224 protein-coding genes and 3 tRNA genes (2 of these 227 running past the window's edge) are annotated in these 225879 nt (G+C 64.6%); 116 read left to right on the top strand and 111 right to left on the bottom strand.

The features are described from left to right. Positions 1 to 18: the 5' portion of a hypothetical protein gene (locus J3454_RS03900; RefSeq protein ID WP_349512435.1), read on the bottom strand. Its footprint begins 366 nt before the window's first position; 18 of the gene's 384 nt are visible here — the first part of the coding sequence; its start codon is at positions 16 to 18; its stop codon lies beyond the left edge, outside the window. 39 nt (positions 19 to 57) lie between these two features. On the opposite strand from J3454_RS03900, the gene J3454_RS03905 reads away from it, so the two are divergent. Continuing rightward, the gene (locus J3454_RS03905) at positions 58 to 816 is read left to right on the top strand and encodes a 16S rRNA (uracil(1498)-N(3))-methyltransferase (protein ID WP_349512436.1); all 759 of its coding nucleotides are present in this window, start codon (positions 58 to 60) and stop codon (positions 814 to 816) included. Between the two features lie 119 nt (positions 817 to 935). Further along, the gene (locus tag J3454_RS03910) at positions 936 to 2306 is read left to right on the top strand and encodes a glutamate--cysteine ligase (protein ID WP_349512437.1); all 1371 of its coding nucleotides are present in this window, start codon (positions 936 to 938) and stop codon (positions 2304 to 2306) included. 10 nt (positions 2307 to 2316) lie between these two features. On the opposite strand, the gene J3454_RS03915 is transcribed toward J3454_RS03910, so the two are convergent. The 5 genes from J3454_RS03915 to J3454_RS03935 all read right to left on the bottom strand — a co-directional run bounded on the left by J3454_RS03915 (position 2317) and on the right by J3454_RS03935 (position 8138). Continuing rightward, on the bottom strand, positions 2317 to 3732 hold the full coding sequence (locus tag J3454_RS03915; RefSeq protein ID WP_349512438.1) for a methyltransferase family protein: 1416 nt from the start codon (positions 3730 to 3732) through the stop codon (positions 2317 to 2319). A 58-nt stretch (positions 3733 to 3790) separates the two neighbouring features. Continuing rightward, positions 3791 to 5137 carry a PQQ-binding-like beta-propeller repeat protein gene (locus J3454_RS03920; protein WP_349512439.1) on the bottom strand — a complete coding sequence of 449 codons (1347 nt, stop codon included), beginning with the start codon at positions 5135 to 5137 and terminating at the stop codon, positions 3791 to 3793. Between the two features lie 22 nt (positions 5138 to 5159). Beyond that, positions 5160 to 5939, bottom strand: coding sequence for a tetratricopeptide repeat protein (locus tag J3454_RS03925; protein ID WP_349512440.1), 780 nt, complete (start codon positions 5937 to 5939; stop codon positions 5160 to 5162). Positions 5940 to 6132: 193 nt separating this feature from the next. After that, complete coding sequence (locus J3454_RS03930; RefSeq protein ID WP_349512441.1) at positions 6133 to 7275, bottom strand: glycosyltransferase family 4 protein; 1143 nt, start codon at positions 7273 to 7275, stop codon at positions 6133 to 6135. Next, a complete protein-coding gene (locus J3454_RS03935; RefSeq protein ID WP_349512442.1) occupies positions 7272 to 8138 on the bottom strand; it encodes an alpha/beta fold hydrolase in 867 nt (288 codons plus the stop codon). The genes J3454_RS03930 and J3454_RS03935 overlap by 4 nt, the downstream gene beginning before the upstream one ends. A gap of 92 nt (positions 8139 to 8230) precedes the next feature. Here J3454_RS03935 and J3454_RS03940 point away from each other — a divergent pair, with 92 nt between their 5' ends. Both J3454_RS03940 and astD read left to right on the top strand, forming a co-directional pair. Further along, a complete protein-coding gene (locus tag J3454_RS03940; protein ID WP_349512443.1) occupies positions 8231 to 9652 on the top strand; it encodes a protein adenylyltransferase SelO family protein in 1422 nt (473 codons plus the stop codon). A gap of 105 nt (positions 9653 to 9757) precedes the next feature. Then, positions 9758 to 11170, top strand: a complete 1413-nt coding sequence (astD, locus tag J3454_RS03945; RefSeq protein ID WP_349512444.1) for a succinylglutamate-semialdehyde dehydrogenase — start codon at positions 9758 to 9760, stop codon at positions 11168 to 11170. A 37-nt stretch (positions 11171 to 11207) separates the two neighbouring features. Here the strand turns inward: astD and J3454_RS03950 are convergent, their stop codons facing one another. Then, the gene (locus J3454_RS03950) at positions 11208 to 11906 is read right to left on the bottom strand and encodes a hypothetical protein (protein ID WP_349512445.1); all 699 of its coding nucleotides are present in this window, start codon (positions 11904 to 11906) and stop codon (positions 11208 to 11210) included. A gap of 320 nt (positions 11907 to 12226) precedes the next feature. Here J3454_RS03950 and rarD point away from each other — a divergent pair, with 320 nt between their 5' ends. Further along, positions 12227 to 13150: an EamA family transporter RarD gene (gene rarD / locus J3454_RS03955; RefSeq protein WP_349512446.1), complete on the top strand. Its 924-nt coding sequence runs from the start codon at positions 12227 to 12229 to the stop codon at positions 13148 to 13150. On the opposite strand, the gene pyrC is transcribed toward rarD, so the two are convergent. Then, a complete protein-coding gene (gene pyrC / locus J3454_RS03960; protein WP_349512447.1) occupies positions 13147 to 14184 on the bottom strand; it encodes a dihydroorotase in 1038 nt (345 codons plus the stop codon). The two genes, rarD and pyrC, sit on opposite strands and share 4 nt — an antisense overlap. A gap of 38 nt (positions 14185 to 14222) precedes the next feature. Between pyrC and ygfZ the strand changes: the two genes are divergently transcribed. Further along, complete coding sequence (gene ygfZ / locus J3454_RS03965) at positions 14223 to 14960, top strand: CAF17-like 4Fe-4S cluster assembly/insertion protein YgfZ (RefSeq protein ID WP_349512448.1); 738 nt, start codon at positions 14223 to 14225, stop codon at positions 14958 to 14960. On the opposite strand, the gene J3454_RS03970 is transcribed toward ygfZ, so the two are convergent. The 4 genes from J3454_RS03970 to rplU form a co-directional block, all read right to left on the bottom strand. Then, positions 14957 to 15553, bottom strand: coding sequence for a TetR/AcrR family transcriptional regulator (locus tag J3454_RS03970; RefSeq protein WP_349512449.1), 597 nt, complete (start codon positions 15551 to 15553; stop codon positions 14957 to 14959). The genes ygfZ and J3454_RS03970 overlap by 4 nt on opposite strands. A 56-nt stretch (positions 15554 to 15609) precedes the next feature. Beyond that, on the bottom strand, positions 15610 to 16161 hold the full coding sequence (locus J3454_RS03975; protein ID WP_349512450.1) for a GNAT family N-acetyltransferase: 552 nt from the start codon (positions 16159 to 16161) through the stop codon (positions 15610 to 15612). A gap of 212 nt (positions 16162 to 16373) precedes the next feature. Continuing rightward, complete coding sequence (rpmA, locus tag J3454_RS03980; RefSeq protein WP_296718347.1) at positions 16374 to 16643, bottom strand: 50S ribosomal protein L27; 270 nt, start codon at positions 16641 to 16643, stop codon at positions 16374 to 16376. Between the two features lie 14 nt (positions 16644 to 16657). Next, positions 16658 to 17023 (bottom strand): 50S ribosomal protein L21, encoded by a 366-nt coding sequence (rplU, locus tag J3454_RS03985; protein ID WP_349512451.1) that lies wholly within the window; start codon positions 17021 to 17023, stop codon positions 16658 to 16660. Positions 17024 to 17264: 241 nt separating this feature from the next. Between rplU and J3454_RS03990 the strand changes: the two genes are divergently transcribed. After that, positions 17265 to 17759, top strand: coding sequence for a hypothetical protein (locus J3454_RS03990; protein WP_349512452.1), 495 nt, complete (start codon positions 17265 to 17267; stop codon positions 17757 to 17759). Further along, on the top strand, positions 17756 to 18445 hold the full coding sequence (locus J3454_RS03995) for a Crp/Fnr family transcriptional regulator (protein WP_349512453.1): 690 nt from the start codon (positions 17756 to 17758) through the stop codon (positions 18443 to 18445). The genes J3454_RS03990 and J3454_RS03995 overlap by 4 nt, the downstream gene beginning before the upstream one ends. 53 nt (positions 18446 to 18498) lie before the next feature. Here J3454_RS03995 and J3454_RS04000 read toward each other — a convergent pair whose 3' ends face one another. From J3454_RS04000 to coxB, 16 genes are all read right to left on the bottom strand, one after another. After that, a complete protein-coding gene (locus J3454_RS04000; RefSeq protein ID WP_349512454.1) occupies positions 18499 to 18930 on the bottom strand; it encodes a hypothetical protein in 432 nt (143 codons plus the stop codon). 66 nt (positions 18931 to 18996) lie between these two features. Beyond that, positions 18997 to 19458, bottom strand: a complete 462-nt coding sequence (locus tag J3454_RS04005) for a molybdenum cofactor biosynthesis protein MoaE (protein WP_349512455.1) — start codon at positions 19456 to 19458, stop codon at positions 18997 to 18999. A 4-nt stretch (positions 19459 to 19462) separates the two neighbouring features. Beyond that, entirely contained in the window at positions 19463 to 19723 is a 261-nt protein-coding gene (locus J3454_RS04010; protein ID WP_349512456.1) for a MoaD/ThiS family protein, read from the bottom strand. Between the two features lie 100 nt (positions 19724 to 19823). After that, positions 19824 to 20903, bottom strand: a complete 1080-nt coding sequence (gene moaA / locus J3454_RS04015) for a GTP 3',8-cyclase MoaA (protein ID WP_349512457.1) — start codon at positions 20901 to 20903, stop codon at positions 19824 to 19826. Continuing rightward, positions 20896 to 21213: a Rossmann fold domain-containing protein gene (locus J3454_RS04020; RefSeq protein WP_349512458.1), complete on the bottom strand. Its 318-nt coding sequence runs from the start codon at positions 21211 to 21213 to the stop codon at positions 20896 to 20898. Before J3454_RS04020 ends, moaA begins: the two co-directional genes overlap by 8 nt. 4 nt (positions 21214 to 21217) lie before the next feature. Beyond that, positions 21218 to 21613: a dihydroneopterin aldolase gene (locus J3454_RS04025; protein WP_349512459.1), complete on the bottom strand. Its 396-nt coding sequence runs from the start codon at positions 21611 to 21613 to the stop codon at positions 21218 to 21220. Positions 21614 to 21624: 11 nt separating this feature from the next. Then, entirely contained in the window at positions 21625 to 22515 is an 891-nt protein-coding gene (locus J3454_RS04030; RefSeq protein WP_349512460.1) for an RsmD family RNA methyltransferase, read from the bottom strand. Continuing rightward, complete coding sequence (gene thrC, locus J3454_RS04035; protein ID WP_349512461.1) at positions 22515 to 23933, bottom strand: threonine synthase; 1419 nt, start codon at positions 23931 to 23933, stop codon at positions 22515 to 22517. The genes J3454_RS04030 and thrC overlap by 1 nt, the downstream gene beginning before the upstream one ends. An 11-nt stretch (positions 23934 to 23944) precedes the next feature. Beyond that, a complete protein-coding gene (locus tag J3454_RS04040; RefSeq protein ID WP_349512462.1) occupies positions 23945 to 24505 on the bottom strand; it encodes an SURF1 family cytochrome oxidase biogenesis protein in 561 nt (186 codons plus the stop codon). Further along, entirely contained in the window at positions 24502 to 24888 is a 387-nt protein-coding gene (locus tag J3454_RS04045; protein WP_349512463.1) for a DUF983 domain-containing protein, read from the bottom strand. The genes J3454_RS04040 and J3454_RS04045 overlap by 4 nt, the downstream gene beginning before the upstream one ends. Continuing rightward, the gene (locus tag J3454_RS04050) at positions 24888 to 25757 is read right to left on the bottom strand and encodes a cytochrome c oxidase subunit 3 (protein WP_349512464.1); all 870 of its coding nucleotides are present in this window, start codon (positions 25755 to 25757) and stop codon (positions 24888 to 24890) included. Before J3454_RS04050 ends, J3454_RS04045 begins: the two co-directional genes overlap by 1 nt. 33 nt (positions 25758 to 25790) lie before the next feature. After that, on the bottom strand, positions 25791 to 26396 hold the full coding sequence (locus J3454_RS04055; RefSeq protein WP_349512465.1) for a cytochrome c oxidase assembly protein: 606 nt from the start codon (positions 26394 to 26396) through the stop codon (positions 25791 to 25793). Then, complete coding sequence (locus J3454_RS04060) at positions 26396 to 26524, bottom strand: cytochrome c oxidase system small membrane protein (RefSeq protein WP_349512466.1); 129 nt, start codon at positions 26522 to 26524, stop codon at positions 26396 to 26398. The genes J3454_RS04055 and J3454_RS04060 overlap by 1 nt, the downstream gene beginning before the upstream one ends. Further along, a complete protein-coding gene (locus tag J3454_RS04065; RefSeq protein ID WP_349512467.1) occupies positions 26521 to 27456 on the bottom strand; it encodes a heme o synthase in 936 nt (311 codons plus the stop codon). Before J3454_RS04065 ends, J3454_RS04060 begins: the two co-directional genes overlap by 4 nt. 122 nt (positions 27457 to 27578) lie before the next feature. Then, positions 27579 to 29285: a cytochrome c oxidase subunit I gene (gene ctaD, locus J3454_RS04070; protein ID WP_349512468.1), complete on the bottom strand. Its 1707-nt coding sequence runs from the start codon at positions 29283 to 29285 to the stop codon at positions 27579 to 27581. A gap of 27 nt (positions 29286 to 29312) precedes the next feature. Next, positions 29313 to 30383, bottom strand: coding sequence for a cytochrome c oxidase subunit II (gene coxB / locus J3454_RS04075; RefSeq protein ID WP_349512469.1), 1071 nt, complete (start codon positions 30381 to 30383; stop codon positions 29313 to 29315). 250 nt (positions 30384 to 30633) lie between these two features. Between coxB and pyrE the strand changes: the two genes are divergently transcribed. The 9 genes from pyrE to J3454_RS04120 all read left to right on the top strand — a co-directional run bounded on the left by pyrE (position 30634) and on the right by J3454_RS04120 (position 36219). Further along, positions 30634 to 31215, top strand: a complete 582-nt coding sequence (pyrE, locus tag J3454_RS04080) for an orotate phosphoribosyltransferase (protein WP_349512470.1) — start codon at positions 30634 to 30636, stop codon at positions 31213 to 31215. Continuing rightward, a complete protein-coding gene (locus J3454_RS04085; RefSeq protein ID WP_349512471.1) occupies positions 31212 to 31967 on the top strand; it encodes a pyridoxine 5'-phosphate synthase in 756 nt (251 codons plus the stop codon). The genes pyrE and J3454_RS04085 overlap by 4 nt, the downstream gene beginning before the upstream one ends. Beyond that, positions 31967 to 32251 (top strand): pyridoxal phosphate biosynthetic protein, encoded by a 285-nt coding sequence (locus J3454_RS04090; RefSeq protein ID WP_349512472.1) that lies wholly within the window; start codon positions 31967 to 31969, stop codon positions 32249 to 32251. The genes J3454_RS04085 and J3454_RS04090 overlap by 1 nt, the downstream gene beginning before the upstream one ends. Then, on the top strand, positions 32248 to 32649 hold the full coding sequence (acpS, locus tag J3454_RS04095) for a holo-ACP synthase (RefSeq protein ID WP_349512473.1): 402 nt from the start codon (positions 32248 to 32250) through the stop codon (positions 32647 to 32649). The genes J3454_RS04090 and acpS overlap by 4 nt, the downstream gene beginning before the upstream one ends. Before the next feature lie 14 nt (positions 32650 to 32663). Further along, a complete protein-coding gene (gene lepB, locus J3454_RS04100) occupies positions 32664 to 33563 on the top strand; it encodes a signal peptidase I (protein WP_349512474.1) in 900 nt (299 codons plus the stop codon). A 15-nt stretch (positions 33564 to 33578) separates the two neighbouring features. Next, positions 33579 to 34730 carry a DUF3089 domain-containing protein gene (locus J3454_RS04105; RefSeq protein WP_349512475.1) on the top strand — a complete coding sequence of 384 codons (1152 nt, stop codon included), beginning with the start codon at positions 33579 to 33581 and terminating at the stop codon, positions 34728 to 34730. Continuing rightward, the gene (gene ruvX, locus J3454_RS04110) at positions 34709 to 35212 is read left to right on the top strand and encodes a Holliday junction resolvase RuvX (RefSeq protein WP_502878559.1); all 504 of its coding nucleotides are present in this window, start codon (positions 34709 to 34711) and stop codon (positions 35210 to 35212) included. The genes J3454_RS04105 and ruvX overlap by 22 nt, the downstream gene beginning before the upstream one ends. 133 nt (positions 35213 to 35345) lie before the next feature. Continuing rightward, on the top strand, positions 35346 to 35825 hold the full coding sequence (locus J3454_RS04115) for a PaaI family thioesterase (protein ID WP_349512476.1): 480 nt from the start codon (positions 35346 to 35348) through the stop codon (positions 35823 to 35825). Continuing rightward, positions 35818 to 36219, top strand: a complete 402-nt coding sequence (locus tag J3454_RS04120) for a PaaI family thioesterase (RefSeq protein ID WP_349512477.1) — start codon at positions 35818 to 35820, stop codon at positions 36217 to 36219. The genes J3454_RS04115 and J3454_RS04120 overlap by 8 nt, the downstream gene beginning before the upstream one ends. A gap of 6 nt (positions 36220 to 36225) precedes the next feature. Here J3454_RS04120 and J3454_RS04125 read toward each other — a convergent pair whose 3' ends face one another. From J3454_RS04125 to cobS, 3 genes are read right to left on the bottom strand one after another with little or no spacing between them, the layout of a single operon-like run. Further along, positions 36226 to 38412, bottom strand: a complete 2187-nt coding sequence (locus tag J3454_RS04125; RefSeq protein ID WP_349512478.1) for a transglycosylase domain-containing protein — start codon at positions 38410 to 38412, stop codon at positions 36226 to 36228. 44 nt (positions 38413 to 38456) lie between these two features. After that, positions 38457 to 39179 (bottom strand): energy transducer TonB, encoded by a 723-nt coding sequence (locus J3454_RS04130; protein ID WP_349512479.1) that lies wholly within the window; start codon positions 39177 to 39179, stop codon positions 38457 to 38459. Between the two features lies 1 nt (position 39180). Then, positions 39181 to 40170: a cobaltochelatase subunit CobS gene (gene cobS / locus J3454_RS04135; protein WP_349512480.1), complete on the bottom strand. Its 990-nt coding sequence runs from the start codon at positions 40168 to 40170 to the stop codon at positions 39181 to 39183. A 117-nt stretch (positions 40171 to 40287) separates the two neighbouring features. On the opposite strand from cobS, the gene J3454_RS04140 reads away from it, so the two are divergent. Genes J3454_RS04140 through J3454_RS04150 form a run of 3 tightly spaced genes read left to right on the top strand, consistent with a single transcriptional unit; the run spans position 40288 to position 42176 of the window. Beyond that, a complete protein-coding gene (locus J3454_RS04140; protein ID WP_349512481.1) occupies positions 40288 to 41127 on the top strand; it encodes an oxygenase MpaB family protein in 840 nt (279 codons plus the stop codon). A gap of 36 nt (positions 41128 to 41163) precedes the next feature. Next, entirely contained in the window at positions 41164 to 41535 is a 372-nt protein-coding gene (locus J3454_RS04145) for a DUF1428 domain-containing protein (RefSeq protein WP_349512482.1), read from the top strand. Between the two features lie 14 nt (positions 41536 to 41549). Then, entirely contained in the window at positions 41550 to 42176 is a 627-nt protein-coding gene (locus tag J3454_RS04150) for a glutathione S-transferase family protein (protein WP_349512483.1), read from the top strand. Here J3454_RS04150 and J3454_RS04155 read toward each other — a convergent pair. Both J3454_RS04155 and J3454_RS04160 read right to left on the bottom strand, forming a co-directional pair. Next, positions 42173 to 42766 (bottom strand): J domain-containing protein, encoded by a 594-nt coding sequence (locus tag J3454_RS04155; RefSeq protein ID WP_349512484.1) that lies wholly within the window; start codon positions 42764 to 42766, stop codon positions 42173 to 42175. The two genes, J3454_RS04150 and J3454_RS04155, sit on opposite strands and share 4 nt — an antisense overlap. A 98-nt stretch (positions 42767 to 42864) precedes the next feature. Then, the gene (locus J3454_RS04160) at positions 42865 to 43479 is read right to left on the bottom strand and encodes a DUF6445 family protein (RefSeq protein WP_349512485.1); all 615 of its coding nucleotides are present in this window, start codon (positions 43477 to 43479) and stop codon (positions 42865 to 42867) included. Positions 43480 to 43665: 186 nt separating this feature from the next. Between J3454_RS04160 and J3454_RS04165 the strand changes: the two genes are divergently transcribed. The 7 genes from J3454_RS04165 to J3454_RS04195 all read left to right on the top strand — a co-directional run bounded on the left by J3454_RS04165 (position 43666) and on the right by J3454_RS04195 (position 47225). Further along, the gene (locus tag J3454_RS04165; protein WP_349512486.1) at positions 43666 to 43938 is read left to right on the top strand and encodes a BolA family protein; all 273 of its coding nucleotides are present in this window, start codon (positions 43666 to 43668) and stop codon (positions 43936 to 43938) included. Continuing rightward, positions 43935 to 44417: an NUDIX hydrolase gene (locus J3454_RS04170; RefSeq protein ID WP_349512487.1), complete on the top strand. Its 483-nt coding sequence runs from the start codon at positions 43935 to 43937 to the stop codon at positions 44415 to 44417. The genes J3454_RS04165 and J3454_RS04170 overlap by 4 nt, the downstream gene beginning before the upstream one ends. Positions 44418 to 44474: 57 nt before the next feature. Further along, positions 44475 to 45296: an SDR family NAD(P)-dependent oxidoreductase gene (locus J3454_RS04175; protein WP_349512488.1), complete on the top strand. Its 822-nt coding sequence runs from the start codon at positions 44475 to 44477 to the stop codon at positions 45294 to 45296. After that, positions 45296 to 46189, top strand: coding sequence for an alpha/beta fold hydrolase (locus J3454_RS04180; protein WP_349512489.1), 894 nt, complete (start codon positions 45296 to 45298; stop codon positions 46187 to 46189). The genes J3454_RS04175 and J3454_RS04180 overlap by 1 nt, the downstream gene beginning before the upstream one ends. A 94-nt stretch (positions 46190 to 46283) precedes the next feature. Continuing rightward, complete coding sequence (locus J3454_RS04185; protein WP_349512490.1) at positions 46284 to 46526, top strand: hypothetical protein; 243 nt, start codon at positions 46284 to 46286, stop codon at positions 46524 to 46526. Between the two features lie 4 nt (positions 46527 to 46530). After that, the gene (locus tag J3454_RS04190) at positions 46531 to 46998 is read left to right on the top strand and encodes a vgr related protein (RefSeq protein WP_349512491.1); all 468 of its coding nucleotides are present in this window, start codon (positions 46531 to 46533) and stop codon (positions 46996 to 46998) included. Continuing rightward, positions 46995 to 47225 carry a hypothetical protein gene (locus J3454_RS04195; protein WP_349512492.1) on the top strand — a complete coding sequence of 77 codons (231 nt, stop codon included), beginning with the start codon at positions 46995 to 46997 and terminating at the stop codon, positions 47223 to 47225. The genes J3454_RS04190 and J3454_RS04195 overlap by 4 nt, the downstream gene beginning before the upstream one ends. Here the strand turns inward: J3454_RS04195 and J3454_RS04200 are convergent. Then, positions 47222 to 48319: a DUF2332 domain-containing protein gene (locus tag J3454_RS04200; RefSeq protein ID WP_349512493.1), complete on the bottom strand. Its 1098-nt coding sequence runs from the start codon at positions 48317 to 48319 to the stop codon at positions 47222 to 47224. The genes J3454_RS04195 and J3454_RS04200 overlap by 4 nt on opposite strands. A gap of 45 nt (positions 48320 to 48364) precedes the next feature. Here J3454_RS04200 and hisG point away from each other — a divergent pair, with 45 nt between their 5' ends. The 8 genes from hisG to J3454_RS04240 all read left to right on the top strand — a co-directional run bounded on the left by hisG (position 48365) and on the right by J3454_RS04240 (position 57153). Then, positions 48365 to 49054 carry an ATP phosphoribosyltransferase gene (gene hisG, locus J3454_RS04205; protein ID WP_349512494.1) on the top strand — a complete coding sequence of 230 codons (690 nt, stop codon included), beginning with the start codon at positions 48365 to 48367 and terminating at the stop codon, positions 49052 to 49054. After that, positions 49051 to 50346 (top strand): histidinol dehydrogenase, encoded by a 1296-nt coding sequence (gene hisD / locus J3454_RS04210; RefSeq protein ID WP_349512495.1) that lies wholly within the window; start codon positions 49051 to 49053, stop codon positions 50344 to 50346. The genes hisG and hisD overlap by 4 nt, the downstream gene beginning before the upstream one ends. Next, positions 50343 to 50825 (top strand): transcription antitermination factor NusB, encoded by a 483-nt coding sequence (nusB, locus tag J3454_RS04215; RefSeq protein ID WP_349512496.1) that lies wholly within the window; start codon positions 50343 to 50345, stop codon positions 50823 to 50825. Before hisD ends, nusB begins: the two co-directional genes overlap by 4 nt. A gap of 13 nt (positions 50826 to 50838) precedes the next feature. Next, the gene (thiL, locus tag J3454_RS04220; RefSeq protein ID WP_349512497.1) at positions 50839 to 51696 is read left to right on the top strand and encodes a thiamine-phosphate kinase; all 858 of its coding nucleotides are present in this window, start codon (positions 50839 to 50841) and stop codon (positions 51694 to 51696) included. 178 nt (positions 51697 to 51874) lie between these two features. After that, complete coding sequence (locus J3454_RS04225; RefSeq protein WP_349512498.1) at positions 51875 to 53962, top strand: sodium-translocating pyrophosphatase; 2088 nt, start codon at positions 51875 to 51877, stop codon at positions 53960 to 53962. A 188-nt stretch (positions 53963 to 54150) separates the two neighbouring features. Continuing rightward, a complete protein-coding gene (locus J3454_RS04230; RefSeq protein ID WP_349512499.1) occupies positions 54151 to 55326 on the top strand; it encodes a GNAT family N-acetyltransferase in 1176 nt (391 codons plus the stop codon). Then, the gene (locus J3454_RS04235) at positions 55323 to 56201 is read left to right on the top strand and encodes a cupin-like domain-containing protein (protein ID WP_349512500.1); all 879 of its coding nucleotides are present in this window, start codon (positions 55323 to 55325) and stop codon (positions 56199 to 56201) included. The genes J3454_RS04230 and J3454_RS04235 overlap by 4 nt, the downstream gene beginning before the upstream one ends. A gap of 22 nt (positions 56202 to 56223) precedes the next feature. After that, positions 56224 to 57153, top strand: coding sequence for an acyl-CoA thioesterase (locus J3454_RS04240; protein WP_349512501.1), 930 nt, complete (start codon positions 56224 to 56226; stop codon positions 57151 to 57153). A gap of 105 nt (positions 57154 to 57258) precedes the next feature. Here the strand turns inward: J3454_RS04240 and J3454_RS04245 are convergent, their stop codons facing one another. Next, the gene (locus J3454_RS04245) at positions 57259 to 58074 is read right to left on the bottom strand and encodes a universal stress protein (RefSeq protein WP_349512502.1); all 816 of its coding nucleotides are present in this window, start codon (positions 58072 to 58074) and stop codon (positions 57259 to 57261) included. Positions 58075 to 58212: 138 nt separating this feature from the next. On the opposite strand from J3454_RS04245, the gene J3454_RS04250 reads away from it, so the two are divergent. From J3454_RS04250 to J3454_RS04260, 3 genes are all read left to right on the top strand, one after another. Continuing rightward, positions 58213 to 59709, top strand: coding sequence for a carotenoid oxygenase family protein (locus J3454_RS04250; protein WP_349512503.1), 1497 nt, complete (start codon positions 58213 to 58215; stop codon positions 59707 to 59709). 119 nt (positions 59710 to 59828) lie between these two features. Next, positions 59829 to 61658, top strand: a complete 1830-nt coding sequence (locus J3454_RS04255) for a DUF885 domain-containing protein (RefSeq protein WP_349512504.1) — start codon at positions 59829 to 59831, stop codon at positions 61656 to 61658. Positions 61659 to 62040: 382 nt separating this feature from the next. After that, positions 62041 to 62946, top strand: coding sequence for an OmpA family protein (locus J3454_RS04260; RefSeq protein ID WP_349512505.1), 906 nt, complete (start codon positions 62041 to 62043; stop codon positions 62944 to 62946). Positions 62947 to 63004: 58 nt separating this feature from the next. Here J3454_RS04260 and uvrC read toward each other — a convergent pair whose 3' ends face one another. Then, positions 63005 to 64966 carry an excinuclease ABC subunit UvrC gene (gene uvrC, locus J3454_RS04265; RefSeq protein ID WP_349512506.1) on the bottom strand — a complete coding sequence of 654 codons (1962 nt, stop codon included), beginning with the start codon at positions 64964 to 64966 and terminating at the stop codon, positions 63005 to 63007. 207 nt (positions 64967 to 65173) lie between these two features. Between uvrC and J3454_RS04270 the strand changes: the two genes are divergently transcribed. Both J3454_RS04270 and J3454_RS04275 read left to right on the top strand, forming a co-directional pair. Further along, a complete protein-coding gene (locus tag J3454_RS04270; RefSeq protein ID WP_349512507.1) occupies positions 65174 to 66610 on the top strand; it encodes a peroxidase family protein in 1437 nt (478 codons plus the stop codon). 104 nt (positions 66611 to 66714) lie between these two features. Then, positions 66715 to 67920, top strand: coding sequence for a BaiN/RdsA family NAD(P)/FAD-dependent oxidoreductase (locus J3454_RS04275; protein ID WP_349512508.1), 1206 nt, complete (start codon positions 66715 to 66717; stop codon positions 67918 to 67920). Here the strand turns inward: J3454_RS04275 and J3454_RS04280 are convergent. Next, positions 67917 to 71123, bottom strand: a complete 3207-nt coding sequence (locus J3454_RS04280) for a TonB-dependent receptor (protein ID WP_349512509.1) — start codon at positions 71121 to 71123, stop codon at positions 67917 to 67919. The two genes, J3454_RS04275 and J3454_RS04280, sit on opposite strands and share 4 nt — an antisense overlap. Positions 71124 to 71344: 221 nt before the next feature. Between J3454_RS04280 and infA the strand changes: the two genes are divergently transcribed. The 7 genes from infA (at position 71345) to J3454_RS04315 (ending at position 77339) form a co-directional block, all read left to right on the top strand. Further along, positions 71345 to 71590 carry a translation initiation factor IF-1 gene (infA, locus tag J3454_RS04285; protein ID WP_007163491.1) on the top strand — a complete coding sequence of 82 codons (246 nt, stop codon included), beginning with the start codon at positions 71345 to 71347 and terminating at the stop codon, positions 71588 to 71590. A gap of 15 nt (positions 71591 to 71605) precedes the next feature. Then, positions 71606 to 72178 carry a Maf family protein gene (locus J3454_RS04290; RefSeq protein WP_349512510.1) on the top strand — a complete coding sequence of 191 codons (573 nt, stop codon included), beginning with the start codon at positions 71606 to 71608 and terminating at the stop codon, positions 72176 to 72178. Continuing rightward, positions 72171 to 73133 (top strand): Rne/Rng family ribonuclease, encoded by a 963-nt coding sequence (locus J3454_RS04295; protein WP_349512511.1) that lies wholly within the window; start codon positions 72171 to 72173, stop codon positions 73131 to 73133. The genes J3454_RS04290 and J3454_RS04295 overlap by 8 nt, the downstream gene beginning before the upstream one ends. Further along, positions 73130 to 73318, top strand: a complete 189-nt coding sequence (locus J3454_RS04300) for a DNA gyrase inhibitor YacG (protein WP_349512512.1) — start codon at positions 73130 to 73132, stop codon at positions 73316 to 73318. Before J3454_RS04295 ends, J3454_RS04300 begins: the two co-directional genes overlap by 4 nt. A 132-nt stretch (positions 73319 to 73450) precedes the next feature. Then, positions 73451 to 73525, top strand: a tRNA-Phe gene (locus J3454_RS04305). Between the two features lie 39 nt (positions 73526 to 73564). After that, positions 73565 to 74368, top strand: coding sequence for a phosphoribosylaminoimidazolesuccinocarboxamide synthase (purC, locus tag J3454_RS04310; protein ID WP_349512513.1), 804 nt, complete (start codon positions 73565 to 73567; stop codon positions 74366 to 74368). A 97-nt stretch (positions 74369 to 74465) separates the two neighbouring features. Continuing rightward, the gene (locus J3454_RS04315) at positions 74466 to 77339 is read left to right on the top strand and encodes a M16 family metallopeptidase (RefSeq protein ID WP_349512514.1); all 2874 of its coding nucleotides are present in this window, start codon (positions 74466 to 74468) and stop codon (positions 77337 to 77339) included. Positions 77340 to 77420: 81 nt separating this feature from the next. On the opposite strand, the gene J3454_RS04320 is transcribed toward J3454_RS04315, so the two are convergent. Beyond that, complete coding sequence (locus J3454_RS04320; RefSeq protein ID WP_349512515.1) at positions 77421 to 79643, bottom strand: TonB-dependent receptor; 2223 nt, start codon at positions 79641 to 79643, stop codon at positions 77421 to 77423. Between the two features lie 315 nt (positions 79644 to 79958). On the opposite strand from J3454_RS04320, the gene purS reads away from it, so the two are divergent. Further along, positions 79959 to 80210, top strand: coding sequence for a phosphoribosylformylglycinamidine synthase subunit PurS (gene purS, locus J3454_RS04325; RefSeq protein ID WP_349512516.1), 252 nt, complete (start codon positions 79959 to 79961; stop codon positions 80208 to 80210). Then, positions 80210 to 80899: a phosphoribosylformylglycinamidine synthase subunit PurQ gene (gene purQ / locus J3454_RS04330; protein WP_349512517.1), complete on the top strand. Its 690-nt coding sequence runs from the start codon at positions 80210 to 80212 to the stop codon at positions 80897 to 80899. Before purS ends, purQ begins: the two co-directional genes overlap by 1 nt. 21 nt (positions 80900 to 80920) lie before the next feature. On the opposite strand, the gene J3454_RS04335 is transcribed toward purQ, so the two are convergent. The 3 genes from J3454_RS04335 to J3454_RS04345 form a co-directional block, all read right to left on the bottom strand. After that, a complete protein-coding gene (locus tag J3454_RS04335) occupies positions 80921 to 83224 on the bottom strand; it encodes a putative bifunctional diguanylate cyclase/phosphodiesterase (protein WP_349512518.1) in 2304 nt (767 codons plus the stop codon). A gap of 137 nt (positions 83225 to 83361) precedes the next feature. Then, positions 83362 to 85197: a glutamine--fructose-6-phosphate transaminase (isomerizing) gene (glmS, locus tag J3454_RS04340; RefSeq protein ID WP_349512519.1), complete on the bottom strand. Its 1836-nt coding sequence runs from the start codon at positions 85195 to 85197 to the stop codon at positions 83362 to 83364. 52 nt (positions 85198 to 85249) lie between these two features. Further along, entirely contained in the window at positions 85250 to 86161 is a 912-nt protein-coding gene (locus tag J3454_RS04345) for a DMT family transporter (protein ID WP_349512520.1), read from the bottom strand. A gap of 178 nt (positions 86162 to 86339) precedes the next feature. On the opposite strand from J3454_RS04345, the gene J3454_RS04350 reads away from it, so the two are divergent. Further along, positions 86340 to 87875, top strand: coding sequence for a TadA family conjugal transfer-associated ATPase (locus J3454_RS04350; RefSeq protein ID WP_349512521.1), 1536 nt, complete (start codon positions 86340 to 86342; stop codon positions 87873 to 87875). Between the two features lie 140 nt (positions 87876 to 88015). Here J3454_RS04350 and J3454_RS04355 read toward each other — a convergent pair whose 3' ends face one another. Then, a complete protein-coding gene (locus tag J3454_RS04355) occupies positions 88016 to 88258 on the bottom strand; it encodes a hypothetical protein (protein WP_349512522.1) in 243 nt (80 codons plus the stop codon). Between the two features lie 65 nt (positions 88259 to 88323). Here J3454_RS04355 and J3454_RS04360 point away from each other — a divergent pair, with 65 nt between their 5' ends. The 3 genes from J3454_RS04360 to J3454_RS04370 all read left to right on the top strand — a co-directional run bounded on the left by J3454_RS04360 (position 88324) and on the right by J3454_RS04370 (position 89651). Beyond that, a complete protein-coding gene (locus tag J3454_RS04360) occupies positions 88324 to 89235 on the top strand; it encodes a DMT family transporter (protein ID WP_349512523.1) in 912 nt (303 codons plus the stop codon). A 61-nt stretch (positions 89236 to 89296) separates the two neighbouring features. Beyond that, positions 89297 to 89425, top strand: coding sequence for a hypothetical protein (locus tag J3454_RS04365; RefSeq protein WP_349512524.1), 129 nt, complete (start codon positions 89297 to 89299; stop codon positions 89423 to 89425). A gap of 94 nt (positions 89426 to 89519) precedes the next feature. Then, positions 89520 to 89651 (top strand): Entericidin EcnA/B family protein, encoded by a 132-nt coding sequence (locus J3454_RS04370; RefSeq protein WP_349512525.1) that lies wholly within the window; start codon positions 89520 to 89522, stop codon positions 89649 to 89651. A 2-nt stretch (positions 89652 to 89653) separates the two neighbouring features. Here the strand turns inward: J3454_RS04370 and J3454_RS04375 are convergent, their stop codons facing one another. The 16 genes from J3454_RS04375 to J3454_RS04450 all read right to left on the bottom strand — a co-directional run bounded on the left by J3454_RS04375 (position 89654) and on the right by J3454_RS04450 (position 104332). Further along, complete coding sequence (locus tag J3454_RS04375; RefSeq protein ID WP_349512526.1) at positions 89654 to 90253, bottom strand: DUF938 domain-containing protein; 600 nt, start codon at positions 90251 to 90253, stop codon at positions 89654 to 89656. Beyond that, the gene (locus J3454_RS04380) at positions 90250 to 91815 is read right to left on the bottom strand and encodes a long-chain-fatty-acid--CoA ligase (RefSeq protein ID WP_349512527.1); all 1566 of its coding nucleotides are present in this window, start codon (positions 91813 to 91815) and stop codon (positions 90250 to 90252) included. The genes J3454_RS04375 and J3454_RS04380 overlap by 4 nt, the downstream gene beginning before the upstream one ends. 71 nt (positions 91816 to 91886) lie before the next feature. Further along, positions 91887 to 92339 (bottom strand): ABA4-like family protein, encoded by a 453-nt coding sequence (locus tag J3454_RS04385; RefSeq protein ID WP_349512528.1) that lies wholly within the window; start codon positions 92337 to 92339, stop codon positions 91887 to 91889. Continuing rightward, positions 92336 to 93052: an NAD(P)H-binding protein gene (locus tag J3454_RS04390; protein ID WP_349512529.1), complete on the bottom strand. Its 717-nt coding sequence runs from the start codon at positions 93050 to 93052 to the stop codon at positions 92336 to 92338. The genes J3454_RS04385 and J3454_RS04390 overlap by 4 nt, the downstream gene beginning before the upstream one ends. Beyond that, positions 93045 to 94211, bottom strand: coding sequence for a deoxyguanosinetriphosphate triphosphohydrolase (locus J3454_RS04395; RefSeq protein WP_349512530.1), 1167 nt, complete (start codon positions 94209 to 94211; stop codon positions 93045 to 93047). The genes J3454_RS04390 and J3454_RS04395 overlap by 8 nt, the downstream gene beginning before the upstream one ends. Before the next feature lie 301 nt (positions 94212 to 94512). Continuing rightward, positions 94513 to 95217: an aspartate/glutamate racemase family protein gene (locus tag J3454_RS04400; protein WP_349512531.1), complete on the bottom strand. Its 705-nt coding sequence runs from the start codon at positions 95215 to 95217 to the stop codon at positions 94513 to 94515. Between the two features lie 102 nt (positions 95218 to 95319). Next, positions 95320 to 96321: an alpha/beta fold hydrolase gene (locus J3454_RS04405; RefSeq protein WP_349512532.1), complete on the bottom strand. Its 1002-nt coding sequence runs from the start codon at positions 96319 to 96321 to the stop codon at positions 95320 to 95322. After that, positions 96318 to 97334 (bottom strand): SO2930 family diheme c-type cytochrome, encoded by a 1017-nt coding sequence (locus tag J3454_RS04410; protein WP_349512533.1) that lies wholly within the window; start codon positions 97332 to 97334, stop codon positions 96318 to 96320. Before J3454_RS04410 ends, J3454_RS04405 begins: the two co-directional genes overlap by 4 nt. After that, a complete protein-coding gene (locus tag J3454_RS04415) occupies positions 97331 to 98521 on the bottom strand; it encodes a parallel beta-helix domain-containing protein (protein ID WP_349512534.1) in 1191 nt (396 codons plus the stop codon). Before J3454_RS04415 ends, J3454_RS04410 begins: the two co-directional genes overlap by 4 nt. A 59-nt stretch (positions 98522 to 98580) precedes the next feature. Further along, positions 98581 to 100101 (bottom strand): tetratricopeptide repeat protein, encoded by a 1521-nt coding sequence (locus J3454_RS04420; RefSeq protein WP_349512535.1) that lies wholly within the window; start codon positions 100099 to 100101, stop codon positions 98581 to 98583. Between the two features lie 70 nt (positions 100102 to 100171). Next, positions 100172 to 100513 carry a hypothetical protein gene (locus tag J3454_RS04425; protein WP_349512536.1) on the bottom strand — a complete coding sequence of 114 codons (342 nt, stop codon included), beginning with the start codon at positions 100511 to 100513 and terminating at the stop codon, positions 100172 to 100174. A gap of 28 nt (positions 100514 to 100541) precedes the next feature. Next, the gene (locus J3454_RS04430; protein WP_502878560.1) at positions 100542 to 101999 is read right to left on the bottom strand and encodes an NAD(P)(+) transhydrogenase (Re/Si-specific) subunit beta; all 1458 of its coding nucleotides are present in this window, start codon (positions 101997 to 101999) and stop codon (positions 100542 to 100544) included. Positions 102000 to 102002: 3 nt separating this feature from the next. Beyond that, positions 102003 to 102284 carry an NAD(P) transhydrogenase subunit alpha part 2 gene (locus tag J3454_RS04435; RefSeq protein ID WP_349512537.1) on the bottom strand — a complete coding sequence of 94 codons (282 nt, stop codon included), beginning with the start codon at positions 102282 to 102284 and terminating at the stop codon, positions 102003 to 102005. Between the two features lie 8 nt (positions 102285 to 102292). Next, positions 102293 to 102904, bottom strand: a complete 612-nt coding sequence (locus tag J3454_RS04440; protein WP_349512538.1) for a hypothetical protein — start codon at positions 102902 to 102904, stop codon at positions 102293 to 102295. A 170-nt stretch (positions 102905 to 103074) separates the two neighbouring features. Further along, positions 103075 to 104196, bottom strand: coding sequence for an NAD(P) transhydrogenase subunit alpha (locus J3454_RS04445; protein ID WP_349512539.1), 1122 nt, complete (start codon positions 104194 to 104196; stop codon positions 103075 to 103077). Between the two features lie 13 nt (positions 104197 to 104209). Further along, complete coding sequence (locus tag J3454_RS04450) at positions 104210 to 104332, bottom strand: aa3-type cytochrome c oxidase subunit IV (protein ID WP_349512540.1); 123 nt, start codon at positions 104330 to 104332, stop codon at positions 104210 to 104212. Positions 104333 to 104603: 271 nt separating this feature from the next. On the opposite strand from J3454_RS04450, the gene J3454_RS04455 reads away from it, so the two are divergent. Continuing rightward, positions 104604 to 106049: a sigma-54-dependent transcriptional regulator gene (locus J3454_RS04455; RefSeq protein WP_349512541.1), complete on the top strand. Its 1446-nt coding sequence runs from the start codon at positions 104604 to 104606 to the stop codon at positions 106047 to 106049. Between the two features lie 31 nt (positions 106050 to 106080). Beyond that, positions 106081 to 106851, top strand: a complete 771-nt coding sequence (locus J3454_RS04460) for an SDR family NAD(P)-dependent oxidoreductase (protein ID WP_349512542.1) — start codon at positions 106081 to 106083, stop codon at positions 106849 to 106851. 120 nt (positions 106852 to 106971) lie between these two features. Here J3454_RS04460 and folP read toward each other — a convergent pair whose 3' ends face one another. The 3 genes from folP to rnhB all read right to left on the bottom strand — a co-directional run bounded on the left by folP (position 106972) and on the right by rnhB (position 110122). Beyond that, complete coding sequence (gene folP, locus J3454_RS04465) at positions 106972 to 108084, bottom strand: dihydropteroate synthase (RefSeq protein WP_349512543.1); 1113 nt, start codon at positions 108082 to 108084, stop codon at positions 106972 to 106974. Between the two features lie 17 nt (positions 108085 to 108101). Then, positions 108102 to 109301 carry a site-specific DNA-methyltransferase gene (locus J3454_RS04470; RefSeq protein ID WP_502878561.1) on the bottom strand — a complete coding sequence of 400 codons (1200 nt, stop codon included), beginning with the start codon at positions 109299 to 109301 and terminating at the stop codon, positions 108102 to 108104. A gap of 197 nt (positions 109302 to 109498) precedes the next feature. Continuing rightward, entirely contained in the window at positions 109499 to 110122 is a 624-nt protein-coding gene (gene rnhB, locus J3454_RS04475) for a ribonuclease HII (RefSeq protein ID WP_349512545.1), read from the bottom strand. Here rnhB and J3454_RS04480 point away from each other — a divergent pair. From J3454_RS04480 to J3454_RS04505, 6 genes are all read left to right on the top strand, one after another. Next, positions 110121 to 111281, top strand: a complete 1161-nt coding sequence (locus tag J3454_RS04480) for a PQQ-dependent sugar dehydrogenase (RefSeq protein ID WP_349512546.1) — start codon at positions 110121 to 110123, stop codon at positions 111279 to 111281. The two genes, rnhB and J3454_RS04480, sit on opposite strands and share 2 nt — an antisense overlap. Then, entirely contained in the window at positions 111278 to 111823 is a 546-nt protein-coding gene (locus J3454_RS04485) for a GNAT family N-acetyltransferase (protein WP_349512547.1), read from the top strand. The genes J3454_RS04480 and J3454_RS04485 overlap by 4 nt, the downstream gene beginning before the upstream one ends. A 54-nt stretch (positions 111824 to 111877) precedes the next feature. Further along, entirely contained in the window at positions 111878 to 112432 is a 555-nt protein-coding gene (locus J3454_RS04490) for a DUF1285 domain-containing protein (protein ID WP_349512548.1), read from the top strand. A 2-nt stretch (positions 112433 to 112434) separates the two neighbouring features. After that, positions 112435 to 113055, top strand: a complete 621-nt coding sequence (locus tag J3454_RS04495) for a CoA pyrophosphatase (RefSeq protein ID WP_349513137.1) — start codon at positions 112435 to 112437, stop codon at positions 113053 to 113055. Beyond that, positions 113045 to 114235 carry a CCA tRNA nucleotidyltransferase gene (locus tag J3454_RS04500; RefSeq protein ID WP_349512549.1) on the top strand — a complete coding sequence of 397 codons (1191 nt, stop codon included), beginning with the start codon at positions 113045 to 113047 and terminating at the stop codon, positions 114233 to 114235. Before J3454_RS04495 ends, J3454_RS04500 begins: the two co-directional genes overlap by 11 nt. A 244-nt stretch (positions 114236 to 114479) precedes the next feature. Beyond that, entirely contained in the window at positions 114480 to 115073 is a 594-nt protein-coding gene (locus tag J3454_RS04505) for a hypothetical protein (RefSeq protein WP_349512550.1), read from the top strand. 94 nt (positions 115074 to 115167) lie between these two features. On the opposite strand, the gene parC is transcribed toward J3454_RS04505, so the two are convergent. Next, positions 115168 to 117459 carry a DNA topoisomerase IV subunit A gene (gene parC / locus J3454_RS04510; RefSeq protein ID WP_349512551.1) on the bottom strand — a complete coding sequence of 764 codons (2292 nt, stop codon included), beginning with the start codon at positions 117457 to 117459 and terminating at the stop codon, positions 115168 to 115170. A gap of 159 nt (positions 117460 to 117618) precedes the next feature. Here parC and J3454_RS04515 point away from each other — a divergent pair, with 159 nt between their 5' ends. Further along, positions 117619 to 118182 (top strand): type 1 glutamine amidotransferase domain-containing protein, encoded by a 564-nt coding sequence (locus J3454_RS04515; RefSeq protein WP_349512552.1) that lies wholly within the window; start codon positions 117619 to 117621, stop codon positions 118180 to 118182. 125 nt (positions 118183 to 118307) lie between these two features. Here J3454_RS04515 and J3454_RS04520 read toward each other — a convergent pair whose 3' ends face one another. From J3454_RS04520 to J3454_RS04530, 3 genes are all read right to left on the bottom strand, one after another. Then, a complete protein-coding gene (locus J3454_RS04520; RefSeq protein WP_349512553.1) occupies positions 118308 to 118643 on the bottom strand; it encodes a 2Fe-2S iron-sulfur cluster-binding protein in 336 nt (111 codons plus the stop codon). After that, complete coding sequence (locus tag J3454_RS04525) at positions 118640 to 119740, bottom strand: cysteine desulfurase family protein (protein ID WP_349512554.1); 1101 nt, start codon at positions 119738 to 119740, stop codon at positions 118640 to 118642. The genes J3454_RS04520 and J3454_RS04525 overlap by 4 nt, the downstream gene beginning before the upstream one ends. Positions 119741 to 119837: 97 nt before the next feature. After that, the gene (locus J3454_RS04530; RefSeq protein ID WP_502878570.1) at positions 119838 to 120839 is read right to left on the bottom strand and encodes a cysteine desulfurase family protein; all 1002 of its coding nucleotides are present in this window, start codon (positions 120837 to 120839) and stop codon (positions 119838 to 119840) included. Between the two features lie 188 nt (positions 120840 to 121027). On the opposite strand from J3454_RS04530, the gene J3454_RS04535 reads away from it, so the two are divergent. Next, positions 121028 to 121684, top strand: a complete 657-nt coding sequence (locus J3454_RS04535; RefSeq protein ID WP_349512556.1) for an alpha/beta hydrolase — start codon at positions 121028 to 121030, stop codon at positions 121682 to 121684. Between the two features lie 416 nt (positions 121685 to 122100). Then, complete coding sequence (locus J3454_RS04540) at positions 122101 to 122778, top strand: energy transducer TonB (protein ID WP_349512557.1); 678 nt, start codon at positions 122101 to 122103, stop codon at positions 122776 to 122778. 161 nt (positions 122779 to 122939) lie between these two features. On the opposite strand, the gene J3454_RS04545 is transcribed toward J3454_RS04540, so the two are convergent. Further along, a complete protein-coding gene (locus J3454_RS04545; protein ID WP_349512558.1) occupies positions 122940 to 123152 on the bottom strand; it encodes a hypothetical protein in 213 nt (70 codons plus the stop codon). Between the two features lie 72 nt (positions 123153 to 123224). Between J3454_RS04545 and J3454_RS04550 the strand changes: the two genes are divergently transcribed. Together J3454_RS04550 and J3454_RS04555 are read left to right on the top strand one after the other, a co-directional pair. Next, the gene (locus tag J3454_RS04550) at positions 123225 to 125069 is read left to right on the top strand and encodes a DUF885 domain-containing protein (RefSeq protein ID WP_349512559.1); all 1845 of its coding nucleotides are present in this window, start codon (positions 123225 to 123227) and stop codon (positions 125067 to 125069) included. Between the two features lie 115 nt (positions 125070 to 125184). Further along, positions 125185 to 126810 carry an FAD-dependent oxidoreductase gene (locus tag J3454_RS04555; RefSeq protein WP_349512560.1) on the top strand — a complete coding sequence of 542 codons (1626 nt, stop codon included), beginning with the start codon at positions 125185 to 125187 and terminating at the stop codon, positions 126808 to 126810. A gap of 8 nt (positions 126811 to 126818) precedes the next feature. Here the strand turns inward: J3454_RS04555 and J3454_RS04560 are convergent, their stop codons facing one another. Both J3454_RS04560 and J3454_RS04565 read right to left on the bottom strand, forming a co-directional pair. Continuing rightward, a complete protein-coding gene (locus J3454_RS04560) occupies positions 126819 to 127142 on the bottom strand; it encodes a hypothetical protein (RefSeq protein ID WP_349512561.1) in 324 nt (107 codons plus the stop codon). A gap of 104 nt (positions 127143 to 127246) precedes the next feature. Beyond that, positions 127247 to 128854: a phosphoenolpyruvate carboxykinase gene (locus J3454_RS04565; RefSeq protein ID WP_349512562.1), complete on the bottom strand. Its 1608-nt coding sequence runs from the start codon at positions 128852 to 128854 to the stop codon at positions 127247 to 127249. Positions 128855 to 129203: 349 nt separating this feature from the next. Between J3454_RS04565 and J3454_RS04570 the strand changes: the two genes are divergently transcribed. The 7 genes from J3454_RS04570 to J3454_RS04600 all read left to right on the top strand — a co-directional run bounded on the left by J3454_RS04570 (position 129204) and on the right by J3454_RS04600 (position 134513). After that, complete coding sequence (locus J3454_RS04570) at positions 129204 to 129911, top strand: response regulator transcription factor (protein ID WP_349513138.1); 708 nt, start codon at positions 129204 to 129206, stop codon at positions 129909 to 129911. After that, positions 129904 to 131463, top strand: a complete 1560-nt coding sequence (locus tag J3454_RS04575; protein WP_349512563.1) for a sensor histidine kinase — start codon at positions 129904 to 129906, stop codon at positions 131461 to 131463. Before J3454_RS04570 ends, J3454_RS04575 begins: the two co-directional genes overlap by 8 nt. Further along, entirely contained in the window at positions 131460 to 131948 is a 489-nt protein-coding gene (locus tag J3454_RS04580) for an HPr kinase/phosphorylase (RefSeq protein ID WP_349512564.1), read from the top strand. Before J3454_RS04575 ends, J3454_RS04580 begins: the two co-directional genes overlap by 4 nt. Continuing rightward, positions 131945 to 132871: an RNase adapter RapZ gene (rapZ, locus tag J3454_RS04585; protein ID WP_349512565.1), complete on the top strand. Its 927-nt coding sequence runs from the start codon at positions 131945 to 131947 to the stop codon at positions 132869 to 132871. Before J3454_RS04580 ends, rapZ begins: the two co-directional genes overlap by 4 nt. Before the next feature lie 92 nt (positions 132872 to 132963). After that, complete coding sequence (locus J3454_RS04590; protein ID WP_349512566.1) at positions 132964 to 133389, top strand: PTS sugar transporter subunit IIA; 426 nt, start codon at positions 132964 to 132966, stop codon at positions 133387 to 133389. Positions 133390 to 133400: 11 nt separating this feature from the next. Beyond that, on the top strand, positions 133401 to 133679 hold the full coding sequence (locus J3454_RS04595) for an HPr family phosphocarrier protein (protein WP_349512567.1): 279 nt from the start codon (positions 133401 to 133403) through the stop codon (positions 133677 to 133679). Positions 133680 to 133712: 33 nt separating this feature from the next. Then, positions 133713 to 134513, top strand: a complete 801-nt coding sequence (locus tag J3454_RS04600) for a TrmH family RNA methyltransferase (RefSeq protein ID WP_349512568.1) — start codon at positions 133713 to 133715, stop codon at positions 134511 to 134513. Between the two features lie 3 nt (positions 134514 to 134516). Here the strand turns inward: J3454_RS04600 and J3454_RS04605 are convergent, their stop codons facing one another. The 4 genes from J3454_RS04605 to recR form a co-directional block, all read right to left on the bottom strand. Next, positions 134517 to 135989 carry a DNA recombination protein RmuC gene (locus J3454_RS04605; RefSeq protein ID WP_349512569.1) on the bottom strand — a complete coding sequence of 491 codons (1473 nt, stop codon included), beginning with the start codon at positions 135987 to 135989 and terminating at the stop codon, positions 134517 to 134519. A 72-nt stretch (positions 135990 to 136061) separates the two neighbouring features. Then, positions 136062 to 136496 (bottom strand): DUF1622 domain-containing protein, encoded by a 435-nt coding sequence (locus tag J3454_RS04610; RefSeq protein WP_349512570.1) that lies wholly within the window; start codon positions 136494 to 136496, stop codon positions 136062 to 136064. A gap of 131 nt (positions 136497 to 136627) precedes the next feature. Next, entirely contained in the window at positions 136628 to 137200 is a 573-nt protein-coding gene (locus tag J3454_RS04615) for a peptide deformylase (protein ID WP_349512571.1), read from the bottom strand. Positions 137201 to 137310: 110 nt separating this feature from the next. Then, positions 137311 to 137907 carry a recombination mediator RecR gene (gene recR / locus J3454_RS04620; RefSeq protein WP_349512572.1) on the bottom strand — a complete coding sequence of 199 codons (597 nt, stop codon included), beginning with the start codon at positions 137905 to 137907 and terminating at the stop codon, positions 137311 to 137313. A gap of 53 nt (positions 137908 to 137960) precedes the next feature. Between recR and fmt the strand changes: the two genes are divergently transcribed. From fmt to J3454_RS04640, 4 genes are all read left to right on the top strand, one after another. Next, on the top strand, positions 137961 to 138920 hold the full coding sequence (gene fmt, locus J3454_RS04625) for a methionyl-tRNA formyltransferase (RefSeq protein ID WP_349512573.1): 960 nt from the start codon (positions 137961 to 137963) through the stop codon (positions 138918 to 138920). Then, positions 138917 to 139669, top strand: coding sequence for a tRNA pseudouridine(38-40) synthase TruA (gene truA, locus J3454_RS04630; RefSeq protein ID WP_349512574.1), 753 nt, complete (start codon positions 138917 to 138919; stop codon positions 139667 to 139669). The genes fmt and truA overlap by 4 nt, the downstream gene beginning before the upstream one ends. Positions 139670 to 139780: 111 nt before the next feature. After that, entirely contained in the window at positions 139781 to 140893 is a 1113-nt protein-coding gene (locus J3454_RS04635) for a zinc-binding dehydrogenase (RefSeq protein ID WP_349512575.1), read from the top strand. Positions 140894 to 141048: 155 nt separating this feature from the next. Then, positions 141049 to 142428, top strand: a complete 1380-nt coding sequence (locus J3454_RS04640; protein WP_349512576.1) for a glycoside hydrolase family protein — start codon at positions 141049 to 141051, stop codon at positions 142426 to 142428. A 216-nt stretch (positions 142429 to 142644) separates the two neighbouring features. On the opposite strand, the gene J3454_RS04645 is transcribed toward J3454_RS04640, so the two are convergent. From J3454_RS04645 to J3454_RS04660, 4 genes are read right to left on the bottom strand one after another with little or no spacing between them, the layout of a single operon-like run. Then, positions 142645 to 143841: an ABC transporter permease gene (locus J3454_RS04645; protein ID WP_349512577.1), complete on the bottom strand. Its 1197-nt coding sequence runs from the start codon at positions 143839 to 143841 to the stop codon at positions 142645 to 142647. Beyond that, positions 143841 to 144539: an ABC transporter ATP-binding protein gene (locus J3454_RS04650; RefSeq protein WP_502878571.1), complete on the bottom strand. Its 699-nt coding sequence runs from the start codon at positions 144537 to 144539 to the stop codon at positions 143841 to 143843. Before J3454_RS04650 ends, J3454_RS04645 begins: the two co-directional genes overlap by 1 nt. Before the next feature lie 20 nt (positions 144540 to 144559). Continuing rightward, on the bottom strand, positions 144560 to 145891 hold the full coding sequence (locus tag J3454_RS04655) for an efflux RND transporter periplasmic adaptor subunit (RefSeq protein ID WP_349512579.1): 1332 nt from the start codon (positions 145889 to 145891) through the stop codon (positions 144560 to 144562). Then, complete coding sequence (locus tag J3454_RS04660) at positions 145888 to 147345, bottom strand: efflux transporter outer membrane subunit (RefSeq protein WP_349512580.1); 1458 nt, start codon at positions 147343 to 147345, stop codon at positions 145888 to 145890. The genes J3454_RS04655 and J3454_RS04660 overlap by 4 nt, the downstream gene beginning before the upstream one ends. Positions 147346 to 147739: 394 nt before the next feature. Here J3454_RS04660 and J3454_RS04665 point away from each other — a divergent pair, with 394 nt between their 5' ends. The 3 genes from J3454_RS04665 (at position 147740) to J3454_RS04675 (ending at position 151221) form a co-directional block, all read left to right on the top strand. Continuing rightward, the gene (locus J3454_RS04665) at positions 147740 to 148156 is read left to right on the top strand and encodes a DUF2141 domain-containing protein (RefSeq protein WP_349512581.1); all 417 of its coding nucleotides are present in this window, start codon (positions 147740 to 147742) and stop codon (positions 148154 to 148156) included. A 249-nt stretch (positions 148157 to 148405) separates the two neighbouring features. Continuing rightward, entirely contained in the window at positions 148406 to 150682 is a 2277-nt protein-coding gene (locus tag J3454_RS04670; protein WP_349512582.1) for a TonB-dependent receptor, read from the top strand. Further along, positions 150682 to 151221 carry a cytochrome b gene (locus tag J3454_RS04675; RefSeq protein ID WP_349512583.1) on the top strand — a complete coding sequence of 180 codons (540 nt, stop codon included), beginning with the start codon at positions 150682 to 150684 and terminating at the stop codon, positions 151219 to 151221. Before J3454_RS04670 ends, J3454_RS04675 begins: the two co-directional genes overlap by 1 nt. A 7-nt stretch (positions 151222 to 151228) precedes the next feature. Here the strand turns inward: J3454_RS04675 and J3454_RS04680 are convergent, their stop codons facing one another. Beyond that, entirely contained in the window at positions 151229 to 151720 is a 492-nt protein-coding gene (locus J3454_RS04680; protein WP_349512584.1) for a nuclear transport factor 2 family protein, read from the bottom strand. After that, entirely contained in the window at positions 151717 to 153405 is a 1689-nt protein-coding gene (locus J3454_RS04685) for an AMP-binding protein (RefSeq protein ID WP_349512585.1), read from the bottom strand. Before J3454_RS04685 ends, J3454_RS04680 begins: the two co-directional genes overlap by 4 nt. An 86-nt stretch (positions 153406 to 153491) precedes the next feature. Between J3454_RS04685 and J3454_RS04690 the strand changes: the two genes are divergently transcribed. After that, positions 153492 to 154694 carry an acyl-CoA dehydrogenase family protein gene (locus J3454_RS04690; RefSeq protein WP_349512586.1) on the top strand — a complete coding sequence of 401 codons (1203 nt, stop codon included), beginning with the start codon at positions 153492 to 153494 and terminating at the stop codon, positions 154692 to 154694. A 7-nt stretch (positions 154695 to 154701) separates the two neighbouring features. On the opposite strand, the gene J3454_RS04695 is transcribed toward J3454_RS04690, so the two are convergent. After that, complete coding sequence (locus tag J3454_RS04695; protein WP_349512587.1) at positions 154702 to 155601, bottom strand: LysR family transcriptional regulator; 900 nt, start codon at positions 155599 to 155601, stop codon at positions 154702 to 154704. Positions 155602 to 155687: 86 nt separating this feature from the next. Here J3454_RS04695 and J3454_RS04700 point away from each other — a divergent pair, with 86 nt between their 5' ends. Further along, a complete protein-coding gene (locus tag J3454_RS04700; RefSeq protein ID WP_349512588.1) occupies positions 155688 to 156476 on the top strand; it encodes a fumarylacetoacetate hydrolase family protein in 789 nt (262 codons plus the stop codon). Between the two features lie 19 nt (positions 156477 to 156495). Here J3454_RS04700 and J3454_RS04705 read toward each other — a convergent pair whose 3' ends face one another. The 5 genes from J3454_RS04705 to J3454_RS04725 all read right to left on the bottom strand — a co-directional run bounded on the left by J3454_RS04705 (position 156496) and on the right by J3454_RS04725 (position 161089). Continuing rightward, positions 156496 to 157503 carry an NADP-dependent oxidoreductase gene (locus tag J3454_RS04705; RefSeq protein WP_349512589.1) on the bottom strand — a complete coding sequence of 336 codons (1008 nt, stop codon included), beginning with the start codon at positions 157501 to 157503 and terminating at the stop codon, positions 156496 to 156498. Further along, on the bottom strand, positions 157500 to 158468 hold the full coding sequence (locus J3454_RS04710) for an NADP-dependent oxidoreductase (protein WP_349512590.1): 969 nt from the start codon (positions 158466 to 158468) through the stop codon (positions 157500 to 157502). Before J3454_RS04710 ends, J3454_RS04705 begins: the two co-directional genes overlap by 4 nt. Then, a complete protein-coding gene (locus tag J3454_RS04715) occupies positions 158465 to 159235 on the bottom strand; it encodes an alpha/beta fold hydrolase (RefSeq protein WP_349512591.1) in 771 nt (256 codons plus the stop codon). The genes J3454_RS04710 and J3454_RS04715 overlap by 4 nt, the downstream gene beginning before the upstream one ends. 16 nt (positions 159236 to 159251) lie before the next feature. Further along, a complete protein-coding gene (locus J3454_RS04720; protein ID WP_349512592.1) occupies positions 159252 to 160298 on the bottom strand; it encodes a 2,5-dihydroxypyridine 5,6-dioxygenase NicX family protein in 1047 nt (348 codons plus the stop codon). A gap of 110 nt (positions 160299 to 160408) precedes the next feature. Next, on the bottom strand, positions 160409 to 161089 hold the full coding sequence (locus J3454_RS04725) for a 2-keto-4-pentenoate hydratase (protein ID WP_349512593.1): 681 nt from the start codon (positions 161087 to 161089) through the stop codon (positions 160409 to 160411). A 207-nt stretch (positions 161090 to 161296) separates the two neighbouring features. Between J3454_RS04725 and J3454_RS04730 the strand changes: the two genes are divergently transcribed. Together J3454_RS04730 and J3454_RS04735 are read left to right on the top strand one after the other, a co-directional pair. Next, positions 161297 to 162673, top strand: a complete 1377-nt coding sequence (locus tag J3454_RS04730; RefSeq protein ID WP_349512594.1) for a hypothetical protein — start codon at positions 161297 to 161299, stop codon at positions 162671 to 162673. Next, the gene (locus tag J3454_RS04735) at positions 162673 to 164082 is read left to right on the top strand and encodes an FAD-binding oxidoreductase (protein ID WP_349512595.1); all 1410 of its coding nucleotides are present in this window, start codon (positions 162673 to 162675) and stop codon (positions 164080 to 164082) included. Before J3454_RS04730 ends, J3454_RS04735 begins: the two co-directional genes overlap by 1 nt. Before the next feature lie 11 nt (positions 164083 to 164093). Here the strand turns inward: J3454_RS04735 and J3454_RS04740 are convergent, their stop codons facing one another. The 3 genes from J3454_RS04740 to J3454_RS04750 all read right to left on the bottom strand — a co-directional run bounded on the left by J3454_RS04740 (position 164094) and on the right by J3454_RS04750 (position 166936). Then, the gene (locus J3454_RS04740; RefSeq protein WP_349512596.1) at positions 164094 to 165017 is read right to left on the bottom strand and encodes an NmrA family NAD(P)-binding protein; all 924 of its coding nucleotides are present in this window, start codon (positions 165015 to 165017) and stop codon (positions 164094 to 164096) included. Between the two features lie 153 nt (positions 165018 to 165170). Continuing rightward, a complete protein-coding gene (locus J3454_RS04745; RefSeq protein WP_349512597.1) occupies positions 165171 to 166181 on the bottom strand; it encodes a fumarylacetoacetate hydrolase family protein in 1011 nt (336 codons plus the stop codon). A 17-nt stretch (positions 166182 to 166198) separates the two neighbouring features. Then, positions 166199 to 166936, bottom strand: a complete 738-nt coding sequence (locus J3454_RS04750; RefSeq protein ID WP_349512598.1) for an SDR family NAD(P)-dependent oxidoreductase — start codon at positions 166934 to 166936, stop codon at positions 166199 to 166201. Positions 166937 to 167188: 252 nt separating this feature from the next. Here J3454_RS04750 and J3454_RS04755 point away from each other — a divergent pair, with 252 nt between their 5' ends. From J3454_RS04755 to J3454_RS04770, 4 genes are read left to right on the top strand one after another with little or no spacing between them, the layout of a single operon-like run. After that, positions 167189 to 169459: a TonB-dependent receptor gene (locus tag J3454_RS04755; RefSeq protein WP_349512599.1), complete on the top strand. Its 2271-nt coding sequence runs from the start codon at positions 167189 to 167191 to the stop codon at positions 169457 to 169459. Further along, positions 169459 to 170313, top strand: a complete 855-nt coding sequence (locus tag J3454_RS04760; protein ID WP_349512600.1) for an SDR family oxidoreductase — start codon at positions 169459 to 169461, stop codon at positions 170311 to 170313. Before J3454_RS04755 ends, J3454_RS04760 begins: the two co-directional genes overlap by 1 nt. Then, entirely contained in the window at positions 170310 to 170738 is a 429-nt protein-coding gene (locus tag J3454_RS04765) for an organic hydroperoxide resistance protein (protein ID WP_349512601.1), read from the top strand. The genes J3454_RS04760 and J3454_RS04765 overlap by 4 nt, the downstream gene beginning before the upstream one ends. Then, the gene (locus tag J3454_RS04770; protein WP_349512602.1) at positions 170735 to 171193 is read left to right on the top strand and encodes a nuclear transport factor 2 family protein; all 459 of its coding nucleotides are present in this window, start codon (positions 170735 to 170737) and stop codon (positions 171191 to 171193) included. Before J3454_RS04765 ends, J3454_RS04770 begins: the two co-directional genes overlap by 4 nt. On the opposite strand, the gene J3454_RS04775 is transcribed toward J3454_RS04770, so the two are convergent. Together J3454_RS04775 and J3454_RS04780 are read right to left on the bottom strand one after the other, a co-directional pair. After that, positions 171183 to 171536, bottom strand: a complete 354-nt coding sequence (locus tag J3454_RS04775; RefSeq protein WP_349512603.1) for an iron-sulfur cluster assembly protein — start codon at positions 171534 to 171536, stop codon at positions 171183 to 171185. The genes J3454_RS04770 and J3454_RS04775 overlap by 11 nt on opposite strands. After that, positions 171518 to 172597 carry an amidohydrolase family protein gene (locus J3454_RS04780; protein WP_349512604.1) on the bottom strand — a complete coding sequence of 360 codons (1080 nt, stop codon included), beginning with the start codon at positions 172595 to 172597 and terminating at the stop codon, positions 171518 to 171520. The genes J3454_RS04775 and J3454_RS04780 overlap by 19 nt, the downstream gene beginning before the upstream one ends. A gap of 139 nt (positions 172598 to 172736) precedes the next feature. Between J3454_RS04780 and J3454_RS04785 the strand changes: the two genes are divergently transcribed. The 6 genes from J3454_RS04785 to J3454_RS04810 are packed head-to-tail and all read left to right on the top strand — an operon-like array spanning position 172737 to position 179051. Then, on the top strand, positions 172737 to 174047 hold the full coding sequence (locus J3454_RS04785) for an aromatic ring-hydroxylating oxygenase subunit alpha (RefSeq protein ID WP_349512605.1): 1311 nt from the start codon (positions 172737 to 172739) through the stop codon (positions 174045 to 174047). Next, positions 174044 to 174523 carry an aromatic-ring-hydroxylating dioxygenase subunit beta gene (locus tag J3454_RS04790; protein WP_349512606.1) on the top strand — a complete coding sequence of 160 codons (480 nt, stop codon included), beginning with the start codon at positions 174044 to 174046 and terminating at the stop codon, positions 174521 to 174523. The genes J3454_RS04785 and J3454_RS04790 overlap by 4 nt, the downstream gene beginning before the upstream one ends. Then, positions 174520 to 175722: a thiolase family protein gene (locus tag J3454_RS04795; protein ID WP_349512607.1), complete on the top strand. Its 1203-nt coding sequence runs from the start codon at positions 174520 to 174522 to the stop codon at positions 175720 to 175722. The genes J3454_RS04790 and J3454_RS04795 overlap by 4 nt, the downstream gene beginning before the upstream one ends. Then, positions 175716 to 177224, top strand: coding sequence for an AMP-binding protein (locus J3454_RS04800; RefSeq protein WP_349512608.1), 1509 nt, complete (start codon positions 175716 to 175718; stop codon positions 177222 to 177224). The genes J3454_RS04795 and J3454_RS04800 overlap by 7 nt, the downstream gene beginning before the upstream one ends. Beyond that, positions 177214 to 178119: an alpha/beta hydrolase gene (locus J3454_RS04805; protein WP_349512609.1), complete on the top strand. Its 906-nt coding sequence runs from the start codon at positions 177214 to 177216 to the stop codon at positions 178117 to 178119. The genes J3454_RS04800 and J3454_RS04805 overlap by 11 nt, the downstream gene beginning before the upstream one ends. A 17-nt stretch (positions 178120 to 178136) precedes the next feature. Next, positions 178137 to 179051, top strand: a complete 915-nt coding sequence (locus J3454_RS04810; protein ID WP_349512610.1) for a LysR family transcriptional regulator — start codon at positions 178137 to 178139, stop codon at positions 179049 to 179051. A gap of 6 nt (positions 179052 to 179057) precedes the next feature. Here J3454_RS04810 and J3454_RS04815 read toward each other — a convergent pair whose 3' ends face one another. Both J3454_RS04815 and J3454_RS04820 read right to left on the bottom strand, forming a co-directional pair. Further along, entirely contained in the window at positions 179058 to 179681 is a 624-nt protein-coding gene (locus J3454_RS04815; RefSeq protein WP_349512611.1) for a flavin reductase family protein, read from the bottom strand. After that, positions 179681 to 180634: a carbon-nitrogen hydrolase family protein gene (locus J3454_RS04820; RefSeq protein ID WP_349512612.1), complete on the bottom strand. Its 954-nt coding sequence runs from the start codon at positions 180632 to 180634 to the stop codon at positions 179681 to 179683. Before J3454_RS04820 ends, J3454_RS04815 begins: the two co-directional genes overlap by 1 nt. Before the next feature lie 50 nt (positions 180635 to 180684). Here J3454_RS04820 and J3454_RS04825 point away from each other — a divergent pair, with 50 nt between their 5' ends. Together J3454_RS04825 and J3454_RS04830 are read left to right on the top strand one after the other, a co-directional pair. Beyond that, complete coding sequence (locus J3454_RS04825) at positions 180685 to 181848, top strand: cupin domain-containing protein (RefSeq protein WP_349512613.1); 1164 nt, start codon at positions 180685 to 180687, stop codon at positions 181846 to 181848. A 27-nt stretch (positions 181849 to 181875) separates the two neighbouring features. Next, positions 181876 to 182787, top strand: coding sequence for a fumarylacetoacetate hydrolase family protein (locus tag J3454_RS04830; protein WP_349512614.1), 912 nt, complete (start codon positions 181876 to 181878; stop codon positions 182785 to 182787). Here J3454_RS04830 and J3454_RS04835 read toward each other — a convergent pair. The 7 genes from J3454_RS04835 to J3454_RS04865 form a co-directional block, all read right to left on the bottom strand. Continuing rightward, positions 182761 to 183186 (bottom strand): acyl-CoA thioesterase, encoded by a 426-nt coding sequence (locus J3454_RS04835; RefSeq protein ID WP_349512615.1) that lies wholly within the window; start codon positions 183184 to 183186, stop codon positions 182761 to 182763. The genes J3454_RS04830 and J3454_RS04835 overlap by 27 nt on opposite strands. 6 nt (positions 183187 to 183192) lie before the next feature. Beyond that, complete coding sequence (locus tag J3454_RS04840; protein WP_349512616.1) at positions 183193 to 185499, bottom strand: bifunctional salicylyl-CoA 5-hydroxylase/oxidoreductase; 2307 nt, start codon at positions 185497 to 185499, stop codon at positions 183193 to 183195. A 5-nt stretch (positions 185500 to 185504) separates the two neighbouring features. Beyond that, entirely contained in the window at positions 185505 to 186164 is a 660-nt protein-coding gene (locus J3454_RS04845) for a DsbA family oxidoreductase (protein ID WP_349512617.1), read from the bottom strand. A gap of 163 nt (positions 186165 to 186327) precedes the next feature. Then, complete coding sequence (locus tag J3454_RS04850; protein WP_349512618.1) at positions 186328 to 187056, bottom strand: RES family NAD+ phosphorylase; 729 nt, start codon at positions 187054 to 187056, stop codon at positions 186328 to 186330. Further along, positions 187053 to 187466 carry an MbcA/ParS/Xre antitoxin family protein gene (locus tag J3454_RS04855; RefSeq protein ID WP_349512619.1) on the bottom strand — a complete coding sequence of 138 codons (414 nt, stop codon included), beginning with the start codon at positions 187464 to 187466 and terminating at the stop codon, positions 187053 to 187055. Before J3454_RS04855 ends, J3454_RS04850 begins: the two co-directional genes overlap by 4 nt. A gap of 58 nt (positions 187467 to 187524) precedes the next feature. Beyond that, the gene (locus J3454_RS04860; RefSeq protein ID WP_349512620.1) at positions 187525 to 188511 is read right to left on the bottom strand and encodes an asparaginase; all 987 of its coding nucleotides are present in this window, start codon (positions 188509 to 188511) and stop codon (positions 187525 to 187527) included. A gap of 33 nt (positions 188512 to 188544) precedes the next feature. Further along, a complete protein-coding gene (locus J3454_RS04865; RefSeq protein WP_349512621.1) occupies positions 188545 to 189132 on the bottom strand; it encodes a GNAT family N-acetyltransferase in 588 nt (195 codons plus the stop codon). A gap of 136 nt (positions 189133 to 189268) precedes the next feature. Here J3454_RS04865 and J3454_RS04870 point away from each other — a divergent pair. Together J3454_RS04870 and J3454_RS04875 are read left to right on the top strand one after the other, a co-directional pair. Then, positions 189269 to 189344 (top strand) — tRNA-Val (locus J3454_RS04870). Positions 189345 to 189503: 159 nt separating this feature from the next. After that, positions 189504 to 189860: a DUF4440 domain-containing protein gene (locus tag J3454_RS04875; RefSeq protein WP_349512622.1), complete on the top strand. Its 357-nt coding sequence runs from the start codon at positions 189504 to 189506 to the stop codon at positions 189858 to 189860. A 17-nt stretch (positions 189861 to 189877) separates the two neighbouring features. Here the strand turns inward: J3454_RS04875 and J3454_RS04880 are convergent, their stop codons facing one another. Further along, a complete protein-coding gene (locus tag J3454_RS04880) occupies positions 189878 to 190441 on the bottom strand; it encodes a TlpA family protein disulfide reductase (RefSeq protein WP_349512623.1) in 564 nt (187 codons plus the stop codon). A 46-nt stretch (positions 190442 to 190487) separates the two neighbouring features. Here J3454_RS04880 and argH point away from each other — a divergent pair, with 46 nt between their 5' ends. Genes argH through J3454_RS04900 form a run of 4 tightly spaced genes read left to right on the top strand, consistent with a single transcriptional unit; the run spans position 190488 to position 194192 of the window. Next, positions 190488 to 191864, top strand: a complete 1377-nt coding sequence (argH, locus tag J3454_RS04885; protein WP_349513139.1) for an argininosuccinate lyase — start codon at positions 190488 to 190490, stop codon at positions 191862 to 191864. After that, positions 191861 to 192100 (top strand): hypothetical protein, encoded by a 240-nt coding sequence (locus J3454_RS04890; RefSeq protein ID WP_349512624.1) that lies wholly within the window; start codon positions 191861 to 191863, stop codon positions 192098 to 192100. The genes argH and J3454_RS04890 overlap by 4 nt, the downstream gene beginning before the upstream one ends. A 12-nt stretch (positions 192101 to 192112) precedes the next feature. Beyond that, a complete protein-coding gene (gene lysA / locus J3454_RS04895) occupies positions 192113 to 193372 on the top strand; it encodes a diaminopimelate decarboxylase (protein ID WP_349512625.1) in 1260 nt (419 codons plus the stop codon). A gap of 7 nt (positions 193373 to 193379) precedes the next feature. After that, entirely contained in the window at positions 193380 to 194192 is an 813-nt protein-coding gene (locus tag J3454_RS04900; RefSeq protein WP_349512626.1) for a precorrin-2 dehydrogenase/sirohydrochlorin ferrochelatase family protein, read from the top strand. Here the strand turns inward: J3454_RS04900 and J3454_RS04905 are convergent. From J3454_RS04905 to J3454_RS04915, 3 genes are all read right to left on the bottom strand, one after another. Beyond that, positions 194189 to 195181 carry a MarR family transcriptional regulator gene (locus tag J3454_RS04905; protein WP_349512627.1) on the bottom strand — a complete coding sequence of 331 codons (993 nt, stop codon included), beginning with the start codon at positions 195179 to 195181 and terminating at the stop codon, positions 194189 to 194191. The genes J3454_RS04900 and J3454_RS04905 overlap by 4 nt on opposite strands. A gap of 68 nt (positions 195182 to 195249) precedes the next feature. Beyond that, the gene (locus tag J3454_RS04910; RefSeq protein WP_349512628.1) at positions 195250 to 195804 is read right to left on the bottom strand and encodes a L,D-transpeptidase family protein; all 555 of its coding nucleotides are present in this window, start codon (positions 195802 to 195804) and stop codon (positions 195250 to 195252) included. 33 nt (positions 195805 to 195837) lie between these two features. Then, the gene (locus J3454_RS04915; RefSeq protein WP_349512629.1) at positions 195838 to 197127 is read right to left on the bottom strand and encodes an adenylosuccinate synthase; all 1290 of its coding nucleotides are present in this window, start codon (positions 197125 to 197127) and stop codon (positions 195838 to 195840) included. A 338-nt stretch (positions 197128 to 197465) separates the two neighbouring features. On the opposite strand from J3454_RS04915, the gene J3454_RS04920 reads away from it, so the two are divergent. Then, on the top strand, positions 197466 to 198527 hold the full coding sequence (locus J3454_RS04920; protein WP_349512630.1) for an alpha/beta hydrolase: 1062 nt from the start codon (positions 197466 to 197468) through the stop codon (positions 198525 to 198527). A 15-nt stretch (positions 198528 to 198542) separates the two neighbouring features. On the opposite strand, the gene J3454_RS04925 is transcribed toward J3454_RS04920, so the two are convergent. From J3454_RS04925 to J3454_RS04940, 4 genes are all read right to left on the bottom strand, one after another. Next, positions 198543 to 198932: a RidA family protein gene (locus J3454_RS04925; protein WP_349512631.1), complete on the bottom strand. Its 390-nt coding sequence runs from the start codon at positions 198930 to 198932 to the stop codon at positions 198543 to 198545. After that, a complete protein-coding gene (locus tag J3454_RS04930) occupies positions 198929 to 200071 on the bottom strand; it encodes an ATP phosphoribosyltransferase regulatory subunit (RefSeq protein WP_349512632.1) in 1143 nt (380 codons plus the stop codon). Before J3454_RS04930 ends, J3454_RS04925 begins: the two co-directional genes overlap by 4 nt. Positions 200072 to 200260: 189 nt before the next feature. Beyond that, positions 200261 to 201847, bottom strand: coding sequence for a phosphoglycerate dehydrogenase (gene serA / locus J3454_RS04935; RefSeq protein WP_349512633.1), 1587 nt, complete (start codon positions 201845 to 201847; stop codon positions 200261 to 200263). Positions 201848 to 201961: 114 nt separating this feature from the next. Beyond that, a complete protein-coding gene (locus J3454_RS04940; RefSeq protein ID WP_349512634.1) occupies positions 201962 to 203140 on the bottom strand; it encodes a phosphoserine transaminase in 1179 nt (392 codons plus the stop codon). A gap of 190 nt (positions 203141 to 203330) precedes the next feature. On the opposite strand from J3454_RS04940, the gene J3454_RS04945 reads away from it, so the two are divergent. Next, complete coding sequence (locus tag J3454_RS04945; protein WP_349512635.1) at positions 203331 to 204536, top strand: glycosyltransferase family 4 protein; 1206 nt, start codon at positions 203331 to 203333, stop codon at positions 204534 to 204536. Positions 204537 to 204549: 13 nt separating this feature from the next. On the opposite strand, the gene J3454_RS04950 is transcribed toward J3454_RS04945, so the two are convergent. Next, positions 204550 to 205014, bottom strand: coding sequence for a hypothetical protein (locus J3454_RS04950; RefSeq protein ID WP_349512636.1), 465 nt, complete (start codon positions 205012 to 205014; stop codon positions 204550 to 204552). 95 nt (positions 205015 to 205109) lie between these two features. Continuing rightward, entirely contained in the window at positions 205110 to 205748 is a 639-nt protein-coding gene (locus tag J3454_RS04955) for a PadR family transcriptional regulator (RefSeq protein ID WP_349512637.1), read from the bottom strand. A 117-nt stretch (positions 205749 to 205865) separates the two neighbouring features. Between J3454_RS04955 and J3454_RS04960 the strand changes: the two genes are divergently transcribed. The 6 genes from J3454_RS04960 to J3454_RS04985 all read left to right on the top strand — a co-directional run bounded on the left by J3454_RS04960 (position 205866) and on the right by J3454_RS04985 (position 215473). Next, positions 205866 to 207185 carry a replication-associated recombination protein A gene (locus tag J3454_RS04960; RefSeq protein ID WP_349512638.1) on the top strand — a complete coding sequence of 440 codons (1320 nt, stop codon included), beginning with the start codon at positions 205866 to 205868 and terminating at the stop codon, positions 207183 to 207185. Between the two features lie 81 nt (positions 207186 to 207266). Continuing rightward, on the top strand, positions 207267 to 208148 hold the full coding sequence (locus J3454_RS04965; protein WP_349512639.1) for a hypothetical protein: 882 nt from the start codon (positions 207267 to 207269) through the stop codon (positions 208146 to 208148). Between the two features lie 248 nt (positions 208149 to 208396). Further along, positions 208397 to 208472 (top strand) — tRNA-Thr (locus J3454_RS04970). A 157-nt stretch (positions 208473 to 208629) separates the two neighbouring features. After that, entirely contained in the window at positions 208630 to 211926 is a 3297-nt protein-coding gene (locus tag J3454_RS04975; protein ID WP_349512640.1) for a S41 family peptidase, read from the top strand. A gap of 194 nt (positions 211927 to 212120) precedes the next feature. After that, complete coding sequence (locus J3454_RS04980; RefSeq protein WP_349512641.1) at positions 212121 to 213419, top strand: amidohydrolase family protein; 1299 nt, start codon at positions 212121 to 212123, stop codon at positions 213417 to 213419. A 305-nt stretch (positions 213420 to 213724) separates the two neighbouring features. Beyond that, positions 213725 to 215473: a hypothetical protein gene (locus J3454_RS04985; protein WP_349512642.1), complete on the top strand. Its 1749-nt coding sequence runs from the start codon at positions 213725 to 213727 to the stop codon at positions 215471 to 215473. 7 nt (positions 215474 to 215480) lie between these two features. Here J3454_RS04985 and J3454_RS04990 read toward each other — a convergent pair whose 3' ends face one another. Further along, positions 215481 to 216530 carry a LacI family DNA-binding transcriptional regulator gene (locus J3454_RS04990; protein ID WP_349512643.1) on the bottom strand — a complete coding sequence of 350 codons (1050 nt, stop codon included), beginning with the start codon at positions 216528 to 216530 and terminating at the stop codon, positions 215481 to 215483. 155 nt (positions 216531 to 216685) lie between these two features. Between J3454_RS04990 and J3454_RS04995 the strand changes: the two genes are divergently transcribed. The 6 genes from J3454_RS04995 (at position 216686) to J3454_RS05020 (ending at position 224048) form a co-directional block, all read left to right on the top strand. Beyond that, positions 216686 to 217483: a 2-keto-4-pentenoate hydratase gene (locus tag J3454_RS04995; protein ID WP_349512644.1), complete on the top strand. Its 798-nt coding sequence runs from the start codon at positions 216686 to 216688 to the stop codon at positions 217481 to 217483. Further along, positions 217480 to 218787, top strand: coding sequence for an MFS transporter (locus tag J3454_RS05000; protein WP_349512645.1), 1308 nt, complete (start codon positions 217480 to 217482; stop codon positions 218785 to 218787). Before J3454_RS04995 ends, J3454_RS05000 begins: the two co-directional genes overlap by 4 nt. A 106-nt stretch (positions 218788 to 218893) precedes the next feature. Further along, on the top strand, positions 218894 to 221527 hold the full coding sequence (locus J3454_RS05005; RefSeq protein ID WP_349512646.1) for a TonB-dependent receptor: 2634 nt from the start codon (positions 218894 to 218896) through the stop codon (positions 221525 to 221527). A gap of 110 nt (positions 221528 to 221637) precedes the next feature. Further along, a complete protein-coding gene (locus J3454_RS05010) occupies positions 221638 to 222270 on the top strand; it encodes an RpiB/LacA/LacB family sugar-phosphate isomerase (RefSeq protein WP_349512647.1) in 633 nt (210 codons plus the stop codon). 2 nt (positions 222271 to 222272) lie between these two features. Beyond that, complete coding sequence (gene kduD / locus J3454_RS05015) at positions 222273 to 223034, top strand: 2-dehydro-3-deoxy-D-gluconate 5-dehydrogenase KduD (protein ID WP_349512648.1); 762 nt, start codon at positions 222273 to 222275, stop codon at positions 223032 to 223034. After that, positions 223035 to 224048, top strand: coding sequence for a sugar kinase (locus J3454_RS05020; protein WP_349512649.1), 1014 nt, complete (start codon positions 223035 to 223037; stop codon positions 224046 to 224048). 29 nt (positions 224049 to 224077) lie between these two features. Here the strand turns inward: J3454_RS05020 and J3454_RS05025 are convergent, their stop codons facing one another. Together J3454_RS05025 and J3454_RS05030 are read right to left on the bottom strand one after the other, a co-directional pair. Next, positions 224078 to 225004 carry an acetyl-CoA carboxylase carboxyltransferase subunit alpha gene (locus J3454_RS05025; protein WP_349512650.1) on the bottom strand — a complete coding sequence of 309 codons (927 nt, stop codon included), beginning with the start codon at positions 225002 to 225004 and terminating at the stop codon, positions 224078 to 224080. A gap of 16 nt (positions 225005 to 225020) precedes the next feature. Beyond that, on the bottom strand, positions 225021 to 225879 hold the end of the coding sequence (locus tag J3454_RS05030; RefSeq protein WP_349512651.1) for an SDR family NAD(P)-dependent oxidoreductase. Its footprint extends 2825 nt past the window's final position; the window shows 859 of its 3684 coding nt (coding positions 2826-3684); its start codon lies beyond the right edge, outside the window; it ends in the stop codon at positions 225021 to 225023.

Below are 225879 nucleotides of genomic sequence, written 5' to 3' on the forward strand. Positions count from 1 at the left end.
TGCGATGCGTGCGGACATGACTTGCTCACTAGCGGGGCAAGCGCCTAGTGCAAAGCCATGCCCGCTTCGCACCAACCTAGGGCTCCGGCCTGGCCGCCAAAAAGCGCACCGCGTCTGTTCGTGAGGGAGGAAATCAGCGCAGGAGCAGCCGTGCGGATCGAAGGCAATCCTGCGCATTATCTTTCCCGCGTGATGCGGGTTGCACGCGGCGACGCGGTGATATTGTGCGACAACATTACCGGCGAATGGGCAGCCCGGGTCAGCGATGTGGGGAAGCGGGACGTGGTGCTGGAGGTGGCGGAAAGGATCCGCCCGCGCGAGGCGGTGCCTGACCTTTGGCTCTGCCCGGCGCTGCTCAAGAAGGACCGGTTCGACCTTATGCTTGAGAAAGCCACGGAACTCGGCGCGGCCCGCATCCAGCCGCTCGTCACCCGGCGTTGTGTCGCAGACAAGCTCAACATGGAGCGCGCCCACACCGTCACCACCGAAGCCGCCGAGCAGTGCGCTCGCACTGCGCTGCCCGAATTGGCGGAACCGGTGAAGCTCGATGCGCTGCTGGCGGAGTGGCACGATGACCGTGCGCTGTTCTTTGCGGACGAGAACGGGGGCGAGCCTGCGGCGACCGCTTTTGCCGCCTATTCCGGCCCAGCCGCGATCCTTACTGGCCCCGAGGGCGGCTTCGACGACGCCGAGCGCGCCGCGATCCGCGCCCATCCTGCTGCGCGTGCCATTACGCTCGGCCCGCGTATCCTGCGCGGCGAAACCGCCGCCATCGCCGCACTCGCGGTATGGATGGCCGGCGCGGGTGATTGGTAACCTGCCGCACGCGTGGCGCGAACCTGCAACATAATCCTGATTGCCTTGCACAAACGCGAATTTACCTTTCCAGCGACAGATCGGTTTTCTAAGGCAACCGGCCAAAGAGGGCACTTTCGATGAGCACACGCGAAACCAGCACGGCAGACGATCCGATCATCGAAGGCTTCGATCAGCTGGTCGCGCCAATGATTGGCGGCGAAAAGCCCAAGGCTGACTGGCGCATCGGCACCGAACACGAAAAGCTTGTCTACAAGCGTACCGATCACCGCGCACCGTCCTATGACGAACCTTGCGGCATACGTGACCTGCTGGGAGGCCTTGAGCAATTCGGCTGGCAGCCGGTCGAGGAAGGCGGGAACGTGATCGCCTTGAAGGGTGCGGACGGCGCGGTCAGCCTTGAACCGGCCGGACAGCTCGAACTGTCGGGCGCGCCGCTGGAAAACCTGCACCAGACCTGCGCTGAAACCGGGCGGCATCTGGAACAGGTCAAGGCGGTCGGCGAGAAGTGCGGCGTCAGCTATCTCGGGCTCGGCATGTGGCCGGACAAAACGCGCGAAGAACTGCCGATCATGCCCAAGGGCCGCTATGATATCATGCTGCGGCACATGCCGCGCGTCGGCACCATGGGCCTCGACATGATGCTGCGGACCTGCACGATTCAGGTCAACCTCGATTACAGCAGCGAAGCCGACATGGTGAAGAAGTTCCGGGTCGGCCTCGCGCTGCAACCGCTGGCGACCGCGCTGTTCGCCAATTCGCCCTTCACCGAAGGCAAGCCCAACGGGTTCCTGTCATACCGTTCGCACATCTGGTCGGATACTGATTCGCACCGCACCGGAATGCTGCCCTTCGTGTTCGAGGATGGCTTCGGCTATGAACGCTGGGCACGGTACATGCTCGACGTGCCGATGTATTTTGTCTTCCGCGACGGGAAATATATCGACGCGGCGGGCCTTTCGTTCCGCGATTTTCTCGACGGCAAGCTGTCAGTCCTGCCCGGCGAGCGTCCGACGCAGAGCGACTGGTGGGATCATCTCTCCACCGCCTTCCCCGAAGTGCGGCTGAAAAGCTTTCTCGAAATGCGCGGCGCGGATGGCGGGCCTTGGAACCGGATTTGCGCGCTTCCGGCCTTCTGGGTCGGGCTGCTGTATGACCAAGGGGCGCTCGATGCGGCGTGGGATCTGGTCAAGGGCTGGACGATGGAAGAGCGCGAGGCGCTGCGCAATGCCGCGCCCCGGCTGGCGCTTGACGCGCCCGTCCCCGGCGGCGGAACCCTGCGCGATATCGGGCGCGAGGCGTTGGCGATTGCGCACAAGGGGCTGGCGGCGCGCGCGCGGCTCAATTCCTCGGGCGATAACGAAACCGGCTTTCTCGAGGCGCTCGACGAGATCGTCGCCAGCGGCAAGGTGCCGGCCCAGCGGTTGCTGGATGCCTATCACGGGGAATGGAACGGCGATATCAGCCGGGTCTACGAACAGTCGTTCTGACCGAAAAGCGCTATTCGGCGGGGAACGCTTGGATTGCAGGCGAAGGCTGCCGCGGCCCTCGCCCTGTCACCAACCGCGCCAACCGCGTCAGCGGCGCGGTGATCAGGCCGTGATCGGCCATCCACGCATGATATTCGCCATATTTGGGATCTTCGGCCAGCAGATGCGCTTCCTCGGTGCGTGCGCGCCAGTAGTAGATGCCGTTCACCACCAGCAGAAAGACGCTGTTTCGCACAGCGTCGGCCAGCGATCCGGAGGTAACAAGAAACGGTAATACCGAAGCCCACCAGAACAGGTTCTTCGAAAGATAGGCCGGATGGCGGGTGAAGCGATAGGGGCCGTGGGTCAGCACCCCGCGATAGGTGAGATTGGAAAAGCGGATGCCGAACACCACCGTCGCCCAGGCGTAGATCGCCGTCAGCACCACCAGCAGCGCGCCCCAGCCCCACAGCAGCGCTTCGTTAGACACAAACCAATATGCCCAGCCGGGGGTGCCGGTCTCGTAGCTCAGCACCTGATTGTCTGGGCCGATGATGCCCCACACGAAGGGCGGATAACACAGCAACGCCGCCAGCCATCCCGCGACCAGCGGATTGCCCGATCGAATATGCGAATCCAGTGGGCGCAGCGTCAGAAGGTAACCGACCGTGCCGATCTGCACATCGATCACGAACAACAGCGTCACCAGCAGCATCACGAATTGCACAGGATCGCCGAACAATTGCGCCGGATCAGCCTCGACCACCTGCGCGAAGCCGCCTGGCAGGATCGAGATCATGAAGGCGACGAAGAAGCCCTTGATGATCCATGCCCGCCAGTGTTTGGCAATCTGCGCCCCGTCCCACGTCTCGCGCCCGATTACACCGCCGCCGAGCAGGAACGCGCCGAATTGCCAGGTGCCGTCGTGCGGCTCGATCAGATGGCGGTCGAGCCAGATGACATAGGGGATCGACAGCGCCACCAGCGGCGCGGCAGCGAAGGTCAGCACCTCCATTGCGAACAGGTATGAGCCGTTCCAGTACCACCGCGCCAAGCCGTAGAACGCGGCGAGCAGGGCCCAGGTCGCCCAAAGGCCCGAAAGCTTGACGACCGAGATCGGCAGGCTTTCGGCGAGCGGTCGGCGCAGGCTCCAATCGATTCCGGTCGACGGACGCCGGTGAACCTTGTCCACCAGAACCGACCACAGGGCCATCGGCAGCGCGGTGAACAGCATCGCAGCCAACGCAGCATAGGGTCCGGACAGCACGCCGCGCGATGCTGCAAAGCCGCCGGAAAAGCCCAGCGCATCGGCAATCTCGGGGTATGATCGGCAGAACGCAATCCATGCGAACAGCCCCGCCAGCCCGACCAGCCCGACGCCCGCCGACACATCACTCGGCGGCGGGGTTGGTCTTGCAGGCTTATCGGGCGAGTAAGGCGCGCTCATCACGCGCACGCCCTATCCCAAAAGGGTTAATAGCCTTTCCAGCACGATCGTGCGCGCCTCAGCGCCAGGCGTGAATCGTGCCGCTGTCGTCAAGAACGTAAAGATAGCCGTCGGCCACCACCGGCGGCAGGCTGACCGGCTGATCAATATCCGCGAACAACTGGGCCGAGCCTTCGGCTGCGCTCACCTTCCACACCTCGCCGCGCGAACTGGCGATCCACAGATTGCCGCCCGCCAGCACCGGGCCGGTCCAGAAGATCGGGCCTTCCTTGTCCTTCTCATCGCGGAATTGCTGAAGCTGGGCGATCCAGCGCACCCGGCCGCTCGACCGGGCAATGGCGAGCAGGCGTGCGTCGTCGGTAAGGGTGAAAATCCATTCGCCCGCAATCGCTGGGGTGGAAATGCCCGCAAGGTTCAGTTCCCAGATGCGCTGGCCGGTGACCAGCTCATACGCCGCCATGCGCCCGCCCTGACCCAGTGCATAGACCCGGCCGGAATCGATGATCGGATCGGCATCGATATCGGTGATCGAACCGACCGTGGTTGAGATGTTGGTGCGCGCCAGCGCATCCGACCACAATACGCGGCCGTTTTCATAGCGATAGGCGCTGAGTTCGCCGCTAGAATAACCGGCGACGATGGTGCCCTGTCCGGCGGCCGGAGCCGCCACGCCGAACACGCCCGATTGCGTGGTGGAACCGGATTCGTCCCACACCAGCGATCCATCCGCGATGTTGAGCGCGATGATCTGATTGTCCTGAGTCATCACGAACAATTGGCCGAACGCGATGGTGGGCGATCCGCGCAAGGGACCTGCGGGCTTGACCCGCCACAGCAGTTCGCCGGTTTCAGCGCGCTTGGCCTTGACGTAGCCTGCACCGTTGGTGGCGTAGACGATCCCGTTGTCATAGCTGACCCCGCCGCCGAAGGCCGAATTGCGCGTATCGTCATCGATCTCGGTTTCGCGCCGGCTCCACACCTCTGCGCCGGTTTTCTTGTCGAACGCGTGGACCGCTCCGTCGGTGCCTTCGGCATACAGCTTGTCGCTGCCGATCACCGGAGCCGCGGCAAGGCGCACCCGGTTGGTTGATCCGGCGATCTGCGCGGTCCAGGCCTTGGTCGGGTTCTCCGCCAGCGCCAGATGGCCATAGGACTTGCTGGCCGAACCGCCGACCTGCGGCCATTCGATGTTGTTGCGCGCCGGCGGCAGCACAACGCTAATGGCAGCCAAAGCCGGATCGACTTCGGCCCCGCTTTCGATGCGCGAAAGGATCGGGGTGCGATTGCCGACCGTCGGCGTGGTCTTGTCCTCGCCGCCGCCGAACAGGCCGCCCTTGCAGCCAGTCAGAGCCATAGCCATCATGCCCGCGAGCAACGCGGCGCGTGCATTTTTCAAATTGTTCATACCCGTCTGTTCAAACCTGTTTCTAATTGGCGACAGCAGCGCCGCCATTCCCTCCGGAAGCGACGACCCCTTCGTCTTCCAGCAGTTTTTCCACGTCCACGATTGCATCGACACCCAGCAGCCCCGCCATCTGGCGCGCGCGCGAACGCAGGGTTTCGGGCTGATCTTCATCCTTGGCGACCTGCGCGAACAGGGCTCCGGCCTCGGCCCTGTCGCCCGCTTCGAGGTGAGCCATCGCCACCAGTTCCGCCGCGCTGCCGAACCACGGACTATCGGGGGTTGCAAGCGGTCCGATCCGGGCGATGATGTCAGCGGGTGCCATGCTGTCGAACCGCGCCGTCACATCGCGAATGCGCGCCAGATCGCGCATCACCGGTGGCGCCTCGGCATCATCGGCGACCTGCTGGTACAGCCCGGCGGCCTTGTCGACTTCGCCCGCCTGCAATGCCGCGCCCGCCTGCAGCAGCCGCGCCGCAGTGCGCGCGCCGGGCGAACCTGCGTCGAGCAGCGGGGCGACCGTCTCGCTCGCAGTCTTAAAATCGTTCTGATTGGCGTAATCGAGCGCGGCAATAAGGGTTTCCGACTGCGCCTCGAGTTCGCTTTCGCGTTGATTGTCCCACAGCATGTAACCGCCAAGCCCAGCGATCAGAACGATCACCGCGCCCAGCACCTTGACCCCGTGATTGCGAAAGAACGCAAGTGCATCGTCCTGACGCACTGCCTCGTCGATCTCGCGGATCAGGATCTCGTCTTCGGCGGGAGTCGCCGGGACGCGGTCGGAAGAGGTCGGAGTGCGCGCCATTCGGCCTTGTGTTCCCTGTGACAAAAATGCGTTGCGCTGCACGCGCGGAGTTAGCCGCGCTCTTTATGCAGTTGCGACCGCTTCCGCAATGCCGGGCAGAGCCGGGCGGGACAAGCCCTTCCCTGCCAGTCTGCGCAGTTACGTGCACGCGCGGATTTGAACAGGGGATGAAGCGCACCTGCCTTCTTGCTCATCAGAAATCGCGCCCCAGTGCCTGCGCGTAGGCCGCGCGGTAGTGCGCCGCCATCTGCTCCGCGTCGTAATGCGCGCGCGCGCGGTCGCGATTGGCTGCGCCGATGTGGGCGCGCAGATCGGGATCGTCGGCCAGTTCGGCGAACATCATGCCAAGCGCCTGCGGATCACCCGGCACAGCGATATAGGGGCGGTTGGGTTCTGCCACCATCTGCCGGATATCCCCGACATCGGGAGCGGCCACCGGCAGGCCCGCAGCCATCGCCTCCACCACCGACAGCGGGAACTGTTCCGACGCAGAAGACAGCGCGAAGATATCGAACAGGCCGATAATCTGCGCCGGATCGGCCACGGCTCCCGGCAGGTGGACGCGGTGGCTGACCTCGCAGGCCTCTGCCGCGGCGCGGATCGCATCGCGCTCGGGCCCGTCGCCGCAAATGACGAGATGCCAGTGATCGGGCAGCCCGGCCATGGCCTGCACCATAAGCGGCAACTGCTTGACCGCCCGCAAGCCTGCAAGCGTGCCGATCCAGCGCTCCCCGTCGCGCTTGACCACCCGCAGCGCACCGGGTTGGGGCGGCGCGGCGAAGGCAGCGGTGTCGATCCCATTGGCGATCCGCAGCACCTTGGCGCGCGGCTGCCCCCAAGCGTTCAGCGCAATCCGCTCCAACCCGGTCGAAGGCACGATCAGGCTGCTTGCCCGGTTCAGCGCCGCCCGCCGATAAAGGTTGCGCCTTGCCTTCAGCCCGTCGGCCTCGTCCTCGTTGAACCCGTCTTCGTGGTGCACCAGCGGTGGCAGGCCAAAATTGCGGGCAAATACCGCATGGGCCATCGCCGCATCCATCGCGCCCCAATTGTAAGTGCAGATGAGGTCATAGCCCTTCAGCGCCTCAGCCAGTGCCGCCAGCCGTCCGGGTGTGGGGAGCCCCTTGAGTGACGGGAAATCCGCCGGGAACCGCACGGCGACATCCGGATCGATCAGCGCGCGCGCGCCCATCGCATCCGGCTCGGCCGAGACGATTGTGTGTTCCAGCGCCGCCCTAAAGGCATTCATCAGCCCGACGCTGCGCACTTCCTTGCCCCCGGCGGAGAAAGTCGAATGGCAGTGGAGAACGCGAATGGCGGCTCCGGTGCCCTCGCTCATGCAATTCCGTCCAGCAGCGCGTCGATGGCAGCGCGCACTTCGGGCTCGTCGAGTGTCGGGGCATGGCCGGCGCGCGGCACGGTGATCGCGCGCATCGCCGGGTTTCTTGCCCCCATCTGACTGACCGTCTCAGCGCTGAGCAGTTCGGACAATTCGCCGCGTACCAGCAGCATGGGCACACCGCGCAGCGCCTCAAAGGCAAGCCACAGGTTCGGCGGCGCGGCGTTGCCCGGTTTGCCGAAAGGTTCGGCAATAGCCATGTCGTAATCGAAGGTGATCCGCCCGTTCTGGCTCACCACCATCGTCCGTTTGGCCATGTCGAGCCACTGGTCGAGGTCGTAATCGGGAAAGGCGGGGGCGTGCACCGCCTCCAGTCCGCGCGCGGCGTGAACCCAGGTGGGATAGCTGCGTCCCTGCCCGACATAAGCCGAGATCCGCGAAAGCCCGACTGGTTCGACCACCGGGCCGATATCATTCATCACCACCGCCGCGATCCGTTCCGGCTGGGCCTGGGCCAGCAGCATCGTCATCAGCCCGCCCATCGAGGTGCCGATCGCGATGAAGCGCGTGATGCCCTGTTCGGCCAGCAGCTTCTCCACGTCCGCAACATAAGCGATCGGGTTGTAAGTATCGGAGTCCGGAGCATAATCGCTTAGCCCCCGCCCGCGCATCTCGGGCACGATCACCCGGTGGCGGGCGCACAGATCCTCGGCCAGCCCGCCAAAATCGCGGCTATTGCGGGTCAGGCCGTGGAGGCACAGCACCGGCAGCGCGGCTCCACCCTCGGGACCCGGATAATTGCGGTAATGCAGGTTCAATCCGTCGCTGCTGGTCCAGTAGCGATCTTCGTAATTTGCAGCCATGAACGGCGATATTCCCTTGGGTTGAATGGCACCAGCAAAGCCGCCGGTGAAGGCGGGTTGCGTAACGATGCGCTTGTCCCCACTATCGCGGGATGAGCGAAGCTGTGCAACACCCGGATTCATCCAGGCCCTATCGTCCCGATCCTGCCATCCTCGCATTGGCGCCGTGGCTGGGCAGCGCGGTGGAGGCTGCATCCTTCCCCGAAACCCGCATCCGCTTTCGCAATGATCGTGCTGCGGCAAGCGTCGGGCTAGCTCGGCTGGACGATACGGAATGGGCTGCGCATTTCGGACGATTCGCCCCGCTACAAGGCAATCTGCCGCAGCCGCTGGCGCTGAAATATCACGGCCATCAGTTCCGGGTATACAATCCCGAGATCGGCGATGGCCGCGGGTTTCTGTTCGCGCAGCTGCGCGATGCCAACGAACGTCTGCTCGACCTCGGCACCAAGGGTTCGGGCCAGACCCCGTTCAGCCGAGCGGGCGACGGGCGGCTGACGCTGAAGGGCGCAGTGCGCGAGATTCTCGCCACCGAAATGCTGGAGGCGCTGGGGGTCAACACCTCGAAAACCTTATCGGTGGTCGAGACCGGGGAAAAGCTGTGGCGCGGTGACGAGCCGAGTCCCACGCGTTCCGCCGTGATGGTGCGGCTCAGCCATTCGCATATTCGGATCGGCACATTCCAGCGGTTGCTGGCGCTGGAGCAGGCGGAGGAAATGGCGCAGCTGGTCGATTACTGCCTCACGCAGTTTCCCGGCCCGCCGTTACCCGCAGATGCTCCGGCACGCGATGAACCAGCGGTGATCCTGATGCATCAGGTGGTCGAACGCATGGCCGATCTTGCCGCCAGCTACATGGTCGCAGGCTTTGTCCACGGGGTGCTGAATACCGACAACATGAACGTGACCGGCGAAAGCTTCGACTACGGCCCGTGGCGCTGGCTGCCCGAATGGGATCCGGGCTTTACTGCGGCCTATTTCGATCACTCCGGGCTGTACGCCTTCGGCCGCCAGCCAGAGGCGCTGCACTGGAACTGCGGGCAGTTCGCGGTGGCGCTGCGCCTGCTGACCAAAAGCGCGCCGCTGATCGCCGCGCTCGAACGGTTCGGTCCGCTTTACATGCAGGCGGCGGCGCGGCGCTGGTGCTGGCGGCTGGGGGTGGAATCGCGCGGGGCCGAGGATGACACCCGCCTGGTCAGCCTGTGCGAAGCGGCGATGCGCGAAAGCGGCGCGCAGCCCGACGCGTTCTTCTTCGCGCACCGCGGCGGACGCGGGCAGACGGATGGCGTGCTGGGTGACGTCTTGGCGGATTACACCCCCACCGCTTCCGCGCATGATTACTGGTCGGACGATGCGCCCCAATCGATGCTGGTCGAAGGAGTCGAAGCGATTTGGGCGGCGATCGACGAAGGCGACGACTGGAATCCGCTGCACGCCAAGGTTGCCGCCCTGCGGCGCATGGGCGAAGCGCACGGGCGTGCGCCGGTGCCTGCCGGACACGCGCATCAGGGTTGATCCGCAGCTTGTGCCGGGGTCTGTCTTCACCCTATCTTTTCATCTTGGGGCGCATTACCTCTCGCGGCGAGCTACGGATTGCACCGGCATGGGAAGGGAGGCGCAGTGACCGATAATTTCCTCGTATCCTGTGAGCCGGCCAGCGGCGAGGAGCTGTGGCGCGGTGTGCATGGCGATGTCGAGGCAGCGGTCAGCACTGCCCGCCGCGCCTGGCCGGCATGGGCGGCGCTGCCGCTCACCAGCCGAATCGGAGTTCTGCGCGCCTTCGCCAACGAGGTGCGGCGCGAGACAGATGCAATCGCGGAACTGATCGCGCGCGAGTCCGGCAAGCCCCTGTGGGAAGCGCGCGCCGAAGTGGATGCGGTGGTGAACAAGGTCGACATTTCGGTGCAGGCCTATGCCGAACGCACCGGCAAGAAAAAGTTCGACGCCGGGCTCAATGCCAGCGCCGCCGTGCGTCACAAACCGCACGGTGTGATGGTGGTGCTCGGCCCCTACAATTTTCCTGCGCACCTGCCCAATGGCCACATCATACCCGCGCTGCTGGCAGGCAATGCCGTATTGTTCAAACCTTCGGAGAAGACCCCGGCGGTGGGTGAGACGCTGGTCGCCTGCTTCCACCGCGCAGGCGTGCCCGAAGACGTGGTGCAACTGGTGATCGGCGGGCCGGGTGAAGGCAAGGCGCTGGTTTCGCATCCCGGCGTCGACGGTGTGCTGTTCACCGGCTCGGCCGATGCCGGCATAGCGATCAATCGCAAACTGGCCGCCAATCCGGGCAAGATCGTTGCGCTGGAAATGGGCGGCAACAATCCGATAGTGGTGATCGACACGCCCAAGCTGACCGATGCCGCCGCGCTGATCGTGCAAAGTGCCTTCACCAGCGCCGGGCAACGCTGCACTGCCGCCCGGCGGCTGATCGTCAAGGACAGCGTGTATGATGACCTGATGGCCGAATTGCTGCCTTTGGCGCGCAAGCTGATGGTGGGCGATCCGCTGGGTGAGCCGCAGCCCTTCATGGGGCCGGTGATCGACAATGACGCGGCCGACAGGCTGGTCGAAAGCTTCCTGACGCTGATGACAGCCGGAGGTAGGCCGTTGCTGCACATGCGCCGCAGCGTGCCCGATCTGCCGTTCCTTACCGCAGGCATCATCGATGTGACCAACATTCCCGATCGCCCCGACATCGAATTGTTCGGGCCGATCTTGCAGGTGATCCGGGTGCCCGATCTCGACGCCGGCATTACCGAGGCGAACAACACCCGCTTTGGCCTGTCAGCATCGCTGATTGGCGGCACGCCCGAGGACTACGGGCGGTTCTGGGCCAATATCCGCGCCGGGATCATCAACTGGAACGGGCCGACCAACGGCGCTTCGTCGAAGGCGCCGTTCGGCGGTATCGGGCTGTCGGGCAATCACCGCCCCGCCGCCTATTATGCCGCTGATTATTGCGCCTATCCGGTTGCCAGCACCGAAATGGATCAACCGCGTGCCACCATCGGCGTTGGCCTCAGGCCCTGACTGCAGGGCTCTGGGTTCAGGGCTCTGAGTTCAGGGCTCAGGGGGCACGATACAGCAGGTCGACGGCGGTCAGGCCGCTCGGGCCCTGGCGGATCAGAACCGTCAGCGCCTCGCCGCCTTTTCCGCTGGCCGTCAGACCGGTGACGGGCCGCTCGTAAAGCACCGACTGCAGCCCGGCACGCAGCGCGTAGTTGAAGTGGTATTGCAGCACATCTGCAGATGCTGCTGGCGTTCGGTAACGAACGATACGCAGACGGCACCCTGCCACCTGCGCGCCAGCCGCCTGCATCACCATCCCGTGCGGCATGATCGTAGCGACCGATGGCGGATCGACCGCCCAGATGAAGCCTTCCTCGATCACGGCAGCGCATCGCTCTGGTGCGCCCAGCACAGCGAGCAAGTCCTCAACCGTGGCATTTGCCGCGAGCACTGGCCCGCTTTTCTCCACTGCTGCGGGTAGCGACACAATCTCTCCCCCCTCCAGCAATTCGATACGGGCCGCCTCGCGCGCGGCTCGCGCTGTCTCCGGCGTTGCAGGCACCAGCGGCAGTGCGGTGTCTCCGGCAAAGTCCAGCAGCGCATTGGCCGCGTTGCGGGCCGAAAGATCGGGGTCGCTCATCAGCGGATCATACAGCGCGCGCGCCACCACCGGGTCGGTCGCCAGCGGATCGACCGAAGTACGATCCTCGCGCTCACCCGAGCAGGCCGCCAGCAGCGAGAGCAGGACAAGGGGCAAGACACAGCGCATTTCCCTGCCGATGCCATAATATGGTTAAGAACCCGCATTCCGCCCCAAGGCAAAAGCGCCTCCGGAGCCGGTTGGCTTCCGAAGGCGCTTCCCGCAAGCCGATGGGCCTGCGCCGACGACCGCTTGGTGGGAGCGGCCGCAAGTTGTGCAAGTACATGCTAAAACGTCCGTTTCGATACATGTCTTGTTGAGTGCGTTCATCTATATGGCATCAAACCTGAACGAACTGGCACTATAGCCGAAAGCCGTCGTTCATCGCTGCAGCACTGCTTGCGCACCGGGTCATCGCACCCTAACGGCAGCCTTTCATGGCCGCTTCCGCACCCTCATCCTCCACCGGCCAATCCGCGCCTTCGGGCCTCGCCCCGGCGATCGGCGCCTATCTGATCTGGGGCTTTCTGCCGCTCTACCTGCTACTGGTGAAAGCCGTCCCGCCATTCGAATTCGTCGGCTGGCGGATCATCTGGACGCTGCCGCTGTGTCTGGTGATTGTCGCTGTCCGGCGCCAGTTTCCCGAGCTTGTAGCTGCGCTCAAAAGCCCGCGCGCCCTGCTCGCGCTGCTGGCGAGCGCGATGCTGATCGGCACCAACTGGTTCATCTATGTCTGGGCGATCATGGAGGGGCAGGTCTATGCAACCAGCATCGGTTATTACCTGAACCCGCTCATCAACGTGCTGCTCGGCACGCTGTTTCTCGGAGAGAAGCTGTCGCGGCGGCAATGGCTCGCGGTGGGCGTGGCGGGATTGGCCGTTGTACTGCTTGCGGCCGGCGCGTTGACGAGCCTGTGGATCAGCCTCAGCCTTGCGTTCAGCTTTGCCTTCTATGGCCTTGTTCGCAAGCAGGTTTCGGTTGGATCGCTGCCCGGTTTGACAATCGAAAGCGCGATCCTGCTGCTGCCCGCCAGTGCGGTGGCGCTGTGGTATGCAAGCGGGCCGCAAGGCTCATCCTTCGGGCAGGACACCTTCCTCAGCCTCGCGATTGTCTTTTCCGGCGTTGCCACTGCCGTGCCGCTGCTGATGTTCGCGCTCGCTGCGCGGCGGATGGACTATTCGACGCTCGGCTTCATCCAGTATCTCGCGCCAACCATCGTCTTCATACTCGGACTCACGGTGTTCCGCCAACCGCTTGAACCGGCGAAACTTCTGAGCTTCGTGCTGATCTGGATCGCAGTCGGGATCTTCGTTTACGACCTGTGGGCGAAACGGCGCAGCAGCCGGAAGGCGGCGGCTTAGCCGACGAACCGCCAGCCAAGCGTCGCGCCCGCGTGGAACGGCACGATGTCCTCGCCTGTCACCTGCAGCACCTTCGGCACCGCATGATCGGCACGTTCCAGCGTCACGCTCTGCTCGTTGACAGGCAGCTTGTAGAACGCGGGGCCGCGGAGCGAGGCAAAGCTTTCAAACTGATCCAGCGCATCCTCCTCATCGAACACCGAAAGATAGCTTTCCAGCGCATAGGGCGCACCGAAGATGCCTGCGCAGCCGCAGGCGCTTTCCTTGTCGCGCTTGAGATGCGGGGCGCTGTCGGTGCCCAGAAAAAACTTGGCGCTCCCGCCGGTGGCCGCCTTGCGCAGCGCCAGCCGGTGGCTCTCGCGCTTGGCGACCGGCAGGCAGTAATTGTGCGGCTGAATACCGCCCACCAGCATGGCATTGCGATTGATGTGGAGGTGCTGGGGCGTGATGGTCGCGGCCACGTTCGGTCCGGCTTCCAGCACGAAATCGACTGCATCGCTGGTGGTGATATGTTCGAACACCACGCGCAGCTTGGGAAAGCTTGCAACAATGCCGCGCAAGTGCCTGTCGATGAACTCTTTTTCGCGGTCGAACACGTCGACATGATGGTCGGTCACCTCGCCGTGGATGCACAGCACGATATCCTCGGCCTCCATCCGCGCCAGAACCGGATACAGCTTTTCGACGTTGCTCACACCCGCGGCCGAATTGGTGGTGGCGTTGGCGGGATACAGCTTGGCGGCGGTGAACACACCTTGCGCCGCGCCGCGCGCCAGATCGTCAGCATCGGTATCGTCGGTGAGATAGCACGTCATCAGCGGAGTAAACCGCACGCCCTCGGGCACGGCGGCCAGGATACGTTCCCGATAGGCCGCCGCCAGCGCGGTCGTGGTCACCGGCGGGCTGAGATTGGGCATCACGATCGCGCGGGCAAACTGTCGGGCGGTATAGGGCACCACCTCGCGCATGATGGCCCCATCGCGGAAATGCAGGTGCCAGTCGTCGGGGCGGCGGATCGTGAGGCTGTCGGTCATGGCTTCCCCTTAGCGATGCGTCATCCTATCTGTCACGCATGACTGTAACCTGCCTCACCGATCGTGCCATTATCCGCCTCTCCGCGCTGGACGAAGGGGAAGATGTCGCCGCCTTCCTGCAAGGCCTCGTCACCAATGACGTGCAGGGGCCGCTCCCCTGCTACGCTGCGTTGCTGAGCGCGCAGGGCAAGCACATGTTCGATTTTCTGGTGTGGGGCGACGGGGCAGACCTGCTTGTCGATTGCGAGGCGGCGCTGGCCGATGACCTGGCAAAGCGGCTGTCGATGTACCGGCTGCGGCGCAAGATTGCGATTGCCCGCGACGATTCGCTCGCCGTGCATTGGAGCCGCGATGCACAGGACGGCGCAGTGCCCGATCCGCGCCTGCCGGAACTGGGCTGGCGCTGGCTGGCAACTGCAAATGGGAGCGAGCGCGCCGATGATGCGTGGCACGCCCACCGCCTGTCGCTGGGCGTGCCCGAAGGTCGCGCAGAACTCGGCGATATCCTGTGGCTGGAAACCAACGCAGTCGAACTGAACGGCGTGAGCTTCACCAAGGGCTGTTATGTCGGGCAGGAAAACACCGCGCGCATGAACTGGCGGCAGAAGGTCAACCGGCGGTTGGTGGTGGTCCCGTTGGCGCACTCGGACGAAGCGCGGCGGGTGATCGCCTATCCCGAACTCGGCCTTGCCGTAGATCACCTGCGGACCGAGAAGCTCGATCCCAACGCTCTGCCCGCCTGGCAGCGCGCCGGAGTAATCGCGCCCGAAGCCTAGCCCTGTTCGTAGACCGCGAGCGAGGCTTCGAGCATTGCCGTCGCCCGTTCACGCGCGGCATCGCGCGGCAGGCCGAGCGCCTTGGCCAGCGCCCCGCCGATCAATGCATCGCCCAGCGCCATCAGCACCAGCGTCAGCGTGTCGCCATGAATGCGGCCCGGCTCACTACCATGGCTGGCTTCTTCGGGCGCGATCTCGTCGACCAGATCATGAATGGTCGAAATGATCGGATCGAGCGCGTCCTCGTTGCCGGTCAGCAGCATCCAGCTGGTCAGCGCGCCCGCGCCCTCGCGGTCGAAAGCGTCGAAGGCAAGATCCACCACTTCGCGCGGAGCGCCGAGCCCTGCACGGCTGGCGCGCACGGCGTCGATGATTGTCTCGCACACCGAACGTGCCAGATGTTCGGCCAGCGCCTTTTGCAGCCCGGACGCCGATCCGAAATGGTGCAGCAGGTTGGCGTGGGTCCGCCCGATCCGGGTCGCCACCGCTTTCAGCGTCACGGATTGCGGCCCCGTCTCGATTAGCAGCGCACGCGCGGCGGCGAGCGCGGAGCTGCGCGATTCTTCGGGGGTCAACCTTTTGCGACTGGACATAGGCGGCTGCGCCTAACGGCTTTTGCCGGGGTCGACAAGCCGTGCGGCGGGTGCGGTCAGGCCGCGCGTTGGTGTTCGCTGCCCGCACCGCCCAGTGCAAGCCGGTAACCGACCGCTGGCACCATCTCGCCGCGCCCGCAGGAAAAACGCTCTTCTACCCGGCCCGTCGGATCGAAGCCGAGCTTTCTGAGCACCTTGCCCGATGCCGGATTGTCGAGAAAATGCGAGGCGACCAGTTCGCGATGGCCGAGCGTTGCTGCGATTTCCAGCACCGCTGCGCCCGCCTCGGTGGCGAAGCCCTGCCCCCAGAAGCTGCGCGCGATCCAGTAGCCAAGTTCGATCGCTCCGCCGTCATTGGCGGCATCGCCCATCGGCCCCAATCCGATGCAGCCGACTGCCTGCGCATCGGCGGCGCGGGTGACGAGGAAACGCGGGTAAAGCGGCTCCACGGGACGCGCGGCGAATTCGCGAGCGTGACTTTCGTCATAAGGCCAGGGCGCGCTGGCGAGGTTCCGCACAACGCCTTCGTCGGCGATTCCGGCCAGTAGAGCCTGCCAGTCCTCGGGCCAGATCGGCCGCAACAGCAATCTTTGACTGCGATGGAACACGAGTTCTCCCTTCCTCGCCCCACGCCGCCGATAACGGCAACGCATGACAATTTCGTGGCCGCGAAACTTTATGATTCGGCGGCAATGACGAGGGAGAATGCAAAGAGGGAGACGGACCCCTCGTATCGAGGATGGTCCCATCTCCCTCTTGAAGCCGGTTATTCACCGACTGGAACCATCCTTGCGGATGATCCCTTTATCGAATCATCCGCTTATTCGGCGGCTTCCGCCATGACATCGACAGAGACGTATTTACGGCCCTGCTTGCCACCGTGGAATCGCACCACGCCTTCGGCGAGCGAATACAGGGTGTGATCCTTGCCGATGCCGACATTCACGCCCGGGTATACGCGGGTGCCGCGCTGACGGATAATGATGTTGCCGCCGATCACTTCCTGACCGCCGAACTTCTTCACGCCCAAGCGACGACCGGCCGAATCACGACCGTTACGCGACGAACCGCCTGCTTTCTTATGTGCCATGGTTCACCCGCTCCTTATTCAGCCGAGGCCGCGGCGTCTGCCGGGGCTTCGCTCTTGGTCTTCTTGGCGGCGGCCTTCTTGGCAGCCGGCTTATCTTCGCCCACGGCGGTGATCCGCAGCAGAGTCATCTGCTGCCGATGGCCGTTCTTGCGACGATAATTGTGACGGCGACGCTTCTTGAAGACAATCACCTTCTCGCTCTTGGCCTGCGCGATGATTTCCGCCGAAACGGTCACCTTGGCGGCATCGGCGATGCTTTCGCCTTCACCGGCGAGCAAAATATCGCTCAGCGTGATGGTGTCGCCGGCTTCGCCTGCGAGCTTTTCAACGGCAATCTTGTCTCCGGCGGCAACCCGATATTGCTTGCCGCCGGTGCGCACTACAGCGAACATGGCTTTATACTCTCAATCTTGTGCAATGTCCGGAAGGGCGTGGCACGCCATGCCTACCGAACGGCAATGCGACGCTGCGCGAATGCAGCGCCGGAAAGATGGGTGCCGTTAGGGGAAAGGTGTTTGCAAGTCAACGGCTGCGGGCGGCAAAAAACACGCAACGTTGATCTGACTGTTCCCTTTGCCACCGAAGGGTGTCGTGGTAACGGAGACAGGGATCTATATGCAAGTGCGACGGAAAATTCTTGGCCTGCTTCCGCTGATTGCGGCGGTGAGCGCCTGCGCGGGGTCGGATACACGCTATCCTTCGCTGGCAATGCGGTCGTTCGAAGTGAACCCGCCGCCGTCCGGCCCGACCCGGCCGCCTGCGCCGACTCGCCCCATCGTCGATGACGCAACGTTGGTGGCGCTTGTCGACCGCGCAGTCACCGCAGACACGAAGTTCAGCCGTCAGCAAGCCGAAGCCGCACAATTGGCCCGCGCCGCTGCCGGACGACCTATCGAAAGCGATGCTCGCGCGGCTGCGCTGGTGTCAATGGCCGATCTTGCCGCCCATCGCGGCGCGACCACCACCGTGCTGGCCGAGCTTGATGAACTCGCCGTCACCGCGGCGACCACCTTTGCTCCGACGCAAGAGATTGAAGGCGCGCGGGCGCAGGTGCTCACACTGGTGACCGATCAGAACGCGGCGATGGAACGTTTGTGGGAGATGATGGAAACATGAACCTGGCCTGCAGCACCTGCCCGGTGAACGAGACTGCCGCCTGCGCCGTTCTGACCACGGAGGAACGCGACGCGATGGCCGCAGCCGGACGCACGCGCACCCTGAGACGCGGCGAGATGCTGTTCGCCGCCGGGGACGAGGATGCCGCCTGCGCGACGCTGCTTTCCGGCGCACTCAAGGTTTCGGCAGTGGATGCCGACGGCAACGAGCAGATTCTGTCTCTGGTCCATCCGGCGGGCTTCATCGGCGAGCTGTTCGCGCCGTTTGCCCACCACGATGTCGTGGCGCTGACCGACAGCCGGCTGTGCACCTTCGCCAAGCGCGATATCGAGCGCGCAATCGAGGATTATCCCGCCCTCGCCCGCGCGTTGCTGCGCCGCAGCCAGGCCGATCTGCTGGCGACCCGCACATTGCTGGAACTCACCGGCCACGCCAGCGCCGAGGCACGACTGGCCGCATTGCTGCACGATTTCGCCTTTGCCGCCAGCGACAGCTCCTGCCATCTCGCCAAGCGGTTCGACCTGCCGCTGACCCGCGGTGAAATCGGCAACATGCTCGGCCTCACCATCGAAACGGTCAGCCGCAAGCTGGGCGAACTTGAGGATACGGGCGCGATCCAGCGCGAAGGCAAGCGCGGTATTCTGATCCGCGATCCGGAACTGCTGCACGACATTTCGGGACGATAGATTCGGAGCGGCGGCAGGGAGAGGAGCCGCCGCCCCGAGGGGAGCCGTTCAGGTTAGGCGACGATCGCGGCGATTACCGCGATGGCAAGGCCCCACACCACCAGCAGCACCGGCAGGATCAGCACCTGGATCGTCGCATCGCGCGGGGCGAGCCGCCCCGTATTGGTCATGATGCCGCGTGTTTCGAAATCGCCCCGCGTCTGCGGCTGGGTGGTGTTGCCGGCCAGCCGCGTCCACATCGCCGGAACCGCAAAAAAGGCTGCGATGAGCAGGACGATGATCGCCATCGGGATCGCCAGCACCGGGTTCGCAAACGCGCTGCCGACGATCACCAGAAAGCCCAGATAGCAGCCCACTGTCGCCCCGTAGAGCGCGGTCGGCAGTCCGAAATTGCGGTCGGTTTCCACCTGGTGACGGACGGTTGCGGGTTGCTCGACAACGCGGGCATCACCGCGGGCGATCAGGTCGTGGACGATGTGGCTCATGGGTGGTCCTCCTTGTTGAAGAAGGATTACTGCGCCCAGTGCAGCCCTGCTTTGACGCGGATCAAATCAGCTTTGCCAGCGCGCAAGATCGCGATGGTCATCGGCGCGCGGTTCGATCCAGTGCCATTCGCTGCCCCCGTTCTGGTTGGCGCGCTTCTCGCGCTTCCAGAACCACGCAGCGCTTTTCAGATGGTCCATGCAGAAATCGACAGCGTCGATGGAGTCGCGGCGATGCAGCGCGGCCGCAGAAACGCAGACAATCGGCTCTCCCGGCCGCAGCACGCCGACACGGTGCACCATCAACAGGCCCATCAGGGTGAAGCGGTCGAACGCGCGGTCGGCCAACTCGTGCATCCCCGGCAGGGTGAGCGGTTCGTAATGACTGAGTTCAAGCGCCTCGACCCCGTCATCGTAGCGGACTTCGCCCACAAAGGTGCACACCCCGCCCAACCCCGGATTGGCCTGCGTGAACGGGCCGATCAGCGTGCCGGGGATGAACATTTGCTCAGCCAAGCGAATATCGCGCATCGGATCAGCCGCCGGACACGGGGGGCAGGAAGGCGACCTCGTCGCCATGCCGCGCGACAATCCCTTCGCGGTCGGCCAGCACCTCACCGTTGAGGGCGACCTTAACTCGCTTATCACGGACTGCATCGGATAGCCCTTCGCGGACATGATCGTCCAACAAGGCGAGGATATCCGGCCAGTCAATATCCCCAGAATTCGAGGCGAATTGGCTTTCCGATTTGCCCGCCGCATCGGCGAGCTTGCCAAGATAGACGAAACGGATCACGCCAAGCCTCCGTCGTCATTGCGAGCGACCGGAGGTCGCGCGGCAATCCAGCTTCGGAACTGGATTGCTTCGCTGCGCTCGCAATGACGAAGCATGGGCCTCACCCCCCCGTCATCGACATGTGGCGCGGCACGGCTGGTGCCGCATCGCGGTTATCCATGCGGAAATGATGCTTTTCCGGCTTGATCCGCAGCGCCTCGTCCAGTGCGGCGGCGAGGTTGGCTTCGGGCGCGTCGGACCGCAGCGCGGCGCGCAAATCGACCTGCTCGCCTCCGCCAAGGCATGGGTAAAGCTGGCCGGTCGCGGTCACCCTCAGGCGGTTGCACCCCGCGCAGAAATTGTTCGTGTGCGGAGTAATGAAGCCGAGCCTGCCGCCGGTTTCGGCCACATCGACATAGCGCGCCGGGCCACCGGTGGCATGGGCGTTGTCGGTCAACGTCCAGCGGTGTTCCAGATCGCGCCTGACATCATCGAGCGGCAGATACTGGTCGAGCCGCTCCTCCTCGACATCGCCCAGTGGCATCACTTCGATCAGGGTGACATCATGGCCCTGCCCATGCGCCCAGGCGATCAGATCGGGCAGTTCGCCTTCGTTGATGCCCTTCAGCGCAACCGCATTGAGTTTGACGCGCAGCCCCGCCGCCTTGGCGGCAGCGATCCCTTCGAGCACCTGCGGGAGCGCGTCACGCCGGGTCAGTTTGGCGAATTTGGCGCGGTCCAGCGTGTCGAGCGAGACGTTCACCCGCTTGACCCCGGTGTGGGCCAGCGCCTCGGCATGGCTTGCCAACTGCGTGCCGTTCGTGGTCAGCGTCAGTTCCGCCAGGCCCCCATGTTCTTTGGGCCCCAGCCTGCGCCCCAGCGCGGTGAACAGGTCGATGATGTCGCGCCGCACCAGCGGTTCGCCCCCGGTGATGCGGATCTTGGTCACCCCGCGCGCGATGAAGCCGGTGGCAAGATCATGCAGTTCCTCCAGCGTCAGCACTTCGGCCTTGGGCAGGAAGGTCATGCGTTCGGGCATGCAGTAGGAACAGCGCAGATCACAGCGATCGGTCACCGAAAGGCGCAGATAGGTGATGCGGCGCTGAAAGTTGTCGACCAGCGGCGGCAGGGCGCTTGCCGACGCGTTCAGCTCAATCAGATCGCGTTGGCGAGGCGGGTCAATCTGCACGCCCTCATTCATGGCACACGAGATACTGCCCTGTCACCCCGGGCGCCTCCGCCAGAAAGCGCAAGCTGGCGTCCCGCGCCGATCCGGGCGGTCCGGCAACCACATTGACGCGGGCAGGCGCTGCCTCGCGCGCCAGATCGCGGGCCATCGCAAGACGCCAGTCGCGGTGTTCGTGGCCTGCGGGCGGCAGGATGATGGCCAGCGCAGTCACGTCGGGCGCGGCGAGCAGCGCACGCGCAGATTCGAGGTAGAACGCCATGAACGCCCCCGCCGCATCCAGCGGGCCTTCCGGCAGACGCCCCGCTTCAAGCTGGCGCATCATGGCTTTACGCTCCGGGGCCGGTCGGGCGTTCGCGGTGCAAGGTGATGCCGATCTGCTCGTCCGCCTCGGCAATCGCGAGCTTGACGATCTTGACCGTGACCGCCTCCACCCGCGCATCCTGCACGAACAGCGTTTCGCAGATATGATCGGCGACCGCTTCGATCAGCTTGAAATGGACGCCTTCGGGCAAGCCACCGGTGGCAGCGAATTTGAGGTCCATGTAGTTCTTGGACGCATCGAGCGGCGTTTCGGGATCGTAGCGATCCGCGACGGCATACCGCACCGCCATCGAAATGCGCAGCGGCTGCGGCTTGCCGGTCTCCTCGGAATAGATGCCGGTGAGGACATCGACGACGAGATCATTGACTTCGAGGGTGAGCGAATCGGTGCGGGAGGTCATGCCGGCGGCCCTTAGCGCGGATTGGACCAGCGCGCGAAGATTGCGGTGGGCAACAGCCTGCCGCCCTCCCCGTCCTCGCGCACGGCCAGGTCGCCGTGTTCGATCCGGCCCGGCAGATGTCCCAGCGCCTCTTGCAGCAGCCCGGCAATCGCCAGGCTGCTCATGCGCACTGCGTAGACGGTGAGGAACAGGAAACGGCTGTCCGCGTCGAGCAGCTTCGCGCAATCGCCGACGAGGCCGGGGAGATGTTCCTCCAACCGCCACACCTCACCGTCCGGCCCGCGGCCGAACTTGGGCGGATCGAGGATGATTCCGTCATAGCGCCGCCCGCGCCGCACTTCGCGCGCAGTGAATTTCGCCGCGTCGTCTACCAGCCAGCGGATCGGGCGATCCTCCATGCCCGAAAGCGCGGCGTTCTCCCGCGCCTGCGCAACGGACTTCTTGGACGCATCGACATGCGCGACCTTGCCGTGGCGGGACAGTGCAAGGGAGCCAAGACCGGTGTAGCCGAACAGGTTGAGGGTCTCAGCCTCGATCATTCCATCAAGCTGCCCGCGCATCCACTCCCACACCGGGGCCATGTCGGGGAAGAATTGCAGGTGGCGAAACGGCGTGGGCCTAGCGGTGAAGCGGACATCGTCCCACGCCAGCGGCCAGCCCTCTTCGGGCACGTTTTGGGCAAACTGCCAGCGCCCGCCGCCATCCTCGTCCGATCCGGGGATGAACTCGCCCGCAGCGGGCCAATCCTCATTGCGCGGTTGCCACAGGGCCTGCGGTTCGGGGCGAATGAAGGCGTGGGGGCCGAATGCCTCCCACTTGCGCCCTGCCCCGCTGTCGAGCAGGCGGTACGAATCCCACGCGGCGCACTCCATCACCAGCGGTTGCTGGATCAGCGCCGCCATTACGACGCGCCAGAGGCAGCCGCGTGGCTCAGCACGTAATCGCGGCTGGCGGCGTAATCGCCGGCCAGTTCGGTGAAGCTCTCCTCGCGCCCGAACAGATCGCCGACGCGTGCGGGCAACGAAGGACGCATTCCGATAGCGCGTTCGACCGCGTCGTTGAACTTGGCCGGATGCGCTGTGGCGAGCGTGACCAAGGGCACATCTGGCGCAACCCCGCCCGCCGCCGCCACCGCCTGCGCCGCGTGCAGGCCGACGCCGGTGTGCGGATCGATCACCTGCCCCGCTTGCCGGAACGCCCACTGCATCGCCCGCGCAGTCTCGGTCTGATCGGCGCGCGCGCTGGTGAACAATGTCGACGCTGCTTCGCGTTGGGCATTGGTGAGCTGCATCACCTTGCTCGCCTCGAACGCGTGCATCTGCGCCGCCATCGCCGCTCCATCGCGCCCGCAACCATCGAACAGCAGGCGTTCGAAGTTTGAGGAGACCTGAATATCCATCGACGGGGTGAGCGTCGCTGTGACGCCGCCAGCGGAGTAATCCCCTGCGCTCAATGCGCGGTGCAGAATGTCGTTGATGTTGGTCGCCACGATCAGGCGTTCGATCGGCAGCCCCATGCGCGCCGCGACATAGCCTGCGAAGACATCGCCGAAATTGCCGGTCGGTACGGAGTAGGCGACCTTGCGATCCGGCGCGCCCAGTTGCAGCGCGGATGCGAAATAATACACCACCTGCGCCATCAGCCGCGCCCAGTTGATCGAATTGACCGCGCCGAGGTTGAGCGTCGTCGTCACGTCGGCATCGTTGAACATCCGCTTCACATGCGCCTGCGCATCATCGAAGCTGCCGTCGATCGCGAGGTTGTGGACGTTGGGCGCGCGCACTGTGGTCATCTGGCGGCGCTGGACCTCGCTCACCCGGCCCTTGGGGTGGAGCATGAAGATTTCCGCGCGGGTGCCGCCCGCCACCGCATGAATCGCGGCCGATCCGGTATCGCCGGAGGTCGCCCCGACAATGGTGAGCCGTGCATCGCGCCGTTCGAGAAACAGTTCGAACAGGTGGCCGAGCAATTGCAGCGCCACATCCTTGAACGCCAGCGTCGGGCCATGGAACAGTTCGAGCAGCCAGTGCTGCTGATCCATCTGCACCAGCGGGGCGACGGCAGCATGACCGAAATCGCCATAAACCGCGTGGCAAATGGTGGTGAGTTCATCCTCGGTCAGACTGCCCGCCACGAAGGGCGCAATGATACGCGCGGCGAGATCGGGATAGTCCAGCCCGCGCATGTCGCGGATATCGGCCTCGCTGAACTGCGGCCATTCGGCAGGCACATACAGCCCCCCGTCATTGGCCAGCCCTGCGAGCGTCACCCCTTCGAAATCGAGCGCCGGTGCGCGCCCTCGTGTCGAGACATATTGCATGGGCGAAGCGCCTAGCGTCGGCGTCGGCGGATTGCCAGCACGTAGATGACCAGCGCGGTCAGCGCGAAGAAGAACCACTGTCCGGCATAGGCAAGGTGGTTGTTGGGCAGGTCGCCGGGATCGGGCTTGGCCATCGGCTGAAGCCCTGCGACCGGCGGATCGGCCACAAGGCGCGGCCCCGGCGCAATCACGCCCGTGATGATGCCGCCGCCAAATTCCGGCTGCGCAATGTCGCGACTATATCCCAGATCGACAGGGACAGTCCTATCGCCGCCGACAGCACAGGTAGCGCGCTGGACCCAGCCTTTTTGGCCCTTTGACGAAGTGCCTGAGACCGGCTCGATACTGACAACTCTTTCACAGGCAACCCGGCTCGGGCGAAACCACGCCTCACCGGTGTCGCCAGTCACAGGGAAGGCGACCTCGTCGCTGGAACTTGCGGCAGCTTCGTACCGTGCGAGCAAGTCAGCCTTCTCGCCCATCCGCCCCAGCTGCCAGAAACCCAGCGCGATCATCGTCGCGACTGCCGCCAGCACAATGATGGTGGCGATGATCGGCACGCGGCCACTCATGGCTGGCTCTCTTCGTAGCTGTGATAAACCCACATGGCCTTGTAGAACCTGAGCGCGAAGACCACGGCGCCCACCGTCACCGGTGCCCAGAACGACAGTTGCAGCCACAAGGGCGGGCGTAGCCACGCGTCGATACCAAGCGCGGCGAGGATCAGCACCAGTGCGAACAACATCGTCACCACGCCGACAAACCGCCCGCCGCGCTCCAGCGCCAGAAAATCAAGCCCGCACGCGGCGCACTCATCCGCCAGCAGCGCAGGCGCGGCAAACAGAGTCTTCGCGCCGCAGCGGGGGCACAAACCGGAAAGGGCAGCCGAAACTAATCCCGGCTGCCCGTCCTTGCCCTTGGCTGGTTCATTCGGACCGGTGGGGTCCGCACTCATCAATGGAATTCGGCGCCCCAACCGCCCCACACGTAGATGGTGACGAACAGGAACAACCACACCACGTCGACGAAGTGCCAATACCATGCCGCCGCTTCGAAGCCGAAATGCTGGCGCGGGGTGAAGTGGCCGAGATAAGCGCGGTACAGGCACACGGCGAGGAAGATCGTGCCCACCAGCACGTGGAAGCCGTGGAAGCCGGTCGCCATGTAGAACGCGCTCGAATAGGTGTTGCCACCAAAGCCGAACGGCGCGGCGGCATATTCGTACGCCTGAATGGCGCTGAACAGCACGCCCAGCGCGATGGTCGCCCACAGGCCCTGCTTCAGACCGGTGCGGTCGCCATGAACCAGCGAGTGGTGCGCCCAGGTCACGGTCGTGCCCGAACACAGCAGGATGATGGTGTTGAGCAGCGGCAGCGACAGCGGATCCAGAACTTCCATCCCTTCGGGGATGAACGCCGCCGTCGAGCCCACAACGCCGAACAGGCTGCTGGTCAGCCCGGTTTCCGCGTCATAATTCAGCGCCGTCGGGAACAGCGCGAAGTCGAAGAAACTCCAGAACCAGCCGACGAAGAACATCACTTCGGACGCAATGAACAGGATCATGCCGTAACGCATGTGGAGCTGCACCACCGGCGTGTGATCGCCGCGCTCGGCTTCGATCACGATGTTGCGGAACCACATGAAGAAGGTCGCGATCAGGCCGGCAAGGCCCGCCCACATCACGATGCTGGCGGCGCTCCCGAACAGATCGGGGTGAAAGCTCAGTACCATGCCGCTGGTGAAGGTCAGCGCCGAAATCGAGCCGACCAGCGGCCAGATATCGGGTTCAAGGATGTGGTAATCGTGGTTTGCCGTGCCAGCCATTGTCGTCGTCCCGTCCCTGGGTTGCTTGCGGTATCAGTTGGTGCGCGCCGGGGCGGCCGTATCCGGCCCCGACGTGCGGTGGAAAGTGTAGCTCAACGTGATCTGTTCGACGCCCTGCATATCCGGATCCTCCAGCATGGCGGGATCGACGTAATACAGCACCGGCATGGTCACTTCCTGCCCCGGCGCGAGCGTCTGTTCGGTGAAGCAGAAACACTGGATCTTGTTGAAATGCTTGCCCGCCTGTTCCGGCGTCACATTGAAGGTCGCCGTGCCGGTAATCGGCTTGGAGCTTTCGTTGCGGGCGATGTAAGTCGCGATGTCGCGCTGGCCGATAGTGACGGTGTCGGTCGCCTGGCTGGGGCGGAAGGTCCACGGCATATGGCTTGCGGTCGAACCATCGAACCGCACTGAAATCGTCTGTCCGGTGACCATGGTGGCAGCCTGCGCCGCATCGGCCTCGCTCGCGACCTGCGTGGTGCCGCCGAAGCCTGTGACACGGCAGAACATCTCGTAAAGCGGGACCGCAGCATAGCCCAGTCCCAGCATCCCCACCGCGCCCATGAACGCAAGCAGACCGACGCGAAGATTGCGGCGCGCGGTGTCCCTATCGTGCCGGATGGGCGGAGTGGTTGCCATCAGCCGTCCCCGATCCGCACGATGGTGATGGCGTAGAACAGGATCACGAAGAATAGCAGCGTGCCTGCAACCACAAGGTTGCGGCTTTTGCGCCGACGTTCGAATTCCTTTTGTTCTTCAGGGGTCATGCGATCCACCCTTGATAGAACGCCACCCGGTCCGCCACCAGCGCGGCGAACAGCGCGAAGAGATAGGCGATCGAGAACTTGAACAGCTTCTTTTCGGGCAGCATCTTGTCCTCGGCAGCGCGCATCCGCACGCCCACCGGCCACGCCAGCAGCAGGAACAGCGCGGACAGCGTCACCGCGGTCATGCCGTAAATCCAGCTCGTCCCACCAATCGCCCAGGGGGCAATCGCGATCGGGGTCAACGCCACAGTGTACCACCAGATCTGGCGGCGCGTCGGCTTCTCGCCCGCGACCACCGGCATCATTGGAATGCCGACCTTGGCGTAATCGGACTGCACGAACAGCGCCAACGCCCAGAAGTGCGGCGGGGTCCAGAAGAAGATGATCGCGAACAGCAGCACCGGCATGGCGGTGATCTCGCCCGTCACCGCGACCCAGCCGATCAGCGGGGGAAACGCGCCAGCGCCGCCGCCGATAACAATGTTCTGGGGGGTGCGCGGCTTCAGCCACATGGTGTAGATAACGGCGTAATAGATGATCGCGCCCAGCAGCAGTCCTGCCGCCAGCCAGCCGATTGCCACGCCCATCAGGCACACCGACACGGCTGACAGGAACACGCCGAAATCACGCGCGTCTTCGCGCCGCATCCGTCCGCCCGGTATCGGCCGGTTCATGGTGCGCTTCATGCCCTTGTCGAGATCGGCTTCCCACCAGTGGTTGAGCGCCGCCGATCCGCCCGCGCCCATCGAAATGGCGAGGATCGCGGTGAAGCCCAGCACCGGATGGATGCTGCCCGGCGCGGCCAGCACACCGCAGATCGCGGTGAAGATCACCAGCGTCATCACCCGCGGCTTGGTCAGCGTGAAGAAATCACGCCATTCCGCCGGGAGAGCGGCGCTCGTCGGGCTGATCTGAGGGGCGGCTGTTTCCATAGGTCCAGTATTTCTCATTGGCGAAGAGCGCGGCATTGCCGCCGCGCCCTCCCCCTTGTGCTTTGCCGTCGGCTTGGGAAGCCCCCTGGCTCCCGCCGCCTCAGGCGATCACGCGCCCGCCCTTATGCGGTGGCCGGACGGTGATCGTGGTAATCATGCGCGTCGGTAATCACCGGCAGCGTTTCGAACTGGTGGTACGGCGGCGGGCTGGGCAGCGTCCATTCCAGCGTGGTCGCGCCTTCGCCCCACGGATTGGCCCCGGCCTTGCGTCCAGCCACCAGCGCATAGCCGATGTTAACGAAGAAGAAGATCATCGAACCGGCCATGATGTAATAACCGTAGGTGCTGATCTCGTGCCAGAAGGTGAAGGCGTCCGGATAATCGGGATAGCGACGCGGCATCCCCTGCATTCCGAGGAAATGCTGCGGGAAGAAGATCACGTTCACACCGATGAAGAACGTCCAGAAGTGCAGGTGGCTGAGCAATTCGGAATGCATCCGGCCGCTCATCTTCGGGAACCAGTAGTAGAAGCCCGCGAACAACGAGAACACCGCGCCCATCGACAGCACGTAGTGGAAATGCGCCACCACATAATAGGTGTCGTGCAGGTTCACGTCGATCCCGCCATTGGCGAGCACCACGCCGGTCACGCCGCCGACGGTGAACAGGAAGATGAAGCCGAGCGCCCACACCATCGGCGATTTGAACTCGACACTGCCGCCCCACATCGTGGCGATCCAGCTGAAGATCTTCACGCCGGTGGGAACCGCGATCACCATCGTCGCCGCGGTGAAATACATCTTCGTGTTCACGTCGAGGCCCACGGTGTACATGTGGTGCGCCCAGACGATGAAGCCGACCACGCCGATGGCAACCATCGCGTAGGCCATGCCGAGGTAGCCGAACACCGGCTTGCGGCTGAAGGTCGCGACGATCTGGCTGATCATGCCGAAGCCCGGCAGGATCATGATGTACACTTCCGGGTGGCCGAAGAACCAGAACAGGTGCTGGTAAAGCACCGGATCGCCGCCGCCGGCCGGATCGAAGAAGGTCGTGCCGAAGTTACGATCGGTCAGCAGCATGGTGATGGCAGCGGCGAGAACCGGCAGCGCCAGCAGCAGCAGGAAGGCGGTGACCAACACCGACCACACGAACAGCGGCATCTTGTGCAAGGTCATGCCCGGCGCACGCATGTTGAAGATGGTGGTGATGAAGTTGGTCGCCCCGAGGATCGAACCAGCGCCCGCGAGGTGCAATGAGAAGATCGCGAAATCGACCGCCGGGCCGACCGAACCGCTGGTCGACAGCGGAGCATAGACGGTCCAGCCGGTGCCTGCGCCCGGGCCGGAGCCGCCGGGAACGAACAGCGAGAACAGCAGGCTGAAGAAGCCCGCCACCGTCAGCCAGAACGACACGTTGTTCATCCGCGGAAACGCCATGTCCGGCGCGCCGATCATGAGCGGGACGAACCAGTTGCCGAAGCCGCCGATCATCGCCGGCATCACCATGAAGAACACCATGATGAGGCCGTGCGCGGTGATGAACACGTTCCACATGTGCAGCGCGGTATTGAGATCGCTGCCGCCGCCCATGAATTCGGCCCACCAGGTCAGGTACTGAATCCCCGGTTCGGCCAGCTCGACCCGCATGATCCCCGAAATCGCACCACCGATGATCCCCGCGATGATCGCGAAGATCAGGTACATCGTGCCGATGTCCTTGTGGTTGGTCGACATGAACCAGCGGGCGAAAAAGCCCGGCTTGTGATCCGCGTGATCATGCGCATGATCATCGCCGTGGATGTCGAAGCCTTCTGCGGTGGTAGCCATTTTCAGATACTCTCTGATGTTATTCGTTCAATTTTTCAGCGCGGTCAGCGCGGCAACCTGTTCGGCGGGAGCCTCTTCGGCGGCGGGCGCCTCGATCACGGCATCCGCTTCGCCCGGCATCGTGCCGCCCTGCGACCGCACCCACCCTGCAAATTCCTCGGGCGGCAGGGCCTCGACCACAATCGGCATATAGGCGTGGCGCGAACCGCACAGCTCGAAACACTGGCCGTAATACACGCCAGGCTCCTTGATCGTCAGGATCTTTTCGTTCAGCCGCCCCGGCACCGCGTCCATCTTGAACCACAGCGACGGCACCCCGAAGGCGTGGATCACGTCCGCACCCGTCGTCTGGATGCGCAGCGGCACACCGGCGGGCACGACCATCCGATTGTCGACGGCAAGCTGCGCGGGCTCACCACTGGCGATCGCATCGGCGTCCGACAGCATATTCGAGACGATCTCGATCTCGCCGTGATCCGGGTAGGTATAGCCCCAGTACCACTGATAGCCGGTTGCCTTGATCGTGACGGCATCGGCGGGGGGCACTTCGTACTGGCGGGCCAGCAGCGTGATGGAAGGCACCGCGATGATGACCAGAATAATCACCGGAACGATCGTCCAGACCACTTCGATCATGGTGTTGTGCGTGGTCTTCGAGGCAACCGGGTTGGTCCCGCGGTTGAAACGCACCACCACGTAGAGCAGCAGGCCGAGCACCAGCAGCGAAATGAACGTAATCACCGGCAGCAGAATAACGTCGTGCATCCACAGGGCGTATTCGCCATCGACCGAATACTGGTCCTGAAAGGTCAGCGACTTCATCATCGCGCCCGGCTCTCCGGTGCGCGGATCGGTCGGCATGCCCTTGTCCTTGATCGGGGCCATCGGCTCATAGCCACCAACCGCATTCGATACGTCGGCCTCGGCCGGGGTGAGATCGCCCGGCAAGGCCTCTGCACCGGGCGCGGTCTGCGCGCCATCGACCTGGCCGGCCTGTGCAGCGGTGACGGCAGGCGCCGCACCATCCTGCGCAATCGCGCTGATCGGCGCGAACAGCGCCGCGAGCGCTGCCAGCGCCGCAAGGGTAGCCAACTTCATACGGCTGTGCATCTGACCCATCTTCGTGTGCCCAAGTGTTATCTAGGTTTTGATCCCATACTGCAGATCGGCGTATCCCGTTGCGAGATGTCGATAAACAGCGTTCCGCAGGCTTCGGTGCCAGCTTCACCGTCGCCCTTAGCCGCGCTTGCCGAGTGCCTCAAGCGCTTCTAGGGAGAAATTTATGCAAGCCTCCATGTTCGCCGCGCAAGTGGGAGGTTTCCTTTAGGTTTTTTCATGGAGTTCGGCCGTGACCGAAGATGAAGTGCTGGCGGAATTCCGCGCCTCCGGAGCCTTGCTCGAAGGCCATTTCAAATTGTCTTCAGGCCGGCATAGCGGGCATTACCTGCAATGCGCGCGGGTGTTGATGAACCCTGCGCGGGCCGCGCGGCTGGCCGAGGCGGTGGTGGCGGGCATCCCTGCGGATGTGCGCGAACAAATCGACGTGGTGGTATCCCCCGCAATGGGCGGCATCATCATCGGACACGAGGTTGGGCGCGCAATGGGGCGCGACGCGATGTTCCTCGAACGGCCCGAAGGCAGCTTCCACCTGCGCCGCGGCTTTGCGATCGCGCCGGGGGCGAAGGTGCTGATGGTGGAGGATGTCGTCACCACCGGCCTGTCCAGCCGCGAAGCCATCGCCGCCGTGGCGCGCGAAGGCGCAGAGGTGATCGCCGAATGCGCTATTATCGACCGTTCCTGCGGCTCCGTCGATCTGGGCGTGCCATTCTATCCGCTGCTCGCCATTGATTTTCCGACCTATGCACCCGATTCCCTTCCCGAGGCGTTGGCACGTATCGAAGTGACCAAACCCGGAAGCCGGAAAGAATGAACCAGACCCTCCACCCTCGCCCCTTGCGCCTCGGCGTCAATATCGATCACGTCGCGACGATCCGTAACGCGCGCGGCGGGGATCATCCCGATCCGGTACGCGCGGCGGAAATCGTGGCGAGCGTCGGCGGCGACGGCATCACTGCGCACCTGCGCGAAGATCGCCGCCATATTCGCGACGAGGATCTGGCGCGCATCCAGCAGGCGACCAACCTGCCATTGAACCTCGAGATGGCCGCGACCCGCGAAATGCTCGCCATCGCCCTGCGTCACAAACCCCACGCGGCCTGCATCGTCCCCGAAAAGCGCGAGGAGCGCACCACCGAGGGCGGGCTGGACGCCGCCGGGCTCGACAACACGCTCGCACCCATCGTCGAGGAATTGCGCGGCGCAGGCATCCGCGTATCGCTGTTCATCGAAGCGAACGAACGCCAATTGGACGCCGCCCTGCGGCTCGGCGCGCCGGTGGTGGAGTTTCACACCGGCGAATATGCGCACGCCTTCCTCGACGGCGACCGCGACAAGGTGGAACGCGAAGTGCGCCGCATTGCCGACATGGCTGCGCTCGCCGCCAAGAACGGGATCGAGCCGCACGCGGGCCACGGCCTGACCTTCGAGAACGTCCAGCCGATTGCCGCCATTCCCCAAATCGCCGAACTCAATATCGGCCATTATCTGATCGGCGAGGCGGTGTTCGTGGGGCTCGAAAACGCGATCCGCCGGATGCGCGAACTGATGGATGAGGTGCGGTAGTGGCGGGCGGCGATCTCCCTCCGCTGGCGCGTGCGCAAAAGCTGTGGGCTGCTGCTGCCGCCGCGCTGTTCCTGATCGCCATCGGCTTTCTCGGCTTCGCTCTCAGCGCGCAGGTGATGATCGTATTCGCCGTCGGATGGGTCGCCTTGCAGGTCTTCGGCTTCGTCGGCGCGCTGAAGGTGGCCAAGGGCGATTTCGCACACCCGTTGTTCAAGGCGCAGGTGATGCTCCATGTGGTCGCGCTGGGGCTGCTGGCGGCTGTGATGATAAGGGTGTTCAAGTGATCATCGGCCTAGGCTCCGACCTCTGCAATATCGAGCGGATCGAAAACTCGCTCGCCCGCTTCGGTGAGCGGTTCGAGAACCGCGTCTTCACCGCCACCGAAATCGCCAAGGCTCGCCGCCGCCCCTTCACCACTGCCGGCACCTACGCCAAACGCTTCGCCGCCAAGGAGGCGTTTTCCAAGGCGGTCGGCACCGGATTCAGGCGCGGCGTGTTCATGAAGGATATCGGCGTGGTCAATGCCCCGTCAGGCGCGCCGACGCTGGCGCTGACGGGCGGCGCGGCTTTGCGGCTTGAAGAAATGATCCCGGCAGGCCATGAGGCCCGCATTCATCTCACCCTCACCGACGATCATCCATGGGCGCAGGCCTTCGTGATCATCGAAGCCATCCCCCTCTGACTGGCTCCCCCGACATGGCAACCACCGAAACTTCGCAAGTGACAGAAAACAGCGCCCCCGAAGCACCCCAGAAGGTCGATTGGTTCGCGGAAATCCGCGGGCTGGCGCTGATGCTGCTGGCGGTGCTGGCGTTCCACAGCCTTGTCGCCAAGCCGTTCTACATCCCCTCAACATCGATGATGCCGAGCCTGTGGGTCGGCGATCGGCTGGTGGTGAGCAAGTATCCCTATGGCTGGTCATGGGCTTCGGCGAGCTTCCACCTGCTGCCGCGCAGCGACTGGCGCATTCTGCCCTCCACGCCGGAATATGGCGATGTCGTGATCCCGGTGCACCCGATCCGCAACGAGGATTACATCAAGCGGGTGGTCGCCCTGCCCGGCGACACCATCGAAGTGCGCGGCGGCCAGATTATCCTCAACGGAACCCCCATCAAGCGCGAGGTGGTGCCGCCCGTGCGTCTGCCGTTCGAACCGGGACTGTTCTGCCGCAACATGCCCTGCCTCGACGCGTTCGAGCAGTATCGGGTCACGGACGCGGACGGCAGCGAATTCTTCGAGCCGCCGACATGGCGCGAAACCCTGCCCAACGGTGCGACCTACCTCACCATCGATTACCGCGACCAGCGGCTCGACAATTACGGCCCCTACACCGTGCCTGAAGACCATGTATTCGTAATGGGCGACAACCGCGACGAAAGCGCCGACAGCCGCGCCGCCGCAATCGAAAGCGGTCTTGGCGACGGGGTGCCGCTGGCCAATATCGGCGGACGGGCGGAGTTCATCACCTTCAGTCTCGACGGGACGACCACCTGGAACCCGGCGAGCTGGTTCACCAGCCTGCGCGGCGACCGGGCATGGACGACTTTGCGCCCGCCGCTGGCCGAAGGCTATGCCACGCAGCCTACGGGCGAGTAACGAAGGCTCTGAGCCATGGCCCGCAAGTTCCTGTATGTCATCGCATTCTGCATCGTTCTGGTGATTGCCGGCGCAATCGCGCTGAGCCTGTTCTCGGCCGAACTGACCCGGATGGCGATGGTGCCGACCACCGAATTCGTCGAACAGGAGCCGTTCGAGGAAAGCGTCTATCAGGACCCGGCGCTGTGGTATTCGCGTCCCGGTATCGGGGTGAACGATCCGGCGCGCTGGCAGCCGGCCTATGCCAATGATCGCGGACTGCTGCCCACCCCGGCAGAGCCGCCGGCAGAGCCGTTCGCGGTGTTCTTCGTCCATCCGACCAGCTATCTCAACCGCGCCAACTGGAACGCCCCGCTCGACAATGGCGGCGATCCCGAGGCCGAGCGGATCGCCCGCATCTACCTGCGCGGCATGGCCAGCCCCTTTAACGCCGCAAGCGAAATCTGGGCCCCGCGATACCGGCAGGCGACGATGGGCGCGTTCCTGACCGATGCCGAAGAAGGCCGCATGGCAATCGATGCCGCCTATGGCGATGTGCGCGAAGCCTTCCGCTATTTCCTCTCCAGCATCGAGCCCGGCACGCCGATCGTGCTGGCGGGCCATTCGCAAGGCGCGCTGCACCTCAAGCGCCTGCTGGCCGAGGAGGTGCGCGGCGAACCGGTCGCCGAGCGGCTGGTGGCGGCCTATATCGTCGGCTGGCCGGTGAGCCTTCAGCACGATCTGCCGGCCATGGGCTTTCCCGCCTGCGCTGCGCCCGGACAGGCGGGCTGCGTCATCAGCTGGTCGAGCTTTGCCGAACCCGCCGATCCGGTGATGGTGCTGACCGCCTATGGCAGCACCCCGGCGCTGGATGGGACCGCGCCCGGCAAAACCCCGATGCTGTGCACCAATCCGCTTACCGGCAGCTATGGCGGCACCGCGCCTGCCAGCGCCAATCTCGGCACGCTGGTGCCCGAAGATAGCATGGAAAAGGGCGATTTGCGCCCCGGCCTCGTCCCGGCGCGCTGCGACGAACGCGGTTTGCTGCTGATCGGCCCGCCGCCCGAAATGGGATCATACGTGCTGCCCGGCAATAATTACCACGTCTATGATCTGCCGCTGTTCTGGGCGAACACCAAGGCCGACGTGATCCGGCGGGTCGAGGCGTGGCAGGCCCAAGCGAATTGATCTTCGAGGATGCGCGCGGCTTTGGCGAGGCCGTGGGAGATGCCAGCGGCGACGGGGGCGGAGCATTGCTCGGCCTCGATCTCGGCACCAGAACGATCGGCACCGCGACCTGCGATGCGGGCTGGCGCTTCGCCACCAACCACGTCACCATCCAGCGCGGCAAGTGGGGCCGCGACCGCGAGACGCTCGCCGCGCTGATCAAGGCGCGCAGCGTGCGCGGGATCGTGATCGGCCTGCCGCGCAACATGGACGGCAGCGAAGGCCCGCGCGCGCAGGCGAGCCGCGCCTATGCCCGCAACTGCGCCGAAGCCTTCGCCCTCCCCATCCTGCTATGGGACGAACGCTGGTCGACGCAGGCCGCCGAAGCCGCGATGATCGGGCAGGATATGAGCCGCGCCAAACGCGCCGCCGCGATCGACGCCCACGCCGCAGCGGTGATCCTGCAAGGCGCGATCGACCGGCTGGCGGGCGGGGTGCTTTAAACGTTCGCCAGCGCAGCGCGCATCCGACGCGCCGCCCCCGCCGCCATCGGGCTGCCAACAAGGCAAATGGGGGGCATCGTCCGCCAAATTAAATGATTGTAACCGCCCCTCCGGCGCTCCTATGCAGCCGGACATGGAAACGCCCCCCTCCCGGTTCGATGCGCGTGAAGCGTCGAAATGGTTCTTTCAGCATGGCCACACTGGCTGGCTTGGCCTCGAATTCGCAGATCAGGGCGACAATTGGGTCGAACTGGAACTGCCCTGGCGTGAGGATCTGCTGGGTAATTCCAGCCGTCCGGTGCTCGCATCCGGCCCGATCATCAGCCTGATGGACATGGCCAGCGGCATGGCGATCTGGCGGGCAGGTGGCGGATTCGATCCCGTGGCGACACTCGATCTTAGGGTCGATTACCAGCGCCCGGCGCGCGAGCGGGCCAGCGTGCGGGGGAGGGTGGAATGCTACCGCCGCACGCGGTCTGCCGCATTCGTGCGCGGGATTGCGCATGATGGCGACCCGGATGATCCGGTGGCGCATGTCGCGGGCGTGTTCATGACGATCGGGGCCGACCCGAGAGCGGGAAACCCCGCCTTGAAGGGCCGCGATGATGCCTGACGCGCGCGAACCACTGGAACTGCCCGCCTATGCCCGATCGCTCGGGATTACGGTCTGCGGGGAGGAGGCCGGAATGCCGGTGCTGACGGTCGGTTTCGGTCCGATGGTCGAAGGCCGCCCGGCGCATTTCCACGGCGGGGCGACCGCGGGCCTGTTGGAAGCGGCGGGCTATGCCGCCTTGCACACCGCCTTGCTGGCAGCGGGGCGCGATCCGCAGCTGAAGCCGATCAACATCACAGTGCAATATCTTGCAGCGGGCAAGAGCGAGCCGAGCTTCGCGATTGGCCGGATCACGCGGCTGGGGCGGCGCAACGCCAATGTCGCAGTGGAAGCGTGGCAGGATGACCGCACGCGACCGATTGCGGCGGCGGTTATGAATATCCTGATCGTCTAGGGCGTTCTAGGGCGGTGACCCCGGCGTCGGCGAGGCTGCAGGCTGGATCACCACCCCGCCCTCGCCCAGCCGCACTTCGATCGGCACGCCTTCTTGCGATAGCGTCACCCCGCCGCCGTCGATCCGCAGCGTGGTGCCGTCTTCGCCCAGCGGAATTTCTTCCCCTTCGCCGATATCGAGTGGCTGCACCGGCCCTTCGGGATCGGGGGATTCGCTGGCCCGGGGCGGCGGCGCGGCTTCGAGCTTCAACGCAGCCCGCATGAAGTCGCGCCAGATGCGCGCAGGCGTGCTGCCGCCGGTGACGCCGCTCATCGGGGTGTTATCATCATTGCCGATCCACACACCCACCACCAGATCCCCCGCATAGCCCACGAACAAGGCGTCGCGGTAATCCTGCGTGGTGCCGGTCTTGCCGTAATTGGCGATCGGCAGCACGGCGTTGCGCCCTGTCCCGCGGTTGATCGCGGCGCGCAGCATCGTCTCGATATCCTCGTGGTCCCCGCGTGAAACGCTGTCCTTGCGCGTCGTCAGCCATTCCCACCAGCCCTGTTCCTCACGCGCAAAGGCATGGGGTTCGACCGGGTATTCGTTCGCGGCGATCCCGGCATAGGCGGCGGTCAGTTCCATCAGCGTCATCACCGACGTGCCGAGCGCGAGGCTGGGATCGCCTTCCGCCATCGGTGCGGTGATGCCGAGCGATCGTGCGGTGCGGATCACCTTTTCGCTGCCCACCGCCTGAAACAGTCGGAGCGCGGCGACATTGCTCGATTGCGCGAAAGCCTCTTCCAGCGTGATCTGGTCGGAATAGCGCCCGCGCCCATTTTTCGGGCGATAGCTGCCTTGCGTGATTTCAGTGTTGGGGATGGTGTCGTCCGGCTCCCATCCCGCCTCCAGCGCGGCGAGGTAGACGACAGTCTTGAAGGTCGAACCCGGCTGGCGGCGCGCCTGTGTCACCCGGTTGAACGCGGACTCGCTGTAATCGCGCCCGCCGACCATCGCCACCACTTCGCCATTGCGGCGCATCGCCACCAGCGCGACCTGCGCGCCGCCGAGCGGTGCGCGCGCGACCACGCGGTTGGCCAGCGATTGCAGCCGCGCATCGAGCGTGGTGGTGAGCACCTGGCGCGAATAGCTCGCCTCCATCCCCTCCCGCGCCAGCGGCAGCGCCCAGTCGGCGAAATAGGTGCCGGTCGGCAGATTATCGTCACGCGTGCGCACGTCGATCCGCGGATCGGGCAGCGCGGCGGCCTCGGCAGCGGTGAGATAGCCTTCCTCCACCATCGCGCCCACCACCAGATCCATCCGCGCCCTCGCCCGGTCATAGTGCTTTGTCGGGGCGTAGCGCGACGGTGCCTGCAACAGCCCGGCCAGCATCGCCGCCTGTTCGGGGCGCAGCTTTTCGGGATGGCGGTAGAAATAGTGCAGGCTGGCGGCGCGCAATCCGTACTGATTGTCGCCAAAATAGGCGTTCGACAGATAGCGTTCGAGGATCTCGTCCTTGGTCAGCCAACCTTCCAGCCAGAACGCGATCAACGCCTCGCGCGCCTTGCGGCTGAGGCTTTGTTCAGGCGTCAGGAAGGTAAACTTGGCCAGCTGCTGGGTGATGGTCGACCCGCCGCCATATCCCGTCCAGATTGCGCGTGCGATGCTGCGCGGATCGACGCCGAAATGCGAACGGAACCGCCGGTCCTCAATCGCGATAAAGGCCTGCGTGACGTGCGGCGGCAAGTCTGCGACCTTGACCGGCGCTTCGACCACCGCGCCGCTGCGGGCGATCGGCGTACCGTCACTGGCGAGCAGGGTGACCTGCGGCGGCGCAATCGGTTCGAGGCTTTTCGACAGCGGCGCGGTGGTGGCGAGCCAGCCGATCAGCGCGATGAACAGCGCGAGGCCCGCGAGCATTCCGCGCCCCGTCCACCACCACTTGCTGCGGCTGCGCCAGTAATCGCGCTGCCACCAGCGCAGGCGGCGTTTTTCCTCGCCCTCCAGCGCCTCGTCGATACCGGCCAGCTTGGCATCCCATGCGTCGAAATCGGGCGTGGCCGATACGCGTGGGCGGGGAAGATCGTCCTCATCATCGGGATCGATGGGCCGCATCGATTCGTACAGCGGATAATATCCGGCAGGCGTATCGCCCCCGGCACCATCCGCACCGCCGCGTGAGCCTTTCCAGAATCGGTCGAACAGCGCCATCGTGAAGACTGTGTTATCAGTCTATGACACTGCGGGGCAAGCCGTCAGTATCGCAGCATCTGGCGGCGGAAGGCTTCGGGATGGTCAACTTCGTCCAGCAGCAACCGTTCGGGGGTCTTTTGGCAACGCTCGAGCAGCGACTGCCACATAATCTTGCGGGCGGCGATATCCGCGTCGACGGTGGCATCGTCGGTTGGCTCGCCCCGCTCCAGCCGCAACATTGATCCAAGCGTGAGATAAACAAGCTCGGGCAAGAAGACGTCTCCAAGCAAAACCGGATCTTCGCGGTCCGCATTGGCAGCATGGAACCAGTCTTCTTCGCGTACCAAATCGCGGCAGCTGTAGGCGTCGATCCCGCCACCAGGGCTGTCCTCGTCAAAACGGGCATAGCGTATCCTCACCGGGATTTCGCTCTCCACCGGATTGCCCGCCGCATCGGTGCCGGCGCGATACCACAGGGTTTCGGCCCGCGCCTTGACCGCCGCATCAATGGCCGCCGACCCGCTGCTTCGCTTGAGTTCGAGCGAGATCAGCGTGTCGTCGGGCGCGACGATCGCCGTGTATATGGCGTGGCCATTGTGGCCGGCATCCTTGGCCCATTGCGGGATATCGACCGTTTTGACCGGCTCCACCTTCGGGAAGCGGTGGGGGCTCCGCTCTTTGGGTGCGGGTATCACCAGCACATTTGCCTTGGGTGCGGGACCCGCCTGTTGCGCCGCGAGGGGGCTTGCCGCCACCGCCAGCAGGATCGCCGCCCCCCGCACCATCCTAGCGCTTTGTCGCCGCGCCTTCGGGCAGGTCTTCGCCGAACACGCGCTGGTAATATTCCGCCACCAGCGTGCGCTCCGCCTCGTCGCATTTGTTGAGGAAGCTGAGGCGGAAGGCGAAACCGACCGATTTGAAGATTGCGTTGTTCTGCGCCCAGGTGATGACCGTGCGCGGGCTCATCACCGTGGAGATATCGCCGTTGATGAAGCCCTGCCGGGTCAGTTCGGCGACCTTGACCATGTCGGCAATCAGCTTGTCATCGGTGTCCGGGGTTTTGGACTTGACGATCTGCTGTTCGACATCGGCTGCAAGGTAATTGAGCGCGACGACAATGTTCCAGCGGTCCATCTGCGCCTGATTGATCGCCTGCGTGCCGTGATACAGCCCGCTGGTATCGCCGAGGCCCACCGTGTTGGTGGTGGCGAACAGCCGGAACCACGGGTTCGGCGTGATGACGCGGTTCTGATCGAGCAGGGTCAGGCGGCCATCGAATTCCAGAATGCGCTGGATCACGAACATCACGTCCGGGCGGCCCGCGTCATATTCGTCAAAGGTCAGCGCGACCGGGTGCTGCAGCGCCCACGGCAGAATGCCTTCCTTGAATTCAGTGACTTGCAAGCCGTCCTTCAGCACGATCGCATCGCGCCCCACCAGATCGATCCGGCTGATATGGGCGTCGAGGTTCACCCGCACGCTGGGCCAGTTGAGCCGCGCGGCGACCTGCTCGATATGGGTCGATTTGCCGGTGCCGTGATAGCCCTGCACCATCACCCGGCGGTTATGCGCAAAGCCCGCAAGGATCGCGAGCGTGGTGTCCGGATCGAACACATACGCGCCGTCGGTTTCCGGTACGTGTTCGTCGGGTTGCGAGAAGGCGGGCACCTGCCAATCGACATCGATGCCGAAGATCTCGCGGACATCGACCGTCGTGTCGGGCTGGGTGGGCATGGCGTTGGCGCCGGCGACATTGTTCTTGGAAGGTGCAGTCATCGTGCCGTCCGGTTAGAACGCCTGTGGCCAGCCTGCAAGCGGTGCTTTGTCGCAAAAGGCAGGCAATCTTGGCGAGTTCGTTTCCTTGTGCGCCGATCCGCGCCTATATTGCCTTGCATGGCCGACCCTGTCGAATCGCTGCGTCTCAAGCTGGTTGGCCAGGTGCGCGGCGTGTTTCACGATGCGGCCAAGGGTCAGCAACCCACCCCGCCATCGGACGAGGCGCTGTTCGAACGCGATACCCCGATCCGGCGGGTGCACGCCGATATTGTCGGCATGATGACCGGCGGCGTGCGGGCGCTGCTGCTGCAGATGCTCCACCCCCATGCGTTGCAGGGCGTGCTCGATCATTCCAATTTTCGCGAGGATATGCACGGGCGACTGCAGCGCACGGCGCGGTTCATCGCGGTGACGACCTTCGGCCACCGTGATGAGGCGATGAAGGCGATCGACCGCGTGAACCGCATCCATGCCAAGGTCGGCGGGACGCTGCCCGATGGATCCGCCTATACCGCCACCAATCCGCGCACGCTCGCCTGGGTTCACGTCACCGAGGCGCAGAGCTTTCTGGCCGGATACCTGCGCCATGTCCGCCCCGATATGCCGGGGCACGAACAGGACGAATATTATCGCCAGTTCGCGGTTATCGCACGTGCGCTCGGGGCCGATCCGGTGCCGGAGACCCGCGCTGAAGCCGAGCGTATTTTCCGCGAGTTGCGCCATGATCTTGCCACTTCGGCGCAAGCGCGCGAGGTCGCGCAGCTGGTGCTGAACCAGCGCCCCGACGGGACGCCGCGCGGTGTGCAGACGATGATAACCGCCGATGCTGTCACGATGCTGCCCGATTGGGCGCGCACGATGCTGCGGCTGCAACGCCCGATGCTCACCGCCCTGCCCGCCCGCGCGGCAACATGGGGCATGGGCCGCACCTTGCGCTGGGCGTTCCGGCAGACTTGAAAAGCGCCATAAGGCGTTAAGGGAGGAGGACAGGTCATGAGCTATATCGACGGTTTCGTCATTGCCGTGCCGAAGGCCAATCGCCAGAAATTCATCGACCACGCCAACCACGCCGATCCGATCTTCGTGGAGATGGGCGCGATCCGCGTGATCGAATGCTGGGCCGATGATGTGCCCGCCGGCGAACACACCGATTTCCGCAAGGCGGTGCAGGCGACCGATGATGAAGACGTCGTGTTCAGCTGGATCGAATGGCCCGACAAGGCCACGCGCGATGCGGGAATGGCGAAAATGATGTCGCCCGACTTCGCCGACCCGCGCATGGACCCGGAGACCAATCCGATGCCGTTCGATGGGAAGCGCATGATCTTCGGCGGGTTCGTACCTGTGGTGACGCTCGGGAAATAGGGGGAGAGGAACTGATGGCCGAATTCACCTTTTACACCGTCGCCATGAGCCGCGGTCAGATTTCGCGCTGGGCGCTGCACGAGGCGGGCGCGGAGTACGAGCATGTGATGATGGACTGGGCCACGCGGCCGGAAAGTTTCAAGGCTATCAACCCGATGAACAAGGTGCCCGCGCTGGTGCATCACGTTTCGGGTCGCGATTACGTTGTGACAGAATGCGCTGCCATCAACCACTACCTCGCCGAAACGCACCCGGAGGCGGAGCTGCTGCCCGATACGCACGAATTGGCCGCCTATTTCCGCTGGCTGTTCTTTGCTGCCGGGCCGTTGGAACAGGCGGTGGTGGCGAAGGCGATGGGCTGGGAAGTGCCAGAGGGCAAATCCGGCATGGCCGGCTTCGGCAGTCTCGATCTTGCGCTGGATGCGGCGGATCAGTGGCTATCGGCCAATGACTTTGCCGCCGGATCGCGCTTCACCATGGCGGACACCTATTTCGGCAGCCAGTTCGTATGGGGCCTGCAGTTCGGATCGATTCCCGAACGACCCGCATTCCGCGCCTATGTCGATCGCATTACCCAGCGGCCCGCATATGTCGAGGCCCACGCCATCGATGCAAACCTGATCGCCGCAGCGCAGGGTTAAGCCAGCGCCGCGCTTTTGCGGAGCAGCTGATAGGCGTCGACCACCTCGTTCAGCCGCGCCTCGTGCCTGCGGTCGCCGCCGTTGCGATCGGGATGGTAACGCCGCACCAGTTCCGAATAGCGCCGCCTGAGCCGCGTCTTGTCGGTGTCCGATCCCAGCCCCATCGCCTCCAGCGCCTGCGCCTCCTCACGCGAGAAGCGCCCCGATGCCGCCATCCGCGCCTCACGCTCGGCGCGGCTGCGGACACCGCGGGCGCGGGCGGAAATGGCATCGAGCGGATCGGCATAATCGGCCCAGCGCGGCATGCCGTCGACATGGGTTTCGGGGCGGAAAGCGCGGCTTTCGGTGCGCCACCCGGCGACCGGCGATTGCGCATCGAGGATTTCGTCGGCGCTCATGCCTTCGAACCAGTCATACCCGGCGTTGAATTCGCGCACGTGCTGCAGGCAGAACCAGCGCCATTCGCCCGGCCCGTCGAACCCGTGCGCACGCGCGCCGGGCGCGCGGAATTCACCCGCGTCGCGGCAGCCCGGCGCATCGCATTCGCGCCCTATTTGTTCGTAGCGTCCGTGGAACCTTGGAGAAGACATAGCCGCGCAAAATGGCAGGCACACTCGGGGATTCCAAGTCTTCGCAGCGCGACCGAACCGCGCAAATCGCTCACCCGGGCTTGTGCGCCACGCAAGCCTCAGCGCATTCGCGCGGGATCGAGCGTGAAGAACATCACCTGGATCAGCCGCCCGTTCTCGAGGCTATTGCCGAAACCCGGGCAGGAGGTGTGCCAGAACCACGGACGCAGCATGACAAGCCGGTTGAACCGCATCGGGATCTCGAAGGTCTTTTCCCACGCCGAGGGGCGGCCTGCGTCACGATCAAGGATGGTGTTGCAGGCTTCGGACACCGAAGAATAGCCCATCGCCTGCGCTTCGATATCGTTGATCGGGGCGCGATCGGTGCCGCTGCGCTTGTGCCGAAAAAAACGCGTTCCGCCGCGACAATCCTCGTTGCGCGACAGGTAGAGGATGCCCGACCATTGGGAATCGTCGACGTGGATGCCGGCGTTCTTGGGGTCGCTCGCCAGCGTGACCCGGCATTTGCCATGTGAACCGAGCGGATCGATCGGCTTCAGCGGTTCTCCGGTGAGATGCGAGACATAGTCCGCAAGACCCGGCAGATCGAGCCGCTGGCGGCTGTTGCGACCGGGAAAATTGCCCTCGAATTCGTAGTCCAGCCCAAGCGCCAGCTTGCGGACAGCCGCAGGATTTTCGAGAAAATCGTCGACGATGATGAACGAAGTAGCCATTGGTGCGGGCGATAGACGGGGGCACCTTGCTTGGCAATCGGCATGGGCCCGCGCCACCGGCCCGCGCCACCGGCCCGCGCCACCGGGATGCGGAAGGGCGAGACGCATGATCGCCCTTGCCAGCCGCAGGCCAAGCACCCAATGACGGGCGCACAAGTCAGCGAACACCCAGGAAGGAACAGATTGATGAGCGGAACCGTCGCTGAGGAAATGCATGATCTCCTGACCAGGGCGTTTGCCCCCACGCGGCTCGCGATCATCAACGACAGTGCCAAGCACTCGGGCCACATGGGCGATGACGGGTCGGGCGAATCGCATTTCACCATTGCAATCGAGGCCGCGGCGTTTGCGCCGATGAACCGCCTCGCCCGTCAGCGCGCGGTGATTGCGGCGCTGGGCGATATCGTGGGCGAACGGGTGCACGCGGTGGCGATCAAGGCGAGCGTGCCCGAAGCATGAGCCTGAATGCCGACCTGAACACTGGCCTGAACACTGGCCTGAACACTCCGCTGCGCCTGCGCCGAGCAGCGCGGCTGATCGTGCTCGATCCGGAGGGCCGCGCGCTGATGTTCCGCTATGATGTGCCGGGCCGCCCGCCGTTCTGGGTAACGGCCGGGGGCGAGTGCGAGCCGGACGAAAGCTTTGCAGACGCGGCACGGCGCGAATTGCTGGAGGAAACCGGCATCATCGCCGATCCGGGGCCACAAATCGCGCAGATGACGCCTGAATTCATCACCGTGGAGGGCGAGCCGGTGCAGGCGGACGAGCGCTTTTTCCTCGTCCATGTTGCGGAAGCGCGGATCGACACCGGCGGTCACACGGCGCTGGAACAGGCGCTGATGACGCAGCATCACTGGTTCACGCTCGAAGAACTGGACGACTGGCACGAACCGGTGTTTCCGGTCGAACTGGCCGACATGATCCGGTCGCAAGGCTAGGGCCTGATTGCCCTCGCCGCCCGCGCTCGCTAGTCCTTGGCGAAACGGGAGAGAGCAATGGACGCACCATTCAGTTTCGAAGGCAAGGTGGCGTGGATCACCGGCGCATCGTCGGGCATCGGCGCGGCATTGGCGCGCGAATTGGCGTCGCGCGGCGCGCATCTGGTGCTGTCGGGGCGTGACGAAGCACGACTGGCCGAGGTCGCGGCGGATTGCGGCGAAACCTTGATCCTCGCCTTCGATGTGCGCGATGATGCCGCGCTGGCCGATGCGACGGCCAAGGCCATCGCGTGGAAAGGCGGGGTCGACATCGCCTTCGCCAATGCCGGAATTTCGCAGCGCAGCCGCGCGCTCAAAACCGATATGCAGGTCTATCGCGATATCATCGACATCGATCTGACCGCGCAGATCGCCTTCAGCCAAGGGCTGATCGGCCACATGGTGGCACGCGGCTCGGGCGCGCTGGCGTTCATTTCGTCGGTTGCGGGCAAGGTCGGCGTGCCGATGCGCACCGCCTATTCCGCCGCCAAGTTCGGCCTTGCAGGCTATGCCGATGCGTTGCGCGGCGAATTGTCGCAGACCGGAGTGCGCGTCCACACGATCTACCCCGGATCGGTCGCCACCGGGGTTTCGCGCAACGCGCTGACCGCCGATGGCACTGCCCGCGGCCGCAGCGACAAGGCGATCGACGAAGGCATTCGCGCCGATGTCGCCGCGCGCGCGATGCTGGACGGCATGGCGGCAGGGACGCGCGAGATCATCGTCGCGGAAGGCGCGGAACAGGCAATGGGCGAACTGCGCCGCACACCCGATGCGTTGTTCGACCAGATCGCGGGCATGGTCGCCAAGGGCTACATGGACAAGATGGAGCAGAACTGATGCATTTCGACCTGAAGCGGGTAGCCCTGCCCAACGGCATTCACCTCAATGTGGTGGATGAAGGGCCAACCGACGCGCCGGTGCTGATATTCCTCCACGGCTTTCCCGAAAGCCACCGCACCTGGCGTCACCAGATCGCGCATTTCTCCGATCGCTTCCGCTGCATCGCGCCCGACCAGCGCGGGTATCGCGGATCATCCAAGCCGCAGGAGGTTTCCGCCTACACGCCCGACAAGCTGATCGGCGATATCTTCCTGCTGGCGGATGCACTGGGCATCGGCAGCTTCACCATTGTCGGCCACGACTGGGGCGGTGCGATTGCCTGGGGCGTGGCATTGGCCGGGCAGCACGCCCGCGTAACCCGGGCGGTCATCGCCAATGCCCCGCACCCGGCGACCTTCCAGCGCCTGCTCTACACCCACCCCGGCCAGCGCGAGGCGAGCCAGTATATTCGCGGTTTCCGCGATCCGGCCAATGATGCGCTGGTGAAGGAACACGGGCTCACCGGTCTGCTGCTGAAAGAGGTCAAGTGGGACCGGCCGAGCGCAATGGAGCCGGAAGAACGCGACGCGCTGCTGCTCGACTGGCAGAACCGCGATGCCGCTTTCGGGATGCTCAACTACTACCGCGCCAGCCCGATCGACGTGCCGCTGATGGATGCGCCGTTCGAGGTTCCCGAAGGCTACACCCCGCCCGCACTGCCCAAGCTGACGATCCCGACGTTGGTGATCTGGGGACTCGACGATCTCGCCCTGCCCCCTGAGAACCTCGAAAGGCTGGAAGACATCATCGACCCGCTCACCATCGCACGCGTGCCCGATTGCGGGCATTTCGTGCCGTGGGAAGCGCCGGAAGCGGTCAATGCGGCGATGACAGCGTTTCTGGACGCGTGACCGGCTGGCATTGCGGCAAATGCCGGCATAAGGTGCCTATCGCGCTGGAAATGCTGCCTGTGCTATGGCGGCAGCAATGATGGGGGCCAGTTGAATGCCGACAGCCAGATCGCCGTTCCCGGCTTTAGTGCGATACGGCGCATCGGCGCTCGCGCACGCGGGCTACTGGTTCGTGTTCCTGCAAGCGGCATTTGCCTATGGCGGCGTCGATTTGCTCCGGACCGATGAGTTCGGCAGCGCCGCCGCGGTGACGGCTGCAGTCTGGATCATGGCCGGCATTGCGATTCTTGCCGCGCTCATGCTGGGCGTGCGCCGCGCTTTGGCTGCGAAGGAATAGCGCCGTGGCCAAGACATCACGCAGCCTGACCAGTTCGGAATTGCGCGAGGCGCGCGCCATTTTCCGCAACAGCATCGATTACAATGCGATGAAGATTTACGAGGGCAAGGCGTACTTCTTTCAGCCCAATAATGTCGCGATGGCCCCTAACGGCAACATCTACTTCCCGACCCCGATCTACCGCCCGGACTTCTCGATATCAGTGAGCGCGATGGCGTTCCTGATCCACGAGATGACTCATGTCTGGCAAATCCAGAAAGGCGTCTGGCTGAAGCTGCAACGGGTGCTGATCGATGGCGGGGATTACGATTACGATCTCGATCCGGCCAAGCGCTTGCAGGACTACAAGATCGAGGAACAGGCGTCGTTGGTGGAGGATTACTACCGCCTGCAACACGGCCTGACTGCGCGCCACGGCAGCGGGCCGCTGGCCGATTATCGCACCATCGTCGATACGGCGATGACAGCGTGAGCGCAGCCCGCATCCTCGCCAAGGCCGTGCTCAGCGCGGCGTTCTGGATCGGCGCATTCGTGTGGCTGAACGAACCGCTGTTCGCGGGCCTGTTCGGCGACGTGGTGAATGCCGATGAGGAGATCGTGGCTGGGCCATCGCCGCTGGTGGGGTTGGCACTGTTCCTCGCTCTGCTGGCCGGATGGGCGGTGATTTCCGCGCTGTGGGACCGCAAATCGAAGACCTAGGGCAGCCACTCCACCCATGCGCCGTGCGGGTGGGCGAAAGCCAGCAACTCGGGCGCTCCGTGCGCGCCTGCTCCGTCCCATAGCCGCACCGTCAGCTCGTGGCGGAATGTCGCCGGGTCGGTCTCCAGCGCGACCCAGCCGATCGGCGCCTCTAGCGTGGCCTGCGCGCCCGCAGCCTCGAACGCGGCGGTAATGCGCTGCTGCGTGGCGGCGGGCAGATATTGCCACATGATCGAATGGAACATCACCCGCGCAGTCCCCGGCTGCGGCGGTCGATCCAGCATATTGGAGGCAAAATCGCCCGCATCGGCCGCGATCAGATCGGGCGGTTGCTGGCGGGCCAGCGCAATCGCGGCGTCGATCCGTTCGAGCCGGGCGGGCGCATCGGGCCAGACATAGGCTTTCAGCCGCAGGGCGCTGTCCGGATCGGAGAGGTCGATCGGAGCGATGTCGCAGCCTTTCACTTGCGCAATCGCAAACCCGGCAGACGGAGCGGGCGGCGATGCTCCGCGCCATTCGGGCACGATCCGCATCGGCGAATCCGCCGGGCCGACGTCGGTTTCGCCCAGCCGGAAGAAATAGCGATCGAGCATGGTGTTGACCCCGGCGCTCGCGCCCAGCTCGAACAGGTCGAAATGCGGCGCGCGCACCCGCTGCGCCAGCCACAGCAGCCCCGCCATAATGCTGGCCGCCCGCCCCGCTTCGTTGGTCTGCGGCGGCCCGTCGAGCCACGGCAGCAACTCCGCATCGAACCGCTGCGCCAGATCGAGCACCAGCGCATCGACCGCCGCCTGATCGGTCATCTGCCCGGCATAGACCTGCGCCAGCCGATCATCCGCGCCGGACAGGACAAGGTGGTGCAGGCCCCCCGCCAGCCGCAATGGCAGCGCGTCCTTCAGCGTCAGCCCTTCCCAGCCAGCGATTCGCCGCCCCGTCGCCGTATCGCTGGCCCGCACCCCCGCCAGCGCCCGGATCACCCGCGCGGTGGCGGGCGCGCCGTTCTCCTCGGCATGGCGCGCCTGCCATTCCAGCGCGGCGGCGAAGTCTTCCAGACCCATGATCCCGGTCTCGCCCGATATCCCTGGCGTTGCCATTCCCATTGCCCTTTCGTTGCCGCGCCCTTAAGTGCCCGCTCGATCATGACCACCAATGGCAACCACGACAATCCCGGACAGCTGACCTTCGCTGTCCCCAAGGGCCGCATTCTTGACGAGGCGCTGCCGGTAATGGCGCGCGCCGGGGTCGAGCCGGAGGCGGCGTTTCACGACCCCAAGTGCCGCGCACTGGCGTTCGGCACCAACCGCGATGACATGCGCCTGATCCGCGTGCGTGCCTTCGATGTCGCGACCTTCGTTGCCCATGGTGCAGCGCAGGTCGGGATCGTCGGCTCCGACGTAATCGAGGAATTCGACTACGCCGATCTCTATGCCCCGGTCGATCTCGGCATCGGGCTGTGCCGCCTGTCGGTCGCGCGGCTGGCCGAGGACGGGGAGAACCCTGCGGGTGCAAGCCACCTGCGGGTCGCGACCAAATATCCCAGCCTCACCCGCCGCCATTTCGAGGCTGCTGGCGTGCAGGCCGAATGCGTCAAGCTGAACGGCGCGATGGAGCTGGCCCCCTCGCTGGGTCTGGCGCGGCAGATCGTTGATCTGGTGTCGACCGGCAAGACGCTGAAGGAAAATGGATTGGTGGAAACCAGCACCATCCTTGAAATCTCGGCGCGGCTGATCGTCAACCGCACGGCGCTGAAGACCGATCGCCGCGTTGCCGCGCTGGTCGATACCTTCCGCCGCAATGCCGAAGGCGCTGGCGGGGCGGCAGCGGCATGATCGCGATCCTATCCACCCTCCAGCCCGATTTTGCGCAGAAGTTCGACCGCATCGTCGAGGCTCGCCGCGAATCCGACAGCGACGTCGCAGGGCAGGTCGCCGATATCCTGCGCACGGTGAAGGCACGCGGCGATACGGCATTGGAGGAATACACCCAACGGTTCGACGGATACACGCTGGCCGAAGATGCCGACTGGTCGATCCCGCGCGAGGCGTGCGAGCAGGCCTATAATGATCTGCCGGGGAACCTGCGCGACGCGCTCGAACTCGCAGCGGCGCGCATTCGCAGCTATCACGAGGCGCAGCTGCCCGAAAACCGCGATTATGTGGACGCGGCGGGCGTGCGGCTGGGCGCGATCTGGCGGCCCGTCGATGCGGCCGGGCTGTATGTGCCGGGCGGACGCGCGGCCTATCCCTCGTCCCTGCTGATGAACGCGATCCCCGCGCGGGTCGCCGGGGTTGAGCGGCTGGCAATCGTGACGCCGACACCCAAGGGCGTATCCAATCCGCTGGTGCTCGCCGCTGCGCACATTGCGGGCGTGGACGAGATCTGGCGCATCGGCGGGGCGCAGGCGGTGGGCGCGCTCGCCTATGGCACCGAACGTATCCGTCCAGTCGATGTCATCACCGGCCCCGGCAATGCGTGGGTGGCCGAGGCCAAGCGCCAGCTTTACGGCGTGGTCGGCATCGACATGGTGGCCGGACCTTCGGAAATCCTCGTTATCGCCGATGGCAAGAACGATCCCGACTGGATCGCCGCCGACCTGCTCTCTCAGGCGGAGCACGACCCGACCTCGCAATCGATCCTCATCACCGATGATGCGGTGTTCGCGCGGCTGGTGGTGGATTGCGTCGACCTGCAGATCAGCCAGCTTTCCACCGGCAAGACTGCGCGCGCCAGCTGGGACGCGCACGGCGTCATCATCGTGGTCAACGATCTGCTGGCTGAAGCCCCCGCGCTGGCCGACCGGCTGGCCGCCGAGCACGTGGAACTCGCAGTCGATGAACCCGAAGCGCTGATGCACAGGATCCGGCATGCGGGCAGCATCTTCCTTGGCCGGATGACGCCCGAAGCCGTCGGCGATTACGTCGCCGGGCCGAACCACGTGCTGCCCACGGGCCGCCGCGCGCGCTTTTCGAGCGGGCTGTCGGTACTCGATTTCATGAAGCGCACCAGTTTTCTTGGGCTCGATGAAGCCGCCTTCAACGCCATCGGCTCCGCCGCCGCCACCCTCGCCCATGCCGAGGGGCTACCCGCGCACGCCAAATCGGTCGAATTGAGAATCAAATGAACAGCCCCAAGCTATCCGGCCAACGCTCCAAAGCCCGCTCTGCCGCGCGCCTCGCTGCCGTGCAGGCGCTATATCAGCAGCACATGGAAGGCACCGCGCTCGCCCGACTGCTGGACGAGTTTCACCAGCATCGGCTGGGCCGCACCATCGACGATGACGACTTCGACGACGCCGAATATGCCGATGCCGAAGTGCCGTTCTTCGACGATGTGGTGCGCGGCGTCGACGCGCGGCGGGACGAGATCGATGCGCTGGTGGCGGGCAGGCTCGCTGCCGGATGGAGCATCGCACGGCTGGACAAGGCGATGCTGCAGGTGCTGCGCGCCGGCACTTATGAACTTTTGGCCCGCTCCGATGTGCCGGCCGCCGTGGCGATCAACGAATATGTCGAGGTCGCCAAGGCGTTTTTCGACGACGGGCAGGCCAAGTTCGTGAACGGTGTTCTCGACGCCGTGGCCAAGGACGCGCGCGCAGGCTAGAACGGCCCGCACCATGAACGAAGCCGAATTCGTCACCGCCTTGCGCCGCCTTCCGCTTCACCCCGGAGCGCGGGGGCTGGAGGATGACTGCGCGATCCTGACCATCGGGGCCGAAACGCTGGTCGTCACCCACGACATGATGGCCGAAGGCACGCATTTCCGGCCCGATGCCGATATGGCCGACGTGGCGTGGAAGCTGCTCGCCGCAAACCTTTCCGATCTTGCCGCCAAGGGGGCAGAACCGGTCGGCGTACTGCTCGGCCATTCGCTGGGGAGCGATGATGCGCGCTTTCTTGCAGGGCTGGACGAAGCCTTGCGCAGCCTCGGCACGGTGCTGATGGGCGGCGATACCGTCGCCGCCACCGGCCCCAGCACCTATGGCATCACCGCGATCGGGCGGGCGACCCATTCTCCGGTCCCGTCACGCCAGGGGGCAGCGGCGGGCCACGCGGTCTATGTCACCGGCCCTGTAGGGCGGGCGATGCTGGGCTATGAAGGCGATCCGGATCATCTTGCCGCCTTCAACCGCCCGGTCCCGCGTATGGCCGAAGGGGTTGCGCTGGCCCCGCACGTCAGCGCGATGATGGACATTTCCGACGGGCTGTTGCTGGATTGCTGGCGCATGGCGTGGACGAGCGGCGTGACCTTCGCCCTCGCCGCCGACGCGGTTCCGGTCGCGGAGCCCGCGCGTTTCGCCGAATGCGTTCGCTGGGGCGATGATTACGAATTGCTGTTCACCGCGCCCGAAGGCGCCGCCCTGCCGGTGCCCGCGATCCGGATCGGCGCGGTACGCGCGCGCGGATCGGCCCCGCTGCTGCTCGACGAAACCCCGCTCGCCGATCCGGCCCGTCTCGGCTACAGCCACGGCTGACGCGGCGCCAGCCATTCAAAACCGGGAAGAACCCGCAGGAAAGCGCGCATTGGCGTGTGGCAGAGGCTTGCCAGTGCATTTCCAGCCCCTAAGACTGTCCGCCCTTGCGCCCGCGGGTTCTAAAAAGAGGCGCATGCGTCCCGGCCAACGGGACGGAACAGACGAGAGGGGATAACTCGTGAATTTATTGCTCATTTCGATCGGGCTGGGACTGCTCGCCATTGTCTATGGCTTCGTCACCAGTCGGCAGGTGCTCGGCGCAGACGCCGGCAATGCCAAAATGCAGGAAATCGCCGCCGCCATTCAGGAAGGCGCGCAAGCTTACTTGAAGCGTCAGTACACCGCGATCGCCATAGTCGGCGTCATTGTCGCAGTGATCGTCGCTGTCACACTGGGAGCGATCCCGGCGGTCGGGTTCGTGATCGGCGCAGTGCTTTCGGGCGTGGCCGGTTTCATCGGCATGAACGTTTCGGTGCGGTCGAACGTGCGCACCGCTGCGGCCGCGATGGCCGGATTGCAGCAGGGCCTGACGCTGGCGTTTCGCGCGGGCGCAATCACCGGGATGCTGGTGGCCGGTCTCGCGCTGCTCGCGATTGCGTGTTTCTTCTATTACCTGACCGGTCCTGCGGGATTGGCTCCTGACAGCCGCCCGGTCGTGATCGGCCTCACCTCGCTGGCGCTGGGCGCATCGCTGGTGTCGATCTTCGCACGGCTTGGCGGCGGGATCTTCACCAAGGCGGCCGATGTCGGCGCGGATCTTGTCGGCAAGGTCGAGGCGGGAATTCCCGAAGACGACCCGCGCAACCCCGCCGTGATCGCCGATAACGTCGGCGACAACGTGGGTGACTGCGCCGGGATGGCGGCCGACCTGTTCGAGACCTATGTCGTCACCGTCGGCGCCACCATGGTGCTGACCGCGCTGCTGATGAGCGGGGCGGAAAACCTTGCAGCGCTGATGGCGCTGCCGCTGCTGATCGGCGGCGTCTGCATCGTCACCTCGATCATCGGCACGTACTTCGTGCGCCTTGGCGGCGGGACGAACATCATGGGCGCGATGTACAAGGGATTCCTTGTCACCGCAGTGCTGTCGGTTCCCGCGATCTGGTGGGCGATCGGCTTTGCACTGGGCGACATGGAAACAGCGATCGGCGGGCTGGACATCAACGGGCGCACGCTGTTCTATTGCGGGTTCCTGGGTCTGGTCATCACCGGGCTGATCATCTGGATCACCGAATATTACACCGGCACCAATTACCGCCCGGTGCGCTCGATCGCCAAGGCTTCCGAAACGGGACACGGCACCAACGTGATCCAGGGTCTGGCGATCAGCATGGAATCGACCGCGCTGCCGACACTGGTGATCTGCGCCGGGATCGTGATCGCCTACCAATTGGCTGGCCTGATGGGGATCGCCTATGCGGCCACATCGATGCTGGCACTGGCAGGCATGGTCGTGGCGCTCGATGCTTACGGCCCTGTTACCGACAACGCCGGCGGTATCGCCGAAATGGCCGGGCTGGACGATAGCGTGCGGGAAAAGACCGATGCGCTGGATGCCGTGGGCAACACCACCAAGGCCGTGACCAAGGGCTATGCCATCGGTTCGGCGGGCCTTGCCGCACTGGTATTGTTCGCCACCTACACCGCCGATCTGCGCGAGCTGTTCGAAGGTGTGGTGGTCGATTTCAGCCTCGAAAACCCCTACGTCATCGTCGGGCTGCTGCTCGGCGCGTTGCTGCCCTACCTGTTCGGCGCGATGGGCATGACCGCAGTGGGCCGCGCGGCGGGCGAAGTGGTGAAGGACGTGCGCGACCAGTTCGCCAAGAACCCGGGCATCATGACCTTCGAGGTCAAGCCCGACTATGCCCGCACCGTCGATCTGGTGACCAAGGCGGCGATCAAGGAGATGATCCTCCCCTCGCTGCTGCCGGTGGCCGCGCCGATCGTGGTGTACTTCGTGATCACCGCGGTGGCGGGGCAGGCCAATGGCTTTGCCGCGCTGGGTGCCTTGCTGCTCGGCGTGATCGTCGGCGGGCTGTTCGTCGCGATTTCGATGACATCCGGTGGCGGCGCGTGGGACAATGCCAAGAAGTACATCGAAGACGGCAACCACGGCGGCAAGGGCTCAGAAGCCCACAAGGCCGCAGTGACCGGCGATACGGTCGGCGATCCGTACAAGGACACCGCTGGCCCTGCCGTGAACCCGATGATCAAGATCACCAACATCGTCGCGCTGCTGCTGCTGGCGGCGCTGGCGGCGGGCTGATCGCCACAATCAATCGGAACCGATCAATTTACCCCCGCCGGGCCGCCCGCCCGGCGGGGGGGTTATTTTTGCCATTCCCCCTGTCCCCGCATCGGACAGCCCCCGCTTGCGCTGAGGCTTTCTTAATCGCCCTGTGCCATGACCCACTTTGGCGCAAGGATCAGCGCGGCAGGGCAAGGTTAACAGCGATGGACATGGCACGTGCGGACAGCTTTCGCACCGGAGGTGCAGGCCGCCCGCCCGCCGCACTGCCGCATGGCCAGTTGCGCCTGCTGACACTTGGCCAGCTAAGCGATCCGGCCTTCATGACCGCATGGGAGCGGCTGGTACGCAATGCGGGCGAGCCCAATCCTTTTTTCGAACCGTGGTTCCTGCTGCCCGCGCTCAGGCAATGGGGCGATGCCGAGCGGGTCATCACCAAGGCGTGGTATCGTGACGGACGGTTGACGGGCCTGCTGCCAGTTGTGCGCAGCGCGGAATATTACAGCCACATCGTCACCCATGCGAAAGGCTGGCTGCATGCCAATGCCTTTTGCGGCGTGCCCCTGATCGCGGCGGGGCACGAGGATGCGTTCTGGCGCGACATGCTCGCCCATTTCGATCGGCGTGCGCGGCGGGCGCTGTTCCTGCACCTGCCGCTTATGCCCGCAGAAGGCCCCGCCAATGCCGCATTGGAACGGGTGCTCACCGCCGGGGGCCGCGCATGTTACCCGGTCGCCGAAGAAAGCCGTGCGCTGCTGACCGGCCAGGTATCGGCCGAAGCCTATCTTCAGGACGCGATGAGCGCCAAGAAACGCAAGGAACTGCGCCGCCAGCACAATCGGCTTGGCGAAGAAGGTGCGCTGACCTTCGACCGGGTGGAGGGCGGCGCGGCGCTGGCGGACTGGACGGCCGAATTCCTCGTATTGGAAGCTGGCGGATGGAAGGGTGAAGCCAGTTCCGCGCTCGCCAGTGCGCCCGATACCCGGGCCCTGTTCGAACAGGCCTTGGCGGGGGCGGCTGCGGCAGGCAGGCTCGAACGGCTCGCCCTGCGGCTCGATGGCCGGGCGATAGCAATGCTGGCAAACTTCATCACGCCGCCGGGTGCCTACAGCTTCAAGACCGCTTTCGACGAGAATTACGCGCGGTTTTCGCCGGGAATGCTGCTGCAGTTGGAAAACCTTGCGCTGCTGGAACGTCCGGAGGTCGAATGGGCCGATAGCTGCGCGGTCGAAGGGCACCCGATGATCGAGCGCCTGTGGCGCGGCAAGCGCCGCCTGGTCAGCCGCAACATCGCCATCGGCGGTCCGCTGCGCCGTGCGGCTTTCCGCCTGCTGATGGCCTACGAAACCCGCCCCCGCAAACCCGACCGGAGCGAAGCATGAACGCCCCCGCCCACTTCACCGATGCTGCGATGCCGCCGGTGTTCGAAACGTCGACCCGCAGGCTGTTTGCGGGGCATTATCCCGAAACCCCGCATGTCCTCACCCACACCCTCACCAGCCACCCGCTGCTGGAGATCGAGGCGCTGGCGCAGCTGGCCGAACACCTGCCGATCGCCAGCGTAGAATATAATCGCGGCGACCTGCCAATCGGCGTTGATGGCAAGCCGGGTTCGAACGGCATGACCATCGCCGAAACCATCCGCCGCGTGGCCGAGGCGGAAAGCTGGGCGGTGCTGAAGAACATCGAACAGGTGCCCGCCTACGAGGCATTGCTCCACGGCCTGCTGGAAGAAATCCGCCCCGAAATCGAAGCCGCGACCGGCGCGATGCTGACGCCGCAGGGCTTCATTTTCGTGTCGAGCCCCCATTCGGTGACGCCTTTTCACTTCGATCCGGAACACAACATCCTGCTCCAGATCCGGGGAACCAAGGTGATGACCCAGTTTCCGGCGGGCGACACCCGCTTCGTGCCGGATCAGGCGCATGAGACCTATCATTCGGGCGGACCGCGCGAATTGCGCTGGGACGACGCATTCCTGCCCCACGGCCGCGAATTTCCGTTGTCGCCGGGAGAAGCGCTGTTCGTGCCGGTGATGGCCCCGCATTTCGTGAAGAACGGCCCCGCGCCGTCTGTCTCGCTGTCGATCACATGGCGCAGCGAATGGAGCTACCGCGAAAGCGATGCCCGCGTGCTGAACGCGATTCTGCGGGAGCGCGGTTTCTCCCCTACAGCACCGGGCCGTTGGCCGGATCAGAACTATGCGCGGGCCTATGCCTTCCGGATCATGCGCAAGCTCGGATTGACGGGAACGTAAACCCGCAGCATGGCTTTGTGCCATGAGCGATGCACCAACAAACGAACAGCTGGTCGCAGGCCTTATCCGCCTGCTGACGGTCGAGAAACGCGCAGCCGATATCTCTGCCGGGCCGCCGCAGAAGGACGGGATCGGGCGAGTGTTCGGCGGGCAGGTTTTGGCGCAGGCGTTGCAGGCGGCGCAAGGTTCGGTCACCGATGGCAAGCGTGCGCATTCGCTCCACGCCTACTTCCTGCGCGGCGGACGCGAGGGTGCCCCGATCGAATACCGGATCGAACGCGATTTCGACGGGCGCAGCTTCGCCAACCGGAGGGTGGTCGCCAGCCAGGAAGACGAGCACGGCACGGCGGTGCCGATCCTCAACCTCACTGCCAGTTTCCAGCTGCCGGAAGACGGGCTGGAGCATGTCGATTCGCCGATGCCCGAGGTCGCGCCGCCCGAAGACCTGCGCCCCGACATCGAGCAGCGCCGCGAGATTGCCGAACAATGGGGCGACCGGCTGAACGAAGCCCAGCGCCGCTTGATGCTGCGACCGCGCCCGATCGAAATGCGCTCCATCGACCGGCTGCACTGGATGAGCAGCGAACCGAGCGAACCGCGCGCGCATAGCTGGTTCCGCGTCTGCGCTCCGATCACCGGCACCGACGATACGCCCGAACTGCACCGCGCGATCATCACCTATGCCAGCGACTACACCCTGCTCGGCACCAGCGCGCTGCCGCATGGCCTGAGCTGGATGCGCAACGAATTGGTGGGTGCCAGCCTCGACCACGCGATCTGGTTCCACCGCGACGCGCGCGTCGATGAATGGCTGCTCTACGCCACCGACGCGCCGTGGAGCGGCAGCGGACGCGGCTTCAATCGCGGGCGGATTTTCAATCAGGCCGGCGAGTTGGTGGCCAGCGTTGCGCAGGAAGGCATGATGCGGAAGAGAAAAGCCCGTTCTGAATAGCACCATCGGCGCGCAGCGCCGCAAGGCCGACCGGCCGCCCGCAGCGACGCGACCTTCAGGTCGCATGAGCGAGGATTTCGCACGCCGGAAGGCGTGCGGAAACACCTAATGCGCCAGCAATATCGGCATCTGCGGCTCGCTCAGCATCCGCCGCGTGACCCCGCCCAGCAGCATTTCCGCCAGCCGTGAATGGCCATAGGCGCCCATCACCATCAACCCGCATTGGCGCAGTTGCGCCGCTGAAAACAGCGTGTCGGCAATTTTGGCCTCGCCGCGCTCGATCGCGATTACCTCGCAATCGATTCCGTGGCGGCTGAGATATTGCGCGCCTTCGAGCGCGGGGAAATCGAACCGCTGCTTGTCCGAAGCTTCGGCCACGCTGACCAGATACACCTTGCCCGCCGCCGCCAGCAGCGGGGTCGCCGCTCGCAGTGCGTGGGCCGCTTCGGACGATCCGTTCCAGGCGACCATGACCGGCGCGTTCACATCGAAGCTTCTGGCGTCCTGCGGCACCACCAGCACCGGAACCGGCGCCTTGAGCACGAGATCGCCCACCAGCGTCGATGGCCCGCGCCCGTCCTCGCCCGCGTCCGAAGGGCCGACGATCACCAGATCGGCCAGCGCCGAGTGTTCGATCAGCCGGTGCTGGGAAATGCCGTACAGGAACCGCCAGTCCCAGCTGACGCCTTCGTTGGCGAGGTTCGCTTCGGTTTCGGCGCGCAGTTTCTCGGCGTTTTCCTTGATGACCGGCATCGCGGCGGCAATCGCCGAGCCGTAGAAGTCGCCCGGCGCGAAGACTTCGTAACTGACCGCCTGCAGGCAGGTGAGGTGGCCATTGGTGGCCCGCGCAATGTCGAGCGCGACCTGAAGCCGCGCAGGCATCGCGGCGTCGTGATCGACATGAAGCAGAATCGATTTCATGGCTGTTCTCCCGTTGATGAGACCAAGAATGCGCCCGCATCGTGCCCGTTACCTTGACCGGGATCAAATTTGGGCAGGCTGCAACGTCCCCTTGCCAGCGCGCCGGTCATTGGTAGTCTCGGCCAAGGGAGAGGAACCATGCAGATCACGCGCCACCCGCCGGTGAAGACCAGCCTCCAGCCATCGAACCACCCCTATCTGACGGGTGCGTGGACGCCGCTGCACGAGGAAGTGGACGTGGCCGAACTGCCGGTGATCGAAGGCGAAATCCCCGCTGACATCGACGGCATCTATCTGCGCAACACCGAAAATCAGGTGCATCAGCCGCTGGGCCGCCATCATCCCTTCGATGGCGATGCAATGATCCATCAGGTGAACATCACCGGCGGCAAGGCGAGCTACCGCAACCGGTTCGTGCGCACCCATTGTTTCGAGGCGGAGCAGATTGCGGGGCAATCGCTGTGGGGCGGGCTGATGGACCCGCTCGGCACCAGCAAGCGCCCCGGCTTCGGCGCGCATGGCGGGCTGAAGGATACCGGCTCGACCGACATCATCGTCCATGCCGGCACCGCCTATGCCACGCTGTATCAGTGCGGGGAGGCGTGGATGCTCGATCCCGTCACACTCGGTAGCCGGGGCAAGGCGCCGTGGGTGCCGCTCGACGGCATCTCGGCCCATCCCAAGGTGGACGAGGACACGGGCGAGCTGATGTTCTTCAACTATTCCAAATACGCGCCGTTCATGCATTACGGCGTGGTCGACCGGACGAGCAGCCTTGTGCACTACGTCCCTGTCCCTCTGCCCGGCCCGCGCCTGCCGCATGACATGGCGATCACGCAGAACTGGTCGATCCTCAATGATTTGCCGCTGTTCTGGGACGAGGACCTGCTGCGCCGCGATATTCACGCGGCGCGCATTCACGATGGTATTCCCACCCGCTTCGCGTTGATCCCGCGCCGCGGCCAGCCGCAGGATATCCGCTGGTTCGCGGCCGATCCCACCTACGTGCTGCACTGGACCAACGCCTATGAAGAGGGCGATGAGGTGATCCTCGAAGGCTATCATCAGGCCAAGCCCATGCCCGATCCGATTCCGGAAATGGGCCGCTACAGCCACATGATGGCCTATGTCGACGAACACAGCTTCCAGAGCCGCCTCCACCGCTGGCGGTTCAACCTGACAACCGGCGAGACCCGCGAGGAACGCCTGACCGACCGGATCGTCGAATTCGGGACGATCAACCCGCGATTTGCGATGCGCAAGAACCGCTATGTCTGGTCGACCACCACCCGCCCCGGCTGGTTCCTGTTCAACGGCTATGTTCGCCACGATACCGAGACGGGCGAGGAACAGGTCTACCGCCTGCCCCAAGGCGTCTATGCCAGCGAAAGCCCGATGATCCCGCGCAAGCGGGCGAGTTCGGAGGATGACGGCTATTTGGTCACTTTCCTGATCGACGAGAACACCGGCACCTCGCAATGCGCGATCCTCGACGCATCGGACATCGCCAAAGGTCCGATCTGCCGCCTCGCGCTGCCGCACAAGATCTGTTCGGGCACCCATTCGGCCTGGGTCGAGCATGACCAGCTGCGCGAGGACGCAGCCTTCCACGCCAGCCGCTTTGCCCCTGCCTGATCCGGAACCGTCATGAAACCGGTCGGTGCGCCTGCGCCGCTTGTCGCAGGCGCGCTTGTCGATTGAGGGCGGCGTTCCTAGTTTGTGCTCATTGCACTTTCGTTCCAGGGACCCCCAACATGACATTCCGCCTTGCGCTTGCCGCTTCGACCGCGCTGCTGCTCACCGCCGCGCCTGCCTTCTCCCAGACCGCCGCAGAACCTGCCGCCGTCACCGCCAAAGCCGCCGCGCAAGCGTCCGAGCATGACAAGCTGTTCGCGCTGTTCGCCGATGCCGACGCGCGCGAACTGGCGCTCAACCCGCTCGATCGCCTGTTCCGTGGCGACGACGAAGGCGTCGACCGGCTCGGCGATTTCCTCACCGATTCCGCCTTTCTCGCGGACCGCACCGACACCCGGCTGAACCTCGCCCTGCTCAACCAGATCGACCGGACGAAGCTTTCTCCCACCGACGCGCTTGCCTACGACGTGTTCGAATACACCCATCAGCAAGCGCTCGAAGGTTCGACCGACCGCATCCGCGCGCTGACCGAGGTGCGCCCGGTCAACCACTTTTCCGGCTTCCACACCTTCTATCCCCAGTTCGCCAGCGGCAATGGCGCCGCGCCGTTCGAAACGATCGGGCACTACGAGGACAACCTTGCGCGACACGATGATTACATCGCCTACACCGACCGTGCGATCGACAAGTTCCGCGAAGGCATGGAAACCGGTGTGGTCGAAACGAAGCTGACCATCGGCAATGTCATACAGCAACTCGATACGCAGTTGGCGATCCCGGTGGCGGAATCGCAGTTCATTGGGCCGGTCGAGACCTTCCCCGACAGCATTTCCGCTGCCGACAAGGCGCGGCTGACAGCCGCCTACGAAGCCAAGACCCGCGAAATTTACGCCGTACACGGACGGCTGCGCGATTTCCTGCGCGACGAATACATGGCCGCAGCGCGCGACAGCGTGGGGCTGAGCCAGATGAAGGGCGGCGCGGAACTTTACGCCCAGCTGATCGAAAGCACCACGACGCTGCCGCTGGATGCCGAGACGATCCACCAGCTCGGCCTGTCAGAAGTCGCGCGGATCAAGACCGAGCTGGAAACAATCAAGGCCGAGGTCGGCTTCGACGGTACGCTCAACGAATTCTTCGACTATGTCCGCACCGACCCCAAGTTTCAGGCGGAAAGCCGCGAGGCGCTGACCCAGTCCTATTACGACATCGGCAAACAGGTCGACGCGAAGATCGGCGATTATTTCTCGCTGCTGCCCAAGGCACCGCTCAAGATCGAGCCCTATGATCCCTCGATCGAACAATTCAGCGCGGGCGGTTCCTACCAGCCGGGCACGCCGGACGGATCGCGTCCGGGCACATTCTATTTCAACGCCTATGACCTGCCCAGCCGTCTGACCACCGGCAATGTGACGCTGTATCTGCACGAAGGCGCACCGGGGCACCATTTCCAGATCAGTCTGGCGCAGGAAAACGAAGCGCTGCCCGCATTCATGCGGTTCGGCGGCACCACCGCCTTTATCGAAGGCTGGGCGCTGTATGCCGAAACGCTGGGCGAGGAGATGGGCTTCTACACCGACCCGTGGAACCGTTACGGCACCTTGCAGGATGAACAATTGCGCGCGATGCGGCTGGCAGTCGATACCGGGCTGCACGCCAAGGGCTGGACCCGCGAGCAGGCGATCGACTTCATGCTGGAAAACTCCGGCATGACCCGCACCGAAGTGGTGGCGGAGGTGGAACGCTACATCGCCATTCCCAGTCAGGCGCTGGGCTACAAAATCGGCGCGCTCAAGATCCAGGAACTGCGCGAACGGGCCGAAACTTCGCTGGGCGACAGGTTCGACATCAAGGCGTTTCACGAACAGGTGCTCGATACCGGCGGGCTGCCGCTGGCGATCCTGGAACAGAAGATCGACCGCTGGATCGCCGACCGCATGGCAAGCTGACGGGGGTCGCGGGCGGGCGGCTTTCCTACCGCACTGTGTGACAGTAGGCTGCCCGCCATGTCTTTTCCCGCGACACCTCTCGATCCGATTTTCGGATTTCAGCAGCGCCGACCGAGGCTGCAAGACCGGTTACGGGGCGGCCGGATTTCTGTTCTTGGACAGTGTCTCATGTGTCTCCTACACGGCGCCCGGTGCGGAGGCGGCGGAGCCGTGCCTGCTCGACTCGTCGCATCCCCTGCCCCGGTTACCCGCTCCTTTGACAACACGGCTAACGCCGTTCATCAGACAGCAAGGTAAACCTGAACACCGGTCTGCGGGCAGATCGCCAACGAAGGGCCGACCCCCAAGGATCGCCGGCCCGAACCACAGGAGCAACCGCATCATGACCACCCCCGCCCGCGCCCCGCGTGCCTCCCTTACGCTTGCGCTGCTCGCCGCGCTCGCTTTGCCCGCAACCGGCGGCCTCGCCGCTCAGGACGTCGCCCGTGACGGCGAAGTGCTGACCACTGTTTACGGCAACCTGCCGACCATGACCGAAATGTCAGAAGGTCCGCGGATCGACGGCATCATCTCCGCGCGTCAGGGCCAGCGCCTGCAGATCACCTCCGACGACGGCACCAGCACCACCCTTACGCTGCACCCCGAAACCGAAATTCGCAGCCGCGGCGGCTTCCTCGGGATCGGCAACAAAACCTTCGATCAAAGCGCGCTGATCAACGGCCTGCCGGTGCGGGTGCGCACGCGCCAATATGGCGAAGGTCTGGTGGCGAGCGAAGTGCGCTTCACCAGCGATGACCGGGTGATTGCCGCAATGATCCGCGGCGGAACGGCGCAGCAATTCGCGCAGCAGGGCGCTGCCATCCAGCAGAACGCCGCCGCCACCGAAGCGCTGCGTGGGCGCCTCGGCGACATCGACAAGTACAACCTCAAGAGCACCACCAACGTCTATTTCGACACCGGCAAGGCGGTGATCTCGCCCAGCGCGAAGAACCAGCTGTGCGAGGCCGCGCAGGAAGCCAACGCCAACGAAAATTCGCTGATGCTGGTGCTGGGCTACACCGATTCGACCGGCTCGCCGGAAATCAACCAGCCGCTTTCGGAAAAGCGCGCTGCGGCGGTGGTCAATTACCTGCAGCAGGTGTGCAAGTGGAAGCCGTACCGGATGCTCACCCCCACCGGCATGGCGACTGCCGATCCGGCAGCCGACAACATGACCGAAGCGGGCCGCGCACAGAACCGCCGCGTGTCGGTCAACGTGCTGGTGAGCAAAGCGCTCGACGGGCAGTAATCGATGGCTTGGGGGCGGGCCTTGGCGGCCTGCCCCCACCCGCCCCAATTTGCCACGCCTATCCTCCGGCGTGGTAGAAATCGTAGATCTTGCGGGCCACCGCCGCACTGACCCCGGGGGCGCGTTGCAGGTCTTCCAGTGCGGCAGCGCGCACCTTGCTGGCGGTGCCGAAATGGAGCAGCAGCGCGCGCTTGCGGGCAGGGCCAATGCCGGGGATCTCGTCGAGCGGTGACGCGGTGATCGCCTTGGACCGCTTGGCCCGGTGCGCGCCGATGACATAGCGGTGCACCTCGTCGCGCAGGTTCTGCAGGTGGAACAACAGCGGCGAGTTGACGGGCAGCTGCTTCTCGCGCCCATCGGGGAAGTGGAACACCTCGCGGCCCTCGCGGCCGTGATGCGGCCCCTTGGCGATGCCGATGACGGCGACGTCATCCGCGATGCCGATCTCTTCCAGCACCCGCATGACGCTGGATAGCTGGCCCTTGCCGCCGTCGATCAGGATCAGGTCGGGCAGGATCGTGTCGTGCCCGCCGGGCTTGGCCTCGGGGTTCTCCTCGCCCTCGGCAAAGCTGCGGAACCGCCGGGACATCACCTCGCGCATCATCGCGAAGTCGTCATTTGCCTGCGCCTCGCGGATGTTGAACTTGCGGTATTGCCCCTTCTCGAAGCCGTCCGGCCCGGCCACCACCATCGCACCGACTGCCTTGGTGCCCTGGATGTGGCTGTTGTCATAGACCTCGATCCGCTGCGGCGGGGTGTCGAGCTCCAGAAACTCGGCGAGTTCGCGTCCCAGCCGCGCCTTGGTGCCGGTCTCGGCCTGCCGCCGCTCCAGCGCCTCGACAGCATTGCGCTGCGCCTGCGCCATCAGCTTGCGCCGGTCGCCGCGCTCGGGGATCGTGATGCGTACCTTGCGCCCGGCAAGCTCGCTCAACGCCGCTTCGATCAGCTCGCGTTCGGGCAAGTCGCGGTCGACCAGAATGATTGGCGGCGGCGGCACCTCCTCGTAGAACTGCAGCATCACGTCGGCGAGCACCTGCGCCTCCTCCACCTCGGCGGTGTGGCGCGGAAAGAACGCGCGGTGACCCCAGTTCTGGCCGCCGCGGATGAAGAACGCCTGCACGCCCATCACCCCGCTCTTGGCTGCCAGCGCGAACACGTCGGCATCGCCCAACCCTGCCGCATTGATCGCCTGCGACCCCTGGATGAAGGTCGCCGCGCGCAGCCGGTCGCGCAGGATCGCCGCACTCTCGAAATCGAGGTTCGCCGCCGCCTCTGCCATCTGCCGCTCCAGATCGGCCTGCACCGCGCCCGAACGCCCGGCGAGGAAGTCCTTCGCCTGCCGCACCAGCGCGTCGTAATCCGGTTCCGAGATGCGCCCCACGCATGGTGCCGAGCACCGCTTGATCTGATACAGCAGGCACGGCCGGTCGCGGTTGTTGAAGAAGCTGTCAGTGCAGGATCGCAGCAGAAACAGCTTCTGCAACGCGTTCAGGGTGGTGTTGACGCTCCCCGCACTCGCAAACGGGCCGTAGTAGTTACCCTTCGCCCGCCGCGCCCCACGATGCTTCTGGATGCGCGGAAAGGCGTGATCGGCGCGCAGCAGGATGAAGGGAAAACTCTTATCGTCGCGCAGCAGCACGTTGAACGGCGGGCGGAAGCGCTTGATCAGCTGCGCCTCCAGGAGCAGCGCCTCGGCCTCGGAATTGGTGGTGATGATCTCCATGGCTCGCGTCTGGCTGACCATGCGCTGCAAGCGGCCCGATAGCTGCGCGACCTGCGTGTAGTTCGCCACCCGCGCCTTCAGACTGCGCGCCTTGCCCACATACAGGACCTCGCCGCGCGCGTCGCACATCCGGTACACGCCGGGGACCGGCTTCAGCACCTTCACCATGTCGCGGATCGCCGCCACCCCGCCTTCCAGATCGGGCTGGGCGCTGGCGACGGTATAGGCGGCGCGCTCCTCGTTGAAACGCTCCGCGCCGCGCGGATCATTGGGGGTGCCTGCAGGGGTCCGGGACATACAACAAAGATAGGCGCTGGCGGGCCGAGATGGAAGCGGATGGCGGGGCCCTTCCCCCATCAGTTCGCAACAGTCCAGAACTTGGCCTTGTCACGAATACTTCACGAAAATCGTCGCGTTTCGACAATTAATCTATGATTTTACCAAGTATCACTGAATAACTATAATAAACGGGTTAGCTAATATTTAATTAATTGGAGGCTAACTATGTCCGATCACGAACACCACGGCATGAAGAATCTCAGCGGAACGTCCCCGTTCTGCAGCATGAACCAATTCCACAATCATCAGAACAGTCGCGAAGATCGCTTTGGCCGGTTGTTCACTGATCTCGCGCCCGCCTTTACCCGGCCCGACATTCTTCAAGCCATCGGCGCGCCGGATGGCCCGATGGACGGCAAGGGGGTGGCCAACCGCACCGCGACCGTTCCGGTGGGCATGGTGTTCTTCGGCCAGTTCGTCGATCATGACGTGACGCTCGATGCCTCGACGTCCTTCGGGCGCGTGGTCGACAATCCGGGCGAGGTGTCCAATGTGCGCACGCCGACGCTCGATCTCGACTGTGTGTACGGCCTCGGCCCCGAGGCGCAGCCTTACCTGTTCACGCAAGGCGGGCCGTTCGGCGGGGTCAAGCTGCTGACCGGCGCGGACAATCCCGGACAGGGCGGCATCCCTGAACACGATCTGCTGCGTTCGCCCAATGGCCGCGCGATCATCGGCGATCCGCGCAATGACGAGAACCGGATCATCAGCCAGATCCAGCTCGCCATAATCCGGTTCCACAACCTCGTTGCCCAGACGCTGCACGATGAAAGCGGCCTTACCGGCCACGCGCTTTACGAAGAGGCCCGGCGCGAAACGACCTGGCATTATCAATGGGCGCTGGTGCATGATTTCCTCGCCGCGATGTGCGGCAGGCCGCTGGTCGAGCGGATCCTCGGCTGCGGGCGGCAGGTCTATTGCGGGGGCGTGCCGTTCATCCCGATCGAATTCTCGGTTGCAGCCTATCGCTTCGGCCATTCGATGATCCCGATGAAGCTGCAGGTGCGGCAGGGCGGCGCGCGGTTCGAGCTGTTCGGATCGACGCTGGGTTCGGGCTTCGACCCGCTCGGCAATCCCGATGCGGTAGTGGATTGGCACGAACTGCTGTTCACGCCCCAGAACCGGCAGGTCGAACGCGCGCTCAAGCTCGATACCAAGCTGGCAGGCGATCTGCTGGCGCTGCCCTTCATCAGCCCGCCCGACGAGAACTCGCTGGCAACCCGCAACCTGCTTCGCGGTAACACCTTCCTGCTGCCCGGCGGCGAGAAGGTGGCGGCGGCGATCGGTTGCCCGCAGGCGCAGATCGACCGGGTGCTCGACAAGGTCGAGGACGTGAACGAGGATCTCGGCCGTGACGGCATCCCGCTGTGGCTCTATATCCTCGCCGAGGCCGAAGTGATCGGACGCGCCGAAGCCAATGGCGATACCTTGGCGGGTGAGGCGCTCGGCCCGGTGGGCGCGACGATCGTGGCCGAAACGCTGATCGGATTGCTCGAACTTGATGACCGTTCGTGGCTTGGAGCCAACCGCAACTGGTCGCCGCGGCCCGAGTGGGACAAGCTGGGGAAACTCGTGACCGCGGCGCAGCCGGCCCTGCCCTAGGGCCGGCCCGGGGCGGAGCCGTTCGGCCCCGACAGGCTCCGCCCCGACTTTTGCGCGCAGCGCCGCTTGCGTTGCGCAACCATGCGCCTAATCGCGCTGGTCACATGATCGAAACCGATGTCATCATCCTTGGCGCAGGCGCGGCCGGTCTGTTCGCCGCCGGACAGGCGGGCCAGCGCGGGCTGCGTGTCGCATTGCTGGAAAAGGCGGATACACCGGGCAAGAAAATCCTGATTTCCGGCGGCGGGCGCTGCAACTTTACCAATCTTGGCGCCGGGCCGGCTAACTTCCTCTCGGCCAACCCGCATTTCGCCAAGAGTGCGCTGGCGCGCTATACAGCGGCGGACTTCATCGCGCTGGTCGAGCGGCACGGCATTGCGTGGCACGAAAAGACGCTGGGGCAATTGTTCTGCGACGGTTCGGCCAAGCAGATCGTGGCGATGCTGCTGGACGAATGCCCGGCGGACCGCGTGACGCTGACCTGCGGCGTGGATATTGCGAGCGTGGCGCGCGCCGACGACGGCACGTTTACCGTTAGCGCCGATGATGGCCGGTCATGGCACGCGCCCGCGCTGGTGATCGCTACCGGCGGGCCATCGATCCCCAAGATGGGCGCGAGCGATTTTGCCTACCGGCTGGCGCGGCAGTTCGGGCTGAAGGTGGTCGAACCGCGCCCCGCGCTCGTGCCGCTGACGCTGGGGGGCGAGGACGCGCTGTTCCGCGAGCTATCGGGCGTTGCCGCGCCGGTGCTGGCGCGAGCCGGAGCGGGCAAGAGGAAAGCGGAGTTCGCCGAAGCCGCGCTGTTCACGCACAAGGGGCTGTCCGGCCCGGCGATCCTGCAAGTCTCCAGCTACTGGCGGCATGGCGAGGAGGTCGGCGTGACCTTTCTGCCTGAGGCCGCAACCGACTGGCTGCTGGCAGCCAAGCGCGACCGCCCGCGCACGCACCTCCGCACGCTGCTGCGCGAAGCCCTGCCCGCGCGGCTGGCCGATGCGCTGGCCGACCGGCTCGGGCTGGAGCGCGAACTGGGCAACGTGTCGGACAAGGATCTTCGCGCCGCGCAGGCACGTCTTGGCGACTGGCGGTTCGCCCCCAACGGCACAGAAGGCCTCGCCAAGGCCGAAGTCACCGCAGGCGGCATCGCCACGACAGAGCTTTCCAGCCGCACCATGGAGGCGGGCAAGGTGCCCGGCCTCTACGCCATCGGCGAGGCGGTGGATGTCACCGGCTGGCTGGGAGGGTACAACTTCCAGTGGGCCTGGGCGAGCGGCTACGCCTGCGCTGAAGCTTTGGCTGCTGCTCGCAGCTAGAACAACTTTCGCAGATCGACCCCCAGATACAGCCCGACCGGATCGATCACGAACGGCTGGTAGTTGATCGGGGTGTCACCGTTCGAATCCCGCACCCGGCGTTGCGCATCGAACAGGTTGTCGGCGCGCAGGCTGACCCGGAAGTCCTTCAGGAACCCTTCGTTCGGGCCGATCAGTTCGCCCATATTGGCAAAAACCCGCAGATTGAAGGTCACGATATCATCGAAGAACAGGTCGGTGCTGCCCGGCAAGCCCGAACCATCGAGCCGGGTTTCGCCGGTATAGATGCCCGAAAGACGGAAGCCCACGCCCTGCCCGAACAGACCTGCTTCCAACCCGCTGGAATGGCGCGGCAGGCCGAAGGCTCCGGTTGCCTGCCCGTCAAGCTGGTCGAGCGGGGCGATGCCAGCCGCGATCAGGATTTCGTTGTCGAGTTCGATCGAATGGGTCAGGTTCAGGAAATAGCGGAAGCCCTGCATGTTGCGCCCACCCAGCGGATTGAACGCAGGCCCGCCGCCGCCAGCAGGTGCGCCGCCGCCCGCCTCGCCCGCTGATTGCGGTGCGGCGGCACAGAAACGCTCCTTGAACTGGGCCAGCGCTTCCGGCGGGATATTCCCATCGGCATCGCGCGACCGGTCAATCGCCATTTTGAGGAACGCCGGGTCGATACCGGGAAGATCGGCCGAAACATCCTCGCCGCGCTCGATTTTGGCGACCAGTTCGGCCAACGCGGCGCCGCCGTCAGGTCCGCAGATACGCTCGCGCAATGCCGCAGCCGCCTGCGCCCGCGCGCCGTCAGGAGCGCCCGGCCCCGGAGCGCCCTCACCCCGCGCGCCGCCGCCCAGCATCGCCGGATCGATGTCGCAAATGCGTGAGCGGAACTGCGCCAGCCGGGCCGGATCGATGGTGCCATCCTCCCCGCGCAACCGCGCCAGCATCGGTGCGAGCCGCGCCGGATCAATGCCGGGGAATTCGGCCGAGATATCCGCGCCGCTGTCGATTGCGGCGGCCAGTTTCTGGAGGAAGTCGAGCCCGTCATCGGCGCATAGCCGTTCGCGGAATGCCATGAACTGTTCGCGCTGCTGCGGTGTGGGTGCCGCACCGCCGCCGAACCGTGCGCCGCCGCCATTGGCCCTTGCCCCTTCCCCTGCCGGAGCCGCGCCCGTTGTCGGAGCCGGAGCCGGAGCCGGAGCCGGTTGTGCAGCGTCCCTTGCCGGAGCGCCTCCGCCACCGCGCCCGCCGCGCCCGCCGCCATCACGCCCGCCCTCAGGCGCGCCAATGCTGCCGCTGGTCGAGAAGATGAACTGCACTCGGTTCGCCCGCGTCTCGGCAAAGCTGACCGAACGCCGATCGACCGCAATCAGACGCCCGTCAGCATCGCGCGTCACGCGGCCCGGAAAAGCCGCTTCGATCTCGGGCGTGATCTGCGGAAATCCGCTCACCACATTGTCCGACCGGTTGCGGATATATTCCACGGTCAGCCGGGTGTTGTCCCAGAACGGCAGCGACCAGTTGGCGGCGAATTTCCAGTCGCGCTGGGTTTCCGCCGGAAGATCGGGATTGCCGCCAGTCGTAACGTCGGCCAGCACCGTCTCGCCGCGGCTGAAATCGAACACTGGCACGTTGAAATTGGTGATTATCGGATTGCCCAGCGCGCCCAGTCCCGGCGCTGCCTCGCGCCAGATATAGGTCGCCGACAGATCAAGATTGTCGAACGGCGACCAGTTCAGCCCCGCGTTCCAATCGCCCAGCACACCGAAATCGGACAGGTCCTGAACGCCTGCCTGCAGATTGAGCGTGAAAGTGCCGAGCGCATCGGCCACGCCTGCCCGGCTGCTGGTAAGCGGCACCACCACATTGGCCCCGGTCGCAAGTTGCCGGCGGGTCAGCGTCGCTCCGGTCAAGCTGCGGGTGTCGCTGCTTTCGATCTGCTGCCAGTCCAGACCCAGATTGAAGGTCGCCAGCACCTCTCCTGCGGGAAGCTGGCCGAGCGGCCCTTCCAGCGTGGTTTGCGATTCTCCGTTGATCGTCCGGCTGCGCGCCACTTCGAACCCGGCTTCGGCATCGGTCGGCAGCGGCCCGTCCGGCGCAAGCGACCCGGCGAGAGCTGCGTCGACCAGCGACTGCGTGTCGAAGCGGCGGTCGATCTCCGTCTCGGTCTCGTTGAGCGTGGCATCGAAGGTGCTCGTCAGGCGAAACGCATTGACCGGCCGCGTCAACGACCCCGCTGCCGACAGCGCATCGGTGGAAGATCGCCGGGCCAGCGGTGATTCGGCACCGAAGGTGCGCACGATCCCCGGGACAGCAGCATCATCGGTCAGCACCACGGTGTTGAGACCGTCGAGGCTGCGACTTTCGCTGCGCGCGTAATTGAGATTGGCACTGAGCGATGTGCCGCTGTCAATCAGCGCCTTGGCCCATGACAGGTTGCCTTCGAACCCGAAGGTATCGGCCCTGAGGCTGCGGAACGGCGCCTGCGCCGGATCGCCCGGCACCTGACTGACGGAGCCGGGGGTCTGGATGATATCGCGCTCATCCTCGGTCAGCAGCGAGGAATCCGACAGTTCGAAATCGATATTGAACCGTCCGCCATCGGCGATCCTGAGATAGCCGAGATCCTGTTCGGTGCGGACGAACCCGCCGCGCGACGGCGCCTCGAATTCCAGTTCGACTTCGCGGTTGGAATAATTTTCCTTGAGGATCAGGTTGATGACTCGGCGATCGGGCGGAAAACCGAACCGCTGTGCGACTTCTTCTGGGAACACTTCGACCCGGGCGAGCGCCTCGGGCGGGTAGGACGCGAATTCGCGAAAGCTGCCGATGCGGATGCCATTCACCAGAATCACCGGCCGTCCGCCGCCGCGTCCGCGTGCAGAGCCGGTCTGCGCGCTGATCTGGGCGATAAGGTCGGTGATCGAGGTTACGCCTTCGGCCGCGATCGCTTCTTCGTCGAGCTGCAGCAGCGGCGCCTGATCGACCAGCAGCTGCCCGCGAATGCGCCTGCCACTGACGACAATCTCTCCGCCGGAAACCGCCGTGCCGCTGGCAGTTTCGGGATCATCCTCCCCTGCAGACTGCGGCACCTGCGCGGATTGCGGCTGGGCTGCCATGCCTGCTTCGGCGGAAACTGGCGTCGCCGCAGCAAGGCTGGCAGCACAAGTGCCAGCGCGCAGCAAGGCGCGGGAAAGCGGAGAGAGGTTCATTTTGTCCCTTCAGGTCACAATCATCCGGCGGGGCGGCCTGTTGTCTTCCCCGCCGTTCCCGAGATAAGGCACGTGCCCCAGACGAGATGCGTTGGCATGGCCAAACTTCGGCCATTGCGGCGCTTAAAGCTCGAGCCTTCCCTTTTGGTTCCCGCATCGCTAAAGCGCGCTAGCTTTTCGACAGGCGTCATTGGCGCCGCATTATTTATCAAAGGAAATTCATGGCCAAGGAAGAACTCCTCGAAATGCGCGGGCGCGTGGTTGAGTTGCTGCCCAATGCGATGTTCCGGGTTGAGCTTGAAAACGGCCACGAAGTGCTTGGCCACACTGCGGGCAAGATGCGCAAGAATCGCATCCGCGTGCTGGTGGGCGATGAAGTGCTGTGCGAGCTGACCCCGTATGACCTCACCAAGGCGCGCATCACCTATCGCTTCATGCCGGGTCGCGGCGGCCCCGGCCCGCAGTAAATGCGGGCGGCCCTGATGGGCGCGCCTCATCTCACGCTGGCTTCGGCCTCGCCCCGGCGGCACGAATTGCTCGCGCGGCTGGGCCTTGCGCCCAATGCGGTGACCCCCGCCGATATCGACGAAACCCCGCAGCGGGATGAACTGCCCCGCGCCTACGCCCTGCGCATGGGGCGCGAAAAGGCGTGCGCGGTCGATGCCCCCGGCTTTGTACTGGCGGGCGATACGGTGGTGGCAGTGGGACGGCGCATCCTGCCCAAGACCGAAACCGAAGCCAATGCGCGCGCCTGCCTCGAACTGATTAGCGGACGGCGGCATCAGGTGCTGTCCAGCGTGGTGCTGCGCGCGCCTGATGGCACCTTGCGCGAACGGCTGAATGAAACCGTGGTGCGCTTCAAGCGCCTGTCGAACGAGGAGATCGCCGCTTATCTCGCTGGCGGGGATTGGCGGGGAAAGGCGGGCGGCTATGCCATTCAGGGCGCGGCTGAAGGGCTGATCGAATGGATCAGGGGCAGCCATTCGGGCGTGACGGGGCTGCCACTGTATGAAACGCGCACGTTGCTCAAGGCCGCAGGCTTTGCCCTTGGCTGAGTGGCTGATCGAGGACGGCATCGGCGAAACCCGTGCGCTGCTGATCGACCGCGAACAGGTGCTGGCGGCGCGGGTGTTCTGGCCGGGAGAATTGCGCGCCGGACAGGCGCTGCGCGGCAAGCTTGTCACCAAACTGAAGGGCACCCGGCGCGGGGTCGCGCTGTTGGATGGCGGGGCGGAAGCGCTGGTCGATCACCTGCCGCCGAACGTGACCGAAGGACAAGTCCTCGATCTGGTCGTCACCCGCGCACCGCTGGCCGAGCGCGGACGGCTGAAGCGCGCGCAGGCGCGGGTTGCCGGGGCGGAAAGCTCCGCCACGCACAATAATTTTCCGGAAGGGCGCACCGTGCGCCGCTTTCCCGCAGGCTTGTGGGAGGAGGTGTGGCACGCGGCCTCTGCGGCCAGCCTCGACTTTCCCGGCGGCGAGGTGCTTGTCAGCGTCACCCCCGCCATGACCGTGATCGACATCGACGGTGTCGGCTCCCCGCGTGAGGTGGCGCTGGCCGCCGTGCCTGCCATCGCCCGCGCGCTGGCGTGGTTCGCGATCGGGGGGAACATCGGGATCGATTTCCCTACCCTCGCTGACAAGTCAGATCGCCGTGCGGTGGACGAGGCGCTGGAGGCGGCGCTGGCGGGTTGGCCGCACGAACGCACTGCGATGAACGGATTCGGCTTCGTGCAACTGGTCGCCCGGCTGGAAGGCCCCTCGCTATTGCACCGATTCGCCGCCGCACGGCTCGGCGCGGCAGGCCGTGTGGCGCTGCGCCGCGCGGAACTGGCGGCGGATGATGGCGCAGGGCGCACGTTGCTGCTGACGGTGCATCCCGCGCTGAAGGCCAAATTGAAAGAACCGTGGCTGGCAGAGCTTGCCCTCCGTACCGGGCGCGAGGTGCGGATCGACACCGACCCGGGCCTTGCCATCGAAGCCGCCCATGCCCAATTGTCAGCCGCATGAGCACGTCAGCCAACAAGCCCTGCCCGATCTGCCGAAAGACGCGGCATCCCGATCATCACCCCTTCTGCTCGCAGCGTTGCAAGGACCGCGATCTGGCGCGCTGGTTCTCCGATTCCTACGCCGTCCCCGGTCCGCCTGCCGATCCTGACGAACAGGCGCAGGGCAACTGGGGCGAGCAGGATTGATGCGCTGCGCGCAATAATCCTGCCTTCGGCGTGTCAAACCCTCTTGCCAACCCCGCCCGCCTTCGCCATAGGCGCGCTCTCATTTGCTCGCCGGGGTGACCACATGGTCGCAATCCGTCGCTCGCAGCGAATGCCCGAGTAGCTCAGGGGTAGAGCAGCGGATTGAAAATCCGCGTGTCGGTGGTTCAAATCCGCCCTCGGGCACCATTCGCTGAAAAGGGCCAATCGCCCAGAGGGAAAGTGTCGATGTCCCGCCGCACCAAGATCTACGAAGGCAAGGCCAAGATCCTTTACGAAGGACCCGAGCCGGGTACGCTGATCCAGTACTTCAAGGATGATGCGACCGCCTTCAATGCCGAAAAGAAGGGCACGATCAACGGCAAGGGCGTGATCAACAACCGTATTTCCGAGCACGTGTTCACGCGGCTCGGGCATATCGGCATCCCCACCCACTTCATCCGCCGCCTCAACATGCGCGAGCAGCTGATCCGGCAGGTCGAGATCATCCCTTTGGAAGTGGTGCTGCGCAACGTTGCGGCAGGGTCGCTGTCCAAGCGCCTCGGGATCGAGGAGGGTGAGCCGCTGCCCCACACCCTGATCGAATATTACTACAAGGACGATGCGCTGGGCGATCCGCTGGTCGCCGAGGAACACATCGCCTGCTTCAACTGGTGCAGCAACGAGGAGATGCACGACATTTCCTCGATGGCGATCCGTATCAACGATTTCCTGTGCGGAATGTTTGCCGCGATCGACATCCGGCTGGTCGATTTCAAGCTCGAATTCGGGCGGCTTTACGATGGCGATTACAGCCGCGTGATCCTGGCCGACGAGATCAGCCCGGACGGCTGCCGGTTGTGGGACATGGCCACGGGCGAAAAACTCGACAAGGACCGGTTCCGCCGCGATCTGGGCGGCGAAGAAGAGGCTTACCGCGAAGTGGCGCGCCGGCTCGGCCTGCTCAATGGCGAGGACAACGGGCCGGGAGAGGTGTTCGACCTGTCGCACGCGCGCAGCCGCCTTCGCGGCCCACCTCCCTTGAAGAAATAGCGCCGCCGATTACCTAGGCATCGTGGGGGCTGACAAGCGGCGGGTTTGCTATACTCTTGGGCATTCCGACGCGATTGCCACAGGTGCCTTGCCGCTCATGATCCTGAATGCCCGTAATATTGCCGCCAGCCTGTTGCTGGCGCTGTCTCCGATTGCGCTGACCACCGCGCTGGCCGCGCAGGACACGCCCGTGGCCGAAACCGCTGCCGAAGCGCCTGCTGCGATCTGGGCTTTCGAACAAAGTGATGTTCCGGTCGATCCCGGCTATACCTTCGGCCGGCTCGATAACGGAATGCGCTACATCATCCGCCGCAATGCGACGCCCGAAGGGACGGCGCTGGTGCGGATGCGGATTGATTCGGGCGCGCTTGAGGAAGCCGACAGCGAGCGCGGGCTATCCCACTATCTCGAACACATGGCCTTCAACGGCTCTACAGGCATTCCCGAAGGCGAGATGATCAAGCTGCTCGAACGCGAGGGGCTGGCGTTCGGCGCGGACACCAACGCATCGACCGGGTTCGACAGCATCACCTACATGCTCAACCTGCCGCGCAACGAGCCTGCCTTGCTGGATACCGCGCTGATGCTGATGCGCGAAACGGCGAGCGAACTGACCATTGCCGAGGATGCCGTGTCGCGTGAACGCGGCGTGATCCTTTCCGAACGGCGCGACCGGGCAGGCTTCCAATTGCGCAATTACGAGGACAACGCCGCCTTCCTCGCCCCCGGCGCGCGCTATACCGAACGTCTGCCGATCGGCACGCTGGAGGTGCTGGAAAGCGCCAGCGCGGCGCAGATTCGCGCGCTTTACGAACGTACCTACACGCCCGCCAACACGGTGCTGGTGGTGGTCGGCGATTATTCCGTGGAGGCAGTGGAAGCCGCAATCCGCGCACGCTTTGCCGACTGGACGCCAGCCCCTGCCCCGGCAGAACCGGAAGCGGGACCGATCGACATCACGCGCAAGGGACTGACCGACATTCACGTCGATCCGGCCCTGTCCGAAAGCGTCACCATCAGCCGCCTCGCCCCGTGGCAGGATTGGCCTGACACCATCGCCAACCGCCGCGAGGACCGACTTCGCGGGATCGGCTATGCGATCATCAACCGGCGTCTGGCGCGGCTGGCACGCAGCGAAGACGCGCCGTTCCGCGGCGCGCGATATGGTTCAGGCAACCTGTTCGAGGATGCGCGCCTCACCAGCCTTTCGGTCAGCAGCGCCGACGGAGAATGGAACAAGGGCGTGCTCGCCGCGACCCGCGAGGTGAACCAGGCGCTGACCTACGGCTTTACGCAGGCTGAGGTGGACGAACAGCTTGCCAATATACGGACCGGACTGGAAAACGCGGTCAAGGGCGCGGAAACGCGCGGCCATAACGTTTTCATGGGGGCAGCGCTCAACCTCGTGGATGACGAGCGCGTGCCGACGACACCCGATTGGCAGCTGGCGGAATTCGAACAGATCGCACCCGAACTGACCCCTGCGGCGATCTGGCAGGCACTGCTGGCCGACGCCGCGCCGCTGGAAGAACCGCTGATCCGCTTCACCGGCCGCACCGCGCCCGACGGCGGCGAGGCGGATTTGCGCGCGGCATTTACGCAAGGCATGGCGCTGCCGATCGCCCCGCCCGAGGACAACGGCCCGCTGGCCTTTGCCTATGACGATTTCGGCACGCCGGGCAGCATCGTCTCGGATACCACCGAGCCCCGGCTCGGCCTGCGGATGATCCGCTTCGACAACGGCGTGCGGCTGACCCTCAAGCAGACCGATATCCGCGAGGACCGCATCGCCTTTTCGCTGGCGGTCGACGGGGGCGACCTGATGAACACCCCTGACGACCCGCTGCGGGTCGCGCTAACGGACTCGCTCGCGCTGGGCGGGCTTGGGCGGCACAGTCAGGACGATCTGTCGAGCGTGCTGGCCGGGCGCAGCGTTGGCTTCGGCCTCTCCAGCGCAACCGATGCCTTCGCCACCTCGGGCAACACCACGAAGCGCGATCTGGCGCTGCAGATGCAGGTGCTGGCCGCGCTGCTCACCGATCCGGGCTACCGCCGGGAAGGCGAGGAGCGGTTCCGCAAGGGGATCGACAACTACTTCGAAACACTGGATGCGACGCCGGGCCGCGCGCTCGGTACGGCAATCGGCGGGATCCTGTCGGATGATGACCCGCGCTTTACGCTCCAACCGAAGGAGGCCTTCCTGGCGCTGGACTACGCAGGTCTGCGCGCAGCCATCGGCGATCGGCTGGCGAGCGGCGCGATCGAACTGGCACTGGCCGGCGATTTCGACGAGGACGAGGCCATCGCCGCCGTTGCCGCAACGCTTGGCGCATTGCCTGCGCGTGAGGCCGAATTTGTGCCGCGTGAGGATGCCCGAACCCGCAGTTTCACCGCCCGGCGCGGCCAGTACACATTGACCCACAAGGGCGAGGCCGATCAGGCGCTGCTGCAATGGGTATGGCCGACCACCGACGACAGCGATCAGGCCGAAACGCTGCGGCTTGGCCTGCTTGCGCGGGTGGTGCGGCTGGCGCTGACGGAGAAGCTGCGCGAGGAATTGGGGCAGGCCTATTCGCCCTCGGCCGGTGCATCAAGCAGCCGCCATTACCGCGATTATGGCACGTTCAGCCTCGCGGTGTCTGTCGATGTGGCGCAGGTGGAGGCGACCCGCCAGGCGGTCGAGGAAATGCTCGCCGGATTGCGCAATACGCCGCCCAGCGCGGACGTGATCGAGCGTGCGCGCCGCCCGCTGCTGGAGGGATACGACAATGCGCTGAAGGATCTGGGCGGGTGGATCAACCTTGCCGCCCGGGCGCAGAGCGAGCCTGAGCGAATTGACCGGTGGTTCGCCGCTCCCGACATGATCCGTGCGATGACACCAGAAGACCTGCAAGACACTGCCAAGCGCTGGCTGGAACAGGGCGCGGCGGTCGAGATTGCAGTGGTCCCCTCTGAAACGGCAGCGGAATAGGCCGTCCAGGCAACAAAAAACCGGCAGGAGGTGATCCTGCCGGTTTTTTGCCGAATGGCTGCCCTGAAGGGCGATTGAGCCTCAGTAATTCACACCGAACGACACCCCGATCACGCGCGGATCGTTGACGAAGGCGGTGTTGTTGTTGAAGTCGACCACGCCCAGGACGTTGTCTTCATTGGTGATGTTGCGTGCAAAGGCGGCCAGTTCCCACTGACCGTTGCCGCCGGAATAGCCGACCCGCAGACCGCCTTCGATGCGGCTGCTGGCGTTGAATTCGCGGCTTTCGTACAGCAGGAAGTTGGTTTCGCCGAGATAGGTCCAGTCGGTGAAGATGAAGAACTCGCCGCTGTCACCCACCGGGATGCCGTAACGTGCCGTGAGATCACCGCTCCACTCCGGTGCGTTGGGGAAGGGATTGCCGTCCACCGACGCGAAGGTGACCGGGCCGAACGGGCCGGCAATCGTCCGCGTGGGATCGGTAACGGTGCACTGTGCGCAGGTCCCGACCTCCAGGGCATTATCCTGAATCTCGGTGTTGTTATACGCCACGCCGAGCGTCACGAGGAAGTTGGACGTTATCTGGAACGCGCTGTCGAGTTCGAAACCATAGGCCTCACCCTTGGCAGCGTTGATCAGCTGGACGAGGTTCCCCGCTCCACCGACCGCGGTGAACTGCGGATCTTCGACCGTGTAGTAGAACACCGCGCCGTTCAGCCGCACGCGGCGATCGGCCAGCTCGGTCTTGAAGCCGACCTCGTAAGACGTAATGTTCTCCGACTGCGCGACCGAAGGCGGGTTGAAGAACGCAACGTCGCGGCCCTGAATGGTCGGCCCACGGAACGAATTGGCGACCTTGGCATAGACGCTAGCATCGTCAGAGACATCGGCGAACAGCGCGATGTCCCAATCGAACTGGTCGTCACCCACGCTGACCGGCTGGGGCGCCGCGCCCGACACCACGAAGAAGTCCTTCTGGTCATCGGTGTAGCGCAGCCCGCCGGTGACCCGCAGGCTTTCGGTCAACTCGTAGGAAAGCTGGCCGAACAGCGCCCATGCCTCGTTGGTGTGGTTGACCGTGACCGGCGGCGGGAAGTCGAAACCGACGGTGGTCACGTCGAAATCGCTATCGAAATAGAAGCCGCCGACTTGCCAGCTCAACGGCCCATCAGTGTTCGAGGCAAGACGGATTTCCTGCGTGTACTGCTTGAGGTCGATCGAATCCTGCGTGTCGGACGGAAAAGGAATGAAGCCCGGTCCCGTCACCAGATTGCCGCCGTCGATATCACCCCGGCTCGAACCTTCGCTGGTCCAGTAACTGGTGATCGAGGTCAGCGTCGCCCCGTCGAACTCGTGGCTTGCCGTCAGCGTCGCGCCGAGCTGTTCGTAAACCCCGCGATTGCCGCCACCAGCATCGTAGAACACCGTGTCGCGGTCGTAGTTTTCGTTGAGATCGTTATTGCCCGGGCCAAGTACGTTGGCGCGGAAGAAGGTCGAAGAACCATCGAGGTCGCGGTAATTCAGCGAGGCGAGGATAGTGGTGCGGTCGCCCGGCGTGAACAGCAATTGCCCGCGGATCGCGAAATCGCTGAACCCGCCCAGCGCGTTGTTCTCGCCGGTGAAGCCGTTGTCGATCCAGTCGCTGCGGCTCTGCGACTGCATCGCAACGCGGAAAGCGAGAACATCATCGACCAGCCCGCCGCCGATCGCCGCGTTAAGCGAAACCGTATCGAACGAACCATAGCTGAGCGAGGCGCGGACATCGCGATCGAAGCTGGGCTTGATCGATTCCACCTTGACGATGCCCGCCGGGGTGTTGCGCCCGAACAGCGTGCCCTGCGGCCCGCGCAGCACCTCGATGCGCTCGACATCAAAAACCGGGAAGCTTTTGAGCGTGACGTTTTCGAGCACCACATCGTCAAGCAGCACTGAAACCGGCTGCGATGCGGCAAGGTCGAAGTCGGTGTTGCCGAGGCCGCGAATGTAGAAACGCGGCGCGGCGCGGCCGTTCGAACTTTCGATGTTGAGACCCGGAACCGAACCGGCCAGCGCGGTCACGTCGCCGGCGGCGCTGAAAATCGCGTCGACGCGGGCCTGATCGAGGATTTCCGCGGACACCGCAACATCCTGCAGGTTTTCCTGACGCCGGTTGGCGGTAACGATGATGGTGGCAAGCTGGCCGTCATCGCTGGTCGCAGTCTCGCTCTCCTGCGCTGCCACTGGGGCAGCAAGCGATACAGCGGAAGCGGCAAGGATGGTCGATCCGACCCAAGCAGCACGAATGGCAGTGATACGCTGAGACATCGAACAAGGCCCCTTTCGATTGATCGCACGCAGAAACAGAGGAGGTGCGGCTTGCGCGCTGGCACTTTCAGGCGATTCGGGCGAGAATGACGCGTAAGATTGTGGCGGGAAATGGGGCGTTTGACGCCACTCTTGTTACAGTTGTTGCAGAGAAGTGACAGATTTACCTTAATGCGACAGGTGTTTGACAATGCAGCACTTGCCGTCAGGTGTTCTGCGGGCGGTGAACAACCGGTCGCGCTGCGATTGCACCAGCGCGCGGGCGCGCTATATCGGCGCCCAACCCAGCCGCATCCCGCACGAGGAACCCAGTCCATGAAAGTCCGCGTCCTTGTCCGATTGAAGCCCGGCGTGCTCGACCCGCAGGGGCGTGCGGTGCATCACGCGCTCGAGGGTCTGGGGTTTGCCGGGGTGGAAGATGTGCGGATCGGCCGCCTGATCGAACTCGACCTCGCCGACGATACGGACCCTGCGGCGCTTACCGAAATGTGCGAAAAGCTGCTCGCCAATACGGTGATCGAAAACTTCACGATTGAATCGTCAGGCTCGGCCGAAGGGGGCAAGTGATGGCGTTTCGAGCCGCAGTCGTCACCTTTCCCGGATCCAATTGCGACCGCGACATGGCAGTGGCGCTCGAAGCAGTATCGGGACAGCCGGCGCTGCGAGTGTGGCACGGCGATGCCGATCTGCCCGACTGGCTCGACCTTGTCGCCTTGCCCGGCGGCTTTTCCTACGGCGATTACCTGCGGTCAGGCGCGATGGCAGCGACCAGCCCGATCATGCGCGCGGTCGCAGCCGCGGCCACACGCGGCGTGCCCGTGCTGGGCGTGTGCAACGGCTTTCAGGTACTCACGGAAGCGCGGCTGCTGCCCGGTGCGCTTATGCGCAATGCAGGCCAGCGCTTCATCTGCCGAACGGCGGAATTGCAGGTCGCAAACACCGATTCGCTTTTCACGAGCGGGTTTGTGGCGGGCGAGACCCTGCGCGTGCCCGTCGCCCATCATGACGGAAACTATTTTGCCGACGACGTTACGCTCGACCGGCTTGAGGGCGAGGGACGGGTTGCGTTCCGCTATACCGAAGCCTGCAACGGATCGGCGCGCGACATTGCCGGGGTCCTCAGCGCCAACGGGCGGGTGCTGGGCATGATGCCGCATCCCGAACGCGCGATCGAACCGGCGGCTGTGAATGCGCTGGGCGGGGCCGACGGTCGCCGGGTGTTCGAGAATATCCTGGCTTCGCTGGCCACCGCCTGATCGGCGGCGCGCACTTGCCGATCAGGCCCGCAACTGCTGCGGATTGCTGAACAGGCGCTGCGCTTCGTAGCTGGGCATTGGACGGCCGAAGTAGTAGCCCTGAATCTTGTCACAGCCCAGGTTGCGGATCAGTTCGGCTTCCTCGGCGGTCTCCACCCCTTCCGCGGTGGTGGTCATGTCCAGGCTTTTGGCCATCGCCACCACTGCGTTGATGATCGCCAGGCTTTCGGCACTCCCCTGCGCTGCCCCCTGAACGAAGGTGCGATCGACCTTGATCGTGGAAAAGCGCAGCTTCCGGATATAGCCGAGCGACGAATAGCCCGTTCCGAAATCATCGAGTGCGACCGAGCAGCCCAGCGCCATGATCTGTTCGAGCGCGTTGCGCGCCACGGTGGCATCGCGCAGGAAAATGCTCTCGGTCACCTCGACCTCAAGCCGCTCGGGTTTAAGGCCGCTCGCCGCCAGTGCTTCGACCACGTCTTGATGGAAGTTGGGTTCGATCAGCTGTTCGGGCGAGACATTGACGTTGACCTTGATGTGTTCCGGCCAGTTGCGCGCTTCCTCGCAGGCCTTACGCATCACCCACTGGCCGATCGGCACGATCAGCCGTGTATCCTCCGCCAGCGGGATGAACTTGCCGGGACTGATGAACCCGTGATCTGCGCTGTTCCAGCGCACCAGCGCTTCGAAACTCACCACGCTTTCGCTGCGGGAATCCACCACTGGCTGATAATGCAGCTCCATCTCGTCGCGCCCCAGCGCCTTGCGTAGCGCCACTTCAAGCTGGCGGCGTTCCTCGGCAAAGGCGTGCAGCATGGGTTCGAAGCGGCGATGCTCCCCGCCCCCTGCATCCTTGGCACCGTAGAGCGCAAGGTCGGCATTGCGCATCAGCTCTTCCACTGTCTTGCCGTCACGCGGCCCGATCGCCGAGCCGACACTGGCGCCGACATACAAGGTATGCTGATCGACCTGATAGGGTTCCGATAGGCGCTCGATCAGCCGCTTGCCGAGCTCGTCGATGTCTTCGGGCTTGGGGAGATCGCGGATCACGATGGCGAATTCGTCGCCACCAAGGCGCCCGCATAACTGGTTTTCGCCCATCAGCGATTTGAGCCGGGCAGCCACCTGCGCCAGCAGCTTGTCGCCGGTCATGTGGCCGAGCGAATCATTGACCGATTTGAACCGGTCGAGGTCGACCATCATCAACGCCCCGCGCGTGCGCCACTGTTCCGCGTGGCGCAGCGCCTCGCCCAGCGCCTCGGTCAGTTGCAGCCGGTTGGGAAGGTGGGTCAGGGTATCGAACCGAGCCAGATAGGCGATCTTTTCGGACGATTCCCGCTTTTCGGTCACGTCAGAGCCGACCCCACGAAATCCGGTGAAGCGTCCGCGTTCGTCGCGGATCGGCGTGCCCGAAAGTTCCCACCAGCGCTCCTCGCCCAAGATCGACACCTGGACCAGGATATTGGAAAAGTTCTCACGGGTCTTGAGCCGCTCGGCAAGATCGTGGAGGCTGGGCGGGAACTGTCCGCTCGCCCAGCTTCGACCGGCGACCAGTTCAAGCAGCGGCATTCCCTCCACCTCGACCTGCGGACGGCCGAGCGCAAAGGCAAAGCGCGGACTGACCGAGCGCAACCGGCGGCTGACATCGACTTCCCAAAGCCAGTCCGCTTCGTTCTCTTCGAATTCGCGCAGCAACAGCGAAACGACCTCTTCCTTCTCGGCCACCGCGGCCTCGGCGAAACGGGCGGTCAGGAACGTGCGCCCGACTTCGACAGTGCCCAGCAGCCCGATGATGAGGAACAGCAGCATCGCGACCGCCGCATGCACCATCCCGGCCAGCCATAATTGACCGAACGCGGCAAGGCAGATCAGCGTAATGAAGCAGATGATGCTAAACGGGGCGGCGGTGAAGAAGAACACCGATCCCGAAGTGAGGATCACCACGATCATCATAAGCGCCATCAAATCGTCGCGCGTGCCGAACAGGGGAAACACCACGATCGCGACCGACCAGAGCAATCCCGAAAGGATCGCGGTGGTCGCCTGCCGGGCGAATTCGCTGCGCGTCACTTGCCGCCTGTCGGCATCTGTCAGCGACAGATCAATCCGCGTGCCGCGCCAATGGACGGCTAAGAGGGCCGCCGTCCATAGCGCGAAACCGGGAAATCCGACCTTGGAGATGTAAATCTGCCCCACGAAAATCGCGAGGATCGCATGCACGTAAAACCGATAGAAGGCGAGCTTCGCAAGCGCGGGATACTGCAATCCGCGCAGCCGCGCCCAGTTGAAGTCGTCCTTGTCAGACAGGCCAAGGACGGCGGACACAGGAAGGTCTGCCGGTCGTATGGTCGCAGGGGGAATAGCGGGCTCGGTCACCCTGCCGCCATTAACCAGCAAAGGTTAGGTTGCGGTAAATCCAATGTCGTCCGCATTCAATGCGGTAGAAGCAGCCCTGCCGACGATCATTCGACGGTGACGGACTTGGCGAGATTGCGCGGCTGGTCGACATCGGTGCCCTTCACCACCGCGACGTGATAGGCCAGCAATTGCACTGGGATTGCGTAAACCAGCGGCACGATCAGCGGGTGCACCACCGGCATCTCGATCGTTGCGATGCAGCCCTCGCCCGCCTCGTCCAATCCCTTCGCGTCCGAGATCAGCACCACCTGCCCGCCGCGCGCGCGGACTTCTTCCATGTTCGACACAGTCTTTTCAAACAACGGACCGGAAGGCGCGATCACCACCACCGGCACGGCTTCGTCGATCAGCGCGATCGGCCCGTGCTTCATTTCGCCAGCAGCGTAACCTTCTGCGTGGATATAGCTGATTTCCTTCAGCTTCAGCGCGCCTTCCAGCGCCAGCGGGTAATCCTGCCCGCGCCCGAGATACAGCACGTCTCGCGCCGGAGCGATCAGGTGCGCCATCGACGCGATATCATCATCGTGATCGAGCGCGGCATTGAGCGCGGCGGGCGCTTCAAGCAGGTGGTGCACGATCTCGGCCTCTTGCTCTCGCGACAACCTGCCCTTCTTCACCGCCATGTGCGCCGCCAGCGCCGCCAGCACGGCGAGCTGACAGGTGAACGCCTTGGTGGATGCGACGCCGATTTCCGGCCCGGCATGAGTCGGCAGCAGCAGATCGGCCTCGCGCGCCATCGTGCTGGTCGGCACGTTGACCACCACCGCGATGGTCTGCCCGTTGGCCTTGCAATGGCGCAGCGCGGCGAGCGTGTCGGCCGTCTCGCCGCTCTGCGAAATGAACAGCGCAAGGCCGCCTTCCTCCAGCACCGGATCGCGGTAGCGAAATTCCGAAGCGACATCGATGTCGACCGGCACGCGGGCGAATTGTTCGAACCAGTATTTGGCTACCATGCCGGCATAGTAGGACGTGCCGCAAGCGACGATCGTAAGGCGGCGCACCTGCGAAAGATCGAAATCCATCTGCGGCAAGGCCACCGAATTGTCCGAACGGCGCAGGTAGGAGGCAAGCGTCTGCGCCACCACGGTCGGCTGCTCGAAGATCTCCTTCTGCATGAAGTGGCGATAATTGCCCTTCTCCACAGCCGCCGCCGAAGCGCCCGAAGCGCGGATTTCGCGGGTGACGGGCTGGTTTTCGGCATCGTAGATCTGCGCACTGTCGCGGCGCACCACCACCCAGTCGCCCTCTTCGAGATAGGCGATGCGCTGCGTCAGCGGAGCGAGTGCCAGCGCATCGGACCCCAGATACATCTCGGCGTCCTCTCCTTCCGGGCCGTAGCCCAGCACCAACGGCGAGCCGAGCCGAGCGCCGATCAGCAGTTCGGGATGCTGGCGGAACGCTATGGCAAGCGCGAACGCCCCCCGCAGACGCGGGAGGACTTCGCGTACCGCTTCGGCAGGCTCGGCCCCGCGCTCGATCTCGGCGGAAACTAGGTGCGCGACCACCTCGCTGTCGGTTTCGCTTTCGAACACGCGGCCAGCGGCAGCCAGTTCGGCGCGCAATTCCTTGTAGTTTTCGATGATGCCGTTGTGGACGATGGCCACCTCGCCGGTCGCGTGCGGATGGGCATTGGCGGACGTCGGCGCGCCGTGGGTCGCCCAGCGGGTGTGGGCGATGCCGATCGTGCCGGGGGCAGGTTCGCTGGCCAAAACGCGCGCAAGGTTGGCAAGCTTGCCCTCGGCCCGCCGGCGCACCAGCGCGCCAGCGTCCAGCGTACAGACCCCGGCACTGTCATAGCCGCGATATTCCATCCGCCGCAGGCCATCGACCAGCCGGTCGGCCACGCTGGAGCTGCCCACGATCCCGATAATGCCGCACATTGCCTTGCCTGTCCTTCCTTGATGCCCCGAGCGCGGTTCAACGCTCTAGCCGTTAGAGTTTGATCGGCAAGTCCCTGCTTGGGGCCCTGCGCGGGGCGCCGCGCCAAAGATACAGGCCCGAAGCCACGATCAGCCCGGCCCCTGCAAGGGTGTAGATATCCGGTCGGTCGCCGAACCACCACCAGCCCAGCACGATCGCCACCAGCATCTGCACATACACAGCCGGAGCAATCTGCCCTGCGCCTGCCTTGGCCGTGCCGAGATAGACCAGCCAGTGCGCGGTGCTGGCTGTCACGGCGACGACGGCGCAGCGGGCCACCACATCCCACCTCGGCCAACCGAAATCGAGCGCGGGAACGCCCGAAAGCTTTGCCATGATAGCGCCCGCAATCAGCAGCGGGGCGCACAGCCCTGCGATGAAGACCTGCATCGACAATGCGCTGCCCTGCCCCGCACTCGCCCGGTTGGCGACCATCATCAGCGCAAAGAACAAGGCCGAAATCAGCGGCAGCAGCGCAGCCAGTCCAAGTTCGGCGAGGTTGGGGCGCAGCACGATGGCAACCCCGCACAGCGCCACCAGCGACGCCAGCCAGACCCTGTGTTCCACCCGTTCGCCCAGCAGCACGCCGGCCAGCACCTGCGTCAGCACCGGCGAAAGAAAGGCGATCGCCATCGCCTCGGCCAGCGGCATCAGGTAGATCGCCGAAAAGAAGCAGACCGAAGCCACCGCCAGACACACACCGCGCCCCGCCTGCAGCCATGGCCGCTGGGGCACGAATGCGCGCGGTCCCTCGCTCCTCAGCAGAAGCAGTGCAAGACCTGCCGCCCCCAGAGAAAAGCGCAAGGCCGCCACCGCAAACGCGGGCCAGGCGTCGGCCATCGACTTCACCACCGCATCACCCACCGACAGAAGCGCAAATCCCGCCACGGCAAGGCCAAGTCCGGTGCGGTGCTGATCGTTCATCCGGCATCGCCTAGAAGCGCCGGTGCGTCAGCACAATCCACTTCGAGCAGCCAAGCCAGACAGGCGGGCCTTAGGGAAAAAATAAGCTTTCCTGCCTATTCACCATTTTTCGGAAGAGACCTTTCGCACGATTGGCGACAGAGGTTCAGGACATGATCACAAGCCTTGGGGGCTGGGAATGAGCGCATTCGGCAAGAAGGGCAATGCTGGCGGACTGAAGCCCGGCGGCAGGCCGGCCTTCGGGGTAGCTCGGCCGATGAAGGGCGCCGGCGGCAGTTCGGCAGCAGGGCAGCGTGGCGGCGATCAGTTCCCGCCGCTTCCCGGCGAATCGACCAAGGATGAGGCGGCGCCCTCGCCAGCGCAGAGCCGTCCCGCGACCAGCGCCGAAGCGATCGATCGCCTCAACGAGCGCATGGCCGCGGTCAATGAAGGCAACTCCGAAGTCGGCGGGTTCGAAGCCAGCGTCCACAAGATCAAGGAACAGGTGCTCCCGCGTCTGCTCGAACGGGTCGATCCCGAAGCGGCGGCAACGCTGACGAAGGAAGAACTCTCCGAAGAATTCCGTCCGATCATCATGGAAGTGCTGGCCGAACTGAAGGTCACGCTGAACCGGCGCGAACAATTCGCGCTGGAAAAGGTGCTGATCGACGAATTGCTCGGCTTCGGCCCGCTGGAAGAATTGCTGAACGACCCGGACGTTTCCGATATCATGGTCAACGGCCCGGATCAGACCTACATCGAAAAGAAGGGCAAGCTCACCCTCGCCCCTATCCGGTTCCGCGATGAACAGCATCTGTTCCAGATCGCGCAGCGGATCGTGAACCAGGTCGGCCGCCGCGTCGACCAGACCACGCCGCTTGCCGACGCCCGCCTGAAAGACGGCTCACGTGTGAACGTGATCGTGCCGCCGCTGAGCCTTCGTGGGACCGCGATCTCGATTCGTAAGTTTTCCGAAAAGCCGATCACGCTGGATATGCTGCGCGATTTCGGTTCGATGTCGGACAAGATGTGTACCGCGCTGAAAATCGCGGGTGCGTGCCGGATGAATGTCGTGATTTCGGGCGGCACGGGTTCGGGTAAAACCACCATGCTCAACGCCCTGTCGAAGATGATCGACCCGGGCGAGCGCGTGCTGACCATCGAAGACGCGGCCGAACTTCGCCTGCAACAGCCGCACTGGCTGCCATTGGAAACCCGCCCGCCGAACCTTGAAGGTCAGGGCGCGATCACCATCGGCGACCTTGTGAAGAACGCCCTGCGTATGCGTCCTGACCGCATCATCCTCGGGGAAATTCGCGGCGCGGAATGTTTCGACCTTCTGGCCGCAATGAACACCGGTCACGATGGTTCGATGTGTACGCTTCACGCCAACAGCCCGCGCGAATGCCTTGGCCGTATGGAAAACATGATCCTGATGGGCGACATCAAGATCCCGAAGGAAGCCATCAGCCGCCAGATCGCCGAATCCGTCGACCTCATCGTGCAGGTCAAGCGTCTGCGCGACGGTTCGCGCCGCACCACCAACATCACCGAGGTGATCGGGATGGAAGGCGACGTGATCGTGACGCAGGAATTGTTCAAGTTCGAATACCTGGATGAAGGCGAGGACGGCAAAATCCTCGGCGAATTCCGCGCGTCGGGCCTGCGCCCCTACACGCTCGAAAAGGCGCGCCAGTTCGGGTTCGATCAGGCGTATTTGGAGGCGTGCCTCTGACACGCGATCCGGGCCGTCCGGCCCGGATCATGCGGCCTAACCGGCCGGCGGCCGGTCGGCCTTGCGACGCCTTCGGCGTCGTTTGCCGCCATGGAATATGGGGCTGCCCCAACCTTGCAGGCCGGCCGTAGCGCCCGCGCCTACAACCCCCCGATCACAACCGGCAGGCTCATCGCGAGCATCCCGCCGCCGATGATCGCCGCGGCCATGAACAGGCCGAGCCACGGCACCCAGCCGACCTGTTCGAGCCGGGACACGTCGCGCCGCTTGATCCGCCGTCGCTCCATCACTCCGGCAAAGGCCGCAAAGGTCCAAAACAGCCCGCCGGTGATGGCGACCTGCGCAGCGTCGCTCAAAAGGGCAAAGCGGGCGAGAAATTCCATGGCGCGCTGATGTAGGGCGTGACCGCGCTTGCGCAATCCCTGGCGCTGGGCCAAGTCCGCAGCCGATGGATGGCTCGATCGCTCGCCCCCGCCCGCTGCTTGCGCTCTGTGTCCGCCTCGCTACCGCGCTGGCGCTCGCGACGATGGCGATGCTGGTCAAGCTGGCGGGGGAACGCGGCGCACACCTGATAGAACTGATCTTCTGGCGGCAACTGCTCACTGTGGTGCTGCTGGGTACGGGCCTCGCCTTGGCGGGTCGGCTGTCCCTACTGCGAACCCGCAGGCTTGGCGCACATGGGCGACGTGCGGCAACCGGCCTTGTCGGCATGCTGTTCACCTATGGCGCGGTGTTGCTGCTGCCGCTGGCAGAAGCGACCACATTGAGCTTTACCGCACCGATCTTCGCGGTGCTGATCGCGATGGTGTTGTTCGGCGAGAAAATCGGCCGCTATCGCTGGTCCGCCGTGGTGATCGGCTTTGCCGGCGTGCTGGTGGTAATGCAGCCCGGAAGCGCGGCAGCCGAAGGCGTGACGTTGACCGGCGTGGTGGTGGGCCTGATTGCGCCGGCAGTGGTGGCGTTCATCAGTTTCCAGATTCAGGATCTGAACACCACCGAAAACCCGTGGAGCATTGTTTTCTGGTTTACCGCCATCAGCACCCCGGTCGCCGCGTTGGCGCTGCCTTTCGTGATGTCCGGACATGATCCGGTGACGTGGGGGATCATCCTGCTGATGGCGCTGACCGGAGCCGCCGCGCAGATGCTGCTGACCACCTCGCTGCGGTTCGGATCGGCGGCGGTGATCCTGCTGATGGATTACACCGCGCTTTTGTGGGCAAGTTTCTACGGATATTACGTGTTCGATCGCGCCGCCCCGGCGAGCCTGTGGCTGGGTGCGCCGCTGATTATCGGCGCAGGCGTGCTGATCGCGTGGCGCGAACGGCAACTCGCCCGCGCCCGGGCGCATCCCGCCGCATAAAATGGAACACGCGGGGGCCGCGTCCTGTTTCCTGGGCATGTCCGCAAGCAAGGAGCATGACATGATCCGTACCACTCTTACGACACTCGTCGCCGGCACCCTCGCCCTCTCGGCAGCAGCCTGCAACACGGTTGAAGGCGCAGGGGAAGACCTGCAGTCGGCATCCAACACGGTCGAAGAAGAAATCTGACCTGCGCGCGAGGATAGCGCTTCACGCCGTTGCAAGGAATATTTATGCAGGGCCGTGCGTTGATCGTATGACGATTGACCGAAAGGACCCGATAATGATTCGCAATGTGCTTGTAGCCGCTGTCCTCGCCGCCCTGTCGCTGACCTCCACCGCCTGCAACACGGTCGATGGCTTGGGCGACGATATCAAGTCGGTCGGCAAGGCCGGCAAGCGCGCGATCGACTGATTTTATCTGTAAATCAGCATGATATTATTGGCTGGCAGGGCATAACGTGCGCTGCGGGCCATGTCGTGTTCGGCGGCAAGGCGATCCAGCGCTTCCGCGTCGCGCAGCCCCCAACGCGCATCGCGTGCTTTCAGGCTCGCATCGAATTCGCGATTGGAGGCTGCGGTTTCGATCCCTTGCTCCATAAATGGGCCGTAAAGGATCAACGCGCCCGCGCTGTTGCCCAACACCTGAGCAGCACTCCGGAACAGTCCGACTGTCGCTTCCCACGGGCTGATATGCACCATGTTGATGCACAAAATTGCAGCGGCGCTGGTAACCGGCCAGGTTTCCGGCATTGCCGCATCGAGTAAGAGCGGCGCGGCACAATTCGTGCCGGGGTATTCAGCTTGATAAGCGGCGATCGACGCCAGCGCCTCTGGCGAAGGATCCGTCGGCTGCCAGTGCAGCGCCGGAAAGCGATCCGCAAAGAACATCGCATGTTCCCCGGTACCCGCCGCAATTTCGAGCACGGTGCCGCTGGCAGGCAACTCGCGTGCCAGCACTTCGGCAATCGGCTCGCGGTTGCGCAGGGTTGCAGGGGCGTGCTGCTTATCGCTCACGAAACCTGCCGCTCCTGCCCTTCCCAGAACGGCGCACGCAGCTCACGTCGCAGGATCTTGCCGCTGGCGTTGCGCGGCATCATCGGGATGACATCGACGCTCTTGGGAGCCTTGAACGCGGCGATCCGTTCACGCGCCCAGGCGATGACATCGGCCTCGTCGATTGTATGGCCGGGTTTGGCGACCACGCAAGCCTTCACCTCCTCGCCCCACTTGGCGCTTGGTATGCCGATCACGGCGACTTCGGCAATGGCGGGATGGCCGTAGATCGCGCTTTCGACCTCAGCGGGATAGACATTCTCTCCGCCAGAGATGATCATGTCCTTGATGCGGTCCTGAATATAGACATAGCCATCCGCGTCCATGATCCCGGCATCGCCGGTGTGCAGCCAGCCATCGGGGTCGATGGTCTTGGCGGTCGCTTCGGGCAACTTCCAGTATCCGGCGGTGTTCGACGGCGAATGAATGCACACCTCGCCGATTGTGCCGCGCGGCACTTCAACATTGTCAGGCCCACGCACTTCGATCCGGACGCCGGGCAGCGCCTTGCCCGCAGAGCGCATCCGCTCATTGCCTTCGGTCGAGTGGTCCTCGGGCGGCAGGATCGAGATCGTCCCGGTTGTCTCGGTCATCCCATAGGCTTGCAGGAATTGTGTTGTCGGCATGGTGGCAACCGCTTGCTTCAGCAATTCGAGCGGCATCGGGGCAGCGCCGTAGATGAAGTAGCGCAGATTGGAAAAATCGGTTGAGGCCGCGCGCGGGTGCTGGATCACGAATTGCAGCGCCGCGGGCACAAGGAACATATGCGTCGCCCCGGCAATGATGGCGTCAATCACGCCGTCGGGGGTGAATTCAGGCTCGAACACCACGCGAATGCCGCTTTCCACGCCGAGCATCACCGATCCCGTGCCGCCGATATGCGCAATCGGCATCACCACCAGCATGCAATCGCCCGCGCGGTAATCGGTGTAATAGCTCAAACCTGCCCGGATGCCCTCGACCCGCAGTTCACACAGATTGCGGTTGGACAGAGTTGCGCCCTTGGGATTGCCGGTCGTGCCGCTGGTATAGAGCTGCAGGATCGCATCGTCCGGGCCTGCCGGCGTGTATCGGGCAGGCTCCAGCCCGGCCAGTTCGGCCAGCATCGCATCGGCGGACATCAGATCGGGCGCTGCGTCCATGCTCGCCATCGCGGTGCGCGCCATATCCATGAAAACATCCTTAGCAATCAGCAGCTTTGCGCCGGTATCGCCGAGGATATAGGCGATCTCGCGCGGGGCCAGCCGCCAGCCCACCGGCGTCATCACCGCGCCGTACCGCATGCAGGCGCACAGCATCAGACCATAGACCGGGCTGTTCTTGCCCAGAAACGCCACCCGATCTCCCGGCGAAATGCCGTTCGCCTTGAACAGCGCGATGATCTTGCGCGTGAGCACCTCGGTTTCGCCGTAGGTGTAGCTGAGGCCCACGCCTTCCATCGCCGGCGCATCGGGCTGGGTCGCTGCCCAGTGGATCAGGATCTCCTCAAGGGTGATCAACTCGTGCTGCGCAATTTCGCCCATGACTTTGCTCTCTCCCAAAAGCTGTGGGGGCAGAGGTTAAGCGATGTTGAGCGATGCGGTCCAGCAGCGAATCAGCGAAACCGGCCCTGTTTGCGCGCAGCAGGCTCGCGCACGCCCAGCCAGATCAGCAGCCCAAGCGGCCCGCCCAGAAAGGTTGCCAGCAGGATCGGTGCCTGAATCAGACGGGAAACATTTTTGGCATCGCCGTCGCGTGCGATCCACAGGCCGACGAACAGATCGAAGGCGAGGTAATGCGTCCAGCCGATAGCAACGCCTGCACGCGTGGCGAAGATCGCCTGCACGCCTTCGATGCTGGTGAAATCCGCGCCGCCGCCTTCGGGATTGGGGATCAGCCCGCTCACCACGCCGATCATGGTGACGGCATAGATCAGGCACAACAGGCCAACGCCAACATACATCACGCCCGAAAGCAGCGCCGGCCAACGCGGCAGCAGGATCAGCACCGTCCACGCGATCAGCGCGAGCAGATTCACCATTCCGAACAGTGCATCCCAGTCGATCATTCCGCCGCCTCCATATTGCGCACCTGCCGCCACTGGCGCGCGGCACGGCGCAGGGCTTCGTTATCGTGGGTAAAGCGGCCGCCCGCCCGGCGCAGCGCAAGGCTGAGCGCGGCTTCGGCCACCAATCCGGCGTCGATCGAACGGAATCGTTGCCACGACCCCGACAGCAGCGGATCGACCAGCGGCGCGGCGATCAGCGCGGCGCGTTCGGCATAGCGCAGATCGTCGACCCGCTCGCCCCTGAGCAGGCCGGGGTGCAGAATGTCGAACCGCTTGAACCCGACCTTCGACAGCGCCGCCTCGGTTTCGCCCTTTACCCGCATGTAAAGGCTTTTGGCGCGCGGATCGGCCCCGGGGGCGCTGACCAGCACCATGTTGGGGACGCCCGCACGGTGGGCCGCCTGCGCCGTTGCCAGCACGAGATCGTGATCGACACTGCGGAATGCGGCTTCATCGCGACCGGCCTTCTTCCACGTCGTGCCGAGCGCGCAGATCAAGGCGCGCGGCCGCGCCGCTTCGAACACCTCGCCCCACTTGTCGGGTTCGGCAACGAACATCTCCATCCGCGCGCCTGCCGGCAGCGGAGCTTCGCGCCGGGCGATTCCCAGAATGCGCACGTCGTCACTTGCACTCGCACGCTGGATGACTTCGCGGCCGATCAGGCCAGTCGCGCCAACCAGCGCGACGCGTACCGGGACGCGCGTATCAGACATTGACCAACCCTGCTGGCCGTTCGCCATAGATCGCGCTGCAGGCCTGCATGGCAAAGCGATCGCTCATGCCGGCGATGAAGTCCGCGATCATCCGGCTGCGCTGGGGTTCGTGCCGGGGCAGCCGCGCCTGCCAGTCATCCGGCATCAGCCGGGCATCCTGCGAATAGGCGGCGAACAGCCGCGCAACGACATTGCGCGCACGTTCTGCGGCGGCGACCTGTTCGGGATGGTAGTACAGACGTTCGTACATGAAGGCCTTCAGCCGCCGCTCCTGCTCGGTCATGGCAGGCGAAAAGCCCGCCAGCTGCCGTCCGGCCTCGCGCACTTCGGCGACCGAACGCAAGCCTTTCACCTGCGCCGCCGTGTGTTCGAGTACGTCGTTCACCATCAAACCGATCTGATCCCGCACCATCTCGCGCAGCAGACGCTCACGCGGGGCATCGGGAAAGCGCTTTTCGACCGCCCGCCACTGATCTGCGAGGAAATCGAGCGTCAGGAGATCGTCGAGTTGAAGAAACCCAGCCCGCAGTCCGTCGTCGATGTCGTGATTATCATAGGCGATATCGTCCGCCACCGCCGCCACCTGCGCTTCCAGCGAAGGCCAGGTACCCAGCATCAGCGGAAAAGCCGCGTCGAGTTCTGCCAGCTCCCAGTTGGGGGCGATCACCGGGCCATTATGCTTGGCAAGCCCTTCGAGCAGATCCCATGTGAGGTTCAGGCCGTCGTGCGCGGGATAGGGGCATTCAATCCGCATGACCGTGCGCAGCGCCTGCGCATTGTGGCAAAATCCGCCATGCCGCTCCATCGCTTGCGACAGCGCCGCCTCGCCCGCATGGCCGAATGGCGGGTGGCCCAGATCATGGGCAAGACACAGCGCCTCGGTCAGATCCTCGTCCAATCCTAGCGCGCGGGCGATCACCCGCCCGATCTGCGCGACTTCAAGGCTGTGGGTGAGGCGAGTGCGGTAGTGGTCACCGTCAGGCGCGATGAACACTTGAGTCTTTGACTTCAGGCGCCGGAAGCTCATCGAATGGATGATCCGGTCGCGATCGCGTTGAAAGGCGCTGCGCGGGCCGCGGCGCTCGCCAGCGGTCTTGCCGCCCCACTCGCGTGGCCCGTGAGCCTCGGGGTCGGCAGCGTAGGGGGAGTGATTGGTCACAGCTGCAGCGATTAGGTCAGCCAGAGCATCGGCTCAACCGGAACAGATGCGCAACATCGTTCAAATAGGAGGGAAACTGCCGATCCGCGCCTCAAGCGAGGGGATTATGGGGCCACTCACCGGTGATTGGGGGGAAGGAGAGTGGCCCCATGGGCCTGTCGGTGCGACCCGAAGACCCGGAACCTGCCTGACTTTCGTTGTGACAAATTCTGTGGGCGCACTTAGGTGGTGCTGGAGAACGTTGCACCACTTGCACGCATCCACTGCGCCGAAACGTTTCAGTTTAGAGACGAGCCGGTGACTAATGCACCTCTTCCTGATCGAGAATCCAGTTGGCCGCCGCCTCGCAGTGAATTCGGGTGCTGTCGAACACCGGCAGGACATTGGCGTCGACATCGACCACCAGATCCAGCTCGGTGCAGGCCAGCACGATCGCCTCGGCCCCTTCCTGCGCCTTGTTGGTGATGATCGTCTTCAACGTGCGCTGCGCATCGCGTGTCACCTTGCCGACCATCAACTCGTCGTAGATGATCCTGTCGAGCATCGCGACGAATTCCATGTTGGGCGGCAGCAGGTCGATGCCGTGAGCGACCAACCGTTTGCGATAGAAGCTTTCGGTCATGACGTTGCGCGTGCCGATTAAAGCGGCATTGGTGTGACCAGCGCGCTTCATCGTCAAGCCGACATATTCGGCGATGTGCAGGATCGGGATGTTTACGCTTGCCGCGACATCATCGTAAAGCCGGTGCATCGAATTGGCTCCGATGATCAGCGCTTCCGCCCCGGCCCCTTCCAGCCGCCGCGCGCTGTCGATCAGGACGCCTGCCGCGCGCTGCCAGTCGCGCTCCTCGACCAGCGCATAAAGCTGGCAGAAATCGAGGCTTTCGATCAGCAGCGGTGCGCTGGCCATCGGCGCGGCGCGTTTCTGGACGATGCGGTTGATCCGGTCGTAATACATGGCCGTCGACACCCAGCTCATGCCGCCGATGATCCCCAATTTGCGCAAACGCCATTCCTTCAATTGTGCGTGCCGATTCCTTGTGCACCTGCGAACGGATGTAGCGAGGAAGCGTGCCCCGCGTCCATAGCCCACAGCGTGCGGCGTGGACTATTCGGTGAGTGTGGCTTGGGCGGTAAAAGTATCGAGCCAAGGCAAAAGATCGCCGAGCGTGTCCTTGACCGCTTCCTCCTGGGGCAGGTGGCCGATACCGGGATAGACCACCAGCGTGCTGTCGGGCATCGTTCGGTCGAGCCATCGTCCGGCCTCGACCGGGATCAGCCGGTCTTCCTCGCCCCACAGAATCAGCGTAGGCACGGTAACGCCTGCAATCTCGGCCTCGGTCAGCGGATCATAGGCTTGCGAGAAACGCTCCAACGTCGCGCGGCGGTTGCCGGGATAACGTAGCAGTTCCCAATAGCGGTCCACCGCCGCCTCGGTAACGACCGATTTCACCGAGACGCTCTGATCGAGACTTTGCGCGATGAGACTGCGCGGTGTGATCTGTTCGACCAGCAGGTTGACCCCCGGCATTCGGGCGATGGTGAAGCCGATATTGCCGCCGCCACTATCCTTTTTCTTCGTTTCCGGCTTGCCAGTGTCGATATCCAGCATCGGCCCGCCGCTGCCGTCGACCAGCACAAGCCCGGCAACGCGTTCGGGATGAGCGACGGCAAAGGCCAGCGCATGCTTGCCGCCCATCGAATTGCCGCCGAGGATGAAGCGATTCAACCCGAGCGCGTCGGCGACCTCGGCAATATCCGCCACGTAATTGGCGCGACTGTAATCATGCGCCGGGTCAGGCCCGGTCAACCCGTGGCCGACCTGATCGAAGCGGATCACCCGGTAATCGTCCTTCAGCGCCGCCACCCACGGCTCCCAGGTGTGCAGATCGGCATTTGAGCCGTGCAACAGCACGATTGCGGGGGCATCGCGCGGCCCTTCATCGCGCAGGTGGACGGTTACATCATCGCCGATATCCACGAATTGCGAAGGCGGCCCGCCATACTTGGCGCGCATTTCTGCGGCATCGGTATCAGGGGTGCGGAAAATCAGGAAGGCGATCACCAGAACGCCAAGGAGCGCGAGCAATCCGCGCCAGACCCATCTCATTGTTGTTTCATCTCCAGAATCCAGCGGCGCACCACGGCTCCGCCGTCGCGGTCAACGCTGGCCTTCCCCAGTTCGGGCATGGCGATGCCGGGTTCGGCGCTGTCCATGCGGTAGAGCAGGATCGACCCATCCGGCTGACCCGGCAGGATCGAGAAATCATGCCCGCCCGCCCCGCGTCCCGCCGCAACCGGGCGCTTGAGGATGCCGAGCGCGTGCGCGTCATCCTGCTCCCACCGCAGATCAAGCCCCGAATTGGACGCTCCCCCGCCGGGTTGATGGCAATGGGCGCAGTTCACATCCAGGTAAGCCCGGGCGAGTGGCTCAGCAGGGCCCACCGCGTGGGTACGCCAGTCGGGCAGCCCGTCCGCGCCATCCGGTACGCGGTCGAGATTGCCGCGATTCACCATTTGCCCCAACCAATCCGCCGAAAGGTTGCGCGCCTTCGGCCCGATCGGGATCACCGCGCCATCCTTGCCATGACAGGATTTGCACTGGTTCTTGTTGGGAATGGCATAGGAAATCGCCTCCCCCGCCGGGGTTGTCAGGTCGATCCGTCCGCCCGCCAGCGCGAGGCTGGCCTCGGTCTGCTCGGCATTCCAGCGATAGGGCAACGCCGTCCAGCCATCCGCACGGTGCAGCAGCACGCGGGTTTCGATCAACCGGCGATCCGCCCCCTCACCATAGGCAAACGTCTTGATGATCGCCGCGCCGACGGGGAATTGCAGCAGGCCATCTCCGTCCGCGGCGAGCTGCGTGCCTTCGGGCACGTAGATGAAGCGCAGCTTGTCCGCCCCGTCCGACCACAGCGGGGTGTTGAGCGCATAGGGAGTGACCCGCGCAGCCGGAACCTGCCGCGCGCCGTCAGCGAAGAAGCCGAATTCGCCAAGGGTTTTGGGGAAACCCGCACCGGCAATAGCGACGTCCGACACCTGCGGCGCAGTCAGCCGCGCCTCGGCCACCACCGCGCCGAGCATCAAGCTCGCGGCCGCCAGCAGGGCTGTATCGCGCCTCACCTGAGCCGCGCCTCCATTTCCGCCGGCAGGGCCACCGGAGCCAGATCCTTGACGCTGACGATGGGCGGCATTTGAAGGATCGAAGGCCGTGCCTCCGTGAGAGGCTGTCCGACCTCGGACAGGTTGAGCGTGATCGCCGTGACCTTGCCCATCACCGCCAGTTTTTCGTGCAGTCCGTCGGTCAGCACCGGCGGCAGACTGCCGCCGAAGGCCTGAGCGAGCATCGTTCCGCCTTCGAAATCGGGTGCGCTCCCGCCCGACCCGAAAACATTGTCTCGCACCATCACATTCACCGGACGCGGCTGATAACGCGCGTCGGTGTAGTCCTGCGAATAGGCGATCAGCATGACATGGCTGGTCGCGTTGTTGATGAGTGCGTTGTCGGTGATGTGCACATTGTCATTGGCCATCACCATCACCCCCGTACCCGCCGGAACGCTGGCGACAATATTGCCTTCGGGCGCGAAATTGTCGGTGTTGTTGTCGATCACCGCATTGCGCGCGATCAGCACGTCGCCCCCGCCGACCTTGGGCAGGCCCGGCAGGTCAAAAACGAGAATCCCGCCAGTGTTGCGAGTGGCAAGGTTCTCGGTCACCTCGGCGCGATTGGAGTTCTCGATCTCGATGCCTGCAACATTCTCGACCACGCGGTTGCGGCGCACGATAATGTTTTCCGACTGCCCGACATAGATGCCCGCATCAGACGCGCCGCGGACATAGGAATCCTGCACCAGCACATTGGCGCTTTCGACCGGGTAGATGCCATAGGCGCCGTTGGTCGCCAGCGGCCCGCCGGTCCATTCGACCCGCAGCGCGTGGTAGATGATGTTGTCGGCGCCCTTGGATTTGATGCCGTCGCCCTTGGCATTTTCGATTGCGAAATCGCGCAGGGTGACGTTGTCGGATGTGACCAGCAGCCCCTCACCGGCGCCCTGCTGGGTGGTGAAATCGAGCACGCTGGCGTCCATCCCCGCCCCGCGCACCGTCACGCCCTCGACATCGAGGCTGAGCCCGTCGGTCAACACGAAGCGCCCGGCTTCGAGCATGATCTCGTCCCCCGGCGCGGCGAGGATCAACGCCTCCTGCAGACGCTCCTGCGCGCCCTCTCCGGCGGCAATCGTGTGTGTTTCGGCAAGCGCCGGAGCGGCGGATGCCAGCAGCGCGGCAATCAAGGCGCGTTTCATCATGAAATTCTCTCCCTCCAAGTCCCCATCTGACCCATTGCAGCCGGCGATGGCAAGTGCCCTTAGCCCTGCGTGGCGGCTTCGAGGCCCGTGAGCGACAGCCGCCGCCCCGGCGCGAAGGCGAGCGACTTGCGGAAGGCATCGGCGGCCTCCGCCGTCCGGCCCAGCTTCAGCAATTCCTCGCCAAGCAATTCATAGCTCGGCTTGGCAATGGCAGGCGGGCCGAACACGGTCGGCAGGGCTGCCTCGGCTTGACCCGCAGCGCGCAGGGCGGTCAGCCCGGCTTCCCTGTCGCCAATGGCCAGCAGGCGGATCGCTTCGACCTGGGCAATCGCGCGTTCGACCCAAGGCATGGTCGTGCGGTCGTCGGGTGTCATGCGCGCCAGCAGGGCGGGAACAGCGTCGGCATCGCGGCGCATCTTTTCGAGCGCGTCTGTCACCGCCGCCGCATCATCTCTGTGCCGGAGCGCGGATATGTGGGTCATGGTAAGGCGCGGGAGCAGGAATGCGCGCGCGTCCTCGCCCAGCGGTTCCGGCCATATCCCGGCATCGACCGCCTGCCATGCGGCCATCACCGTGTAGCTTCTGACCGGGCCATAGGCGATCTCGCCGCTTGCGCCCTGCCCGGCCTCAGCGCGGCAGGCGGACACCAGATCGTTGGCATCCTTGCCGAGCTGCAACCGCGCATAAACCAGCCATTCGTTGTAATGACCGCAATCGGCAGGATCGCGTCCGGCAGCGATGCGCTGACGGTCGACCACCGCATCGGCCTTCACGTTGGCCGATTCCGACGCTTCCCAATCGGCCAACGCGTGGAAGATGTGGCTCACCATATGCTGCGCGTGGCCCGCATCGGGCGCAACCACGGCATAACGTTCCGCCATGCGCTCGCCCAGCGGGGCGTGGACCGGATCGTCGTAGGAATGGATCAGGTAGTGCAGGATGCCCGGATGCTGCTCGTGCGTCATAAAGCCCGGTTCAAGAATGCCCGCGGCCTCCATATAAATCGGCACCTGCCGCCCGCCATGCGAGGAGCCGAGCACCGCAAGGCCGGTGAAGGCGCGCACATCGATATCGTCGGGCCATGCCGCCAGCATGGCGCGCATCTTCGCCAGATAGGCCAGATCGCGCTCGTCCTTGCTGCCCACCTCGCTATAAAGGGTCTCGACAGCGTCCAGCCACGCTTTTTCTCGGACGGTCCCGGCCTTGGCCGCGCGCGCACCGGGCGTGGTGCCAAGCCGGGCAAGGATGGCACGCGCCGCATCGCGATCCTGTTCTTCCCAAAGTGGATGATTATGGGTCATCGCCTCGCCCCAATAAGCCATGACGAAATCGGGATCGGCTTTCTGGCTTTCGCGCAAAGCGGCGGCTGCGCGGGCGTATTCGAAATTGTGGAGCAGCGCGAGCCCGCGCAGGAAATGCGCCTGCGCCTGCGGATTGGTGTCCGCTTCGAAGACCATATGTTCGGTGCCGACACGCTCGCCCGCCGGATCGCCCGACTGGGCATGACCTGCGCCCCACGGCACGGCACAAAGGGCAAGTGCGGCAGCCGCGATCGGAAGCTTCGGCAAAAAGCGGTGCATCGGGGTTCCTCCTCGCGTGCCGTTGTGCGGCATCGCGGTGCGGAAAGGCAAGAGCGTAACCGAGGCGCCCCTATCCGATCCCGATCGCGCACAGCCCTGCGCTGGTGGTGAGCACGGCGACCGCTTCGCTGTCATTCACCCGTTCGATCCGCTCCACCAGTTCGCCGAGGCCATAGGTTTCACCCGGCTCGCCTTGCAGCGCAGCCATGGCCTCCCGCAGGTTCCACAATTGCACCGGACTAAGCCGCTCGACCATTCGGCCCGCCATGCACTCGGCGCGGGCCTCGCCGATACCGGCCTCGACCAGCGCGCTTTTGACTCGCCATTCGAGCACCGGGTCGGTGAACCCGGCATAGACCGCAGCGCCCACCAGCAGGCCAAGCAGCACGATCCCGATCAGCAGCTTTCTCATGCAGACGCTTTTATCCCGGCGCCCTGCCTCAGTCGAGCGACTTGACGATTTCCTCGACCATCTTCTTGGCATCGGCCAGCAGCATCACGGTCTGGTTCATATAGAACACGTCGTTATCGACCCCGGCATAGCCGACGCCGCCCATCGACCGCTTGATGAAGAACACCTGCTTGGCCTTGTCGACATCGAACACCGGCATCCCGTAGATCGGCGAGGATTTGTCGGTCTTGGCCGCCGGGTTCACCACGTCGTTCGCGCCGATGATGAAGGCGACATCGGCCTGCGCGAAATCGGAGTTGATGTCTTCGAGTTCGAACACTTCGTCATAAGGAACGGATGCTTCGGCGAGCAGCACGTTCATGTGACCCGGCATCCGGCCCGCGACGGGGTGGATGGCGTATTTCACGTCGACGCCCTTTTCCTTCAGCTTGTCGCCCATCTCGCGCAGCGCGTGCTGCGCCTGCGCCACCGCCATGCCGTAGCCGGGGATGATGATGACCGATTCCGCCTGTTCGAGCATGTAGGCCGCATCTTCCGCGCTGCCCTGCTTGTAGGGCCGCTGTTCGCGCGCGCCGCCTGCCCCTGCCGCTTCGGGTGCTGCGCCGAACCCGCCTGCGATTACCGAAATGAAGCTGCGGTTCATCGCACGGCACATGATGTAGCTGAGGATCGCGCCCGAGCTTCCAACCAGCGCGCCGGTGATGATCATCGCGCTGTTGCCCAGCGTGAAGCCCATCGCCGCCGCTGCCCAGCCCGAGTAGGAGTTGAGCATCGACACCACGACCGGCATATCCGCCCCGCCGATCGGGATGATCAGCAGGAAACCGATGATGAAGGCGAGCAATGCGATCGCATAGATCATCCAGCCCTTACCCGCGCCGCCATCGGGCGAGACGGTGTAGAGCCCGATCAAGGCAATGATCGCCACCAACGTGCCGAGATTGATGATATGCCGCCCCGGCAGCATGATCGGCGAACCGCCCATCCGGCCCGACAGCTTGAGAAACGCGATGATCGAGCCTGAGAAGGTGATCGCACCAATCGCAATGCCAAGGCCGAGTTCAACGCGGCTGACTGCGAGGATCTGGGCCGCGCTATCTGTAATCCCGAAAGCCGCCGGGTTGAGCCATGCGGCAAAGCCCACTACCACGGCGGCCAAGCCGACGAGGCTGTGGAAGCCCGCCACCAGTTCGGGCATCGCGGTCATCGCGATGCGCCGCGCCACGGTCACCCCGATGATCGCGCCAAGGAAAATCGCGATGGCGATTTCAACGATATTGGCGATCTCGTGGGTGACCAGCGTCGTGATCACCGCCACCGCCATGCCGATCATGCCGTTGCGGTTCCCCGCCTGACTGGTCGCCGGGCTGGACAACCCGCGCAGCGCGAGGATGAAGAACACGCCCGATGCGAGATAGGCCAGCATGGCCCAAGCCGGCACCGCGCCTTCGCCGGAAGCCCCGGCGGCGAGAATGGAGAAGTCCATCACTTACTTCCCCTTTTTCTTGTACATTGCGAGCATGCGCTGCGTCACCGCGAACCCGCCGAAGATGTTGATGCTGGCGAGCACCACCCCGAACAGGCCGAGATACTTGGCCACCGGATCCAGCGCCTCAGCCGCCGCAATCAGCGCGCCGACGATGATCACCGACGAGATCGCATTGGTCACCGCCATCAGCGGAGTGTGCAGCGCCGGAGTCACCGACCAGACAACGTAATAGCCCACAAAGCAGGCCAGCACGAAGATGCTGAGAATTGAAATGAAGTCCATGATGTCCCCTAGCGTCGCCGGACCGAAAGCGTGAAATTGCCGATCGGCGCCAATTGTCGAACGTGTATCCGGCTATCGATCTTTTCGATCACCTCGAAGCTGCCGCCGAGTGCTTCGAAAACGCGCTCCCTTGCCGAGAGCTTTACGCGAATATCGGGCGCCACGCATGACAAGCCAGCCTTCAGATCGGGCCTGTTGCAGACTTGAAAGATCAGCTGGTCAACCGCGCCGGCATACCACCCGTATTGGAGGTAGATCGGTATTCCCACCATCGGCCCCGGACCTTGTTCGAGCCGATATTCAACGGGCGAGATCGGCTCCTGTTTCTTGGGCACTGCGCTTTCATTCCAGGCGAAATCGCCGACAAAAAGACCGCGCTTGAAGAACCTGTCGAACCGGCCGTCCCCATCCGAATCGAGCAGGCATCCTAACGAAGCATTCCGTTTGGAGTCGACCGGAAGGACTTCGCTTTCTCCGGGAAGGGTCAGTGCACAACCCAAGGCCTGACCAAAGTTGGTCGCCACGATCAACGTATTGCCATCGGCGACCTTGACCCCGGCAAGCGTCACTGCCTCGCCAACCATGACATAGCGAGCCTTAGCAAGCATCTTGCCTTGCACGAAGCTCTTGTAAGGCGAAACCCATTTCGGCTCGACCAGATCGGCGCTTGCCTCGATCTGCCAATCGACTGTATAGCGTTCACGCGCTGCGGCCTGCTTTGACGGAAAGGCGATTCCCACCGAAGCCAGCACGAAAGCGCTACCAACCAATCGTACACAGCCAAAAGGGCTCACCCCAGCAGCCTTTCATTCACAACCTTGCCGCCCTGTGTCAGGCGAATTGCGCCCCCGATTTCCTCGTCGAGCACGGGCTTGCCCGCCTCCTTGTCCCAGAAGGCGCTGAGGAAGTTGTAGTGGTTGCGCGCAAACAGCGCCGAGGCATCAGCCGGAAGGTGCGCCGGCGTGTTCGAAAAGCCGATGATGTTGACGCCGTGCTTGACCACGACCTGATCCGGCACCGAACCTTCGACATTTCCGCCTTGGGCGACGGCGAGATCGAAGATCACGCTGCCGGGCTTCATCGTCGCGATCTGTGCGTCGGTGATCAGGCGCGGTGCTGAGCGACCCGGGATCAGCGCGGTGGTGATCACGATGTCCTGCTTGGCGATGTGCGACGAAACCAACTCGGCCTGCGCCTTCTGGTATTCCTCGCTCATTTCGGTGGCATAGCCGCCCGAACCTTCGCCTTCGATCCCGGCGACATTCTCGACGAAGATCGGCTTGGCGCCGAGCGACTGGATCTGTTCCTTGGTCGCCGAGCGCACATCGGTCGCCGAAACCTGTGCGCCCAACCGGCGGGCAGTCGCAATCGCTTGAAGGCCCGCAACGCCCACACCCATGATGAAGGCGCGCGCGGCCTGCACCGTGCCGGCCGCCGTCATCATCATCGGGAAAGCGCGGCCATACACGTCAGCCGCCGCTAGCACCGCCTTGTAACCGGCGAGGTTGGATTGCGAGGACAAGACGTCCATCGATTGCGCGCGAGTGATGCGCGGCATGAATTCCATGCTCAACGCCTCGAAACCCGCTGCCGCATAGGCATCGACCACAGGCCGGTTGGCGAACGGATCGAACAGCGCCGCCACCCATGCACCCGGCTTCGCACCCTTCAGCAGCGCCGCATCGGGCGCCTGAATGCCCAGCACGATATCGGCATCCTTCACCGTGGTGGCGGCATCGCCGATGGCAACGCCCGCTTCGGCATAGGCATCGTCGGTGATCGAAGCGATCACTCCGGCCCCAGCCTCAACCGCGACCGTCAGGCCGAGGGCGGCGAACTTCTTGGCCGTTTCGGGCGTGGCGGCAACGCGCGTCTCACCGGGCGCGCGTTCTTTCAGGATGGCGATTTTCACTCCGGGCCGCGCCTTAATCGGCGATCAGCATGACGACGATCGCAACGATCACCGCAATCACCGGCACGGCCCACTTGAGCGTGCTCATGAAGCCACCATACGTCGCTTCGGCTTTTTCCATGTCGTGAGAGGTCATCTTGTCTCTTCCCCTTGGGCTCTTGAACACCGCAGACGGCGATTGGTTGCAATAAAACCGGCCGCCGCGGATTTTCTGCCTGCTCCGTATCGAAGCAACGCCTTCTGCTCAAGTCACCTTTCACAGGCAGCCGCCTACCGTACGTTCCCGGCGCACCGGAACACCCGCGCAACAGCCTTAATCCCGTCTTTACCCACGCGTCCTATGAACAGGGCTGCGTCAGCCTGAAACCAAGCGGTTGGGGGCCAAAGAAAAGGGAGCGACATGTCTGATGGCGGATAATGATTGCCACCCCGCGGCACATAACGATGCGCGAATCGTGATGCTGATCGATGATGAGCCTGCGCAGTCGCGGCTCATCACCGCGATTGCCGCGCGCGACGGATGGCGCACCATTGTCGCGCCCGACGCCGAAACCGCCATCGCGATGCTCGGCACGCGCGAAGGCATGCAGCTTTCGGCCATCCTGCTCGATCAGTGGGTGCCGGGCGATGATGCCTGCACGCTGATCGCCGAACTGAAATCGCGCCGCCCTGCTCTCCCTATCCTGATGCTCACCACCAGCGCATCGCCGCTGCTCGCGGTCGAGGCCATGCGGGCGGGCGCCAGCGATTATCTGGTCAAGCCCGTCTCGCCCGACCGTCTGATGGAAGCGCTGCGCAGCGTTACCACCCGCGAAACCCCGCGCGATGAACTTGCCCCGCTGACCGAGAAGATGTCGGCCAGCCTCGATTTCGACGCGATGATCGGCACTGCCCCGCAATTCCGCACCGCCTTGGCGCAGGCCGCCAAAGCCGCGCGCGGACAGGGCCATGTGTTGATCGAAGGCGAAACCGGCACCGGCAAGGAAATGCTGATGCGCGCGATGCACGGGGCCAGCCCGCGCACCAAGGAAAGCTTGCGGATCATCAATCTCGCCAACATCCCGGTCGGCTCGATCGAATCGGTGCTGTTCGGACACGAACCCGGCTCGTTCCCCGGCGCCTTCGACCGTCAGATCGGCGCGTTCCAGCATTGCGACGGCGGCACCCTGATCCTCGACGACATCGACCGGCTGACGCCCGCGCTGCAACAACGACTGAACGAAGCGCTCGACAGCGGCATCATCCGCCCGGTCGGCGCGAGTTACGGCTTCCGCGTCGATGTGCGGCTGCTGGTGACCAGCAATGCCGGGCTCGATCGGCTGGTCGAAAGCGGCCAGTTCGACGCAGCCCTTGCCGAGCGGCTGGGCGCGACCCGCATCCACCTGCCCTCCTTGCGCGAGCGCACCGGGGATATTCCCGCTCTGACCCGCCATTTCCTCGCCCGCATCGGCGAACAACCGGGGCTTCTCCACCTTTCGGTATCCGACAGCGCGCTGGCGCTGCTGGCCGCCTATGATTGGCCGGGCAATGTCCGCCAACTGCAATCGGTCCTGTTCCGCGCTGCCGTCTACTGCGAAGGCAACGCGCTGACCGCCGACAGCTTCCCGCAACTGTCCGAGATGCTCGGTGAGCAGGGCAGCGTCACCATCGCCAGCGCGCATGAAGGCGTGGGCGTGATGCTGTATACCGAAGACGGCAACCTGCGCCCGCTGGAGGACATCGAAGCCGACGTGATCCGCCTTGCCATCGGCCATTATCGCGGACGCATGACCGAAGTCGCACGGCGGCTCGGCATCGGGCGTTCGACATTGTATCGCAAGCTTTCGGATCTGGGCATCGATAACGCCGCTTGATCGGCGGGCCTTGCGAGCCTAGCCCGTTGGCATGACAATCATTAAGGACTTCGCCGGGCGCAGCGCGCTCGTGACAGGGGCGGCATCGGGGATCGGCGCCGCCTGCGCGCGGGCACTGGCGGCGCGCGGTGCGGCGCGGCTGTATCTGGTCGATGTCGATGGCGCAGGGCTGGATGCGCTCGACCTTTCGGAACATTCCGGATGCACGGTGCAGCGCATCACCGGCAGCGTGGCGGACGCGGCCCTGTGGCAATCGCTCGAACCGCAGATGAGCGGCCTCGATCATGCGGTGGTCAATGCCGGGATCGGATCGGGCGGACCGATTGCCGAAATCACCTTGGCCGAATGGCGCCGCGTCATGGCGGTCAATCTCGATGGCGCGTTCCTGACGTTGGCCGCTTCACTGCGGGCGATGGCGCAAAAGGGCGGCAGCGCGGTGGTGGTCGCCTCGGTTACGGGATTGAAGCCGGTCGCGGGCATCGGCCCTTACGGCGTATCCAAGGCAGCGGTCGCCCACATGGCGCGGATCGCGGCCATGGAAAGCGCGCGCAAGGGCATCCGGGTCAACGCCATAGCCCCCGGCGGGGTCGACACCGCGATCTGGGAGAGCGGCGACGACTTCAAGCAATCGGTCGCCGCGATTGGGCGCGAGGCGACGATCAAGGCCATGGCCAAAACCACACCCCTGGGCCATTTTGCCACGTCAGAGGAAATGGCGGACAGCATCGTCTATCTGCTGAGCGATGCAGCTTCCAACATTACCGGCCACGTGATGGTGTCCGATGGCGGCTTTACGCTTTGAATTTAAGACGTTTTTACACGCCGCCCCAACAGGCCCGGAAATGTTTCACGTGAAACACTTCAAGAACATCGCAATGCGGACATCCGCGCCGCATCGCGCGCACGGTCGGAAGCTTTCGTTCTAAAGCGGCGGCAATTGCGAAAAGTCGGTCAGGGCCGTGTCCCGCAGCCCCCGCCACACATTGCGCGCCTGCACCGTTTCGGCGACATCATGGGCGCGCAGCAGGTGAACGCCCGCCTCCATCCCCTTCACCGCCAAGGCGATCGAACCGGCGAGCCGCTGGCCCGCGCCTTCTTCGGTGGACAGCGCACCGATCATGCGCTTGCGGCTGGCGCCCAGCAGGATCGGGCTGCCCAGCGCATGAAACAGCGGGAGGGCGTTTATCAGGGCGAGGTTTTCCCCCAGCGACTTGCCGAAGCCGATGCCGGGATCAAGGATGATCCGCTGCTCCGCCACACCTGTCGCAATTGCCCGGTCGCGCGCCAGTTTGAGGAAGTCGAACACCTCGCTCACGACGTCGGCATATTTGGCACCTGCGTGAATATCCTCGCCCGCGCCGGGCGCGTGCATCAGCACCACCGGGCACGCGGCCTCGGCCACCACTTCGATACTGCGCGGGTCATAGCGCAGCGCCGACACGTCGTTCGCCATATGCGCGCCCGCTGCCAGTGCGGCGGCCAACACGCCTGCGCGGCGGGTATCGACGCTGATCGCAGCGCCCATTGCGGCGCAATATTCCACGGCCGGAACGACCCGGCGGATTTCCTCGTCCTCGAATGTTGCCGCAGCGCCGGGGCGCGTGCTTTCGCCGCCGATGTCGATGATCGCCGCGCCTGCTTCCAGCATCGCCGCAGCATGATCGCGCCCAGCCTGCGGATCGTCATGCTGGCCGCCGTCCGAGAAGCTATCGGGCGTCACGTTGAGGATACCGATCACCTGCGGCTGGTCGAGCCGGATCGTGCGTGTTCCAAGTTGCAGCGGTTCGTGGGTCTTCTTGATGTTGGCCCACTGTCGCCCGGCCTCGCGCGCCGCGATATCGGGCAGGCGGGCAATAGCGTCGGGCATCCCCGCAGCGGTGGTCACGATACGCATCGTCACGCCGGTGTCGTCCCGCAATACCAGCGCGAATTCACGAGCATAGGCCATTGACCCGCCCAGCCGCACGGCATCGGCTTCCACCGCCTGCGGGCCGGCAACGAGCGTGATCGGGTGGATATAGACGTTGCCGGTCATGGCTTGGGCCGCACGGATCAGTCTTCGCTCGCCAGCAGGTAAATCTGGCGCGCGGCGTCGATCGGCTGAATGTCTGTGCCGCTCTCGTAATGCCAGAACGACCAGCCGTTGCAGCTTGGCGCGCTCTGCAATTCCTTGCCCAGCCCGTGGATCGAGCCGGTCTTGCCGCTGCATTCGAGCGATCCGTCGGCGCGCACCGTGGCGATCCAGCGGCGCTTTTTATCGAACACCTGCGTGCCCGGCGGGATCAGCCCGCCCTCGACCACCGCGCCGAACGCCACCTTCGGCGCTGACCGGGCGGTTTGCATTGTGGTGAGCGCGCTTTCATCGAGCGGGAGTTCCTTGGCGATGCGCTTGGCCGCGACCTCGCGGTAGAAATCTTCGCGCTCGCAGCCGATCCACTCGCGCCCCAATCGCTTGGCAACCGCGCCGGTGGTGCCGGTGCCGAAGAACGGATCGAGCACCACGTCGCCCTTCTCGGTCGTCGCCAGCAACACGCGGTACAGCAGAGCTTCGGGCTTCTGCGTGGGATGGGCTTTCTTGCCGTTTTCCTTCAGCCGCTCTCCGCCTGCGCAAATTGGCATGATCCAGTCTGACCGCATCTGGAGTTCGTCATTCAACGTCTTCATCGCGCGGTAATTGAACTGATAGCGCGCCTTTTCCCCCATGCTCGCCCAGATCAGCGTTTCATGCGCGTTGGTGAAGCGGGTGCCGCGGAAATTGGGCATCGGATTGGTCTTGCGCCAGACGATGTCGTTGAGAATCCAGAACCCCAGATCCTGCAAAATCGCGCCGACGCGGAAGATGTTGTGATAGCTGCCGATTACCCACAACCCGCCATCGGGCTTGAGAACCCGGCGCGCCTCGGTCAGCCATTCGCGGGTGAATTTGTCATACACCGCCATGCTGTCGAACTGGTCCCAGTGATCGGTCACGGCATCGACATGGCTGCCATCGGGGCGGTTGAGTTCGCCGCCCAGCTGAAGGTTGTAGGGCGGATCGGCGAACACCAGATCGACGCTGTTGGTCGGGAGCGACCGCATCGCTTCGATGCAGTCACCCGGCAGGATACGCCCCAAGGGCAAATCACGCGGCAGATCGAGCGCAGGCACAATTTTTGGCGCTTTTACAACGCGCTTCGCCTGCAACTTCGTCTTTTCTATCACGCTCACCGGAATTGACCTCGCCTGTTCTGCTTGCAACTTATCCACAGGCATGAGTCTTTGAGGAGTCCGCGTCAAGCGCCTAATAATGCGCCGGTTATGGTTAACGCGTCGTAAATGCGGTGCTGCCAGAGCGGAACGAAGCAGGACCGGCACAAGATGTTGAGTCCCCGCCCCTTGGCAGGACTCGACATGCAGCGGTGTGGCGCGAAGGACTCACCCGCCGCCATTCCGCTATGCGATATTTCCGGTCAGATCAGCTGGCCCTGCGCCACCGGGGCGAAGCTGCGGCGGTGCAGCGGGGTGGGACCGTGCAGGCGCAGCGCTTCCATGTGTTCGGGCGTGCCATAGCCCTTGTTGCGCTCCCATGCGTAGTTCGGAAATGCGTGCGCTGCCTCCAGCATCAGCCGGTCGCGCCATTCCTTGGCGATGATCGAAGCAGCGGAAATGCATGGCTCGATCCCGTCCCCTCCCACGATTGCGCGCGCCGGCCAGCACCATTCGCTGCGGCGGCCCGCCGGGGTCATGTTGCCATCGATCAGCACTTGGCACCGCGCACCGCCCAGCGCGGCATCGAGATTGGCGACCGCACGAGTCATGGCAAGCATGGTCGCCTGAAAGATATTGATCCGGTCGATCTCCTCCGGCTCGACCACCGCCACCGCCCAACAGCAGCTGGCACGGATGGCCTCGTCCAGAACGGCGCGGCGCTTTGCGGAAAGGCGCTTGGAATCGTCGAGCCCGGCAGGTATCGCTCGGCCAAGAACAACCGCCGCGGCCACCACCGGCCCGGCCAGCGGCCCACGACCGGCCTCGTCGACACCGATGACGAGTGCTCCGTCCGTGACCGTGAAACCCGGAGTAATCCCTAGCATGATCCGTTCGTCCCGACTCCTTGCCCCGTTTTCCCTGTCCGTCCTCGCGCTGACAAGCTGCGCGAATGCGGAAACCGGGGAAAGCGCACCCGTCGCTGCCGAAGGCACGCCGTTCGCGGTCGCGGAAATGGGTGAATTCAACGAACCCTGGGCGATCGAATTCGCGCCCGGCACCGCGGTGCTGTTCGTGACCGAGAAATCGGGCACGATGAAGTTTCTCGATACGGCCAGCGGCGCCATCGGCACCGTCAGCGGGTTGCCGGACGTGGATTACGGCGGCCAGGGCGGGCTTGGCGACATCGTGTTCCTGCCGTCCGAAGCCTCCGACACGCTCGAGCGCCGCACGATCTACCTGAGCTGGGCCGAGGCTGGCGACGGCGATACCCGCGGCGCGGTGGTCGGCAAGGGCTCGCTGGTGTGCGGCGAAGCGGATGCCTGCGCCATAGAAGGACTGGACGTGATCTGGCGTCAGACCCCCAAGGTCACCGGGCGCGGCCATTATTCGCACCGCCTCGGCATCTCGCCCGATGGCCAGCATCTGTGGATCGCCAGCGGTGAGCGGCAGAAGATGCAGCCTTCGCAGGACACGTCGAACACGCTCGGCACGATGGTCCGCCTGAATCTCGATGGCAGACCCGCTGCGGGCAATCCGCTGGCCGACAAGGGCGGCGCTTCGGCGGAAATCTGGTCTTATGGTCACCGAAACATTCTCGGCATGGATTGGGATGCGCAAGGGCGGCTGTGGGAAGTCGAGCACGGGCCGGCGGGCGGTGACGAGTTGAACCTCGTCCAGCGCGCCGCCAATTATGGCTGGCCGGTGCGGTCCAACGGCGAACACTATAATGGCGACCCGATCCCCGATCACTCGGCGGATGATGGCTTTGCCAAGCCCGCCCTTAGCTGGAATCCGGTGATCGCGCCGGGCGACATGATCATCTATTCGGGTGAGCTGTTCGATGCTTGGCAGGGTCAAGCGCTGATCCCCGGCCTAGGCTCGCAGGCGCTGGTGCGAGTGGCGCTGGAAGGCGACACTGCACGCGAGGTTGCCCGATATGAATTCGATGCGCGCCTGCGCTCGATCGAGCAAGGCCCGGACGGCGCGATCTGGATCGCCGAAGATGGCGAGGACGGCCAGGTGTTGAAACTCACGCCACAATGAATGCCGCTGCCCCTGCCGCCAGCGCCACGCTGATCCCGCTCGAAGCGGTCGAACCCGCCATGATCGAGGCAGTGCTCGACCGTGCCTTTGGGAGCGATCGCCATGCCCGCACCGCCTATCGCATCCGCGAAGGCATGCCGTGGCTGCCGGCGTTAAGCTTCGCCGCGCTGGACGAGGAGGAACTGCTGGTCGGCACGATCCAGTGTTGGCCGATTGCGCTGCAGACACGGCAGGGTCAGGTGCCGCTGGTGATGGTCGGCCCGGTCGCCGTCGTGCCAGAACGGCAGGGCGAAGGCTTCGGCGTCGGGTTGATGAGCGCGATGATCGCCGAAGATGCAAGGCTGGCGCGCGAAGGCGGCGGAGGTGCGCTGCCGCAAATGCTGATCGGCGACGCGGATTATTATGGGCGCTGGGGCTTCTCGGCGGCAATGACCGGCGGCTGGCGCTGCCCCGGCCCGTATGAGCCGGAGCGGCTGCTGGCGCGCGGGGCGGCGCTGGCGGCGATGCCGGGTGAAGGCATGCTGGGGCCTTGGGAAGGCTGAGGCGTCTGCCCCCTTGGCGGGAACTCTTGCTTCTGGCATCGCATTGAACACATCATGCCCTACGAACCACCCCCCTATCTGGCCGAACTCACTCTGGCCGAAATCGCCGATCTGGTCGCGGCGCGCAAACTACCCGCTGTCGAAGGCTGGGCGCCGCAGAAATCGGGCGACAGCGCGATGCGGATCGCGGCTGACGGCACGTGGTATCACGAAGGCGATCCGATCCGGCGCGAGGCGATGGTGCGTGCCTTTGCCGGGCTTCTGACACGCGACGAGGCCGGGCAGCACTGGCTGGTCACTCCGTTCGAGAAGCTTTCGATCGCAGTCGAGGATGCCGCCTTCATCGCGGTCGACTGCGCACGCGCCGATGATGCGCTGGCGTTCCGCCTCAACACCGATGACCTTGTGATCGCCGGGCCGGACCATCCGTTGCGCGCGGCGGGGGACGCCGAAACCCCGGCGCTCTACCTGCACGTCCGGCGCGGGTGCGAGGCGCGGCTCAACCGTTCGACCTATGCGCAACTGGCCGAGATCGCGCTCGCCGAAGGGGCCGAGAATAACGGCTGGCAGATCGCAAGCCAGGGCGCGCGGTTTTCGCTGCTGCCGTGACGATGGCCGCCGCGACCAGCCTGTTTGATCCGCTGTCGCGCCTGTTCGCCGAAGGCCACGCGCGCGACATTCCCGATCTGCTGAGCGATGCGCAATTCGCACGCGGCGGCCGCGCCACCCCTGCGGCAGTGCTGATCGCGATTACCGATGTGCCGCATGATCCGCAGGTGATCCTCACCCAGCGCCCCCGCGGGATGCGCGATCATCCGGGGCAGGTCGCCTTTCCGGGCGGCAAGCTCGATCCGGGCGAGGATGCCGTCACCGCCGCCCTGCGCGAGGCGGAGGAGGAACTGGCTCTCCCACGCGAAGCGGTGCGGGTGATCGGCGCCAGCGATGTCTATCACACCGGCACCGGCTTTATCGTCACGCCGGTCGTGGGAGTGGTGCCGCCGGGCCTGGATCTGCGGCCCGACCCGGTCGAAGTCGCCGACTGGTTCGAGGCACCGCTTGGCGTCCTGCTCGATCCCGATAGCTGGACCACCAACGAGGTGTTCTGGCGCGGCGCAACGCGGCGCTATCTGGAACTGGATTGGAAAGGTTTCCGGATATGGGGCGTGACGGCGGCAATCATCGCCAACCTCGCGCGGCGGATCGCGCTGGAAAGGCTGAAGGATGCTGCGTGATCTGGCCGAAGCCGAATGGCCGAACCGGGCCGGCCTTGCCGCACTTACAGCGGCATTGGGCGCGGACAATATCCGCTGGGTCGGCGGGGCGGTGCGCGACAGCCTGCTGGGGGCCGAGGTGCACGATGTCGATTGCGCCACGCTGCTCACCCCTGATGTGGTGATCGACCGCTGCCGCGAGGCGGGCATCCGCACGGTGCCGACCGGGATCGACCACGGCACCGTCACCGCGATCCTGAAGGACGGTCCGGTGGAGATCACCACTTTGCGCCGCGATGTCACCACCGATGGCCGCCGCGCAACCATCGCCTTCGCAGGCGACTGGCGCGAAGATGCGGCGCGCCGCGATTTCACCATCAACGCGCTCTACGCCCACCCGCAAACGCTGGCGATCGACGACTATTTCGGTGGGCGCGACGATCTGGAGGCGCGCCGGGTGCGCTTCATCGGGGATGCCCGCGAGCGGATTGCCGAAGATCACCTGCGCATCCTGCGTTATTACCGCTTTCAGGCGCGCTTCGGGGCGGAGCTTGACGCAGCGGCCGAAGAAGCCTGCACCGCCCTCGCCCACACGCTGAAGGGTCTGAGCCGCGAACGCATTGCTGCCGAATTGCTGGCGCTGCTGGCGCTGCCCGATCCGCACGCCACGCTCGAACGGATGCGCGCAGGCGGTGTCCTTGGCGTGATCCTGCCCGAAGCCTGCCCCGCGCAGCTCGCCGCGCTTGCCCGCTTGATCGCTGCCGAAGCCGGGCAGGGTTTTGCGCCCGATCCCGTCCGTCGGCTCGCGGCGCTGCTGCCGCCTTCCCCCGATGTGGCGGAGGCGGTCGCGGCGCGCCTGCGCCTGTCCAAAGCCCAGCGTGGCCGGCTCGTCAGCGCGGCCGAGCGGACGGCGAATGATTGCGAGAACCCCAAGGCGCTGGCCTATCGCATTACCCCGCAGCTCGCGATTGACCGGCTGCTGTTGCTGGGTGCCGATGCACAGGCATTGGCCGAATGGACAGTGCCGGAACTTCCGCTCAAGGGCAGGCATGTCGTCGCGCGCGGGATAACCGCCGGACCAGCCGTCGCGCGCATTCTGCGGACGGTGGAGCAGCGCTGGGTGGCAGAGAATTTTCCCGGTCCTGACAGGCTCGAAGAATTGCTCGGCGAAGCCTTGGCACAAGCTGCCCTGCAGCGGTGAGCCGCGCCAAACCTGCGATAAAACACGCCTCGTAGCAGCCAGCCACCGACTTGCCATACAGCGCTGGTGCAGGTTAGGGACCTTATGAGGACTTCGTGCATTACCTGCATACGCGCTCCTCTTTCCCGTGGCCAACAGTGCTGGCCCGCTCCGCTGTCCTCCAGAGATCAGTGGTTTTGCGTGTCCGTCCGGCGTTCCGTCCTCTCGGGGTCGCCTTGATGAAATATACAGATGGAGAAATCTGATGAAATCCGTGAAGCTGGCGCTGATTGCCACTCTCCTTGCAACCACCCCGGCTGTCGCCTTCGCGCAGGATGTCGGCGCGACCGTATACGGTAACGACGGCAATCCCATCGGCACGGTTGAAGCCGTGGCGAACGGCGTCGTCACGATCGACACCGGCAAGCACAAGGCCCCGATTCCCGCAGATCTGATCGGCACCGGTGAAACCGGGCCGAGCATCAATGCCACTCAGGCGCAGATCAACGCGATGATGGATCAGCAGGTCGCCGAAGCCAACGCCAAGCGCGATGCCGCGCTGGTCGAAGGCGCTGCCGTGGTCAGCGCTGACGGTATGCCCGCAGGCACCGTCTACACGATCGACAGCGAAGACGCCGTTATCGTCCAGAACGAAAACGGTATTGTCACCATGACCCGCGAATCCTTCGCGGTAAGCCCCGAAGGCGCGCTGATGGCGCTCTATTCGGCGCAGCAGCTTGCTGCGAACACCGTCGCAGTGCCCGAAGGTGCGGAAATCCTCACCGCCGCCCAGGCCCGCGCCAAGGAAGCGGAAATGGCCACTTCTGACGCCGAAGCCGCAAGCGGCGTGACCATGTAAGCACGCTCCCCCCTTTGGTGGGACGAACGAAACCGCGGTCACCGACAATGGGTGGCCGCGGTTTTGCGTTTGCATGAAGAGCAATCCGGTCGCGTCAGTCGAAGCGGTTGTTTTTCGGGAAGCCCTGTGGCGGCATCCGCCCGGCGGCGCCGCGCGCGACCTTCCACATGCGGATTTCGGTTTCGGTGCGCGTGCGGTCACCCGATCCGCCCATCTGCCAGCTGAGTCCTTCGGCGAGCACGAAGGTGGTCGCATCCGACAATCCGCCGTCGCGGAAACGTTGCAACTGCACCCCTTGCCCGCGGGTCATGACCGGCAGTTCTTCCAGGTTGAACACCACCAGCTTGCGATTGTCGCCGACGCAAGCGACGTGATCGTGGTGCGCGGGAATCTCGCGGATCACCCGCAGCACCGCGCCGTCCTTCAGGTTCACCACCTGCCGGCCCTTGCGCGTTTCGGCGAGCAATTCCTCGGTGGCGGCGACAAAGCCCTTGCCGTGGCTCGATGCGAGCAACAGCCGCCCGCCCGGACGATGCACCATCATCGCAGCGATCGAAGCGTCGCTTTCCAGATCGATCATCGTGCGCACCGGCTCGCCAAACCCGCGCGCGCCGGGCAGCTTGTCGCAACCGAGCGTGAAAAACCGCCCGTCGGACGCGGCCAGCAACAGCTTGTCGGTGGTCTGGGCGTGGAGGATGAGGGCGAGGCCGTCACCCTCCTTATACTTGAATTCCTGATCCAACGGCACGTGACCGCTTGCCGCGCGAATCCACCCTTTCTGGCTGAGGATGACCGTGACCGGTGCCTTCTCGATCATCGCGTCCATGCTGAATTCCACCGTCGGCGCGGCTTCGGCGATCAGCGTTCGGCGGCGGCCCAGCACGGTATCCTCGGCATAGTCCTTCCGCAGGGCGCGGAGATCACGCTTCAGCCGAGTGCGCTGGCGGGCCGGGCTTTCCAGCAGCGCATTCAGCTCCGCCTCCTCGGCCAGCAGCGTGTCCTGCTCCTTGCGCAGCTCCATTTCCTCAAGCTTGCGCAAAGATCGCAGCCGCATGTTGAGGATCGCCTCGGCCTGCCGGTCGGTCAGTTCGAATTCGGCGATCATCACCGGCTTGGGCTCATCCTCGGTGCGGATGATGGCGATCACCCGGTCGAGGTTGAGGAAGGCGATGATGTAGCCGCGCACCAGTTCCAGTCGGTTCGCGATCTGGCCGAGCCTGTGGCGCGCACGCCGTTGCAGGATGTCGATCTGCGAGGCGGTCCAGTGGTCGAGCAGTTCCTTCAACCCCATCACCATCGGCGTGCGGGTGGCGTCCAGCACGTTGAGGTTGAGGCTGAACCGCGTTTCCAGATCGGTCAGCTTGAACAGGCTTTCCTTGAGCAGATCGGGATCGACATTGCGGCTCTTGGGCACCAGCACGATCCGGATCGCGGTGTCGCTTTCGTCGCGCACGTCCTCGAGGATCGGCAATTTGCGATCGGCGATGGCCTGCGCGATCTGCTCGATCAGCTTGCCCTTGGCGACCTGATAGGGGATTTCCGAGATGACCAGTTGCCATTGCCCGGCCCCCAGCCGCTCGATCCCGGCAGCGACATCCTCGGCTTCCTTTGCTTCTGGCGCATGGAATCTGCCGCGAACGCGGAACGCGCCGCGTCCGGTGCGATAGGCTTCGGAAATGGCAGCAAAGCTATCCACCACCTGCCCCCCAGTGGCGAAATCGGGGCCGTGGAACAGCTCCATCAACCGTTCGTGGCTGACGTGGGGATTGTCGATCAGCTCCAGCGTCGCATCGATGATCTCCGCGACATTGTGGCTGGGGATGCTGGTCGCCATGCCCACCGCGATCCCGCTGGAGCCGTTGGCCAGCAAGTTGGGGAACAGACCCGGCATCAATGCGGGCTCTTCTTCCTCACCATTATAGGTCGGGATGAAATCGACGGTGCCTGCGTCCAGGCCTTCCATCAATTGCATGGCCGTTTTGGTCAGCCGGGCTTCGGTGTAGCGATAGGCAGCGGCATTATCGCCATCGACATTTCCAAAATTGCCCTGCCCTTCGACCAGCGGGTATCGCAGCGAAAAATCCTGCGCCAGCCGCACCATCGCATCATAGGCCGCCGTGTCGCCATGCGGGTGATACTTGCCGATCACCTCACCCACGACGCGGGCGCTTTTCTTGAAGGAATTGCCGGGATCAAGCTTCAACTGCCGCATCGTCCACAGCAGACGGCGATGCACCGGCTTCAGCCCGTCCCGCAGATCGGGCAGTGAACGCGCGGTGATCGTCGACAGCGCATAGACCAGATAACGTTCGGACAGCGCCGCATCGAAAGGCGCATCAACGATGGCGTCGAACGGGTCTGAATCGGTGATGACGGGATCGGACATTGTTTTTGTCTAGCAACCCTCGCGCGGCGCAGGGAGTGGGCTTTCCACAGGCTTGACCCGGTAGCGAGCCATCCCGCCAAAGCCACGCCCGACCTTGTCCGCCGGAACGGCCCTGCCCCGCGCCCGTTGATGAGATAAAGCAAAACAAGGAGATAACATATGAAACCGATCCTTATCATCGCCACCGACGGGTTCGAACAGTCCGAACTGATGGAGCCCAAGCGCCTGCTGGAAGAAGCAGGGGCCAAGACGATCGTCGCCAGCCTCGAAGAGGGTGAGATCAAGGGCTGGGACAGTGGCAACTGGGGCAAGAGCGTCAAAGTCGACATGCTGGTCGAAGATGTCGCAACCGATGATTACGCCGCCCTGATGTTGCCCGGCGGGCAGATGAACCCCGATATTCTACGAATGAACAAGGACGTGATCCGCTTGGTGGGCGAATTCGACAAGGCCGGAAAGCCGATCGCCGCGATCTGCCACGCCCCGTGGTTGCTGGCGGAAGCAGGGATCATTCGCGGCAAGGTCGTTACCGGCTGGCCCTCGATCCGTACCGACCTGACCAATGCGGGCGGCGCGGTGATCGACCAGAAGGTCGCCGTCGACGGCAATCTCATCACGAGCCGCAATCCCGATGATATACCCGCCTTCACCAAGGCGCTGAAGGACGCGGTGGGGATGCAGCCGTCGCGCAGCGACGCGAAGACGGAGAAACAAGCCGCCTGATCGGCGGTCAGTTCAAAGACCGGCGGCGTTATGCCCCCTTAAGTTGCCGGTCGAACCGAGGCCCTGCTTCGCCCTTGTGCGCGGCAGGGCCTTTTCGCGTGCGCCGAGACAGCGGACGCGGCGCGTCACATCCGTCTGAGATCGTTGCTTTCCGCAGGCACGCTGACGCTGAGGCCGTCCATCTCCGCGGTCAGATCGATCTGGCACGACAGGCGCGAGGTGCGGCGCGCCCCGGCGGCGAAATCGAGCATGTCCTCCTCCTCCTCGCTCGCGGGCGGCAGACGGTCGAACCATTCGGCAGCGACGATGACATGGCAGGTCGAACACGCCATCTGCCCTTCGCACGTCCCTTCCAGCGGCAGGCCCGCCGCCTGCCCCACGCGCAGCAGATTGTTCCCCGGCGCGGCGGTCGTTTCCACCGGATTGCCGTGGGGATCGCGGAAGGTGATGGTGATGCTCACAGGCCCTGCTCCCTTGCAGCATGGTTGATCGCCTCGGCGGCGGCGGTGATATCTTCGAGGGTGGTATAGCGGCCAAACCCCAGCCGGATCGAGTGTTTTGCTTGCACGTCGGTCAATCCGATGGCGCGCAGCACATGGCTCGGCCGCCCCGATCCGCTGGCGCAGGCGCTTCCGGCGGAGAACATGATGGTGCGGCAATCGGACATCAAGCGGGCCACATCGAGGCCGTCACGCCGAATATTGATGTTGCCGCGCCAGCGATGTTCGGCGCTGCCGTTCAGTGACCAATCGGCGAAGGCATCGCGGGCGATGCTCCACAAACGCTCCACGTGAAGCATCTGCGCTTCCATTCCCTCCGCCGCCGCCTGCGCCGCCGCGCCGAAGCCTGCGCATAAGGCGGGCGAGAGCGTGCCGGATCGCAAGCCAGCCTCCTGCCCGCCGCCCAGCATCAGCGGCGCGGGCTGCGGCGCATCGGGGCCGATCCACAGCGCGCCGATCCCCTTGGGGCCGTGCATCTTGTGCGCCGACACCGCGATGTAATCGGCGCTGAAGCCGGTCAGGTCGAGCCTGCCGCAGGCCTGCACGGCATCGACCAGCACCCGCGCGCCTGCCGCATGGGCGATGGCGATGGCCTCGGCGAGCGGATGGATCACCCCGATCTCGTTATTGACCGCCATGATCGCGACCAGCCCGGTTTCCGGCGTGATCGCGGCTTGCAGCGCGTTCAGATCGGCGCGGCCATCGGGCAGCACAGGCAGGATCGTGAACCGCCGCCCCTGCGATTCGACCGCGCGCGCGCAATCGAGCACCGCGGCGTGTTCTGTGGCAAAGGTGATGACATCGCCCGGCGTGCCTTGCAGCACCATATTGATCGCCTCGGTCGCGCCCGAGGTGAAGATTACCTTGCCACCTGCGGGCAACAGCGCCGCGATCCGCTCGCGCGCGGTTTCGACCGCCGCCGCCGCCATCCGGCCCATGCGGTGAGGGCTATGCGGGTTGCCGAAGGTGTCGCCGTCCGGCCCGCCCAGCCAACGCAGCATTGCCTCACGCGCTTCGGGCGCGAGCGGTGTTGTGGCTTGGTAGTCGAGGTAGATCATGAGTTTATTCTCGTCATTGCGAGGAGCGCAGCGACGTTGCAATCCAGAGCGCATCGCCCGCCGCTCTGGATTGCTTCGCTGCGCTCGCAATGACGGGTCAGCATAACGAAGCCCACACGTCCGCGAACCGTTCCAGATCCTGCGCCGTTGTGTTCCACCCCAAACTCACCCGGATCGTGCGCGCCGCCACATCGTCCGGCACGCCAAAGGCGTCGAGCACCCGGCTTTTCTTCAGCGTGCCGGAAGAACACGCGCTGCCAGCGGAGACGGCGAAACCCATCGCGTCGAGCCGGATCAGCAACGCCTGCGCGCTAATGGTGGGATGCGCGACAGAGAAGATGTGCGAACATTGCGCGCCGACCGCGATCGCCTCTCCTGCCGCCCATATGGCTTCGCGGAAGTCAAAGCGGTCAGGCTCGCCGGTCGCCCAGGTTTCCATCCCTCCCGCTTCGAGCGCCGCCGCCATGCCGAGCGCGCCGGGCAGGTTTTCAGTGCCTTGGCGGTAGCCACGCTCGTGCCCGCCCGAGGGTTCCAGCAGCTTGAAGTCCCGCACCAACAGCGCACCGATCCCGATTGGGCCACCGAATTTATGAGCGCTGACCACGACCATGTCGGCATCGGGCAGGGGATACTTCCCTACGCTCTGAGAGCAATCAGCCAGCAGCAGCCCGTCTGCGTCGCGCACCTGCTGCGCTAGGGCATGGCTACTCTCCCATCGCGCCTTGAGTATGTACGTGCCGGTTTCAGAATTGAGCGCCTGAATTGCGACTGTCGCAGGCCCACCCCGGGCCAGTGCCGAGGCAAGCGCATCGGGTTCAGGGGCATTGAGGCCGCAATCAGGAACCGGCACCACCTCGGCATCCGGCGCAGCCCCAAACACCGCGTCATGCTCCACTGCGCTGACGATCTTGCGTTCCACCTTCGCCTGGTTCAGCGCGATCCACAAAGCCTCACTCGCACCTGAAGTAAAGATCAGCTCCCCCGACCACCCCAGCGCCGCCTTGATCCGCTCGCGCGCATCCTCCAGCGCCGCGCGGGCCTTGCGCCCCTCGGCGTGCGGTGACGAAGGGTTGGCCCATAGCCGGAACCCCTCCTCCATCGCCGCCTTAGCTTCAGGGCGCAAAGGCGATGTCGCCGCGTGATCGAGATAGACCCGCTCAGCCATTTGCGCCCCACTTTGCGCCAGCCGCTACAAAAAATTGCGAAAATACCATCGCGCCCTATATAGAGCCCGCTTTCGCGTGCGCCACCCGGCTCGGCGCGGCTCCTCGATCACAAGGTTTACCGATGCCCTCAGTCATCTTCCCCGGCCCTGAAGGTCGTCTCGAAGGCCGTTTCTCTCCGCCGCCGCGCCCGCGTGCGCCGGTGGCGATGATCCTGCACCCGCACCCCGAAGGCGGCGGCACGATGAACGACCGGATCGTGCAACGGATGTACAAGACTTTCGCGGATCGCGGCTTTGCCACCCTGCGCTTCAATTTCCGCGGTGTGGGCCGTTCGCAAGGCAGCTTCGACAGCGGCGTCGGCGAATTGTCCGATGCCGCCTCGGCGCTCGACTGGATCCAGTCGATCCATCCCGAAGCGCAGAGCACCTGGATCGCAGGCTACAGCTTCGGCGCGCTGATCGGAATGCAATTACTTATGCGCCGCCCCGAAGTGCGCGGCTTTATCTCGGTCGCGCCGCCCGCCAATATGTACGATTTCAGCTTTCTTGCCCCCTGCCCCGCCAGCGGCATCTTCGTGCAGGGCGCGGCCGATACCGTGGTTCAGCCCAATGCGGTGCAGAAGCTGGTCGACAAGCTGCGCACCCAGAAGCACATCACCATCCACCACGAGGAAATCCCGCGCGCCAACCACTTCTTCGAGAACGAGCTCGACGAATTGATGGGTTCGGTGGATAATTATCTGGATTTCCGGCTCTCGCCAGAATGCCCGATTAAGTAGGGTGTTTTTGTGTGCTGCACGCCCTCCGGCGTGCAGTGCTCGGCGGGTCCATGTGTGCGAACGCGCCTCCGCGCGTTCGTCCTCGGCGCTGTTCCTTCGCTTCGCTACGGGCGCCTACGGGCGCGTGGTCACGATTGCGGCCCGTCCGTTGATGGGCCGAGGCTCTGCCTTGGCACGGGGCGAGAAAATGAACTGTCCTCAAGTAGCCTAGCGGTGGGGCGGCAAAAACCCGTCCTCAAGTAGCGAAGCGGTAGGACGACAAAAAACGTCTTGAATCGCAACGCGAAACTTCTTCGTCCACAGTAAAAGTCATAGTACCTTCGTTCCCGAGCGGGCCGGAGGGTTTTGCTCATCGCGTTGGTGTCATCAGCACTCCGGCCGCCGCTCCCACGATGATGGAGAGAGGAGCCCCCCTGATGACTTACGCCTCCCATACCCGCCGTCCCAATCCCGCCGCGCTTGTCGGCGCGCTCGGCTTCCCCGCCGCCTTTGCCGCGCTGTTGGTGGTGGGCCTTGCGGTCAAGGTCGTGACCGTGCCTGAGCCAGAGGGGCTAACCGGCTTTACCGTGAAGCCGATCCCGATACCCCCGCCGCCTCCGGTTGATCCGGTCGAGCCGACCTCGACCACCAGCACCCGGCAGCAGGCCACCACCACAGTGACTCGGCCCGACACCATCCCGATCGATCTCGGCAGCGACAACCCGATCCAGACACTGCCGGGTGTGGGAGACATGGTCGGCCCCATTGTTGGCCCGGTCGATTTCGGCACCCCCGGCCCGGCGCCTACTGCCTCGCCATTCGACCCCGTCAGCGCCGCCCCGCGCAACGATCCGGGGCGCTGGGTGACCGATAGCGACTATCGCACCCGCTGGCTGCGCGAAGGCCTGTCGGGCAGTGCCCGTTTCACCCTTGTGATCGATGCGGCGGGCAAGGTGACCGGCTGCACCATCACCCGATCGACCGGACACGGCGCGCTCGATGCCGCGACCTGCGATCTGGTGACCAAGCGCGCCCGGTTCGATGGCGCGCGCGACGGCACGGGCAAACCGGTGGCGAGCAGCTTCACAGGCGCAATCGCCTGGAAGATTCCCTAATTTGAGGCGGCGCGCCCATCCGGGCGCGCCGTTCCTCGCTCATGCGACCTCACGGTCGGGTGTCCCGCCTGCGGCGATTCAGCTTCGCTTCCGCTGCGGGCGGCCAGTCGGCCTTGCGAAGCCTGCGGCATCGTGACTCGCAGTTGTCGGAATGGCGTGCACTAGCCTTCCCCGGCGGCCTTGATTTGTGCGATCGGTGCCTCGCCCCCTTCGGACGGCACCGTCCAGATCAGCACATTGGCCACTGCGATCACCGCCAGCAGCACCATCAGCGCAGGCTGTTTCACTTGACCCGTCCGCCGCCACAGCACAAACGCCCCCGCCAGCAGCGCAAGCGCCGCCAGCATCACGATCGAAAGCACGATATCCGTCATGGATGCAGCTCTAGCGCGTCACCGCACGGCCGCGCAATTGACTTGGACGCGAGGCCCCGCCAAACCGCGCCGATGAGAGAGAGATTTTCCGATTTTACCCGCCGCCAGGCTCTTGCCGGTCTTGGCGGCGTTTCCGCGCTTGCCCTGCTGCCCGCCTGCGCTCGAACCGCGGCCGCACCTGCCAGCACGCCCATCGCCAGCCTCGCGCCCGATGCCGCACTCGACCGGATCGCCTACCGGATGCTCGCCCACGAACCGGGCCGAGCGACGGGCCTGGGGGTCGATGCCGGAGACTATGCCGCGTGGCGTTCCACCTTTGGCACGGCGGGCGAGGAAGGCCGCAGCGCCTACGCCAGCACGCTGAATGAACTCGTCGCCGAAGCCCGCGCCTATCCCAAGCAAGGCCTCACCAGCGATCAGCAGGTCGGCTTCGAAGTGGTCGAGACCGCCTTTGCCAAGGCCTTGGAAGGCATGGCGATGCCTTACGGCGATGTCGCGGTGGGCAGCTGGCGCAACGCGCCCTACGTCGTGATCCAGAATGTCGGCGGCTATATCGATCTGCCGCGCTTCTTCGGATCGACCCAGCCGCTCAATACGCCGGAAGACATCGGCCCCTTCATGGATCGCATGGCCGAAGTGCCGGCCATCCTCGGCGGGGAGCTTGATCGCATACGCGCCGCGCGCGCAATGAACGTGGTGCCGCCCGCGTTCCTGCTCGACAAGGCGATTGCGCAGATGGAAGCCAGCATCGCCGGAGCGGGTGAGACCTATGGCGCGCCGATGGCTGGAGCCGACATCGTCGGAAGCGACCGCGCTGCGGTGCAGGTCGAACGCATCGTCGCCGCCGGGATCGTTCCCGCGCTCGAAGCGCAGCTTGCCGAACTGAAAGTGCAGCGCGCCGCCGCTACGGACGACGCGGGCATGTGGGCGCAGCCGATGGCCGAGGAATATTACAGCTGGGCCGTCGGCGCATCGACCACCACGGCCATGACCCCGGACGAAATCCACCGTCAGGGGCTCGCCGAACTCGATGAAATCCATGGCAAAATGGACCCGATCCTGCGGGAAATCGGCTATACCCAAGGCAGCGTTGGCGAGCGGATGCAGGCGCTCAGCCAAGACCCGCGCTACAAATTCGCGGAAGGCGATCCGGGGCGCGAGGAAATCTTCGCCTTCATCAATGACCGGGTGGCGTGGATCAAATCGCAGATGCCGCGTGCCTTCAACCAGTTGGTTGATCCGCCGCTCGAAATCCGCCGCTTGCCGCTGGCCGAAGAGCCGGGCGCACCGGGCGCTTATGGCGGGGCGGGCAGCAAGGATGGCAGCATTCCGGGCCGATTCTGGATCAACCTGCGAACGACCGATCTGCACCGCAAGTATGACTTGGCCGACCTGACTTTCCACGAATCGATTCCCGGCCACGTGTGGGAAGGCGAGTTCTCCAACCGCCTGCCGCTGATCCGTTCGATCCTCGCCTTCAATGCCTTCTCCGAAGGCTGGGCGCTGTATGCCGAACAACTGGCGGACGAATTGGGCGCCTATGACGACTTCAAGGTCGGGCGGCTGGGATACCTGCAATCCCTCGCCTTCCGCGCCTGTCGGTTGGTGGTGGATACGGGGCTGCACTCCAAACGCTGGACTCGCGAGCAGGGCAACCGCTTCTTCGTCGAACGCAACGGGTCGAAGGCGGAGGAAGTCGCCTCTGAGGTCGATCGCTATTGCAGCTGGCCGGGGCAAGCCTGCGGGTACAAGATCGGTCACAGTGAAATCGTGCGCCAACGTGCACGGGCGCAGGCGGAGCTGGGCGGCGCCTATGACTTCAAGGCGTTTAACACCGCCGTGGTGCTGGGCGGAAACGCGCCGCTCTCGGTCGTCGCGAACACCGTCAGCCGGTATATTGCCGGGGCGAACGCGTAATCAGTCTGCACGGCGCCTGCCCACTCCGCTGCGATTAGGGGGTGGGCAAGCGCCGAATTGCAAACCTTTGTCCCTGACCCCATCTTGCAACCTGCATCGGGCATAGGGGCGCGCAATGGAAACACTCGGACAAGACCTTGAAACCATGCGCCGGGTGCCGCTCGCGCCCGATCATGTCGCGGCGATATGCGACATCGGCGGAGAGCGGTTCTACAAGGCAGGCGACATCGTGATGGAGATCGGCGAACCGATGGACCGGTTCGTCTACGTGATCGAGGGCGAGATCGAGGTGGCCGATCCGCACACCGGTGAACGCCTGCTGCCCTCCTCGCTCGGCCCGACGCAGTTCATGGGTGAGATCGGCTTCCTCAACGGCGGCACCAACATCATGCGGATGCGCGCGGCGGTCGATACGACGGTAATAGAAGCCCCGCGCGAGGCGATGCTGGCGCTGATGGGCCGGGTGCCGGAGCTGTCCGATCACCTCATCACGGTTTTCACCGCAAGGCGGCGCATGCAGTTCGAATTGCGCAACGACACGATCAAGGTGATCGGCGCGGATCGTGATCCTCAGGTGCAGGCGGTCGAACGCTTCCTTTCGCGCAACCGGATTCCGTTTCAAAGCTACGACATGGACGGCGCCGATCGCGAAACGGCAACGCTGTGCAGCTTGCTGGGCCACGAGCCGGGGGTGATCGTCGGCGCGCAAACGCGGATGGCCGATCCGACCCCGCGCAAGGTAGCGCAATATCTCGGCCTCGATCTCGATATCTGTTCGCTGCGCACTTACGATCTGCTGATCGTCGGCGGCGGCCCGGCTGGCGTGGCGGCGGCGGTTTATGCGGGCAGCGAAGGGATCGGCGCGCTGGTGATCGAGGATACCGCCGTGGGCGGACAGGCGGGCACGTCCAGCCGGATTGAGAACTACATGGGCTTTCCCACCGGCATCAGCGGCACCGATCTGACCTTCCGGGGGCAGGTGCAGGCGATGAAGTTCGGCACGCGCTTCGTGATGCCGCGTCGGGTCGAGGCGCTGTTACGGCGCGAGGACGGGGCGTTCTGCGCGACGCTGGATGACGGCGACGAGATCTGCGCAAGGGCGTTGCTGGTGGCGACCGGTGTGCAATACCGCCGCCTGCCGCTCGACCGGCTGGAGGAACTCGAAGGCGCAGGCATCTTCTATTCGGCGACCGAGATGGAAGCGCGGTTCTGTTCCCAGACCGATGCCGTTGTGATCGGCGGCGGCAATTCGGCGGGGCAGGCAGCGATGTTCCTCAGCCGCACGGCGGCGCATGTGCATCTGGTGGTGCGCGGCAGCAGTCTGGCCGCCTCGATGTCGAGCTACCTTTCGCGGCGGCTGGAGGCCGATCCGCGCATCACCATCCACTATCACAGCGAAGTCACCGCGCTGCATGGCGACAGGTGGCTCAATGCGGTAACGCTGAAAACAGGTGACACAGAGCAGCGCATCGCCGCCCGCGCGCTGTTTATCATGATCGGCGCCGCGCCCAACACAAGCTGGCTTTCGGGCATGGCTGAAACCGACGCCAAAGGCTTCATCCTGACCGGAGCGGCGGCGGGCCAGACCGACGATTACGCCACCACCGCGCCGGGCATCTTCGCAGTGGGCGACGTGCGCGCCGGATCGGTAAAGCGGGTAGCGAGCGCGGTCGGCGAAGGTTCGGTGGTAGTCAGCCGCATCTGGCAGTATCTCGAAGACACCCGTGTCGAGGCAGGCTGACGGGGCCGTCAGCTCTTGCCGAACAGTCCCTTGGCCATGCCCATGATATCGTCGATCGGGCTGCCGTCACCGTCACGGTCGAGCATTGCGGCGAAATGGCTCAGCGAGCCTTCGCCGCCGATCGCTGCAACGATCTGATTGAGCGCATCAGCCGGCAGGCCGGTCTTCTCCGCTGCAAGAGTGACCGTATCACCATCGAGCTGATGGGTCTGGCCCAGCGTGGCAATTGCCTTTTCGACCAGCGCCGGATCGAGCCCGACCTTGGTGGCGAGATTGGCAACATCGTCCGGGGCGCCGCCGATGTTCTTTAGAATCCCGTCAAGAATGCTCATACTCGTCTTCCCCCTGGCTGGTGAAACCGCATGTTCCGCCAGCATTGTTACGCCATGAAAGCGCGGGAAGCCAGATGCGCGACTGGGATCAAGCGGGGATGCAATCAGGCGGCGACCGGCGCGGCCTGCCTCACGCCTTCGTCGACGTGCTCGGCGAACTGGGCGAAGTTGTCGATGAACAACTGCACCAGCTTGCGCGCTGTCGCGTCGTATTCGTCCGCGTCGGCCCACGTGCTGCGCGGATCGAGCAGTGTCTGATCGATGCCTGCCGCCGCCAGCACCGGCACATGCACCGGCACATCGAATCCGAAATTGGGATCCTTGCGGAACTCCACTTCGTCCATGTTCCCATCGAGCACGGCGTTCAGCAGCGCGCGGGTCGCCTTGATCGGCATCCGGGATCCGGTGCCGTATTTGCCGCCGGTCCAGCCGGTGTTGACCAGCCAGCATTCGGCGCTGCCCTTGCCGATGCGTTCTTTCAGCAGGTTACCGTAGACGCTCGGGTGGCGCGGCATGAAGGCGGCGCCAAAACAGGTGGAGAACGTCGCTTCGGGCTCGGTCACGCCGATTTCGGTGCCCGCGACCTTCGCCGTGTAGCCGCTGAGGAAGTAATACATTGCCTGATCCGGCGTCAGCCGCGCGATCGGAGGCAGCACGCCGAAAGCGTCGGCGGTCAGCATGATGACGTTCGACGGCGCCGGGCCGAGGTTCTTTTCCGACGTGTTCGGAATGAACTCGATCGGGTACGCGCCGCGGGTGTTTTCCGTCTTGCTGGCGTCGGTGAAGTCCAGCTCGCGCGTGTCCTCCTCCATCGCCACGTTTTCGAGGATCGTGCCGAACATCTTGGTGGTGGCGTAGATTTCCGGCTCACCCTCTTCGGAGAGGTTGATCATCTTGGCATAGCAGCCGCCTTCGAAGTTGAAGACCGCGGTGTCCGACCAACCATGCTCGTCATCGCCGATCAGCGTGCGGCTGGCATCGGCGGACAGCGTGGTCTTGCCGGTGCCCGACAGGCCGAAGAAGATCGCGCTCTTGCCGTCGGCGCCGATATTGGCGCTGCAATGCATCGGCATCACGCCTTGCGCGGGCAGCAGGTAGTTGAGCAGGCCGAACACGCCCTTTTTCATCTCGCCCGAATATTCGGTGTTGCCGATCAGGATCAGCTTCTCGGTGAAGCTCACCGCGATCACGGTGTCGCTCCGGCAGCCGTGACGTTCGGGATCGGCCTTGAAGCTGGGCAGGTTAATGATGGTGTATTCGGGCGTGAAATTCGCCACTTCCTCGGCCGAGGGGCGCACCAGCAGCGTACGCACGAACAGGCTGTGCCACGCCATCTGCGTGATGACGCGCACGTTGACGCGATATTCGGGCTGCGAACCACCGAACAGGTCGGCGACGTAAAGTTCATCCTGCCCTTCGAGGGCTTCGAGGAAGTCCGCCTTAAGCATCGCGAAATGCTCTGCGCTCATCGGCTGGTTGATCGCTCCCCAGTTGATCGTGCCCTCGGTTTCGGCGTCACGCACGATGAACTTGTCTTTCACGCTGCGCCCGGTGAACTTGCCCGTTTCGACCAGCAGCGCGCCGTGCTTCGTCAGCTTGCCCTCACCCTTCGCCAGCGCATGTTCCACCAGCGGCGCGGTGCCGAGATTGGCATGAAGGCGCGCCCGGGTGTGAAGGTTCTGGGCGGACAGCGGGTGTGCAAGCGAGGTCAAGGTCGTATCTCCTGAGCCAGTCGTTTAGGACAGCAATGCAAAAGTCGGGGCGACGCGTCCGGGCATAAAGCCGCGAGCGAATCTGCAACATCCCGCCTAGCGCCCCAACTAGCAGCCGCGCATACGTATGCAACCATCACAGGCTAGGACATGCGCAACTCGCGCTCCTGCCCGCGCATCGCACCTGATCGGAGAATCAAGCAGGCGTCCGGCGATTGTCTCCGCCAGACAATGGCGCTACCGCTCGGCGCATGCGATGGCGGCGGCACAAAGGATAGGCACCATGTCCGAAAGCACCCCCGATCTGACCCTATCCGGCGCGGTGCCGGTCGAGCCTGCCGCGCGCGCAATGCAGATCGCGCTGGTGGACGATGATCGTAACATTCTCACCACCGTCTCCATCGCGCTGCAATCGGAAGGTTTCGCCACGCGGCTCTATTCCGATGGCGAAACCGCGCTGAAGGCCTTGCTCGACAACCCGCCCGATCTCGCCGTGTTCGACATCAAGATGCCCAAGATGGACGGGATGGAACTGCTGCGCCGCTTGCGCGAACATTCGCCGTTGCCGGTGATCTTTCTCACCAGCAAGGACGACGAAAGCGACGAGGAAGCGGGGCTGGAACTGGGCGCGGATGATTACATCGCCAAGCCGTTCAGCCTGCGCCTGCTGATCGCCCGCATCCGCGCCATCCTGCGCCGTGCCGACCCGGTAACGGGCGGCGATGGCGAGATCGGTCCGCCCGAAGCGGCGCAGGCCTGCCTGACCCGCGGGCGATTGTTCATGGACCCGGCCCGCCATCACATTACATGGGACGGCCTGCCGGTCAGCCTCACCGTAACAGAATTCCTGATCCTCGAAGCGCTGGCAGTGCGTCCCGGCGTCATCAAGAGCCGCAACCAGCTGATGGACGCCGCCTACCCTGACGACGTGTTCGTTGATGATCGTACGGTCGATAGTCACATCAAGCGGATGCGGCGCAAGTTCCGGATGGTGGATCGCGAATTCGGCGCGATCGATACGCTTTACGGCGCCGGCTACAGCTTCACCGATGGCTGAGATGCGCCGTATCGCGGTCGGCGGCGAACAGCTCACCGCGACGGGCCGTTTTGCCCTCACCGCGCGTATTCTGGTGGTCAATATCCTGCCGCTGGCGATCATGGGCGGCGGACTGCTTTATCTCGATAGCTACCGCACCCAGCTGATCAACGAACGCTTCAAACTTGCCCGAATCGAAGCGCAGATCACCGCCGAGGCGCTGGCCGGTGCCACCCGCGAACGGCAGGAGGCGCTGCTGGTGCAGATCGGCAAGGAACAGCGGATGCGGCTGCGCATGTTCGATGCCGATGGGCGACTGACCGCCGACAGCTTCGCGCTGGCGGACCCGGCGTTCCGGTTCAACGATATCACCGATGACGACTGGGAACAGAAGTTTGCCCGCTGGCTCGACCGCACCGTGGACACCATCGTCTCGGCCGAAGCGGTCCAAGACTATATCGAGCCCGAAGCGCAGGAGGCCGATGCCTGGCCCGAACTTGCCCGCGCTCGTGAACTCGGCCTGTCGCAGGTGCGGCTGTACGATTGGCGCGACGGCACGCCGGTGATTACCGCCGCCGCGCCTGTGGGTCTCAACGGGGCAACCCTGCTGACGGTGCGCAACGCGGTCGACATCACCGAAAGCGTGCGTTCCGCGCGCACGACGCTGGGCTTTGCGATGCTGATGGTGCTGGCTGCATCGGCGCTGCTGTCGCTGTTTCTGGCGCGCACCATCGTGACCCCGCTGCGTCAACTTGCCCGCGCGGCGGTGCGGGTGCGGCAGGGACGCGAGCGCGAAGTCGAGGTGCCGCGCCTGCCCCAGCGCAGCGACGAGATTGGCCTGCTCGCCCGCGCAGTATCGGACATGACCGGAGCGTTGCGCCTACGGATCGACGCGGTCGACAGTTTCGCCGCAGATGTCGCGCACGAGATCAAGAACCCGCTGGCCAGCTTGCGCAGCGCAATCGAGTCGCTGCCCCGCGTGCAGGACCCCGCGCTGAAGGAAGAACTGATTCAGATCGCCACCCACGACGTGCGTCGGATCGACCGGCTGGTGTCCGAAATCTCCGATGCCAGCCGGATCGATGCGGAAATGAGCCGCGCGACGCTGGAGACGATCGATCTTGGCGATCTTGTCCGCGCGATCATCGGCGGGCGCGAACACCGCGCCCTGAATGAAGGCCGCGCCATCGCTCTTTCGGCCCGCGGGTTTGCCGCCCGCGTGCGCGGCGTGGGCGCGCGGCTGGAACGCGTGGTCGAAAATCTGCTCGACAATGCCGTATCCTTCTCCCCGCCCGATGCACCGATTGAAGTGGCCATTGACAACGACGGCACTTGGGTAACGCTGACCGTATGCGATCACGGGCCGGGCATACCCGAAGAATCGCGCGAGAAGGTGTTCCAGCGGTTCCATTCGGTGCGGCCCGACGAAGAGGATTTCGGCAACCACTCCGGCCTCGGACTCGCCATCGCGCGCGCCATTGCCGAGGCGCTGGATGGCACGCTTACCGCCCATCCGCGCGGCGATGGCAAACCCGGTGCGTGCCTAAAGCTGCGGCTGCCGGCGGCGACATGAGCCCGGTCAGCTCCCTCGTCCATCGTGCCAGCGCCGTCGCGATCGGCGGGCGAGCGCTGCTGATCGAAGGGCCGCCGGGCTGCGGCAAGTCAAGCCTTGCGCTGGCCTTGATCGACCGCGGAGCGGCGCTGATCGGCGACGATGCGGTGACGCTGACGCTGAACCTGACACGGGCGGGGAAACAGCTGATCGCCAGCCCGCCGCCCAACATCGCAGGCATGCTCGAATTGCGCGGCATCGGGCTCGTGCAGATGCGCGTCGCCGCGCCCGCGATGGCAGCGCTGGTTCTGGAACTGGGCGGAGCGCCGGGCGAACGCCTGCCCCAAACACCCCTGCAGCGCCGCATAATCGGCGGGGTGGCGTTGCCGGTCTTGCACTTGGACCCCGGCACTATCGCCCCGGCGCAACGCGCTGAATGGGCGCTCGCGCTCCACGGCCTGTCCGAACATTCGCCTTCCCTTACCGCGCAATCAGAGCGAGAATGACGGCCATGAACGCGCCCGCAGATCCCTCACCCGCGCCGCGCCGCGTGCTTCTGGTCACCGGACTTGCGGGCGCAGGCAAATCGACCGCGCTTGCCGTGCTGGAGGATCTCGGCTGGGAGACGATCGACAATTTCCCGGTGCGGCTGCTCAACCGGCTGGTCGCCATGCCGGACGAGGCGCGCGGGCCGCTCGCGATCGGGTTCGATTCGCGCACCCGCGGCTTCGTTCCCGCTGACATCATCGCGCTGGTCAAGGAACTGGCCGCGCGGGATGACATTGCGCTCACCTTCGTGTTCATGGATTGCTCGGGCGGCGAGCTTGAGCGGCGCTATAACGAGACCCGCCGCCGTCATCCAATGGCCGCCGGACGCCCGGTGATGGAAGGCATCGCTGCCGAGCGCGAACTGCTCGAGCCGCTGCGGCGCTGGGCCGAGATCATGATCGATACCTCGGCCATGACCAGCAACGACCTGCAGACCCAGGTGCGCCAGCTGTTCGCCCCTGCCAGCAGCGACAGCGCGATCACGCTGACACTGTCCAGCTTCGGCTTTGCCCGCGGGATGCCGCCGCTCGCCGATCTCGTGTTCGACATGCGCTTTCTCGACAATCCGCACTGGGATCCGGCCTTGCGCGACCTCACCGGACAGGACGCCGCCGTCGGCGCGCATATCGAGCGCGATCCCGCGTTCGACGAAGCGTTCACGCGCATCCGAGACCTGCTGCTGATGCTGCTTCCGCGCTATCAGGCGCAGGGCAAGCCCTATGTCCATGTCGCTTTCGGCTGTACCGGAGGGAGACACCGTTCGGTCTACACAGCCGAGCGCATGGCGGAAGGCTTGCGTGCCGCCGGATTTTCGCCCACTGTCCGGCACCGCAATCTGGGGTCGCGTGTGGCGGATGAAATCGAACGCGATCGACGCTAAGGCGCGGTTCAGGGCAGACATGGCATTGTCCAGCTTAGTTGAAACGCGTAAGCCTCGCCGCGTGCGGGCAGTTAACGGACGCTAATTCACTCATGATCGGTTTGATCCTGGTTACTCACGGTCGGCTCGCGGACCAGTTCGTCGAGGCGATGGAGCATGTTGTCGGCCCGCAGGACGGGATCGTCACCGTGTGCATCGGCCCCAATGACGACATGGAACAGCGCCGCGCCGACATTGCTCTGGCGATCGAGACGGTCGACAGCGGCAGCGGCGTCATCATCCTTACCGATCTGTTCGGCGGCACGCCGTCGAACCTCGCGATATCGCTGCTCGATGCCGGCAGGGTCGAAGTGATCGCGGGGATAAACCTGCCGATGCTGATCCGCCTTGCCGGCGCGCGCAAGGTGATGGATGTCACCGCCGCCGTCGCCGCAGCCCAGACCGCCGGACGCAATTACATCACCGTCGCCAGCGAGCTGCTCGGTCAGGACACCAGTCCGGCGCGGGCGAAAGCCTGAAAGGAGCCGCCGTGGGGGAGGCACGCAAGACCATTACCATCGTCAACCGCCGCGGGCTGCACGCCCGGGCGAGCGCCAAGTTCGTCGGCGCGGTCGCCGCACTGCCCGAAGGGGTGGCAGTGACAGTTAGCAAGGCGCCCAACAGCGCAGTGGGCGGATCGATCCTCGGTCTGATGATGCTGGGCGCGGCCAAGGGCGACGTGATTGAAGTGCTGGTCGAGGGCGAAAACGCGGACGCGGTCCTGGCGGAACTGGCAGCGCTGGTCGAATCCGGTTTTGGCGAGGATTGACGCGGGCAGCGCAAACCGTCAGCAGCTTGGCCCATGCGCAGGCACATCACCGGTTTCTCCAATCCGACCGTCAAACATCTCCGGTCCTTGCGTGACAAAAAGCATCGCAAGCGCGCCGGACAGTTCCTGGTCGAGGGGCTTCGGCTGCTCGAGGATGCGCGCAGTACGGACCGCCTGCCGCAGACACTCGTGATGGCAGAGGCCCGCGCGCCGCATGATCTGCTGGCGCGGCTCGAAGCTGACGTCATGGCGGCGGGCGGCGAGGTCATCACCACCACGCCCGACATCCTCTCCAAAATCACTGGCAAGGAAAACGCGCAAAGCGTGGCGGGCGTGTTCGACGAATGGGACACATCGCTGGAAGCGCTCGACAGGGCCGCCGCGCCGATCTGGCTGGCGGCGCAGGCTTTGCGCGATCCCGGCAACCTCGGCACGATGCTGCGCACCTGCGACGCAGTCGGCGCGGGCGGGCTGATCCTGATCGACGATTGCGCCGATCCCTTCAGCGCCGAAGCAGTGCGCGCGAGTATGGGGGCGGTATTCACCGTCGGGCTGGCGCAGGCGAGGTGGGAGGAATTCCTGCCGTGGCTGCGCGGCGGAACGGGCCAATTGGTTGCGGCAAGCCTGCGCGATGCGGTGCCCTATCGCGGGGCGGATTACGCCGCGCCTTGCTACATCCTGGTCGGCAACGAATCCCAGGGGCTTCCTGAGGAGTACGAGGCGGCGTGCGATCTCAGGGTGACGATGCCGATGCGAGGGCGGGCGGATTCTCTGAATGCGGCAGTGGCGGGCGCGGTGCTGGCCTACGAGGTGCTGGCAGGGGTCGAGCGGTAGCCGCTACTCCGCCGCGTCCTTACGTCCTTCCAGCGCCGGATATTCCGCATCCACTCCGTCCGTATCACCCGCGTTATAGCGTGGGGCGCTTTCGACCAGCGGCACATCTTCGATTTCACGCTTGCCGATGTCGACGCCCTTTTCGGCGAGCCGCCGCCCGGACGACAGCACATTGCGTTCAAAGCTGCCCACGAACTTGTTATAGTTGTTGACCGCAGTTTCGAGCCCGCCGCCCACGCGTTTGAGATGCTGCGCGGCAACTTCGAGCCGGCCATACAATTCCGCGCCCATCCGGCCGATTTCCGCCGCTTCGGACGCCATCTTGTCCTGCCGCCACACCTGCGCCACCGTGCGCGCAATGGCGACAAGATTGGTCGGGGTCGCCAGCAAAACCTTGTTACGGAACGCAAAATCCCACAATTCAGGATCATGTTCGAGCGCTGCGGCAACGAAGTGCTCGCCCGGTACGAACATCACGACGTAATCGGGCGCATCATCGAACTGGCTCTGGTAGCTTTTCGATCCCAGCGTTTGCACATGGTTGCGCATGGACTTGGCGTGGAGATCGAGGTGCCGCTTGCGCTCGCCATCGTCATCGGCCTCGAAAGCGGCCTGATAGGCGTTCAATGACACTTTGGCATCGATCACCAGCTTCTTCTGCCCCGGAACATTGACAATCGCATCGGGGCGCAAGCGTCCTTCATCGGTGTCGAGCGATTGTTCGAGATGGAAATCGGTGTGTTCGGCAAGTCCGCATTGTTCGAGCACGTTCTGCAACGCCCGTTCGCCCCAGCGCCCGCGCGCCTTGGGCGCGTTGGTGAGCGAATTGCCGAGCCGCCTCGCTTCTTTGCGGATTTCCTCTTGCCCTTCGCGCATCGACTGGATCACGCCGGTAAGCTGTCCAAACGCGTCGGTGCGTTTGGCCTCCAGATCGGCGACCTGCTTTTCGTAACTCGCCAGCTTTTCGCCCACGGGGGACAGCAGCGCCTTGAGCTTGGCCTCACCCGTCTCCTCGGACTGGCGAAAGCGCGCCTCGGCCCGTTCGAGAAAGGTCATCTGCGCCGCTTCGAGTACCTTGCTGCCGGCGTTCTCGAACTCCTTGCGCATGCTTTCCTGTGCGCCCAGCAGGGCCGCTTTCTGCTCGGTGAAAGCTTTCTCGCGCTCTGTCGCAGCGCTTTCGAGCGCGGCGAGCCGTTCGGCCAGCGCAGCACGATCGGTCTGCACCGCATCGAGCCGGGTCAAGAGCCCATCCGCCTGCCCTGCCCGCTCCTTCAGCCCCGCAACCTCGATCCGCGCTTCGCCCAATTCGGCGATGGCGCGCTTGAATTCAGCCTCCAGCCCGGCTCCATCCCGCTCCGCCTCAGCCAGCCGTGCGCGCAGGTCGGCGAGCGGGCGCGAGGCAAGAAACCAGCAGGCCGCGCCGCCAAGCACGGCACCCAGGATGAGGGCGACAAGCGGGAGAATCGAGGAATACATGGGGATTTCCTATACAGAACGAAAAGAGAACGCTAGTCCCCGCGCACGGAATATCCCCGATTCAGGACCCGACTACCCTCTGTCAGTGTCGCTATCTTCGGCCGTCGCCTTCTTCTGCCACGGCCAGCGCCCGTCGATCTCAACCTCCAGACTGAAGCTGAGGAAGGTGCGGATCAGGACGATCAGGCCCAGCACAGCCACGCTTTCCGGCGTGGGATCAATGGCCACGGTACGGATGATATCGGCGGCGACCAGCAGTTCCAGCCCGGTCAGGATCGCGCGGCCGAGCATGCGGCGGAAAGCGGCGACGCGGTCTTCGCCTGCCTTCGTGCCGCTACCGCCGGTGGCCGTGCGGTAGCCGAAGCGTCCCGCAGAATACACGGCACCAAGAATGATGACGCCGATTCCGGCGAGTTCGAACACCTTCGCCACCGAACCGGCAATGACGAGCATGGTCGCATCGCTGATCATGGCAAGGCTAACTGCGCGGCGCTGCCCGTGTTCCATTTGGCCCACCGCACAGGGCGCTTAGACGGTTTGCATAGCGGAACCGCAAGGGCGACTGCCCGCCCGCAGCGCGCGCAGCTTTGATGCGCGTCTAGCGAGGACGAAGGCGCGGAGGCGCCTTCGCAAACAAGTTACGCCGCCTGACGGATTTTCTTGAGCTTCTTCAGCGCCATCGCCTTTTTCAGGCGGCTTAGGTGGTCGATGAACAGGATGCCTTCGAGGTGGTCCATCTCGTGCTGCAGGCAGGTCGCCATCAGCCCTTCGAGCGCTTCTTCGTGAATGGTGCCGTCCAGATCCTGATAGCGCACCTTACAGGTCGCCGGGCGTTCGACATCGGCGTAGATCTCGGGAACCGAGAGGCAGCCTTCCTGATAGGTCGAAAGCTCGTCCGCCGGAACGAGGATCACCGGGTTGATGAACACCCGCGGCTCCTTTTTTGTGGCGGGGTGCGTGTGGCTGTGGCCGTCATGGCTGCACTCGACCGGCTCGGCATCGGGATCGTCGGGCTGCAGATCGATCACCAGCACCCGCTTGGGCACGCCGACCTGAATCGCGGCGAGGCCGATGCCGGGGGCATCATACATCGTTTCGAACATGTCTTCGACCAGCGCGCGCAGATCGGCATCGAACTCGTGCGGTTCGACCGGGGTCGAGATGGTTTTCAGCCGGGGGTCCGGCACTTCAAGGATTTCGCGGATAGCCATGGGCGCTATTTAGGCGGAGAACGTCGGTTGTTCAACTGGCGTGCGTTCTTGCAAAAGCAGGAACGCACCGCGCGGAAGGACTCCTGCTTTCGCAGGAGATCACGAAGATATCAGCCAACCGGCCGCCGCGCGCGCAAGGCCTGCGCCAGCGTGCCTTCGTCGAGGTAATCCAGCTCGCCCCCCACGGGCAGGCCATGCGCCAATTGCGTCACTCGCAGCGGGAAGGCTTCGAGCCGCTCGGCGATGTAATGCGCGGTGGTCTGGCCTTCGAGCGTCGCGTTCATCGCCAGCACCACTTCGTCCACCCCGCCCTCTTCGACGCGGGCGAGCAATGCGGCGAGATTGAGATCCTCCGGCCCGATCCCGTCCAATGCCGACAGCCGGCCGCCGAGCACATGATAGCGCCCGGGAAACAGCCGTGCGCGGTCCAATGCCCACACGTCGGCGACTTCCTCCACCACGCACAGACTGCGCGCGTCGCGGCGCGGATCGGTGCAGATGCCGCAGGGGTCGCTTGTGTCGACATTGCCGCAGGTCTGGCATTCGACCAGCGTTTCGGACACTGCGGCGAGTGCCTCCAGCAGAGCGGGCAATGCCTGTTCGCGGTGCTTGACCAGCCACAGCACCGCGCGCCGCGCCGAACGCGGCCCCAGACCCGGCAACCGGGCAAGCGCCGAACTCAACGCCTCGATCTCTTGCGATGCCATGGGGGGAGAGATAGGGGCTGCGCTTCGCTTAACAAAGGCTGCGGGCAAGGCTTATGCGCATCATCTTCATGGGAACGCCCGATTTCGCGGTGCCGGCGCTGCGGACGCTGCACGCAGCAGGGCACGATATCGCCTGCGTCTACACCCAGCCGCCGCGCCCGGCAGGCCGGGGCAAGCAATTGCGCGCTGCGCCAGTGCAGTTGGCGGCAGAGGCGTTGGGGCTGGCGGTTCGCTCGCCCAAGTCGCTGAAAGGCGCGACCGAGCAGGCGGAGTTCGCGGCGTTGAACGCCGATGTCGCGGTGGTGGCGGCTTACGGGTTGATCCTGCCGCGAGCGGTGCTGGATGCGCCAGCGCATGGCTGTCTCAACATCCACGCCAGCCTGCTGCCGCGCTGGCGCGGGGCGGCGCCGATCCACCGCGCAGTGATGGCGGGTGATGACGAGACCGGCGTCACGATCATGCAGATGGAAGCCGGGCTGGATACCGGGCCGATGCTGCACAAAATCACGGTGCCGATCGATCGCAAGACCACCGGCGCGCTGACCGAGGAACTGGCCACACTGGGCGCGGCGGCGATGGTGGACGTTCTGGCCGATTATGCCGCGTTCCTGCCTGAACCGCAGGACGACAGCGCGGCAATCTACGCCCCCAAAATCGACAAGGCGGAAGCGAAGATCGAGTGGGATGAGCCCGCAGCCGTGATCGAACGCAAAGTGCGCGCTCTCGCCCCTTTTCCCGGCGCTTGGTTCGAGCTTGGCGATGAACGGGTGAAACTGCTTCTGGCCGAAACGGTGGCGATTCCCCGCGAAGGCGGGGACCTCGTGCCATACGCGGGAGGCTCCCGCTTGCGCGGGAGCGCACAAGTTGGCGAAGTTCTGGACCCAGAATTCACCATCGCCTGCGGAGAAGGCGCAATCCGGCCCCTGATGCTCCAGCGCGCGGGGAAACCAGCGATGCCGCGCGCCGACTTCCTGCGCGGGCGGGCGGTGGCGGCGGGAGCTATCCTCGCTTGACCCGCTTCGCGCTCACCCTGGAGTTCGACGGGACGCCGTTCAGTGGGCTGCAACGCCAGTCCAATGGGCCGAGCGTGCAGCAGAGCATCGAAAACGCACTGCACCGGATCACCGGGGAGCAGGCGGCTCTGCACAGCGCCGGGCGCACCGATGCGGGCGTGCATGCGCTGGGGATGCGCAGCCATGTCGATCTGGAAAAGGACATCGCCCCGTTCCGCCTGATGGGTGCGCTGAACGCGCACTTGCGTCCCGACCCCATCGCGGTGACCGCCTGCGAAGTGGTGCCGGATGACTGGCACGCGCGCTTTTCCTGCACCGGGCGGCGCTATCTCTACCGCATCGTCAACCGCCGCGCGCCGCTTGCCCTGCTGCGCAACCGCGCGTGGCAGGTGGCGACCCCGCTCGATGCCAAAGCCATGCACCGCGCCGCGCAGGTGCTGGTCGGGCGGCACGATTTCACCACCTTCCGTTCGGTCAATTGCCAGGCTGCCGATCCGGTCAAGACACTCGACCTGCTGAGCGTCGAACGGGTGGATGAGGAAGTGCACATCCACGCCGCCGCACGCAGCTTTCTCCACCATCAGGTGCGCAGCATGGTCGGTTGCCTCAAGCTGGTCGGCACCGGCACATGGGACGAACTCCGCCTCGCCGCCGCGCTGGCCGCGCGCGACCGCAGCGCGCTTGGGCTGAACGCACCATCGCAGGGGCTGTATTTCGTCGAGGCAAGCTATCCGGACGACTTGCCGTAACGTCACCCTAGCCATCGCGGCATTGCGGGCGTAGCGAGACAGTCCACTCCGGAGCTCGATTGCCTCGTCGCCTTCGGCTCCTCGCAATGACGAAACACGAGAGGACACCCAATGACCACCACCGGCAAGCAGCTTTTCACTACCCTCACCGCCGACGGCAAGCTGACGCTGGAGGTGGCGGAAAGCCAGTTCCCCGCGCCCACCGGCAATCAGGTGCTGGTCAAGATGGAGGCCGCGCCGATCAACCCGTCGGATCTCGCGATCCTCACCAGCGCCGCCGATTTCGAGACTGCCGAATACACCCCGGGCAAGGTCGTCGCGACGATGCCCGAACCCTTCCTGTCAGGCCAGAAGGGCCGCCACGGCCAGCGCCTGCCCGCCGGTAACGAAGGCGCAGGCACGGTGATCGCCACCGGCGACAGCGACATGGCGAAGGCGCTGATGGGCGCGCGGGTCGCCTGCGTTCCGGGCCATGCCTTCAGCCAGTATGCCATTGCCGAGGCGATGATGTGCATCCCGCTGGGCGATAATTCAGCTGAGGAAGGCGCGTCGAGCTTCGTCAACCCGATGACCGCGCTGGGTTTTGTCGAGACCGCCAAGATGGAAGGCCATGATGCGATCATCCACCTCGCCGCGGCATCGAACCTCGGCCAGATGCTCAACCGCATCTGCGTGGAAGACGGCATGAAGCTGGTCAACATCGTGCGCAAGGACGAGCATATGGAACTGCTCAAATCGCAGGGCGCGACCCACGTGGTGAACTCCTCGGCCCCGACCTACATGGCCGATCTGCGCGCCGCGATTAAGGAAACCGGTGCGTTCCTCGGCTTCGATCCGATCGGCGGCGGGCAGGCCAGCGACGGCGTGCTGAAGGCGATGGAACAGGTCGCCGCATCCCAGATGGACGAGTTTTCGCGCTATGGATCGAACCAAGACAAGAAGATGTACATGTACGGGCGGCTCGACCTGTCGCCCACCATCCTGACGCCGTCCTACGGGTTGCAATGGAGCATTTCGGGCTGGCTGCTGACCCCGTTCCTCCAGCGCGCAGGCATGGAAACCGTGGTGCGGATGCGCACGCGGGTGCAGCAGAATCTGACAACCACCTTTGCCTCGCATTACAAGGCCAAGGTCAGCCTCGAAGGGATGCTGGAGAAGGACGCGATCTGCGATTATCGCCAGATGAAGACCGGCGAGAAGTATCTGGTCACACCCTGGGGGTAACTAATGCGCGAGCCCCCGCGCTGACGGGGGCCGCCATTGCACCGGTGGCTTGAATGACAGCTATCGGGTGGTTGGCAGATAACGCCGTGCAAAAAATAGATGGATTGAGCGAAGGGCTAATTCAGGATTTGTGTTGACAGGAAATTGGAGACGCAATGATGAAGCTGACTCGCCGTCAATCACTGGCAGCCGCGCTTGTTCCCCTATTGCCTACGGTTTCGTGTGCGGTCGACGAAGCTAGACCTGACGGGCTCGTCTCACCTGATTTGGAATTAGCGCTCAGGCCTTTTGATCCCGCCTATTGGCCGGGGCCGATCTTGCCATCGACGCAGCGGGAGTTGGCACCGATCATGCAGCAAGCGGCTGCTGCAATGCGAGAGCGAGATCTCGCCTTGATCGAACGCAAGGTCGGCATCGTCATCAACGCATTAGGACGCTATCGTGGTACGCCTGAAGTGCTTCCTCCGTATGGCAGGCCGATCAAATTTTCGGCACCGGATATCAGATACGTAACCAATCTTGTCACCAAGGATTACGAAGCCTTCGCTGCGCGCGGCCCGTGGCGCGATCCCAAGCAGCGATCCACGAGTCCTACAACGCGTTTGCGTATTACCGGTAGGGCTGCCGAAGCCATGATCAGGCTCCATTTGGCGGGCCAAGGGCAAGACGGCCTTTTTCTACAGGAGGCGACCAAGGCACTCGACTATGCCATATCAGTGCAGGCGCCGAATGGCGTGTTCGGCTACCCTTACATCGCGGAAGGCGGTTCTGGTGTCGCACGCGAGGCCGCCGATCTCGTCAGGAAACAGCGCGCATCGGGAAATGAATTAACTCACAAAGGTTGGATCATCGATGATCTGAATAAGGGGGGATTAGAGTTCGACAACGCGATCATCGGGACAACATTGCTGTTGGCCAATGAGGTGGCGCCGCGACAAGATTACGTTGAGGCAGCTTTACGAGCCGGCGAATGGGCTTTGCCAAGGCCCTTCGTAATCAACATTAACTATAACACGTTGAGTGCTTTTTTGTTTGCACGCTTGTTCCGAGTTACTGGCGATCAAAAGTGGCTTGAAGGCGCAAAAGATATCTTCCGCTATGTGGTTCTGCCGACACAGCTGAACAGCGGACGATGGTTTGATCCGCACAATGCCCGCATTGAATACCATTCCATTATTCTGCGGCATGGCCTCGAACTTCTGCAGGCCCTCGCGGTTGCAAATGACCCGATGCGAACTGTCATGGAAGACAGTCTCAGGCGCGGTCTTGATAATCTTGCGGCGCAAATTGTGCTTTTTGGTTCTTCCAACACTGAAGAATTGCTTGCCAGCGAAGCACTGATTATCGGCGAAGCGCTACTTGGAGAAAATCGGCTTTGGAAAATCGCGACGCATATCGACATCAACTTTCTTGTCGATCACTTAGCCACTGCACTTGCGGCCCGCGGCCTACCCATCAGCCCACCACTGGCCCTACTCGTTCAGCAGGCCAGCGCCCTGCCAGCCACTTCGTCTTTCGAGCTGTCCCTGATTTGACCGTCGCAAGCTGAGAAGAACGTTATTTTCCTTCCACCTTCCAGAACAGCTGGGCTGGAAACCCACTTCAACTTGACTGAAGGATCCGGGATCGACACCGGAACTTCCACTTCCACTTCCAGTTAACAGCCCAACGAAGCTGCAGGGCAGGTTTTGGGATCATGCTCGATCACTGGCAACGGCTCAAAGTAAGCATTTGCTGGCTACCGCCAATGCCTATTCGTGCCGCAAGGCGTCGATCGGATCGAGCTTCGATGCGCGGCTGGCGGGGTAATAGCCGAACACGATGCCCATGCCGGCCGCGAACAGGAAGCTGACGATATTGATGAACGGATCGAACACGAACGGCACGTCGATCACCGCCGCGAGCCCGACCGAGGCGAGGAAGCCCAGCCCGATGCCGGCCAATCCGCCCAACGCGCACAGCACCACCGCCTCTGTCAGGAACTGCAACCGCACTTCGCGCGCCAACGCGCCGATCGCCAACCGGATGCCGATCTCGCGGGTGCGTTCTGTCACTGAAACCAGCATGATGTTCATGATCCCGATCCCGCCCACCAGCAGGCTGATCGAGGCGATCACCGCCACCATCGCGGTGAGCGCGCCCGTAACCGCGCCCAGCGCCTGATTGACCTGGGCTGTATCAATCACGTTGAAATCATTGGGCTGCGCGCCTTGCAGCAAGCGCCGCTCGCGTAGCAGGTCCACCAGCGAGGTCTGGATCACGGCGGGCGCATAAGCGGCATCATATTTGGCCACAAAGAAATCGAGGTTGTCATTGCCGCGGAACCGCCGTTGCACGTTCTTGATCGGCATGTAGACCGCATCGTCGTCATCCGCGCCGCCCCCGCCTTGCCCGCGTTCCTCCACCACGCCGATGACCATGCACGAAACATCGCCGATCCGCATGCGTGCGCCCACCGGGCTGGTGCCCGGCACGAAGATCGCCTCGCGCACCTTCTGGCCTAGCAGGCAGACATTCTTCCCCGCCAGTTCCTCGTCCCTCGTGAACGGCCGGCCCTGCTCGATCTCGATCGATTGCGCCGCGAAGAACGAATTGCTCACGCCCTGCACCCGCGTGTCCCAGTCCTGCCCGTTATAGAACGCGGTGGCGTTCGCGGCGACATTACCGGCTGCAATAGTCACCCCGGCAATCTGCTGTTCGACCGCGCGCACATCGGCCTCGTCAAATGGGCGGATCGTACCGCGATCGGTGCGCACCGGGAACACGATGAAATTGCTCGCGCCGAGCGAGGAAATCTCCTCCTGCACCGAGGCGGTGACACCGTTGCCGAGCGTCACCATCGTCACCACCGCCGCGACCCCGATGATGATGCCCAGCGTCGTCAGGATCGAGCGCAGGATATGGCGGCGGATTTCGCGCAGCGCCAGCAGGAGCGTCGATCCCAGCATCAGGCGGGCGCCCCGTCTTCGGCGTGGCTATGCACACCGCGCTCGATCCGTTCGACCACCCCGTCGCGAAACCGTACGATGGTTTTGGCGAAGGCGGCCATCTCCTCCTCGTGCGTGACCATCAGCACGGTAATGCCTTCGCCGTTGAGCCGCTGAAGCAGCTGCATTATCTCGACCGAGCGCTCGCTGTCGAGGTTACCGGTCGGTTCGTCGGCGAGCAGCACGTCGGGCTGCGTCACCAGCGCCCGCGCGATGGCGACGCGTTGCTGCTGGCCGCCCGAAAGTTCGGCAGGTGTGTGGCTCGCCCACGGCACCAGTCCGACCTGATCGAGCGCGCGCATTGCCGCTTCGCGCCGCTGCGCCTTCTTTTCGCCGCGATAGAGCAGCGGCAGTTCGACATTCTCGAGCGCAGTGGTGCGCGCCAGCAGGTTGAAGCCCTGAAACACGAAGCCGAGATAGCGGCGGCGCAGCAGGCTACGCTGGTCGCGGTCGAGTTTCTGCACTTCGACCCCGCGGAACCGGAACACGCCGCCAGTCGGGACGTCGAGGCAACCGAGAATATTCATCGTGGTCGATTTGCCGGAGCCTGACGGCCCCATGATCGCCACAAACTCGCCGCGCGCGATGCTAAGGTCGATTCCCTTCAACGCCTGAAAGGCGGCAGCTCCGCTGCCGAAGGTCTTGGTAATACCCTTCATCGCGATCAGCGGTTCTTCGCTCACGTTCCGGCGGCCTTGATACCGGTGACGACCTCCATGCCCGGCTCCAGATCGGAGGAACGCACCACGGTGCGCCGACCGTCGCTGCGGCCTGTCACGACCGAAACTGCACGCAAGGTGCCGTCCGCCTGCAAGACCTGCACCTGCTGGCGACTGCCGACGCCGATGCTGGCCTGCTGGCCCTGATCCTCGAGCCCGATTTGCGGGTTGAAGACACCGCCGCCCGCGGCCTCCTCCTCTTCCGGGCGGAAGCGCAGCGCCGCGTTCGGCACCAGCAGCGCCGTGCCGGTATTCTCCGTCGCGATCGTTGCCGTGGCCGTCATGCCGGGACGCAGCACGCCGTCGGGGTTGCGCACGGCGAGCAATGCTTCGTAGCTGACGACGGATCCGCCCGCTGCACTCGGCGCGGCGCCGCTGGCCGCGGCCTGCGTGGTGTTGCTGGAGGCGAGATCGACCCGTTCGAGCACGGCGGGAAAGCGGCGCCCCGGATAGGCATCGACGGTGAAGGTCGCCTTCTGGCCCGCCTTGACCTGACCGACATCGGCTTCGTCGATCGAGACGCGCAGCTCCATATTGGACAAATCCTCGGCGATTACGAACAGCGTCACGGTGTTGAAGGTCGCGACCACGGTCTGTCCGGGCTCGATCCGCCGCGCGAGCACGACCCCGTTAACCGGGGCGCGGATCACGGCGCGGCTTCGGGTGGTCAGGTTGCCTCTGAGTAAAGCATCGGCGGCTTCGATATTGGCGCGCGCGGATGCGACTGCCGCACGGTCGCGCTCGACCGCGGCTTCGGCCTGTTCGACTTCTATCAGCGAGGGGACGCGTCCATCGGACAGGCGGCGCACTTCCTCAAGCCGAGCGAGCTGAACCTCGTCGATGTTCAAGGTCGCCTGCGCCTGCGCCAGTGCGGCGCGCGCCGCGTTGAGATTGGCGCGTGACTGGGCGATCTGCTGGTCGATGATCTCGGTGTTGATCACCGCGATCACCTGCCCCCTGGTCACGCGGTCGTTGACGTCGACCAGAACGGAGTCGACCGGCCCGGTGACTTCCGCGCCGACCTCGACCTGATTTGTCGGACGCAGGTTGCCAGTCGCGGTGACGGACAGATCGAGCGATTCCTGCGTGACCTCCGCCGTGACATAGTCGGGCGGGGGCGGGTCGCCGGAGCATTGCACGACGGCGAGGATCAACACGAGGATGATAAGGCCGGGCAGCCAGTACTTCATCCAGCGCCGCCAGCGCGGCTGCGGCTTGGTGCCCAGAAACTCGTCCACGCTCGGCTGTTCGGCCGAATCGCCCGTTTCGTTCATTTGGCCTGTGTCGTTCATGGGTTGGGCCCCTTCGCCGCGAGTTCTTCAAGGCCGGCGCCGTCCGGCACCGACCATCCGCCGCCCAGCGCCCGCGCCAGACTGATAAAGGCGAGCGCGCGCGAGGCTTCGGCGTTGACCTGCGCGGTGCGGGTGCTGAGCAGCTGGCTTTCGACCACCAGCAGAGTCTGGAAATCGATCAGTCCGGCCTGATACTGGCTACGCGCAAGCAGCGCCGCATTGCGCGCGCCGTCGCTTGCCTCGGCCAGCGCAATGACCCGCACGGCGCTGGTTTCAAGATCGACGGCCGATGTTTCGACGTCCTCCAGTGCAAACAATATGCTCTGCCGCCATGCCGCAAGCGAACCGTCGGCGATCGCCTGGGCACCTTCGATCTGTCCGCGCACGCGCCCGCCGTCGAAGATCAGCTGGCTCAAGCCTGCAAACACATTGCCGGTCACGATGTTGAACAGGTTTTCGATGTTGGTCGCATTGGTGCCGACGCTGCCGGTCAGCCGCACCAGCGGATATAGCTGCGCTCGCGCAACGCCCACCCGGTCGAGATCGGAAGCCAGACGCGCTTCAGCCGCGCTGACATCGGGCCGGCGGCGCAGCATATCGGCCGGCGCGGTGAGTTCGACATCGGTCGGGGGCACCGGCACGCCGCGCGGCGCATCGGCCAGCAGGCGATAGACCCGCCCGGGGGGCTCGCCGATCAAGGTGGAGATCGCGTTGGCCACAGCGGCCAGATTGCTTTCGAGCTGCGGGATCGCCGCCGCGGTCTGCGCCCGCTGGGTACGCGCCTGTTCGACATCCAGCGTCGCGACGAGCCCTGCCTGATTGCGCCAGCGGGCGATCTGCAGGTTGTCGTCCTGATTGGCGAGCGTGTCGCGCGCAATCGCCAATTGCACCGCGATTGAGCGCGCTGTTACCACTTGGCTCGCCACCTGCGCGACGATCACCCGCTCCACATCGCCGAGCGAATAGCCTGCCGCCTGCAAATCGCCGCGCGCCGCATCGACCGAGGCGTCGATCCGGCCGAACAGGTCGACTTCCCACGAAACGTCGCCGCCGAGCGAGTACAGCACTTCGTCTCGGGCAAAATCGCCGACATCCCGGCCCGCCCCGCTGCTGGCGGTAATTGTCGGCACGCGGGCGGCGCGCGCCTGACGCAGACCCGCACGCGCCGCCCGCAACCGCGTTACCGCCTGCACGATGTCGAGATTTTCGTCCTGCGCCCGTGCGACGAATTCCGCGACCAGAGGATCGTCCAGCATCAGCCAGTAGGAACCGAGCGGGATCGCTGTCCCGCCAAGCTGCGCAAGAGCCCATTCTTCCGGAACCGGCTGCGCGATCTCCAGCGACGGCGGATCGGCGCGCGGAACAGCGCAGCCGGCCAGTGCAAGCGCGGTGCAGGCCGCCCCGAGCCCTGTGCCCCGCCATCCGGTTCGGCTGCGATCGACAGTCGCCATCATGAGCAGTCCTGTTGTTGTTGTCGGAACAAGACACGCGCGCCCTGAACGCCTTGTCGCCGCACTCCGTTAGCCAATTGATCCCGCAACGAAAACACCCCCGCAGCGAAGTTCAAATAAAATCATCACGTTGCTAACAGCCTGTCCGGCTTTGGGCAACGCAGGTTCGTCGGGTGACCTGTATCCCTCGTCGATCAAGGAGATGCGCCGGTGGCAGGATGTCTGGTCGACAGAGCTTCTCAATGCTCCATCAGACGCCTGCACCCTATTTGGCGACAGGACTCCATGAAAACTACTCAGCACGGCAGTGAGCGTTTTTATGGCAGCAAGGACAAGACCTTGCTTAGGATTTGGGTTCGATTGCGATGCAATGCTCATGTGATGAAGGATATTGACGATGCGCTACCTTTTGGCTGCCATGATGCTGTGTGGGTTTGCCAGCCCCGCCCACGCCGACGACATCACCATCGCACTTCAGGGCGTCAAGAAGGACACCGGCACGATCGTGCTGTGCCTGTGGGCCAACGGAGACCGCTTTCCCGATTGCGAGAGCGGCAAGCCGCTGCAGCGGATCGTGGTGCCCGCCAATGCCTCTTCTGCCAGGTTCGATAATGTCGCGACCGGCACTTACGCGGTCTCGGCGTTCCACGACGCCAACAACAACGGCAGGCTCGACAGCAATTTCATCGGCCTGCCGCTCGAGTCCGTGGGGATGTCGAACAACCCCAAGCTGAACGGCCCGCCGCGCTTCAAACCGGCCCGGTTCAAGGTCGCCGGCCAGACGAAGATCAGGATCCGGTTTCAGAGCCTCTAGCAGCTTCACAGGCGATGGCACCTGCCCTGCCGGCAGATCGCACCGCCCAAGCTATGGTCACAACCATAGCTTATGGCATCTGCCCGCGATTTCGTAACGGCAAGATTGCAGTCCCATGACATTGATTAGCCACGGACCTCGCGGCGGTCCGCCGGGAAAGAGCACGACCGGATCTCGCGTTGAGGGGACGGCGCAGGCCGCAACAACGCCGACATGCGGGCGTCGGGGATAGCACCGAGGGAGACGAGTGTGGCTGTAAGATATGTGGTGGCCAGCTTGCTGGCGGGTTCGATTTTGTCGCCTGCGTATGCCAGTGACGCGCAGGAGCCTCCTGCGGACGATTCCCAGGAAATCATCGTCACCGCCCAGCGCCGCGCGCAGAACATTCAGGACGTGCCGATTTCCGTCACGGCGATTTCGGGAGAGACGCTGGAGGCGCGCTCTGCCCGCAATGTCAACGACGCGGTCGGCTTCGCGCCAAACGTGGCGGTCACCACCGGGCCGACCGGCGGCAGCTTCGGGGGGTTTTTCATCCGCGGGGTCGGCCAGCTCGACAATTCGATCGCGCTCGATCCGGGTGTCGGCGTCTATGTCGACGATGTCTATATCGCCCGTCTTCAGGCCTCCTCGGTCGATCTGCTCGATCTGGAGCGGCTCGAGGTGCTGCGCGGACCGCAGGGGACACTGTTCGGGCGCAATACCATCGGGGGGGCGATCAGCCTCGTCACCAAGAACCCCGACTTTTATGACACGTCGGTGCGGGTGCGCGGCATCACCGGTTCGCGCGACCGATATGACTTGTCGGCGGCGTTCAACGTGCCGCTGGCTGAAAACGCGGCGGTGCGGGCAACGGCCTTCACCCGTAACCAGGATGGCTGGGGCCGGAATGTCTACACCGGCGACACCTTCGGCGACATATCCGAAATCGGCGGACGCCTGAAAATGCTGTTCGAGCCGACCGACACGCTCACATTCATGCTGCAGGGCGATTATCTACAGGCACGCAATTCGCCTTCGCATCAGGTTCTGCTCGGCTTCAATCCGCTGGCCGGGCTGACCATCCCTCGCCCGCCGCAGGCAGGCGGGCCGTTCTTCCGTCCCGGCATCTCGCCCACCGGCGTGCCCTTCCCGATGGGCGTGAGCGAGGATCGGTCGACCGACCGCAGCCAGAACTTCGCGTCGGTGCCGAACCAGCTCGATATCGACACCGGCGGGGTCAGCCTGACCGTCACCGCCGATCTGGGCGACCTTACGCTCAAATCGATTACCGGTTGGCGCAGCTTCGATGAGGACAGCTTCGTCGATTTCGATGCCACCGGTTTTGTCCTCTACGACAATGCCAGCATCCTGCGGCAGGAACAGTTCAGCCAGGAACTGCAATTGTCCGGGCAAATCGGCAACGTCAACTTTCTCGTCGGCGGATATTATTTCTCCGAAGATGCGTTCAACAACATCACCTTGTGCACCGGCAGCAATCAGCCGCGGCTGGTCGCCCGGTGCCTGCGTTCGCGCAACAATATCTGGCTCGACGTGGAATCGATCGCGGCCTTCGGCGAGGTCAGTTGGGACGTGAACGACTGGATCAACGTCTTCGGCGGGTTGCGCTGGACCAGCGAGACCAAGGATCAGGCGAACGATTCGGTGCTCGACAATCTCGACGGCGTGCCAACCGTGCTGCCGCCCTTCGTGATGCCGCCGCCGGGCCAAACCCGCCTGGCGCTGCCGTTCACCGAGGTGTCCGAAACGTTCACCGCCGTTACGCCGCGGATCGGGGTCAACCTGCAGGTGGCCGACCGGGTCCGTGTCTATGCCAGCTTTGCCGAAGGGTTCAAATCGGGGGGATTCAATGGCCGCCCGTCGAGCCAGCAGATCATCTCCTATGATCCGGAGGAAGCCCGCACCTACGAAGTCGGGCTGAAGGCCGACTTTTTCGACCGGCTGCTGCGGGTCAATGCGGCGGTGTTCCAATCCGATTATCGCAACCAGCAATTGCTGGTGTTCACCGCCGTTTCCGGCCTGTTCGAGACCCGCAACGCCGGCGACAGCCGGATTCGCGGGTTCGAGCTCGAAGTGGACGCGAACATCTCCGAACGCTTTGCGCTGCGCGGGACGTTGGGGCATCTCGACGGGCAGTACCGCACCTTGTCGCCGCAGGTCGCTGGCATCACGCTCGACACGCCGCTGCCGCTGACGCCGGAATGGACCTACACGATCTCGGGCGAATACCGTATGCCGCTGAACGATATGGGCGAATTGCGCGTCCGAAGCGACTGGACGTATCGCTCAGAGGTGTCCTACCAGCTCGAAAACGATCCGCTCGAGCGCCAGCCCGGGTTCGGCTTGCTCAACCTGCGCACGACCTGGCAATTGCCGGACGACCGCTTCGATATCGCCCTGTTCGGCACCAACGTCACTGACGCCGAATACCTTACCAACGCACAGGATTCCACCAGCGGCAACGGCATCGCTTTCGGCGGGATCGGAAGACCGGCGGAATGGGGTGTCGAGTTCAACATGAGGTTCTGATGACCACTCGCGTGACACGCTTTCATCCGCTGCTGGTAGGGTTGCACTGGGTCATCGCCGTGCTGATTATCGGCAATCTTGCAGCGGGCAAGCTGCTGCTCGACAATCTCGCCGATAGCGATCCGGAAAAGCTCGACGTGCTGCGCCTGCATATGCTGGGCGGGCTTGCCATCCTCGGCCTGCTGGTGTTCCGGCTGGTCACGCGGTTCGCCACCGCAAAGCCCGGCCCCGCCCACGAATCCGGTCCCCTCAAGTGGCTGACTGCAGCAAACCACGCCGCACTTTACCTGGCGGCGCTGGCAATGACGGTGACCGGACTGGGAATGGCGCAGCTTGCCGGGCTGTTCCCGTTGCTCGAAGGCAAGCCGGTGACTCTGCCTGAAGACTGGTCGGCCATCGCGCCGCACGCCGGACACGAGCTGTTTTCGGGCGTGCTGATCGGGCTGATCCTGCTGCACTTTGCAGGGGCGCTGTATCACATGCTGAAACGCGACGGCGTGGCCGGGCGGATGTGGTTCGGCAAGCGCAAGGCCGACTGAGCCGACCTCAACCCGGCCCGGTCAACCAGCGATAGGATCCGTCTTCGCGGTTGCGCAGACCTTTTTCGAGCTCGCCGTTGGCCGCAAACCAGCTAGCATCGACCGGGCGTTCGGCCCCCCAGTCCATCAGTTCGCCATGTTCGGCCAGCCGCCATTCACCGCCGCGCCGCTCGGCCCGGCCGATATACCGGCCCAGCACCTCCAGTTCGCGTCCATGCTCCGCCTGCCAGTGCCAAGTGCGCACATAGGCTTCGTAGCCGACACTGTCGCCATCCGGGGCCATCACGATGTTGCCGACATCGTGGCGGGTCGCGGCGAACGATCCCATGAAACCCATCGCCACCTCGACAAAACCGTCAGGCCCGCCGCTGTAGATCGTCCCCAGCGTCACTGTGGCATCGGGCCAGAAGGCATCGCGGATCAGCGCGGCATCCAGCCGGTCGACCCCGCGTGCATAGCGGTAGATCGCCTGCCGTACGCCTTCGGCATCCTGAGTCATGTGAGTTGTTCCTCTCGCAAACGATAGCGCTGCACCTTGCCGGTCAGCGTTTTGGGAAGCGCCGGCACGAATTCGACCGCGCGGGGGTATTTGTAAGGGGCGATGCTCGCCTTGACGTGATCCTGCAGCGCCTTTGCGAGCGCAGCGTCGCCCTCGCCGGCGGCGCAAACGACAAAGGCTTTCACGATCATGCCGCGATTTGTGTCGGGCACGCCGACCACTGCACATTCGGCCACTGCACAATGCGACAGCAGCGCGTTCTCCACCTCGGGCGCGGCGATGTTGTAGCCGGACGAGACGATCATGTCGTCTGACCGCGCGACGTAGTGGAAATAGCCTTTCGCATCGATCCGGTAGGTATCGCCGGTAACGTTCCAACCGCCCTGCACATACGTGGCCTGGCGCGGGTCGTCGAGGTAACGGCACCCTGTCGGCCCGCGCACTGCAAGCCGTCCCTCGCCCTCACCGAGCGGGTCACCGCTTTTATCGAGCACACAGGCCTCGTATCCCGGCACCACCTTGCCAGTGCTGCCGGGTAGGATGTCAGCGCCGGCGGCGGAGATGAAGATGTGCATCATCTCGGTCGCCCCGATGCCGTTGACCAGCCGGTGCCCGGTCGCAGCTTCCCAAGCGTCGAACACCGCGGGGGGCAAGTGCTCGCCCGCCGAAACGCAGGTCTTGAGACTGGCGATATCCGCGCCCTCCAGCATCCCCAGCATCGCCTTGTAGGCGGTCGGCGCGGTGAACAGCATATCGACCTTGTGCTGGCCAATGGCGTCGAGGAGGTTCGCCGGACTGCCGCTTTCCAGTGTCACCGAAGTACCCCGAAACATGAACGGAAACAGCACCAGCGCGCCAAGGCCGAAGGTAAAGGCAATTGGCGGCGATCCGCACCAGCGCATCCCCGGCACAGGCTTCAGGATATGCCGCGCAAAGGTATCGGCCGGGGCCAGCAACGCGCGGGTGTCATGGACGCAGCCCTTGGGCGTACCGGTGGTGCCGGAGGTGAAGGCGATCAGCGCCGGATCGGTGCTGCGCCCGATATACGGCGTGAAGCGGTCAGGCTTGACGGCAGCCAGCGTTTCCAGCGCGCCTGTACCGGCATCGCCATCAAAGGTTGCAGTCCAACGCAGATCATCGGCGCGCCCAGCCGCCTGCCGCCAGTCCTGCAGGGTTCGGCTGTCCACCAGTGCGTGGCTCACCTGCGCCTTGGCCAGAATTGGCGCCAGTTCGCCAGCGCGCAGCATCGGCATGGTCGTCACCGCGATCCCGCCAGCCTTCAGCACCGCGAACCAGCAGGCGATCAGCATGCAGGTGTTCGGCCCGCGCAGCAGCACCCGGTTGCCGGGCACCAGCCCGCCTTCCTCCACCAGCACCCGCGCAATCCGATCGGACAGCGACTTCATTTCGCCATAGGTCCAGCGGCCCGCATCATTGACCACCGCCAGACGCGCACCCTCGCCCTCGGCGACTGCGCTGTCGAGCAGTTCAACGGCCGCGTTCAGCCTGTCGGGATAGGCCAGATCGGGCAGGTCGAAACGGAATTGCGGCCACATGCCAGGATCGGGCAAACGGTCGGCGACGAAGGGGTCATGAACCTGTTCCACACCGTGCAGGCTAATCGCGCGCGCGCAGGCGCAGGAATAGAAAGGCGGCAAAGCCTCCCAACCAATTCTTATGGCCAAACCAATTCTTATGGGAGCCGCCGCGGAAGTGCGCTTGGCCGCGCCCCTCCAAGCCACCACCATCGCGCCGATCTGGAGGATGCAGAATGATCGGCTTTACCCCGACCGCGGAACAACAGCAGCTGGTGGACACCGCACGCGGCTTTGCGCAAAGGCACATCCGCCCGCTGGCGCAGCGTGCGCGGCAGGACGGCCCGCCGCAGGATCCCTGGCCGCTGGTGAAGCCGGTGTTTGAAGCCGGAGCGCAGCTCGGCTTCACCCGCCTGTTCGTGCCGCAGGATCTGGGCGGCATGGGCGGCACCTGCATGGATGCGGCCCTGCTGCTGGAGGAACTGGGCGCGGCCGATATCGGCCTCGCGTCCGATTACTTCGCGCTCACCGCCTGTATGCCGCTGATGGCGATGCGCGCCGGAAGCCCCTCGGGAGAGGCGTTTCTCAAGCGTTTTGCCGAAGCTCCGGCGATGGTGCTGGCGGGCGCGCAGTCCGAACCCGATGTGGCAGGATCGGAACTGATGATGGCCGGGCCGGACCCCGCCTTCGGGCCGAAACTCTCAGCGCGCGAAACGGCCGATGGTTGGGTACTGTCGGGCCGCAAGTCGGCCTTCATCACCAATGCCGGTGCAGCCGATGCCTATTTCATCATCGCCCGCAGCGATCCTGCGCAACCGGTGTTCACCGGGCTCTCGATCTTCCTTATCCCTGCCGACACGCCGGGGCTGACCGTCGGCAAGAAGACGAAACTGATCGGCTGGCCGCTGACCACACATGCAGAGCTGGTACTGGACGACGTGCACCTGCCTGCCGACGCCCTGATCGGCCAGCGCGGCGGGGCAGCGATGACCTTTGCCTCTGTGCCAGAAATGCCGATTGGCCTGGCTGCGTGCTTCGTAGGCCTCGCCCGTGCGGCGTTTGAACATGCCAAGGAATACGCCGCGGAGCGCCGATCGACCGGACGGCCGATCATGCAGCACCAGACGGTGGCGCTGAAACTTGCCGAAATGGCGATCAATGTCGAAACGGCGCGACTCCACGTGTGGCAGGCGGCGGCCGCCTGCGAGACTGATCCGATGCGCGCCGCGATGCTACTCGCCCCGATGGCAAAGGCGACAGCAGTCGACATGGCAATCCGCAATGCCGAACTCGCGGTGCAGGTCTTGGGCGGATATGGTGTCACTACCGAATATGACGCCGGTCATTACCTGAAGGACGCGTGGATCGGCTGGTCGTGCGATTTCACCCGCGATGTGCTGCATCTCGGCATCGCGCAGGCGCTGACCGGTGACGGCTAGCCAGCGATCAGTCGGCGAAATCCGCGCCGATGCTGCGCAACACCTGCACCACCTCGCAGATCGAGGCATCGAGCAGCGCGCGTTCGCGGAAGCTCATCGAAATTTCGGGGTCGAGCCGCTCCATCTCGACCTCCAGCGTCGTCAGCCCGTCGTCACCTTCAAGATCGAGCAATTGCCGTGGCAGGAACGACAGGAAATCGGACGAGCGGATCAGCGCCTCGAGATAACCGGCAGAATTGGATACGACCTTGGGCTTGGGCGGTTCAAGCCCGCGTTCGAGAAACAGTTCGTCGAGCGACTGACGCCATTTCTGAGAGGCGGGCGGAAGTGCCCAGGGATAATTCAGCAGTTCATTGCGCAGCACCGCACGCCCCGCCAGCGGATGCCCGCTGCGGCCGATGACCTCCAGCCGGTCAGCCAGCACGGTTTCGGTCGTGAACATCGGGTCGGTGATCGGTGGCCACGAACCGATCATCACGTCCAGTTCGCCCCGGCGCAGGCGCGGCAGCAGATCGTCGACCAGCCCCTCCAGAACGGTCAGCGCGATGTCCGGCTGGATCGCGTGCAACGTGCGGGTGACAGCGGGCATGATATTGCGCGCGACCGACGGCCCAATGCCCACCGTAACGTGCCCCTGTGCCTTGCCCTTGAGGCTGGAAATCTGCGCCTCGGCATTGCGGAACTGCGCTTCGATCGATTTTGCGTGCAACGCCAGCGCATTGCCGAACACCGTCGGCACCACGCCCATCGGAGTACGATCGAACAGGCGCACGCCAAGCTCATCCTCAAGCTGGCGGATGCTCTTGGACAGCGCGGGCTGGGTCAGCAGCAGCTTTTCGCAGGCGCGGCCGATCGAACCGAGTTCATAGACCGCAAGAAAATGGCGCAGGCGGCGGGATTCCAGCATCAGCGGCTCCGGGGTATATGGCACGACAAGGTTAGGTTTGCTGCATGCGCATAGCAAGGGTGCGAGGGCCGCAAGGGCCTGAACTGGTGGCGGTAAACCCTGAGGCGGGAACCTGGCAGACGCTCGGGCTGAGAGGCGATAGCGACTGGCTGACGCCTGAAACCCTCGCCCGTCCGCCGCGTGCCAAGAGCCCGCCGCGACCTATCGACACAACGTTGCTGCTCGCGCCCGTCGTGCCGCGCTGCATTGTCGGCGTGGGGCTGAATTACCGCGCGCACGCCGCCGAACAAGGCAAGCCGCTGCCCGACACGCCGCCGCTGTTCCTGAAACATCCGCGCAGCCTCGCCGCTCCGTTCGGCGCGCTGCCGCTGCAACCCGCCTCGGCGCAGCTCGATTATGAAGCTGAGCTGGGGATTGTCATCGGACGTGCAGTGTTCGACTGTTCCCGCAGCGAGGCTGCCGCCGCGATCGCCGGGTGGGTGATCGTGCAGGATTACACTTTGCGCGATCTTGCCCGGCCCGAAATGCTTGCCATCGCCAAGGGTGGACGGGGAATGGCGCCGATCGGCCCCTGGCTGACCACCGTGGATGACGTGACGCTGGAGGACGCGGGCAATCTTTCCATCCGATGCCGGGTCAATGGCGAGCTGCGCCAGGATGCCGGCACGGCCGATATGCACGTGGGGCCGGCCCAACTCGTGCATCACGTTGCCCGCCATCTGCCGCTCGGCCCCGGAGATATTATCGCAACCGGATCGCCCGCTGGTTCCGGGGTCGGAATGATTCCGCAACGCTGGCTCGCGCCGGGCGATATCGTCGACACGGAAATCACCGGACTGGGGCGGCTCCGTCAGCAGGTGACCGCCCCAGCCTGAGCCCGCTGGATCCCCGCCCTTATGCACCTGCATCCATGTTCAGCACCAGCTTGCCGCGCCGCCCCCCGGCATCGAGCAGACGGTGCGCCTCCGCCACATTCTCCAGCGCAATCTGCGCTTCCAGTTCCACCTTGATCCGCCCCGCCTCGATCAGCGGGCGCAGCTTGTCGAGGATTTCCGGCTGAGCGGAAAATGCAACTTCACGGGTGCTGACGCCATATTCTGCCATCATCTGGTGGCGTGCCTTGATCTCCACCATGTCCCCGCGCAGCACGATCAGCAGCTGCCCGCCGCGTTTCAGCACCTTGTAACTTTCGGTGGCTGTGTCGCCGCCGATGCAGTTCAGCACGACGTCAAGATCGGAGACCGCCTCTGACAGCGGCTGCGTGGCATAATCGATCACCAGATCCGCACCCAACCCCTCGACAAAGCTGCGATTGGCCGCCGAACAGGTTGCCGCCACCCATGCGCCGTGCGCCTTGGCGATCTGCACCGCGAACGCCCCGACCCCGCCCGATGCTGCCTGCACCAGCACCCGGCTGCCGGGACCGATCTGCGCCATCGCGACCAGTCCGTGCCATGCAGTGCAGGCCGCCATCGGCACCGCGGCGGCATGGGCGAAATCGAGGTTGGCCGGCATCCGCCGCACCAGATAACTCGGCGCCGCGACATATCCCGCGTAGGTGCCCTGCCGCATTGGATCGAGCAGGCCGTAGACCATGTCGCCCACCTCAAGCTCGGACACGTCGAAGCCCTTGCGCACTACCACGCCCGCCACATCGGTGCCCAGCACATGCGGCAGTTGCAGCGGGAACATTTCGGCGAGCCAACCGCGTCGCACCTTGGTTTCGAACGGGTTGAGCCCCGCCGCCCTGACCGCGACAAGCACCTCGTTGTGCGGCGCATGAACGGGCAGCGGCACATCGGCGATCTTGAGCATTTCCGGGCCGCCATAGCCCGTCAGCAGCGCAGCACGCATCGTCTGCGGCAATTCGGGGCCTTGGTTCATCCAGTCGGCATCGCTCATCCGGCATCCTCCAGTTCGACAATCTGCTTGCCCGGCGGACTGTCCGCGAACAGTCCGGCGAAGGCGGTAGCGGCGCTGGCGAGGCCGCGGTGAACGGTTTCGGCCGGGCGCAGAGTGCCATCGGCAAGCCAGCGTGCAATCCCGGTGCGGGCTTCTTCGGCGCGGTCCATGTGATCGGAGAGCAGGAATCCCTCCACGCGAGCGCGCTTCATCAGGATCGCAGCGGCGTTCCCGTATTGCGGGGGTGCGTCATCGCCATAGGCCGAAACGAAGCCAAGCAGCAGCACACGGGCGCGCGGGTTGAGGTGGGCGAACATCCGCTCGTGGAGCGCCCCGCCCACCCCGTCCACGAACAGGTCGATCCCAACCGTCCCCGGCCAATCGGCTTCCGGCCTGAGCGGCCGGACACCGAGCGTTTCGAGGAACGCCGCCTGCCGCGTGCCCACCGCAGTGCCTGAAACCTTGACCCCCGGCGCGCACGCCTGCGCCATCTGGCATACCAGAGACCCGACAGCGCCCGCCGCCGGAGCGACCAGCAGGCTCTCGCCGTCACGCGGCGCAAGGCGATCCACCACGAACCACGCCGCCAGCCCGGTCGCGCCGAGCGCATTGAGGTGGTCTTCCGGTCGCCCGCCCTCTACCCGCACAAGGCGGGCGGTCGGAACCACACTGAGGCTTTGCCAGCCGAGTTCACCCACCACCATGTCGCCCGGCGCAAGCCCCGGATCGTTCGATTGGAGCACCCGGCCAACGCCGCGCCCCTCAACCGGCGCGCCGATCCGCATCGCAGGGCCGACCGGCGAGTGCTCCTGCATCCGCAGACGCGGCAGCGGGTCCATCGAAAGGTGAGTGACCTGAACCAGCGCCTCGCCCGTGCCGGGCACCGGATCGGGCAGTTCGCGCAAGGCAAAGTCGCCCGGCTGCGGAGTGCCATGCGGATAATGCAGCAGGCACAGCGCCTTCATGCGAGCCCCTCCAGAAAATCGCCGAGTGCGGCGTTGAACGCCGCGGGCGCTTCGAGATTGGCAATATGCCCGGCGCCCGCGATTTCGACCAGCCGCGCGCCGGGGATTTGCTCCGCCATCAAATGGGCATGGGCGGGCGGCGCAACCCGGTCCTCGCTCGCAGTCAGCACCAGGGTCGGCACGGCGATGGTTTCGAAATCGGGAAAGTCGCTGAACCCCGTGACGGCGCGCATTGCGGCGACATAACCTTCGGTGCGCAGGCGGCGATGACTGTCGAGCAGCGCCTCGCGTGCCTGCCGGGAGATTTGCGGGCCGGCGATCCCTGTGACAATGGTTTCGGCAATATCGGCGGGGGTCAGCCCGTCCTCCACCAGCGGCTTCAAGCGCACAGCAAGGAACGCCGCGACCTTTTCGGGCGCGGCAGTCTCGGGCGAGCCGGCGCTGGTGTTGGCGAGAGTCAGGCTGCGGACGCAATCAGGATAGCGGCGCACCAGATCGAGCGCGATTCGCCCGCCCATCGACAGGCCGACAACGTGCGCCGGTGCCCCCAGCGCCGCGATAACGGCGGCGGCATCGTCGGCGAATTGTTCGAAACCTTCCACCGCCCCGGCGCTGTTCCCATAGCCGCGCGCGTCCCATGCTGCTGCGGTATAGCGATCGGCAAAGTGCGAGAGCTGCGCATCCCAGTTGCGGGAATTGCCGCCGATGCCGTGGAGAAACAGCAGGGCCGGCCCCTCGCCCCTGACATCGACTGCAATATCGCCCACTCTCTCCATCAAATCGTCAGGCGAGTTCGGGCACGAGCTTGCCGTCCACCACCACCGGTGTACCGTCGAGCGTGATGGTACAACCGCGCACCGGCAGGTCGAAATGGCCCAGCGTGTGCCGGTCGGCGAACGGGTTGGCGCCAGTCGAAAACAGGAAATTGCCGGCGAACGCGCGGCTTTCGATGCCGTTGATATCGCCCTTGTCGTAGAGCATCAGCGATTCCCATCGCGCACCGTGATTCATCCCCCAGCCGACATGGCTGGTGCCATAGGCTTCCGGATCGTCCCAGGCCTCGAAATAGGCGCGCATCAGATCGGCATCGGTGCCCTTGCCTTCCACAGCGGTAACGTAATCCTTTTCGATCACCAGCCGGATCGGCTTTTCGAGATACCGCTTGAAGGTGATGTTGATGTCGCCTTCGTCCAGCACAAGCACCCCTGTCACCGTGCCGCGTGCAGGAAAGCATGAGCAAATGCCGCCCGGCCAGGTCGCGAGCGATCCAGGCGCGACAGTGGCCCCAAGATTGCCGCCGATCCGCGCCCCGTCGAGGCCGATAGCAAGGTCTGTTCCTGCTGCGCTGGTGACATGCATCGCCTTGGCCCCCTGCAGCATCGACCGGCCTTTGAGGACCCGCGGGATGATGCCGGCATCGGGTGCCATGCGCTCCAGCGCCTCGGGGTGTTCATTGGAAATATACAGGATGCGGCTGCCCGCACCGAGGATTGCGGGCGTCTCGTCCGAGTGCATCAGACCTTCGACGGTAAGATCGACCACCAGCTTCGAAGCCTTGAGGGCCGCCAGCACCGGCTGCACCTGCTGCAGCGCGACCGAGGACCCGGTCGATCGCACCGGTACCGGAGCCGATTGCGGCGGGGTAGGCATGATGATGTGAAACGCCCGCGCTCCGATCCTGAGCAGCGCGAGTTCGGCCAGATGGGTGTTGATCGCGCGGCTCTGGCTTTCGGAAAGGATCGTAACCTCATCGCCGGCACTCACCTCGCACAGGCGAAATGCGGCTTCGAAGGTGTCGATCCACTTCGCTTCGATCCGGTCCACCAGCATTCAGAAACCCTCTCCAGCGACGAATTTTCGCCTGTCTGCCGAGCGATAATGGGGCACCCGCCCTCACGCCATTTCAAAGCCGGGCCGATGGCATAACAAAAAGATTGTAGTCAGAACCGCAAGCCTGCCGCGCCATAAGGTCCGGCATCGAGCAACAGCCGCCCCTCGCCGCCGCTGCGTTCGAGCGGGATCGCAGGGGCCATGCCGCCGCTCAGCACCCAACTGCCGCCGGGAATGACTCCCACCCGCCGCGCCAACCATGCGAGCGCTTCCAGCGGATTGCCCAGCACGGCATCGGCCCGTCCTTCACAAGTCTTTCCGCCATTGACGGTGAGCGACACGACCAGCTTTTCCGGCTCAAACAGGCGCTCGACCGGAATCGCCGGGCCGATCAACGCGCCCAGCCCTGCGGCATTGTCCGCAACGATGAAGCCTACCCCCAGCCGGAACGGATCGGAATGCGACGGGCGCACGATTTCGGCGGCGGCGCGCACTTCGGCGATGGCGCCGCGCGGATCGTCGCCAGCCGCGAGCGATTCACCGAGGCGAAAGGCGATTTCGGGCTCGGCCTCGGCCGGACGCTCGCCCGACAGGTCGGCAATCGCGCCGTCGTGCCAGATCCGCTCCGCGTAGAGGCGACCGATGATCGGTTCGCTCACCCCCAGAAACGCCATGCCGCGTTCGTTCGTCGCACCGATTTTCCAGCCAGCCGGCGTGCCGAGCAGGGCCTCCCCCACCAGCGCCAGCCGGTATCCCTCGCCCAACGAAACCGGTCCGGGCGGATCTTCCACGCTGCGCCCTGTCAGACGCGCAGGAACGAGCCCTGCGGCCCATTCCACAAAGCTACTCTCATCGCATCGCACTGCCATGCTGCAGACATACCGCCTCTTGCCTGCGTAAGGGTCATGCAAAAAAGGGATGGCCGCCGCCGCCAGCCGAATGTCCGCGGGTGCCGATTACCCGGTATGACATGAGGGCAGATAAGGGAGTTCTTGATCATGGCTGCAGCACGCCATCTGGCCTATCGTGACCGCGACTGGGCACCGCAACCCCACGCCGACACCACCTTGCGCGAATGGCTGGAGAGTAGACTCGCGCGCAACGACGATGCTGCTGCGCTGGCGTCCCGCCTGATGGAAGGCGCGGCGATCCGCCTGCGCGATCTGGTGGATCATGTCGTCTTCACGCAGCTTGCAACCCGCACCGCCATCGAGGCGGCCGGGTGGGCTCAGAGCGAACCCGGCGTATGGCGCAACCCTGCCGGCATGTTCCCGCCATTCGTCGCGGGTGATGCGGAGGCGGTGTGGCTGCGGGTCGAATCGGTCGAGCAGTTCGTGGCCGCGCACAACCTTTCTGTGGCGATCGAGGGCGAAGCGCTCGCCCCGCTACGCCGTGCGCTGGCGCTGCCTGGCGAGGCGGTGAGCTTCGGCGTGCTGGAACGGGGCGGCTCACCTGCGCTTGTGCCGCAAGCTGATGATCCCGCCGAGCGCCGCACTGCCCGCATCACCCTGCAACGCTTTCGCGCCCGCCGCCGCCAGTTCGACACGGTGGAGCAGGGCCTCGCTCATACCGAGGCGCTAGTGGACAGCGCGATTGCCGATCTCGGCAGCCCGCACCGCGCCTGCGCGCTGTGGCTGCTGGCGGAGCGCGAATACTGGCAATCGCGCTGCCACGCCGCCCGCGTTCAGAAGGCGCGGCAGGATGCCGTGGGCGTCGGCTGGGCAAATATCGATCACCACACCTACGACAGCAGCCGCGCGCATTATCAACACACCATCGCGATTCTCGAAAAGCTGGGCTATGAACTGCGCGAGATGCTGTACGCGGGCGACATGGCGGGCTGGGGAAGCCAGGTGCTTGAACAGCCGGTGATCGGCTCGACCATCTTCGCCGATGTCGATCTGGCCCCACACGAGGTGGAACTCGACTTCGCGCATGAATCCCTCCCCCCGCTCGACAAGCACCGCCGGGCGGGCATCCTGTGCGCGCTGCATGGGGAGAGCATTCTGGAACAGGGCCTCAACCACGTGGCCTGCTTCTACGATAGCAAGGCGATGCGCGATCAGATGGCGGGTCTCGGCATCCGCATGATGCCGCCCTTCTCGGACATGCCTCATCTCTATCAGGAATTGACGCATGGCGACTGGGCGGCAGTGGATCCGGCGCGGGTTGACGCGCTGGAGGCCGATGGTCACCTTCCCGCTGACGAAGCGCAGCGCATCCGCATGGAAGGCGCGATCGTCACGCACCTCGAAAACATCGAGCGTAACGATGGCTACAAGGGCTTCAACAAGCCGGGGATCGACGGCGTGCTGCAAAAGCTTGATCCCCGCCGCTACGGTCAGCTGAAGGCGGAACAGGCGGCGGCAGGCTGATGGCGACCGCTTCGCTCTCTCCCGCGTCGGCGCCTGATGCCGCCGTAGCCTCGCTGCGTGAGCGATTCGACGAAAAGCTGCAGACCGGCGAATCGTTGCGCAGCCAGCATGGCGCGATCGAGGGGATGCTGGGCGGCGGAATTCCTGATGCCGTCCTGTTCGCGGCCAGCACCGAGGATGTCGCCGCCGCCGTCGCAATCTGCGCCGAGCACCGCCTGCCGGTGATTGCGCATGGGGCAGGCAGCAGTCTCGAAGGCCAGTTGGCCGCAGTGCGCGGCGGGCTGTCGATTGATCTGACGGCCATGAACCGCGTCATCGACATCAACGCCGGCGATCTTGATGTGCGGGTCGAGGCTGGAGTGACGCGCGAGGCGCTGAACCACGAATTGCGAGAGCACGGCTTGTTCTTCCCGCTCGATCCCGGCGCCAATGCGACGCTGGGCGGGATGGCGGCGACGCGGGCGAGTGGGACCAATGCCGTGCGTTACGGCACGATGCGCGATGTCACCTTGGGCCTCACTGTCGTCACCGCCACCGGCGAGGTCATCCGCACCGGCACCCGTGCGCGCAAGTCAGCGGCAGGCTATGACCTCACCCGGCTGTTCGTCGGTTCGGAGGGGACGCTCGGCATCATCACCGAGCTTTCATTGCGCGTCTTCGGCATCCCGGAACAAATCGCCAGCGCAGTGGTGCAGTTCGATGCACTGGAGAACGCGGTCGAGGCGGTGATGCTGATGATGCAGATGGGTCTGCCGCTCGCCCGAATTGAACTGCTCGACGCGGTGCAGATGGGCGCCTGCATCGCCTATTCCCAATTGACCGAGTACGAGGCGTTGCCGACCTTGTTCATGGAGTTCCACGGATCTCCCACCACCATCGTGGAGCAGGTTGAGACCGTGCGCGGCGTGGTGGACGATTTCGGCGGCGGAAAGCTGGTGTTCGCGACGCTGACCGAAGATCGCAACCGGCTTTGGAAAGCGCGGCACAATGCCTGGTTTGCGGCCAAGGCGCTGCGGCCTGGCGCCGAGGCATTCGCCACCGATGCCTGTGTGCCGATCTCGCGCCTCGCCGAAGCGATCGCCGCCGCCAAGGCCGAAGCCGATGCCGCCGGGCTGATCGCGCCGCTTGTTGGTCATGTCGGCGACGGCAATTTCCATATGCTGCTGCTGTTCGATCCCGCATCGGATCGGGAGCGGGCACAGGCACATGAACTTTCGGACACAATCGCCCGTATCGCAATCAGCCTCGGCGGGACAGCGACGGGCGAGCACGGCATCGGCCTGCACAAGCTGACGACAATGGAAAGCGAGCATGGCGCGGGCGCGCTGAGCGTGATGGCGCAGTTGAAGGCGGCGCTCGATCCGCTGGATATTCTCAACCCGGGAAAAACGGTGCCCCGTCCGAATTGAACGCGCGGCGCTCAGCCCATCTTGATACCGGGGGTCTGCACCTTCACAGCCTTCATGGCCGCTTCGCCGGTGAACCTCTCGCGATAATCCCGCACGAAATCGCGTACGGTGCGCGGGCTGCGTCCCAGCAGTTCGGGCAAGGTTTGCGTCATGTCGGCATTTTTGCCGCGCCTGGTGATGATGTAGACGCCGGTCATGAACAGCATTGTGTCCCACGTGACCCGCGGACCGACGGTGCGCCAGAAGCGGAAGATGCTCGGCTCGCGGTAACGGATCGGGCGCTCCAGCACCTCGGTAAAGATCGCCGCGACCTGATGATAATCGAGCACTTCCGGCCCGGTCAGAACATAGGCTTGCCCGGCGTGGGCCGCAGGGTCGCGCATCACCTTGACAGCGACTTCCGCCACATCGCGGCTGTCGACGAAGCTGGTGCCGCCCTTGCCAGCAGGGACGATGATTTCATCGCTGCGGGCGATATCGACCGCGTGGGTGGTGATGTCGCGGCACAGGTTCTGGCTGAAGAATGCCGCACGCAGGAAGGTGTAATCGACCCCCGAAGCCTCGATCGCGCGCTCCACCGTGTAGTGCGGCACCAGCTTGGTCTCGCCCGCGGTCGGCACCGACAGGTAGATTATGTGCTGCACCCCGGCGGCGGCGGCCGCCTCGACGAACGGCAGCATCCAACTGCGGGCGGTGCCGGGATGGGGGAGCGGGAACAGCAAGAACAGTGTCTTGACGCCTGCGAGCGCCGCATCCCACGTGGTGCGATCGGCAAAGGAGAACCGCACCTTGGGCGCTTCGGGGCCATAAAGCGCTTCGATCTTGGCGGGCGTGTTGGCGGCGATCCGGAAGGGCAGGGTACCATCGGCGATCAGCATCCGCACCAGTTCGGTACCGACATTGCCGTTGGGTCCAGTCACCAGAATCATCGCCATGCACTCCCTCTTGGCGGACGGAATAGCCGCGTCAGCATAGTGTGCGCAGCGCTGAACGGATGCGCCATAGGAAGCGTGGGCACGGTCAAAACTTCCCGGATTGCCCTAGGCCGAGATGCACCCGGAAGGAGGCAAGCGCGGCCTGCCGAGCACCTATACCGCCACCACCTGCTGCTCGATTGCGCCGAAGATCGAGTGGTTGTCTGCATCGCGCATCTCGATCCGCACCGTGTCGCCAGCCTGCATGAACGGCGTCTTGGGCTGGCCATCGCGGATCGTCTCGATCATGCGGATTTCCGCGATGCAGGAATAGCCCGCGCCGCCGTCAGCCACAGGCGTTCCCGCGCCGCCGTCTGAGCCCTTGTTCGATACCGTGCCCGATCCGATGATCGTGCCCGCGCCCAGGTTACGGGTCTTGGCCGAGTGGGCGACCAGTTGCGCAAGATTGAAGGTCGCATCTTGCCCCGCATTCGCCCGCCCGAATGGTTGACCGTTGTAGTCCACCATCAGCGGCAGGTGGATCAGGCAGTCCGCCCATGCCTCGCCCAACTCGTCGGGCGTCACCGCCACGGGCGAGAATGCGCTGGCAGGCTTGGACTGGAAGAAGCCGAAGCCTTTCTCCAGCTCTGCCGGGATCAACCCTCGCAAGGATACGTCGTTCACCAGCATTATGAGCTTGATGTGTCCCGCTGCGTTTTCTGCACTGACGCCCATCGGCACATCGTCGGTGATGCAGGCAATTTCGCCCTCCATGTCGCAGCCCCATGCCGCATCGCCCAGCGGTATGTCTGCGCGCGGCGGCAGGAAAGCGTCAGATCCGCCCTGATACATCAGCGGATCGGAGTAGAAGCTGTCCGGCACCTTGCTCCCGCGCGCTTGGCGCACCAGTTCGACATGATTGATATAGGCGCTCCCATCGGCCCACTGGTACGCGCGCGGCAGGGGCGAATGGGCCTGACGTTCGTGAAAGCGCTCGCACGGCACGGTCTCATGCTCGACATCGCGGGCGAGCAGTTCGAGCTCGGGCGCGACCCGCTCCCAATTGTCGAGCGCGGCTTGCAAGGTCGGCGCAATGTAACCGGCAGCGCAGCAGCGGGTGAGGTCTTTCGACACCACCACCAGCATCCCGTCACGCGTGCCATTGTCGAGGGTTGAAAGTTTCATCTGCCTGCCACCCCGCTTTATTGCACCGAAAATCCGCCATCGACGCCAAGCAATTGCCCGGTCACGAAACTCGCCTTGTCCGACAGCAGCCATGCCGCCGCCTCGGCCACCTCGTCGGCCCGCGCGATCCGGCCCAGCGGATGCGCGCCCGCAGCCGCAGCGGCAAATCCGGGATTGGCGGGAAAACCGCGCGCTGTCAGCATCGGCGTCTCGACCGCGCCCGGCAACACCGCGTTGATCCTGATCCCAAGCCCCGCGGCTTCGAGCGCTGCAGATCGGGTCAGCCCGATCACCCCATGCTTCGAAGCCGAATAGGCCGCCATCCCGCCCGCACCGAGCCAGCCCATCACACTGGAGGTGTTGACGATGGCCCCGCCGCCATTGGCCTGCAAGGCGGGCAGTTCGGCCTTGAGGCAGTTCCACAGGCCCCGCAAGTTCACGGCCATGACCCGGTCGAACTCCTCGTCCGGGTAGTCGATCATTGGCACCATCGCCCCGCCCGCGCCTTCGATACCGGCATTGTTGAACGCGCCGTCCACGCCCGGAAAGCCGGCGATTACCTCGGCCACGGCGGCGGCATCGGCGATGTCGGCCGTCGCGCTATGCGCGCCAGCAATGCTATCGGCGACATCGCGCACCGCCTCGTCCCGGTCGACCAACATCAGCGTTGCGCCATAGTCAGCAAACATCCGGGCAGCTGCAAGACCAATTCCGCTGGCCGCGCCGGTGATGATGATGTTCCGGCCTTCGAGCATGGTAAATCCCCGTCCCTGGCTTGCGCGAATTGCCGCGCTGCCATGCTGCTCGCATCAGGAGGGCAGTTTGGCATCATGAATAGTCCGTGCGCGGCAATAACCTTTGGGCGGCAAGGCACAGATATTCATTCCCCCATGCCTGAAATTCATTTCAACAAGCAGGTTGAGCCGAAGAAGCTTGGGGGAATGCAGCCACGACCTGCGCCGAAAACGACAAATACGGCCGGCACGGGCGCTTTTGGGGAGAACGAGATGAACCGCGCACACCACCACTTCGCCGCGCTGATTGGCAGCTTGATGGGCACTTGCGCCATTCCGGCCATGGCGCAGGACGCTGCCGTTGCAGCAGACAATGCCGCCGAGGATTCCGGCACCATCGGCGATATCATCGTCACGGCCGAGCGGCGTGCGAGCAACCTTCAGGAAACCCCGCTGGCGGTGACGGCGATTTCGGGCGAGACCTTGCAGGCTGCCGGTGTGGCGGTGATCAACGATCTGGCCGCGACTGTCCCCAACCTCACCTCCACTACCGGGCCGCAGGGATCTTCCGATGCCAATTTCTTCGTGCGCGGCGTGGGTCAGTTCGATTTCATCATCACCAATGATCCGGGCGTCGGCCTGTATGTCGACGGAGTATATCTGGGGCGCACCATCGGAGCGATGCTCGACAGCGGCGATATCGAGCGGGTCGAGGTGCTGCGCGGGCCGCAGGGCACACTGTTCGGACGCAACACGCTGGGCGGCGCGATCAACATCGTCTCGCGCCAGCCCGATCCGACCCGCTTTTCCGGCAATGTCAGCGCGCTCTACGGCAGCCGCGACCGGATCGAGATGACCGGGGCGATCAATACGCCGATCGGTAATGACAGCGCGCTACGGGTCTCGGGCTTCTTCCGCGAACAGGACGGGTTTGCCCGCAACGCGGTGACGGGGGACCTGTTCGGCGCGACCGACCGTTATGGCGGGCGCGCCCAGTTGCGGCTGGGGCTGACCGATAATCTGACGATCGATCTGTCGGCGGATTACTCGCTCGACAGGTCGAACCCCGCGCCTTCGGTCACGCGGCAGATCGTCCCCGCCCCGTTCTTCCCGCCCGCCGCGCTGAACGATGTCCACAACCGCGACGACTTCTACACCATCTTCGCCTCCAACAGCCCCGAAGCACGCAACGAGACCTTCGGCTTTTCGGGCACGGTCACGCTGGATCTCGGCAATGCGACGGTGAAATCGATCACCGCCTATCGCGAGCTTGACAGCTTTTCGACCTCGGACCCGGATGGCACCCGGTTCCGGCTCTACGATCAGGATGTGACCACCACCCAAAACCAGTTCAGCCAGGAATTGCAGATCGCGGGCGACGCCTTCGGTGGAAAGCTCGATTACTTGCTTGGCGCTTATTACTTCGCCGAGGATGCCGAACAGGTGCTCGACTTGTGCTTCGCGCCGATCAGCAGCCCGATGGCCGCGCCGTTTGCCGCTTGCAACACCTGGACACAGGGCAATGCGCAGGAAACCCGTAGCTATGCCGTGTTCGGACAGGCGCGTTACGAGGTGCTGGACGGCCTCTCCGTCACGCTTGGCGGCCGCTATACTTGGGACGAGAAGGATATCGTCTCCAACCAGTTCTTCGATTTCCGACCGCAGGCTGTCGGCCCCGGCGCGGTGTTCGGCTTCGGCCTGCCGCCAGAGCTCATCGGGCAGGAAATCGTGCTGCCGATCGTCACTGACCTGCCCGACTCGGTCGCGTTCGAGGAATTCACCCCGAAGATCGGTGTCGAATACCGCGCCAGCGACGATGCCTTCCTGTTCGCGTCCTATTCCAAAGGCTTCCGCGCCGGGGGCTTCAATGGCCGGTTGATCCTGCCGCAGGCGAGCGTGCCGTCCTATGCGCCCGACACCAACGACACCTACGAAGTGGGCTTCAAGACCGACTGGCTCGATCGCCGCCTGCGGGTCAACGGGACGCTGTTCTATTCGCAATACAGGGACATCCAGCAGACCATCGTCGATCCGCAAGTGCAGTTCCGGGTCGCCAATGCCGGCGATGCGGTGCTCAAGGGGTTCGAGCTCGAAACGGTGATTGCGCCGATCGACGGCTTCCGGATCGACGCGGCGGTCGGCTATACCGACAGCGCGTTCGAGAACGTGCCGGCAACAGTGGGCCCAATCAACGGCAACCGCCTGCCCTTCAGCCCGGAATGGACGGTGTCGCTGGCGGCGCAGTACGATATTGTCACCAGCGCGGGCACCTTCACGCCCCGCCTCGATTACCGCCTGCAATCGGAGGTGTTCTTCACCGCGTTCAACCTGCCGCTGGAACGGCAGGAAAGCTACGGCCTGCTTAACGCCCGGCTCGGATGGACCGATGTGGCGGAGCGGTTCAACGTAGCGGTGTTCGCGCAGAACCTGACGGACGAGGAATATTTCACCTTCGGACAGGACGCTCTGGCCACGCAGGGGGTGGCCTATTCCTATCTCGGGCGTCCGCGTGAATTCGGGGTGAGCGCAGGGGTCAACTTCTGATGAACCCGCGCCGCGTTCTGGTCATCGGCGGGACCGGCAAGATCGGTAGCCGGCTGGTGGCGATCCTGCGCAGCCGGGGCGCCGAGGCCGTGCCGCTCGCCCGCAATCCCGGGCCCGGCGGGCTCGCGATCGATACTACCGACACGGAGGCTCTGGAGGCGGCGTCGCGCGGGTTCGATGCCGCGCTGCTGACCACTCCGCTGGGACCGGAGGAAGGCGCCATCGGCGTTGCCGCCACCGCCGCGCTGCGCCGCGCCGGGGTGAAACGCATCGTCTACATCGCGGTCCAGAATGTCGAGGCGATGCAGGCAATTCCGCATTTCGCCACCAAGATCCCGGTCAAGGCTGCGGTGCTGGACGGCGCGGGCGGCACTGTGTTGCAGCCCAATTTCTTCTTCCAGAACGATCTGCTCGCCTTGCCCGCGATCACGCAGGGCGGGATCTATCCGATGCCGATCGGCCATGCAGGGGTGTGGAGCATCGATGCCGCCGACATTGCCGAGGCCGCCGCCAATGCGCTGCTCGACAATGCAGGCATGAACGAAGCGGTGCCGCTGTGCGGACCGGAAAAGCTCACCGGCCCCGATTACGCCGCTCACTGGGCCGCGGCGCTGGGCCGAGAGGTGATCTACCCCGGCGACGATGTCGCCCCCTTCCTCGGAGCGATGCAGACCGCCATACCGGGGCTGGGCGAATGGGAGATGCGCGATTTCGAGCTGATGATGCAGGTGACGCAGGACATGGGTTGCCCCGCGACCGACGCCGACCATGCCGCCACCGCTGCGATCCTCGGTCGCAGCCCCCGCACCCACCGTGAATTCATTGCCGATGTCCTGAAGGAGAACCCCGCATGAAACCCCTCTATACCGCCACTGCCACCGCCTCGGGCGGCCGCAACGGCCATGTCGAAAGCGACGATGGCCTGATCAGCCTCGATCTCGCCATCCCCGCGCCGATGGGCGGCCCGGGCGGCGGGAGCAATCCCGAACAATTGTTTGCGGCCGGCTATGCCGCCTGCTTCCATTCGGCGCTGCAATTCATCGCCGGACAGAGCAAGACCGACGTTTCGGGATCGACCGTGACCGGCCGCGTCACCATCGGTGCCCGCGATGACGGCCCCGGCTTCGGTCTTGCCGTGCATCATGAGGTGATGCTGCCCACACTCAGTCAGTCCGACTCCGAAAAACTGGTCGCGCAGGCACACGAAGTATGCCCCTATTCCAACGCCACGCGCGGCAATGTCACCGTGGATTTCACCGTTACAGGAGGTCAGGCATGACCGGATATACAGCAGCCCTCGCACCCGAACACGATGCCCCGCCGATGCGCCCGCTGAACGAGCGTGACCATCCCAACGCCTACATGCTTTACAACGCCCATTCCGCGTTCAAGGCGGGCGATGTCGAGGCGCTGTTTTCGGCGATGGCGGATGACGTGGTGTGGCACATGCCGGGCGACAACTGCCTTGCCGGAACCTATCGCGGGCGTGACGAGATCTTGCAGAACTTCGCGATGTTGCAGGCGGCGGTCGATGCCTACTGGGCACATCCGCTCGACTATTTCGGCAGCGACGATCACGCCATCCTGATTGCCGAAGTGCGCGCACGCAAGGACGACCGCTCGCTCGAAACGAAGGAATGCATGACCTGGCGGATCGAGGACGGCAAACTCAAGGAATGCTGGCACATGTGCCTCGAACCCGAAAAGTGGGACGCATTTTTCGTCAAGGCGTGACTCTCTCCCGCCACGCCTGAGGGCGGCCCCGAAGCATCATCGGGGCCGCCTTCATCATGTCCGGCGTCCACACGAAATCGGTGTCGATCACGGTTTCTACCCGCGCGACACCTTCGATCAGCGCCAGTTCCTGCGCGGCCGCCTGTGCGAAATGCGGGGCCATTGTACAGCCTGCGAAGGTGACGCAGAAGGTCACCGTCAGCGTGCCGCCGTCCAGCGTCCAACCGCGCACCAGCCCCATGTCCAGCACTGAAACCGGGCGCCCGGCAGCAATGCTGCACGGATCGTGGATCTTTCCCAGCACCGCCCTGATCGGTTCGTCGATCACTTGCCTGTCCAGCATGCCCACGGCTCCTTCATGTCCGCTCCATCGAAGGCATCGCCCACCTGCCGCGCGCGCCATTCGGCGATATCCAGCCCGGCGAGCCGCGCGTAATTGCCACTCAGAATCATGCGCTTCACGCCATCGTCCAGCTGCGGGATGCCGTGGCGGTTCAGGGTTTCTTCGCCGAACCGGAAAGCCCAGAACAGCTTGAGCAAATGCTGCGGATGGACGACCGTGCAACCCGAAGACCACAGGATCTTTTCCGGCCCGCCCCATTGCATCAGCAGCGCCAGCGCCGCCTCGAACCGGCCCGGTGCCTGCCACAGCATTGCAGTGGTGGTTTCGAGATTGGCATAGACATTGGGAAAGCGCCCGATGGCGAGCGCGGTTTCCTCGATGAAGGCCATGCCCGAATGGACGATCTCGAACGCCATATCCGGGAAGGCATCAGCCGCCTGTTCGAAGTCCTCCCCGATCCGATAGGGCGCAAGCGGAACCGAGCCGTTGGGCAGCGCCTTGTGGATGGCAATGCTTTTGAGCCCCAATGCCTGCGCCCGTTCGATCAGCCGCATCACCGTGTCGTCATTGGTCAGCCATCGGCGATAGGGGTCCATCTGGTGCGGGTAGAGCTTGACCCCGATGGCGTTCGGCGTGGCTTCCACCTGCCGTTCCAGATCCTCCAGCACGAAGGCGCAATCCTGCGTCGGATCGAGCCCGACATAGCCCAGCACCCGCGTCGGCCAGCGGGTGGTCATCTCCACGGTCTTCCATTCCGCCGCGAACCCGTCCTTGAACCACGTGTCCAGCCGCAAGGTGTGGGTGGCAGCGAGGCTGGTCTGGCTTTCCTCGAAGATTGTGCACACCAGCGCCTCGGGCGCCATGTCGGTCATGTAGACATCCTGCGGGCACAGCGCCTCTGGCGGGCTGAGCATGGCGTGCAGGCCATAGGACATCTGGTACAACTGCTCGCCATATTTGCTGGCGACATTGCCATGGTCCAGATTGAGCGCGTGGATCACCGGATCGATGACAAACACATCGTCCGGCAGGTTCGGCAGCTGGTCATAGGATGCGGGCATAAACTCTCCTTGTCCCCGGTTATGCCGCCTTGGCACGCGTGTTCCAGTGTTTGCGTGTCGCTGCGGCATAACCAGAATTCATGAAGTCCGCGCTGATCGTCGCATGAAGCCCATGGCCGCGCGGCCTAGAACGCGGGCCATGACCACGGCCACATCCTCCCTTCGCGAACTCGTGCGCTCCGACAGCGTCCACCGTTCCGTCTATACCGATCCGGCGATCTTCGATCTGGAGATGGAACGCATTTTCGGGCGTGCATGGCTTTATCTCGCGCATGACAGCGAGCTGCCCCAGCCGGGCGATTACGTGGTGCGGCACATGGGCACGCAGGGCGTGATCCTGACGCGGGGTAAAGACGACGCGGTCCATGCGATCTACAACCGCTGCAGCCACCGGGGCGCAACCCTTTGCGCGTTCGAGAAAGGCAGCGCAACCGCAGGCCACCAGTGTCCCTATCACGGCTGGATGTTCAACGCCGATGGCACATTGCGCGGCATTCCCCATCCGGGCGGCTATGACGGGGTGATCGATAAGGCCGATCTTGCCATCACCCGCGTGCGGACCGAGACCTATCGCGGCTTCATCTTCGGCAACCTGGCTGGTGCCTCCGCAGGGCCGCTGGTGGATTTCCTCGGCCACATGAAAACCTCGATTGACGATCTGGTAGACCGTTCGCCCACGGGCCGGATCGAAGTGGGGAAATACCAGCTGCGCCACTACTATCGGGCCAATTGGAAGATGACCTTCGAAAACCTTAACGACACGGTCCACCCCGGCTTTGCCCATTCGGCCTCTGTCGTATCGGCCAAGGCGGTGATGGCCGAGGTCGGGCAGGAAAACGTGGTGCCCAGCGTGGGCATGATGCTGGCGAACGGCAAGCCGATCCAATTCTTTCAGGATCTCGACATGGTGACCGCACCCGGCGGGCATTCTTATATCGGCGGGCACATGGGGGCCGATTACACCCCCGATACTGCCGATGCCTACACTGCCGCGCTGATCGCGCATCATGGCGAGGAACGGGCGAAAGAAGTGCTGTCGGTGGATCGCCACCTGATGCTGCTCTACCCTTCGTCGTTCTGGCACGCGCGGTATCAGACGATCCGGATCATGCGCCCCGTCCGCCACGATCTGACCGAGATGATCGGTTACACTTTCCGGCTGGTGGGCGCGCCGGAGGAAACCCACGTCAACGCGATCGAATATTGCACCGGGGCCAATTCCGCAGCCTCGCCGGTGATCGCGGACGATCTGGAAATCTACGAACGCTGCCTTGAAGGCAACACCAATGATGCCCGCGAATGGGTACCGATGAGCCGGGGCTTGCGGGAGGTGCGCGAACAGGACAACACCCGCACCCGATCGCCCTCGACCTCGGAAATCTACATCCGCAACCAGTTCGCCGCGTGGTCGGAGTATATGGGGTCCGAGTACACGGGCGCAAGCGCATGATCGCCGAAGTCGCCGCGCTGATCGAGCGCGAGGCCGCCTTGCTCGACGATCGCCGCTATCCCGAATGGCTGACGCTGTTCACCGAGGATTGCCTTTACTGGGCGCCAGTCTCGCCCGAAATGGCATCCCCGCGCGAAGGGCCGAGCCATTTCCGCGACGATCGCCAGATCATGATGGTGCGCACCCACCGCCTCGCCAACCCCCGAGCTTTCGGGGCGGAGCCTTCGCCGCGCACGCTGCACGTGATCTCCAGCATCCGGATCGAGGAGGAGAGCGACAGCGAAATCCTTGCCTCCTCCAGCCAGATCATGCTCGAATACCGCAATCGCGGACGGTTCGAGGACGATCAGCGCGCCTTCGGATCGCGCGTGCGCCACCGGCTGCGGCGCACAAGCGATGGGCTGAAAATCGCCGAAAAACGCATCGATCTGATCAACGCCGAAGCCGCCTTCAACGCGATGGCAGCACCGCTTTGAGCATCGCCTGGATCCCTTACGGCGCGTACTGGTCGACGCCCTTTGTGCGCTGGCAGGGTGCGCTGGGCGAACTCCATAGCCTGCGCCTTGCCTCCTGGGTGGCCAAACGCTCCCTGGCGAAGCGCGAGATTGCGCCCGATGCCTTCGATTTCGGCGTGCTCGGCATGACGGTGCCCCAGCAGGGCTGCTTCTACGGTCTGCCTTGGGCAATGGGGGAAATCGGCGCAGCACATGTGGGCGGGCCGACCATCATGCAGGCCTGCGCCACCTCGGCACGATCCGTGCAGGTCGCAGCGCAGGAAGTGGCAGCAGGGCTGGCCACAACCGCGCTGGTATTGGCGTGCGACCGGGTATCCAACGGCCCGCACATCTATTACCCCGCGCCCTCGGCTCCGGGTGGTACGGGGCAGAGCGAGAACTGGGTGCTCGACAATTTCGCCCGCGATCCCTTCGCGCAGGTGGCGATGATCGCCACGGCTGAGAACGTGGCACGCAAGCACGCGATTACCCGCGAAGAACAGGACGACCTCACCCTCGCCCGCTATGCCCAGTATGGCGATGCGCTGGCGAAAGACAGCGCCTTTCTGCGCCGCTTCATGGACCTGCCCTTCGACGTGCCCGATCCGCGTTTCGCGAAGATCGTCATGAGCCTTGCAGGCGATGTCGGAGTGCGGCCCGCCGATCCTGACAAGGTGCGCGCACTGAAGCCCGTGGTCGAGGGCGGCAGCGTCACCTATGCGGGGCAGACGCACCCGGCCGACGGCAATGCCGGGATGGTCGTGGCCAACCGCACCCGCGCCCGCGATCTTGCCCGTGCGTCGGGGATCGAAATCGCTATCCTCGGCTTCGGCACGGCACGCACCCAAATCGCGCATATGCCCGAAGCTCCCGTCCCTGCGAGCCGCGCCGCGCTGGCGCAGGCGGGGCTGGCAATCGGCCAGATCGACTGCGTGAAGTCGCATAACCCCTTCATGGTCAACGATCTCGTCTTCGCCCGCGAAACCGGGTTCCCGCTCGACAAGATGAACAATTACGGCTGCTCGCTGGTGTGGGGGCATCCGCAGGGGCCGACTGGCCTGCGCGCCCTGATCGAACTGATCGAGGAACTCGCGCTACGGGGCGGCGGGCGCGGACTGTTTCAGGGCTGCGCGGCAGGCGATACCGCAATGGCGGTGGTGATCGAGGTGACAGGGTGCTGATCGGAGCCGACGGCGCACGCCTGTGGATGCCGCACACCACCATCGACATTCTCGACCGCACGGCGGCACGCTGGCCCGGCGCAGTGGCGCTCGCCTGCGAGGACGAGCGTCTGACCTATGCCGAATACCGCGAGCGGGTGCGCGCTGTTGCCGGGGCGCTGGCGGCGCGCGGCGTGCAAGGGGGACGTGTGGCGATCGTCCTGCGCAACGGGATCGACATTGCGCTGGCGCTGTTCGGGGTGCAGGCGGCGGGCGCGGCGACGGCCTCGCTCAACCCCGATTATACGCCGGGCGAACTTGCTCCGATCCTGTCGCAAGTCGAACCGACCGTGGCGATCACACATGACGACCTGCGCGAAACCCTCGCCCCGCTGCTGCCCGCAACCTGCGCGGTGCTGACCGTGGCAGAACTGGAAGCGGAAAGCCCTGGCACCGCTGCCCTGCCCGCCATCGACCCGGCCAGCGCGGCGGTTCTGCAATTCACCGGCGGCACCACCGGCACGCCTAAGGGCGCGCTGCTGAGCCACCGCGCTGTCGCCACCAATGTCGCCCAGCGCGAGGCGGTGTTGCCGACCCGCGCAGGCGACGAGCGGATCATCTGCATGATGCCGCTCTACCACAGCTTTGCCGCAGCCATGTGCCTTCACATGAGCGCCTATTGCGGCGGGGCGCTGCACATCCTGCCGCGCTACCGCCCCGACTGGCTGCTGGACACCATCGCGCGCGAACGCATCACCCGGCTTCCTGCGGGGCCGACGGTGTTCAACAGCCTGCTCGGTTTTGACGGACTTAACCGCGAACAGGTGACGAGCCTCGTCTGCGCCTATTCCGGCTCTGCCCCGCTGCCGCATGACACGCTGGCACGGTGGGAGGCGGCGACGGGTGTTCCGATCTACGAAGGCTACGGCCAGTCCGAAGCCGGGCCGGTGCTGACCTATCACGGCCCGGGCATGGCTTTGAAGCAAGGCTCGGTCGGCCCCCCGCTGCCGCTCACCGAACTCAGGATCGACGGCGAAGGCCCGCTGGGCGAAGTGCTGGCGCGCGGCCCGCAGATCATGGACGGATACCTCGGCCGCGCGGAGGAAACCGCCGACACGCTCAAGGACGGCTGGCTCCACACCGGCGACATCGGGCGGCTGGACGCGGACGGGTACCTCTTCATCGAGGACCGCAAGAAGGACATGGCGATCGTCGGCGGATACAATGTCTACCCGCGCGAGATCGATGAGGTGCTGAACGCCCATGCGAAAGTGCGCGAGGCGGGCGCGGTGGGCGTGCCGGACGCCTATCGCGGCGAGGTGATCTGGGCGTTTGTCGCAGGCGAGGCGCCGGACGAGGCCGATGTGCAGGCGCATTGCGCGGAACGGCTCGCCAAATACAAGCGTCCGGTGCGGCTCGTGGTGCTGGACGCGCTGCCGCGCACGCCGGTGGGCAAGATCGACAAACAGGCGTTGAAGGCGCTGGCGCAGGCAATGCGCGAGGAGGCCGAAGATGCCGCTTGAACAGGTCGCCCCGATCCGTGCCGGTCTAATGGCCCGCCGCGCCGCGCCCACGCCGCCGGTCGAGGCCCGCCGCGCGGGGTTCGAGGCGCAGATGGCGGCGCTGCCTGTCGATCCCGAAGTGACCGTAACGCGGATCGATCTGGGCGGTGTTCCGGCCCTGCGTTCGCGCCATGGCGAAGACACTGGCCGCATGATTCTGTGGCTCCACGGCGGTGCCTTCGTGCTGGGCTCTGCGCAAAGCTACAGGCCCTTCGCCGCGCGGCTGGCGCGGGCGTGCGGTTGCGACGTGATCGTACCCGACTATCGCCGCGCGCCAGAACACACCTTTCCGGCCGCCCATGATGACGCTGTTGCAGCGCTGGATGCGCTGGTAGCAGCTGGCTACGCGATGAAACAGGTCGCCATCGGCGGGGATTCCTGCGGGGCGAACCTTGCGCTTGCCGCCGTTCAGCAGCGGCTGGCGCGCAGCGCAGCGGTTCCGGCGGCGCTGTGGCTGATCTCGCCCTATTGCGACCTCACGCATTCGGGCGGATCGATCACGGCCCGCGCCGCCGCCGATCCGTTCATCGACCCGTCCGGCATGGACGATACCGCGCGCACCTATCTCGGCGATGCGGACGCAGCCGATCCACGCGCCTCGCCGCTGTTCGGGCCGGTCGCAGGCCTGCCGCCCGCACTCATCCAGATCGGTTCGGACGAAGTGCTGTTCGACGATGCCGCCCGCCTGCACGGGCGCATCGAAGCCGCAGGCGGACGCGCGGTGTTTCAGGAATGGGCGGGCATGATCCACGTCTGGCCGCTGTTCGCCCACGCCATCGACGAAGGCGGATGGGCAATCACGCAGGGCGGCAATTTCCTCGGGCAGATCTGGAGCCCGGTTGCGCCCAGCGGGTAGTGATGTAGTCTCACCTGATGGAACTTCGCCAGATCAAGTATTTCCTCGAGATCGTGCGCTGCGCGAGTTTCGGGCAGGCGGCGGAACGGCTGCACATTACCCAGCCGGCGCTGTCCAAGAGCATTCGCAATCTGGAACAATCGCTCGGCGTGATGCTGCTCGAACGCCATCCGGGCGGGGTGGTGCCGACCGAATACGGCAAGCTGTTCCTCGATTATGCCGCGCTGATCACCGGCGAGGTCGACCGCGCGCTTGAGGAAATCGCCCAGATGAAGGGCACCGGTCGCGGCATCGTGCGGGTCGGTGCGGGCGCGACGATGATGCAATATCTGATCCCGCAGGCGGTGCGCGCCTTCGTGGCGGGGGACGACAAGGCGGTGGTCACCTTCCGTCAGGGGTTGCGCGACGAGTTGATCGCGTGCCTGCGCCGGGGCGAAGTCGACATCGTGGTCGGATCGATTGGGGGCCTCTCCCATGACGACGACCTGCGGCAGGAAGTGGTTTTGCAGGACGAGATCGTGGTGGTCGCCAATCGCGATCACCCGCTCGCCCAGCGCGATGGGGTCGCGATTGGCGATCTCGGCGCGTTCAAGTGGGTCTTGCCCGACGGCACCGAGGGCGAGCGTAACCGGTTGAGCCGCGTGCTGCGTGCCGCCGGGATGCCGCCGCCGACCTGCGTGATCTCCACCCCGTCATCCACCTTCATGGCGACCATGCTGCAGGAAAGCGAATTCCTGAGCTACCTGCCGCGCGCACTGATCCAACTGGAAAGCGAGTATGCCCACCTGGTGCCGCTGACGATCGACACGCCGATCTGGGACGCGGTGACGGTGGGAGTGACATACCGCCGACGGGGCGTGATGCTGGCCCCGGTTCGCAAATTCATCAACCGCCTGACCGAGGTGGGGCAGGGAATCGGACAAGCGGCCTAGGGCGGCTCAGGACTTGCGCTCGGCATAGACCGGGCGCTCTGCTGTCAGGTCGGCCGCGATCCGTGTGTAGCTGCCCGGTCCTGTCACACGCCCGATCAATTGCATCGCATATGGATCGGGCCGCAGCCTTTCGGCGTCGATGAAGACATCGTCGATGTCCATCGCCACCACTTCGCCGATCAGGATCACGGTTTCGGGCGGGGCATCGAGAAAGTCGAACAACCGGCATTCGAACGCGGCAGGCGCGGCGGTGATACGCGGCGGGGCAACCAGTTGCGAGGCGCGCATTTCCAGCTTCGCCAGCGCCGCCTCGTCCACTTCGGGCGGCGCGTCGATGCAGGTGGTATTCATTGGCGCAAGCATCGGCTCGCTCACCAGATGCACCACGAATTCTCGGGTTTCGAGGATGTTGGCGGCGGTATCCTTAAGCCGACCGTCCTCCTGCCGCATCGTCCCCAGGACCACCAGCGGGGGTGAGGCACCCATCATGTTGAAGAAACTGTAGGGCGCAACATTGCCCACCCCGTCCGCCGACAGGGTGGAGACCCAGGCGATCGGGCGCGGCACGATGCAGCCCGCCATCAGCTTGTAGCGTTCGGCGCCCGAAAGCGCGTCCATCGTGAAGCGCATCAGCTGTCGTCCCCGCGCCATGCGACCGCCGGCCGGGCGCGGGTATCGACCTCCAGCCGGAACACGTCGGGCCGGGCATAATGGCCCGCGACATCGAAATCGTAACGCGCCTGCGGGATTTCAGCCGGATCGATTTCGGCATAGAGGATGGTTTCGCCGGAATAGTCCGGCCCGGCCAGCACCTCGCCCAGCGGGCCGACGATCATGCTCCCCCCGCGCATCAGCACCGTTTCCGGATCGTCGCCCAGCGCGCAATCGAAATCCGCCGGATAATCGCCGCGCCGGATGAACTGGCAGGCCGACAGCACATGGCACCGACCCTCCAGCGCAACGTGGCGCATGCTCGCCGCCCAGCCATCGCGATCATCGGCCGTGGGCGCGCAATACAGCGTTACCCCCTGCGCATACATCGCCATGCGCATCATCGGCATGTAGTTTTCCCAGCAGATCACAGCACCGACCTGCCCCAGCGGCGTATCGACCACGGGCAACGTCGATCCATCGCCGAAGCCCCAGATCAGCCGCTCCGCCCCGGTCGGCATCAGCTTGCGGTGGTGGGCGATGGTACCTCCCGACCCGTCGATGATCAGCGCGGTGCAATAGAGCGTGGCTCCGAAACGTTCGATGATCCCGATCACCACCACCATGTCCGCTTCGCCCGCCGCCTCGCGCACCGCAGTCACCTCCGGCCCGTCCAGCGCCACGGCGTTATCGAAATAGCGCGCATAATCCGCTCGCCCTTCGGGCTTGCGCATTCCCACCGGCGTGCCGAAGCTCGCCCCCTTGGGATAACCGCCGATGAAAGCTTCGGGAAACACCGCAAGCTTCGCGCCCCCGGCCCCCGCTTCGGCGATCAGCGCCGCCGCCTTGGCCGCGCTCGCGGCGGAATCGGAAGGTATCGCGCCGGCCTGAATGACAGCAGCGCGAAACGGGACGGGACGAACAGAGGTCATGGCCATGGCACCGAATAGCATGAGGGAAAGACGGACTGGCAATGGCAATAATGGGCAAGGCAATAACCAATGCGCATGAGGACACGCAAATGGGGCAGGCAAGCTTCGACACCTATCGCGAGGATACAGCGGGCCGCGCCAATGTCGCCGACACGCCCGAACTGGTCGCCTATTACGAACGGCTGGCGCAGCTCGGCACCGGCGCGCTGTGGACCGTCGCCAACAAGATCGAGCCGTGGGAGCCTGCATCGACCTCGGTGCCGATGCTGTGGCGTTACAACGACTTGCGCGATGATGTTCTGCGCGCGCTTGAACTGGTAACTCCGGAACAAGCGGGCCGGCGGGTGGTCTATCTCGACAATCCCGGTCGCTCGGAAGTGGTTGCTGCAGTGGGCTGGCTCTATTCGGGCCTGCAGGTAATGGCGCCGGGGGAATGCGCCTCCAGCCACCGCCACTCCGCTTCGGCGCTGCGGTTCATCATGGAGGGCAGCGGCGCCTTCACCAATGTGGATGGGCACAAGCTGACTCTGGGCCGCAATGATTTCGTCCTTACCCCCAATGGCACCTGGCACGAACACGGGGTGGCCGAGGACGGAACGGTGTGCATCTGGCAGGACGGGCTCGACATTCCGCTGATGAACGCGCTCGAAGCCAATTTCTACGAGGTGCATCCCGACCTCAATCAGGCCGTGTCTTTCCCGGTCGACGACACCACCGCCACCTGGGCTGGATCGGGCCTGCGCCCGCAGGGGAACGAGTGGTCCAAGCGCTATTCCCCAATGCTGAAATATCAATGGGAACCGACCTACGAGGCACTGACCGATCTGGCCAAGGTCAGCGATGGCTCGCCCTATGACGGGATCATCATGGATTACGTCAACCCCGTCACCGGCGGCCCGGTAATGCCAACCATCGGCGCGCAGATGCAAATGCTGCGCCCGGGTGAGCATACCCGCGCGCACCGGCAGGTCGGCAGCTTCGTCTATCAATGCGCCAAGGGCAGCGGCTTTTCGATCATCAACGGCCAGCGGTTCGACTGGCAGGAGCGCGACATCTTCGTGGTGCCGGCGTGGATGTATCACGAGCACGCCAATGCCAGCGATACCGAGGACGCCTGCCTGTTCGCCTTTCACGATCTGCCGGTGATGCGCAGCCTCGGCCTGTATCGCGAGGAAGCATTGGGCGAAAACGGCGGTCACCAGCGGGTCGGCTGAACGCTATCGTCAAACGAAGGGAGTATCATGAAGCTTGTTACCTATCGCCGCCATGTCGAGGCGGCTGCACGGCTGGGGGCCGTGGTGGATGGCCGCGTGGTCGATCTGGCGCTGCTGGGCGCGGCGCATGGTGTTGCGCTGCCGTCCACGATGCTGGAATTCATCGATCTCGGCCCTGATGCCGTGACGATCGCCTCGGGCCTGATCGCCGATGCCGGGAAGCACTTTCCGATCGGTTGTGCGACCCCGCTCGTCAATGTCCGCCTGCTCGCTCCGATCCCGCGCCCGCGCAAGAACCTGTTCGGCATCGGGCTGAACTATACCGAGCACGTGGCCGAATCTGCCGCCTCGCTCGATACCTCGGCCGATCTCCCGCGCCAGCCGGTGATCTTCTCCAAGCCGCCCACTACCGTGATCGGCCCGGACGAGCCGATCCGCCATGATGCCGCAATCACCCAGCAGCTCGACTGGGAGGTGGAGCTTGCTGTGGTGATGGGGACAACGGCGAAGCGCGTGGCGCGCGAGGACGCGCTGGCCCATGTGTTCGGCTATAGCCTCGTCATCGACATGAGCGCGCGCGATTGCCGCCGCGCGGGCCAGTGGATCTACTCCAAGGGGCAGGACAGCTACGCCCCGATGGGCCCGTGCATCGTCACCGCCGACGAGATCCCCGATCCCCAGACGCTCGATCTGGCGCTATGGGTCAACGGGGTGGAAAAGCAGCGTAGCAACACCGCATTCATGCTGTTCAAGGTGGACGAATTGATCGCCGACATCAGCGCCGGGATCTCGCTTGAACCGGGCGACATCATCGCCAGCGGCACGCCTGCGGGCGTGGGCGCAGGACGCAACCCACAGGAATGGCTGTGGCCCGGTGATGTGCTGGAAGCGGAAGTCGAGAAGATCGGGCGGTTACGGCACGCCGTCATCAAGGTCTGAAGGGACGCTCGCCCGCAGCGCCGCGCCGATGGCTTCGGGCCATGGGCGCGAGCGCTGCACGGCGAGGTCCATGCAAACCAGCACGCCCTCGCCCTTCAACCGCAGCGTCCCGCCGCTTTCGAAGGCGAAGCGGTAAGTGCAGCTGCTGGCGCCAACCTTGCGCGGCGCAAGGGTGATCTCCAGCATATCGCCCAGCATCGCAGGCGCGAGGAAATCGGCCTCCAGCCGCACCGTCGGCGTGCCGATCCGGTCCTCCAGATGCAGGCTGCGGAAATCACGCCCCAGCGCGGCAAACCAGTCCTCCACTGCGGCGTTCAGCATCTCGAAAAAGCGCGGATAGAACACGATCCCCGCCGCATCGACATGGGCGAAGCGCACGGGCGTGGAATGGACGAACACCGCCGCTCAGGCCCGCAATGCTTCGGCAAGCTTCGCCTCGGCCCGCGCCATCTGTTCGTACCCCGGGCGGACAGCGGCGGGGACGAAGGGGCGTGGTTCCGCTGCCTTGGCCGCAGCGTGGAGCGTGAACATCGGATTTGCGAGGTGCGGCCTGCCGATCCCGATCAGGTCGGCACGGCCTGCCAGCAGGATCGAATTGGCTTGATCGGCGTCCTCGATATTGCCCACCGCGATCACCGGAATGTCCACCTCGTTGCGGATCAGATCGGCGAACGGGGTCTGGAACATCCGGCCATAAACCGGCCGCGCCAGCGGGTTGGTCTCGCCGGCCGACACGTCGATCAGATCCACGCCTTCGGCCTTCAGCATCCGGGCGATTTGCACCGCATCGGCAGGCTCGATCCCCTCTGCGCCTGACCAGTCGGTCGCGGAAATGCGCACCAGTAACGGGCGCGTCTGCGGCCAGACGGCCCGCACGGCGCGGATCACTTCAAGCGGCCAATCCATGCGCGCCGCCAAATCGCCGCCCAGCACGTCTTCGCGCTGGTTCATGATCGGGGTGATGAAGCTCGACAGCAGGAAGCCATGACCTGCATGCACCTCCAGCATATCGAAACCGGCATCATAGGCGCGGCGCGCGGCGGTGACGAAATCGTCCTTGATCCGCGCCAGATCGGCCATCGTCGCCTCGGCCGGAACCAGACCGCCCGGCTTCCACGCCTTTGCCGAAGCCGACAGGATCGGCCACGGATCGTCCAGCGGCACATCATACCCGCGCCCACCCTCCGGCGCACGGCAGGCCGCGCGCGCACCCGCATGGCCGATCTGCGCGCAGGTGCGGCTATCGGAATTGGCGTGGATGAAGGTGTTGACCGCGTGCCACAGCGCCGCTTGCCGATCGTCCCACAGGCCGGGGCAGGCAATCGTCGGTCGGCCCTCGGACGATACGGCGAGCATCTCGGAGATGATCAGCCCCGTCCCCCCCAGCGCCCGCGCACCATAGTGAACCAGATGCCGGTCGCCAGCAAAGCCATCCGCGTCGGCCATGTAGGTCAGCATCGGCGCCATCACCACGCGGTTGGAAACGCGCACGTCGCGCAGCACCATAGGCGTGAACAGCGGTTGCCCCTCGCTTTGGTCCGCGCCTTGCGCCGAACGGAACCAGCCTTCCGCTTCTTCCAGCCATTCGCGGTCACGCAGGCGCAGGTTCTCATGGCTGATACGCTGGCTGCGGGTCAGCAACGCATAGGCGAATTGCGGCAGGTCGAACCCGATATAGCGATCCACATCCTCGAACCATTCGGTCGAATTGCGCGCCGCATTCTGAATCCGCAGCACTGCGGTGCGGCGTTCCTCCTCGTATTCGGCAAGCGCGGCGGTAAGCGCGCCTTCCGCCTCCAGCCCCGGCCGGTCGAGCACTTCGGCCAGCTTGATCGCATCCTCCAGCGCCAGCTTGGTGCCCGATCCGATCGAGAAATGCGCGGTGTGCGCCGCATCGCCCAGCAGCACCAGATTGCCGCGCGACCAGCGCCCGCAGCTCACGCGCCGGAAATTGATCCACGCCGCCGATCCGCGCAGATGGCCTGCGTTGGTGATCAGTTTGTGCCCCCCCAGATGGCGTGCAAACAGCCGCTCGCAAAATGCTATCGCCTCGTCCTGCTCCATCCTGTCGAGGCCCAGCCCTTCCCAGGTTTCCGGGCTGCATTCGACGATGAAGGTCGAGGTATCGGCGTTGAAGCGATAGGCATGGGCCCACACCCAACCGTGTTCGGTTGGCTCGAAGATGAAGGCGAAGGCATCGAACAATTGCTTTGTGCCGAGCCACATGAACTTGTTGCGGCGCACGTCGATATCAACGTCGAAGTGATCGGCAAAGCGTGTGCGCACCGCGCTGTTGACCCCGTCCGAGGCGACGATCAGGTCGTAGCCCGGATAGTCGTCGGGATCGCTGCTGCACTCGTGTTCGAAATGCAGTTCGACCCCCAGTTCCTGCGCCCGCGCCTGCAGGATCTGGAGCAAGTGCTTGCGCCCGATACCGATGAAGCCGTGGCCCGATGATGTGCTTGTTTCCTCACCCACGGTGACGGCGATATCGTCCCAGTGGGCGAAGCTGTCCGAGATGGTCTTTGCGCTCACCGGGTCGGTCGCGGTCAGGTTGGCAAGCGTCTGGTCAGAGAACACCACCCCCCAGCCGAACGTGTCGCCCGCCTTGTTACGCTCGAACACCGCAATATCGTGCTGGGACCCGCGCAGCTTCATGGCGATGGCGAAATAGAGCCCGGCAGGGCCTCCACCGATACTTGCAATACGCATGAAGTTCAGCTCCCGGTCGCGGCCAGCGGCGCGAATTCGCGGTCGCGCCGCAGCGCGTTGGCGAAGGCGTCGACCGAGGTGGTGGTGAGAGTTTCGGTGCGCCCGTCGGAAAAATGCAGGCGGAAATGTGGCATCGAGGTCACGCCGCGGCGGCGCCATTCCTCGGTTTCGGCGAAAGGTTCAGCCAGGTCGTCATCGCTTTCGAGATGCGCCAACGCCGCCACTTCGTCGAACCCGTGCGCGGCGGCCGTGCGGGCAAGAAAGGCGAAATCGATGAGCTCGGCACGCTCGTAGAATCCGCGGGCAATGTCCTCGATAAGTGCGCCCGCACTGCCCGGACGCTGCTTCTCGGCCCATCGCACCAGCCGGTGTCCGTCGATGCTGGCCGGGCCGCGGGTGATCTGCTCGAACGCGAAATCGATCCCCAGCGGCGCGCCCACGCTGCGCACGCGGTCCCACATCGGCACCTGCAATTCCTCGCCATAGCGGGCGCGGAACTGAGCGAGGAAATCATGCCCTGCGCGGTCGAATTCAGGGTAGAGCATGAACTGGTGCCAGCTGATGCCGACCCCGTCGTCGCCTTCCTGTTCCAGCGCCAGCGCCAGCTCGCGCTTGGCGATCAGGCACCAAGGGCACAGAAAATCATACACCGCCTCGATATGCATCGCGTTTGTTCCTCTGGCCGGGCTGAGGCTCCGGCGTCGGAATCTTCATCGGGATTGAGCGGGGGTCGAGGCCAATCACTTCTGCGGCCACCGCCATGACAAAACCGAATTGGCTCGGGAACTTCCTGCCGGAACAGCCCATCCAAAGCCGGATGTTCCGGGATCAGCCCGCGCTGCGGTCGACAACGCGGAAAACGGCGCCCGATCCGGCATCGCGGACAAGATCGACGCGTTCCCCATCCCAGTGATAGTCGAGATGGCGCCCCTGAGCGGGGTTCGAAGCGCAGTCGGGATAGAACAGCGCGGCACATTCCCCGCCCGCATGGCGAACGCTGGGATAGACGATCCCGTCAGCCTCCATCCCCCTCAGCATCGCTGCCAGCGCCTGAGCGGCAGCATAGTTTTGTGGATCGAGCGCGGGTCCGGTATCGCCATCCGTAACTCTCAGATCGTGCAGCGCGGCATCCACCGAAACAATGATTTCGCGGAATTGCGATGTCCAGCCCGGCGCTTCCCCGGTTCTCGCCATGAAGCGGGTGTGGTGATGGATCGTCTCGAACAGCGCGGTCTCGAACCGGTCAGCGACATACAGCACGCCGTAACGACCATCTGTAAACCGGCTCGGCCGGTCAGCGCTGATATGGGTGAACGGCGCCATCAGGTAGGACGCGCCATTGCCCCCCACCCGGCGTCCGGGCGGTACCAGATCAAGATTGCCGATCGTCGCCATGATCCGCGGATTGGTCTTCTGCTCGGCCGAAATCAGCAGCGCCCAATCGGCGGGGTCGGCGATATCCTCGAACAGGTCAATCGGCGGGAAGGCGCTGCGGATGATCCTGACAGCGCCCGTCCAAGCGATGCGGGAAACGGGAATGTCGGCGGCGCCTGTCACCAGCCGCCGCGCGTCGCATCCAGATAACGGCGCACCCGCATGATATCGGTCAATTCGCCGCCGAGCATCACGTCGAGCGCGCTGGCCCCGGCAAAGGCTTCGTTGGCGGCCCTGATCCACGCGTAGCCGCGCGCGCTTTGGGAAAAGATGATTCGCAGCGCCTTGTGAATGCCCATCAGGTTGGAAAGCCGCGCGAGTCCGTCGCGCGATATCCGTCCCGGCCCTTCCGCCTTCCAGCGCCGATAGGTCCGCAGGGGCATGTCGAGCAAGGTTGCCGCCTGTTCGTCCGTCACGCCCCACTTGCCGAACAGGTTGATCGCGGCCCTGAACATGGCAGCGCCCTCGTCCTGCGTGATCGGGTCGGGGCGGAAAGCGGGAACGTCAGTATCGACAGGTTGCAAACTGAGCATGGCAGTCTCCATATGGCATCATATAGGTATATTCTTGCCATTTGGCAACCTATGCAGCTTACCCGCTGTCGAATGCCGCCTGTATGCGGGCAACGTCCGTGATCCCGACTGCGATCAGCACCATCAGCAGCATTCGCGCCTTGGCCGGGCCGAGCGCGCGGGCCGCAACCAGCCCCAACGCATCGTCATCGACCTCGATGTTGCGGTCGACCAGCCCTTCGTCCACCCGCGTCGATCGCACCACCGGCACACCTGCCACCGCCGCATCGGCCAGCGCGGTCAGCACACAAGCGGGCGCATTGCCCTGCCCCATGCCGGCGAGCACCACGCCCTTGCACCCGATGCCGAGCAGCGCCTGCACAGGCTGTTCGTCCATCCCCGCGCCCGCTGTCAGGATCGCGACGCGCGGCAGGCTGGCGGGGAACGCATAGCGCGCGGCTTCACCCACCCGGTGCGGCGGTCCGAACCAGTCGAGATTGGCCGGAGTAACGCGGGCAAGGCTTCCGCGCGGGAAGCTTTTGAAGGCATCGATCTGCGCGGTCGCCGCCTTGCGGGCATCGCGCGCGGCGAGCACGCTGTCGCCCATCACCAGCACCACTCCGCGCCCTGCGGCTTGGCGGTCGCTCGCCACTTTCACCGCATTGGCGAAGTTGCGCATCCCGTCGGCCCCCACCGCATCGGCGGGCCGCATCGCGCCCACCAGCACCACCGGCTTGTGCGTGGGCAAGGTGAGGTCGAGCAGAAACGCGGTCTCCTCCGCCGTATCGGTGCCATGGGTTATAATGATTCCGGTGATCGATAGATCGTCCATCGCACCGAGGCACGCCGCGTGGAGCGCCTGCCACTGCGGCCAGCCGATATCCTGCGATCCGATCCGTGCGACTTCCTGCGGCACGAGTTCGGCATCCAGCCCCAGCGCCGCCAGTTGCTCCAGCATCGCCGCCAGCGCCAGCCCGCCTGCGCGGTAACCGCCGCCCGTGGCACTGCCCGCCGCGCCCGCAATCGTGCCGCCGGTGCCCAGAACAAGGATGCGCGCTTTTGTCATGGCCGCTGGCTTAGCGGCGGGCCGCCGGGGCGGCTAGTCCACTGCGTCGGCGAACTGCGCAAACACGGCGGCGATCCCCGGAACGTCGGCCTCGGCCTTCAGCGCGGCAAGTGCCTCGGGAATGTCGATCTCGAACTGCGACACCCCGTCTTCATAGCCCCTGCCCTCGGCCCCAAGCGACCGGGCCAGCGCCAAAGCAGGGCGGTTTTCGGGCAGGATATGCACCTCCAGATGATCCAGCCCCTCTCGCGCGCAATCGAGCAGCAGCACCGCGCAAAGCAGCCGGGCAAGGCCCTGCCCGTGATACTCGTCGATCACCGCGACCGAGAATTCCGCCGTGTCGGGATCATCCTTGTCGCGGAAGGCATGGACCACTCCCAGCGCCGGGGTATCGGCCAGATCGGATCGCAGCGCGCCCCAGGCGATGTGTTTATGTCCGTCGACCGTCACCAGCGCCTGCAAAACCTGCGGCGGCACTTCGGGCATTCCGGAAAAGAACCGCAGATAGCGCGATTGCGGCGAAAGCCTCGCAATCCCGTCCTTCAGTCGCTGTTCGTCGTCCTTGCGCACCCGGCGGATGCAGACCGGGGTGCCGTCGTTCAGATGCGTGTTGATCACCATGGCGTGTCGTCCGGCTGAGGCTGGCGCCGAAGCCATAGCAGCTTTGTGGCCGGTCGGCACCTTGCCCGGCTACAGGCGCAAACCCGACTTGACCGGCGAGCAATCCCCGCTAAACGGCGCACTCCTGCACACCGCAGGGCGGTTAGCTCAGTTGGTAGAGCATCTCGTTTACACCGAGAGGGTCGGCGGTTCGAGCCCGTCACCGCCCACCAGGGACGCATTGTCCCCGCCAAGTGAAAGCGCTCGCATCCGGTCCGATCGATGTTTTCGGCTGACGGGAAGCCAGCCACCGGTCGTCCGACAGGCAGGCGCAGCTTCGGAACGATCGTGATTCCCCAGGGTTCGAATCTCCAAATTGCAGGAGCTGTGATATGGAAGATTCGCGCGTTTGGGAGTTCGAACGGAGCCTTTGGACGGGCGACCCGGAGCAATACCGCAAGTTGATCGATGCCGAATGCCTCATGGTCCTTCCCGAAAGACCGTATGTCTTCACGGGCGATCAGGCGGTCGAGGCCGTCGCGGCGACGCCGCGGTGGTCGCAGGTGACGTTCAGCGAAAGGCAGATCGCTCGCCCACAAGAAGGTCTGATCGTCGTCGCCTACAAGGCCGAAGCGGATCGTGATGGCAGAGCCTACGCTGCCTATTGCACGACCACCATGCGCAGGCTCGAACACGACGAGTGGCGCGTGTTGCAGCACCAGCAAACCGTTCCGCTAACCGCAGGCTAGGCGAAAAGGCGCTCGCATTATGGCGTGGCTAGGCTTTGGCGGATCATGGCGATCGCGTCAGGGCTGTCCCATTCGTAACCGCCCGCCACCCGCAGCACTTCCTTGCCCTGCGCATCGAACAGGATCGTCAGCGGCAGCAGCCCTTCGGGCGTGAACTGCGCGGAAAGCTGCGCGTCGGGGTCGAGCCACGGTTCGAGCCGGACAAAGGCTCTCTGGGCGAAGAACGGCGTCACCACCTCGGCGCCGCGCACGTCCTGACTGACAGTGATGACGCGCACCTCGCCGTCCAATTCGCCCGCGAGCGCATCCAGCTGCGGCATCTCCACCACGCAAGGGCCGCACCACGTCGCCCACAGGTTGATCAGCACCGGCCCGTCCTGCGCAGCCAGATCAAGGCTGTTGCCCTCCGCATCGGTGAATTCCATTGCCGGCAGCGGCATTCCGGCAAATTGCCGCGCAACTTCACCCACCCCTGTACCAACGCCCGCGCTTTGCGCCGGTTGCGCTGGCGCGTCGGCGGCCCTATCGCATCCGGCCAGCAGCAGGAACGATACAGCGAATATGAACGGCGAGCGGGACATGACAGGCTCCGATGATGGTGCGAACGGCGGGGACGCAACCAACGCCATGTGGGGCGGGCGCTTCGCTGCCGGCCCTAGCGCGATCATGCGCGAAATCAACGCCTCGATTCCCTTCGACAAGGCGCTGTGGCGCCAGGATATCGCCGCCAGCAAGGCGCACGTCGCAATGCTGGGGGCGCAGGGGATCGTTGCGGCCGAGGACGCCGCCACCATCGGCGCGGGACTGGACACCGTCGCCGCCGAATATGCGGCCGACGGTGTACCCGAGGACTGGGACCTCGAAGACATCCACATGACCACCGAAGCGCGGCTGGCCGAACTGATCGGTCCGGTCGCAGGCCGCCTCCACACCGCGCGCAGCCGCAACGATCAGGTGGCGACCGATTTCCGCCTGTGGGTGCGTGGGCGGTTCGATCAGATGGATGATGGCCTTGCGGGTTTGCAGCGCGCACTGGTCGCGCGGGCGGGCGAACATGCGGCCGACATCATGCCCGGCTTCACTCACCTGCAAACCGCGCAGCCGGTGACATTGGGCCACCACCTGATGGCCTATTACGAGATGCTGCGGCGCGACCGTTCGCGGCTGGCCGATGCGCGCGCGCGAATGAACGAATGCCCGCTGGGCTCCGCCGCGCTGGCGGGCACCGGCTTTCCGATCGACCGCGATGCGACGGCGCGCGCGCTCGGCTTCGATGCGCCCACCGCCAACTCGCTCGATGCCGTGTCCGACCGCGATTTCGCGCTCGATTTCCTCTATTGCTGTTCCACCACCGCGCTGCACCTGTCGCGGCTGGCGGAGGAGCTGATCCTGTGGGCCAGCCAGCCCTTCGGCTTCATCCGCCTGCCCGATAGTCTGTCCACCGGCTCGTCGATCATGCCGCAGAAGAAGAACCCCGACGCCGCCGAACTGGTGCGAGGGCATTCGGGCCGGGTGATCGGGGCGCTGACCAGCCTGATGATCACCATGAAAGGCCTTCCGCTGGCCTATTCCAAGGATATGCAGGACGACAAGCCGCCGGTGTTCGAAGCCGCATCGCTGATGGAACTCGCCATCGCCGCGATGACAGGGATGATCGCGGGCAGCACCTTCAACACAGGCCGGATGCGCGCTGCGGCAGAACTCGGCTATGCCACCGCCACGGACCTTGCCGACTGGCTGGTGCGAGAGGCGGGCATTCCGTTTCGCGAGGCGCACCACATCACAGGCAGCGCAGTGAAGCTGGCCGAAACGCGCGGCATCGCGCTCGATCAACTGCCGCTTGCCGATCTTCAGGCGATCGATGCGCGGATCGACGATCGGGTTTATGCTGCGCTATCGGTGGATACTTCGGTCGCGGCGCGGGCTTCGTATGGCGGAACCGCTCCGGCGCAGGTCCGTTTGCAGGTCGGACGGGCAAGGACGATGTTGGGGATGGAGGAATGATGCGGATTGCTGTTTGTCTGGCGGGCACGGTGCTGCTCGCCGCCTGCGGCTCTCGCGCGCCGCTCACCCCGCCTGCGGGCGCGAACCTGCCGGTCGCCCCCTATGGCGCCGCCGTTCCGCCCACCGCTGACGAATTGCTGCGCCGCGAAGCGCTCGCCGCGCCCGAACGCAGCGTGGAACTGCGCCGCCGATCGGAAGAACGGCAGGACGATCCCTTCGATTTGCCGCCCGAATAGCGAAAAAGAGCCATGGACTATTTCACTTATCTGAACGGCGTGATGCACGCCGAAGACGTGCCGCTGCCGCGCATTGCGGATGATGTCGGCACGCCCGTCTACGTCTATTCCCGCGCCACGCTGGAACGCCATGCGCGGGTCTTCCGTGAGGCATTGGCGGATGTGCCTGACAAGCTGATCGCCTTTGCGGTGAAATCGAACCCCAACCTTGCGGTGTTGAAGGTGCTGGGCAAGCAGGGCATGGGCGCGGACGTGGTGTCTGTAGGCGAGATGCGCCGCGCGCTGGCGGCCGGGATCGCGCCCGACATGATCGTGTTTTCCGGCGTGGGCAAGACCGCGGCTGAAATGGTCGCCGCGCTGGACGCCGGCATCGGTCAGTTCAATATCGAGAGCGAGGAAGAAGGCCTGGAGCTGGCCGAATTGGCCGCCGCGCGCGGGATGACGGCGCAATGCGCGCTGCGGATCAACCCGGATGTCGATGCCGGAACGCATGACAAGATCTCGACCGGCAAGGCAGATAACAAGTTCGGTGTGCCGATCAGCCAGGCCGGGCAGATTTTCGGCAAGCTGGCAGGGCTGCCGGGCGTGAACTTACGCGGCGTGGCGGTGCATATCGGCAGCCAGCTTGCCGATCTGGCTCCGCTGGAAACTGCCTTCGGCAAGCTCGGCACGCTGGTGACGGCGTTGCGCGGGGCGGGTCACACCATCACCCATGTCGATCTAGGCGGCGGATTGGGCGTGCCGTACCGCGTGGGCGAAGTGCTGCCGGAACCGGCGGAATACGGCGCGATGGTGGCGCGGGTGACCCATGATTGGGGGGTCAAGCTGATCTTCGAGCCGGGCCGCGTGATCGCGGGCAATGCCGGCGTGCTGCTGACTCGCGTGGTGCGGGTGAAGCGCGGGATCAAGGATCCCTTCGTCATTGTCGACGCGGCGATGAACGACCTCGCGCGTCCGGCACTGTACGGGGCGTATCACCATTTCGAGGCGGTCGAGCCGACGGCGGCGCGGATGACGGCGAACATCGTCGGCCCGATCTGCGAAACCGGCGATACCTTCGCCATGGGCCGCGAATGCGATGCGCTGCTGGCGGGCGAGCTGGCGGTATTCCGCACCGCTGGCGCTTACGGCGCGACCATGGCCTCGTCCTACAATTCGCGCGGTTTCGTGGCCGAGGTGCTGGTCGACGGCGACAAGTTTGCGGTCGTCGCCGATCGGATCGCGGCCAGCGCAATCATGGACGCCGAGCGCGTGCCGGAATGGCTCGGCTGATCCGCCGATGAGCACAATCGCCAGCCTGCCGCTGTTCCACCAGATCGCTGGGCACAGCGTGCTGGTGCTAGGCGACGGGGATGCTGCCGAGCCCAAACGGCGGCTGGTGGAGCGTGCGGGCGGGGTGATCGTCGACGATCTCGCTCGTGCTGTGGACGAAGGGGTGCGGATCGCCTTCATCGCCTATGACGACGCGCGCGCCTGCGAGGTCGCTGCGATCAATGCGCGCTGTGCCGGGATGCTGGTCAATGTCGTCGACCGGCCCGAATTGTGCGATTTCACCACGCCGAGCATCCTCGACCGCGATCCGTTGCTGGTGGCGATCGGTACGGGTGGTGCGTCTGCTGGCCTTGCCAAGCATGTGCGGCTGCGGCTGGAACGGGTGCTGCCGCAGACGCTGGGCCTGCTGGCGCGAGCTCTGGAAGCGGCGCGGCCGGTCTTGCGAGGGCGCTTCCCCGACGGCGCCGAGCGGCGGCGCGCAGTCGATGCGGCATTGCGCGAGGGCGGCGCGCTCGACCCGTTTGATGCCGAGGCACATTTGCGGGCTGCGGATTGGGCCGCGGGAACACAGCAGCCACGCGTGGGCGGCATGGTTGAGATCACCCTTGCCAGCCCCGATCCCGAAGACCTGACCTTGCGGCAGGCCCGCTTGCTGGGCGAGGCGGATTTATTGCTGATCGACGGCGCAATACCGCCCGCCATCCTCGCCCGCGCCCGCGCCGATGCGGCGCGCGAAGTGTGGGACGGCCGGCCAGGGCAGGATACCGGACAGGACACGCCCGGCCTCACCCTGCTGCTACGCTACCGTCCGGCGATCTAGGCCGCCAGCGTGGCGGGCGCGCGCAGGCTGGCGAAATAGCCTGCCATTGCTGCCAGCGAGCGATCGCTCAGCGCGATGAAAGCGCGGCGCTTGTCCGCCGGGTCGGGCAGGCGCACGAACACGCCGCTTTCGACCATCTGGGTGAGCCAGCGCAGCGCGGTGGTGGCCGGAACAGCGGCGGCAATACACAGCGACGTGACCGAAACCCGCGCACCTTCCGCGTGCGCAGCGGTCAGATCAAGCAGCATGTCCCATGCCGGATCGCCGAACAGCTCCGCGTCGAAGAACTTGCAGCGCGCCTGCCGATTGGCAATCACCTGCCGCACCATGCCCGGATCGGGCAGTTGCAGCCCGGCACCGCCGAACCCGGTCGGCACCGGATCGGCCCCGCGGTAATCGCGTTTGAACTCACTCAATGAAGTCGCACCGCTGACCTCCGGCTGCGATAACCGGTCGAGCGAATGGGCGATCGCTTCGACCTGTTGCGACAGGCGCAGCAAGGCCACGCGGTCTTCCTCTCCCATTTCACGCAACCGGGCCGCGCCCGCTTCCCCCATCGCCCGGCCTACCGCGATCACCCGTTCGGCGCGGCTGGGCGCGACAAGGATCTGCGGATTGGACTGGTCAAGCACCGCGAACACATCATCGAGGCCCGCCATGTTGGTCGCCACGATCAGCTTCGCGCCCGCGCGCGCCACCCGCATGTCGAGCCGCGCAAGCCCGGCCAGCATCAGCCCATCGAGCCCGCGCGTCCCGGTGACGGGGCAATCGACCACCACCACATCGCCGAGCAGCGCAATCGGCCCTTCGAGCAGCGCAGCGATGGTTCCCCCGTCGATGGTGCGGAACCCTGCCCCGTCCAGATCCTCGGCGATCTGCTGCCGCAACCCCGCATCGCCTGCATAAATTGCCGCTCGTGCGCGCAACCCGGCGGAATCGCTGACGGCTTCATAGGAAAAATCGGACCCGTCACAAGCAAGGTTCAGCATCGACTCGACTCCAGCAATAGCGGAACGAGAGTAGAACAAACACGGATCAGGTCAAGTATATTTGCGTATTAGGGCCGGATCTCGATCACCGTGCCATCGGGCACGATGCGCCACAACTCCTCGATTTCCGCGTTGGAAAAGGCGATGCAACCGTCGGTCCAGTCGCCCGGAATCCGCCCCAGCGGCAGAGCGTTGGGTTGGCCGTGGAGGAAGATATCGCCGCCGGGCGAGCGTCCGTACTGCGCCGCAAAAGCGCGGTCGGCGGCGTCGGGATAGGACACTTTCAGACTGAGATGATAGGCGCTGCCGGGATTGCGGCCCTCGATCACATAGCGGCCTTCGGGCGTGCGCTCGTCGCCTTCGAAGCGCTTGTGCCCCTGCGGCTGGTCGCCGAACTGCAAGCCTCGCCACACCTTGACCGGCTGCCCCCCGGCATAGCCGATCATTAGCCGTTCGGACTTGTCGACCAGCAGGTAATCGACGGCGGCGAAGGTACGCTGCGGCACGATCCGCTGCGCCTCACGCTCCAGCGGCGGCAGCGACGACGGACCCTCGGCCACCTTGGGCGGCGGATTGACGCAGGCGGCCAAGGCCAGCACAGCAAGGGCGACGAAGCGTTTCATGTCCGGCAGGATAACCCCGCCGCGCCCGGTTTATCAATCCACGAAAGGATCGCGCATCAGGATCGTGTCGTCACGTTCTGGCGAGGTCGAAACCAGCGCCACCGGGCATTCGATCAATTCCTGAATGCGCTGGATATACTTGATCGCGTTGGCGGGCAGATCGGCATAGCTGCGCGCGCCTGCCGTGCTTTCGTGCCAGCCGTCCATCTCTTCGTAGATCGGTTCGCATTCGGCCTGATCGGCGGCGTGGCTGGGCAAGTAGTCATACACCTTCCCGCGTAGGCGGTATCCGGTGCAGATCGCCACGCGTTCCAGCCCGTCGAGCACGTCGATCTTGGTGAGCGCGATGCCGGTGACGCCGCTGATCGCGCAGGATTGCCGCACCAGCACCGCATCGAACCAGCCCACGCGGCGCTTGCGCCCGGTGACCGTGCCGAATTCATGGCCGCGTTCGCCGAGCCGCTGGCCGACGTCGTCCTCCAGCTCGGTCGGGAACGGGCCGCTGCCGACGCGGGTGGTGTAGGCTTTCACGATGCCGAGCACATAGCCGGTCGAATTGGGGCCGAGCCCGCTGCCAGAAGCCGCCGTGCCGCTGACGGTGTTGGACGACGTGACGAACGGATAGGTGCCATGATCAACATCGAGCAGCACACCCTGTGCGCCTTCGAACAGGATCTTCGCGCCCGCACGGCGCACCTTCTTCAACCGCTTCCACACCGGCTGGGCGAATTTGAGCACGAAGGGCGCGATTTCGCGCAGTTCTTCGAGCAGCGCGGCGCGATCGACCGGCGGCTGGCCGAAGCCCGCCCGCAGCGCATCATGGTGAGCGCACAGCCGATCAAGCTGCGGTTCCAGCGTGTCGAGATGCGCAAGATCGCACACCCGGATCGCGCGCCTGCCGACCTTGTCCTCGTAAGCCGGACCGATCCCGCGCCCGGTGGTGCCGATCTTGCCCTTGCCCGCCGCCGTTTCGCGCAGACCATCAAGGTCGCGGTGCAGCGGCAGGATCAACGGGCAATTGTCGGCAACCGCGAGATTCTCGTCAGTGATGCTGACCCCCTGCCCTTCGACCTTGGCGACCTCGTCCCGCAGTGCCCAGGGGTCCAGCACCACGCCATTGCCGATCACCGACAGCGTGCCCGACACGATGCCCGACGGCAGCAGCGAAAGCTTGTAGGTCTTGCCGTCGATGACCAAGGTATGCCCGGCATTGTGCCCGCCCTGAAAGCGCACGACCACATCGGCGCGGCTGGCGAGCCAATCGACGATCTTGCCCTTGCCCTCATCGCCCCACTGGGCGCCGATCACGGTGACGTTGGCCATGTTGTTCCTTCGATGATGGCGGTGGTTCTGATGGCGATGGGCCGGGCGCGGCACTAGGCGGTCCGCGACATGGTGGCAAGCACATGGCGCAATCGCGCTTTCCTACCGCGGCGGCGATCTGGCAGGTCGGCAATCATGCCCGCCGATGCCGCCCACCTCGCATGTTGCGCACCTGTAACCTGGACGTGGGCCGGGGCGGTTTTTCGGTTTCTGGACAGTGTCTCATGTGTCTCCACATTCAGGAATTCGCGGCGATGACTGAACGCGGCGATCCGGCGCGAAGGGTTGCAGGGGATTCGCCGTTGAAGCAGGGTATCAGGGCACACGAAGGAACCACGATGAACGCCGCACCCAAAGTCCTGCTTGCCGCCGCTGCCGCCGCTGCTGCGCTGGCCGCCCCGATCCTCGCCCAGCAGCGCGGCGGCGCGCGGCTGCCTGCCGAATGCCGCGCGGAAATCGTGAAGCTGTGCGGCACGGACCGGGCGCAGATGCGCACTTGCCTGCGCGAGAAATATGCCGAATTGTCCGAAGGCTGCCAATCCGCCCTGCGCGAACGAATGGGCACACGCGGCGGCCAAGGCGCTGCTCCGCCGCGACGCATCGCCGCCACGAGTTGGGCGGAATTCGTCAGTCAGCGGGTCAGCAGCACGGTGATCTATGGCAGCCACGACCGCCAGCAGGTCGATATCTACACCCCTGACGATGCAGTGGGCGATACGCCGCTGGTGGTGTTCGTCCACGGCGGCGGGTGGAGCATCGGCAACCGCAGCGCAGTGCAGGCAAAGCCGCAGCACTTCAAGGATGCAGGATACGTCTTCGCCTCGGCCGGATACCGGCTGCTGCCGGATACCCCGGTTGAACAGCAGGCGGCCGATATCGGCGCAGCCTTGCGGGCCTTGCGCGCACAGGCCGAAACGGGCGGGTTCGATCCCGAAAGGATCGTGCTGATGGGCCATAGCGCGGGCGCGCATCTTGCCGCGCTGGTCGCAACCGACCCCACCTATGCCGGCGATGCATTCGGCGCGATTCGCGGCGTCGTGCTGCTCGACGGGGCGGGCTATGACGTCCCCGCTGCGATGGCGACCCCGACGCTGGAGATGCCCAACCTCTACCGCGACGTGTTCGGCACCGATCCCACGCGGCAAAAGGCGCTTTCGCCGATCACCCACGTGGGCGGCAAGGATGCGCCCCACTGGCTGGCGCTGTATGTGGCCGAGCGGGCGAATTCCAAGGCGCAGTCCGAAGCGCTGATCGCGGCTTTGGGGCAAGCGGGTGCGCAGGCGGAAGCGGCGGCGATCAACGGCACCGATCATGGCCGGATGAACCGCGAACTCGGCACCGAAGCAGGCGCGGCGCAGACCGAAGCGGTCGATGCGTTTGTGGAGCGGGTGCTGGGGTAGAGCGGCGCGGACGCGTCAGGTGACCGCAATGACGTCGATCTCGACCATCAGTTCGGGCAGTGCCAAGCTGCGCACCTCCAGCGTCGTATCGGCCGGATAAGGCGCGGTGAACCAGCGCCGACGGGCCTCGACGATTTTGGGGAAGTTGGCCATGTCGGTAAGATAGATCGTGACCTTGACCACCTTGGAAAGGTCGCTGCCCGCCGCTGCCAGAACCGTTTCGATATTGGCGAAGGTCTGGGCCAGCTGGGCATCGAAATCGCCCACGCCCACGATCCCGCCATCGGCGCCGATGCTGGCCTGGCCCGACAGGAACACAAGATCGCCGACCTGCCAGGCGGGGGCGATGCGATAGGGCGCAAGCGGATCGTCGAGGAGCGTGATCGGCTTGGCCCGGTCGGTCATGGGCGGGGCTCCAGTTCGGCAGGCCCGCTTGCCTCGAGGATGTGGGTGCAGCCCAGTGCGCCGGGATGCTCGCCCTCAGCCAGTTGGGCGCGGGTGCGCCAGCCTTGGGTGCGCAAGGCCGCTGCCGCCGCACGGTCATGGCCGAGCGGGAGCCAGATCAGCCTTGCGGCCTCAGGATCAGGCGCGGCCTCTGCCAGCCGGTCGATGTAGAGGGTGAAGCCGGTCGCGGGCTCGTCGCTCCCGGCAATGCGATAGGTACCACCCCGCCCCGCCGCACGGCGCAGGCCATCGGCATAGAGCGTGAAGCCGAACCACGACTGGTACTCGAACCCGTGCCGCTCGGTCGGGTCGAGCGTGATCCGGGCGCTATCGCCGATGCTGGCGGCGATCTGCTCGAGCGCGTCGAGCCGGGACTTGAGCGCCCCGCCCGCATCGACCGCGCGCAGGGCCGGAAGCGCCTCGGCAAACGGGCCGGTGGCATAGAGCAGCGGCAGATAGGCCGCGCCGCCTGCGGCCTTCAACCCGCCTGCGTCTTTGGTATCGAGCTCGCGCCGCACAGCCTCGCGCCTGTCCGGCGCCAGCGGCAGCGCCTCGGCCGCGAGGGTATCAACCAGATCAGGGAGCGTGAAGTCGACCGAGATCCCGGTCAGCCCCGCCGCGCCGAGCGCCTCGACCGCCAGCATCACGGCTTCGCTGGCGGCCGCGACGCTATCCGCGCCGATCAGTTCGGCGCCCAGTTGCAGCCGCTCACGCGCGGGATCGAGCTGGCTGGCGCGGATCAGCGCGGTGTCGCCGCAGTAGGCGAGCCTGAGCGGGCGCGCGGCATCGCGCAGGCTGGTGGAGGCAATCCGCCCGATCTGCGGGGTGATGTCGCTGCGCAGCGCAAGCGTGCGCAGGCTCGCCGGGTCGACGAAGCGGAACATCGCCCGCGAATCGAGCCCGCCGTTCGGGCCCGCGGCCACTCCGGCCATGCGGCCCGCTAGCGACGCTTCGAACTCGAGCAGCGGCGGACGCACCCGATCGTATCCATGCGCGTCCAGCACATCGAGGCACGCACGCATCGCCGCCGTGATCCGCGCGGCTTCTTGCGGCAGACGGTCTTCAAGACCTTCGGGGAGGAGATCGTTGGGTTGGGTCATTGTTTCTCGCGCGTCATCCCGGCGCAGGTCGGGATCGAGTCCGGCCTGCGTCTCTGGGCCCCGGCCTTCGCCGGGGTGACGATAAATTGCAAGGTCGGTTCGCACAGCGGACCGCCAGGGCGACCGCCCGCCGGCCGTCAGGCCGCCCCCTCGGCAGGAAAGCTGGCGTGGCCAGCTTCCCGCGAGAGATCAGAAAGCCAAAGCCTTGACCAGCTTCACGCCTTCGACCTTCTCGGCCTCGGCGATCACGTCGGGCGTGAGGGGTTCATCGAGGCTCAGCAGCAGCACCGCTTCCCCGCCCGCATCGCGGCGGCCGAGGTTGAATGTGCCGATGTTGATCCCGTGACTGCCCAGCAGCGTCCCGATGCGGCCGATGAAGCCCGGCTTGTCGTCGTTAACGATGTACAGCATGTGCCCGGCCAGTTCGGCTTCGATCCCGATGCCGAAGATCTCCACCAGACGCGGCGCTTCGTTGCCGAACAGCGTGCCCGCGACCGAGCGCGGCCCTTGTGCAGTGTCCACCGTGACACGCAGCAGCGTGTTGTATGCGCCATCACGGTCATGGCGGATTTCGCGCACGTCCAGCCCGCGCTCCTTGGCGAGGTACGGCGCGTTGACCATATTCACCGTATCCGAATAGCGGCGCATCAGCCCGGAGAGCACGGCGGCGGTGATCGGCTTGCCGTTGAGCCCGGCGGCTGCACCTTCGCGTTCGATGCTGATGTTGGTCAGGTTGCCATGCGCTAGCTGCCCGACAAGGCTGCCGAGCTTTTCCGCCAGCGCCATATAGGGGCGCAGCTTGGGCGCTTCCTCGGCGGAGAGCGAGGGTACGTTGAGCGCATTGGTGACGCCGCCGTTGACGAGGTAATCGGCTAGCTGCTCGGCCACCTGCAGGGCGACATTGACCTGCGCTTCGGTCGTGCTGGCGCCAAGGTGCGGGGTGCAGATGAAATTGGATGTGCCGAACAGCGGGTGATCGGGCGCGGGCGGCTCGGTTTCGAACACGTCCAGTGCCGCCCCTGCCACCTGGCCGCTTTCCAGACAATCCTTCAGCGCCGCTTCGTCGATCAACCCGCCGCGCGCGCAATTGATGATGCGGATACCCTTTTTCGCATTCTCGAGCCTGTCGCGGTTGAGGATGTTGCGGGTCTCGTCGGTCAGCGGGGTGTGCAGCGTGACGAAATCGGCGCGGCTCAGCAGCGTGTCGAGATCAACCTTCTCGACTCCCATTTCCACGGCGCGGTCTTCGGTCAGGAAGGGGTCATAGGCGATCACCTTCATCCGCAGGCCAAGCGCGCGGCTGGCGACGATCGAACCGATATTGCCCGCGCCGATCAGGCCCAGCGTCTTGGCGGTGAGTTCCACGCCCATGAACCCGCTTTTCGGCCACTTGCCGTCCTGCGTCTGCGCGTTGGCTTCTGGGATCTGGCGGGCGAGCGCAAACATCAGCGCGATTGCGTGTTCGGCGGTGGTTATCGAGTTCCCGAACGGGGTGTTCATCACCACCACACCCTTGCCAGAGGCATAGGGGATATCGACGTTGTCCACGCCAATCCCGGCGCGGCCAATGACCTTGAGATTGGTCGCGGCATCGAGAATGGCAGCGGTCACCTTGGTCGAGGAGCGGATGGCGAGGCCATCATAATCGCCGATGCGGGCGATCAGCTGTTCCGGCGTTTCGCCGGTGATGACATCGACATCGCAGCCGCGCTCTTCGAAAATGCGCGCAGCGTTGGGGTCCATCTTGTCGGAAATGAGAACTTTGGGACGGGTCATGGGAAATTCCTCGGCACGAGCGAGTCCCCGCGCAGGCGGGGACCCCAGGCAATCATGGAAACACGTGGCTGCGGGAGGCCCCCGCCTGCGCGGGGGCTCATACCCGACCAAAAATCAGCCGTTCTTGACCTTTTCATAGGCCCATTCGATCCACGGCAGTAGACGCTTCACGTCCTCCTGCTCCACGGTCGAACCGCACCAGATGCGCAACGATGGCGGCGCATCGCGGTAGCCGTTGAAATCGAAGCCGACATTGCGTTCTTCGAGCGTCTTGACGATTTTCTTGGGCACGGCCGCCTTTTCTTCATCGGACAGCGCGTCGTAATATTCGCCCTGAAACACCATGCAGACGCCGGTGTTGGTTTGCTGCGCCGGATCGGACGCCATATTGCGCAGCCACGGGGTGGTCTCGATCCAGTCCTTCACCAGCTTGGCATTGGCGTTGGCGCGTTCGACCAGCGCCTTGCGCCCGCCGATGCTTTTCGCCCATTCCAGCGCTGCGATGTAATCTTCGGTCGCCAGCATCGAAGGGGTGTTGATCGTCTCACCCGCGAAGATGCCGAGGTTGAGCTTGTCGCCCTTCTTCATGCGGAACAGCTTGGGCATCGGCCACGGCGGATCGTAGGATTCGATCCGGGCGACGGCCTTGGGGCTGAGGATCAGCATCCCATGTTGCGCTTCGCTGCCCATCACCTTCTGCCAGCTGTAGGTCGTGGCATCGAGCTTCGACCAGTCCATTTCCTGCGCGAAAATCGCGCTGGTGGCGTCGTTGATGGTGATCCCTTCACGGCCCGGCTCCAGCCAGTCGGTGTTGCGGATCATCGCGCCGCTGGTCGTGCCGTTCCAGGTGAACACGACATCATTGCGCTGCGGGATGGTGGTGAGATCGGGGATCTCGCCATAATCGGCGGTGAGGACTTGCAGGTTAGGCAGCTTGAGCTGCTTCACCGCGTCCTGGATCCAGATATTGCCGAAGCTTTCCCACGCGGCGACCGTGACCGGGCGTGCCGGATCGAGCATCGCCCACATGGCGGCTTCGATTGCGCCGGTGTCTGACGCGGGCATGATGCCGATCAGGTAATCATCGGGGATGCCGAGCAGTTCGCGGCTCAGATCAATCGCGTACTTCAGCCGCGCCTTGCCCAGCGCCGAACGGTGCGAACGGCCAAGCGAATCGGTTTTCAGTTTGTCCAGCGACCAGCCGGGGAATTTTGCCGTGGGGCCCGACGAAAAAAACGGGCGTTCAGGCTTAAGCGTAGGCTCGTGCATGAGCCCGCGGGTGTACTCAGTCATGTATTCTCTCCTTGCAGAGAGCTCGCGCGGCGTTGGGACCGCGTGGCCCGCTGGCCGCTCTAGAGGTCGCCGGTGACAAGTCAACGCATGAATCGACCACCGGACCCGGTTGGCTGACCGATCGCCCTTTCCGCTCTCGACAGGATAGCCCCTCGCCAAGCGGGTCGAATGTTACTAATCAACCCGCGAAATGAACATTTCCGATCTTCGCATTGCGCTGTTCAGCGGCAATTACAACTACACCCGCGACGGGGCGAATCAGGCGCTCAACCGGCTGGTCGGCTCGCTGCTGGCCAAAGGCGCGCAGGTCCGCATCTATTCCCCGAAGGTCGCCAATCCCGATTTTCCGCCGACCGGCGATCTGGTCGGCCTGCCTAATGTGCCGATGCCAGTGAAGGGACGCGGCGAATACCGCATGCCGACCCATCTGGGCGCAGCGGTGAAGCGCGATCTGGAAAAATTCCGGCCCGATATCGTCCACCTGTCCTCGCCCGATCCATCCGGCCACGCGGCGCTCAGGTGGGCGCAGGATCACGATGTTCCGGTGCTGGCGTCTGTTCACACGCGGTTCGAAACCTATCCGCGCTACTACAAGATGGCGTTCCTCGAACCGCTGATCATCCGCTTGCTGCGGCGGTTCTACAATCGCTGCGATGCGCTGGTGGCCCCCTCGCAATCGATGATCGACGAATTGCTGGCGATGAAAATGCATGACGATATTGCGCTGTGGAGCCGGGGGGTGGATCGCACCATCTTCTCGTCCGCCCGCCGCGATCCGGAATGGCGGCGCGGCCTCGGCCTTGCGGATGATGATGTCGCCATCGTGTTCCTCGGCCGTTTGGTGATGGAAAAGGGGCTGGACGTGTTCGCCGAAACCATCGTCCAGTTGCGCCGCCGTCAGGTGCCGCACAAGGTGCTGGTGATCGGCGATGGCCCCGCACGCGAATGGTTCCAGGCGAACCTGCCGGGCGGCATTTTCGCAGGCTTCAAGACCGGCGAGGGGCTGGGGCAGGCGCTGGCCAGCGGGGATATATTCTTCAACCCCAGCGTCACCGAAACCTTCGGCAATGTCACGCTGGAAGCGATGGCGAGCGGTCTGCCAGTGGTGGCCGCCGGCGCGACCGGCAGCGCCAGTCTGGTATCGGAAGGCGTCACCGGAAGGCTGGTGGTGCCAACCACCAAAGATGCAGACGCCGCCGCCTTCGCCGAAGCGCTCGCCCCCTATTGCACCGATCCGGCGCTGCGATCAGCCCACGGCGCGGCCGGAGAAACGCGGGCCTGCGAATTTGGCTGGGAAGCGATCAATCAGGTGGTCGCGGACACCTACGTGCGGCTGGTCGAGGATCGGCGCGCATTGCAGGCCAGCGAACAGGGTCACGCAGCGCAAGCGGCCTGATCGCCCCCGCGGTTCAGCGCAGCACGCCCGCCTTGGTCATGGCCCTCGCAAAGAAAGCCATCCCGAATACCGAGGCCCAGATCACGACCGTGAACACCAGCTGTCCGGTGGTGGCGAACTCTGGCGGGATGTCGGAGGTGAAAGTGTAAGCGGTCGATCCCGCCAACCCGATCAGCGAAACGACAAAGGCGTGAAAGGCAAACCGGCTGCGGAAAAGCAGCAGGATCGATCCGGCCACTGCGCCCCATACGCCGAGCGCCCAGAACACGGTCGCCCACAGCGGATAGTCGTTGAAATAGTCGAGGATCGCCGTGACGCTCACGCCCATGTTGTCGGCTGCCATGCCGAGATAGGCTTCGTTCGCGGTCTTGGTCATGACGTAGTCATTGGCCCCGCCTGCAAACCACAGCAGGCTGACGACACCCAGCACCCACAGGTGCCACGGCGCTTTGACGCGCTGATTGCCGATGATGGTCATGTATGCTCCCTCCCCCATCCAGCATCACCCGAGTGTGGGGGCCGGATGGAGGAGAGATACGCCCGAGTTGCGTCAACCGCAATCGCGGGTGCGAATCACAACCGCTCGATGCGCTTCGCCATTTCGTCGATCATGTCGACGATCTCGTTGATGGTGCGCTCGTCGAGCTTGCCGACCCGGGCGCGGTTCTTTAGCACGTTGGCAAGATTGCCCATCGCGCGGAACAGATCTGGCGATCGCACCTTCTCCGCGCGCTCGGCATGGCGGCCCAGCCGCTTCATCAGCGTTTCCACTTCATCGCCGCGTTCGGCCAGTTCAGTGCGTCCCTTGTCGGTGGCAGCAAAGGGCTTCTTCGCGCCCTCCGCCTCGGCTGGGGCAATCGCGCCTTCGTCCTCGAGCAGTTGCAGGGTGGGATAGACCGCGCCGGGGCTCGGGGCATAGGCGCCGCCGGTCATGTCCTCGATTTCCTTGATGAGTTCATAGCCATGGCGCGGGTCTTCAGCAATCAGGGCGAGCAGCGCGAGGCGCAATTCGCCGGTGCCGAACATCCGCCCACGCCGTTGACGCCGTCTGCCGGGTGCGTCGCGCTCCTCGGTTTCGTTATCCTCGTCCCAGCGCCACTTGGCCTTGAAGCCCGGGCCGCCAATATTGGCGTTCCCGCTCATCGCCATCATCGCAATCGCTTCGCCCAGCTTGTCCCAACCGGTGCCGCGTCCATATTTGTTCCAGCTCATTGCACGATCCTTTTCATGCGTGGTGATAGGTCAAAGATATATCTTCGACCTATCTTGACAAGGGGTGCGCCGCTACGCGGTTCCCTTTTCCGACGATGAGCGTATCAGGCCCGACGAATGGCTGACCTGTTCGGAGACGATGCGCCCACCCCTGCGCCCGCTACGCCGTCCGGCGATGCGCCGCTGGCTGATCGGCTGCGCCCGCAAATCTTGGGCGAAGTGGTGGGGCAGGAACACCTGACTGGCCCCGAAGGCGCGATCGGGCGGATGGTGGCGGCTGGCAAGCTCGCCAGCATCATCCTTTGGGGGCCGCCCGGCACCGGCAAGACCTCGATTGCGCGCCTGCTGGCCGATGCCGTGGGAATGCGCTTTACAGCGATTAGCGCGGTGTTCTCGGGCGTCGCCGACCTGAAGAAGGCCTTCGCCGAGGCCGAAAAGTTCGCGAGCGCCGGGCGCAAGACGCTGCTGTTCGTGGACGAGATCCACCGGTTCAACCGCGCCCAGCAGGATGGCTTCTTGCCCTATGTCGAACGCGGCGTGGTGACGCTGGTGGGCGCGACCACCGAAAACCCCAGCTTCGCGCTCAACGCCGCACTGCTTAGCCGCGCGCAGGTGCTGGTGCTGCACCGGCTGGATGAGGCCGCTCTGGCGGCGCTGCTGGTGAAGGCGGAAACGCTCGAAGGCCCCCTCCCCCTCACCCCGGAGGCACGCGCCGCGCTGATCGCGCAGGCAGACGGCGACGGACGTTTCGTGCTGGGCCAGGCCGAGACCTTGTATGCGGCGGGCCTATCCGAACCGCTCGATCCGCAGGCGCTCGGCAACTTCCTGCAACGCCGGGTGGCGGTGTACGACAAGGACCGTGACGGGCATTACAATCTCATCTCCGCGCTGCACAAGGCTGTGCGCGGCAGCGATCCGCAGGCGGCGCTGTACTACCTCGCGCGGATGCTGACAGCGGGGGAAGAACCGCTGTTCCTCGCCCGCAGACTGGTCCGGATGGCGGCGGAGGACATCGGCATGGCCGATCCGCACGCGCTGCCGCAATGCATGGCGGCGATGGAGGCGTACCGGTTCCTCGGCAGCCCGGAGGGCGAGCTGGCGCTCGCGCAGGCCTGCCTGTATCTGGCGACCGCGCCCAAATCCAACGCTGTCTATCTGGCGCAGAAAGCCGCTTGGAATTCCGCGAAGGACACCGGCAGCCTGATGCCGCCGATGAACATCGTCAACCCGGCCACCGGGCTGATGGAAAGCCTCGGCTACGGCAAGAGCTACACCTATGACCACGACACGCCCGAGGGCTTTTCGGGCGACAATTACTGGCCGGAGGAAATGGAGCCGCAGCAGTTCTATACGCCGGCCCCTCGCGGGTTCGAGCGCGAGGTGAAGAAGCGGCTGGAATACTGGGACAAGCTGCGAGCGGAGAAATCCGATGGCTGAGTCCTCGCGCAGGCGGCGATCTCAGGCAATCTTGCGCCAAGCCGAAGGAGGCCCTCGCCTTCGCGGGGGCGCACGTTCCCAATGAGATTCACCCACTTTCTCGCCGTCGATTGGTCGGGCGCAAAGGGTCCGCGCCAGAAAGGCATCGCGCTGGCAATGACGAGCGCAGAGGGAGGTCCGCCCGCGTTGCTCCCCCCGCCTGATCCACGCGGCTGGGCGCGTGGCGAGGTGCTGGCAATGGTGCGCAATCTCACCGCGCCGACGCTGGTCGGCTTCGATCTTGGCATTTCGCTACCTTACGCGGATGCAGGCGCGTTCTTTCCCGGCTGGGACGCCTCACCCGCCGATGCACGCGTATTATGGGCACTGATCGACCGTCTATGCGCCGATGATCCGAACCTCGAAGCAGGCGGTTTCGTGACCCACCCGGAAGCATCCCGCTATTTCCGCCATGGCAAGGGCGCGCAAGGCGACCGCTTCCTGCTGCCCGGTGCGGTATCGCGCGAGGGCCGATTTCGCCTCGCCGAGGCGGCGCAGCGCGCGCAAGGCGTGCGACCGGTAAGCAATTTCAACCTCGTCGGCGCAGCGCAGGTCGGCAAGTCGAGCCTGACCGGCATGCGGATGCTGCACCGGCTCAGCGGCAAAGTGCCGGTGTGGCCGGTCGATCCGCTGCCCGCAGAAGGCTCGGTGGTGACGGAAATCTATACTTCCGTCGCAGCGCGGCTGGGCGGCGTGACCGGCACGGCGACCAAGATCCGCAGCTTCGCAGGCCTGAACGATGCGCTGGATCTGCTCGGCTCGCCGCCGGTCATGGGCGCAGGCGCCATTGACGATCACTCCTCCGACGCGCTGCTCACCGCCGCATGGCTGCGCCATGTCCATGCAAGCCGCGATTTGTGGCATCCCCCCAGCCTCACCGAAGAAGTGGCCCGCACCGAAGGCTGGACGTTCGGCGCGCTTTGAATGACGTCCTTGCAGCGTTGCGGGCAAGCCCCCCCCCCCCAACCGCTGCGGGCGACCGGTCGGCCTCGAGGCTGCAAGTGCAGCCGACAATCACACACAGCTAGCGGGCGTTGTTGCCGCCATATCGCTTCGCTACTTGAGGGCGTTCTTGCCGCCCTATCGCTTCGCTACTTGAGGGCGTTCTTGCCGCCCTATCGCTTCGCTACTTGAGGGCGGGACAGTTTGGGGTTAGGGCGCGGCCACGGGAAGCCGGCTTAGCTCAGTTGGTAGAGCACCTGATTTGTAATCAGGGGGCCGCGGGTTCGAATCCTGCAGCCGGCACCACCTTTTTTGTGGCGAATCGCCTGGTGGCTTTCCGGTTGCATCAATCTCGTCCTCTCGCAGTCGTCCAAAGCCCCCTTTGGCTCGACTGACGACATTTCGCTTTGGCGGAGTAGGCGCTAGGCTGTCAGCTTGAAGCCAGTCACAGGAGGGGACACATATGAAACACCGCTGGATCGCCGCCGCCTTGCTCACCACCAGCGCGCTCGCCGCGCCTATCGCCCATGCTCAGGAAAGTGAAACCAAGCTGCTGCGCGATCCGGCGCTCTCGGACAACGCGCTCGCCTTCGTCTACGCTGGCGATATCTGGATCGCGGCGCCGGACGGCAGCAATCCGGTGCGGTTGACATCGCACCGCGCCGACGAACGTGATCCGATTTTTTCGCCCGATGGCAGCAAGATTGCTTATACCGCGAACTACGATGGCAATGCCGATGTGTTCGTGATTGGCGTACGGGGGGGTGAGCCACAGCGCCTAACCTGGCATCCGGGTGATGATGCCGCAATCGACTGGACGCCCGACGGCACGGCGGTGGCGATGGTCAGCGCGCGGGAACGCCGCTCAGGCCGCTCGGGTCAGCTTTATCACGTGGGGCTGGACGGTGGTCTGCCGAAAAAGATCTCCGAAGCCGCAGTAATGGCCGGCAGCTATGACGAAAGCGGGCGCATTTTTGCCAATGTGCCGTGGGGTTCGGGCAATGCGGTGCTAACCGGCGGCGTCAACGGCTGGCGCGGCTATCGTGGCGGGCGAACCCCGTCGATCCAGCTGATCGATTTCAATGCCGACACTGCAACCACAATCCCTGGAGAACGCACCAGCGAATTCGATCCGGTGTGGATGGACGGCCAACTCTATTTTCTGTCCGACCGCTGGAACACCCGCGCCAACATCTTCCGCTATGACCCGGCCACCACCGAAGTGACTCAGGTCACCCGCGAAAGCGATTGGGACATCCGCAACATCACCGCAAAGAATGGACGGATCGTCTACGAAGCGGGCGGTGTGCTGCACACGCTCGACGTGGCAAGCGGTACCAGTGGCCGCCTGCCGATCACCCTCGTCGCAGACCTGCCCGCGCGCCGCCCCGGCTGGAAACCGGCGGGCGAACAAATGACCAGCGCCGCGCTGTCCCCCTCGGGCGCGCGCGTCGCGGTGACGGCGCGCGGCGACGTGTTCACTGTGCCGACCGACAAGGGCGTGGCTCGCAACATCTCGCAAAGCGCGGCAATCCGCGATTACGGCGCGATCTGGTCGGATGATGGTACTCGGCTTGCCTATGTCACCGACGACGGAACCGGACAGGCGCTGATGATCGAGGATCAGAGCGGGATCGAACCGGTGCGGCGCATCGCGCTGGGCGAGGTTTTCCACGAGTTGATTGCGTGGGGTAACGAAGGCCGGCATATCATATTCGCAACCAGCAATCTCAAGTTGCGCGCACTTGATGTCGCCAGCGGCACAAGCTGGGAAATTGCCGAGAGCCCGCGCCGCAACGGCAATTTCGGCGCGACCATTTCGCCGACTGGCGGATGGGTGGCCTACACCACCCGCGGCGCGAATGAGAACGCTGCGCTCAACCTCTATGATCTTGTCGCCCGCCGCAATTACCCTGTGACCAGCAGCTTTGCCGACATCGGCTCGCCGCAGTTCTCGAAAGACGGCAAGCTGTTGTTCTTCTCGGCTTCGACCAATGCGGGATCTTTTTATTCCGGGCTCGACATGACGACGCAGGACCGCCCCTATCGCGCTGCGCTCTATGCCGCAGTCTTGGAAGCGGACGGAGAATCGCCGCTCGCCCCGATCCTCGCCAACGAGGAAGCCGACGACAAGCAGGATGACGGCAGCGACAGCAAGAACGGTAAGGACAAGAAGGCCGAAAGCGCGACCGACACGAAGCCGGCACCCAAAGTCGATCCGGTCGGGCTGGACCGGCGCATAGTCGCGCTGCCTGTAGCCGAAGCGTCCTATGCCAGCCTCGCCACCGCCTCGGACGGCGCACTGTTCTATGTCGAACGTGCCCAGCCCGGCGTCGCCACCGGCCCCGGCAGCGGGCAGGAACGGGCGCGGCTGATGCGGTTTGACTTCGAAGAGCGCGAGGCCGAGCAAGTCGGAATCGGCATTGTTTCCGTCTCCACCGACGCCAAGGGGGAAAAGCTGCTGCTGATGAAGCATGACGATACCCTCGTCACTGCAGATGCTGGCAAGAAGCTTGAGCCCGAGCCGGTGAGCCTCGCCGGAGTGAAGCTGTATGTCGACCCGATGGCCGAATGGAAGCAGATCTTCGGCGATGTGTGGCGGATGGAAAAGGAATATTTCTACGATCCGGGACTGCATGGGCTCGACTGGGCCGGTGTGCGCGCGAAGTTCGAACCGCTTCTGGACCATGTCGGACGGCGCGAAGATCTCAACGACATCCTCGTCGAGATGACCGGGGAAATGGGCGTGGGCCACAATTATGTGGGCGGCGGCGATGTTTATGACAACAGCGCAGCCTCGCCCGGCCTTTTGGGCGCAGATATCGCCGTTGAAGGCGGGCGTTACCGGATCAAGCGTATTTTCACTGGTGAGCAGTGGAACCCGTTCGTCGCAGCACCGCTGGCCGCACCGGGCGTCGATGTGAAAGTGGGCGACTACATCATCGCCATCAATGGTCAGGAACTGACCGCGCGCGACAATATCTACGCCGCGTTGTCGGGCGCACGCGGCAGCCAGATCGCACTGACTGTCTCCGCCACTCCCAGCGGGCCGCGTCGCACTTCCACGGTCGAACCGGTGGGGAACGAAGGTGCCTTGCGCCTGTGGAGCTGGATCGAGGACAACCGTCGGTATGTCGACAAGGCCACCGGTGGACGCGTCGCCTATGTCTACATGCCCAACACCGCCGATGCCGGGTTCACCTTTTTCAACCGGATGTATTTCGCCCAGACCGACAAGGAAGCGCTGATCCTTGACGAACGCTCGAATGGGGGTGGGCAAGCCGCTAATTATATTATTGACGTGCTGAGCCGGAAATGGCTGTCCGGCTGGCAAGATCGCGAGGGGTTGAACTATGCGACTCCTGGCGGGGGGATCTACGGACCCAAGGTAATGCTGATCGATCAGGATGCAGGCTCGGGTGGGGACTGGATGCCCTATGCGTTCCGGGAGTACGATCTGGGCACATTGATCGGCACGCGCACATGGGGCGGATTGATCGGGATCAGCGCCAATCCCGCGCTGATGGACGGGGGCAGGCTGGCGGTGCCGAACTTCCGTTTTTATGACACTCAGGGTCGTTTCACGATCGAAAACGAGGGAGTTGCGCCCGATCTCCAGGTCGAGCTTGACCCGCTCGCGCTCGACCGGGGACAGGACACCCAGCTCGAGGCTGCGATTGCCACGGTCATGGAAGATCTCAAGGAAGCCGTTTCGCCGATCAAGCCGCCGCCGCCCTACCCTACTGAAATCGGCAAGTAAGTGACCAAGCGCGGGCCGAGCGCCGCTTACGCTTGGCCCGCGCACAGAACGGCGCCGGGATAACGGGCGATGTCTACAATCCTGGTGCGGCCAGCTTGTTGGCGCGCCGTTCGCCGCAGTGCGCGACTGGACAATGCCGCTTGAGAGTGCCTGGCGCAGAGGCTAGACAATTGGCGGGAAACAGGGGGAAATCGATGAAGGCGGGAAAATTTGCTGCTGCTGTTGGGATGGCGGTCATCTTGCCTTCGATGGCGATGGCGCAGACAACCATTATCCACGCAGGCCGCCTGATCGACGTGCCCGGGCAAGCTCCGCGTGGACCATCCACGATCATTATAGAAGATGGGCGGATCGTGTCGGTGGACGATGGGCATGCGCCAGTTCCCGACGACGCCGAGGTCATCGATCTGCGCAATCATACCGTGTTCCCCGGACTGATCGATAGCCATGTGCATTTGACCAGTGATGCAGGCGGGCTCGCAGGGCAGTTGGAGGCGGTGACCTTGTCTCCCGCCGCGCAGGCCCTTAATGCTCAGGCCAACGGAATGAAGACGCTTCGCGCGGGCTTCACCACGGTGCGCAATCTGGGTGACGGCGATGGGGCGGTGTTCGCGCTGCGCGACGCGGTCAATGCCGGTAAGATTATGGGGCCACGGATCGTCGATGCCGGTTCCAGCTTGTCGGGCACGGCCGGCCACTCCGACGATGCGCTCGGCTATCGTGACGAACTGCGCCCCTTCTTCGCGGGTGCGGGCAATACCTGTGACGGGGCAGAAGACTGCCGCCGCGCGGCGCGGCAACAGATCGGGCGCGGCGCCGACGTCATCAAAATGACCATCACTGGCGGTGTCAACAGCCGGATCGGCGCGGGTCTGGGCAGCCAAATGTTCGATGACGAGGCGGCGGCGATCGTCGCCACTGCGCGGATGTTCGGGCGCAAGGTGGCGGTCCACTCGCACGGCGCCGACGGGACTCTCCAGGCGCTGAAACTCGGCGTCGATTCGATCGAACATGGCACGATGCTCACCGAAGAAGTCGTCGCGCTGTGGGCGAAGAGCAAAACCTATTACGTCCCGACGCTGTCGACCGTTAACGGGTACAAGGAAAGGCTTGCGGCCAACGCCGGTGCCTATGAGCCCGATGTTCTCGCGAAGATCAAATGGCGGATCGACATCACCGGCAAAACGCTTGAGGTGCTCGTCCCGCGCGGTATCCGTATCGCCTTCGGCACCGATGCGGGTGTATCGAAACATGGCCGCAATGGCGACGAATTCGAACTGATGGTCGCACACGGGATGACGCTCGAAAGCGCATTGGTGGCAGCCACGATCAACGCCGCCGACCTGCTCGGCCTGTCCGATGAGATCGGCACAATCGCGCCGGGGAAAAGCGCCGACATCATCGCAGTCGCAGGCGATCCGTTGACGGACACGTCAGTTTACAAGGATGTCAAGTTCGTCATGGCGCGCGGCAAGGTCATCGAACGGGAATAACCGAACGGTCGGGATCCCGCAGGTTATGGCGCACATGAAATTGCGGCTGTCCGCGCACGGGGATGATACCGTAAACATCCGGTTTCCTTGAACGCAGCCGCCTGCAAGGCACTGATCTTGAGGCACGCCGTTCGAACTTTCTACCGCGCCACACAACCGTTCTGCTTGCATGCGCCCAACGTGATCCGGCACTGTCGAACACAGGCAGTAGACTTGACACCGGTGTCAGGTCGAGCAAAAAGGTTTGCGAGCGAATAGCCAACGACTGATTGTCACTGGGCCGCTAAAGGAGATGGGCGCAGCATATGACCTTCCGGATCTGGAAGAGGCTGAGGGGGCTTGCCGTGACGGCCCCCAGCGCCGTCTGTGTGCTGGCGGTATCAACCTTGGCCGGCAACGCTTCGCCGCCCGGTTTGCCGCGGCTGCTTGCGGCCAAGCAGACCGGCCCCGATTTCAGCTATGCCGGCTATCGCTTCGGCCTTGCGCCTCTGCCGGCGTCGCTCGGCACAGTCATCGAAGCTGCGTCGCATGGCGTTATCCCCAATGACGGGAAAGACGATGCCAAGGCACTGCTGCGTGCGATCGCTGCGGCGGATCGGATCGCCGGGAGAGTAACGCTGCAATTGCCGCCCGGGCGCATCCAGATCGGCGAGGTCATTCCGCTGGAACGTAGCGATTTTGTGCTGATGGGCGCAGGATCGGGTGCCGATGGCACGGAACTCTATTTCCCTCGCCCTCTCAACATCGTCGACGATCCGGCCCGCCAGGATGAATTGCGCACCTATCTGAAGCGCGAAAACAAGTTCGAAGTAATCCCCGACCAGAACATCAACTTCCTGTTCAGCGAATATAGCTGGTCCGGCGCATTCCTGCTGGTGGGCCCGCCGCAGGATCGCGCCGTGTCCTATGATTCGGAGCTAGACCGCCGTAACCGCGTGCTGGCCGACCCGGTTTCGGCCCGCCAGTTCGCGCGGACGATCAAGGTCAAGGATGCCTCGCGCTTGCAGGTTGGCCAGGTCGTGCAGGTACAGTGGTTTTCGGTCGACGGCCCCGACAGCGCGATCCTGCGCTCGATGTATGGCGACCTTGCGAGCTGGAACGACAGCGAAGCGGGCGCTGCCGCCCCTCTAGCCATCGGCTCGCATCACTGGACCTTCGCCAACCGTCCGGTGGTCGCGCAGCCGACGCGGATCACGGCGATCAATGGGAGCACCGTCACCATCGGCGATCCGCTCCTGCATGGGATTGCCGCCAACCAGCCGGCTGTGATCGCAAAATGGGAGCATTTGGAGGAAGTCGGGATCGAGGGGCTGAAGCTGACGTTCCCCGACAACCCCTGGTTCGGCCACCACCTGGAAGCGGGCTATAACGGCATCTATCTGACCGGCCTTTTCGATGGCTGGGTGCGCGATGTCGAAATCCGCAATGCCGACAGCGGGATTCTAACGGACAATGCCGGTTCGCTCACCATCGACACGGTGCGCACGACCGGCGATCACAAGGCGCACTACACCGTCCACGTCGGTGCGGTTCACAATGTGCTGGTGCGCGATCTGGTGGTCGCAAATCCGGCAGTCCATCCGGTCAGCGTCAACACCCGCTCGACCCGGTCAGTGTTCCTGCGGGCTGAAGTGCGGAGGGATGCGATCATCGATCAGCATTCGGGATCGAACCATCAAAACCTGTTCGACCAACTCACCCTGCACGCCGAGCCGAGCGGCGCGGAGCAGACGTGGACCTACCGCCTCTGGGAAGGCGGCGGCGCGCCTTACTGGAAACCGGGGCACGGGCTTTACAACACCCACTGGAACCTGAAGCTGGTGTTCCCCCAAACCGTGCCGCAGGACGCCGTGATCGCCATCACCAGCGGGCTTGAAGGGCCGGGAGCGCGGGTCGTGGGGCTGCATGGCAATCGCCAGCTGGCGCTGGATTACCGGCCCGGGCCCTATGCCGAGATGCTGAACGAGGCGGTCGCTGCTGCCCCGTCGCTGTACGAATACCAGCTCGCCTTGCGCCGCGCGCGAATGAAGTCCTCGCACGCTGCAGCGCAATGACGTTGCGCTAGGTCTCGGAAGGCGGCGGCGCGATCGATGCCCGCTCGATCAGTTCCGACGGCAGGTGAACGAAATCACTGGAAAAGCGCCGCTTCGGCAGGAAATTACCCACCAGCTTTTCCGCGGCGAGCACGCCCATGTCCCTGATCGGCCAGCGGACCGTTGTCAACGATGGCCACACATGGGTGGCCGTTGGCGAATCGTCGAATCCGACCAGCGACAAGTCGCGCGGGATCTGGAGATTGCGCTCGAACGCAGCGTGCATGACGCCGGCGGCCATTTCGTCATTGCTGGCGAAGATCGCCGTCGGGCGCGGATCGAGACCGAGCAGCAGGCGTCCGGCGGATCGACCGGATTCGAAACGGTAGTCGCCCTGCGCACAGTAATCGGGCGGCACCGGCAAACCCGCCGCCTCGAGCGCCGCATGAAAGCCGAGCTCGCGCTCTGCGGCCGAGCGGAACCCCTGCGGCCCGCGCACGAAGCCGATGCGGCGGTGCCCCGTCGCAATCAGCAGGCGACAGGCTTCTGTCACCGCGATCCGGTCCGTCGACGTCACACTGTGATCGTCATCGTCCAGCGCGGCCGATCCGACCCTGACGAAGCGCACCCCCATCGACCGGCACAACTCACCGATTTCGTCGCGCTCGGAAATCGGGGGCAGAATGATAGCGCCGATCGGTCGCTGCTGCTGAAGGAAGGCGGCGATGTCATCGAGCATCGCAGGGGAACGGCGATCCACCGGTCGCACCATCAGCGCCAGTTCGCTCTCGCGGATCGCGTCGAGCACCCCGCGCTCGAAATTCTGCACCGTCTGCGCATTGGGATTGTCATGCAGCAGCACGATCGCGAAATTGCGTCCCAGCGCCAGCGCACGCGCCTGCGGATTGGGAACATAACCCAGCGCGACGATCGCCTGCTCGACCTTTTCCTGCGTGGCCGCGCTGAGACCGGGCGAACCGTTGATGACCCGGCTGACCGTCTTCTTCGAGACACCCGCATGCGACGCAACATCATTGATCGTAGGCTTGCGAGTGGTCTGGAGAGCACCGGGTGGCATGGTGTTCGTGTGTTACCAATCCGGCGCCAAGGTCAAGCGAAATGCTCCCTGTAGCCGCCCTCATCGATACGACGGTAAAGCATGCAAGAACACCGATTGACACCGGTGTCAAAGCGCGCCATGTTGACCTTCGCAGGGGAGAGTTGGGTCAAGCTATGATCGACCACGTCAAAATCGCGCAGGCATTGGTCGACGCCCGGCGGCATGATGCCGTGCTGGACGCTTACCCCGGCGCCATGCCCGCCTCCCTTGCCGAGGCCTACCGGATTCAGGACGAGGCAATCGCCTATGCCGGTCGGCCCATCGGTGGCTGGAAGCTCGGCAGGATCCGCCAGCCGGAGGCAACGCAGTTCGGGGCCGAGCGCCTCGCGGGGCCGATCTTCCGCGACTCGATCACGACCGCTGGCGACCCCAGTCCCGTGACGGTGCAAGTGCTGACCGGCTTCGCAGCGGTCGAGGCCGAAGTCCTCTTGCGCCTGTCAGCAACGCCGCCGGCCGATCTTTCAACCGAAGACGCACCGGCATTCGTTGACGCGGTGCGGTTCGGCATCGAAGTCGCGAGTTCGCCTTTCGTCGGCATCAACCAGAACGGGCCAGCGGTGACGGTTTCGGATTTCGGCAATAATTTCGGCCTTGTGGTCGGCCCGCTCATTCCCGATGCGAAGTCACCGGGCGCATTGGACCGACCGGCCATTTTGGCCATCGATGATGTCGTGGTCGGCACGGGCCTTTTGGCGGATATGCTCGACGGGCCGTTCGGCTCGCTCGCCTTTCTCGCGCGCTTGATGGGAGCGCGCGGGCGGCAGCTGGAGCCTGGGCAATGGGTCACGACCGGAGCCATTACCGGGGTCCATCCGATCCGCCAGGGACAGCGCGTTCGCGCTACGTTTGGCGATGATCTCGCCGTCGAATGTTCGGCCATTCCCGCCTTGCTGGAGGAAGGTGCGAGATGACCAGCGTGGGGATCGAGCGGCCCATCGCAAACGGACCAGCCAGCGTCACAGCCTCGCATGGCCGCTACCGCTGGCTGATCGTATCGCTGCTGTTTCTGGCCACCACTGTCAACTACATCGATCGCACGATGCTGGGTTTGCTCAAGCCCGAGCTTTCGCAAGAACTCGGCTGGAGCGAGGATGATTACGGCAATATCGTAACCGCCTTCCAGTTCGCCTACGCCTTCGGATTTCTGTTCATGGGCTGGCTGATCGACAGGGTCGGCCCGCGGATCGGCTATGCGATCGCCATCGCGGTATGGACCGTCGGCCATGCCGCCCATGGCTTTGCCTCGTCGGTGATGGCCTTCATGTCGGCCCGGGCGGTGCTCGGTGTCGGCGAGGCCGGACATTTCCCGGCGGTCGTACGCGCCAGCAGCGAATGGTTCCCCCAGAAGGAACGCGCCTACGCGATCGGCTGGGTCAATTCCGCCACCACGATCGGCGTGATCCTGACGGCCCCGACATTGTGGCTGTGCATGGAAGTGCTGGGGCTGGGATGGCGGGAAACCTTCATCTACACCGGCCTATTCGGTGTCGCGCTGACGGTGGTATGGTGGGCGGTCTATACCGCGCCGCGCGAGAGCCGCCGCGTGACCGCCGCCGAACTCGCGTGGATCGAACACGATCCGCCCGAATCCGTTCGCCAGATCGGCTGGGGAGCGCTGGTCAGCAAGCGCGAGGCCTGGGCCTTCGCTTCAGCCAAGTTCCTCACCGACCCGGTGTGGTTCCTGATGCTGTTCTGGCTGCCGAGCTATTTCAGCTCGACCTATGATATCGATCTCAAGGTGGTACTGCTGCCGATGATCGCAATGTACCTGTTGTCCGATGTCGGCAGCATCGCCGGCGGCTGGCTTTCGTCGCGCCTGATCCAGCGCGGCCACAGCGTCAATTTTTCGCGCAAGATCACCATGGTCTGCGCAGGCGCCTGCGTCCTGCCGCTGCTGTTCGTATCTGGGTTGGAGAACATGTGGGTGGCCGTGTTCCTGATCGGCCTTGCGCTGGCGGGGCATCAGGCATTCTCCACCAATCTGCTGGCCCTGCCGCCGGACATGTTCCCGAAACGCGCCGTCGGATCGGTGATCGGTCTTGGGGGCTTCATGGGCGGCATCGGCGGCATGATCATGGCCAAGTCCACTGGACTCGTTCTCGATGCGACAGGGGGCGACTATTCGATCATCTTTGCTGTCTGCACATCGGTCTACTTCATCGCGGTGCTGACAATCCATTTGTTGTCGCCGAGGCTGGAGCGCGCTGACATCTGAGAACAAAAGCAATTTGGAGTGCCCAAAACGGACGTCCGGATTTGACACCGGTATCATGAAAGAACGAATGGGGAGGATAATGACAATGAACTACAAGGCATGGTTGATGAGTTCTGTCGTTTGCGCGCTGGCGGCCGTACCGATTGCAGCGAAGGGGCAGGACGGCGCGCAAGGCCCCGGCAACGCGGCCGGGGTGCAATCCCAGACCGACGCGCCCGGTGACGAGATCATCGTGTCGGGCATCCGCGACTCGCTGCGCAAGGCAGCGCAGGTTAAGCGCGATGCCGATCAGGTTATCGACGTCATCACCGCAGAGGACGTCGGCAAGCTTCCCGACGACAACGTCGCCGAGGCGCTGCAGCGCGTCACCGGGGTGCAGATCACCCGCGTGTTCGGTGAAGGTCAGGCGGTCAACATCCGCGGCCTGAACCAGGTGCGGGTCGAAGTGGACGGGCGCACCCTGCTCGGCTTCTCGGCGCGGGTCTCACCGCCTGAAAACGACAATCTCGGACGCTCATCCGGTCTTGATGCCGTGCCATCATCGCTGTTCGGCCGCCTCGAGGTCGCCAAGTCATCGATCGCCAGCCAGGTCGAAGGTGGATTGGGCGGCACGGTCAACCTCGTGACGCCCAAACCGTTCGACTTCCGCAAGCAGACCATCTCAGTAAGCGCACGCGGGACCTATTCGGACGAATCCGAGAAATTCGAACCTGCGATCCAGGGGCTATTCACCACCACTTTCGGGAACGACGACCAGTTCGGAATTCTGCTTTCGGGCGAATACCAAAAGCGCACCTCACGGCTGCAGTTGTTTGAACGGAACAATTTTCTCGGGCGCCGCAATGGTGATGCGGATGCAACCAACCGTCTCGGCCCGCTCCAGTTGCAATACGAAAATGTCCTGATCGACCGATCAAGGATCGGCGCAAGCGGAGCGTTTCAGTGGCGCCCATCAGAAAACCTGACGCTGACGGCTGACGCGCTCTATTCGCGGGTCGATGCTGACCGCACCAATCAGGCGGTCACCTTCATTCTTCCGACCAACCAGAACCTCAACTTTCGCGACGCGGTTCTCGAAACCGACGGCGGCTTCGAATACATCGTCGCCGCAGAGGCCACGGGCCGCGTCCGGGTGCAGAACCAGCGGCGCAAGGATCCGACCGACAACCTGCTGGTCGGCTTCAATGCGGCCTACGACAGCAATGACGGCATCACCATCGAAGCGGATGCCTATTACAGCCGCGGCACATTACGTCAGGAAATCGAGGTCGTCGTTCTCGATACGCCGAGCAATGTCATCGGCACCTTCGACTTCCGTGACGGCGCAGTTCCCAGCCTGACCCTCGAAAGCCCGGCAGGGACGCCGTTCAGCCTTTCCGATCCGAGCGTCTACAACTACCCAACCACCGGCAACCTGACGCTACGGGCCAACCAACTGCCGGGCAATCTCGAGGAATATGCCGCACGGCTCGACTTCAGTTTCGAGGTGAGCGACGCTTTCAAGATTACCACCGGGATACGGTATGTCGATCTCAGCGCGGATCAGACATCGTTCCGCAGCCGCGGGCTCGCCACCCGTGCGGAACTAGAACCCTTCTTCGTTGCCGGCGACCCGAACTTCCTCGGCAGCATCGACGGGGATTTCCCGCGTGAATTCGCCACGTTCTTTCCGGACCGCGATTTCCTGCTGAACCGCGTGCTCGCCAGCGAGCCGGGTGACGGGCCGGACGGGTTTGCCCGCAACAACCTGCGCGACTTCGTGCTCAATGAACAGACCTATTCCGGCTATGTGATGGGGAATGCGGATCTTGAACTCTTCGGCAGGCCGGCAAGGTTCAATGCCGGCTTGCGGGTCAGCCACACGGAATTTCGTGCGGACACCCTGACACAGTTGCCCGGCAACAACCTCGTGCCGACGCGTGATACCAACAGCTTCACCAACGTGCTGCCAAGCGCCAATCTGGTGGTGAACGTGACCGACGATTTCCTTGTGCGGCTGGCGGCATCGCAAACAATGCAGCGCGCCGGGCTTGCCGACCTTGCGCCGAGCACGTTCATCAATCCGACCAACCTCACCTCGGGCGGCGGGAACGCGCAGCTGACGCCGCCGATTTCCACCAACTTCGATGTCTCTTTCGAATATTACATGGGCGGATCGAACCTCATTTCGGCTGCCGTGTTCTACAAGGACGTCAAGGACGCGATCACAACCGGCACGATCCAGGAAGACATCATCTTCGAAGGCGCGCCGATCACCGTGCAGACCTCGCGCCCCTTCAACATCGACAGCGCCAAGGTGAAGGGCTTCGAAGTCGGAATTACGCAGTTCCTCGACTTCCTGCCCGCGCCGCTCGATGGGCTGGGGGTGATCGCCAACTACACCTTCGCCGACAGCGAGGACAGTGCGGGCTTCCCGCTGGTGGCGACATCCAAGCACAGCTACAACCTTGTGGCGCTGTATGAAAAAGGCCCGGTGTCGGCTCGCGTCGCCTATAACTGGCGCGACGATGCGGTGTTCGAATTCACCCAAGGAAGGCCCAACGTGATCGCCGCATTGTCCCAGCTCGACGCCCAGATCGGTATCGATCTGACTAAGCAGGTGACCCTGCAATTGCTGGGTCAGAACCTGCTGCCGCGCCAATCGGCAACGGTCGAGATCAGCAACTTCAATCCTACCGCGATCAACAGCTACGCCCTTTCCGAAAGGCGCCTGTCGATCGGCGTGCGGGCGAAGTTCTAGAAAGGCGCCCTGCCAGCGGGTCGGCCGGATGTATCCCGACCGCCCGCCAGCAAGGTAGAAAATGCCGCTCTGTTACCATCACGCAGCACGTCCAGAGAAAGACACTTCCCATGAAGATTGCCCTGATCATCGAGAACAGCCAGTCGGCCAAGAACGCCGTCATCCACGACGCGCTGACATCGGTGGTCGAACCGATGGGGCACCAGGTGTTCAATTACGGGATGTACACGCCAGACGATCAGGCATCGCTGACCTATCCCATGAACGGCCTGCTGGCGGGCATCCTTATAAATTCGGGTGCGGCCGATTTCGTGGTCACCGGATGCGGTACAGGAATGGGATCGATGCTGGCCTGCAACGCCATGCCCGGCGTGTTCTGCGGTTTGCTGATCGATCCGACTGATGCGTTTCTGTTCAACCAAATCAACGCCGGAAACTGCATCTCCATGCCCTACGCCAAGGGTTTCGGCTGGGCGGCCGAGCTGAACCTTGCCGATTGCTATCGCAAGCTTTTCGAAAACGAGCCGGGGCTGGGCTATCCCCGCGAACGCGCCACCTTCATGGCGGCCAATCGCGGCGTTCTGGCCGATCTCAAGTCGGTGACCTGCCATCACATGCTGACCGTGCTACGCAACGTCGATCAGGACCTTCTGCGGGCCGCAATCGCGGGAGAGAAGTTCGCCGAGCATTTCTACGCCAATTCGCAGGATGAGGCGATCTCAGACCTGCTGCGCAGCCTTTGACAGTGACGACGACCAACCCGTTCGACCTGTCCGGCAAGGTTGCCGTTGTCACCGGTGCCAATACCGGCATCGGACGGGGAATTGCCGTTGCCTTGGCGCAGGCGGGTGCCGACATCGCACTGGTCGCGCGCAGCGACGCCAGCGACACCGCCGCGCTGATCGAACAGACCGGGCGGCACGTGACTATCATCTCTGCCGATCTGGCCACGATAGAGCCTTGCGTCCGGATCGTGGAGCACACCATCCGCGACCTCGGCGGGCTGGACATTCTGGTGAACAACGCGGGCATTATTCGCCGCAATGACGCGCTCACCTTCACCGAGGAGGATTGGGACGCTGTGCTCGACACCAATCTGAAGGTGGCATTTTTCCTCGCCCAGGCGGCGGCGCGTCACATGGTCGATCACGGCGGCGGGGCGATCATCAACATCGCATCGATGCTGACCTTTCAAGGCGGCGTCCGGGTAGCGAGTTACACCGCGTCCAAAAGCGGGATCGGCGGGCTGACGAAGCTGCTGGCCAACGAATGGGCCGCAAAAGGGATCAACGTCAATGCCATCGCTCCCGGCTATATCGCCACCAACAACACCGCCGCCTTGCAGGCCGATTCCGACCGCAACCGGCAGATCCTCGAACGCATTCCGGCGGGCCGCTGGGGCGAGCCGGGTGACTTGGGCGGGGCCGCCGTCTTCCTCGCGTCAGGCGCGGCGCGCTATGTGCAAGGCCACATCCTTGCCGTCGACGGAGGCTGGCTGGCGCGCTGAATGGCCGGGGTGATCGCCTGTTTCGGGGAAGTGCTGCTGCGCTACAGCCCGCCCGCACCGCTGCTGTTGGCGCAGGCGCGGCAGTTCGATGTCTGCACCGGCGGAGCAGAGGCCAATGTGGCGGTGGCTCTGGCCCGCCTGGGCCGCCCCACCCGAATGCTGACGGTCCTGCCCGACAATGTCCTTGGCCAGAAAGCAAAGTCCGACCTTGCTTCGCACGGAGTGGACATCAGCTGTATCCTTCACGGGGCTGGTCGGATGGGCAGCTATTTCCTCGACGTGGCAAGCGGGCTGCGCACCGGAAAGGTCACCTATGACCGCGAACACAGCGCTTTTGCCCAAGCAATATCTGCCGACTGGGCGATATCCGATTGGTTGAATGGCGTGTCCCACCTGCACCTGTCAGGGGTGACGCTGGCCTTGAACGAAGGACTTGCAGACGCCAGCCTTGCCTTGGCCAAGGCTGCGAAAGCGAATGGCGCGACCATATCCTTTGACGGCAACTTTCGCTCAGCGCTGTGGGAGAGATCGAAGCGCGACCCGCGCGATGCGTTCACCCGGATGTTCGCGGTCGCCGACATCATCTTCGCCAACCACAAGGATGCAGGTCTGGTGCTGGGGCGAACGTTTAGTGGCGAAGGGCCTGAGCGCCGGCGCGAGGCTGCGCTGGCGTTGCTCGATGCATTTCCCGGTATCGCCGCAGTCGCCTCGACAGCGAGGCACATCGAGGACGCGGCAAGCCATCACGTCTCCGCCCGGATCGATACGCGGCAAGGTGCCGACCAGACCGATCCGTGGTGCATCAGCGGAATCGTCGACAGGATCGGTACCGGTGATGCCTTTGCAGCGGGCGTGTTGCATCGCTGGATGGATGATCGAACCGATCTTGCCGGTGCAGTGGGTAGCGGGCTCGGCTTGATGGCACTGAAGCATTCGACCTGGGGCGATGCCTCGCTCGCTTCGGCAGCCGACCTTGCCGCCATGATCGGCCGCGCGAGCGATGTGGCGAGATGATTGCTGCCAAGCCGGTTTAAGGGCGGTTTCTACCCCAGACTGAGGAAAAATTCCTCGCGATCCCGGCGCAGTTCTGCCGGGGTCATGTTCGCCAGCCCGTCCAGCTCCGCTCGCAAGGCCAGCGTCAGCCGCTTGATCAATTCTTCAGGATCGCGATGTGCGCCGCCCCTGGGCTCGTAGACGACGCGGTGGATCACCCCCAGCTTCAGCAGATCGCCCGCCGTTACCCGCATCGCCTCGGCAGCGTCCGCCGCGTGGCTCGCTGCGCGCCACAAGATCGAAGCGCAGCCTTCAGGCGAGATGACCGAGTAGACCGCGTGTTCGCACATCAGCACGCGGTTAGCCGCCGCCAGCGCGACCGCACCGCCCGAACCGCCCTCCCCGATGATCACCGCGATCAGCGGCACGCCGAGCGTGAGGCAGGCCTCGGTCGAACGGGCGATCGCTTCGGCCTGCCCGCGCGCCTCGGCATCGACGCCGGGGAACGCGCCCGGGGTATCCACCAGCGTGATCACCGGCAGGCCGAATCGGTCTGCCAGATCCATCAGCCGGATCGCCTTGCGATAGCCTTCAGGGCGCGCCATGCCGAAATTGTGGTGGATGCGTGCGGTGGTATCCTCGCCCTTAACGTGACCGATTACCATCACGCGGCGGCCTTCGAAGCGTGCGAACCCGCCGATGATCGCCTGATCCTCGCCGAACACGCGGTCGCCCGCAATCGGCAGGAATTCGCTGAACAGCCCCGCCACCAGCTTCTCGAAGCGGGGACGCTGGGTATGGCGAGCCACAAGGGTTCGCTCCCATGGGGTGAGCCGCGCATAGGTGTCGGCGAGCAGGCGCTCGGCCCGCTCGGCAAGCATTTCGGCCTCCTGCGCACCTTCAGGCAAAGCGGCAAGTTCAGCCACATGGCGATCCAGCGCCTCGATCGGCTTTTCGAACGGCAGGTACTGGATCATTCCCCCTAACTCCCGATCACACCGTCATCGACATGCCGCGATAGATCCGCGCCCGATAGCGCGAATCCTCGGCATCGGGCAGTGGCGCGCCAACCAGCAGCACGGCGCGGGCGAAGCGGCGGACCTCCTCCAGATGCTCGTCCAGATCACGCGGTTCTTCGGATTGCACCCGGCGGGTGAGGTTGATCTGGTTGACCGGTACATCATGCACCAGCCGCTCGTTCTCGACCGCCAGCGTGGCGGTGAAGGCGTGGAGCGTGGTCTTGATGAAGTTTGCCAGCGCGAAGGCCGGGCTGCGGTCGCCCATCGGCACATCGGGCGACGTCAGCACCAACTGGCAATCATCATACAGCGAGGCCCGGCGGCTGACGCGGAAGTGATGCGTGAGATTATCGGCCACCACGGCGCGGAATTCGTCCGGGGTGAGCGGGTCGGCGGTGTCGAACAGCTTGCCGGGCAGCGCGGTGAACGGGGTGGACAGCAGCGTGGTGGGGCGGCCCCACTGAATCAGCGCCGCGTCCATTGCAGCCTCGATGTCATCACCAGCGACCAGCGAGGTGAGCGCATCGCCGGTATCGCCTTCGAGTTGAACCTTGATAGCATCGAAGCCTTCCGACGTGCGCGTGATCAGAACCACCCGCGCAACATGGCAATCCTCGATAAATGCGCGTGCGGTTTCAACTAGGTAATCGGCGAGGTGTTCGCCGATGATCCACACCGTCTTGCCCCGCATCTGGTCGAGCCGTTCCTGCTTTGGCGAGCCGAACAGCTCACGCTCGGTGGTTGAACGCTCGACGCTGAGGCCGCCAGAGGGCATGAAGGTTTCACCGCTGACGGCGCGGTCGGCGAGGAAGAACACCGTCGCCTGCGCCACG

Origin of the sequence: Erythrobacter sp. NFXS35 (assembly GCF_040148725.1) — a bacterium.
Lineage (GTDB): Bacteria > Pseudomonadota > Alphaproteobacteria > Sphingomonadales > Sphingomonadaceae > Erythrobacter.

Excerpts from the sequence above, each read along its gene's own strand:
- J3454_RS05020 (WP_349512649.1), top strand. The coding sequence starts at position 223,035 with ATGGCCGGGGTGATCGCCTGTTTCGGGGAAGTGCTGCTGCGCTACAGC.
- J3454_RS04615 (WP_349512571.1), bottom strand. The coding sequence starts at position 137,200 with ATGGCTATCCGCGAAATCCTTGAAGTGCCGGACCCCCGGCTGAAAACC.
- J3454_RS04855 (WP_349512619.1), bottom strand. The coding sequence starts at position 187,466 with ATGCTCAGTTTGCAACCTGTCGATACTGACGTTCCCGCTTTCCGCCCC.
- J3454_RS04240 (WP_349512501.1), top strand. The coding sequence starts at position 56,224 with ATGAGCGATGCACCAACAAACGAACAGCTGGTCGCAGGCCTTATCCGC.
- J3454_RS05005 (WP_349512646.1), top strand. The coding sequence starts at position 218,894 with ATGAGTTCTGTCGTTTGCGCGCTGGCGGCCGTACCGATTGCAGCGAAG.
- J3454_RS04920 (WP_349512630.1), top strand. The coding sequence starts at position 197,466 with ATGAACGCCGCACCCAAAGTCCTGCTTGCCGCCGCTGCCGCCGCTGCT.
- J3454_RS04420 (WP_349512535.1), bottom strand. The coding sequence starts at position 100,101 with ATGCACCGCTTTTTGCCGAAGCTTCCGATCGCGGCTGCCGCACTTGCC.
- J3454_RS04530 (WP_502878570.1), bottom strand. The coding sequence starts at position 120,839 with ATGGAGGAGGGGTTCCGGCTATGGGCCAACCCTTCGTCACCGCACGCC.
- hisD (WP_349512495.1), top strand. The coding sequence starts at position 49,051 with ATGATCGCGATCCTATCCACCCTCCAGCCCGATTTTGCGCAGAAGTTC.
- J3454_RS04320 (WP_349512515.1), bottom strand. The coding sequence starts at position 79,643 with ATGTCTCAGCGTATCACTGCCATTCGTGCTGCTTGGGTCGGATCGACC.
- J3454_RS04980 (WP_349512641.1), top strand. The coding sequence starts at position 212,121 with ATGAAGGCGGGAAAATTTGCTGCTGCTGTTGGGATGGCGGTCATCTTG.
- cobS (WP_349512480.1), bottom strand. The coding sequence starts at position 40,170 with ATGACTGCACCTTCCAAGAACAATGTCGCCGGCGCCAACGCCATGCCC.
- J3454_RS04315 (WP_349512514.1), top strand. The coding sequence starts at position 74,466 with ATGATCCTGAATGCCCGTAATATTGCCGCCAGCCTGTTGCTGGCGCTG.
- J3454_RS04650 (WP_502878571.1), bottom strand. The coding sequence starts at position 144,539 with ATGAAGGGTATTACCAAGACCTTCGGCAGCGGAGCTGCCGCCTTTCAG.
- J3454_RS04605 (WP_349512569.1), bottom strand. The coding sequence starts at position 135,989 with ATGTATTCCTCGATTCTCCCGCTTGTCGCCCTCATCCTGGGTGCCGTG.
- parC (WP_349512551.1), bottom strand. The coding sequence starts at position 117,459 with ATGTCCGATCCCGTCATCACCGATTCAGACCCGTTCGACGCCATCGTT.
- J3454_RS04355 (WP_349512522.1), bottom strand. The coding sequence starts at position 88,258 with ATGGAATTTCTCGCCCGCTTTGCCCTTTTGAGCGACGCTGCGCAGGTC.
- J3454_RS04975 (WP_349512640.1), top strand. The coding sequence starts at position 208,630 with ATGAAACACCGCTGGATCGCCGCCGCCTTGCTCACCACCAGCGCGCTC.
- J3454_RS04905 (WP_349512627.1), bottom strand. The coding sequence starts at position 195,181 with ATGCTGAACCTTGCTTGTGACGGGTCCGATTTTTCCTATGAAGCCGTC.
- J3454_RS04580 (WP_349512564.1), top strand. The coding sequence starts at position 131,460 with ATGAGCCCGGTCAGCTCCCTCGTCCATCGTGCCAGCGCCGTCGCGATC.
- J3454_RS04425 (WP_349512536.1), bottom strand. The coding sequence starts at position 100,513 with ATGAGAAAGCTGCTGATCGGGATCGTGCTGCTTGGCCTGCTGGTGGGC.
- J3454_RS04255 (WP_349512504.1), top strand. The coding sequence starts at position 59,829 with ATGACATTCCGCCTTGCGCTTGCCGCTTCGACCGCGCTGCTGCTCACC.
- J3454_RS04235 (WP_349512500.1), top strand. The coding sequence starts at position 55,323 with ATGAACGCCCCCGCCCACTTCACCGATGCTGCGATGCCGCCGGTGTTC.
- J3454_RS03920 (WP_349512439.1), bottom strand. The coding sequence starts at position 5,137 with ATGAACAATTTGAAAAATGCACGCGCCGCGTTGCTCGCGGGCATGATG.
- J3454_RS04055 (WP_349512465.1), bottom strand. The coding sequence starts at position 26,396 with ATGGCAACCACTCCGCCCATCCGGCACGATAGGGACACCGCGCGCCGC.
- J3454_RS04755 (WP_349512599.1), top strand. The coding sequence starts at position 167,189 with ATGAACCGCGCACACCACCACTTCGCCGCGCTGATTGGCAGCTTGATG.
- argH (WP_349513139.1), top strand. The coding sequence starts at position 190,488 with ATGTGGGGCGGGCGCTTCGCTGCCGGCCCTAGCGCGATCATGCGCGAA.
- rpmA (WP_296718347.1), bottom strand. The coding sequence starts at position 16,643 with ATGGCACATAAGAAAGCAGGCGGTTCGTCGCGTAACGGTCGTGATTCG.
- J3454_RS04125 (WP_349512478.1), bottom strand. The coding sequence starts at position 38,412 with ATGGCGCTGTTCGACCGATTCTGGAAAGGCTCACGCGGCGGTGCGGAT.
- uvrC (WP_349512506.1), bottom strand. The coding sequence starts at position 64,966 with ATGTCCCGGACCCCTGCAGGCACCCCCAATGATCCGCGCGGCGCGGAG.
- J3454_RS04590 (WP_349512566.1), top strand. The coding sequence starts at position 132,964 with ATGATCGGTTTGATCCTGGTTACTCACGGTCGGCTCGCGGACCAGTTC.
- J3454_RS04830 (WP_349512614.1), top strand. The coding sequence starts at position 181,876 with ATGAAGCTTGTTACCTATCGCCGCCATGTCGAGGCGGCTGCACGGCTG.
- J3454_RS04945 (WP_349512635.1), top strand. The coding sequence starts at position 203,331 with ATGAACATTTCCGATCTTCGCATTGCGCTGTTCAGCGGCAATTACAAC.
- J3454_RS04505 (WP_349512550.1), top strand. The coding sequence starts at position 114,480 with ATGAAATCCGTGAAGCTGGCGCTGATTGCCACTCTCCTTGCAACCACC.
- J3454_RS04780 (WP_349512604.1), bottom strand. The coding sequence starts at position 172,597 with ATGCCCGCATCCTATGACCAGCTGCCGAACCTGCCGGACGATGTGTTT.
- J3454_RS04675 (WP_349512583.1), top strand. The coding sequence starts at position 150,682 with ATGACCACTCGCGTGACACGCTTTCATCCGCTGCTGGTAGGGTTGCAC.
- J3454_RS04270 (WP_349512507.1), top strand. The coding sequence starts at position 65,174 with ATGTCCGATCACGAACACCACGGCATGAAGAATCTCAGCGGAACGTCC.
- J3454_RS03995 (WP_349512453.1), top strand. The coding sequence starts at position 17,756 with ATGAACCTGGCCTGCAGCACCTGCCCGGTGAACGAGACTGCCGCCTGC.
- pyrC (WP_349512447.1), bottom strand. The coding sequence starts at position 14,184 with ATGACCGACAGCCTCACGATCCGCCGCCCCGACGACTGGCACCTGCAT.
- J3454_RS04790 (WP_349512606.1), top strand. The coding sequence starts at position 174,044 with ATGATCGCCGAAGTCGCCGCGCTGATCGAGCGCGAGGCCGCCTTGCTC.
- J3454_RS04610 (WP_349512570.1), bottom strand. The coding sequence starts at position 136,496 with ATGGAACACGGGCAGCGCCGCGCAGTTAGCCTTGCCATGATCAGCGAT.
- J3454_RS04065 (WP_349512467.1), bottom strand. The coding sequence starts at position 27,456 with ATGGAAACAGCCGCCCCTCAGATCAGCCCGACGAGCGCCGCTCTCCCG.
- J3454_RS04705 (WP_349512589.1), bottom strand. The coding sequence starts at position 157,503 with ATGAGCGATGCCGACTGGATGAACCAAGGCCCCGAATTGCCGCAGACG.
- J3454_RS04860 (WP_349512620.1), bottom strand. The coding sequence starts at position 188,511 with ATGACAAAAGCGCGCATCCTTGTTCTGGGCACCGGCGGCACGATTGCG.
- J3454_RS03940 (WP_349512443.1), top strand. The coding sequence starts at position 8,231 with ATGAGCGAAGCTGTGCAACACCCGGATTCATCCAGGCCCTATCGTCCC.
- J3454_RS04695 (WP_349512587.1), bottom strand. The coding sequence starts at position 155,601 with ATGCTGGAATCCCGCCGCCTGCGCCATTTTCTTGCGGTCTATGAACTC.
- J3454_RS04785 (WP_349512605.1), top strand. The coding sequence starts at position 172,737 with ATGACCACGGCCACATCCTCCCTTCGCGAACTCGTGCGCTCCGACAGC.
- J3454_RS03970 (WP_349512449.1), bottom strand. The coding sequence starts at position 15,553 with ATGTCCAGTCGCAAAAGGTTGACCCCCGAAGAATCGCGCAGCTCCGCG.
- ygfZ (WP_349512448.1), top strand. The coding sequence starts at position 14,223 with ATGACTGTAACCTGCCTCACCGATCGTGCCATTATCCGCCTCTCCGCG.
- J3454_RS04635 (WP_349512575.1), top strand. The coding sequence starts at position 139,781 with ATGACCACCACCGGCAAGCAGCTTTTCACTACCCTCACCGCCGACGGC.
- J3454_RS04460 (WP_349512542.1), top strand. The coding sequence starts at position 106,081 with ATGACAATCATTAAGGACTTCGCCGGGCGCAGCGCGCTCGTGACAGGG.
- J3454_RS04200 (WP_349512493.1), bottom strand. The coding sequence starts at position 48,319 with ATGGCAACGCCAGGGATATCGGGCGAGACCGGGATCATGGGTCTGGAA.
- J3454_RS04250 (WP_349512503.1), top strand. The coding sequence starts at position 58,213 with ATGCAGATCACGCGCCACCCGCCGGTGAAGACCAGCCTCCAGCCATCG.
- J3454_RS04840 (WP_349512616.1), bottom strand. The coding sequence starts at position 185,499 with ATGCGTATTGCAAGTATCGGTGGAGGCCCTGCCGGGCTCTATTTCGCC.
- J3454_RS04600 (WP_349512568.1), top strand. The coding sequence starts at position 133,713 with ATGCGCAGGCACATCACCGGTTTCTCCAATCCGACCGTCAAACATCTC.
- J3454_RS05000 (WP_349512645.1), top strand. The coding sequence starts at position 217,480 with ATGACCAGCGTGGGGATCGAGCGGCCCATCGCAAACGGACCAGCCAGC.
- J3454_RS04745 (WP_349512597.1), bottom strand. The coding sequence starts at position 166,181 with ATGAAACTTTCAACCCTCGACAATGGCACGCGTGACGGGATGCTGGTG.
- J3454_RS04000 (WP_349512454.1), bottom strand. The coding sequence starts at position 18,930 with ATGAGCCACATCGTCCACGACCTGATCGCCCGCGGTGATGCCCGCGTT.
- J3454_RS04495 (WP_349513137.1), top strand. The coding sequence starts at position 112,435 with ATGGCCGCCGCGACCAGCCTGTTTGATCCGCTGTCGCGCCTGTTCGCC.
- J3454_RS05010 (WP_349512647.1), top strand. The coding sequence starts at position 221,638 with ATGAAGATTGCCCTGATCATCGAGAACAGCCAGTCGGCCAAGAACGCC.
- J3454_RS04435 (WP_349512537.1), bottom strand. The coding sequence starts at position 102,284 with ATGGACTTCATTTCAATTCTCAGCATCTTCGTGCTGGCCTGCTTTGTG.
- J3454_RS04965 (WP_349512639.1), top strand. The coding sequence starts at position 207,267 with ATGAGATTCACCCACTTTCTCGCCGTCGATTGGTCGGGCGCAAAGGGT.
- J3454_RS04370 (WP_349512525.1), top strand. The coding sequence starts at position 89,520 with ATGATTCGCAATGTGCTTGTAGCCGCTGTCCTCGCCGCCCTGTCGCTG.
- J3454_RS04450 (WP_349512540.1), bottom strand. The coding sequence starts at position 104,332 with ATGACCTCTCACGACATGGAAAAAGCCGAAGCGACGTATGGTGGCTTC.
- J3454_RS04045 (WP_349512463.1), bottom strand. The coding sequence starts at position 24,888 with ATGAGTGCGGACCCCACCGGTCCGAATGAACCAGCCAAGGGCAAGGAC.
- J3454_RS04655 (WP_349512579.1), bottom strand. The coding sequence starts at position 145,891 with ATGAACGACACAGGCCAAATGAACGAAACGGGCGATTCGGCCGAACAG.
- J3454_RS04665 (WP_349512581.1), top strand. The coding sequence starts at position 147,740 with ATGCGCTACCTTTTGGCTGCCATGATGCTGTGTGGGTTTGCCAGCCCC.
- J3454_RS04570 (WP_349513138.1), top strand. The coding sequence starts at position 129,204 with ATGCAGATCGCGCTGGTGGACGATGATCGTAACATTCTCACCACCGTC.
- coxB (WP_349512469.1), bottom strand. The coding sequence starts at position 30,383 with ATGAAGTTGGCTACCCTTGCGGCGCTGGCAGCGCTCGCGGCGCTGTTC.
- J3454_RS05025 (WP_349512650.1), bottom strand. The coding sequence starts at position 225,004 with ATGATCCAGTACCTGCCGTTCGAAAAGCCGATCGAGGCGCTGGATCGC.
- J3454_RS04765 (WP_349512601.1), top strand. The coding sequence starts at position 170,310 with ATGAAACCCCTCTATACCGCCACTGCCACCGCCTCGGGCGGCCGCAAC.
- J3454_RS04560 (WP_349512561.1), bottom strand. The coding sequence starts at position 127,142 with ATGAGCATTCTTGACGGGATTCTAAAGAACATCGGCGGCGCCCCGGAC.
- purC (WP_349512513.1), top strand. The coding sequence starts at position 73,565 with ATGTCCCGCCGCACCAAGATCTACGAAGGCAAGGCCAAGATCCTTTAC.
- J3454_RS04020 (WP_349512458.1), bottom strand. The coding sequence starts at position 21,213 with ATGATGCGCCAGCTTGAAGCGGGGCGTCTGCCGGAAGGCCCGCTGGAT.
- J3454_RS04245 (WP_349512502.1), bottom strand. The coding sequence starts at position 58,074 with ATGAAATCGATTCTGCTTCATGTCGATCACGACGCCGCGATGCCTGCG.
- J3454_RS04930 (WP_349512632.1), bottom strand. The coding sequence starts at position 200,071 with ATGACCCAACCCAACGATCTCCTCCCCGAAGGTCTTGAAGACCGTCTG.
- thiL (WP_349512497.1), top strand. The coding sequence starts at position 50,839 with ATGAACGAAGCCGAATTCGTCACCGCCTTGCGCCGCCTTCCGCTTCAC.
- J3454_RS04280 (WP_349512509.1), bottom strand. The coding sequence starts at position 71,123 with ATGAACCTCTCTCCGCTTTCCCGCGCCTTGCTGCGCGCTGGCACTTGT.
- J3454_RS04405 (WP_349512532.1), bottom strand. The coding sequence starts at position 96,321 with ATGAGATGGGTCTGGCGCGGATTGCTCGCGCTCCTTGGCGTTCTGGTG.
- J3454_RS04150 (WP_349512483.1), top strand. The coding sequence starts at position 41,550 with ATGGCCGAATTCACCTTTTACACCGTCGCCATGAGCCGCGGTCAGATT.
- folP (WP_349512543.1), bottom strand. The coding sequence starts at position 108,084 with ATGACCGGCAACGTCTATATCCACCCGATCACGCTCGTTGCCGGCCCG.
- J3454_RS04990 (WP_349512643.1), bottom strand. The coding sequence starts at position 216,530 with ATGCCACCCGGTGCTCTCCAGACCACTCGCAAGCCTACGATCAATGAT.
- J3454_RS04085 (WP_349512471.1), top strand. The coding sequence starts at position 31,212 with ATGAACCAGACCCTCCACCCTCGCCCCTTGCGCCTCGGCGTCAATATC.
- J3454_RS04160 (WP_349512485.1), bottom strand. The coding sequence starts at position 43,479 with ATGGCTACTTCGTTCATCATCGTCGACGATTTTCTCGAAAATCCTGCG.
- J3454_RS03915 (WP_349512438.1), bottom strand. The coding sequence starts at position 3,732 with ATGAGCGCGCCTTACTCGCCCGATAAGCCTGCAAGACCAACCCCGCCG.
- J3454_RS04380 (WP_349512527.1), bottom strand. The coding sequence starts at position 91,815 with ATGGGCGAAATTGCGCAGCACGAGTTGATCACCCTTGAGGAGATCCTG.
- rnhB (WP_349512545.1), bottom strand. The coding sequence starts at position 110,122 with ATGCTAGGGATTACTCCGGGTTTCACGGTCACGGACGGAGCACTCGTC.
- J3454_RS04105 (WP_349512475.1), top strand. The coding sequence starts at position 33,579 with ATGGCCCGCAAGTTCCTGTATGTCATCGCATTCTGCATCGTTCTGGTG.
- J3454_RS04470 (WP_502878561.1), bottom strand. The coding sequence starts at position 109,301 with ATGCCTGTGGATAAGTTGCAAGCAGAACAGGCGAGGTCAATTCCGGTG.
- J3454_RS04165 (WP_349512486.1), top strand. The coding sequence starts at position 43,666 with ATGAGCGGAACCGTCGCTGAGGAAATGCATGATCTCCTGACCAGGGCG.
- ctaD (WP_349512468.1), bottom strand. The coding sequence starts at position 29,285 with ATGGCTACCACCGCAGAAGGCTTCGACATCCACGGCGATGATCATGCG.
- fmt (WP_349512573.1), top strand. The coding sequence starts at position 137,961 with ATGCGCATCATCTTCATGGGAACGCCCGATTTCGCGGTGCCGGCGCTG.
- J3454_RS04775 (WP_349512603.1), bottom strand. The coding sequence starts at position 171,536 with ATGCTGGACAGGCAAGTGATCGACGAACCGATCAGGGCGGTGCTGGGA.
- J3454_RS04710 (WP_349512590.1), bottom strand. The coding sequence starts at position 158,468 with ATGAAGGCGCTGTGCCTGCTGCATTATCCGCATGGCACTCCGCAGCCG.
- J3454_RS04950 (WP_349512636.1), bottom strand. The coding sequence starts at position 205,014 with ATGACCATCATCGGCAATCAGCGCGTCAAAGCGCCGTGGCACCTGTGG.
- J3454_RS04300 (WP_349512512.1), top strand. The coding sequence starts at position 73,130 with ATGAGCACGTCAGCCAACAAGCCCTGCCCGATCTGCCGAAAGACGCGG.
- J3454_RS04680 (WP_349512584.1), bottom strand. The coding sequence starts at position 151,720 with ATGACTCAGGATGCCGAAGGCGTACGGCAGGCGATCTACCGCTATGCA.
- purQ (WP_349512517.1), top strand. The coding sequence starts at position 80,210 with ATGGCGTTTCGAGCCGCAGTCGTCACCTTTCCCGGATCCAATTGCGAC.
- purS (WP_349512516.1), top strand. The coding sequence starts at position 79,959 with ATGAAAGTCCGCGTCCTTGTCCGATTGAAGCCCGGCGTGCTCGACCCG.
- J3454_RS04805 (WP_349512609.1), top strand. The coding sequence starts at position 177,214 with ATGCCGCTTGAACAGGTCGCCCCGATCCGTGCCGGTCTAATGGCCCGC.
- J3454_RS04050 (WP_349512464.1), bottom strand. The coding sequence starts at position 25,757 with ATGGCTGGCACGGCAAACCACGATTACCACATCCTTGAACCCGATATC.
- recR (WP_349512572.1), bottom strand. The coding sequence starts at position 137,907 with ATGGCATCGCAAGAGATCGAGGCGTTGAGTTCGGCGCTTGCCCGGTTG.
- J3454_RS04145 (WP_349512482.1), top strand. The coding sequence starts at position 41,164 with ATGAGCTATATCGACGGTTTCGTCATTGCCGTGCCGAAGGCCAATCGC.
- J3454_RS04480 (WP_349512546.1), top strand. The coding sequence starts at position 110,121 with ATGATCCGTTCGTCCCGACTCCTTGCCCCGTTTTCCCTGTCCGTCCTC.
- J3454_RS04030 (WP_349512460.1), bottom strand. The coding sequence starts at position 22,515 with ATGGCGGCGCTGATCCAGCAACCGCTGGTGATGGAGTGCGCCGCGTGG.
- J3454_RS04115 (WP_349512476.1), top strand. The coding sequence starts at position 35,346 with ATGGAAACGCCCCCCTCCCGGTTCGATGCGCGTGAAGCGTCGAAATGG.
- J3454_RS04645 (WP_349512577.1), bottom strand. The coding sequence starts at position 143,841 with ATGCTGGGATCGACGCTCCTGCTGGCGCTGCGCGAAATCCGCCGCCAT.
- rarD (WP_349512446.1), top strand. The coding sequence starts at position 12,227 with ATGGCCGCTTCCGCACCCTCATCCTCCACCGGCCAATCCGCGCCTTCG.
- J3454_RS04820 (WP_349512612.1), bottom strand. The coding sequence starts at position 180,634 with ATGACCTCTGTTCGTCCCGTCCCGTTTCGCGCTGCTGTCATTCAGGCC.
- J3454_RS03910 (WP_349512437.1), top strand. The coding sequence starts at position 936 with ATGAGCACACGCGAAACCAGCACGGCAGACGATCCGATCATCGAAGGC.
- J3454_RS04155 (WP_349512484.1), bottom strand. The coding sequence starts at position 42,766 with ATGTCTTCTCCAAGGTTCCACGGACGCTACGAACAAATAGGGCGCGAA.
- J3454_RS04770 (WP_349512602.1), top strand. The coding sequence starts at position 170,735 with ATGACCGGATATACAGCAGCCCTCGCACCCGAACACGATGCCCCGCCG.
- J3454_RS04760 (WP_349512600.1), top strand. The coding sequence starts at position 169,459 with ATGAACCCGCGCCGCGTTCTGGTCATCGGCGGGACCGGCAAGATCGGT.
- J3454_RS04345 (WP_349512520.1), bottom strand. The coding sequence starts at position 86,161 with ATGAACGATCAGCACCGCACCGGACTTGGCCTTGCCGTGGCGGGATTT.
- J3454_RS04275 (WP_349512508.1), top strand. The coding sequence starts at position 66,715 with ATGATCGAAACCGATGTCATCATCCTTGGCGCAGGCGCGGCCGGTCTG.
- hisG (WP_349512494.1), top strand. The coding sequence starts at position 48,365 with ATGACCACCAATGGCAACCACGACAATCCCGGACAGCTGACCTTCGCT.
- J3454_RS04575 (WP_349512563.1), top strand. The coding sequence starts at position 129,904 with ATGGCTGAGATGCGCCGTATCGCGGTCGGCGGCGAACAGCTCACCGCG.
- J3454_RS04170 (WP_349512487.1), top strand. The coding sequence starts at position 43,935 with ATGAGCCTGAATGCCGACCTGAACACTGGCCTGAACACTGGCCTGAAC.
- J3454_RS04025 (WP_349512459.1), bottom strand. The coding sequence starts at position 21,613 with ATGACCTCCCGCACCGATTCGCTCACCCTCGAAGTCAATGATCTCGTC.
- J3454_RS04040 (WP_349512462.1), bottom strand. The coding sequence starts at position 24,505 with ATGAGTGGCCGCGTGCCGATCATCGCCACCATCATTGTGCTGGCGGCA.
- J3454_RS04515 (WP_349512552.1), top strand. The coding sequence starts at position 117,619 with ATGAAACCGATCCTTATCATCGCCACCGACGGGTTCGAACAGTCCGAA.
- J3454_RS04385 (WP_349512528.1), bottom strand. The coding sequence starts at position 92,339 with ATGATCGACTGGGATGCACTGTTCGGAATGGTGAATCTGCTCGCGCTG.
- J3454_RS04875 (WP_349512622.1), top strand. The coding sequence starts at position 189,504 with ATGGAAGATTCGCGCGTTTGGGAGTTCGAACGGAGCCTTTGGACGGGC.
- J3454_RS04985 (WP_349512642.1), top strand. The coding sequence starts at position 213,725 with ATGACCTTCCGGATCTGGAAGAGGCTGAGGGGGCTTGCCGTGACGGCC.
- lepB (WP_349512474.1), top strand. The coding sequence starts at position 32,664 with ATGGCAACCACCGAAACTTCGCAAGTGACAGAAAACAGCGCCCCCGAA.
- J3454_RS04750 (WP_349512598.1), bottom strand. The coding sequence starts at position 166,936 with ATGCTCGAAGGCCGGAACATCATCATCACCGGCGCGGCCAGCGGAATT.
- J3454_RS04940 (WP_349512634.1), bottom strand. The coding sequence starts at position 203,140 with ATGACTGAGTACACCCGCGGGCTCATGCACGAGCCTACGCTTAAGCCT.
- J3454_RS04815 (WP_349512611.1), bottom strand. The coding sequence starts at position 179,681 with ATGCGCTTCACGATGGACGCGCTTTCGGGCGCCGAACGCTACAAGCTG.
- J3454_RS03925 (WP_349512440.1), bottom strand. The coding sequence starts at position 5,939 with ATGGCGCGCACTCCGACCTCTTCCGACCGCGTCCCGGCGACTCCCGCC.
- J3454_RS03930 (WP_349512441.1), bottom strand. The coding sequence starts at position 7,275 with ATGAGCGAGGGCACCGGAGCCGCCATTCGCGTTCTCCACTGCCATTCG.
- J3454_RS04485 (WP_349512547.1), top strand. The coding sequence starts at position 111,278 with ATGAATGCCGCTGCCCCTGCCGCCAGCGCCACGCTGATCCCGCTCGAA.
- J3454_RS04925 (WP_349512631.1), bottom strand. The coding sequence starts at position 198,932 with ATGACCGACCGGGCCAAGCCGATCACGCTCCTCGACGATCCGCTTGCG.
- J3454_RS04910 (WP_349512628.1), bottom strand. The coding sequence starts at position 195,804 with ATGAAACGCTTCGTCGCCCTTGCTGTGCTGGCCTTGGCCGCCTGCGTC.
- nusB (WP_349512496.1), top strand. The coding sequence starts at position 50,343 with ATGAACAGCCCCAAGCTATCCGGCCAACGCTCCAAAGCCCGCTCTGCC.
- J3454_RS04915 (WP_349512629.1), bottom strand. The coding sequence starts at position 197,127 with ATGGCCAACGTCACCGTGATCGGCGCCCAGTGGGGCGATGAGGGCAAG.
- J3454_RS04810 (WP_349512610.1), top strand. The coding sequence starts at position 178,137 with ATGGAACTTCGCCAGATCAAGTATTTCCTCGAGATCGTGCGCTGCGCG.
- J3454_RS04430 (WP_502878560.1), bottom strand. The coding sequence starts at position 101,999 with ATGGACTTCTCCATTCTCGCCGCCGGGGCTTCCGGCGAAGGCGCGGTG.
- J3454_RS04735 (WP_349512595.1), top strand. The coding sequence starts at position 162,673 with ATGGCGACCGCTTCGCTCTCTCCCGCGTCGGCGCCTGATGCCGCCGTA.
- J3454_RS04880 (WP_349512623.1), bottom strand. The coding sequence starts at position 190,441 with ATGTCCCGCTCGCCGTTCATATTCGCTGTATCGTTCCTGCTGCTGGCC.
- J3454_RS04130 (WP_349512479.1), bottom strand. The coding sequence starts at position 39,179 with ATGGTGCGGGGGGCGGCGATCCTGCTGGCGGTGGCGGCAAGCCCCCTC.
- J3454_RS04890 (WP_349512624.1), top strand. The coding sequence starts at position 191,861 with ATGATGCGGATTGCTGTTTGTCTGGCGGGCACGGTGCTGCTCGCCGCC.
- J3454_RS04660 (WP_349512580.1), bottom strand. The coding sequence starts at position 147,345 with ATGATGGCGACTGTCGATCGCAGCCGAACCGGATGGCGGGGCACAGGG.
- J3454_RS03935 (WP_349512442.1), bottom strand. The coding sequence starts at position 8,138 with ATGGCTGCAAATTACGAAGATCGCTACTGGACCAGCAGCGACGGATTG.
- J3454_RS04845 (WP_349512617.1), bottom strand. The coding sequence starts at position 186,164 with ATGCATATCGAGGCGGTGTATGATTTTCTGTGCCCTTGGTGCCTGATC.
- J3454_RS04060 (WP_349512466.1), bottom strand. The coding sequence starts at position 26,524 with ATGACCCCTGAAGAACAAAAGGAATTCGAACGTCGGCGCAAAAGCCGC.
- J3454_RS04900 (WP_349512626.1), top strand. The coding sequence starts at position 193,380 with ATGAGCACAATCGCCAGCCTGCCGCTGTTCCACCAGATCGCTGGGCAC.
- rapZ (WP_349512565.1), top strand. The coding sequence starts at position 131,945 with ATGACGGCCATGAACGCGCCCGCAGATCCCTCACCCGCGCCGCGCCGC.
- J3454_RS04550 (WP_349512559.1), top strand. The coding sequence starts at position 123,225 with ATGAGAGAGAGATTTTCCGATTTTACCCGCCGCCAGGCTCTTGCCGGT.
- J3454_RS04955 (WP_349512637.1), bottom strand. The coding sequence starts at position 205,748 with ATGAGCTGGAACAAATATGGACGCGGCACCGGTTGGGACAAGCTGGGC.
- J3454_RS04175 (WP_349512488.1), top strand. The coding sequence starts at position 44,475 with ATGGACGCACCATTCAGTTTCGAAGGCAAGGTGGCGTGGATCACCGGC.
- infA (WP_007163491.1), top strand. The coding sequence starts at position 71,345 with ATGGCCAAGGAAGAACTCCTCGAAATGCGCGGGCGCGTGGTTGAGTTG.
- J3454_RS04350 (WP_349512521.1), top strand. The coding sequence starts at position 86,340 with ATGAGCGCATTCGGCAAGAAGGGCAATGCTGGCGGACTGAAGCCCGGC.
- J3454_RS04230 (WP_349512499.1), top strand. The coding sequence starts at position 54,151 with ATGGACATGGCACGTGCGGACAGCTTTCGCACCGGAGGTGCAGGCCGC.
- J3454_RS04290 (WP_349512510.1), top strand. The coding sequence starts at position 71,606 with ATGGGCGCGCCTCATCTCACGCTGGCTTCGGCCTCGCCCCGGCGGCAC.
- J3454_RS04390 (WP_349512529.1), bottom strand. The coding sequence starts at position 93,052 with ATGTCTGATACGCGCGTCCCGGTACGCGTCGCGCTGGTTGGCGCGACT.
- J3454_RS04185 (WP_349512490.1), top strand. The coding sequence starts at position 46,284 with ATGCCGACAGCCAGATCGCCGTTCCCGGCTTTAGTGCGATACGGCGCA.
- lysA (WP_349512625.1), top strand. The coding sequence starts at position 192,113 with ATGGACTATTTCACTTATCTGAACGGCGTGATGCACGCCGAAGACGTG.
- J3454_RS04120 (WP_349512477.1), top strand. The coding sequence starts at position 35,818 with ATGCCTGACGCGCGCGAACCACTGGAACTGCCCGCCTATGCCCGATCG.
- J3454_RS04720 (WP_349512592.1), bottom strand. The coding sequence starts at position 160,298 with ATGCTGGTGGACCGGATCGAAGCGAAGTGGATCGACACCTTCGAAGCC.
- J3454_RS04640 (WP_349512576.1), top strand. The coding sequence starts at position 141,049 with ATGATGAAGCTGACTCGCCGTCAATCACTGGCAGCCGCGCTTGTTCCC.
- J3454_RS04540 (WP_349512557.1), top strand. The coding sequence starts at position 122,101 with ATGACTTACGCCTCCCATACCCGCCGTCCCAATCCCGCCGCGCTTGTC.
- J3454_RS04825 (WP_349512613.1), top strand. The coding sequence starts at position 180,685 with ATGGGCAAGGCAATAACCAATGCGCATGAGGACACGCAAATGGGGCAG.
- thrC (WP_349512461.1), bottom strand. The coding sequence starts at position 23,933 with ATGCAATATGTCTCGACACGAGGGCGCGCACCGGCGCTCGATTTCGAA.
- J3454_RS04360 (WP_349512523.1), top strand. The coding sequence starts at position 88,324 with ATGGATGGCTCGATCGCTCGCCCCCGCCCGCTGCTTGCGCTCTGTGTC.
- J3454_RS04500 (WP_349512549.1), top strand. The coding sequence starts at position 113,045 with ATGCTGCGTGATCTGGCCGAAGCCGAATGGCCGAACCGGGCCGGCCTT.
- J3454_RS04455 (WP_349512541.1), top strand. The coding sequence starts at position 104,604 with ATGGCGGATAATGATTGCCACCCCGCGGCACATAACGATGCGCGAATC.
- serA (WP_349512633.1), bottom strand. The coding sequence starts at position 201,847 with ATGACCCGTCCCAAAGTTCTCATTTCCGACAAGATGGACCCCAACGCT.
- moaA (WP_349512457.1), bottom strand. The coding sequence starts at position 20,903 with ATGAATGAGGGCGTGCAGATTGACCCGCCTCGCCAACGCGATCTGATT.
- J3454_RS04415 (WP_349512534.1), bottom strand. The coding sequence starts at position 98,521 with ATGATGAAACGCGCCTTGATTGCCGCGCTGCTGGCATCCGCCGCTCCG.
- J3454_RS04865 (WP_349512621.1), bottom strand. The coding sequence starts at position 189,132 with ATGGTGATCAACACGCATCTGAACGACGGCACCCCGGTCTGCATCCGC.
- J3454_RS04740 (WP_349512596.1), bottom strand. The coding sequence starts at position 165,017 with ATGGCGATGATTCTGGTGACTGGACCCAACGGCAATGTCGGTACCGAA.
- J3454_RS04140 (WP_349512481.1), top strand. The coding sequence starts at position 40,288 with ATGGCCGACCCTGTCGAATCGCTGCGTCTCAAGCTGGTTGGCCAGGTG.
- J3454_RS04960 (WP_349512638.1), top strand. The coding sequence starts at position 205,866 with ATGGCTGACCTGTTCGGAGACGATGCGCCCACCCCTGCGCCCGCTACG.
- J3454_RS04690 (WP_349512586.1), top strand. The coding sequence starts at position 153,492 with ATGATCGGCTTTACCCCGACCGCGGAACAACAGCAGCTGGTGGACACC.
- J3454_RS04005 (WP_349512455.1), bottom strand. The coding sequence starts at position 19,458 with ATGCGCGATATTCGCTTGGCTGAGCAAATGTTCATCCCCGGCACGCTG.
- J3454_RS04545 (WP_349512558.1), bottom strand. The coding sequence starts at position 123,152 with ATGACGGATATCGTGCTTTCGATCGTGATGCTGGCGGCGCTTGCGCTG.
- J3454_RS04180 (WP_349512489.1), top strand. The coding sequence starts at position 45,296 with ATGCATTTCGACCTGAAGCGGGTAGCCCTGCCCAACGGCATTCACCTC.
- J3454_RS04525 (WP_349512554.1), bottom strand. The coding sequence starts at position 119,740 with ATGATCTACCTCGACTACCAAGCCACAACACCGCTCGCGCCCGAAGCG.
- J3454_RS04260 (WP_349512505.1), top strand. The coding sequence starts at position 62,041 with ATGACCACCCCCGCCCGCGCCCCGCGTGCCTCCCTTACGCTTGCGCTG.
- J3454_RS04490 (WP_349512548.1), top strand. The coding sequence starts at position 111,878 with ATGCCCTACGAACCACCCCCCTATCTGGCCGAACTCACTCTGGCCGAA.
- J3454_RS04365 (WP_349512524.1), top strand. The coding sequence starts at position 89,297 with ATGATCCGTACCACTCTTACGACACTCGTCGCCGGCACCCTCGCCCTC.
- J3454_RS03905 (WP_349512436.1), top strand. The coding sequence starts at position 58 with ATGCCCGCTTCGCACCAACCTAGGGCTCCGGCCTGGCCGCCAAAAAGC.
- glmS (WP_349512519.1), bottom strand. The coding sequence starts at position 85,197 with ATGTGCGGCATTATCGGGATCGTGGGCAGCTCCAGCGTGGCCGACCGG.
- J3454_RS04995 (WP_349512644.1), top strand. The coding sequence starts at position 216,686 with ATGATCGACCACGTCAAAATCGCGCAGGCATTGGTCGACGCCCGGCGG.
- J3454_RS04535 (WP_349512556.1), top strand. The coding sequence starts at position 121,028 with ATGCCCTCAGTCATCTTCCCCGGCCCTGAAGGTCGTCTCGAAGGCCGT.
- J3454_RS04555 (WP_349512560.1), top strand. The coding sequence starts at position 125,185 with ATGGAAACACTCGGACAAGACCTTGAAACCATGCGCCGGGTGCCGCTC.
- J3454_RS04730 (WP_349512594.1), top strand. The coding sequence starts at position 161,297 with ATGGCTGCAGCACGCCATCTGGCCTATCGTGACCGCGACTGGGCACCG.